Annotated in this window: 195 protein-coding genes, 3 tRNA genes, 1 pseudogene and 1 riboswitch (2 of these 200 cut by a window edge); of the genes and pseudogenes, 103 read left to right on the top strand and 96 right to left on the bottom strand. The window is 58.7% G+C overall.

Annotated features, from left to right (window positions below; genetic code table 11):
- Together NQ559_RS02010 and dpp5 are read right to left on the bottom strand one after the other, a co-directional pair.
- Window positions 1–1,143, bottom strand: partial view of a PCMD domain-containing protein gene (locus NQ559_RS02010; protein WP_018695158.1) — the start only. 1,431 nt of this gene lie to the left of the window's left edge; only the first 1,143 of its 2,574 coding nucleotides appear in the window; it begins with the start codon at window positions 1,141–1,143; its stop codon lies off the left edge, out of view.
- Window positions 1,144–1,539: 396 nt separating this feature from the next.
- Window positions 1,540–3,666, bottom strand: coding sequence for a dipeptidyl-peptidase Dpp5 (dpp5, locus tag NQ559_RS02005; RefSeq protein WP_018695159.1), 2,127 nt, complete (start codon window positions 3,664–3,666; stop codon window positions 1,540–1,542).
- A 76-nt stretch (window positions 3,667–3,742) separates the two neighbouring features.
- On the opposite strand from dpp5, the gene NQ559_RS02000 reads away from it, so the two are divergent.
- Window positions 3,743–4,345, top strand: coding sequence for an NUDIX hydrolase (locus tag NQ559_RS02000; RefSeq protein ID WP_018695160.1), 603 nt, complete (start codon window positions 3,743–3,745; stop codon window positions 4,343–4,345).
- Window positions 4,346–4,519: 174 nt separating this feature from the next.
- Here the strand turns inward: NQ559_RS02000 and NQ559_RS01995 are convergent, their stop codons facing one another.
- Together NQ559_RS01995 and NQ559_RS01990 are read right to left on the bottom strand one after the other, a co-directional pair.
- Window positions 4,520–5,890: an FAD-dependent oxidoreductase gene (locus NQ559_RS01995; protein WP_018695161.1), complete on the bottom strand. Its 1,371-nt coding sequence runs from the start codon at window positions 5,888–5,890 to the stop codon at window positions 4,520–4,522.
- A 149-nt stretch (window positions 5,891–6,039) separates the two neighbouring features.
- The gene (locus NQ559_RS01990; RefSeq protein WP_018695162.1) at window positions 6,040–6,744 is read right to left on the bottom strand and encodes a LytR/AlgR family response regulator transcription factor; all 705 of its coding nucleotides are present in this window, start codon (window positions 6,742–6,744) and stop codon (window positions 6,040–6,042) included.
- Between the two features lie 202 nt (window positions 6,745–6,946).
- On the opposite strand from NQ559_RS01990, the gene NQ559_RS01985 reads away from it, so the two are divergent.
- The gene (locus NQ559_RS01985) at window positions 6,947–7,258 is read left to right on the top strand and encodes a hypothetical protein (protein ID WP_018695163.1); all 312 of its coding nucleotides are present in this window, start codon (window positions 6,947–6,949) and stop codon (window positions 7,256–7,258) included.
- Window positions 7,259–7,309: 51 nt separating this feature from the next.
- Here the strand turns inward: NQ559_RS01985 and NQ559_RS01980 are convergent, their stop codons facing one another.
- The 3 genes from NQ559_RS01980 to NQ559_RS01970 form a co-directional block, all read right to left on the bottom strand.
- Complete coding sequence (locus tag NQ559_RS01980) at window positions 7,310–8,890, bottom strand: MutS-related protein (RefSeq protein WP_018695164.1); 1,581 nt, start codon at window positions 8,888–8,890, stop codon at window positions 7,310–7,312.
- A gap of 223 nt (window positions 8,891–9,113) precedes the next feature.
- Window positions 9,114–9,530, bottom strand: a complete 417-nt coding sequence (locus tag NQ559_RS01975) for an SRPBCC family protein (RefSeq protein ID WP_018695165.1) — start codon at window positions 9,528–9,530, stop codon at window positions 9,114–9,116.
- Window positions 9,531–9,560: 30 nt separating this feature from the next.
- Entirely contained in the window at window positions 9,561–10,460 is a 900-nt protein-coding gene (locus NQ559_RS01970; RefSeq protein WP_018695166.1) for a hypothetical protein, read from the bottom strand.
- Between the two features lie 226 nt (window positions 10,461–10,686).
- Here NQ559_RS01970 and NQ559_RS01965 point away from each other — a divergent pair, with 226 nt between their 5' ends.
- The gene (locus NQ559_RS01965) at window positions 10,687–11,157 is read left to right on the top strand and encodes a hypothetical protein (RefSeq protein ID WP_154653996.1); all 471 of its coding nucleotides are present in this window, start codon (window positions 10,687–10,689) and stop codon (window positions 11,155–11,157) included.
- A gap of 208 nt (window positions 11,158–11,365) precedes the next feature.
- Here NQ559_RS01965 and NQ559_RS01960 read toward each other — a convergent pair whose 3' ends face one another.
- Genes NQ559_RS01960 through porX form a run of 3 tightly spaced genes read right to left on the bottom strand, consistent with a single transcriptional unit; the run spans window position 11,366 to window position 14,241 of the window.
- Window positions 11,366–12,241 carry a beta-1,6-N-acetylglucosaminyltransferase gene (locus tag NQ559_RS01960; protein ID WP_018695168.1) on the bottom strand — a complete coding sequence of 292 codons (876 nt, stop codon included), beginning with the start codon at window positions 12,239–12,241 and terminating at the stop codon, window positions 11,366–11,368.
- 31 nt (window positions 12,242–12,272) lie between these two features.
- Window positions 12,273–12,689, bottom strand: coding sequence for a tRNA (adenosine(37)-N6)-threonylcarbamoyltransferase complex ATPase subunit type 1 TsaE (tsaE, locus tag NQ559_RS01955; RefSeq protein ID WP_018695169.1), 417 nt, complete (start codon window positions 12,687–12,689; stop codon window positions 12,273–12,275).
- Between the two features lies 1 nt (window position 12,690).
- Window positions 12,691–14,241: a T9SS response regulator signal transducer PorX gene (porX, locus tag NQ559_RS01950; protein ID WP_018695170.1), complete on the bottom strand. Its 1,551-nt coding sequence runs from the start codon at window positions 14,239–14,241 to the stop codon at window positions 12,691–12,693.
- A gap of 605 nt (window positions 14,242–14,846) precedes the next feature.
- Between porX and NQ559_RS01945 the strand changes: the two genes are divergently transcribed.
- From NQ559_RS01945 to NQ559_RS01900, 10 genes are all read left to right on the top strand, one after another.
- Entirely contained in the window at window positions 14,847–15,119 is a 273-nt protein-coding gene (locus NQ559_RS01945; RefSeq protein ID WP_009596092.1) for an HU family DNA-binding protein, read from the top strand.
- A 486-nt stretch (window positions 15,120–15,605) separates the two neighbouring features.
- Entirely contained in the window at window positions 15,606–17,156 is a 1,551-nt protein-coding gene (locus NQ559_RS01940) for an Rne/Rng family ribonuclease (RefSeq protein WP_018695171.1), read from the top strand.
- A 4-nt stretch (window positions 17,157–17,160) separates the two neighbouring features.
- Window positions 17,161–20,484, top strand: coding sequence for a transcription-repair coupling factor (mfd, locus tag NQ559_RS01935; protein WP_018695172.1), 3,324 nt, complete (start codon window positions 17,161–17,163; stop codon window positions 20,482–20,484).
- Window positions 20,481–21,221 (top strand): type III pantothenate kinase, encoded by a 741-nt coding sequence (locus NQ559_RS01930; protein WP_018695173.1) that lies wholly within the window; start codon window positions 20,481–20,483, stop codon window positions 21,219–21,221. Before mfd ends, NQ559_RS01930 begins: the two co-directional genes overlap by 4 nt.
- Window positions 21,196–22,569: a beta-barrel assembly machine protein BamG gene (gene bamG / locus NQ559_RS01925; protein ID WP_026318243.1), complete on the top strand. Its 1,374-nt coding sequence runs from the start codon at window positions 21,196–21,198 to the stop codon at window positions 22,567–22,569. The genes NQ559_RS01930 and bamG overlap by 26 nt, the downstream gene beginning before the upstream one ends.
- A 122-nt stretch (window positions 22,570–22,691) precedes the next feature.
- Entirely contained in the window at window positions 22,692–24,029 is a 1,338-nt protein-coding gene (locus tag NQ559_RS01920) for a tetratricopeptide repeat protein (protein ID WP_018695175.1), read from the top strand.
- Between the two features lie 3 nt (window positions 24,030–24,032).
- Window positions 24,033–24,848, top strand: coding sequence for an LPS export ABC transporter periplasmic protein LptC (gene lptC, locus NQ559_RS01915; protein WP_211210440.1), 816 nt, complete (start codon window positions 24,033–24,035; stop codon window positions 24,846–24,848).
- An 18-nt stretch (window positions 24,849–24,866) separates the two neighbouring features.
- Window positions 24,867–26,129, top strand: a complete 1,263-nt coding sequence (locus tag NQ559_RS01910; protein WP_018695177.1) for a hemolysin family protein — start codon at window positions 24,867–24,869, stop codon at window positions 26,127–26,129.
- A gap of 90 nt (window positions 26,130–26,219) precedes the next feature.
- Window positions 26,220–28,253, top strand: coding sequence for a peptidylprolyl isomerase (locus tag NQ559_RS01905; protein ID WP_018695178.1), 2,034 nt, complete (start codon window positions 26,220–26,222; stop codon window positions 28,251–28,253).
- Between the two features lie 110 nt (window positions 28,254–28,363).
- Window positions 28,364–29,506 (top strand): iron-containing alcohol dehydrogenase, encoded by a 1,143-nt coding sequence (locus tag NQ559_RS01900; RefSeq protein ID WP_018695179.1) that lies wholly within the window; start codon window positions 28,364–28,366, stop codon window positions 29,504–29,506.
- Window positions 29,507–29,587: 81 nt separating this feature from the next.
- Here NQ559_RS01900 and scpA read toward each other — a convergent pair whose 3' ends face one another.
- Both scpA and NQ559_RS01890 read right to left on the bottom strand, forming a co-directional pair.
- Window positions 29,588–31,726 (bottom strand): methylmalonyl-CoA mutase, encoded by a 2,139-nt coding sequence (scpA, locus tag NQ559_RS01895; RefSeq protein ID WP_018695180.1) that lies wholly within the window; start codon window positions 31,724–31,726, stop codon window positions 29,588–29,590.
- 2 nt (window positions 31,727–31,728) lie between these two features.
- Window positions 31,729–33,579, bottom strand: coding sequence for a methylmalonyl-CoA mutase family protein (locus NQ559_RS01890; protein WP_018695181.1), 1,851 nt, complete (start codon window positions 33,577–33,579; stop codon window positions 31,729–31,731).
- Between the two features lie 609 nt (window positions 33,580–34,188).
- On the opposite strand from NQ559_RS01890, the gene NQ559_RS01885 reads away from it, so the two are divergent.
- From NQ559_RS01885 to NQ559_RS01835, 11 genes are all read left to right on the top strand, one after another.
- Window positions 34,189–36,345, top strand: a complete 2,157-nt coding sequence (locus tag NQ559_RS01885; protein WP_026318244.1) for a glutamine synthetase III family protein — start codon at window positions 34,189–34,191, stop codon at window positions 36,343–36,345.
- An 81-nt stretch (window positions 36,346–36,426) separates the two neighbouring features.
- Complete coding sequence (locus NQ559_RS01880) at window positions 36,427–37,248, top strand: ATPase (protein ID WP_018695183.1); 822 nt, start codon at window positions 36,427–36,429, stop codon at window positions 37,246–37,248.
- On the top strand, window positions 37,238–38,053 hold the full coding sequence (locus tag NQ559_RS01875; protein ID WP_026318245.1) for an N-acetylmuramic acid 6-phosphate etherase: 816 nt from the start codon (window positions 37,238–37,240) through the stop codon (window positions 38,051–38,053). Before NQ559_RS01880 ends, NQ559_RS01875 begins: the two co-directional genes overlap by 11 nt.
- On the top strand, window positions 38,034–39,944 hold the full coding sequence (locus NQ559_RS01870; RefSeq protein WP_018695185.1) for a menaquinone biosynthesis decarboxylase: 1,911 nt from the start codon (window positions 38,034–38,036) through the stop codon (window positions 39,942–39,944). The genes NQ559_RS01875 and NQ559_RS01870 overlap by 20 nt, the downstream gene beginning before the upstream one ends.
- 97 nt (window positions 39,945–40,041) lie before the next feature.
- A complete protein-coding gene (locus tag NQ559_RS01865; RefSeq protein WP_018695186.1) occupies window positions 40,042–41,151 on the top strand; it encodes a ComEA family DNA-binding protein in 1,110 nt (369 codons plus the stop codon).
- Window positions 41,152–41,191: 40 nt separating this feature from the next.
- Window positions 41,192–41,383 (top strand): 30S ribosomal protein S21, encoded by a 192-nt coding sequence (gene rpsU / locus NQ559_RS01860; protein WP_018695187.1) that lies wholly within the window; start codon window positions 41,192–41,194, stop codon window positions 41,381–41,383.
- Between the two features lie 412 nt (window positions 41,384–41,795).
- Window positions 41,796–43,424 (top strand): tetratricopeptide repeat protein, encoded by a 1,629-nt coding sequence (locus NQ559_RS01855; protein WP_026318246.1) that lies wholly within the window; start codon window positions 41,796–41,798, stop codon window positions 43,422–43,424.
- Between the two features lie 261 nt (window positions 43,425–43,685).
- Window positions 43,686–44,069, top strand: a complete 384-nt coding sequence (locus NQ559_RS01850) for a hypothetical protein (protein ID WP_227042945.1) — start codon at window positions 43,686–43,688, stop codon at window positions 44,067–44,069.
- Between the two features lie 250 nt (window positions 44,070–44,319).
- Entirely contained in the window at window positions 44,320–44,844 is a 525-nt protein-coding gene (locus NQ559_RS01845; protein ID WP_018695189.1) for a tail fiber domain-containing protein, read from the top strand.
- A 16-nt stretch (window positions 44,845–44,860) separates the two neighbouring features.
- Complete coding sequence (locus NQ559_RS16000; RefSeq protein WP_018695190.1) at window positions 44,861–46,663, top strand: S8 family peptidase; 1,803 nt, start codon at window positions 44,861–44,863, stop codon at window positions 46,661–46,663.
- A 58-nt stretch (window positions 46,664–46,721) separates the two neighbouring features.
- Complete coding sequence (locus NQ559_RS01835) at window positions 46,722–47,516, top strand: class I SAM-dependent methyltransferase (protein WP_019150831.1); 795 nt, start codon at window positions 46,722–46,724, stop codon at window positions 47,514–47,516.
- Here the strand turns inward: NQ559_RS01835 and NQ559_RS01830 are convergent.
- The 3 genes from NQ559_RS01830 to NQ559_RS01820 all read right to left on the bottom strand — a co-directional run bounded on the left by NQ559_RS01830 (window position 47,509) and on the right by NQ559_RS01820 (window position 49,987).
- Entirely contained in the window at window positions 47,509–47,982 is a 474-nt protein-coding gene (locus tag NQ559_RS01830; protein WP_018695192.1) for a hypothetical protein, read from the bottom strand. The genes NQ559_RS01835 and NQ559_RS01830 overlap by 8 nt on opposite strands.
- 374 nt (window positions 47,983–48,356) lie before the next feature.
- The gene (mobB, locus tag NQ559_RS01825) at window positions 48,357–49,583 is read right to left on the bottom strand and encodes a conjugal transfer protein MobB (RefSeq protein WP_019150830.1); all 1,227 of its coding nucleotides are present in this window, start codon (window positions 49,581–49,583) and stop codon (window positions 48,357–48,359) included.
- Entirely contained in the window at window positions 49,568–49,987 is a 420-nt protein-coding gene (locus NQ559_RS01820) for a plasmid mobilization protein (protein ID WP_018695194.1), read from the bottom strand. Before NQ559_RS01820 ends, mobB begins: the two co-directional genes overlap by 16 nt.
- Before the next feature lie 457 nt (window positions 49,988–50,444).
- Here NQ559_RS01820 and NQ559_RS01815 point away from each other — a divergent pair, with 457 nt between their 5' ends.
- Window positions 50,445–50,963 (top strand): DUF3408 domain-containing protein, encoded by a 519-nt coding sequence (locus tag NQ559_RS01815; protein ID WP_018695195.1) that lies wholly within the window; start codon window positions 50,445–50,447, stop codon window positions 50,961–50,963.
- Window positions 50,964–51,219: 256 nt separating this feature from the next.
- Here NQ559_RS01815 and NQ559_RS01810 read toward each other — a convergent pair whose 3' ends face one another.
- Window positions 51,220–52,449, bottom strand: a complete 1,230-nt coding sequence (locus NQ559_RS01810; RefSeq protein WP_019150828.1) for a site-specific integrase — start codon at window positions 52,447–52,449, stop codon at window positions 51,220–51,222.
- 587 nt (window positions 52,450–53,036) lie between these two features.
- Here NQ559_RS01810 and NQ559_RS01805 point away from each other — a divergent pair.
- The 3 genes from NQ559_RS01805 to NQ559_RS01795 all read left to right on the top strand — a co-directional run bounded on the left by NQ559_RS01805 (window position 53,037) and on the right by NQ559_RS01795 (window position 57,002).
- On the top strand, window positions 53,037–53,402 hold the full coding sequence (locus NQ559_RS01805) for a BlaI/MecI/CopY family transcriptional regulator (RefSeq protein WP_026318248.1): 366 nt from the start codon (window positions 53,037–53,039) through the stop codon (window positions 53,400–53,402).
- Window positions 53,403–53,404: 2 nt separating this feature from the next.
- The gene (locus tag NQ559_RS01800) at window positions 53,405–55,435 is read left to right on the top strand and encodes a M56 family metallopeptidase (RefSeq protein ID WP_018695198.1); all 2,031 of its coding nucleotides are present in this window, start codon (window positions 53,405–53,407) and stop codon (window positions 55,433–55,435) included.
- 145 nt (window positions 55,436–55,580) lie between these two features.
- Window positions 55,581–57,002: a WG repeat-containing protein gene (locus tag NQ559_RS01795; protein WP_018695199.1), complete on the top strand. Its 1,422-nt coding sequence runs from the start codon at window positions 55,581–55,583 to the stop codon at window positions 57,000–57,002.
- A 96-nt stretch (window positions 57,003–57,098) separates the two neighbouring features.
- Here NQ559_RS01795 and NQ559_RS01790 read toward each other — a convergent pair whose 3' ends face one another.
- The 9 genes from NQ559_RS01790 to NQ559_RS01750 form a co-directional block, all read right to left on the bottom strand.
- Window positions 57,099–58,940, bottom strand: a complete 1,842-nt coding sequence (locus NQ559_RS01790; protein ID WP_018695200.1) for a BamA/TamA family outer membrane protein — start codon at window positions 58,938–58,940, stop codon at window positions 57,099–57,101.
- A 315-nt stretch (window positions 58,941–59,255) separates the two neighbouring features.
- On the bottom strand, window positions 59,256–59,636 hold the full coding sequence (locus NQ559_RS01785) for a TraR/DksA family transcriptional regulator (RefSeq protein ID WP_009598700.1): 381 nt from the start codon (window positions 59,634–59,636) through the stop codon (window positions 59,256–59,258).
- A gap of 163 nt (window positions 59,637–59,799) precedes the next feature.
- Window positions 59,800–63,201, bottom strand: coding sequence for an isoleucine--tRNA ligase (gene ileS, locus NQ559_RS01780; protein WP_018695201.1), 3,402 nt, complete (start codon window positions 63,199–63,201; stop codon window positions 59,800–59,802).
- A 161-nt stretch (window positions 63,202–63,362) separates the two neighbouring features.
- Complete coding sequence (locus tag NQ559_RS01775; protein WP_018695202.1) at window positions 63,363–65,075, bottom strand: PAS domain-containing sensor histidine kinase; 1,713 nt, start codon at window positions 65,073–65,075, stop codon at window positions 63,363–63,365.
- A complete protein-coding gene (locus NQ559_RS01770; RefSeq protein ID WP_018695203.1) occupies window positions 65,066–65,635 on the bottom strand; it encodes a PAS domain-containing protein in 570 nt (189 codons plus the stop codon). The genes NQ559_RS01775 and NQ559_RS01770 overlap by 10 nt, the downstream gene beginning before the upstream one ends.
- Before the next feature lie 25 nt (window positions 65,636–65,660).
- Window positions 65,661–66,209 (bottom strand): sugar O-acetyltransferase, encoded by a 549-nt coding sequence (locus tag NQ559_RS01765; protein WP_018695204.1) that lies wholly within the window; start codon window positions 66,207–66,209, stop codon window positions 65,661–65,663.
- An 18-nt stretch (window positions 66,210–66,227) separates the two neighbouring features.
- A complete protein-coding gene (locus tag NQ559_RS01760) occupies window positions 66,228–68,057 on the bottom strand; it encodes an ABC transporter ATP-binding protein (RefSeq protein ID WP_018695205.1) in 1,830 nt (609 codons plus the stop codon).
- Between the two features lie 148 nt (window positions 68,058–68,205).
- Window positions 68,206–68,661 carry a ribonuclease HI gene (gene rnhA / locus NQ559_RS01755; RefSeq protein ID WP_018695206.1) on the bottom strand — a complete coding sequence of 152 codons (456 nt, stop codon included), beginning with the start codon at window positions 68,659–68,661 and terminating at the stop codon, window positions 68,206–68,208.
- A 120-nt stretch (window positions 68,662–68,781) separates the two neighbouring features.
- The gene (locus NQ559_RS01750; RefSeq protein WP_018695207.1) at window positions 68,782–71,409 is read right to left on the bottom strand and encodes a valine--tRNA ligase; all 2,628 of its coding nucleotides are present in this window, start codon (window positions 71,407–71,409) and stop codon (window positions 68,782–68,784) included.
- A gap of 123 nt (window positions 71,410–71,532) precedes the next feature.
- Here NQ559_RS01750 and lon point away from each other — a divergent pair, with 123 nt between their 5' ends.
- The 4 genes from lon (at window position 71,533) to NQ559_RS01730 (ending at window position 76,527) form a co-directional block, all read left to right on the top strand.
- Window positions 71,533–73,965, top strand: coding sequence for an endopeptidase La (gene lon, locus NQ559_RS01745; RefSeq protein WP_018695208.1), 2,433 nt, complete (start codon window positions 71,533–71,535; stop codon window positions 73,963–73,965).
- 80 nt (window positions 73,966–74,045) lie between these two features.
- Window positions 74,046–74,810, top strand: coding sequence for a 3-deoxy-manno-octulosonate cytidylyltransferase (gene kdsB, locus NQ559_RS01740; protein WP_018695209.1), 765 nt, complete (start codon window positions 74,046–74,048; stop codon window positions 74,808–74,810).
- Between the two features lie 5 nt (window positions 74,811–74,815).
- Entirely contained in the window at window positions 74,816–75,562 is a 747-nt protein-coding gene (kdsA, locus tag NQ559_RS01735; RefSeq protein ID WP_018695210.1) for a 3-deoxy-8-phosphooctulonate synthase, read from the top strand.
- Window positions 75,562–76,527 (top strand): KpsF/GutQ family sugar-phosphate isomerase, encoded by a 966-nt coding sequence (locus NQ559_RS01730; protein WP_018695211.1) that lies wholly within the window; start codon window positions 75,562–75,564, stop codon window positions 76,525–76,527. Before kdsA ends, NQ559_RS01730 begins: the two co-directional genes overlap by 1 nt.
- 133 nt (window positions 76,528–76,660) lie before the next feature.
- On the opposite strand, the gene NQ559_RS01725 is transcribed toward NQ559_RS01730, so the two are convergent.
- The 6 genes from NQ559_RS01725 to trpS all read right to left on the bottom strand — a co-directional run bounded on the left by NQ559_RS01725 (window position 76,661) and on the right by trpS (window position 81,585).
- Window positions 76,661–76,861 carry a helix-turn-helix transcriptional regulator gene (locus tag NQ559_RS01725; RefSeq protein ID WP_022333401.1) on the bottom strand — a complete coding sequence of 67 codons (201 nt, stop codon included), beginning with the start codon at window positions 76,859–76,861 and terminating at the stop codon, window positions 76,661–76,663.
- Window positions 76,851–77,270: a hypothetical protein gene (locus tag NQ559_RS01720; RefSeq protein ID WP_018695213.1), complete on the bottom strand. Its 420-nt coding sequence runs from the start codon at window positions 77,268–77,270 to the stop codon at window positions 76,851–76,853. Before NQ559_RS01720 ends, NQ559_RS01725 begins: the two co-directional genes overlap by 11 nt.
- Before the next feature lie 39 nt (window positions 77,271–77,309).
- Window positions 77,310–77,759, bottom strand: coding sequence for a hypothetical protein (locus tag NQ559_RS01715; RefSeq protein WP_154653997.1), 450 nt, complete (start codon window positions 77,757–77,759; stop codon window positions 77,310–77,312).
- Between the two features lie 474 nt (window positions 77,760–78,233).
- Window positions 78,234–78,578: a PAS domain-containing protein gene (locus NQ559_RS01710; RefSeq protein WP_018695215.1), complete on the bottom strand. Its 345-nt coding sequence runs from the start codon at window positions 78,576–78,578 to the stop codon at window positions 78,234–78,236.
- A gap of 99 nt (window positions 78,579–78,677) precedes the next feature.
- Window positions 78,678–80,459 carry a chloride channel protein gene (locus NQ559_RS01705; protein ID WP_018695216.1) on the bottom strand — a complete coding sequence of 594 codons (1,782 nt, stop codon included), beginning with the start codon at window positions 80,457–80,459 and terminating at the stop codon, window positions 78,678–78,680.
- Between the two features lies 1 nt (window position 80,460).
- Complete coding sequence (trpS, locus tag NQ559_RS01700) at window positions 80,461–81,585, bottom strand: tryptophan--tRNA ligase (RefSeq protein WP_018695217.1); 1,125 nt, start codon at window positions 81,583–81,585, stop codon at window positions 80,461–80,463.
- A gap of 114 nt (window positions 81,586–81,699) precedes the next feature.
- Here trpS and NQ559_RS01695 point away from each other — a divergent pair, with 114 nt between their 5' ends.
- Window positions 81,700–82,599: a hydrogen peroxide-inducible genes activator gene (locus NQ559_RS01695; RefSeq protein ID WP_018695218.1), complete on the top strand. Its 900-nt coding sequence runs from the start codon at window positions 81,700–81,702 to the stop codon at window positions 82,597–82,599.
- A 64-nt stretch (window positions 82,600–82,663) separates the two neighbouring features.
- Here the strand turns inward: NQ559_RS01695 and NQ559_RS01690 are convergent, their stop codons facing one another.
- Window positions 82,664–83,116, bottom strand: a complete 453-nt coding sequence (locus NQ559_RS01690) for a hypothetical protein (RefSeq protein WP_018695219.1) — start codon at window positions 83,114–83,116, stop codon at window positions 82,664–82,666.
- A gap of 288 nt (window positions 83,117–83,404) precedes the next feature.
- Here NQ559_RS01690 and rsfS point away from each other — a divergent pair, with 288 nt between their 5' ends.
- The 7 genes and pseudogenes from rsfS (at window position 83,405) to ahcY (ending at window position 90,341) form a co-directional block, all read left to right on the top strand.
- Complete coding sequence (gene rsfS / locus NQ559_RS01685) at window positions 83,405–83,755, top strand: ribosome silencing factor (protein WP_018695221.1); 351 nt, start codon at window positions 83,405–83,407, stop codon at window positions 83,753–83,755.
- An 8-nt stretch (window positions 83,756–83,763) separates the two neighbouring features.
- Entirely contained in the window at window positions 83,764–85,872 is a 2,109-nt protein-coding gene (ftsH, locus tag NQ559_RS01680) for an ATP-dependent zinc metalloprotease FtsH (protein ID WP_051087671.1), read from the top strand.
- Between the two features lie 24 nt (window positions 85,873–85,896).
- Window positions 85,897–86,745: a phosphatidate cytidylyltransferase gene (locus NQ559_RS01675; protein WP_026318249.1), complete on the top strand. Its 849-nt coding sequence runs from the start codon at window positions 85,897–85,899 to the stop codon at window positions 86,743–86,745.
- A 21-nt stretch (window positions 86,746–86,766) separates the two neighbouring features.
- Window positions 86,767–87,438 carry a phosphatidylserine decarboxylase family protein gene (locus NQ559_RS01670; protein ID WP_018695224.1) on the top strand — a complete coding sequence of 224 codons (672 nt, stop codon included), beginning with the start codon at window positions 86,767–86,769 and terminating at the stop codon, window positions 87,436–87,438.
- A 15-nt stretch (window positions 87,439–87,453) separates the two neighbouring features.
- Window positions 87,454–88,560, top strand: coding sequence for an AI-2E family transporter (locus NQ559_RS01665; RefSeq protein WP_018695225.1), 1,107 nt, complete (start codon window positions 87,454–87,456; stop codon window positions 88,558–88,560).
- A pseudogene (locus NQ559_RS01660) lies at window positions 88,560–88,850 on the top strand (riboflavin kinase); the annotation flags it as partial. The gene NQ559_RS01665 and the pseudogene NQ559_RS01660, both read left to right, overlap by 1 nt.
- A gap of 81 nt (window positions 88,851–88,931) precedes the next feature.
- Window positions 88,932–90,341, top strand: a complete 1,410-nt coding sequence (gene ahcY / locus NQ559_RS01655; protein WP_026318250.1) for an adenosylhomocysteinase — start codon at window positions 88,932–88,934, stop codon at window positions 90,339–90,341.
- 396 nt (window positions 90,342–90,737) lie between these two features.
- Here the strand turns inward: ahcY and NQ559_RS01650 are convergent, their stop codons facing one another.
- The 4 genes from NQ559_RS01650 to panC form a co-directional block, all read right to left on the bottom strand.
- Complete coding sequence (locus NQ559_RS01650) at window positions 90,738–93,638, bottom strand: M16 family metallopeptidase (protein WP_026318251.1); 2,901 nt, start codon at window positions 93,636–93,638, stop codon at window positions 90,738–90,740.
- A gap of 11 nt (window positions 93,639–93,649) precedes the next feature.
- A complete protein-coding gene (locus NQ559_RS01645; RefSeq protein WP_026318252.1) occupies window positions 93,650–94,162 on the bottom strand; it encodes a DUF456 domain-containing protein in 513 nt (170 codons plus the stop codon).
- A 119-nt stretch (window positions 94,163–94,281) separates the two neighbouring features.
- Window positions 94,282–94,641, bottom strand: coding sequence for an aspartate 1-decarboxylase (gene panD, locus NQ559_RS01640; RefSeq protein WP_018695229.1), 360 nt, complete (start codon window positions 94,639–94,641; stop codon window positions 94,282–94,284).
- Window positions 94,641–95,477, bottom strand: a complete 837-nt coding sequence (gene panC, locus NQ559_RS01635; RefSeq protein ID WP_018695230.1) for a pantoate--beta-alanine ligase — start codon at window positions 95,475–95,477, stop codon at window positions 94,641–94,643. The genes panD and panC overlap by 1 nt, the downstream gene beginning before the upstream one ends.
- Window positions 95,478–95,831: 354 nt before the next feature.
- Here panC and NQ559_RS01630 point away from each other — a divergent pair, with 354 nt between their 5' ends.
- Window positions 95,832–96,491 (top strand): porin family protein, encoded by a 660-nt coding sequence (locus NQ559_RS01630; protein WP_026318253.1) that lies wholly within the window; start codon window positions 95,832–95,834, stop codon window positions 96,489–96,491.
- A 98-nt stretch (window positions 96,492–96,589) separates the two neighbouring features.
- Here the strand turns inward: NQ559_RS01630 and NQ559_RS01625 are convergent, their stop codons facing one another.
- The gene (locus NQ559_RS01625; protein WP_018695232.1) at window positions 96,590–98,653 is read right to left on the bottom strand and encodes a glycoside hydrolase family 127 protein; all 2,064 of its coding nucleotides are present in this window, start codon (window positions 98,651–98,653) and stop codon (window positions 96,590–96,592) included.
- Between the two features lie 257 nt (window positions 98,654–98,910).
- Between NQ559_RS01625 and NQ559_RS01620 the strand changes: the two genes are divergently transcribed.
- Window positions 98,911–100,926, top strand: coding sequence for a dipeptidyl-peptidase 3 family protein (locus NQ559_RS01620; protein ID WP_412094105.1), 2,016 nt, complete (start codon window positions 98,911–98,913; stop codon window positions 100,924–100,926).
- A 130-nt stretch (window positions 100,927–101,056) separates the two neighbouring features.
- Here NQ559_RS01620 and NQ559_RS01615 read toward each other — a convergent pair whose 3' ends face one another.
- The 6 genes from NQ559_RS01615 to NQ559_RS01590 form a co-directional block, all read right to left on the bottom strand.
- The gene (locus NQ559_RS01615) at window positions 101,057–102,595 is read right to left on the bottom strand and encodes a family 43 glycosylhydrolase (RefSeq protein ID WP_026318254.1); all 1,539 of its coding nucleotides are present in this window, start codon (window positions 102,593–102,595) and stop codon (window positions 101,057–101,059) included.
- A 187-nt stretch (window positions 102,596–102,782) separates the two neighbouring features.
- Window positions 102,783–102,947 carry a rubredoxin gene (rd, locus tag NQ559_RS01610; RefSeq protein ID WP_018695235.1) on the bottom strand — a complete coding sequence of 55 codons (165 nt, stop codon included), beginning with the start codon at window positions 102,945–102,947 and terminating at the stop codon, window positions 102,783–102,785.
- 139 nt (window positions 102,948–103,086) lie between these two features.
- Complete coding sequence (locus tag NQ559_RS01605; protein WP_018695236.1) at window positions 103,087–103,626, bottom strand: PH domain-containing protein; 540 nt, start codon at window positions 103,624–103,626, stop codon at window positions 103,087–103,089.
- Window positions 103,610–104,320 (bottom strand): 2-C-methyl-D-erythritol 4-phosphate cytidylyltransferase, encoded by a 711-nt coding sequence (locus NQ559_RS01600; RefSeq protein WP_018695237.1) that lies wholly within the window; start codon window positions 104,318–104,320, stop codon window positions 103,610–103,612. The genes NQ559_RS01605 and NQ559_RS01600 overlap by 17 nt, the downstream gene beginning before the upstream one ends.
- On the bottom strand, window positions 104,305–104,961 hold the full coding sequence (locus NQ559_RS01595; protein ID WP_018695238.1) for a pyridoxamine 5'-phosphate oxidase family protein: 657 nt from the start codon (window positions 104,959–104,961) through the stop codon (window positions 104,305–104,307). The genes NQ559_RS01600 and NQ559_RS01595 overlap by 16 nt, the downstream gene beginning before the upstream one ends.
- Before the next feature lie 8 nt (window positions 104,962–104,969).
- A complete protein-coding gene (locus NQ559_RS01590; RefSeq protein ID WP_018695239.1) occupies window positions 104,970–106,265 on the bottom strand; it encodes a M23 family metallopeptidase in 1,296 nt (431 codons plus the stop codon).
- Window positions 106,266–106,411: 146 nt separating this feature from the next.
- Between NQ559_RS01590 and lpxK the strand changes: the two genes are divergently transcribed.
- From lpxK to NQ559_RS01570, 4 genes are all read left to right on the top strand, one after another.
- On the top strand, window positions 106,412–107,455 hold the full coding sequence (lpxK, locus tag NQ559_RS01585; protein ID WP_018695240.1) for a tetraacyldisaccharide 4'-kinase: 1,044 nt from the start codon (window positions 106,412–106,414) through the stop codon (window positions 107,453–107,455).
- The gene (locus NQ559_RS01580; RefSeq protein WP_022332309.1) at window positions 107,439–108,245 is read left to right on the top strand and encodes a purine-nucleoside phosphorylase; all 807 of its coding nucleotides are present in this window, start codon (window positions 107,439–107,441) and stop codon (window positions 108,243–108,245) included. The genes lpxK and NQ559_RS01580 overlap by 17 nt, the downstream gene beginning before the upstream one ends.
- A gap of 3 nt (window positions 108,246–108,248) precedes the next feature.
- Window positions 108,249–108,737, top strand: coding sequence for a single-stranded DNA-binding protein (locus NQ559_RS01575; protein ID WP_018695242.1), 489 nt, complete (start codon window positions 108,249–108,251; stop codon window positions 108,735–108,737).
- A 160-nt stretch (window positions 108,738–108,897) separates the two neighbouring features.
- A complete protein-coding gene (locus NQ559_RS01570) occupies window positions 108,898–109,614 on the top strand; it encodes a CPBP family glutamic-type intramembrane protease (RefSeq protein ID WP_018695243.1) in 717 nt (238 codons plus the stop codon).
- A gap of 67 nt (window positions 109,615–109,681) precedes the next feature.
- Here the strand turns inward: NQ559_RS01570 and NQ559_RS01565 are convergent, their stop codons facing one another.
- The 5 genes from NQ559_RS01565 to secA form a co-directional block, all read right to left on the bottom strand.
- Window positions 109,682–110,416, bottom strand: coding sequence for an SDR family NAD(P)-dependent oxidoreductase (locus NQ559_RS01565; RefSeq protein ID WP_018695244.1), 735 nt, complete (start codon window positions 110,414–110,416; stop codon window positions 109,682–109,684).
- Window positions 110,417–110,527: 111 nt separating this feature from the next.
- Window positions 110,528–111,004 (bottom strand): hypothetical protein, encoded by a 477-nt coding sequence (locus tag NQ559_RS01560; RefSeq protein ID WP_154653998.1) that lies wholly within the window; start codon window positions 111,002–111,004, stop codon window positions 110,528–110,530.
- Between the two features lie 10 nt (window positions 111,005–111,014).
- Window positions 111,015–111,452, bottom strand: coding sequence for a deoxycytidylate deaminase (locus NQ559_RS01555; RefSeq protein ID WP_018695246.1), 438 nt, complete (start codon window positions 111,450–111,452; stop codon window positions 111,015–111,017).
- A 29-nt stretch (window positions 111,453–111,481) separates the two neighbouring features.
- Window positions 111,482–112,684 carry a glycosyltransferase WbsX family protein gene (locus tag NQ559_RS01550; protein ID WP_018695247.1) on the bottom strand — a complete coding sequence of 401 codons (1,203 nt, stop codon included), beginning with the start codon at window positions 112,682–112,684 and terminating at the stop codon, window positions 111,482–111,484.
- A 37-nt stretch (window positions 112,685–112,721) separates the two neighbouring features.
- On the bottom strand, window positions 112,722–116,015 hold the full coding sequence (gene secA, locus NQ559_RS01545) for a preprotein translocase subunit SecA (protein WP_018695248.1): 3,294 nt from the start codon (window positions 116,013–116,015) through the stop codon (window positions 112,722–112,724).
- A 193-nt stretch (window positions 116,016–116,208) separates the two neighbouring features.
- Here secA and NQ559_RS01540 point away from each other — a divergent pair, with 193 nt between their 5' ends.
- Entirely contained in the window at window positions 116,209–117,477 is a 1,269-nt protein-coding gene (locus tag NQ559_RS01540; RefSeq protein WP_083923819.1) for a peroxiredoxin family protein, read from the top strand.
- Between the two features lie 26 nt (window positions 117,478–117,503).
- Here NQ559_RS01540 and NQ559_RS01535 read toward each other — a convergent pair whose 3' ends face one another.
- From NQ559_RS01535 to NQ559_RS01505, 7 genes are read right to left on the bottom strand one after another with little or no spacing between them, the layout of a single operon-like run.
- Window positions 117,504–118,469 (bottom strand): glycosyltransferase family 2 protein, encoded by a 966-nt coding sequence (locus NQ559_RS01535; RefSeq protein ID WP_026318256.1) that lies wholly within the window; start codon window positions 118,467–118,469, stop codon window positions 117,504–117,506.
- Window position 118,470: 1 nt separating this feature from the next.
- The gene (locus NQ559_RS01530) at window positions 118,471–119,436 is read right to left on the bottom strand and encodes a glycosyltransferase family 2 protein (RefSeq protein WP_018695252.1); all 966 of its coding nucleotides are present in this window, start codon (window positions 119,434–119,436) and stop codon (window positions 118,471–118,473) included.
- A 9-nt stretch (window positions 119,437–119,445) separates the two neighbouring features.
- On the bottom strand, window positions 119,446–120,402 hold the full coding sequence (locus NQ559_RS01525) for a DUF2851 family protein (RefSeq protein ID WP_018695253.1): 957 nt from the start codon (window positions 120,400–120,402) through the stop codon (window positions 119,446–119,448).
- 1 nt (window position 120,403) lies between these two features.
- On the bottom strand, window positions 120,404–120,724 hold the full coding sequence (locus NQ559_RS01520; protein WP_018695254.1) for a metal-sulfur cluster assembly factor: 321 nt from the start codon (window positions 120,722–120,724) through the stop codon (window positions 120,404–120,406).
- Window positions 120,725–120,733: 9 nt separating this feature from the next.
- Window positions 120,734–121,153: a SufE family protein gene (locus NQ559_RS01515; protein ID WP_018695255.1), complete on the bottom strand. Its 420-nt coding sequence runs from the start codon at window positions 121,151–121,153 to the stop codon at window positions 120,734–120,736.
- An 18-nt stretch (window positions 121,154–121,171) separates the two neighbouring features.
- A complete protein-coding gene (locus NQ559_RS01510) occupies window positions 121,172–122,737 on the bottom strand; it encodes an alkaline phosphatase family protein (protein ID WP_018695256.1) in 1,566 nt (521 codons plus the stop codon).
- A gap of 25 nt (window positions 122,738–122,762) precedes the next feature.
- Window positions 122,763–123,728: a GSCFA domain-containing protein gene (locus NQ559_RS01505; protein WP_018695257.1), complete on the bottom strand. Its 966-nt coding sequence runs from the start codon at window positions 123,726–123,728 to the stop codon at window positions 122,763–122,765.
- A gap of 33 nt (window positions 123,729–123,761) precedes the next feature.
- Between NQ559_RS01505 and ispE the strand changes: the two genes are divergently transcribed.
- Window positions 123,762–124,574 (top strand): 4-(cytidine 5'-diphospho)-2-C-methyl-D-erythritol kinase, encoded by an 813-nt coding sequence (ispE, locus tag NQ559_RS01500; protein WP_018695258.1) that lies wholly within the window; start codon window positions 123,762–123,764, stop codon window positions 124,572–124,574.
- Window positions 124,575–124,738: 164 nt separating this feature from the next.
- Here ispE and NQ559_RS01495 read toward each other — a convergent pair whose 3' ends face one another.
- Together NQ559_RS01495 and NQ559_RS01490 are read right to left on the bottom strand one after the other, a co-directional pair.
- Window positions 124,739–125,830, bottom strand: a complete 1,092-nt coding sequence (locus NQ559_RS01495; protein ID WP_018695259.1) for a DUF3667 domain-containing protein — start codon at window positions 125,828–125,830, stop codon at window positions 124,739–124,741.
- 211 nt (window positions 125,831–126,041) lie between these two features.
- Window positions 126,042–126,503, bottom strand: a complete 462-nt coding sequence (locus tag NQ559_RS01490) for an RpiB/LacA/LacB family sugar-phosphate isomerase (protein ID WP_018695260.1) — start codon at window positions 126,501–126,503, stop codon at window positions 126,042–126,044.
- Window positions 126,504–126,605: 102 nt separating this feature from the next.
- Between NQ559_RS01490 and NQ559_RS01485 the strand changes: the two genes are divergently transcribed.
- Entirely contained in the window at window positions 126,606–127,004 is a 399-nt protein-coding gene (locus tag NQ559_RS01485; protein ID WP_051087675.1) for a YbaN family protein, read from the top strand.
- 136 nt (window positions 127,005–127,140) lie between these two features.
- Here NQ559_RS01485 and NQ559_RS01480 read toward each other — a convergent pair whose 3' ends face one another.
- The 3 genes from NQ559_RS01480 to typA form a co-directional block, all read right to left on the bottom strand.
- Entirely contained in the window at window positions 127,141–127,749 is a 609-nt protein-coding gene (locus NQ559_RS01480) for a DUF4377 domain-containing protein (protein ID WP_018695262.1), read from the bottom strand.
- Between the two features lie 83 nt (window positions 127,750–127,832).
- Window positions 127,833–128,150 (bottom strand): hypothetical protein, encoded by a 318-nt coding sequence (locus tag NQ559_RS01475; protein ID WP_018695263.1) that lies wholly within the window; start codon window positions 128,148–128,150, stop codon window positions 127,833–127,835.
- 36 nt (window positions 128,151–128,186) lie between these two features.
- Entirely contained in the window at window positions 128,187–129,989 is a 1,803-nt protein-coding gene (gene typA / locus NQ559_RS01470; RefSeq protein WP_026318257.1) for a translational GTPase TypA, read from the bottom strand.
- Window positions 129,990–130,072: 83 nt separating this feature from the next.
- On the opposite strand from typA, the gene aroB reads away from it, so the two are divergent.
- A complete protein-coding gene (gene aroB / locus NQ559_RS01465; RefSeq protein ID WP_018695265.1) occupies window positions 130,073–131,089 on the top strand; it encodes a 3-dehydroquinate synthase in 1,017 nt (338 codons plus the stop codon).
- Between the two features lie 82 nt (window positions 131,090–131,171).
- On the opposite strand, the gene NQ559_RS01460 is transcribed toward aroB, so the two are convergent.
- The 5 genes from NQ559_RS01460 to NQ559_RS01440 form a co-directional block, all read right to left on the bottom strand.
- On the bottom strand, window positions 131,172–132,449 hold the full coding sequence (locus NQ559_RS01460) for a malic enzyme-like NAD(P)-binding protein (protein WP_026318258.1): 1,278 nt from the start codon (window positions 132,447–132,449) through the stop codon (window positions 131,172–131,174).
- Between the two features lie 98 nt (window positions 132,450–132,547).
- Window positions 132,548–133,327 carry a putative outer membrane beta-barrel protein gene (locus tag NQ559_RS01455; protein ID WP_018695267.1) on the bottom strand — a complete coding sequence of 260 codons (780 nt, stop codon included), beginning with the start codon at window positions 133,325–133,327 and terminating at the stop codon, window positions 132,548–132,550.
- Between the two features lie 31 nt (window positions 133,328–133,358).
- Window positions 133,359–134,399 carry a hypothetical protein gene (locus tag NQ559_RS01450; RefSeq protein ID WP_154653999.1) on the bottom strand — a complete coding sequence of 347 codons (1,041 nt, stop codon included), beginning with the start codon at window positions 134,397–134,399 and terminating at the stop codon, window positions 133,359–133,361.
- A gap of 35 nt (window positions 134,400–134,434) precedes the next feature.
- Window positions 134,435–135,442 carry a Holliday junction branch migration DNA helicase RuvB gene (ruvB, locus tag NQ559_RS01445; protein WP_018695269.1) on the bottom strand — a complete coding sequence of 336 codons (1,008 nt, stop codon included), beginning with the start codon at window positions 135,440–135,442 and terminating at the stop codon, window positions 134,435–134,437.
- Window positions 135,443–135,541: 99 nt separating this feature from the next.
- On the bottom strand, window positions 135,542–136,231 hold the full coding sequence (locus NQ559_RS01440) for a NigD1/NigD2 family lipoprotein (protein ID WP_026318259.1): 690 nt from the start codon (window positions 136,229–136,231) through the stop codon (window positions 135,542–135,544).
- A gap of 136 nt (window positions 136,232–136,367) precedes the next feature.
- Between NQ559_RS01440 and NQ559_RS01435 the strand changes: the two genes are divergently transcribed.
- Both NQ559_RS01435 and NQ559_RS01430 read left to right on the top strand, forming a co-directional pair.
- On the top strand, window positions 136,368–136,916 hold the full coding sequence (locus tag NQ559_RS01435) for an RNA polymerase sigma factor (protein WP_018695271.1): 549 nt from the start codon (window positions 136,368–136,370) through the stop codon (window positions 136,914–136,916).
- A gap of 3 nt (window positions 136,917–136,919) precedes the next feature.
- Complete coding sequence (locus NQ559_RS01430; protein ID WP_026318260.1) at window positions 136,920–138,329, top strand: putative outer membrane beta-barrel protein; 1,410 nt, start codon at window positions 136,920–136,922, stop codon at window positions 138,327–138,329.
- A gap of 239 nt (window positions 138,330–138,568) precedes the next feature.
- Here NQ559_RS01430 and NQ559_RS01425 read toward each other — a convergent pair.
- Window positions 138,569–138,640 (bottom strand) — tRNA-Arg (locus tag NQ559_RS01425).
- Between the two features lie 43 nt (window positions 138,641–138,683).
- On the opposite strand from NQ559_RS01425, the gene NQ559_RS01420 reads away from it, so the two are divergent.
- Genes NQ559_RS01420 through NQ559_RS01395 form a run of 6 tightly spaced genes read left to right on the top strand, consistent with a single transcriptional unit; the run spans window position 138,684 to window position 143,324 of the window.
- Entirely contained in the window at window positions 138,684–139,313 is a 630-nt protein-coding gene (locus NQ559_RS01420) for a S24/S26 family peptidase (protein ID WP_018695273.1), read from the top strand.
- A 4-nt stretch (window positions 139,314–139,317) separates the two neighbouring features.
- Window positions 139,318–139,914 (top strand): riboflavin synthase, encoded by a 597-nt coding sequence (locus NQ559_RS01415; protein ID WP_018695274.1) that lies wholly within the window; start codon window positions 139,318–139,320, stop codon window positions 139,912–139,914.
- A gap of 5 nt (window positions 139,915–139,919) precedes the next feature.
- Window positions 139,920–140,972, top strand: coding sequence for a sensor histidine kinase (locus NQ559_RS01410; RefSeq protein WP_018695275.1), 1,053 nt, complete (start codon window positions 139,920–139,922; stop codon window positions 140,970–140,972).
- Window positions 140,969–141,841, top strand: a complete 873-nt coding sequence (gene lgt / locus NQ559_RS01405) for a prolipoprotein diacylglyceryl transferase (RefSeq protein ID WP_018695276.1) — start codon at window positions 140,969–140,971, stop codon at window positions 141,839–141,841. Before NQ559_RS01410 ends, lgt begins: the two co-directional genes overlap by 4 nt.
- Window positions 141,838–142,836 carry a hypothetical protein gene (locus NQ559_RS01400; RefSeq protein WP_018695277.1) on the top strand — a complete coding sequence of 333 codons (999 nt, stop codon included), beginning with the start codon at window positions 141,838–141,840 and terminating at the stop codon, window positions 142,834–142,836. The genes lgt and NQ559_RS01400 overlap by 4 nt, the downstream gene beginning before the upstream one ends.
- The gene (locus tag NQ559_RS01395) at window positions 142,836–143,324 is read left to right on the top strand and encodes a GtrA family protein (RefSeq protein WP_018695278.1); all 489 of its coding nucleotides are present in this window, start codon (window positions 142,836–142,838) and stop codon (window positions 143,322–143,324) included. The genes NQ559_RS01400 and NQ559_RS01395 overlap by 1 nt, the downstream gene beginning before the upstream one ends.
- Window positions 143,325–143,341: 17 nt before the next feature.
- On the opposite strand, the gene uvrB is transcribed toward NQ559_RS01395, so the two are convergent.
- Entirely contained in the window at window positions 143,342–145,384 is a 2,043-nt protein-coding gene (gene uvrB, locus NQ559_RS01390) for an excinuclease ABC subunit UvrB (RefSeq protein WP_018695279.1), read from the bottom strand.
- Window positions 145,385–145,556: 172 nt separating this feature from the next.
- Between uvrB and NQ559_RS01385 the strand changes: the two genes are divergently transcribed.
- The 6 genes from NQ559_RS01385 (at window position 145,557) to NQ559_RS01360 (ending at window position 151,154) form a co-directional block, all read left to right on the top strand.
- Window positions 145,557–146,249 (top strand): hypothetical protein, encoded by a 693-nt coding sequence (locus NQ559_RS01385; protein WP_018695280.1) that lies wholly within the window; start codon window positions 145,557–145,559, stop codon window positions 146,247–146,249.
- Between the two features lie 69 nt (window positions 146,250–146,318).
- Window positions 146,319–148,292 carry a DNA primase gene (gene dnaG / locus NQ559_RS01380; RefSeq protein ID WP_018695281.1) on the top strand — a complete coding sequence of 658 codons (1,974 nt, stop codon included), beginning with the start codon at window positions 146,319–146,321 and terminating at the stop codon, window positions 148,290–148,292.
- A 222-nt stretch (window positions 148,293–148,514) separates the two neighbouring features.
- On the top strand, window positions 148,515–148,979 hold the full coding sequence (gene smpB / locus NQ559_RS01375) for an SsrA-binding protein SmpB (RefSeq protein ID WP_018695282.1): 465 nt from the start codon (window positions 148,515–148,517) through the stop codon (window positions 148,977–148,979).
- Window positions 148,976–149,758, top strand: a complete 783-nt coding sequence (locus NQ559_RS01370; protein WP_018695283.1) for a Cof-type HAD-IIB family hydrolase — start codon at window positions 148,976–148,978, stop codon at window positions 149,756–149,758. The genes smpB and NQ559_RS01370 overlap by 4 nt, the downstream gene beginning before the upstream one ends.
- Before the next feature lie 19 nt (window positions 149,759–149,777).
- Window positions 149,778–150,485, top strand: coding sequence for a tRNA (adenosine(37)-N6)-threonylcarbamoyltransferase complex dimerization subunit type 1 TsaB (tsaB, locus tag NQ559_RS01365; RefSeq protein WP_018695284.1), 708 nt, complete (start codon window positions 149,778–149,780; stop codon window positions 150,483–150,485).
- Between the two features lie 108 nt (window positions 150,486–150,593).
- Window positions 150,594–151,154 carry a hypothetical protein gene (locus NQ559_RS01360; protein WP_018695285.1) on the top strand — a complete coding sequence of 187 codons (561 nt, stop codon included), beginning with the start codon at window positions 150,594–150,596 and terminating at the stop codon, window positions 151,152–151,154.
- 222 nt (window positions 151,155–151,376) lie between these two features.
- Here the strand turns inward: NQ559_RS01360 and NQ559_RS01355 are convergent, their stop codons facing one another.
- A complete protein-coding gene (locus NQ559_RS01355) occupies window positions 151,377–152,837 on the bottom strand; it encodes a DNA recombination protein RmuC (RefSeq protein ID WP_018695286.1) in 1,461 nt (486 codons plus the stop codon).
- 180 nt (window positions 152,838–153,017) lie between these two features.
- On the opposite strand from NQ559_RS01355, the gene NQ559_RS01350 reads away from it, so the two are divergent.
- The 4 genes from NQ559_RS01350 to rpe all read left to right on the top strand — a co-directional run bounded on the left by NQ559_RS01350 (window position 153,018) and on the right by rpe (window position 157,325).
- On the top strand, window positions 153,018–154,586 hold the full coding sequence (locus tag NQ559_RS01350; protein ID WP_026318261.1) for a DUF4836 family protein: 1,569 nt from the start codon (window positions 153,018–153,020) through the stop codon (window positions 154,584–154,586).
- A gap of 70 nt (window positions 154,587–154,656) precedes the next feature.
- Entirely contained in the window at window positions 154,657–155,304 is a 648-nt protein-coding gene (locus NQ559_RS01345; RefSeq protein WP_018695288.1) for an ATP-binding cassette domain-containing protein, read from the top strand.
- Window positions 155,301–156,497 (top strand): transporter, encoded by a 1,197-nt coding sequence (locus NQ559_RS01340; protein WP_018695289.1) that lies wholly within the window; start codon window positions 155,301–155,303, stop codon window positions 156,495–156,497. The genes NQ559_RS01345 and NQ559_RS01340 overlap by 4 nt, the downstream gene beginning before the upstream one ends.
- Before the next feature lie 177 nt (window positions 156,498–156,674).
- Entirely contained in the window at window positions 156,675–157,325 is a 651-nt protein-coding gene (rpe, locus tag NQ559_RS01335; RefSeq protein ID WP_018695290.1) for a ribulose-phosphate 3-epimerase, read from the top strand.
- A 115-nt stretch (window positions 157,326–157,440) separates the two neighbouring features.
- Here rpe and NQ559_RS01330 read toward each other — a convergent pair whose 3' ends face one another.
- Window positions 157,441–158,001 (bottom strand): HD domain-containing protein, encoded by a 561-nt coding sequence (locus NQ559_RS01330; RefSeq protein ID WP_018695291.1) that lies wholly within the window; start codon window positions 157,999–158,001, stop codon window positions 157,441–157,443.
- An 82-nt stretch (window positions 158,002–158,083) separates the two neighbouring features.
- On the opposite strand from NQ559_RS01330, the gene abc-f reads away from it, so the two are divergent.
- The 4 genes from abc-f to NQ559_RS01310 all read left to right on the top strand — a co-directional run bounded on the left by abc-f (window position 158,084) and on the right by NQ559_RS01310 (window position 163,137).
- On the top strand, window positions 158,084–160,030 hold the full coding sequence (abc-f, locus tag NQ559_RS01325) for a ribosomal protection-like ABC-F family protein (protein ID WP_018695292.1): 1,947 nt from the start codon (window positions 158,084–158,086) through the stop codon (window positions 160,028–160,030).
- A 63-nt stretch (window positions 160,031–160,093) separates the two neighbouring features.
- A complete protein-coding gene (rlmB, locus tag NQ559_RS01320) occupies window positions 160,094–160,825 on the top strand; it encodes a 23S rRNA (guanosine(2251)-2'-O)-methyltransferase RlmB (RefSeq protein ID WP_018695293.1) in 732 nt (243 codons plus the stop codon).
- Between the two features lie 9 nt (window positions 160,826–160,834).
- Window positions 160,835–162,556, top strand: a complete 1,722-nt coding sequence (locus NQ559_RS01315; RefSeq protein ID WP_018695294.1) for a DUF4153 domain-containing protein — start codon at window positions 160,835–160,837, stop codon at window positions 162,554–162,556.
- Between the two features lie 2 nt (window positions 162,557–162,558).
- Complete coding sequence (locus tag NQ559_RS01310) at window positions 162,559–163,137, top strand: M48 family metallopeptidase (RefSeq protein ID WP_018695295.1); 579 nt, start codon at window positions 162,559–162,561, stop codon at window positions 163,135–163,137.
- 78 nt (window positions 163,138–163,215) lie between these two features.
- Here the strand turns inward: NQ559_RS01310 and glpT are convergent, their stop codons facing one another.
- Together glpT and NQ559_RS01300 are read right to left on the bottom strand one after the other, a co-directional pair.
- Window positions 163,216–164,556: a glycerol-3-phosphate transporter gene (gene glpT / locus NQ559_RS01305; RefSeq protein ID WP_026318262.1), complete on the bottom strand. Its 1,341-nt coding sequence runs from the start codon at window positions 164,554–164,556 to the stop codon at window positions 163,216–163,218.
- 10 nt (window positions 164,557–164,566) lie between these two features.
- Complete coding sequence (locus tag NQ559_RS01300) at window positions 164,567–166,138, bottom strand: glycerol-3-phosphate dehydrogenase/oxidase (RefSeq protein ID WP_018695297.1); 1,572 nt, start codon at window positions 166,136–166,138, stop codon at window positions 164,567–164,569.
- A gap of 193 nt (window positions 166,139–166,331) precedes the next feature.
- Between NQ559_RS01300 and NQ559_RS01295 the strand changes: the two genes are divergently transcribed.
- The gene (locus NQ559_RS01295) at window positions 166,332–167,126 is read left to right on the top strand and encodes a DeoR/GlpR family DNA-binding transcription regulator (RefSeq protein ID WP_018695299.1); all 795 of its coding nucleotides are present in this window, start codon (window positions 166,332–166,334) and stop codon (window positions 167,124–167,126) included.
- 68 nt (window positions 167,127–167,194) lie between these two features.
- Here the strand turns inward: NQ559_RS01295 and NQ559_RS01290 are convergent, their stop codons facing one another.
- Window positions 167,195–167,959, bottom strand: coding sequence for a glycerophosphodiester phosphodiesterase family protein (locus NQ559_RS01290; RefSeq protein ID WP_018695300.1), 765 nt, complete (start codon window positions 167,957–167,959; stop codon window positions 167,195–167,197).
- Between the two features lie 264 nt (window positions 167,960–168,223).
- Here NQ559_RS01290 and galK point away from each other — a divergent pair, with 264 nt between their 5' ends.
- Window positions 168,224–169,354: a galactokinase gene (gene galK, locus NQ559_RS01285; RefSeq protein WP_018695302.1), complete on the top strand. Its 1,131-nt coding sequence runs from the start codon at window positions 168,224–168,226 to the stop codon at window positions 169,352–169,354.
- 515 nt (window positions 169,355–169,869) lie between these two features.
- Here galK and NQ559_RS01280 read toward each other — a convergent pair.
- The 3 genes from NQ559_RS01280 to fabD form a co-directional block, all read right to left on the bottom strand.
- Window positions 169,870–170,388, bottom strand: coding sequence for a GNAT family N-acetyltransferase (locus NQ559_RS01280; RefSeq protein WP_018695303.1), 519 nt, complete (start codon window positions 170,386–170,388; stop codon window positions 169,870–169,872).
- On the bottom strand, window positions 170,388–171,617 hold the full coding sequence (locus NQ559_RS01275) for an ROK family transcriptional regulator (RefSeq protein WP_018695304.1): 1,230 nt from the start codon (window positions 171,615–171,617) through the stop codon (window positions 170,388–170,390). The genes NQ559_RS01280 and NQ559_RS01275 overlap by 1 nt, the downstream gene beginning before the upstream one ends.
- A gap of 165 nt (window positions 171,618–171,782) precedes the next feature.
- Window positions 171,783–172,664 (bottom strand): ACP S-malonyltransferase, encoded by an 882-nt coding sequence (gene fabD / locus NQ559_RS01270; RefSeq protein WP_018695305.1) that lies wholly within the window; start codon window positions 172,662–172,664, stop codon window positions 171,783–171,785.
- A 48-nt stretch (window positions 172,665–172,712) separates the two neighbouring features.
- A riboswitch (cobalamin riboswitch) is annotated at window positions 172,713–172,913 on the top strand.
- Window positions 172,914–173,102: 189 nt separating this feature from the next.
- Here fabD and NQ559_RS01265 point away from each other — a divergent pair.
- Together NQ559_RS01265 and NQ559_RS01260 are read left to right on the top strand one after the other, a co-directional pair.
- Entirely contained in the window at window positions 173,103–173,816 is a 714-nt protein-coding gene (locus NQ559_RS01265; protein WP_026318263.1) for a DUF4465 domain-containing protein, read from the top strand.
- A 10-nt stretch (window positions 173,817–173,826) separates the two neighbouring features.
- A complete protein-coding gene (locus NQ559_RS01260) occupies window positions 173,827–174,642 on the top strand; it encodes a DUF4465 domain-containing protein (RefSeq protein WP_018695307.1) in 816 nt (271 codons plus the stop codon).
- 350 nt (window positions 174,643–174,992) lie between these two features.
- Here the strand turns inward: NQ559_RS01260 and nagB are convergent, their stop codons facing one another.
- From nagB to NQ559_RS01230, 6 genes are all read right to left on the bottom strand, one after another.
- The gene (gene nagB / locus NQ559_RS01255; protein ID WP_018695308.1) at window positions 174,993–175,784 is read right to left on the bottom strand and encodes a glucosamine-6-phosphate deaminase; all 792 of its coding nucleotides are present in this window, start codon (window positions 175,782–175,784) and stop codon (window positions 174,993–174,995) included.
- A gap of 51 nt (window positions 175,785–175,835) precedes the next feature.
- On the bottom strand, window positions 175,836–177,785 hold the full coding sequence (locus tag NQ559_RS01250; RefSeq protein WP_018695309.1) for a 6-phosphogluconolactonase: 1,950 nt from the start codon (window positions 177,783–177,785) through the stop codon (window positions 175,836–175,838).
- Window positions 177,782–178,453: a carbohydrate-binding family 9-like protein gene (locus tag NQ559_RS01245; protein WP_018695310.1), complete on the bottom strand. Its 672-nt coding sequence runs from the start codon at window positions 178,451–178,453 to the stop codon at window positions 177,782–177,784. The genes NQ559_RS01250 and NQ559_RS01245 overlap by 4 nt, the downstream gene beginning before the upstream one ends.
- Before the next feature lie 13 nt (window positions 178,454–178,466).
- Window positions 178,467–179,570 carry a phosphotransferase enzyme family protein gene (locus NQ559_RS01240; protein ID WP_018695311.1) on the bottom strand — a complete coding sequence of 368 codons (1,104 nt, stop codon included), beginning with the start codon at window positions 179,568–179,570 and terminating at the stop codon, window positions 178,467–178,469.
- A 247-nt stretch (window positions 179,571–179,817) separates the two neighbouring features.
- Window positions 179,818–180,783: a type I phosphomannose isomerase catalytic subunit gene (locus tag NQ559_RS01235; protein WP_018695312.1), complete on the bottom strand. Its 966-nt coding sequence runs from the start codon at window positions 180,781–180,783 to the stop codon at window positions 179,818–179,820.
- Window positions 180,784–180,990: 207 nt separating this feature from the next.
- Window positions 180,991–182,100: an ROK family protein gene (locus tag NQ559_RS01230; RefSeq protein WP_018695313.1), complete on the bottom strand. Its 1,110-nt coding sequence runs from the start codon at window positions 182,098–182,100 to the stop codon at window positions 180,991–180,993.
- A gap of 616 nt (window positions 182,101–182,716) precedes the next feature.
- Here NQ559_RS01230 and NQ559_RS01225 point away from each other — a divergent pair.
- From NQ559_RS01225 to NQ559_RS01215, 3 genes are all read left to right on the top strand, one after another.
- Complete coding sequence (locus NQ559_RS01225; RefSeq protein WP_018695315.1) at window positions 182,717–183,631, top strand: endonuclease/exonuclease/phosphatase family protein; 915 nt, start codon at window positions 182,717–182,719, stop codon at window positions 183,629–183,631.
- Window positions 183,632–183,673: 42 nt separating this feature from the next.
- Complete coding sequence (locus tag NQ559_RS01220; RefSeq protein WP_018695316.1) at window positions 183,674–184,879, top strand: glycoside hydrolase family 76 protein; 1,206 nt, start codon at window positions 183,674–183,676, stop codon at window positions 184,877–184,879.
- A gap of 166 nt (window positions 184,880–185,045) precedes the next feature.
- A complete protein-coding gene (locus NQ559_RS01215; protein ID WP_018695317.1) occupies window positions 185,046–186,017 on the top strand; it encodes a DMT family transporter in 972 nt (323 codons plus the stop codon).
- A gap of 104 nt (window positions 186,018–186,121) precedes the next feature.
- Here the strand turns inward: NQ559_RS01215 and NQ559_RS01210 are convergent.
- Both NQ559_RS01210 and NQ559_RS01205 read right to left on the bottom strand, forming a co-directional pair.
- Window positions 186,122–186,194: transfer RNA gene (locus tag NQ559_RS01210), tRNA-Lys, on the bottom strand.
- A 126-nt stretch (window positions 186,195–186,320) separates the two neighbouring features.
- Window positions 186,321–187,625: a glycoside hydrolase family 2 TIM barrel-domain containing protein gene (locus NQ559_RS01205; protein ID WP_018695318.1), complete on the bottom strand. Its 1,305-nt coding sequence runs from the start codon at window positions 187,623–187,625 to the stop codon at window positions 186,321–186,323.
- 120 nt (window positions 187,626–187,745) lie between these two features.
- Between NQ559_RS01205 and NQ559_RS01200 the strand changes: the two genes are divergently transcribed.
- Entirely contained in the window at window positions 187,746–188,198 is a 453-nt protein-coding gene (locus NQ559_RS01200; RefSeq protein ID WP_018695319.1) for a type I restriction enzyme HsdR N-terminal domain-containing protein, read from the top strand.
- On the opposite strand, the gene NQ559_RS01195 is transcribed toward NQ559_RS01200, so the two are convergent.
- The 4 genes from NQ559_RS01195 to plsY form a co-directional block, all read right to left on the bottom strand.
- Window positions 188,193–188,936: a LytR/AlgR family response regulator transcription factor gene (locus tag NQ559_RS01195; protein ID WP_018695320.1), complete on the bottom strand. Its 744-nt coding sequence runs from the start codon at window positions 188,934–188,936 to the stop codon at window positions 188,193–188,195. The genes NQ559_RS01200 and NQ559_RS01195 overlap by 6 nt on opposite strands.
- Window positions 188,929–189,999, bottom strand: a complete 1,071-nt coding sequence (locus NQ559_RS01190; RefSeq protein ID WP_018695321.1) for a sensor histidine kinase — start codon at window positions 189,997–189,999, stop codon at window positions 188,929–188,931. The genes NQ559_RS01195 and NQ559_RS01190 overlap by 8 nt, the downstream gene beginning before the upstream one ends.
- A 173-nt stretch (window positions 190,000–190,172) precedes the next feature.
- Window positions 190,173–191,873, bottom strand: a complete 1,701-nt coding sequence (locus tag NQ559_RS01185) for an AMP-binding protein (RefSeq protein ID WP_018695322.1) — start codon at window positions 191,871–191,873, stop codon at window positions 190,173–190,175.
- A gap of 126 nt (window positions 191,874–191,999) precedes the next feature.
- Window positions 192,000–192,704 (bottom strand): glycerol-3-phosphate 1-O-acyltransferase PlsY, encoded by a 705-nt coding sequence (gene plsY, locus NQ559_RS01180; RefSeq protein ID WP_018695323.1) that lies wholly within the window; start codon window positions 192,702–192,704, stop codon window positions 192,000–192,002.
- Window positions 192,705–192,845: 141 nt separating this feature from the next.
- On the opposite strand from plsY, the gene NQ559_RS01175 reads away from it, so the two are divergent.
- From NQ559_RS01175 to NQ559_RS01165, 3 genes are read left to right on the top strand one after another with little or no spacing between them, the layout of a single operon-like run.
- Window positions 192,846–193,835: a YitT family protein gene (locus NQ559_RS01175; protein WP_018695324.1), complete on the top strand. Its 990-nt coding sequence runs from the start codon at window positions 192,846–192,848 to the stop codon at window positions 193,833–193,835.
- Window positions 193,832–195,208: a tRNA (N6-isopentenyl adenosine(37)-C2)-methylthiotransferase MiaB gene (gene miaB / locus NQ559_RS01170; protein ID WP_372444978.1), complete on the top strand. Its 1,377-nt coding sequence runs from the start codon at window positions 193,832–193,834 to the stop codon at window positions 195,206–195,208. Before NQ559_RS01175 ends, miaB begins: the two co-directional genes overlap by 4 nt.
- 24 nt (window positions 195,209–195,232) lie before the next feature.
- Window positions 195,233–196,726, top strand: coding sequence for a DEAD/DEAH box helicase (locus NQ559_RS01165; protein WP_018695326.1), 1,494 nt, complete (start codon window positions 195,233–195,235; stop codon window positions 196,724–196,726).
- A gap of 253 nt (window positions 196,727–196,979) precedes the next feature.
- Here NQ559_RS01165 and NQ559_RS01160 read toward each other — a convergent pair whose 3' ends face one another.
- Window positions 196,980–198,479 (bottom strand): catalase, encoded by a 1,500-nt coding sequence (locus NQ559_RS01160; protein WP_018695327.1) that lies wholly within the window; start codon window positions 198,477–198,479, stop codon window positions 196,980–196,982.
- A 238-nt stretch (window positions 198,480–198,717) separates the two neighbouring features.
- On the opposite strand from NQ559_RS01160, the gene NQ559_RS01155 reads away from it, so the two are divergent.
- Window positions 198,718–199,551 (top strand): helix-turn-helix domain-containing protein, encoded by an 834-nt coding sequence (locus NQ559_RS01155; RefSeq protein ID WP_018695328.1) that lies wholly within the window; start codon window positions 198,718–198,720, stop codon window positions 199,549–199,551.
- An 87-nt stretch (window positions 199,552–199,638) separates the two neighbouring features.
- The gene (locus NQ559_RS01150) at window positions 199,639–200,220 is read left to right on the top strand and encodes a DUF417 family protein (RefSeq protein WP_018695329.1); all 582 of its coding nucleotides are present in this window, start codon (window positions 199,639–199,641) and stop codon (window positions 200,218–200,220) included.
- Between the two features lie 488 nt (window positions 200,221–200,708).
- Here the strand turns inward: NQ559_RS01150 and der are convergent, their stop codons facing one another.
- From der to NQ559_RS01135, 3 genes are all read right to left on the bottom strand, one after another.
- A complete protein-coding gene (gene der, locus NQ559_RS01145; protein ID WP_018695330.1) occupies window positions 200,709–202,013 on the bottom strand; it encodes a ribosome biogenesis GTPase Der in 1,305 nt (434 codons plus the stop codon).
- 149 nt (window positions 202,014–202,162) lie between these two features.
- The gene (locus tag NQ559_RS01140; RefSeq protein WP_026318265.1) at window positions 202,163–204,226 is read right to left on the bottom strand and encodes a cation:proton antiporter; all 2,064 of its coding nucleotides are present in this window, start codon (window positions 204,224–204,226) and stop codon (window positions 202,163–202,165) included.
- A gap of 226 nt (window positions 204,227–204,452) precedes the next feature.
- Window positions 204,453–204,848, bottom strand: a complete 396-nt coding sequence (locus NQ559_RS01135) for a hypothetical protein (RefSeq protein WP_154654000.1) — start codon at window positions 204,846–204,848, stop codon at window positions 204,453–204,455.
- Between the two features lie 111 nt (window positions 204,849–204,959).
- On the opposite strand from NQ559_RS01135, the gene NQ559_RS01130 reads away from it, so the two are divergent.
- The 5 genes from NQ559_RS01130 to NQ559_RS01110 are packed head-to-tail and all read left to right on the top strand — an operon-like array spanning window position 204,960 to window position 210,198.
- The gene (locus tag NQ559_RS01130; RefSeq protein ID WP_018695333.1) at window positions 204,960–206,129 is read left to right on the top strand and encodes an MFS transporter; all 1,170 of its coding nucleotides are present in this window, start codon (window positions 204,960–204,962) and stop codon (window positions 206,127–206,129) included.
- Between the two features lie 11 nt (window positions 206,130–206,140).
- Window positions 206,141–206,737, top strand: a complete 597-nt coding sequence (locus tag NQ559_RS01125; protein WP_026318266.1) for a porin family protein — start codon at window positions 206,141–206,143, stop codon at window positions 206,735–206,737.
- A gap of 3 nt (window positions 206,738–206,740) precedes the next feature.
- Window positions 206,741–207,733, top strand: coding sequence for a PhoH family protein (locus NQ559_RS01120; protein WP_018695335.1), 993 nt, complete (start codon window positions 206,741–206,743; stop codon window positions 207,731–207,733).
- 2 nt (window positions 207,734–207,735) lie between these two features.
- Window positions 207,736–209,199 carry an aminoacyl-histidine dipeptidase gene (locus NQ559_RS01115; RefSeq protein ID WP_018695336.1) on the top strand — a complete coding sequence of 488 codons (1,464 nt, stop codon included), beginning with the start codon at window positions 207,736–207,738 and terminating at the stop codon, window positions 209,197–209,199.
- 6 nt (window positions 209,200–209,205) lie between these two features.
- Window positions 209,206–210,198: a diacylglycerol/lipid kinase family protein gene (locus NQ559_RS01110; protein ID WP_018695337.1), complete on the top strand. Its 993-nt coding sequence runs from the start codon at window positions 209,206–209,208 to the stop codon at window positions 210,196–210,198.
- A gap of 92 nt (window positions 210,199–210,290) precedes the next feature.
- Here the strand turns inward: NQ559_RS01110 and NQ559_RS01105 are convergent, their stop codons facing one another.
- Window positions 210,291–210,866, bottom strand: a complete 576-nt coding sequence (locus tag NQ559_RS01105; RefSeq protein WP_022333446.1) for a hypothetical protein — start codon at window positions 210,864–210,866, stop codon at window positions 210,291–210,293.
- A gap of 86 nt (window positions 210,867–210,952) precedes the next feature.
- On the opposite strand from NQ559_RS01105, the gene NQ559_RS01100 reads away from it, so the two are divergent.
- Window positions 210,953–211,336, top strand: a complete 384-nt coding sequence (locus tag NQ559_RS01100; RefSeq protein WP_018695339.1) for an MmcQ/YjbR family DNA-binding protein — start codon at window positions 210,953–210,955, stop codon at window positions 211,334–211,336.
- A 60-nt stretch (window positions 211,337–211,396) separates the two neighbouring features.
- Window positions 211,397–212,029 (top strand): 3-keto-disaccharide hydrolase, encoded by a 633-nt coding sequence (locus NQ559_RS01095; protein ID WP_018695340.1) that lies wholly within the window; start codon window positions 211,397–211,399, stop codon window positions 212,027–212,029.
- Window positions 212,030–212,115: 86 nt separating this feature from the next.
- On the opposite strand, the gene pnuC is transcribed toward NQ559_RS01095, so the two are convergent.
- Both pnuC and NQ559_RS01085 read right to left on the bottom strand, forming a co-directional pair.
- Window positions 212,116–212,685 (bottom strand): nicotinamide riboside transporter PnuC, encoded by a 570-nt coding sequence (gene pnuC, locus NQ559_RS01090; RefSeq protein ID WP_018695341.1) that lies wholly within the window; start codon window positions 212,683–212,685, stop codon window positions 212,116–212,118.
- Window positions 212,686–212,691: 6 nt separating this feature from the next.
- Entirely contained in the window at window positions 212,692–214,920 is a 2,229-nt protein-coding gene (locus tag NQ559_RS01085; protein WP_018695342.1) for a TonB-dependent receptor, read from the bottom strand.
- Between the two features lie 275 nt (window positions 214,921–215,195).
- Here NQ559_RS01085 and sulP point away from each other — a divergent pair, with 275 nt between their 5' ends.
- Together sulP and NQ559_RS01075 are read left to right on the top strand one after the other, a co-directional pair.
- A complete protein-coding gene (gene sulP, locus NQ559_RS01080; RefSeq protein WP_018695343.1) occupies window positions 215,196–216,896 on the top strand; it encodes a SulP family inorganic anion transporter in 1,701 nt (566 codons plus the stop codon).
- A 485-nt stretch (window positions 216,897–217,381) separates the two neighbouring features.
- Entirely contained in the window at window positions 217,382–218,284 is a 903-nt protein-coding gene (locus NQ559_RS01075) for a hypothetical protein (RefSeq protein WP_018695345.1), read from the top strand.
- Window positions 218,285–218,626: 342 nt separating this feature from the next.
- Here NQ559_RS01075 and NQ559_RS01070 read toward each other — a convergent pair.
- Window positions 218,627–218,714 (bottom strand) — tRNA-Ser (locus NQ559_RS01070).
- Window positions 218,715–219,024: 310 nt separating this feature from the next.
- Between NQ559_RS01070 and sufB the strand changes: the two genes are divergently transcribed.
- The 9 genes from sufB to NQ559_RS01025 are packed head-to-tail and all read left to right on the top strand — an operon-like array spanning window position 219,025 to window position 230,492.
- The gene (sufB, locus tag NQ559_RS01065) at window positions 219,025–220,470 is read left to right on the top strand and encodes a Fe-S cluster assembly protein SufB (protein ID WP_026318267.1); all 1,446 of its coding nucleotides are present in this window, start codon (window positions 219,025–219,027) and stop codon (window positions 220,468–220,470) included.
- 22 nt (window positions 220,471–220,492) lie between these two features.
- Complete coding sequence (sufC, locus tag NQ559_RS01060) at window positions 220,493–221,245, top strand: Fe-S cluster assembly ATPase SufC (protein WP_018695347.1); 753 nt, start codon at window positions 220,493–220,495, stop codon at window positions 221,243–221,245.
- The gene (locus tag NQ559_RS01055) at window positions 221,242–222,063 is read left to right on the top strand and encodes a SufD family Fe-S cluster assembly protein (RefSeq protein ID WP_018695348.1); all 822 of its coding nucleotides are present in this window, start codon (window positions 221,242–221,244) and stop codon (window positions 222,061–222,063) included. Before sufC ends, NQ559_RS01055 begins: the two co-directional genes overlap by 4 nt.
- A gap of 2 nt (window positions 222,064–222,065) precedes the next feature.
- Window positions 222,066–223,286 (top strand): aminotransferase class V-fold PLP-dependent enzyme, encoded by a 1,221-nt coding sequence (locus NQ559_RS01050; RefSeq protein ID WP_018695349.1) that lies wholly within the window; start codon window positions 222,066–222,068, stop codon window positions 223,284–223,286.
- A 53-nt stretch (window positions 223,287–223,339) separates the two neighbouring features.
- Entirely contained in the window at window positions 223,340–224,044 is a 705-nt protein-coding gene (locus NQ559_RS01045) for a dTMP kinase (protein ID WP_018695350.1), read from the top strand.
- Window positions 224,022–225,128, top strand: coding sequence for a BT_3928 family protein (locus NQ559_RS01040; RefSeq protein WP_018695351.1), 1,107 nt, complete (start codon window positions 224,022–224,024; stop codon window positions 225,126–225,128). Before NQ559_RS01045 ends, NQ559_RS01040 begins: the two co-directional genes overlap by 23 nt.
- Window positions 225,129–225,188: 60 nt before the next feature.
- Complete coding sequence (locus NQ559_RS01035; RefSeq protein ID WP_026318268.1) at window positions 225,189–226,217, top strand: efflux RND transporter periplasmic adaptor subunit; 1,029 nt, start codon at window positions 225,189–225,191, stop codon at window positions 226,215–226,217.
- A 7-nt stretch (window positions 226,218–226,224) separates the two neighbouring features.
- Window positions 226,225–229,257 carry an efflux RND transporter permease subunit gene (locus tag NQ559_RS01030; RefSeq protein ID WP_018695353.1) on the top strand — a complete coding sequence of 1,011 codons (3,033 nt, stop codon included), beginning with the start codon at window positions 226,225–226,227 and terminating at the stop codon, window positions 229,255–229,257.
- Entirely contained in the window at window positions 229,254–230,492 is a 1,239-nt protein-coding gene (locus NQ559_RS01025; protein WP_018695354.1) for a TolC family protein, read from the top strand. The genes NQ559_RS01030 and NQ559_RS01025 overlap by 4 nt, the downstream gene beginning before the upstream one ends.
- A 180-nt stretch (window positions 230,493–230,672) precedes the next feature.
- On the opposite strand, the gene NQ559_RS01020 is transcribed toward NQ559_RS01025, so the two are convergent.
- Window positions 230,673–230,686: the final stretch of an OsmC family protein gene (locus tag NQ559_RS01020; protein WP_018695355.1), read on the bottom strand. 394 nt of this gene lie beyond the right edge of the window; the window shows 14 of its 408 coding nt (coding positions 395–408); its start codon lies off the right edge, out of view; it ends in the stop codon at window positions 230,673–230,675.

Raw genomic sequence — 230,686 nt, 5'->3', positions numbered from 1 at the left:
CATCGTGGGGGCAAGCCCGGCCAGCTCCAGCAATCCGCTTTCGGTCAGCACCGGGGCGATGATTTCCACCTCCATTTTACGGATGCCGCCCGGGACACTGACCTCGATATCGGCCTCGTTGCCCGTGTCTGCCAGCTCGTAACGCTGCGAGAGGTCGTGTCCGAGCCACTCGATGGTCGGGGGCGTGGCTTTGGCGAAGGTTCCCGTCGCTATTTTGGTGTAGACCCAGTTGGCGACCATCGGCGTGGTACGGTTTACCGTCACGCTCGCGGTGTTGCCCTTGTCGGTGCAGACGGTGAAGACCAGTTCCCCGTAGTTCTCGTCGGGCAGCACGTTGAAGAACGTCTCGCTCAGGTCGGCCGAGGGTGCCGTGCCGTCCTTGTAGGTGACGGTGATGCGCTCCGAGTCGATCGACACGGTGCCGCCGGCGGGCGACGGGCCCTCGGCGACCAGCGTGGGGTTGACCGCGGCGATGTCGTATGCGCTCGTCGGGAGTTCGAAGGTCAGCTGCTCGGAAGCGATCGGTTTTACGGCCGTCAGCATAACCGAAGCCACCTTTTCCGACGCTGCGCCGCCCTGCATGCGCAGTGCGAGGATCGTCGTGAAACGGTTGAGGTTGAATCTGAGGGCTTCGCCCTGGGGTGTCATGCCCGGGGCGGCGTTCGGGTACAGGATCGCATCGGCCGCCAGCAGGTCGTATTCGCTGTTGTACCTGTTACCCTCCTGCGTACGGAGCGCGCTGAACGGAACGGTCACCGTGGTCTTCGATCCGGAGACGCTCGCCGTACCGTTGTGCGGGTAGAATGCGCGGTAGTGCCATTCGCCGGTTTGGGAGGGCAGCGTGCCCTTGAACGTGCGGGATTCCGGGTCGAAGGCGAACTGCCCGAGGGCGGAGAAGTCCTGGCTGCCCGGCGCCTTGTGGATGACCCCGAGGATGTCCACCTCGTTCCACGAGCCTGAAAGCCCGTTTTCGAAGTCTACGTCGATCTCGGCGCGGGTCTGCTGGCGGGGGGCGATGTCGGCGCGGAGCCCGACGACGGCCTCGTTTGCACCCGGCTTGGGGGTCGCTTCGTCGAAATTGCTGCATGCTGCGCCGAGGACAGCTGCAAGGAGAACCGGAATGGAAATGTAAAATCTTTTCATGGCAGCTGCTGTTTATTCGGTGTCGTAATAATCATCGTAGCTGCCCATGGGACTTACTCCCCCGGTTCCGGGGTAATCTGATGCGGCAAACCCCTTCTCGGTTTGCACGTCGATCTGTTCGAGCAGGGGTGCGACATAGCATGGTCTCCCCTCCCGATTGGTGGTACTGTCTTCATAGTTAAATGTTTTTTAGTGTCGAGAACAAAAATAGGACTATGCGAAGGCAGATGAAAATAAATTCAACGAACCGGTGGATTTTTTCAATGAACCAGCCGATTTGAGGGATAGCGATCGGGCTGAAATGATGAGATAAAGAACGTAAAAGGATGCACGGTGGACAAAAAAGGCCATCCGGGAAATCCGGATGGCCTTGCGATGCGGGGACGCCCCCGCCCGTTATTTCACGTATTTGTCGAGCCAGCCGAAGAATTCGCGGTTCCAGACGAGCGAGTTCTGGGGCCTGAAGACCTGGTGCGCCTCGTTTTCGAATTCCACCAGCCGCGCCGGGATGCCGCGCACGCGGGCGGCCGTGAAGGCTTCGAGCGACTGCGTGTAGGGGATCCGGAAATCGTATTCACCCGTGAAGATCAGGATCGGCGTATCCCATTTGTCGACGAATTTGTGCGGCGAATTGGCGTAGGAGCGCTGTGCGACCTGGTTCGACCGATCCCAGTAGGGGCCTCCGTAGTCGTTGTTGATGAAGAACAGTTCTTCGGTCTCACCGTACATCGACTCGAAGTTGAAGATGCCGCAGTGGGCGATGAACGCCTTGAAACGCTTTTCGTGGCAGCCGGCCAGGAAGAATACCGAGTAGCCGCCGTACGATGCCCCGACGCAGCCCATGCGGGTTTCGTCGGCCCACGGCTCCCCGGCCACGTCGTCGATGGCCGAGAGGTAGTCGCGGATGTTCTGCCCCGCGTAGTCGCCCGATATCTGGTCGAGCCACTCCTGCCCGAACGAGGGCAGGCCGCGGCGGTTGGGCGCCACGACGACGTAGCCCTGTGCGGCCATCAGCTGGAAATTCCAGCGGTAGCTCCAGAACTGCGACACGACGCTTTGCGGGCCGCCCTGGCAGTAAAGCAGGGTGGGGTACTTCTTGGCCGGGTCGAAATCGGGCGGCAGGATCACCCACGTCAGCATCTGCTTGCCGTCGGTGGTCTTCACCCAGCGTTTCTGCACCTCGCCCATCCTGATGTTGTCGTAAACCGGTTTGTTGATGGCCGAAAGCTGCGTCAGCGTGCCGTCGGCGGGGTCGACGCCGAAGAACTCGGTGGCCATCGAGATCGTGCACATTTCGGCGACGATCCTATCGCCGGCCATCGAGAAGGCGTTGATGTCGTGGTCGCCGCGGGTTACCACCTCGACCTCGCCTACCGAGGGTGAGATGCGGCAGAGCTGGTGTGTCGCCTCGATCGGTGCGATGAACCAGATCGTGTCGTTGTCCTCCCAGACGACGTTCATGGCGTTGTAGTCGAAATCTTCCGTCAGATCCTGCATGTCGCCCGTCCGACAGTCGTAGAGGAACAGGCGTGCCTTGTCCGACTCGTTGCCTGCGCGGCGCTGTGAAAGGAAGGCGATTTTCGTATCGTCGGGCGACCATACGGGGTATTTGTCGTAACCGGCCATGACGGCCTTGTCGCTTGCGACGGGCTCCCCGGTATTGACATTGACCGGCTTGCAGATGTTCTGCGTCACGCCGCTTTCGAGCACATAGACGAAGATGTCCGAGTCGGTCGAAACGGCGTATTCGGTGCCGGTGAGCGGCTTACAGGTATAGGCCAGCATCGTGCCTGCGTTGTTCCAGGTGATTTCGGCCATGTCGAAATAGGGCGCCAGCGGGGCGTCCCACTGTGCATCGGGCATGATGTCCGTGCCTCCCGTCACGAGGCCCTTGCCCAGTTCGCCGATGAAGATATGGCGGTAGGAGCCTTCGTCCCAGTAGTCCCAGTGGCGGGCCATCAGGTCGTCGTAGATGCGGGCCTTCGACTTGTCCATGTCCTCGTATACGTCCGACGATTTGCGCCGCGCCGTCTGCACGGCCTGTACCCACCAGATGTGTTTTTCATCGGGGCTGACACCGAATCCTTCGACGTCGGGGACACCCTCGCCCCCGCCGCTGCCCGTTATCTGGGTCGCGTCGCCGCCAGCGGCGTTCATCCGCCACACCTGCATCGAGCCGCTGCGATCCGACAGGAAATAGATTTTCCGCCCGTCGGAGCTCCACTCGGGGGCGGCGTTGTTCGAGGCCGTGTCGGTGAGCCGCGTTACGGCGCCCGATGCCATATCCTGCACCCAGAGGGTCGTCACGCCGCGGTTCTGGGCCATGTTGTAGTCGGTCTGCGCATAGAGGAGCGTCTTGCCGTCGGGTGAGAGCGACGAGGAGCCTGCACGGCTCATTTTCCACATCACCTCGGGGGTGAGCCTGCCTGCGGCGATTTCGTCGGCCGTCAGGGCGTTGTCGATCGTAAGTGGTTGCGGGCGCCTGTCGTCGCATGCGCCCAGTCCCACAGCTGCAATAGCCATAAAAAGGAGTAATTTTTTCATTTTGGTCGGGGTTTCTTCTATATTATTCGTATTTTCGCGTTCAAATCGAGCCAGCATGGACTATACCGTATATTTTGCAGATAAAGCCGTGGTTTTCACTGCGAAGACCCCTGGCGAGGACTGGTATGCCGTGACGCCCGCACCGGACGGCGGCATATCACGAGCGAAGGTAACGAAAATTCTCGAATCGTACAACAAGGCGGCTGTCGTCACGCCCGATCCCGGGGCGGCGTTCGGGGCCTTTGCCGCGGAGTTCGCGCTTATAGAGGCGGCGGGCGGCGTGGTGGTCAACGATTGCGGCCAATGGCTGATGATCCGCCGCAACGGCCGCTGGGACTTACCCAAGGGGCACCTCGAATGCGGCGAGCGGATCGAGGAGTGCGCGGCCCGCGAGATCGAGGAGGAGACGGGTGTCCGCGCCGGGGTGGTGCGACCCCTGTGCGATACGCTGCATGCCTATTATTTCCCCAAGACCGAACGCTGGGAGCTGAAACGCACCCACTGGTACGAGCTTCACACGGCGTCCTGTGACCGGCTTGTGCCCCAGCTCGAAGAGGGGATCGAGCGGGCGGCGTGGTGTACGCCCGCGGAGGTCGCCCGCAACCTGCGGGATGCTTTCCCGACGATCCGCTGCGTGGCGGCGGCGATGGGAAAGTAGCGCGGCGGCGATCATAGGGTTGCGGTGACGCCGGGGCGTTCCGGCTGTCTTTTCTGGCCGGCGTAACCGGTGTGTTTCCCCGCCCTCCCCGTGGCTTTCTCTTCGGAGCCTTCCCCGGATCCTTCCCCGGATCCTTTCCCGGCGATGCCCGGCGGAGCCCCATCCCGGTTCCCGTCAGGCGAACAGGTCGTTGAGCGATTCGCTCATGCTCGGATGGGTGAAGATCGAATTGCTCAGGTCGTGTGCCGTGACGCCGTGCTTCATGGATGTGGCGACGGTGTTGATGACTTCGCCCGATTCGGCTCCGAAGAGCGTGCACCCCAGTATCTCGTCGGTCTTGGCGTCGATGACGGCTTTGAGCACACCCTCCGTCGAACCTAGTATCCGAGAACGCGGGAATGCCGCGACGGCGATCCTGTTGACGCGGATGTCGCGCCCTGCCTTGCGTGCCTCCTCCTCGTGCATGCCCACGTGCGAGAGCGTCGGTTCGATGAAGACCGAATAGGGAACGGGGCCCCGGTTGGCCGTGGTACGGGCTCCGTCGCCCAGCAGCACGTCGCGTATGATCCGGAAGTCGTCCAGCGAAACATAGGTGAATTGCAGCCCGCCCGTCACATCGCCTGCGGCGAAGACATGTGAAGCCGTCGTGCGCAGGTGTGCGTCGACCCTGACGGCACCCCGGTCGTCGGTTTCGATTCCGGCGGCCGCGAGGTTCAGCCCTGCGGTGGCGGGGCGGCGTCCCGTGGCGAGCAGCACGGCGTCCCCGTCGATTTCGTATTTTCTGTCCGTCTGCGTGTCGGCGACGGCGACCGTGACGCCCTCGGCGGTGTCGCTCACCGATTCGACCCGTGCGCCCATGCGGAACTCGATGTTCTTTTTTTCCAGCGCCTCCCGCACGGCGGCCGCAATGTCGCGGTCTTCGCGCGGGATCAGCTCCGCGAACCCTTCGAGCACGGTGACTTTCGATCCGAATGAGGCGTACATCGAGGCGAATTCCAGCCCGATGTATCCGCCGCCCACGATTACCAGGTGCTGCGGAAGCTCTTCGAGCTCCATGATCGAGGTGCTGGTATAGACCCGCCTGCTCTGTGCGATGCCTTCGATGGGCGGGATTACCGTCTCGGCGCCGGTGTTGATGACGATGTATTTGCCGCCGATCTGCTGTGTCCCCCGGGCGGTTTTCACGGCGACGGCTTCCGGTGAGGCGAAACTGCCTTCGCCCGTGTAGACGTCGATGCGGGCGTTGTCGGCCAGTTTATGGTAATTCTTGTCCCGCAACAGCTCGACCAGCGCCGTTTTCGAGGCGACGGACTCCCTGTAATAATCCCGCCGCTGCCCGAAGGTCAGCGGATGCCCTGCGGCTGCGAGCCCGGCGCTGTGGATCAGGGCTTTGGTCGGTATGCAGCCGATGTTGATACAGGTTCCCCCGTACATTTTGTCCGAGCGTTCGACCATCGCGACGCTCCAATCGTGTGCGGCCAGTTCGGCGGCGAGGGTCTTGCCCGCTTTGCCGAAGCCGATGATGACGGCATCATATTGTTTCATAACTTTCCCTGTTTTAAGTTTCCCGGTGGCATGTGGCCTTCTCCGGCTCATTGTTCCCGTAATGCAAATATCGGGGTTTTATGCCGTCGGTGAAATGGCCGCACTGCCGGATGTGTTGGCAATAATTCCCGTTTGCGGGTTGCGGGGCGTTATTCGCCCGCAGGGGACTCGAACCGCAGCCGTGCGGTGTCCTTGTATTTGCGGGAAATTTCGATTTCCTGTCCGCCGACGTTGACCCGCGAGGGGTGGTATTCGCCGACGTGTGCCGTGTTGACGATATAGGAGCGGTGGATGCGCAGGAAGCGCCGGTCGAGCTGCGATTCCCATTGCGAGATGCGCGTCTTTGTACGGTAGGCCTCGCCCGATGCGGTGTGCAGCCAGACTTCGCTGTCGTTCGATTCGACGTAGAGTATCTCCGCAGGGTCGAGCGTGATTTTCCGCCGCTCGGATACGAAACTGATCGTTTTGTCGTAGGGGCAGCGGGCCGTGAGGTAGTTTTCGAGCATGATCTCGGGGGCGACGAAAGCGCCCGGTATCAGCAGCAGGAACACAGGGTTGAGCAGCAGCCCCGGCATCTGGCCGACCCCTGCGCCGAGGATGTAACGCCCGGCCAGCATCAACGCGAGGTATTCGATGCAGAGGATGCCCAGAGCGAGGTATACGGCGTCGAAAATCCCCTGTCGGGGATTCCGGAACGAGAGCTGCGGCACGAAATAACGGGCGGCGAGCATCCCCGGCAGGAACATCGCGCCCAGCAGCAGGGCATCCGTGAAGGGATAGCCCAGGCTGACCAGTACCAGTGCGATGACGACCGTGGCCGCGAGCCACCATGCGACGGGGAGGAAATGTTTCATGCGACGATCCGTTTCAACAAATATAGGTAAATAAACCGCATGTCCGTCGTCCCGGAGCCCGGAAAAATGCTCCCGTGGGGCGGACGGCGGGATTCGACCGCGCAACGACGGGTTTCGCCTGTCCGTTTTTTTGCCGGTTCGGGGCCGGATGGACTATCTTTGTTGCAGGGAATAGTCCCGTGTCCGTTTAAAATTTTATCGTATGTACCAGTTGTTTTTCGAAGGCGGTTCTTACCAGATGTCTTTGCTGACCGCCGAATTGATTTGTATGCTGTTCGCTGCATGGAAAGCCCCGGCATGGGTGAAGGAGATCGGGTTGCTGGCTTTGGTGAGCGGGATCTTCCTTCAGATTCTAAGCATGTACCATGCCTTTGACGTCATTCAGCAGGCGGGCGATATTTCGCCGACGCTGCTGCTCGGCGGATTCAAGGTTTCGTTCATTACGATCATGTACGGAATGCTGATCTACGGGGCGTCGCTGGTTATCCGGATGCTCCAGAAACCGAAAATCTGAAGCAGGAGCGCCGACCCTCCGAGGCCGGCGCTCCTGCCCGTGGTTTGGCCGTCATTCCGGTTTTTTCAGCAGCCGTTCCTGCACCGCATAGGCTTCGGCGATCAGTTCGGGCGGATAGTCGTACAGTTCCAGGATGCGGATTGCGTTGCGGGTCGTCAGCGGCCCCGTGTGCAGCTGGTAGTCGAAGACCAGCTGCCCGTCGACCACCTCTTCGCGGAAGTGGTGCAGTTCGTAGCCGTCGCTGTCGAGCAACTCCGCCAGCTCGATGTCGTGCGTCGATACCAGCACGATGTGCGGGCCGCGGTTGAGGTGCGAGAGGACGGCTTTCCCGGCGGCGATGCGTTCGGTCGTGTTCGTCCCCTTGAACAGTTCGTCGAGGGCGAACAGGCAGGGGGCGGAATCCTGTGCCGCTTCGAGGAAGCGTTTGACGGTCAGCACCTCCTGCAGGTAGTAGCTCGTGCCTTCGGCGATGTCGTCCGTAATGCGGATCGAGCTCAGCAACCGCATGTACGGTGCCGTATAAGAGACGGCGAAGCATATGTCGAGGGTCTCGGCCGTCAGGGCGTTGAGCACCAGCGTGCGGATGAAGGTCGTCTTGCCCGACATGTTGGAGCCGGTGAGCAGCAGCCCCGTGCCGTCGAGGACGAGCGTATTGGGCACGCAGCCGTCGATGAGCGGATGTACGACCTGCTCGGCCTTCAGGTATTTTCCGTCGACGAACTGAGGGCGGCAGGTCTGGGTTTCGCTGCGCAGGCGTGCGACGGAGATTGCGGCATCGGTCTCCCCGATGAAGCGGAACATGCCGTGGATCGCATCGCGCCGGGCCGTGATGCTGCCGATAAAGCGCTGGAAGAGGATCACCTCGATATTGAAGGCGACTTTGGCCAGCTCGATGAAAAGCCATGCGATGGCGGCCAGCTCGTTTGCGGAGTCGCCCTGCGTCCCGACCACGCGGCTGCGGCGTTCGACCTCGGCGACCTGCCGGATTTGTCCGGTGGCCTCCTCCGTGCCGGGCACCTCTTCGACAGCCAGTTCCCGGGCTGTGCGCAATGCCAGCGAAAGTTGTTTTACGGCCGAGCTGTAGAGCGAGACATTGAGCTTGTTGCTGTAATGGATATAGAGGTTCACGGCGAAGACCGCCATGAACAGCAGCAGCGACAGCGGGTAGAACGGGGCGGCGAGCAGCGTCGCCACGGCGAGCAGGGTGAGCGGGTATACCCAGGCGAAATAACGGACTTTGGCCGGTGTGTCGAAAATCAGGTTTTGCAGCCCGTAGGCATCCTCGTCGGTGAGCCGGGAGAGGGATTCGGTGCAGCTGGCCGCAAGTTCCCCGTTGCGGGAGAAACAGTCCGTGCTGCGGCCGAAAGCCTCGGCATCCTCCTGTCCCCGGAGCGTGCGTATGCGGGCATAAAGGCATTGCTGCCCGACTTTCGAGGTCGTGCGGTCGATGCGCTCGAATACGGCGTTGAGGTCGAGGTCGGCCGTGGTTTCGGCGTCGATCGTATGGCTGGCGTCCTCCGCCGGGCAGTTGTAGAAATAGCGGCTGATCAGGTCGAAGTCGCACGGCGGGCGCTCTCCGGCGGGAAGCGCCGAAGGCCGGAAAAGGGCTGATAGATAACTTGTCGGTTTCATAATCGCGTGCGTTTATAGGTTTTCGTGTGCGCGTCGCGCCGACGAATGCTTGCGTGATCCTTGCCTGAGCCTGCGGCACGGCGTCATACCGCCTTTGGCTGCGTGTCCCCCGGCGTGTGCGGCAAACATCTCTTCCCCGCCCGGAATCATCGCCCCGGGGCATCGTGCCTGCGGAACCGTGCCCGATTTGCAGGGGCTGTGCCGGACTTCGTCTGCCGTCCGTTCAGACCTGCGGGGCGGCGTTCATCGCCCGGGCGATCCCCTCGGCGATCTGATCCAGCGCCCCTTGCAGCTTGTTGCCGATCATCATCTTCATCATCATGTTCAGGTCGATGCGCAGCACCAGCCGCAGGCGGGTGTCCGCGGCGGAGACTTCCTGCAACTGGATCCAGAATGCGAAATCCATCGGTACGCCCCCGTCGTCGCCGACGACCTTGACGTATTTGCCCGGCTCGCGCTCCTCCATGCGGAGTTTCACGGTGAAGCCTTTGGCCTTGAACGAACAACTGTCCTCGGTAGCCTGCCACTCCTCGACCTTGTCGGCAAGGGCGGGCGTGAGGTTGTCGAAACGGCTGATGACCGCGTAAATCTGTTCCGCGGGACGTAAAACCTGTTGCTGTTTGGAGATATATTCTTGCATTGCGTGTGTAAAACTTGTATGAAATGTGTTTCAGAAATCGGATGCGGTTTCGGGCGCTGCCCAGAAACGTGTTTCGTCGGAGGTTTTGACCGCTGTGCGGCCGAGCCGGAACCCTTCGAAGTCAGGCGGGAGCAGCACCACGCAGCGGTGCCTGCCTCGGTTCGGCTCCTGGTCGAAGCCCGTGCTTTCCCAGCATTCGAACCAATAAAGGTTCTTGGCCCAGTAGGCGGCATAGTAACCGTCGTCCTTTTCATCCAGCAGGCGGTGTACCTCCGTCGGCTCGCCGCCGATGTACCGTGCGCGCATCTCCGCGAGCGAGAGCGGCGTACCTGCCGGATCGGTGATGAATGCCTGCATGTCCGAGTCGACCATCGCCCACTTCTGCAGCTCGGGCAGCCATGCGATGTTGACGACGTGGCAGTCCGTGTCGAGCGAGTCGGCCGGGAGGCACGTGACGAAGCGGTTGGTGATGCCCGATGCCAGCAGCAGTTCGTGCAGCATGATCGAATGCAGACGGCAGTTGAAGGCCGGTTCGACCGTGCGGCTATACTCCCATAGGGCAACGGCGTTGCACTTTTCGGGGTAGACCTGCTGGTTGGCGTGCGGGATGTTGCGGGCGACGAATTTTGCCAGCGCCAAGGTATTCTCCCACGTCGAGGCATCGCGGCGCAGCAGCGTGTCGAGGCGGAAATGGTCGCGGATTTCGCGGGCGCGCACGCTGTCCTGCCGGTAGGCGAAGCGGAATTGTACGGTGTCGGCGGCATAGGGTGCGGCCGCGCGCAGCAATTCGGTGCGCTGTTCCGCCAGCAAGGCGTTGAGTGCACTGGCGACCTGCTCCCTGAATACGAAGCGGGCGAGCAGGAAGGCTGCCAGCAGCAGCGTGACGAGCGAAGCGAGGACGATCCCCGCGATTTTCAAGGTTTTTTTCATGGGAGTAAGGTGTTTCCTGCGGCAAAGATACAACATCGGATCGAGAAACGGAGCGGATTACGGCAGGAATGTTGCCGATTGGCTTTCCGGGCCGTGCCGGCGGGGGGCGGGGCTGCCGGCGGAAACCTTCGGTGCGCCGGATGGGCAGGCCCCGGCCTTGAGCGGCTGCAAGGGCGGAGATTTCCCGGAAATATATTATCTTTGAAAAACGATGAAGTCGGTTGTGATGAAAGGGAAATTATTGTTGGGTATCGTGCTCCTGTTCCTGAACCTCCCGTGCTTGCAGGCGGATGCGGGGGCGGATGGCGGCGCATGCAGCGTGCGCCGGGAGCTCCCGGAGCTCCGGCAGCCGGAGTGCAGGGATGCCGAGGCTGTCCGTTTGATCGAAATGTTCTATGCGGACTATGTTTTTGGCGGGGAGGACTATGCACCCGGAGTGGAGAAGTACTGCACGGAAAAGTTGATAAGGCGGCTGAAGGACGACTATACACACGAGTACGACGGAGCCGGTTATGCCGTTTGGAATTTCCGAACCGGATGCCAGGACGGCCCGGGCGATGTATCGCAGGTCGTTTCGGTAACGGCTCTGGGAAACGGTCTCTATGCCGTGAAATTCATCGACATGGGGATAGAGGGGACGCGAACGGTTCGGGTCGTTTGCGAGGACGGGGGCCTGAAACTCGATTCGGTCGAATGACGGAAACGACCTGCCGGGCGGTTCGCCCCGTTCGCCGTGCCTGCGGGGCGTGTTCCCGCGATGCGGCGGCCATAGGGTAGAAGGTTGTAGCCCGCGAGGTTGAAGCGTCGGCGCTGCATTGAAGGAAGAGGACGGGGCGGATGTGAAGCCTGTACGGTAAGCGGGTGCCGGGATATTGCGGCCGGCATCGGCGGCGAACAGCGCGGGTTTATCGGAGGAACGTCTCCCGGTAGCGGGCGATGTCCAGGTCGCCGGCGATCTTGCGGGCGAAGAGGTACGGAATTTCCGCCGCCATGTCCCGTGCCTGCAGCAGCCGGGGCAGGTCGTCGGTGCCGAATGTTTCCGGATGGGGCGCCCCTTCTCCGACCCATCGGGTGTAGACGAGGGGACGGCGCGTATTCGCACCGGCGAATTCGGAAATGCCCATCAGGGTCTGGAAAAAGATCTCGTCGCCGCAGTGCGAGTGTCTGAATGCGCGGATATAATCGGGGTGGGTGCGCAGATAATCGAACACAAAATCCCGGAAGCGGTCGGTGACGACGATCCAGTTGGAACCCTTTTCGAGCGGCGGCAATGTCCTGAAATAGGGGTTGTCCCCGGGGCGCAGCCGTTTGTAGAGCCTTTTGCGGAAATAGCCCGGCAGGCGCCCGATCCAATCGTTCCTGTCGGGGTAGTGGCACCACTGCATCTTCTGCGTCAGCTCGGTGATGTGCAGTTCGGGCTGCATGTCCGCGAACTGCCGCGGGTAGCACGCTTCGAGGAAATCGTGTATCTGCCCGCAGGGGCGTAACGGCAGGGTGTCGCCCGAGAGAATGGCGATGTAGCGGTAGTCGCCGTTACAGGTGGCCCGGAGCAGTTTGAGCATGCAGTCGATCTGGCCGTACTCGCCCCAGTACACCTTGCTGCGCGGGTGGATGAAACGTGCCAGGGGACGCAGCGGCGCAAAATCCCCGATGTCGGATTTCGCATCGACATGGATGAAAATATCCGCTTCGGGGTGCTGCAACTGCCGGCACAACTCCTGCAGGACAGGGGTGTATTTATGGCATTCGATGCAGAATGCGATGCGGAAACCGTCTGCCATGGTCGTAGTGTCGCGGGGCGTTGGCCGGGCTTCAGTCGATTTCGAACGTGCGTGCCGTGTCGCTGTCGACGGTGATGCGCACCGTCATCACGTTCTCGGGCAGGAGCTGCTCGATCTTTTCGGGCCATTCGACCAGGCAGAGGTCGCCCGAGAAGAAATACTCTTCGTAACCGAAATCATAGGCTTCGCGGATGTCGTTGATCCGGTAGAAATCGAAATGATGGATACGGCGGTTGCCTTTGCCCTTGTACTGGTTCACGATGGCGAACGTGGGGCTGGTTACGGTGTCCGTGGCGCCCAGTTGGGCTGCGATCTCGCGGATCAGCGTGGTTTTGCCCGCGCCCATTTCTCCGCGCAGTGCGACTACCGTGCGGCGGCCGAGCGCTTCGATGACCGCCTCGGCGACGTCCGGCAGTTCGTCTTGCGAGGTGATGTGGATCGTTTTCATATTACTGCTTGGGTTTTAAGACGATATAAGGCACGATCATTTCTTCCATCGAGATGCCGCCGTGCTGGAACGTGTTGCGGTAATAGCGGATGTGGCGGTTCGCATCGTTGTTGTAGACCAGGAAATCCGAATTGTAGGCGAAGATATAGCTCGACGTGAGGTTGCTCGACGGCAGCTGTACGTCCTCGGGTTTCAGTATCTCGTAGACGTCGCGCGAGTTGTAGGCCAGGTTGCGCCCCGTCTTGTAGCGCAGGTTGGCCGAGGTCTCGCGGTCGCCCGTCACCTTGACGGGGTTGTCCACGCGGATGGTGCCGTGGTCGGAGGTGATCACGACCGTGTGCCCCCGCTCCGAGAGGAGCTTGAGGATGGTGTAGAGGTCGGAGTGCTCGAACCACGAGCGCGTCAGCGACCGGAATGCCGCGTCGTCCTCGGTCAGCTCGCGGATGATGTCGGTCTCGGTACGGGCGTGCGAGAGGATGTCGAGGAAGTTGTAGATGATCACCGAGAAATCGGCGTCGTACACTTTTTGTATATTGTCGACCAGCCTGCGGCCCTGTTCGGGGCGCACGAGCTTGTCGAACGAGAATTTCCAGTTTTTCCCGTTCTGGGCCATCAGCCGTTTGAGGAACTCCTCCTCGTACTGGTTCTTGCCGCCTTCCTCGTTGTCGTTGAGCCATTTGTTGGGCATCAGCTTGTCGATGGCCAGCGGCATCAGGCCGGCGAAGATGGCATTGCGGGCGTATTGCGTCGCCGTGGGGAGGATGGCGCAGTAGAAATCGTCCTGCGCCACGTCGTAATAGCCCCGCAGCAGCGAGGAGATCGACCGCCACTGGTCGTAGCGGAAGTTGTCGATCAGCAGCAGCGTGGTCTTCGGGTTCTCGTCCGCCACCGGGAAAATGTTGGTGCGCATGAGCGTGTGCGACATCACGGGGGTTTCGTCCGAGCGCTTGTTGATCCAGTTGTAGTAGTTGCGGCGTACGAACTTGCAGAATTCCTGGTTCGCCTCGGTCTTCTGGTAGGTGAGCACCTCCTTGATGCCCTGGTCGGTGGATTCCGAAAGCTCGACCTCCCAGTTGGTGAGCTTGCGGTAGAGCGAGCACCAGTCCGAAAAGGTCTCGGCCATCTGCAGCGACGAGGAGATACGCCCGAATTCCGACCGGTAGTCGGCCGTGGTCTGCTCGGTGACGAGCTGCTGTTGGTGGACGTTCTTCTTGATCGAGAGCAACACTTGATTGGGGTTCACGGGCTTGATGAGGTAGTCGGCGATCTTCGAACCCACGGCCTTGTCCATGATGTTCTCCTCCTCGCTCTTGGTCACCATGATGACGGGCGTGGTGGGGCGCACCTCCTTGATCTTGGGGAGGGTCTCGAGTCCCGTCATGCCGGGCATCATCTCGTCGAGGATTATCAGGTCGTAGGCGCCTTCGGCCGCCATGTCGATCGCGTCGTAGCCGTTGTTGCAGGTGTCGACTTCGTAGCCTTTCTGTTTGAGGAACAGGACGTGGGGCTTCAAGAGTTCAACCTCGTCGTCCACCCAGAGTATTTTGACCATACGGTTATCGGATTTTAGTTCGCAAAATTAGTTATTTTATTATCAAACGCAAAAACCGGGCGTTTATTGGGTCGGCGGGATATTATCCGCGGTTCCGGGGCGTAAATCGCCTCCGGGACGGCTTGCAGCGGCGTGCCGGAGAGCTCTTCCCCGGGAATCGGTGCTCGAACCCGGGCGGGGCGAGGATGCCGTCCCCTCCGCCGCCCGTGTGGAGGGCTGCATGCCGGATGCCGGCGGGCGCGGGCGGGCAGCCGCACCGGCATCCGGGAGGGGGTTGGCCGTGCCGGGACTCTTCGGGCGCAATGATGCCCGGAAAAGGCTCCTCCCGTTTCGGCGGGTTTGTGGCTAATATGTTGATTATGAGCGATTATTCCGTGCGGCTCGCTCCGGTGTGCCGTCCGGATATAATTGCCTGGCACATAATATTTTAATTTTCCGCCGAGTTTTGCCCGATATTTGTTATCCTCTTGTTCCAGTGGCTGGTAGGGGACTGCCGGAAAAATAATGAAAAAAAGTTGCGGTTTATTGGCTAAAATGTAAATAAAGCGTATATTTGCAGTCCGAATGTCTTCACACGAACTTAATAATTTAATACTATATAAACTATGACAAAGGCAGATATCGTAAGCGAAATCGCTAAGAGCACCGGCGTTGAGAAGGTGCAGGTTCAGGCAATCGTCGAAGCTTTCATGGATAGCATCAAGACCTCTCTGACCAACAAGAACAACGTGTATCTCCGCGGCTTCGGCAGCTTCATCGTGAAGAAACGTGCAAAGAAAGTCGCACGCAACATCTCGAAGAACACGACCATCACCATTCCGGAACATAACATCCCCGCTTTCAAGCCCGCCAAGAGCTTCGCTGCGAAGGTGAAATAATTCAATAAATAAAGAACCTCTAAAATTTAAGGACTATGCCAAACGGAAAGAAGCATAAGCGTCACAAGATGGCTACCCACAAGCGTAAAAAACGTCTGCGCAAGAACCGTCACAAGAAAAAGTAGGGTAGCACCTTTGTGCTAAACGATAGATAAAGCTAAAGGAGCCCCGGGTTCTTTTAGCTTTACCTATTTTCTGCGGTTTTTTGCGGCCGGGGCCCGTATCCCCGGGGGGAATGCAGGTTCCCGGATCGCCGTTTGCGGACGTCGGGCCCTCTTGCAACGCAGGTTATGAGCCCCCCCCCGCAGGGGCATTGCGACGCAGTGCCGCCGAAATAAACCAGGGTATTTCCTTACCCGCCATGTTGCCGGCCGATGGCCCGGACAATATTTTCCTTTGGAGTTCGCCGCCACTTCAGACCAAAATGCGGCCTAACCGGTTTCAGTATTCCGCAACCCCGTTTCCGGGGTGCGACACACGATATAGATGAACAGAGAATTAATCGTTAACGTCAACCCGACAGAAATCTCCATTGCGCTGTGTGAGGACAAGGTGCTTGTCGAACTCAACAAGGAGCAGTGCCAGACGGGTTTTTCCGTAGGAGATATCTACCTTGGGAAAGTACGCAAGATAATGCCCGGGCTCAATGCAGCCTTCGTAAACATCGGGCACGAAAAGGACGCTTTTATCCACTACCTCGACCTGGGAAGCCAGTTTCCCTCGTTGCAGAAGCTGGTCGCTTCGCAGCAGCCCGGCAAGCGGGGAATGCGCGTCGAGGGCATGAAGCTCGAACCGCCCGTCGAAAAGACGGGCAAGATCGGCGACTATCTTCAGGTCGGGCAGAACATCATGGTGCAGATCGCCAAGGAGGCCATTTCGACCAAGGGGCCCCGCCTGACCTCCGACATTTCGCTGGCCGGCCGCAACGTCGTACTGGTGCCCTTTTCGTCCAAGGTGTTCCTTTCGCAGAAGATCCGCTCGGCGGACGAGAAGAAACGCCTGAAGCGCATCGCGGCTGCGGTGCTCCCCAAGAATTTCGGGGTCATCATCCGCACGGCGGCCATGGAGGCCAAGGACGAGGACATCGAGCACGACATCCAGTCGCAGATCGACCGCTGGCGCAAGACCTGCGCCGCGATCAAGAAGAGTACGCCGCCCGCGCAGCTGATGAGCGAGATGAACCGCGCCAATACGATCATCCGCGATTCGCTCAACGGCTCGTTTTCGCAGATCGCCGTCGACGACGAGGCGATGTACAACGACATCCGCAATTACATCCGCCTGATCGAGCCCGAGAAGGAGAAGATCGTCAAGCTTTACCGGGGCAACGTCCCTATCTTCGACAACTTCGACATCTCGAAGCAGATCAAGTCGCTCTTCGCCAAGTACGTCTCGCTGCGCCGCGGCGCCTACCTGATCATCGAACACACCGAGGCGATGAACGTCATCGATGTCAATTCGGGCAACCGCACCAAGGCCGAGGACAACCAGGAGCAGACCGCCATGGACGTCAACCTGGCGGCCGCGAAGGAGATCGCCCGCCAGCTGCGCCTGCGCGATTTGGGGGGCATTGTCATCATCGACTTCATCGACCTGCACAAGGCGCAGAACAAACAGGCGCTCTTCGACGAGATGGTCAAGCTGATGTCCACCGACAAGGCCAAGCATACGGTGCTGCCGCTCACCAAGTTCGGGCTGATGCAGATCACCCGCCAGCGGGTGCGTCCCGTGGCCGTGGAGGAGGTGTCGGACGTCTGCCCGACCTGCAACGGCACGGGCAAGATCGAGCCTACGGTATTGCTGGACAAAAAGATCGAGAACCAGATATCGTTCCTCACGCAAGACCGGGGACACAAGTATATCAAGCTGGTTGTCAGCCCCTATGTGGCTGCTTTCCTGCGGAAGGGCATCTGGTCGCTGCGCCGCCGCTGGGAGTGGAAATACAAACTCCGCCTGCGTGTCGTCGAAGACCAGAGCCTCGGCATCGTCGAGGTGCATTACCACGATGACAAGGATAACGACCTGATTAACAAGTGACGCTATGACTGCCAGCGAGCAGCTGGCGCAGTTCGCCGCCGGGTCGAAGGCCCTGCCGAAATTGTGCCGCGAATATAAGAAGGAGAGCGCAACCGTCCACCTGAAAGAGCTGGTCGGCGGTGCTCTTTCGTTTTATGCGGCGGCGGCAGTGGCGAAAACGGGGGGCGTGCATATCTTCGTGGCCGAAGACCGGGATGCCGCGGCCTACCTGCTGAACGATTTTTACAACCTGCTGGACGAGAAGCAGGTCTATTTCTTCCCCTCGTCCTACAAGCGTTCGGCGGCCTACGGCGCCGAGGATGCCCAGGGCGTGGTGCAGCGCACCGCGGCGATGAACGCCGTGCGGGGCTTCACGAAGGGATACCTGGTGGTCTGCACCTATCCTGAGGCGCTGGCCGAACGGGTCGTCGACGCCGCGACCTTGCAGCGCGACACGATTGCCGTGAAGCTCGGCGACAAGATTTCGATCGCCGTGCTGGAAGACGCCCTTGCGGATGCGAACTTCACGCGCGTCGATTTCGTCTACGAACCGGGGCAGTACTCCGTGCGCGGTGGTATCGTCGATGTTTTTTCCTATTCGGAAAGCAAGCCTTACCGGATCGACTTTTTCGGCGACGAGGTCGACTCGATCCGCCGTTTCAATATTTCGAGCCAGCTCTCGGCCGACAAGCTCGACCGGGTGGAAATCGTCCCCAACCTCAATGCCGGCGAGGCACCCCGGGTGTCGTTCGTGCAGTTCGCAGGTTCTGGGGCAACCTGCTGGTTCTACGATGTCGACTATGTGCTGCGCCGCGTCAACGACCTGCGCCGCAAGGTGCTCGCGGACATGGAGGAGCCCGGGCGGATAGACGGCCTGCTGACCAGCCGCAACGTGCTGCTGCGCGACATGGCCGGCAACAGCGTGGTGGCGCTGCGCGACAACCTGCCGGAACGCCCCGCCACGGTGGCCGTGGTGTTCGACACGGCCCCGCAGCCCAAGTTCAACAAGAATTTCGAGATGCTGGCCGACGACATGATCCGCAATTCGCTGCGGGGCTATGCGACCTACATCCTCTCGGAGAACAAGGTGCAGGTCGAACGCCTCGAAAACATCTTCCACCAGATAGGGCGCGGGCAGGCCGCCGTGCGGTCGCTCTCCGTTACGCTGCACGAGGGGTTCGTGGACAACGACCTGAAACTGTGCCTCTATACCGACCACCAGATTTTCGACCGTTACCAGCGTTACCGCATCAACGGCGAGATCCGGCGCGACGAGCAGATGACCGTCGCCGAGCTGAACCAGCTCCGCCCGGGCGACTATGTGGTGCATATCGACCACGGCGTGGGGCGTTTCGACGGGCTGGTGAAGATCAACGAGAACGGCAAGGTGCACGAGGCTATCAAGCTGGTATACAAGGATGGCGACGTGTTGTTCGTAAACGTCCATTCGCTCCACCGCATTTCGCGTTACAAGTCCGGCGACGGCGAGCCGCCGAAGGTCTATAAACTCGGCAACGGGGCATGGCAGAAACTCAAGAACGCCGCCAAGAAGGCCGTCAAGGATATCTCGCGCGAGCTGATCGCCCTCTATGCCAAGCGCAAGGCCAGCAAAGGGTTCGCATTCACACCCGACAGTTACCTGCAGCACGAGCTGGAGGCGTCGTTCCAGTGGGAGGACACCCCCGACCAGCAGACGACCGTCGCGGCCGTCAAGAAGGACATGGAGTCCGACCAGCCGATGGACAGGCTGGTCTGCGGCGACGTGGGCTTCGGCAAAACCGAGGTGGCGATCCGCGCGGCATTCAAGGCCGCCGTGGACGGCAAGCAGGTGGCGGTGCTGGTGCCGACGACGATCCTCGCCCTGCAACACTACCGCTCCTTTTCGGAGCGCCTGCGCGATTTCCCCGTGCGGGTCGAGTATCTCAACCGCACCAAGACCGCCAAGGAGGCGGGGCAGATACGTGCCGACCTCGAATCGGGGCGTATCGACATCCTGATCGGCACCCATAAAATACTGGGCAAGCAGATCAAATTCCGTGACCTGGGGCTGCTGATCATCGACGAGGAACAGAAGTTCGGCGTCGCGGCCAAGGAGAAACTCACGCAGATGGCCGTCAACGTCGATACGCTGACCCTGACGGCGACGCCGATCCCGCGCACGCTGCAATTTTCGCTCATGGGCTCGCGCGACCTGTCGGTCATCTCGACCCCGCCGCCTAACCGCCAGCCGATCGTCACCGAGTCGCATGTCTTCTCCGTGGAGATCATCCGCGATGCCGTCGAGGCCGAGCTCGCACGCGGCGGCCAGGTTTATTTCGTCCATAACCGCGTCGAAGACCTGATGTCCATCCAAGGGCTTATCACGCGTGTATGCCCCAAGGCCCGCGTGGCCGTCGGACACGGCAAGATGCCGGCCGAGAAGCTCGAGAAGCTGATCATGGATTTTATCTACGGGGAGTTCGACGTGCTCGTTTCGACCACGATCATCGAGAACGGCATCGACATCCCCAATGCCAATACGATCATCGTCGACAATGCCCAGAATTTCGGCCTGAGCGACCTGCATCAGTTGCGCGGGCGCGTGGGGCGCAGCAACCAGAAAGCCTACTGCTACCTGCTCTCGCCGCCCGAGGAGATGCTGTCGTCCGATGCGCGGCGCCGCCTGCGGGCGATCGAGGAGTTCTCCGACCTGGGGTCGGGGTTCAACATTGCGATGCAGGATCTCGACATCCGCGGCGCGGGCAACCTGCTGGGTGCCGAGCAGAGCGGGTTTATCGCCGACATCGGTTTCGAGACCTACCAGAAGATCATGAACGAGGCGATCGCCGAGCTGCGGGCCGAAGGCTTGCAGGTGGCGGGTCTGGGTGCCGCCGAGCAGGATGTCGTGGAGCAGATGCATTATGTGGATGACGCGCACATCGAAATAGAGGTCGAGGCCGGGCTGCCCGATGCCTACGTGGCACAGCAGGCCGAACGCCTGAAGCTCTACCGCGAGCTCGACTCGACCAAGGACGAAGCCGCGTTGCAGGCCTTCGAGAGCCGCCTGGCAGACCGTTTCGGCCCCCTGCCGCGCGAAGCGCAGGAACTGCTCAACGTCGTGCGCCTGCGCTGGGAGGCGATCCGCCTCGGCATCGAGCGGGTGAAGGTCAAGAACGGGCTGATGATCCTCCACTTCGTCGGCGAGCAGAACTCGCCCTATTACAAAAGCGATACCTTTATGGAGTTGCTCCGCAAGGTCACGCAAAATCCCGCCAGATTTGTGCTCAAACAGCACAATAATCGTCTGGCGATGACCGTTAGGAATGTCAAAGACATTGAGGACGGGTATAAAACACTGCAACAGCTTTGAATTTAGTCGTAGATTTCGGGAACACCCTGGTAAAACTCGCGGTTTTCGACAAGGGGGAGCTTGTCGCGCAGCGCTGCATGGAGCGGTTGCACCCGTCGGTGCTCGAAGAACTGCTCTCCGAATGGCCCGTGCGCCGCGCCGTGGTGGCGTCGACGCGCGGCGAGGTCGATGACGTGGCGGCGATGCTCCGCCGCCGGGTGGATTACCTGCTGGAGTTCACCTCCCAGACCCCCGTGCCCATCGGCAACGCGTACCTTACGCCCGAGACGCTGGGGCGCGACAGGCTGGCCGCAGCCGTCGGCGCGACGGTGCTCTATCCGGGTGAGAACGTGCTGATCGTCGATTTCGGTACGGCGGTGACCATAGACCTGGTGACGGCCGACAATACGTTCCGGGGCGGCTGCATCTCCCCGGGCGTGACGATGCGTTTCAGGGCGCTGCATGACTATACGGCCAAGCTGCCGCTGTGTGCCGCGACCGGGGGCGAAGGGCTCTCGGGGCTTACGACCGAAGAGGCCATCGAACTGGGCGTGATGAACGGGATCGCCTTCGAAATAGAAGGTTACGTCACCCGCATGCGGGAAAAAATCGACGGCTTGCGCGTAATTTTTACCGGTGGGGATGCAAAATTCTTTGTTAAACGAATTAAAAATACGATATTTGCAAATTGTAATCTGGTCTTTTGCGGATTGAATAGAATTTTAGAGCACAATGCAAGTGAAGAACACCTTGATTAAGCTGGTTGTCGCGGCAGCCGTGATGCTTCCTTATGCCGTATCGGCCCAGACAAGCAGTATTAACGCATTCTCTCCCTATACGATGTACGGCATCGGCGAGATCAATACGCCCGGTACGACGCAGATGCGCTCGATGGGCGGCGTCGGGGTGGCCATGGGCACTCCGGGCAAAATCAATCTGCTCAACCCTGCAGCGTACAGCACCATCCCGCAAAAGAGTTTCCTCTTCAGTTTCGGCCTCGAGGGACAGAATTACTACAATTCGCAGAAGGTGGACAATATGTCCAAAAACACGGCCTATAATACGTTCAATTTCCACGATATCGCGTTCCAGATGCCGGTCGCCAAGAAACTCGGCCTCGGGTTCAGCCTCACGCCGTACAGTTCGGTGGGCTACCGTACCAAGTATACGCAGGATTTCGACCCGAACGATCCGGTTTGGGGCAATGTGGGACGCGTGCAGTACGTCTATCAGGGCGAAGGCGACGTGACGGAGGTCAAGGTCGGCCTGGGCTGGGAGATTTTCAAGAATTTCTCGTTGGGTGTCGCGGCGCAGTATTACTGGGGCGACATCGACCGCAGCTTCGTGATGACCCCGACGCCGATCACGGGCGACGGAACCTTCTCGTCGACGGTCGGCAGCGACAATTACAGCATTTCGAGCATCAAAGGACAGGTCGGTGTTCTCTGGAAGGCTGTCATGAACCAGAAACGCATGCTGACGTTCGGCGCTACGTACGATTTCGGCGGCAACCTGAATCCCGATGTGACCAAGCGGATCTATATCGGCGACCTGTACAACTCCACCGTGAAGGGCGATACGACCCATTTGGCACTTGCCTTGCCGCGTCAGCTTTCGGTGGGGGCTTATTATATGACCTCGAAATGGACGATCGGGCTTGACTATGTCTATCAGAACTGGACCGGCGGCAATAAGGCGACCGAAATGACCGGGATCAGCGGGCCGGACAAATCTGCATACGAAGTGGCCTATACCAATACGAGCATGGTGAAAGTGGGCGTGGAGTATACGCCGAACTATTACGACGTGCGCAGGTTCATGAAACGCTGGGCCTACCGGGCGGGTTTCCGTTACGGAACCTACAACCAGACCTACGACGGCAATAAAATCGGCGAATACGCCGTTACGTTGGGTGTAGGGGTGCCTGTGAAGTTCCTCGGCAGTTCGACCATCGACGTGGGCGTGGAATACGGACGTCGCGGCTATAACCTTTCCGAGCGCCTGGGACTGGTGCGGCAGCAGTATTTCAAATTCTCGGTCGGATTCTCGCTCTTTGCGGGTGCCGAGAACGGGGAATACTGGTTCCGCAGGCCGAAATACGATTAGTTTTTGGGCCGGAAAATTGCACGTCCGAGGAATTAGTAGTAACTTGCGACCCCGACACGGAGGTAGTTTAACTGACGAAAACAATTATAAGTATAAGAAATACAAAAATTAATCTCTGACCGATGAAAAACGTAAAATTTCTGCTTTCTGCCGCTTTGGTATTTTTGGCTTCGGCGGCTTTGGCTCAGGATTTCAGTGGCCCGCAATATGCGAAATGGGGCGCTACTCCCGAAGAGCGTGAACAGAACATTCTGAACAGTAATTTCCTGAAAGAATCGTGCGACAACCGTGACTACGATGCCGCAGCACACTACCTCAAGGGGCTTATCGACAAGATACCCGATGCTGCGGAGTCGATCTACCAGCGCGGTGCCGTCGTGTATAAGAACAAGATCAACCGTGCCAAGAGCGTGGCGGAGAAGAACATGTTCATCGACTCGCTGATGCTGATGTACGATATGCGTGCCCAGTATTTCGGCGATAACGTCAAGCCCGGCAAGACGGCCTTTATCCTCGACCAGAAGGCGCGCGAGTTCCTGCGCTACAAACCCAACGACCGCAAGGGCATCCGCGAGGCATTCCGCGCGGCAATCGCGCAGGGCGGCGACAGCACCGACCCCGAGACCGTGGTGGCCTATTTCTCGAACCTCTGCGAGGATTATAAGAATACCGACGAGGTGATGCCCGATGAGATCATCGCCGAGTACGACCGCCTGACCCCGTTCTTCGAGAAGAACCCCGAGGCCGGCGATTACAAGTCGCAGTTCGACGCGGCTTTCGGCCTGAGCGGCGCGGCCAGCTGCGAGAACCTCGAAAATCTGTTCCGCGGCAAGCTGGAGGCTGCTCCCGACGATGAGGCGTTGCTGGCGCAGGCCGTAGCCCTGATGTCGCGTGCCAAGTGCGACGGCGATTTCTATTTCTCGATTGCCGAGAAATACTATACGGTGAAACCTTCGTCCGAAACTGCGATGTTCCTTGCGCAGGCCTTCCAGAGCAAGGGCGACTATACGAAGGCCATGAAATACCTCAATGAAGCGCTTGCCGTCGAGACGGATCCCGCTGAGCGTCAGCTGCTGCTGGTGCGCATGGCGCTGGTAGGTTTGGTTTCCAACGACATCCAGGGCGCCGCATCGGCTGCCCGTCAGGCCCGCGATCTGAACCCCGAGGACGGTGTGCCGTATTTCGTACTGGCTCAGTGCTACGGTATTTCGGCAGCTCATTGTGAAGGTTTCGCCGGGCCGGCTACCTTCTGGGCAGCTTACGACACGATGGCCAAGGCCGTCGAGCTGCTGCCGAACGATTCGGAATACCGCGAACCTGCCAAAACCTCGATGAACGCATTCCGCAGCCGTTTCCCGACTTCGGAGGAGTGCTTCTTCAACGAGTTGCAGGAAGGCGCACGCTATACCGTCAACTGCGGTACGGCTGCCGGTGTGTCGACTACTGTGCGTCCCCGCTAATTGATGGACAGATTTATCGCAAGATACGTGATGGTAGCACTCTCCGTTGTGGGGAGTGCTATCTTGCTATTCTCTTGCGAGCGTGAAGAAGAACCCGAATCGGAGTCCCGGATAGAGATGATGATGACCGAATACAGCGAAAACCTGTCGGTTGTCATGTCGCAGAACGGCCGCCGTTCGTATCATTTCAAAACCCCGCTGCTCGAAGGTTATTCGCTGGCGCGCGAGCCTTACCGCGAATTCCCCAAGGGGGTGGAGATGACTACCTATAAGGACGATTCGCTCTCGTCGGTCGATGCCGTGCTGACGGCCAACTATGCGATCCATTACGAGACCCGCGACCTGTGGGAGGCGCGGGGAAATGTCGTGGTCGAGAAATCGGACGGCAAGAAACTCTATACGCAACAGCTGTTCTGGAACGCGCGAACCAAGAAAATCTATTCGAACGTCGATTCGAAAATCGTGCAGAACGACGGCCGCGACGTGTTTATCGGCGAAGGTTTCGAGTCGGACGAGGAGTTCAAGGACTGGCGCTTCCGCCGTATGAAAGGGCGCATGGAGGTCGAGGTCAAACCTAACGAATCCGATTCTACGGCTGTGCCCGAACCTGCCGGCCGGACTTCGGATTCGCCCCGCTCTGCGACAGACCGGCCTGCCGCTCCGGTTGCGGCGCAGCCTGCGGCACCGCTTTCCGAGGAGCCGCCTTTGGCAGCACCAGCTGTCCGCCCCGACGGGGAGGAGGAGCTCCGCCCGGCCGAACCGGTCGGTGAAATCCAGCCCCTCCGGCGTGCCGTACATGCGGACGAAGCGGGGGAGTAACCCAAAATAAACAGGACGATGCTTACTTCGGTCATACTGATTATCTTAATGCTGTTGTTGTCGGCATTTTTTTCGGGCATGGAGATCGCTTTTACGAGCAAGAACCGCCTGAAGCTGGAGATCGACCGCAAACAGAGCCGCATGTTCGACCATATCGCGGAGATTTTTTCCCGCCACCCCGGGCAGTATATCACCACGATACTGGTGGGCAACAACATTGCCCTGGTCATCTATTCGCTTTACATGTCGTTGCTGCTGCGCGGCATCTTCTATGCGCTGGGGTGGGAAAGCATCGCCCGCAACGGTTCGGTCGCCATCGAAACGGCCGTGTCGACCGTCATCATCATCTTTGCTGCGGAGTTCCTTCCCAAGTCGATCTTCCGCAACAACCCCAATTTCTATTACCGTGCCCTGGCGCCGGTGATCTATTTCTTCTACCTGCTGCTCTATCCGATCGCCCGTCTCACGACGCTCATCTCGCATGGCATCCTGCGCCTGGCGGGGCGCCGTGTCGAGGAACGGGCCGTGTCGCACAGCTTCGGCCGCGACGACCTCGCGGCACTGCTCGATACCAATACGTCGGAACCGCGCCCCGAGCCGGACAACGAGTTCAAACTTTTCCAGAATGCGTTGGATTTCGCCGACCTGCGGGTTCGCGACTGCATGGTGCCGCGTGTGGATGTCGAGGCGGTGGATATCGACGACACGTCGATCGGGCAGCTCACGGCGCGGTTCGTCGATTCGAAATATTCGCGTATTTTCGTCTGGCGCAAGAGTATCGACAACATCGTCGGTTATGTCAATTCGAAGAGCCTGTTCACGCGCCCGGCCAATATCGCCGACGTGATGATGCAGGTCAATTTCGTGCCCGAGACCATGCCGCTGCAGCTGATGTTGCAGAATTTCATCAAGCACCGCAGCAACATCGCCGTGGTGATCGACGAGTTCGGCGGGACGGCGGGCGTCATTTCGCTCGAGGACGTGCTCGAACAGATTTTCGGCGAGATAGAGGACGAACACGACATACCCGACCTTACCGAAAAGCAGGTCGGCCAGGACGAGTATGTCCTCTCCTGCCGGCTGGAGGTGAAATACCTCAATGAAAAATACGGGCTGGGGATCGAAGAAAGCAAGGAATACGATACGCTGGCGGGCTTCATCATCTTCAATTACGACGGGATCCCGACCGCCGGGGAAACGGTTTTCATCGGCGGCCTGCAGTTGCGCATACTGCGTACGACGCGTTCGCGTATCGAGCTGGCGAGGGTCAAGAAATTGTAGGAATTTTTATATTATAATAAAGGCCTTTTCCGAATAAATTTTACTACCTTTGACTGCTAATTCGAAACAAACGAATAATTAACGATTTATATGGCAAGTTTAAACACTCTTCGCACCAAGTTCGGCATCGTGCTGTCGATTGTCATCGCAGGCGCCCTCTTGGCTTTCATTCTCTCCCTGAAGACCGAAATGGGCTTCTCGGGTAACGACCCCCGGGTCGGTGTCATCAACGGTAAAAAAATCAACTATTCGGAGTACTACAACCAGTACGAGCAGATCAAGGCGCAGAGCGGCGCCCAGGAGAGCGACGAACAGCAGTCCGCCATGCTCGCCAATGCTGCATGGCAGGCCCTGATCGGCAAGTATGTGCTGGAACCCGGTTTCGACAAGATGGGGCTGCGCGTTACGGAGCCCGAGCGTCTGTCGATGGTCAGCGGCCAGCATCCGTCGCAGGCGTTTTACAACGCCTTCGCCGATCCCCGCACGGGTGAGTACAACGTGGCTGCCGTCGGACAGTTCCTCGCGCAGGCCGAAACGAATGCGCAGGCACAGCAGGCGTGGGCGCAGCTCAACGAGCAGGCCCGCATGGAGCGTGAGATCGCCAAGTACCTCGGCCTGATCAAGGGCGGTGTATATGTCAATGCACTCGAAGTCACGAACGGTGTGAATGCGGCCAACAATACCTATTCCGGGAAATGGGCCGGCAAGAAATATTCGGCTGTCCCCGATTCGCTGATCCAGGTGAAGTCCGGCGACATCAAGGCATACTACAACAGCCATAAGGATATGTTCAAGCAGACTCCCTCGCGTACGCTGTCGTATGTCGTGTTCGAGGTTACCCCCACGGACGACGATATGCTCGCTCTCGAAAAGAGCGTTGCCGAGGTGGGCGCACAGTTCGCCGCTACGGAGGAGCTGAAGTCGTTCGTACGTGCCAACCGCAACGGCAAGATCGCCGATACCTATGTTTCGGCGGCTCAGCTTTCGGAGGACGAGGCCAAGGCACTGCTGGCGGGTGAGACTTACGGCCCCGTGCTGAAGAACAACCAGTGGACGATGGCCCGTGTGCTGGATTCGAAAATGGTGCCCGATACGCTGGGAATCCGCCATATCGTGCTGCCCTATACGCAGGAGGCGCTGGCCGACAGCCTGCTGACGGTAATCAAGGGCGGTGCCGATTTCGCACAACTCGCCTCGCAGTATTCGGTATACGAAGCTACGGCAGCCAACGGCGGCGAAGTGGGTGTGGTGCCCTTCTCGGCTTTCACGGGCGAATTCGTTGCCGCGCTGGCCAATGCCAAGCGGGGGGACGTGGTGAAGGTCGCTTCGGGCGATGCCATCCAGCTGATGCAGGTGTACCGTGCCGACAAACCTTCGAAGCACATGCAGGTGGCGACGATCACCTATCCCGTCGAGGCTTCGGCTGCGACGCGCCGCAATGCCCACAACCTGGCCGGCACTTTCTCGGTGAATGCCAAGGGCTCGGTCGAGGCGTTCAACAACGCCGCTTCGGAAGCGGCCGTTACTCCCCGTGTCGCCTCGCTGGCGCAGGGCGAGCGTACGATACGCGGCCTGGAGGATTCGCGTGAGGTTGCCCGCTGGGCTTACGGTGCCAAGACGGGCGATCTTTCGGAAATCTTCACCGTCGGCAACGACTATGTGGTCGCTACGCTGACCGAGATCGATGACAATGAGTATACCCCGGTCGATAAGGTGGCTGCGCAGGTTCGCGCCCAGGTTCTCCGGGACAAGAAATACGATTATATCACCAAGCAGATCGCCGGTACGACGCTCGACGAGCAGGCTGCCAGCCTCGGTTCCGAGGTCGCCGATTTCGACGGCGTGACTTTCGGTGCCTTCTACGTGAACGGCCCGGGCGTCGAGCCCCGTCTGGTAGGCGCCATCGCTTCGACGACCGAGAAAGGTGTCCTTTCGGCTCCGGTGAAGGGCATGTCGGGGGTTTATGTCTTCCAGGTGGATGACATCCAGACTTCGGACAAGCAGACTGCCGAGGGCGAGAAGGTGCGTGCGCAGGCCATGGCCGAGAGCATGGCACAGCAATTCTCGGTGCAGGCCATCCAGCAGATGGCCAAGATCCAGGATCTGCGCGGCGAATATTTCTAAGTCTCGGATAAAAAATCGAATACAGTTTTCGAACGCCGGAATATTCCGGCGTTCTTTTTGTTATTTTTGCGTATATTTAAAAGTCGTATCAAAACATATCGCATACTATTATGAATAATTTTGTTTATCACAATCCGACGAAACTTGTTTTCGGTAAGGGGCAGATCGCCCAGCTCGCAAAGCTGATTCCTGCCGGCAAGAAGATTATGATTACCTTCGGCGGCGGCAGCGTGCGCCGTAACGGCATTTACGACCAGGTCGTCAAGGCCCTCGAAGGCCGTGACTGGGTCGAATTCTGGGGCATCGAGCCCAATCCGTCGGTCGAGACCGTCCGCGAGGCCATCGCATTGGGGCGTGAGCACGGCTCGGAGTTCCTGCTTGCCGTGGGCGGCGGGTCGGTCATCGACGGTACGAAGCTGATCGCTGCAGGGCTGCTTTATGACGGTGACCCGTGGGAGATCGTCCTGAAAGGGCAGGCGGATAAAACCGTTCCCCTCGGGACGGTGCTCACGATGTCGGCGACGGGATCGGAAATGAACAACGGCTCGGTGATCTCGTGCCATGAAACGAAGGAGAAATTCCCGTTCAACGGCGACTACCCGCTCTTTTCGATCCTCGATCCCGAGGCCTTGTTCTCGCTGCCGCAGAAGCAGATCGCCTACGGCTTGGCCGACACCTACGTGCATGTGCTGGAGCAATATATGACTACGCCCGGGCAGTCGCGCCTGATGGATCGTTGGGCCGAAGGCATTCTGCATACCGTGATCGAGATCGCACCCCGGATCCGTGAGAACCAGCACGATTATGCCGTGATGTCGGAGTATATGCTTGCGGCAACCCTGGCACTGAACGACATGATCCGTATGGGAGTGGCGCAGGACTGGGCGACGCATATGATCGGGCATGAGCTGACCGCACTGCACGGGCTGACGCACGGTGCGACGCTCGCCATTGTCATCAACGGTACGTTGCGCGTGCTGCGCGGACAGAAGCGCGGCAAACTCCTGCAATACGGCGAACGGATATGGGGTATCACCGATGGTTCCGACGAGGAGCGTATCGAGCGGACGATTGCAGCCAACGAGGAGTTCTTCCGTTCCCTGGGGCTTTCGACGCATCTTTCGCAGGAGGGCATCGGCGAGACTACGATCGCCGAAATCGAACGCCGCTTCAATGCTGCGGGCAGCAGGTTCGGCGAGGCGCGCAATGTCGACGGGGCGATGGCGCGCAGGATTCTGGAAGCCTGCCTGTAGCTTGTCCCCGAGACCATCTGTATCCATGAAAAAATCCCCGCCGAGACGTCTCGGCGGGGATTACCGTATCAGGCCGAACCGTTATTCGGCGAGCAGGATTTCCAGAATCTTGATGGCGGCCGTGGCGATCGGGGTGCCGGGGCCGAAGATGGCGGCGGCGCCGTCGCGGTACAGTTCGTCGTAATCCTGGTGGGGGATTACGCCGCCGACAATCACGATGATGTCCTCGCGGCCGAGCTTCTTGAGCTCTGCGATGATCTGCGGCACGAGGGTCAGGTGGCCTGCGGCGAGCGACGAAACGCCCACTACATGCACGTCGTTCTCGACAGCCTGTTTTGCGGCCTCCTCCGGGGTCTGGAACAGCGGCCCCATGTCGACGTCGAAACCGATGTCGGCATAACCCGTGGCTACTACCTTGGCACCGCGGTCGTGGCCGTCCTGGCCGAGCTTCGCGATCATGACACGCGGCTGGCGGCCTTCCTTCTTGGCGAATTCGGCGCACAGCTCCTTGGCACGCTCGAACTGTTTGTCGTTTTTCACTTCTGAACTATATACTCCTGATATTGAACGTATGACGGCTTTGTAACGGCCTACCACCACTTCGCAGGCGTCGGAAATCTCGCCCAGCGAAGCGCGTACCTTGGCGGCTTCGACGGCCAGCTCCAGCAAGTTGCCCTGCTTGGTCTTCACGCACTCGGTGATCGCTGCGAGGGCCTTCTTCACGGCGGCCTCGTCGCGCGAAGCGCGCAGCTCCTGCAGACGCTTGATCTGGCTCTCGCGCACGGCGGTGTTGTCTACGGCCAGGATGTCGATCGGGGCCTCTTTCTCCAGGCGGTATTCGTTGATGCCGATGATCTTCTCCTCGCCGGAGTCGATGCGTGCCTGCTTGCGGGCCGCAGCCTCCTCGATGCGCATCTTCGGAATACCGGTCTCGATAGCCTTGGCCATACCGCCCAGTTTCTCGACTTCCTGGATACGCTCCCATGCCTTGTGGGCGATCTCGTTGGTGAGCGACTCCACGTAGTAGGAGCCTGCCCACGGGTCGACCTCGCGGCAGATATTGGTTTCCTCCTGGATGTAGATCTGCGTATTACGGGCGATACGTGCCGAGAAGTCGGTCGGCAGGGCGATGGCCTCGTCCAAAGCGTTGGTGTGCAGCGACTGGGTGTGTCCCAGGGCGGCGCCCATGGCCTCGATGGCGGTACGTGCCACGTTGTTGAACGGATCCTGCTCCGTGAGCGACCAGCCCGAGGTCTGCGAGTGGGTACGCAGCGCCAGCGACTTGGGGTTCTTGGGCTCGAACTGCTTGACGATCTTGGCCCACAGCATACGTGCCGCGCGCATCTTGGCGATCTCCATGAAGTGGTTCATGCCGATTGCCCAGAAGAACGACAGGCGGGGGGCGAAGGCGTCCACCGACATGCCTGCGTTGATACCTGCGCGCAGGTACTCCAGTCCGTCGGCCAGCGTGTAGGCCAGCTCGATGTCGGCCGTGGCGCCTGCCTCCTGCATGTGGTACCCCGAGATCGAGATCGAGTTGAACTTGGGCATGTTCTTCGAGGTGTACTCGAAGATGTCGGCAATGATGCGCATCGAGAACTCGGGAGGATAAATATAGGTGTTACGCACCATGAACTCCTTAAGGATGTCGTTCTGGATCGTACCGGCCAGCTGGTCGAGTGTGCAGCCCTGCTCCAGACCCGTCACGATGTAGAATGCCAGGATGGGCAGCACGGCGCCGTTCATGGTCATCGACACCGACATCTTGTCGAGCGGAATGCCGTTGAACAGTACCTTCATGTCCTCGACCGAGCAGATCGACACGCCGGCTTTGCCCACGTCGCCCACCACGCGCGGGTGGTCGGCGTCGTAGCCGCGGTGCGTAGCAAGGTCGAATGCCACCGACAGACCCTTCTGCCCGGCGGCCAGGTTGCGGCGGTAGAATGCGTTGGACTCCTCGGCGGTCGAGAAACCCGCATACTGGCGGATCGTCCACGGGCGCATCACGTACATCGTCGAGTAGGGGCCGCGCAGGAACGGGGCGATACCTGCCGCATAGTTCAGGTGCTCCATGCCTTCGAGGTCTTGGGCCGTATAGGCGCCCTTGACGGGAATACCCTCGGCCGTCAGCCACGGCTCGACCTGTCCGCAGCCTTTCGAGGCGCAGCAACTTTTCTGCTGGCCTGCGTCGTATGTCAGTTCTGAAAATTTAGCTCTCATGATTAGATTCCCATCTCTTTAAGGTAGAACTTAAGTGTTTCCAAGACGTTGGACTTCACGTTTATGAAATTCGTGATGCCCTGCGCTTCCAGTTCGGGTGCGCAGGCCGGTGCCCCGGCAACCACCAGGATCGCCTTGCCGCCGAGCAGCTCCTTGACTTTCGGGGCTGCCTCCGCATAGTCGTCGTCGCTTGCGCAGACCACGACGATCTGCGCCTTGGATTCGAGTGCGGCCTTCGCGCCCTCTTCGATCGACTTGAAATAAGTGTTGTCGATCACCTTGATGCCGGCGCATGCGAAGAAATTGCACGAGAACTGCGAGCGGGCGCGGGCCATGCCCAGGTTGCCGCACGTCAGCATGAATGCCTTGGGCTCCTTGCCGCTGCGATCCACCTGCAGGCGCATCTCTTCGAACGCCATGGCACCGCGGTAGGGGACGAGTACATTGCCCTCGGCCTGCTTGCGCGTAACGGACTCGGCGGTGATCTCCTTGCCGGCGACCTCCGTAAAGTTGGGATATTGGTTGGCGCCGAGCAGCGTCTGGCGGCGCGTAGCGATGTTCTTGTCCTTGGCTGCGGCCGACGCTTTGATACGCTCGACGATCAGGCCGGCCTTGTAAGCCTCGGTGTAGCCTCCCTTCTGCTCGATTTCGAGGAAAAGCTTCCAGGCTTCGGCTGCGATCGACTGCGTGAGGTTCTCGACATAGTACGAGCCTCCTGCCGGGTCGACGACCTGGTCGAAATGCGACTCGTTCTTGAGCAGCAGCTCGACGTTGCGGGCGATGCGCTTCGAGAACTCGGTCGGGTTTTCGAACGAGGTGTCGAACGGCATCACCTCCAGCGAATGTACGCCGGCGATCGTGGCCGACATGGCCTCGGTCGTGCCGCGCAGCATGTTCACATAGGGGTCGTAGACGGTCTGGTTCCACCGCGAGGTCTCGGCGTGGATGTGCATCTTGCAGGCGCAGTTCTTCGCCGGGCCGTAGCCCTTGACGATGTTGGCCCACAGCATGCGTGCCGCGCGGAATTTGGCGATCTCCATGAAATAGTTGGAGCTTACCGAGAACGAGAAGCGCAGTTTGCGTGCGGCCGCGTCGACGTCCAGCCCTGCGTCCGTCAGGCGTACGAGGTAGTCGTGGCCTGCCGAAAGGGTGAATGCCAGCTCTTCGACGATGGTCGAACCCGAGTTGCCGAAGGTCTGTCCCGCAACGGTTACGATGCGCACGTGCTTGTACTCCTTGGTCTTGTGGATCAGCTCGACGATGCGGGCGATGCACTTTTCACCGTTGGGCGAGCAGAAATCGCCTTTCGACGAAAGCCCTTTTACCAGCGGGTCGATGCAGAATGCGATGCGGACATCCTCCTTGGCGATGCCCTCCTTTTCGACTTTCGCCAGGACGAGCTCGGCGACATTGGCCATTTTCTCTCCGCAGAAGGTGATCTCGACAGCCGGAATGCAGATGTCCTTGAGCAGCATGTCGAGGTCTGCCGCCGAAAAATCCGCCGACGCGATGCAGAAGCCGAGCGAGTCGACACCTGCGTTGAGGATTTTCAGTGCCTCGGCGTTTGCCTCCTTGGGGCATACGACGCTCACGGTCTGGTGTACGCGCCAGCGGTTGTGCGCATGCGTACCGCGTACGTAAGGGAACTCGCCTGCCTGCGAGCCCAGGAACTTGATGCCCTCGAGGTTCTCGGCGCGGTAGTAAGGCCGGACGTTGAAACCTTCGCCCGTTTTCCATACCAGCTTGCGCTCGTAATCAGCACCTTTCAGGTCGGCCGTAATCACCTCCTCCCACTTCTCGGTCGGAACCGGCGGGAATTCGGTGAACAGCTTTTCACTTTTGGTATTTGCCATAACTATTTAGAGATTAGTATAAGTGTAGTTTCAAAATTGCACGTAAAGGTACAAAATTATTAGTGATTGAAACAAGAAATTGTTAATAAAATAACACTATATAATTTCTTTTTATAATATAGGCGATTTCGTTTGCTTTCGGCAACCGCCGGAAGAAGCTTTTTTAGTTGTGGTGAAATAGTTTAGTATTGTTCTTAATAACCATGAAAATTACGAAAAACGAAAAATGTGGAAATTCGGGGGTGTGGCGAAAATTTAAGGGTGTTTTTGGAAAATTGCGTTAAAATTCGGCGGTTTTTTGGAAAAATGCATGTAATTTTTCGGAAAATGCTGAAAAAATAGGGTGTTTTTCGAAAAAAATGCCGATTTTGTGAAAACAACGTAACTGAAAAAATATTACATTTGCAAGCGAGATCGATACATACGGCGGCAGGGGTGAAGCCGCGGGTTAGTCAGGTTGGGCGGAGTATGCCGCGAGGCAGTTGCCCTCCGGAATTTTAGGTTAGGTTTTAGTTCAGCAATTATTCGGCTTCCGCCCCTGCGCGTATGTTTTTAATGGAATGCTAATCCAATTCAATTACATCTATGTCATCATTGCTCAGATTCAAGATGGTCGATGCGGCCATAAACCACACCGCCGTCGAGGTGAAGGCTCCCGAAGGACGTCCTTCGGACTATTTCGGGAAACGGGTATTCGGGCGCGCAGCCATGCGCAAGTATTTGAACAAGGCTACTTACGACGCCCTTGTCGATACGATGGAGAACGGTACGCCCCTCACGCGGGAGGTTGCCGACGGTATCGCGGCGGGCATGCGCCAGTGGGCGCTGGAGCACGGTGCCGACCACTATACCCACTGGTTCCAGCCCCTGACGGGAGGTACGGCCGAGAAGCACGATGCGTTTGCCGATCCGGACGGCTTGGGCGGGGTTCTGGAGGAGTTCTCCGGCAAACTGCTCGTTCAGCAGGAGCCCGATGCGTCGTCGTTCCCCAACGGAGGCATCCGCAATACGTTCGAGGCGCGCGGTTATTCGGCCTGGGATCCGACTTCGCCGGCCTTCATCGTCGACACGACGCTCTGTATCCCGACCGTCTTCATCGCCTATACGGGCGAGGCGCTCGATTACAAGGTGCCGCTGCTGCGCTCGATCTCGGCGGTGAACAAGGCCGCGACCGAGGTGTGCCACTATTTCGACAAGAACGTGCAGCGGGTCATCTCGTATCTGGGCTGGGAGCAGGAGTATTTCCTCGTGGACGAAAGCCTCTGGGCCGTACGTCCCGACCTGATGCTCACCGGGCGTACGCTGATGGGGCATGAATCGGCCAAGAACCAGCAGTTGGAAGACCACTATTTCGGTGCGATCCCGACCCGTGTGATGGCCTTCATGAAAGACCTCGAATACGAGTGCCTGAAACTGGGCATCCCCGTCAAAACCCGCCACAACGAGGTGGCGCCCAACCAGTTCGAACTGGCGCCGGTCTACGAGGAGGCCAATCTTGCCAACGACCACAACCAACTGCTGATGACCGTGATGGACAAGATCGCCCGCCGTCACAAGTTCCGGGTGCTGCTGCACGAAAAGCCCTTCAAGGGGATCAACGGTTCGGGCAAGCACAACAACTGGTCGCTGGGGACGGATACGGGCGTGAACCTGCTGGGGCCCGGTAAGACCGCGTCAGAGAACCTGCAGTTCATCACCTTCCTGGTGAATGCCATTTCGGCCGTACACAAGCACAACGGCCTGCTCAAGGCGGCGATCATGAGCGCCACGAACGCACACCGTCTGGGAGCCAACGAGGCGCCCCCGGCAATCATCTCGACCTTCCTCGGGACGCAGGTGTCGGCCGTGCTGGACAAACTGGCGGCCAGCAAGGGCGACGATGCGATCCGCTTCGACGCCAAGAACGTGTTCAAGATGAGCGGGATCTCGCATATCCCGACGCTGCTGCTCGACAATACCGACCGTAACCGCACCTCGCCGTTCGCGTTTACGGGCAACCGGTTCGAGTTCCGCGCCGTAGGTTCTTCGGACAACTGTGCCGAGGCGATGATCGTGCTCAATGCGGCGATGGCGCACGAACTGGCCGAGTTCAAGCAGAACGTCGATGCCAAGATCGAGGCCGGCATGAAGAAGGAGAAAGCCATCTACGAGGTGCTCAAACAGATGATCAAGGCCTGCAAGGCCATCCGCTTCGACGGCAACGGCTATTCCGACGAGTGGAAGGCCGAGGCGCGCAAACGCGGCCTGGACTGCGAAACCTCGACGCCGCTGATTTTCGACCGTTACCTCGACAAGCAGACGCTCCGGATGTTCGGCGACACGGGCGTCTTCTCGAAGGTCGAGCTCGAAGCCCGCACCGAGGTGAAGTGGGAGACCTACACCAAGAAAATCCAGATCGAGGGGCGCGTGCTGGGCGATCTGGCGATGAACCATATCGTGCCGATCGCTTCGAAGTATGAGGCATTGCTGCTTGACAAGGTCTACAAGATGTCGCAGATCCCGGGGCTGAACGCTTCGGCCGACATCGAACTCATCAAGAAGATCCAGTACCATACGGCCGAAATACAGCGGCTCACGGCCGGGATGGTCGACGCCCGCAAGGTGGCCAACAGGATCGAGGATCAGCGCGAGAAGGCGATCGCCTACCATGATACCGTAGCCGCATGTTTCGACGAGATCCGCCGCCACATCGACAAGCTGGAGGAGATCGTCGACGACCAGATGTGGCCGCTGCCCAAATACCGCGAGCTGCTTTTCCTGCGCTGATCGCGTTGCATGGCGCCAAAATAGTATTTAAAGGGGTAATCCGGCTTTTCGAAGCCGGATTATTTTTCTATCTTTGTCGACATGAAAATCATTGCAGACAGCGGATCTACAAAATGTGCGTGGCTCCTGACCGACGGCGTGCATACCTCGGAATACCGGACGCGGGGAATCAATGCCGTGCAGCACTCCCCGGAGCAAATACGCGAAGCGCTTGCCGAACTGCCGCCGTGCGGTCCCGTCGAGGCCGTCTATTTCTACGGCGCAGGGTGCGGGGGCACCTTTCCCGAAGCGACGGAGAAGATGGTGCGGGAACTCCGCACGCATTTCGGTGCGGGACATATCGAGGCTCAGACCGACCTGCTGGGGGCTGCGCGGGCGTTGTTCGGCCGTGGCGAAGGCGTGGCCTGCATCCTCGGCACGGGCTCCAATTCGTGCTGGTGCCGGGGCGGTGAAATCGTGGAAAACGTCCCGCCGCTGGGTTATGTCCTCGGCGACGAGGGCAGCGGTGCGGCGATGGGGCGCAACCTGGTGAACGGTATTTTCAAAGGGCATATCCCCCTGCGGGAGGAGTTCCTCGCGGCGCATGGGCTGACCTATGAGGAGATCATCCGCCGGGTCTACCGCGAGCCGTATGCCAACCGTTTCCTGGCGTCGTTCGCGCCGTTCGTACATGCGCACCTGGATTGCCCCGAGGTGCGGGCTATGGTGGCGGAAACCTTCGCCGATTTCGCCCAACGCAACCTGAGCCGCTATCCCGTGCATCTGACGGTCGCCTGCATCGGCGGCGTTGCCGCCGCATTCGAGGGGCTGCTGCGCGAGGTGCTCGCACAAGGGGGGTACCGGGTCGGCCGGATCGCCGCATCACCTGCCGAAGGACTTATCAAATACCATTATGGAAAATAGAATAACCGAACAGGCTTCGGCCTACGATAATTTACAGCGGATGTCGATGCACGACATCCTGACGGGCATCAACCGCGAAGACGCACGCGTCCACGAGGCCGTGGCCAAGACCATCCCCGTGATGGAACGGCTCGTGGAGCGGGTCGTCGAACGCATGGAGCGCGGCGGGAGGATGTTTTACATCGGGGCCGGTACGAGCGGGAGGCTGGGTGTGACGGACGCCTCGGAGCTTTCCCCGACCTATGGCGTGCCCTTCGACAGGGTCATCGGCCTGATCGCCGGCGGCGACGGTGCACTGCGGCGTGCCGTGGAGAATGCCGAGGACGATACCGCAGGGGCTTGGCGCGACATGGCGCCCTACCATCCCACGGCGGACGATGTTCTGGTCGGGATCGCCGCGTCGGGTACCACCCCCTATGTGGTCGGCGGCCTGCGCATGGCGCGGGAGCACGGCCTGTTGACCGCCTCCATTACCTGCAATCCGTCGTCGCCCGTGGCGGCTGAGGCGGAATATGCGCTCGAGGCGGTTGTGGGGCCGGAGTTCGTGACGGGGTCGACCCGCATGAAGGCGGGCACGGCACAGAAGCTGATGCTCAACATGCTGTCGACGGCCGTGATGATCCGCCTGGGGCGTGTCGAGGGCAACCGCATGGTCAACATGCAGTTGACGAACGACAAACTCGTGGGGCGCGGCACGCGCATGGTGGCCGAGGCTTCGGGGCTTTCCGAGGCGCAGGCACGGGCGTTGCTGCTGCAATACGGGTCGGTGAAAAAGGCGTTGGAGCATGCACCGAAGCCTGAGTGAGTATATCGCCCTGCTGGAGCGCGAGGGCGAACTCGTCCGCATAACGGCTCCGGTGTCGCCGGTGGAGGAGATCGCCGAGATAACCGACCGGGTCTCGAAAATGCCCGGCGGCGGCAAGGCGTTGCTGTTCGAAAATACCGGCACGGAGTTTCCCGTGCTGACCAACATGTTCGGTTCCGCACGCCGCATGGCGCTGGCGCTGGGCGTCGGGTCGCTCGGCGAACTCTCGGAACGGGTCGACGGATTGCTGCGGCAGGCCATGGCGCCGCGCCCGTCGTTCGCGGACAAGCTGCGGGCGTTGCCGCTGCTGGCTGGGATGTCCCGCTGGTTCCCGCGTACGGTGTCGGGGCGGGGCGAATGCCAGCAGGTCGTACGGACGGGTGCCGAGGCGTCGCTCGCGGCGCTTCCGATCCTGAAGTGCTGGCCGGCCGACGGCGGGCGTTTCGTAACCCTGCCGATGGTGAACACGGTCGATCCCCAGACGGGCGTGCGCAACGTCGGCATGTACCGTATGCAGCTCTTCGACGACCGTACGACAGGCATGCACTGGCATATCCACAAGACGGGCGCCCGGCATTACGAGGCCTGGAAACGCGCCGGGCGGCGGATGCCCGTGTCGGTGGCGCTGGGCGGCGATCCGGCCTATACCTATGCCGCGACGGCGCCGATGCCCGACAATATGGACGAATACCTGCTGGCCGGGTTCCTGCGTCGCCGTCCCGTGAAACTCGTGAAGTGCGTCACCAACGATATTTATGTCCCGGCCGACTGCGATTTCGTGATCGAGGGTTATGTCGACCCTGCGGAGGAGAAAGCCGTCGAAGGCCCCTTCGGCGACCATACGGGGTTCTATTCGCTCGAAGACCGTTATCCGCTTTTCCACGTCACGGCCCTTACGCGGCGGCGCGATGCGGTATACCCGGCCACGGTCGTGGGGATTCCCCCGCAGGAGGACGCCTGTATCGCGCAGGCTACGGAGCGGATATTTCTGGCGCCGATACGCATGGCCCTGCAGCCCGAAATCCGCGACATGACGATGCCTGAGGCCGGAACGGCGCATAACATCGCCGTCGTTTCGATCGACAGCCGCTATGCCGGACAGGCCGTGAAGGTCGCCCAGTCGCTGTGGGGCGCCGGGCAGATGATGTTCAACAAATACACGCTCGTCGTCCCGGCTGCGACCGACGTGCGCGATACGGATGCATTGGCGCGGCTCGTGCGCAACCTCGACCCGCTGCGCGACATAGTCCGCAGCGAGGGGATTCTCGATGTCCTCGACCACGCGACGGCAACGCCGGGATTCGGCGGAAAAATTGCATTGGATGCTACGGCCTGCGGTACCGGGGGCGGGTGCGCGAATCCGCAGGAGCCTGCAACGCGTGTGCCTGCCGATCCCCCACGGGGTGTCGAGGGCGTGCGTCCCGCAGTGGATGGCGCAATATCCGGGGCTTGTGACGGGCAGGGTGACGGCGGGCAGCCCCTCCTTCCGGCCGGCTACCGCTCCGACCTGCTCGAAAAATGGGGCGTAGCGGTTGCCTTCGCCGCGCCGGACGCCGAAGTGCCGGTTCCGCCGGGGGTGAAATACCTCGCTGTGTTCGACCCGGCGGCATCGGAACTCACGGCTGCCGAACTTTTGTGGCTCGCTGCGGCCAATACCGATCCGCGGCGTGATGTGCGGACGGAAGGTGCGGCGTTGGTGATCGATGCCCGGAGCAAACGCCCCGGGGCGGGGGAGAACCCCGGCCGTTTCCCGAACGTCGTGACTGCGTCGGAAGCGACTGTCGCTTTGGTCGACCGCCGCTGGCCGGAATATGGCTTGGGGGCGTTTGTCGGTTCGCCGTCGCGGCGTTACCGCCGCCTGCTGCTCTCCGACGGGGCGCAGTGGCGTTGAGGGGGGGGCTGACGGGGGCCGTAGCCCATTTCGTGGTGCCGGGGTTGTTTTCAGGGCATCCTGCCGGGGGATGACCGGTGATAAATAGTTTCTGCATATGGCAAAATTTTTTTCAGACCGTGAAATCCGCGCCGTGGCGGTATTCCTGCCGCTGGCGGGATTGCTTATAGGCGGCATCGTGCTCCTGCGTCCGAAGGCCGATCCCCAAGCAGCTTTTGTGGCCGGGATGGAGATGGAAGGGCGGGCCGATTCGGTTGACCTGCGGCCGTTCGACCCCAATACCGTGGACTACGACGGACTTCGGCGGCTGGGCTTGTCGAAGCACGAAGCCGTGAGCCTGCTGAAGTACCGCGCTGCGGGGAAGATCTTCCGTATCCCGGAGGATGTGACGCTTTGCTACGGCATCAGCGATTCGATCTACCGCCGCCTGGCTCCCTATATCCGTATCGGGCGCAAATATGCCATCGCGCCCCGGCAGTATCGTACGGGACGCGTCGTGCCCGAACCCATGCCGCCCTCGCGCTTTCGCATCGACACCGTGGGGGCGCGTTACCTGCGGGCCATCGGGGCGTTGTCCAAGCGGCAGGCCGAGGCCTTCATCCGCTGGCGCGACCTGAGCGGGATCTACGACATGGAGGAGTTGCGCGCCTGCTATGTCGTGAGCGATTCGGTGGCTGCGGCGCTCGAACCCTATATTATCTTTCCCGAGCGCGGAGCTGCGCCGGTCGACGAACCCGTGGAGATCAATACGGCCGATTCCGCGACGCTGCGCGGTGTGGTGGGGATCGGAGCGCGGACGGTGGTGTCGATCATGAACTACCGCGCGAGGCTCGGCGGATTTGTCCGTTTGGAGCAACTCGCAGAGGTTCCGGGAGTCACGGAACGCAATTATGAGAAAATTTTGAAACAAATTTGCTGCGATAGTTGTGAAATTCGGAAAATTGATATTAACTTTGCAACCCCGAAAGTCCTTAGGCGGCATCCGTATATTCCGCCGCAGAAACTTCGGAAATTACTTAAAACAAGACAGTTGAAAGGAGGTTGGAGTACCGCTGAGGAATTGGTTGAAGACAACATATTGACCCGCGAGGAGGCAGCACGGCTGGCTCCTTACCTGCGGTTCGGTACCCGAAGCGGGGCTGACGATACGGACAACGACACGACATGGGGCGAGGTATCAGGTGATGCGAACCCCGGAGGAATTTAAGTAAACGACGAAATTAAAAAAACAAAAAAAGAATACTACTATGATTATCATGCCGGTAAAAGAGGGCGAAAACATCGAGCGCGCCCTGAAGAAGTTCAAACGTAAATACGAGCGCACGGGCGTCCTGAAGGAACTCCGCCGCCGCCAGTATTTCACCAAGCCTTCGATCGCCAAGCGTGAGGCGATGCAGCACGCTGTTTACGTAGAGCACATGTACCGCGACGAGGATTAATCCCCGTTGGTACCCGTATCCATATGCCCCGGCTGAAATAGTGTGGGATTAAAGTGATGTAACGACTTGATTTATCGGGTCGTTACATTTTTGTATAGGGATAATAGGTAACGAAAAGGCAACGGTTTATTTTCAGCTTCTTGCGCTCAAATACCGCATTTCAAATAACCTACTGCAAGATACGAAAAATTTTTGGAATTGGCAAATCAAACAATGCATCGAAAACATTCTAAGATTCACCTCTTTATGATTTAAGTTCAAAAGCAAGAAGAAAGGGCCTCACGTAAAGTATAGGTTCTTGCGAATTTATGCCTCTTCCAGAACCTTCAATATATATGCCACGTTAATTTTGTCAAATACCAGTTAAGTCGGTATTTTTTCGTATATTGGATAATAATTATTTGGGCTGTTTATGAAACGATTTATTTATGTTTGCGCCTTTTTTCTATGCTTGTGTTCATGTTCCGAGAGCAAATACATAGCCGAAGAACTAGAACGCACGCAGGAAATAATTAACGATTACCCAGACAGTGCGTTACACTCCTTGCAAGCTATCGTCCCCGGCAGTATTCGCAAAAAATCGACTAAAGCACATTATGGGCTGCTTTATTCGCTGGCGTTGGATAAAACAGGACAAACCATAGATACCGATTCGATGCTCCGTCCTGCAGTAAACTATTTCATGCGCAAAGGCACGAACCGACAAAAGTTCCTTTCTTGGTATTGTCTGGGGCGCATGGAATACAGCACAAATAATTATCAGAAAGCAACCGAATCATATCTTAAAGCGTTGGAGTATCGGGATATAATAGATGATCCTTACCTAATCGGAGTATGTAACTTCGTGTTAGGAGAATTGAATTTGAAGCAGAATAATTATCAAAGGGCTTTGTTTTATTATCAAGAAGCCTACGAAAACTATCAGGCTGCAAATAAAACCAAACACCAAGTCAGCGCTAAAATTGCCATTGCCGCTGTTTACTACATGGAGAACGAAGACGACAACGCGCTCCGGGATTATCGAGAAGCATTGAATCTATCCGAACAATTCGGGTATAAGGATTTTCAGGTGTACTGCCTGCGTTGTTTAATCGGGATTCTTTCGAACAAAGGCGTAACCAACGAAACCAACGATTATGTAGGCCGTTTTCTCCAGTTGTCGGATGATTTATCGCCGAATGATTACTGTGTTTTGGGAGAATATTATTTGCGTATCAATAAACCGGACAGCGCCGAATATTATTTGAACGCAGCGATTTCAGCCAATATTGGTGGGCCGCGCGAAAACGATGCGGCAGCTAAAATTCTCCTTGCCGAAACCTATACGATGAATGCAGATTACCGAGCGGCCTACTCGATGCAAAAGGAGTGTCTTGCTTTATGTGATTCGATACATTTAAGCTATATGAATAATTCTGCGGCAGAAACCGAACTGCGATATAAAAACGAGCGTTTGGAATTTGAACGCTACCGCTCCAGCGTAAGACAAAATGTAATTTATATTATCGCTTTGGTATCAGTCATAGCGATCTGCGGCATTATTTATATCTTCCGCCGCAGAAATAAGATGCAGAAACAAAGAATTGAGGAATATCTGACGCTGATTGAAGAACTGAATAAGACCAAATTGCAAATACCCGATGCCGCAAAAATTAGTGAACTGCTTAATACGCGCTTTCAAGTCCTGAAAGAACTTGCAAAGACCTATTATGAGTTTGAAAATTCCCCGGCTCTTACCAAGAAAGTCAAAGGCATTTTATCCGAAAAGATTTTGGATAAAACGATAATGTCGGATTTAGAGAATACCCTGAATCAACAATACGATAATGTGATTTCTAATTTCAAGTCCGAATATCCGAAAATCAAGCCATGTTTCGTGGAATTGCTTTGCCTGCTCTATGCCGGATTTTCACCGCAACAAATAAGCGTCATTACCAATGAAACGCTAAAAACAATATACATGCGGAAGTTCCATTTGAAAAAGAAAATAATGGCTTCGAGTATCACAACAAAAAATGCGATTCTCAATATTATTTCGTAAATACCAGAGAACTAATACTTTAGCAATCAGACTTGTTTAAATCAAAGATTTACCGCTAATGTGCTGATTTAAAATGCGTTAAAGCAAAGCCCGAAAACTGAAAAATTTTCGGGCTTTTTTGTGTGCGTAACTGTTTGTTTTTCAGTCGAAATCACTTTGCGGTTGAAAAATTTTAGAGGCTCTGATTTCTTGGTTTTCGGAAACAATCGCTCTACTTTTGAAATGTACGAATATCTCATACTCACTTTCAAATTTAAGCCTATGAAAAAGTTCTCTCCCGCAATGTCTGTAATTGTCGGTTTGTTTATGCTATTCGCAGGTATTTATTCGGTCTATGGCGGCGGCAAGACGGCAGTTATTGTCAAACAGGTAAAAGTCGGCGGCGGCCCCGTCTGCCTATCGGAAAATATCCCGCTCGTATTCTATGATAGTTCTATGAGTATAGTAGAGGTCATTGCATCGGGCGCAGAGAGCAAGACGGGGCAGTTGATAATTTCCGGCAACTTTGGCACGGTTGCATGTGAACGTTTCGACCTTTTCAATGGAAAAAGTATCATTCCAATCCCCGAACTGGAACCGGGATTTTACACGATTGAACTGTCAATAGACAAAAATGTTTTCGCAGGCGATTTTTTTATCGAATGACATAGAATGTAGGACAAAGAAAGGGGAAACGAATAGATGACAGAAGCAGCAACTAACTTTTTGTCTGACAGCTAATCCACTAAACCAAAACTCTCTGTGAGTAACGTCTTTGTTTGCTCACACAAAAATCACTACCAACTTAAATTTCAAGGCCATAAAAAAAGTATTAGCATTAATCGTATTGTGTTTCATCGCATTTAATAGCCATGCGCAATTAAAGTATCAGAACGGCTATTTGGTTTATAACGCTATGGAGCGTTACAACGGATATATGACCAACTGGGAGGGCTGGGCGCATTGCTGGAAATTCGGGAATCGAATGATTAAATTCGACCTCGGCCCCGCAGATTCGCGCGTTTCCAGCAACTCCGACAAACTCGTACTCTACGATACGGAGAACGGCGGTTTCATCGACCTGTACGCCCGCAACGTCTATACGAACTCCGACGCTGCGTCGAAAACAAATATCCAGTCGTTAGGCAGCGCAACGGCAACCCTCACGCAACTGCGTCCCGTGTCGTTCGAATGGGCCGATAAGGCGCATTATTTCAAGACCAGCCGACGTTCGACGGGCGTTTCCAATCCCAAAGAAATGGGATTCATTGCCCAGGAGATCGAGCAGGTACTTCCCGACATCGTGGCCGTGGATTGCGAGGGCCACCGTGTCGTAAATTACAGCGCATTGATTCCTCTGCTTACCAAGTCGATTCAGGAGCTTAACAGCCAGATCGAAACTCTGAAAGCAGAAATCGAAGCGCTCAAATCCGGAAAATAATTAAACGCCAATTATTATGAAAAGAATACTGAATATAATCGGTATTTTCTTTCTGTCGATAATAGTATTCACCAGTTGCCAGAAGTCGCCGGAAGAACTGAACGAGGGTTCTCCGCAAACGAGGGCCGCGGGTGTAACTGGAACCTATTATTGGTATAACGGAGAGAAAATTTACCTGACCCCGAAAAATGATAAACAGTTCATCCTTTTTAAAACATCGGATGCCAATAGTTTATCATCGCTCTTTACAGCGTCCGCACCGGGCACAAGCAAGGCGGAAACTTCTATGCAGAAAGTTGTTCTTTCATCTCATTTGGAGCCAATCGACGAAAACAACTCTTTGCCTGCGGAGGATTATAGTTGGGCTACGATTTCCACAAATGATTTAAACGCAGCGAAATCATCAGCTATAATTTATTCTGCCCCCTATTTCACGTTACCCGACGGAAAAGAAGCGGGATTGAGCCATCTATTTTATGTAAAAGTGAAATCTATAAAAGATTTGCGTACTCTCCAACAGTTCGCCGAAGAAAACAAAGTGACGATACTCGGCAGAAACGGATATATGCGTGACTGGTACACGCTTTCCTGCACCAATGAATCCGCAGGCAATGCGTTGGACATGGCTAACATATTTTATGAAACCGGGCTTTTCGAGGCTTGTCAGCCGGATTTGATGTGTGACGATGACTTATATGCCGTGGTAAACGATCCGCTTTACAGTTCGCAGTGGCATTTGAAAAACACGGCGACCGCTGGAGTAGACATTAACTTCGAAAACGCGCGGGCAGAAAGTTTAGGATCTGAAAACATTATTGTCGCTGTTGTCGATCATGGAATACAGTTAGATCACCCCGATTTGAATGTCCACACAATCAGCTACGACAGTGAAACCGGAACTCGTCCGAGCAAGGTTTATGGCACTCATGGGACTAATTGTTCTGGATTTATCAGTGCTAAAACCAATAATGGAATCGGCATCGCTTCAATAGCTCCTAACTGCAAACTGATGTCTATAAGTAATACGCTTATGGGAAATCCCGACAGTCGGCAGAAAAGGGCCGATGCAATCAATTTTGCCTGCAATAATGGCGCTGCCGTTATTTCGAATTCATGGGGTTCTTCGGTCAAATACCAAGTCATTGACGATGCTATTTCCAATGCGTTGAGAAACGGACGTTCGGGAAAGGGGTGCGTCGTTGTGTTTGCATCAGGCAATGATTATCAATCGACCGTTGGTTATCCGGCAAATTGTAATCCCGAAGTTATAGCGGTGGGTGCAATCAGCAGCAGCGGTATGCGGGCATCGTTCAGCAATTATGGTTCTGCTCTGGATGTTGTTGCACCGGGTGAGGATGTTATTACAACCACCACTAATAGCGGTTATTCATCCGCCATTAGCGGGACTTCGTTTGCTTGTCCGCTTGTCGCAGGGGTTGCCGCATTGGTTCTTTCCGTAAATCCGGATTTGACGCAAAAGCAGGTTGCGGATATTATCGAAAGTACGGCTAAAAAGTGTGGCAACTATTCCTATACGACCCAATCGGGCCACACCAACGGAACTTGGAACAACCAAATGGGCTATGGTTTGGTAGATGCTTACGCCGCTGTTATAAAGGCAAAAAACACAGGTTCTACCGTCTATTTCAACGACAAGACGGTAACAACCGATACTGTTATTTCGGGTGATGAGATTTCCGCGACGAACGTAACCGTTAAGAATAATGCCAAGCTGACGTTTACCAACGCCAAGAGCATTATTATCACACAACCTTTTACCGTCGAACTCACTTCGTCATTAGAACTTTCCTTACAGTAATTTTTACCGATAAGGCGGAGAATCGGATTCTCCGCCTTTGTTTTTTCAAATTTCCACCATGCAAACACGCCATCAGGATCGTTCCGCCTACTTTGAAGAAACAGCAACTTCCTGCCGGAACTATTATCTCCCTTACATTGAACAGCACACATCCTTGAAATTCGGCCGTAACTGCCGGGTAATGGAGGTCGGTTGCGGCTTTGGCGGCATTCTTTCCATTTTTGCGGCAAAGGGGGCCACGGTAACAGGAATAGATATTCATAAACCGTCAATCGAAACCGCAAAGACACTTTTCGCCGAAAGGGGGTTGAAAGGGACGTTTATCTGTTCGGACATTTTCGATTACAGCGACACACAACCTTACGACCTGATTATCCTGCACGATGCGTTGGAGCATATTCCCGAAAAAGAGCGGTTGATGTTGCATTTAAAATCCTTTTTGAAAGCTGACGGCCTTTTGTATCTGGGATTCCCCGCATGGCAAATGCCGTTCGGGGGACATCAGCAAATGGCGAAGAACCGGATTATCGCCAATTGTCCTTACATCCACCTGTTGCCCCGATCTCTTTTCCGTTTCGTGTTCAGGGCATGCGGCGAAAAGGAAAGTACTGTGAAATGTTTTTTTGAAATTCGGGATACGCGCATCACTATCGAGGGTTTCCATAAATTAGTAACGGCAACGGGATTACGTATAGTGAATCAGCGGCTATATTTCATAAACCCGAATTATCAAGTGAAATTCGGATTGAAACCGCGCATACTATCTCCAGTTATCGGGAAAATACCTTATGTGAGAAATTTTTTCACGACGACCTGCTACTATCTGCTGGCAAAGCAGGAGGAGGCTAATTAATCTCCAGATCGAGCGATATTTTCGCTTCGCTCGGAACAAACGGAACCAACTGCGCTACACGCCATTTCGGGGCTTCGGTGGTGTCGTTCAGCAGAAAAGTTACGGAATATATATATTGAGCATCCGCCTTTACAAAGTTTTTTTTGACGCTTTCGATTCCGTTTGTGGCCTGTCCTGCAACCAAAAGGAGCGTGTTCTTTTCGAAGTCTATATCTTCGGGCAATTTGTCGTTGGGAAATATAAAATCCGCCAGTTCCGCTTGGCTGCGAATCACGATCAGTTGATTGGCGGGCGTTTCAGCCCAGTTCCAAAGAGGATTCAGCGTATAATCGGCGCAGGACAAAGTAGTAGCGTTTCCCTGCGTATTATCATCTGGGGTATCAGTCTTTGTTTGATTCATCTCCACGGACGTACAACCCGTCACGGTAAACAGAGCCATTGCGATAAGACAAATGATCTTTTTCATAGCTTTGGTTTTTCAGTTTGACGATCAAATAGCGTTCCCGATTTTTATTTCGGCACAGCATCCTTGCGCATATCGTCTGAAATATAAGGTATTCATTTACAAAGATAAGAATTTTGGATAAGAAACAAACTATTTAAATAAAAAGCCGGACTTTATGGCTCCTGTTTGACATTATTATAGCGACTTCCACATAACGAAAACAACTGCGTCAATCAATCCTCTTCCTTTCGAAGGATTCGACATTGACATTGAAAATACGCCCTTCATATCTGATGCTCGACATCATATATCCCGTAATGTGAGGCATGCCGTGATTAAAATGAATGATGCAACCCTGTGAACATATCATATAATTTTTAATACATCTATATCCCTTACTTATGTGATCTCCGTTTTTTTCGCCGTTGTATCAGCCGTTGCTGTTCTTCATAAGCCCGCGTGTCGGCCAAATCCAATACCGTATCGACAATGCCAGAAATAGGATTGGCGGCATGGTTTTGCTCTTCGTGTTTCTGTTCCGCTTGTCGTTCTGCAACCTGCCGCACCTCTTTCGGAGCCGGATACAATTCGTTGAAGACATTCGCCGAAAACTCTTTGCCCAATACCGACCCGTTGGCAACGATACCTTTGTTATGGTCAATGAAAGTCACGCCATAGATTCTGCCGACCGGGTTGATGCGAAAGATCGCGTCGATGTTCTCCGCTTTGAGCAACTGCCGAAACTCGTCCCGTGTATTGTTCGGACTCATAGCATCTTTGACCGTTTGCCGCAGCTGGTCGAGTGTGCCTTCTTTTTTCAGTTTTATTTTCGAGTTTTCATAATACCTTTGAAGGGCTTTATAACCTACATCTTTCCCTATTTTGCTCGATTTGAACGGCGTGCCGATTCCATATCCGTCGTCGGTCAGGGCACCGTAGATAATCCCCGCATAATTTCTGCCGTCGATAGTTCCCGTACGTTCTTCGACCGAAATATTGAAGCGTTCCAGCAGCGTGCGAAACTCTCCGTAGGACGAGCATTTGTAATTTCGCAGGCACGACCGGACGACGGACGAGATCCGTTGCTTGACATTCCCCTCGGGATAATTCACTTTCCGCAGGCCCTCCCTGTCCGTCAGTTCCTGCCCCTTGACACTCGGCTGCAGGCCGTATTTACACTCCAGATCACGCAATATCTCCATCGAACGTCGGGCCTCGAAATCATGCGGGAGTTTGCGGCCCTGCTCATCGACGCGCAGCGACACGATATGGAGATGCTCTCTGGAAATGTCCTTGTGCTTGAAAACGATATAAGGCTGTTCGCCGTAACCCATGCGTTCCATGTACTCACAGGCGATTTTCCGGAGCTGTTCGTCTGTCAGCCTGTCCTCCGGTGAAGGGTTCAGCGAGGCATGGAAAACCGTGTTCGTAGTCCTGCGGTTGGCTTCGAGGTACGGCATGAAGCTCTCCATGCAGACGTCAATATCAAGGCGTCCGCATTTATCGTATGGTTCGAGCATCTTCTGCCAAAGCAGCACCTCGGCTTCATCCTTATCCACTTTCTCCTTATTGTAGTATAACGCTCCACCGGGCGAGGAGCCCGATCTTATATTCGCAACCATTCCTTAGCCTGTTTTGTGAGGTTCAGAATCTCGATGCTCAGGGCCTTCAACTCGCGGGTTCGCTGCTCCAGCATAGCGATCTGATGCGGGATAGCAACGTTAGAAAAGTGCGCGTTGATGGCTTTTACAATCTGGTTATAGTTGTTCCCGAGCTTTTGAAATTGGAAATAAAAGTCATTCAGACGGGCAATAAACTGCACTTTCGAAGGGTCGCGTTTAACGACAACGAACTCCTCGCCGAAGATGCGTTTTACGATAAATCGGCTGCGGTTATGCTCCAATCCCGCCTTACAAAGCATCTGCTTAAAGCGGATATTCTCTTCCGTGGTGAGTTTGAAATTATACCTGTGGATTCTGGGATCTGTCGTTGTCGGGCGTCCGATCCTCTTTTTTGTGGTTGTCATCAGTCTGGTAGTTTAAGTGGCGTGACTCGGGAACGCCACCCGGCCTCGCAGAGCGAGCACCTTTCGTATGCCGAAAAACTTTTCGGCATACAAAGGTACAGCTCGCTGTTTCTTTGCAGAAACAAAAATCCGCGCCGGAGAATTTCTATCGAAAGTTTGAAAACTCCTCCGTTACGGCTTCCGGGGACGGGTCGGTTCCCGGTGCAATATTACAACCGTCCGGGCGCAAAAAAAAGCCATCGGTGCGGACTGGAGCGGTCGTGAGCGGACATCGGAACCGAGGTATTTCAGTCGGTTGTATCTTGCAGCATGAAAGGTCGGTTTTCTTATTCCGGTCATTATCCCGATATAAACCGCATGAAACGGAAAACGGTATTTTGAATGGTTTAAAACATAAAACCGGACATACACGCTTTACGACAGTATAGCTAACAATCAATCTCAAAAACGTTGCACCATGGATTCATTGAAAGAAACAGACAAACCTGCACCCAATCCTTCTAAACATCCCCGTATCGAAGTCGACGAGGAGCTGATGCGTCAGATGATCGCCGGACAGGCCCCTTTGGATTCGAAAGTCGTCCGCAGGATTCCCGAACCGGAAGAGGAAGATACGGACACTCCTGAGGGAAACACATCGGAAACGGTATCCGGAGTATCGGCACCGACTGCTGAAAAAACAGACGTCGGCACCCAAACGACTCCCGTAAAGGAGTCTTCCGGATTCCGGCGTAAAAAGATCGCGCTGCCGGATTTCGAACGCACGTTCTTCGCGTCGGTGGATTGCCGTAACCGCTCGGCGATCTATGTCAGTACCCGAACCAAGCACAAAGTGTCGGAAATACTCCACCTGTTGGGTGATGACACGACAAGGCTTACGGCTTTGGCCGACAATATGCTGCGCTTCGTAATCGCAATTTACAGCGACGAGCTGAATTATCTCCACGAAAAAAAGAACAACAGACGACCGTTTTGAACAGGCAATGCAATGACCGGTTACTTCGGGCTTCTGATATGCGTGCTGCGGAGCAGCCGCCCGTTGGGTAGCGTCCGGGGCGCAGAAAGTCGCCTATTCCGACGGTAGCGGCCAGCAAAATGCCGGAGATGGAAATCCGCAAGGCTCGCCTTTCGGGCGATTCGCATGGCCTTGCGGATTTTCAGCTCCGGTGTTTAATTCCCTGCCGGCGGAAATAGGGAATATTAGATATACGATATTCCGGGATAACGCCGGGTTATTGCGCAATCTTGAAGACGCTGTCGAGTTTTTCGCTCAACGCCGCCATATCCTGCCCGATTTTGTCATTGGTAATTTGGGCGTAGATTTGGGTCGTGGTGATATGTTTATGTCCCAGCATCTTGCTGACCGTTTCCAGAGGTACGCCCTGCGTAAGCGTGACCGTTGTGGCAAAGGTATGCCGCGCCATGTGGATCGTCGGGTTGAACGACAGACCAGCATGTCTGGCAACATGACGTAACGACATGTTCAGTGTTTTATAAGTGCCTTTAAGCGGAAAAACCTTCTTGCTTGTGCGATATGTATCCTTATAACGCTTGTAGAGCATTTCAGCGACGGGAAGGAGCTTGACACGGAACTGCGTACCTGTCTTTTGCCGTTTGTCGATGATCCAATGATCCCCGTTGTCGTCCGTGTGAATATCGGCGTGAGTCAGCTTTGCAACGTCCGAATGGCTCAGGCCCGTAAAGGCGCAGAAAACGAAGACATCCCGGTTGATGCCTGTTCGGTAGTTGGGAAGTTCGACGTCCATGACGGCCTGCAATTCCGAAGCGGACAAATAGCGTCGTTCGGCGTATTGGGGTCTGACATGGAACCCCGCGAAAGGATCGACAGAAATCCAGCCGTTCTTATACGCCGTGTAGGTCATCAGACGCAGTTTCTTGACTCCGGCACAGATCGTCCCGGAAGCAAGCCCCTTTACCGTAGAGAGGTAGACGACGAACTTTTCGATAAAATCCCGCTTCAGCTCTTTGAAAGGAATGTCCTTGACGTGGTATTCGTATTCGAGGAAAGCGGCGAGACGCCTGCGACGCAGACAGTAATCCTCGTAGGTGGAATAGGCGCGGTCTTTGCCCACACGTTTGAGAAAGCCTGCGAGGTATTCGTCAAAAGTCTGCAACAGCAGGCGGCAGTCGTCACCCATACCGAGGAAGGCGTTGCGAACCTTTTCGGCCGTGACATACGAATCACGGTCGCAGAGGCGTTGGTATTGCTTGCCGATATTGGTCTTGATATTTTCCAGCTTCTCGTTGATGCGCTGCGATTCGAGGCTCTTACCTGCCGCCTTGTTGGCTTTGGCATCCCAGAGAGAAGAACGAACGGTGAGTTTGCAGCTGAACTGCGACATCGTGCCGTTGATGGTGATACGGCCCATAATGGGAACCTGACCCGATTTCTCGGCTTGCCTTTTCACATAGAAAAGGACTTTGAAAGTGCTGCGTTGCATAATAACTTGAACTTTTGGATGGGTTAAACGTAAATGTCAAGTTATTTGTTATGCGGAAATTCGATGCAACGAACTGAAAACAAATGCCTTAAATGCAAATCAAAGCATTTCGGGCAGGTAACGGATAAGTAACATAACTTACCGTCAAACCTGCCCGATTCTGCAATTTTATTGCTCGGAACACATGCAGAACAAAGAATTAAATACCTGTAAACAAGATATTTACTATTTTCTGCATATTCGATTACCTACAACACCCCGGCTTCCGAAGAGCCGGGGCTTTTTTGTCTCCCTCTTCAGCCCCCCCCTGGGCTTGCCGGCCCTTCCATGCCTGCCGGCCTGTAAAATCTTCTTTCCCAACTTTCCCAACCTCTCCAACCTTTCCTATCCCTGCTCTACCTGCTCTACCTGCCCTTTCCCGGCTCCTTTTCCTTCCGGTATTTCCGCTATTTTTTTGCAAAACTAAAAAATATAGTTAGAAAACTATTTAAAATAGTTGCAAATAAATTTTTTTTAGTTACCTTTGTTCCTGTAAGCCCGGCCGGCCGATCGGAGCAGGGCGGATAACAGAAACCAAGACCGGTATGATGGAAAAACTGACACGCAGGGAAGAGGAACTGATGCGCTGCTTCTGGGAGCACGGCCCGCTTTTCGTACGCGAGCTCGTGGCGCTCGCCACCGAACCCAAGCCCCATTTCAATACGCTTTCGACCATGGTGCGCGCACTCGAAGCCAAGGGATATGTCGCCCACAATACCTTCGGAAGCACCTACCAGTATTACCCGGTGGTGACCGAGGAGGAATTTTCGCGCCGCACGCTGGGCGGGGTCATCAGCAAATATTTCGAGAACTCCTACCTCGGGGCCGTTTCCGCCCTGGTCGAGGAGGAAAAAATCTCGGTCGACGAACTGCGCGAGCTGATCGACCGTATCGAAACCCAAAACCGTCGTTAGCCATGTACACACTGATGATATACAGCCTGAAGGTCGGCGCCTGCCTGGCGGTGTTCTACCTTTTCTTCAAATTGCTGCTGAGCCGTGAGACCTTCCACCGCCTGAACCGGATCGTGGTGCTGGCGGCCATGGTGTTGTCGTTCGTGTTGCCGCTGTGTGTCATTACGGTCTACCGCGAACTCCCGGCCATGCCGGAACTCCCTGTGACGGAGGATGCGGGCTACGCCCCGTCCGCGGAGCCGGAATCCCAACCTTTCCCGTGGGATAAGGCGGCGACGGCCGCTTTCCTTGCGGGAGCCGCTGCTGCGTTGTTATGGACGCTCGGGTCGGTATGCGGTGTATTGCACATGATCCGCCGGGGGCACAGGGAGCGGCTGGGCGACGGCTCCGTGCTCGTACGCACCGACCAGCCGGTCATTCCGTTCAGCTGGTACCGCTATATCGTGATGTCGGAAAAGGATCTGGCCGAGAACGGCGAGGCGATCGTGCTGCATGAGAAGGCTCATCTGAGGCTGCGCCACTCGTTCGACCTGTTGGTGACCGACCTTGCGGGGTGCCTGCAATGGTTCAACCCTGCGATGTGGCTCCTGCGCCGTGAGTTGCGCGCCATCCATGAATACGAGGCCGACGAGGCGGTGCTGGACAGCGGCGTCGATGCCAGACAATACCAGTTATTATTAATAAGGAAAGCTGCCGGCGGGAGGTGGTACTCAGTCGCCAACAGCTTTAATCACAGTAAACTTAAAAACCGTATTACCATGATGTTACGTAAAAGATCGTCGCGGTGGGCAGGGGCCAGGGTGCTTTTCCTGCTGCCGTTGACGGGGCTTGCCCTCGGGGCGTTCGCCCGCACCGCCTATGTTTTTCCTGATGACAAAGGTAAAAAAGAAAATGTTTCGATCCGCATCGAAGGGACGAATTTTTACTCTTCGGACGGAAAATCCGGCAAGCCGCTTTTCGTGGTCGACGGCCTCGAAGCGGAGTCGATAGAGTCGCTGTCGCCCGACCGGATCGCTTCCATAACGGTGCTCAAGGACGCTTCGGCAGAGGCCCTGTACGGCGAGAAAGGCAAGAACGGCGTAGTGGTCGTTTCGACGAAGGATGCCGCCGGCGGTGCGCAGGATTATTCGGTCGACGTCGAGGACGGCTCTGCCAAGGTCGTGGTGCGTGGTTCCGGGAAAATGTCGGATGTCAGAGTGATCGGCAGCTCGACGGTGCCCCGGGATAAGGCCGGGATGGACGCCGGTGCGAAAACCCATGGCAGTGTCGTGTCCGTTACCGGCAGCGACGGGAAGAAGACTGTCGTCAGCCAGAGCCGGGTGACCGTCACCGACGACGGCGGCGTGACCGTCATAAAGGCGCAACCGGACGCGGTGCAGGTTGACGGATTGTCGCCGAGGCACGCGACCCAGGCTGCGGAAGCCGGGCTCAAAGCCGCAGAGGAAGGGATGAAGGCCGCCCGTGCCGGACTGGAGGCTGCCCGCGAATATATGTCGGGCGAGGAGTGGAAAAAGGCACAGGCCGAACTCGACAGGGCACAGAAGGAGCTCTCTTCGGCACGCAAGCTGTCTGCCGCGCAACTCGCAGCCGTCCGCGAGCAGGAGGAGGCCGTGCGCAAGTATATGGCCAGCGATGAGTGGAAAGAGGCGCAGAAGCAGATTCAGCAGGCGCAGGAGCATTTGGCCGACCCCCGGGTACAGGCGGCCCTGGCGAAAGCTGCCGAGGCCGGGTCGACGGCAGCCGGCGTCGAGGCCCGTCGCAAGGTCGCCGAACATATGGGACAGACGGAGGATGCCGGTACGCTGAAGAGCAGTACGATCGTGATCCGCGGATCGGGCAAGGCGCCGTTTGAAAAGGGAAAGGAACCTCTTCTCGTGATCGACGGCAAGGTGTATAAGGATACCAAGAAACTGGAGGGGCTGGATCCCGGCCGGATCGAGAGCATGTCCATACTCAAAGATGCCTCGGCGGTCGAGAAATACGGCAGGAAAGCCCGCAACGGAGTCATCGAGATTAAGACCAAGAAAAAATAATCAGGCCATAAGTATATATAAAAAGTTCGTGCCCGGGACGGTTCTGCCGCCCGGGTTTTTTCGTCGGCCATGCGATACGGGCGTGAAACTTGCAGAATTAGGAGGGAAAAAGTTATCTTTGCATGTAAAATACAAAACAGAAGCTATGAAACGCCTGCTATTTTTTCTTACGGTCGCAATGTTCGTTTCATGCGGCCGGACATTCGAGCAGCGCACGGCCAAATATGCCGAGGTCGGATCCGTGAACGATAACCGTGCTGCGGTGCTCGATATCAACGAAGGGGTCGGCCGTTGGGGGTATGTCGACGGGACGGGACGGCTGGTCATCGAATGCCGTTATGCAGATGCCCGGAGTTTCGACGACGGACTGGCCGCCGTGCAGGAGCCCGAAGGGCTGTGGGGCTATATAGATACCGCAGGCCGGGCGGTCGTGGCTCCGCAATTTACGGTGGCCGGGGCGTTCGACGACGGCATGGCCTGGGTGCAGGCCGGCGAGCTCTGGGGACGTATCGACAAAACGGGGAAAACCATCATCCCCTGCCTTTATTCCGAGATCGGCGAACCCGACGAACGGGGCTGGATGCGTGTCCTGCGCGACGGTAAATGGGGCATCCTGCGCCAAGACGGCGAGGTGATAGTCCCCTGTGCCTATAACCTGATCGGCGAGCCGAACGCCTACGGGCTGATCCCCGTGACGAGCGACGGCAAACATGGCTTCCTCGGTGCTGACGGGCGTGAGGTGCTGCCTTGTTTCTTCTCTTATATTTCCGATTTCAAGGATGGCTATGCCCGGACGAACTACGGCGGCAGCATGGTGCTGCGCGACGAGCCCTACGGCGGCCAGTGGGGACTTATCGACACGCTGGGGCACGAGACGATCCCGTGCCGCTATTACTACCTCGACACCCCGGGCGAGGGGCTCGCAGCGTTCAGGCTGGAGCAGTTCGGCAATTACGGGTATGTCGATGTCAAGGGGAATGTGGCTATTTCGCCCCGTTTCTCCGTGGCGCGGCCCTTCTCGGGCGGGGTGGCCGTGGTGAGCTACAACAATGTCAATTTCGGGCTCGTCGACCGCAACGGCGGTGAGGTCAGCTCGTTCCGCTATAAACGCATCGGCAGGTTCAACGACGGGCTGGCGCCTTTCAATACCGACCTCTACGGCATGAATTTCCAAGGTATGGAGCCTCGTTGCGGCTATATCGACACCGAGGGGCGTGAAGTGATCCCTGCCAAGTGGGACGATGCCGCCGAGTTCAGCGAGATGCGTGCCGCCGTGATGCGTTTCGGCACCAATTCCGAAGATTTCTACGATGCCCGCTGGGGTTATATCGCCACGAACGGCCAGTTGGTCGTGCCGCTCAAGTATCACGAGGCCTATCCGTTCAGCTGCGGGTTGGCGCGCGTCTTCGTCAAGGGGCTCGGGTACGGGTATATCGACCGGCAGGGGAACGAAGTCGTCCCCTGCAAGTACCAGGAGGCCGAAGATTTCCACGATTTCAGGGCAAAGGTCAAACAATATGACCGGGTGCTGACGATCGACGAGACGGGACAGATCGTCGAGCAGTGACGCTCCCCGGGCGGGGAATGGCGAAAACGGGGGCCGTGGCCTCCGTTTTTTCATGCCTGCGGCTTTCGCTTGCGGGTCTGTTGCGGCGCGTTGCGCTTACTTGAACCCTACGATCTCAGGGCGGGTGGGGCGGTAGCGGTACTGTTCGACGCGTGTGGCGTTGGACAGGCGGAAATATTCGCTCTCGACCAGCCCGCGTTTGCCGAATGCGATTCCCAGGCGGATCTGCACCGTGTTGAATACGAGCCGCTCGTTCCTGAGCCGTACACCCAGCCCGAACGAGGTGAAAAAATCGTTCTTGAAGATATTGGGCGAATAGCCTATCAGCCCGAAGTCCGCGAATCCGAAAACCGCGATGCGGAACCCGAGGGGCTGGTAGGGGGTGAAGACCACCGTTTCCGTGTTGAGGATCATGCGGTTGGTTCCGGTGACGTACTCTTTGAGCGCCTGCAACCCGTTGTCGTGGGTGAAGCGGATCATTTCGTCGCTGCCTTCGCCCCGGTTCCAGCCTTGCGTGTAGTTGAACGCCAGGAACTGGCGGATGCGGCTGCGCCGGAACAGAAACAGGTTCGAGAACCACTTCAGGTCTACGTCGACGGCACTGTGGCGCCACATGCCGCTTTTGAGGTCGATGTAGCTTCCCAGCGTAAAGCCGCCCATGATGTAGCCCATCCCCCGGAAACCGCCGGTCTGGTAAGACATGCCGAGGTACATCTCGTCGTTGAACTCGCCCCACGAATAGCCGCTCACCAGCTCGGCTTTGTAACCCGTCGCCAGATACTCGCGGGTACCGAACCCGTAAACCATGTTCGCCGTGTAGAATTTTTCCCGGTAGAGGCCGCCGCCGAAGAGCATGGCGTCGTAATCGTGCAGTGCCGGGTTATAGTCGGCCGTGACGGGCGGGCGGCGGCTGAACCGGGCATAGCTGTAACGGCCCGTCAGGAAGACGCTCGAGTTTATGGAGCGGATGTAGCGCGATTTGCCGCCCCATACGTCGAGGTTGCGGACTTTCACGAGCAGCGAGGTGTCGAGGTCGACCATGTAGCGCTTCGATTTTATGTCGCTGTACGTGAGGCCTATCTCGTAGTCTGTCGGCCGGATGAACTCCTTGCGCAGCCCGAGGTTCAGCTCCGAGTTGTAGAAGTCCCGGCCTGCCGAGAAGTCGGCCGTGTAGAATGTCCCCAGCACGTTGGGTATTTTGTATTCCACGATGTTGCCGCCGTAGGAGAAATCCCTGCGGCTGAAATTGGTCTTGAATTTCAGGGTGTTGCCCGTGCCGAAAATGTTGGCGTCCGAAAGCCCGACCATGGTGCGCCCTTCGCCGTGTATGCCTGCGTCGATGCTGATCGTCCAGCTGTCGCGCGTGCGGATGACCATATTCACACGGGTCGAATCGAGCGAGTCGGGTACGACGATCACCTCGGTATCGGAGATGTAGGGGCGCGAGCGCAGCAGTTGCTTGTTGCGGACGACCAGCTGGGGATCGAACTTGTCGCCCGGCTTGAACAGCAGGTCGCGCCGGATAACCCGTTCGCGGGTCAGCATGTGGGTCTTGTTGCCTGCGCGCTCGAACCAGTTGCCGCACGAGTCGAACGGCATCATGCGCTCGATGGTGATGTCGCCTACGGTTTTTCCGGCATAAGGTTCCAGCAACCTGCTTTCGTCCAATACGCGCCCGTTCATCGTCGTATCGAGTACGGGTTTGACGAAGAGCATCCTGTAAAGCATGCGCGGGACTGCGCGGCGGTTGGTTTTGGATTGTATGCTGTCGTAGAGGCGCTGGTTGCGCTCCGAGGTCGCCGTGTTCAGGCTGTCGGGGGAGAACCCGCCGGGGGAGACCCTGTCCGGCGACCGCACGCCGGGGCCGACCGTGCGGGCGAAACAGACGCTTTGCGCAGCGAGGAGGGTCAGCACGAGTATGCAAATCCGGCGATACATATCTTCAAAGATAACGTATTTTTTGATGAAAAAGTGCGCTGGAACCCGCTAAAATGCAGTCTCACGCTGGCAGGAGTTACTCCCGGCGAAAAACCGAACGGTGTCGGGTACCGGTATGCCCTGCCGTTGAGACTGACAATGCACCTGTTAAGGCAGCTGTCATTGCGGCTGTTGTGAAGACCGTCGATCCTGCAGCCGTTGCGGCTGACATAGCGGCTGCCTGTCGGCGGGCATGTGCCGGGACAGACGACCGGGCCCGAATAAAAAAGACGACTGAGAAAGTCGTCTTTTTTCTGCCATGCCCGGTTTGCAGGATTACCTGCGCCCCTCTTTGGCTTCGATGCACTCGGTGGCGTGCGGCACTTTCATCAGCCGCTCCTTAGGGATGAGCTTGCCAGTGGTCTTGCAGATGCCGTAGGTCTTATTTTCGATGCGCACGAGAGCCATCTCCAGGTTCCGTATGAATTTCATCTGGTGGGCCGCCAGACGTCCGCTCTCCTCTTTCGAGAGGGTCGCTGCGCCCTCTTCGAGGACTTTGAACGTCGGGGACGTATCCTCCGTGTCGTTATCAGCCGTGTGGGTGATCGTGGCGCGCAGCAGCTCATAGTCCGCGCGCGCATTCTCAAGCTTTTTCAGGATGAGCTGCTTGAACTCTTCGAGTTCGGCGTCGCTGTATCTGGTTCTTTCGTCTGCCATAGTCGTCTTTTCCTTGTTGGTTTTATGTAAAATTAAACAATTTTTCCGTAAACACCAAATTTTATATCGTTATCTACGATATCGTCCGGACGCACCCTTTATATCGTTCTCAGCAAGACGCATTTGCCGTTTCCCGAAGCGGATTTGCCGCCTTAGCCGCCCGTCAGATACGTGTCACGGCTATCCGGATCGGCTCGTCGTCGACATCCGAATCCACGACCACGCCTCCCTCGGGCCGTGCGGCCGCTTTCACCTCGACGGCGAGCGTCTGCGATGCGATATATCCGGCATATTTGGCGATCGCGCCGGCCACGAACTCCTTCTGTTCGATCTCGACGCGGATCTTGTCCGTCACCTCGAATCCCGAGTCCTTACGGATATTTTGGATGCGGTTTATCAACTCGCGTGCCACGCCTTCCGCCCGGAGCTCTTCCGTCAGCGTAATGTCCAGCGCTACGGTAAGTTTGCCTTCCGATGCTACCAGCCATCCCGGCATGTCCTCCGAGGTGATCTCGAAATCGGCCGGGGTCACGGTGATTTTTTCATCCCCCAGGTCGAGTACGGTCTGGGCCGCGGCTTCGATCTGGGCGATACGCTCCTGCGAGAACTCCGCCGTCATGGCGGCGATCTGCTTCATGTATTTGCCGTAGCGCGGGCCCAGCGTCTTGAAGTTGGGCTTGATGCGCTTGGTGATGATGCCCGTGGTGTCCTCGATCAGTTCGACCTGCTTGACGTTCACCTCGTTCATGATGAGGTTCTTCACGGCCGAAATATGCTGTGCCATGGCTGGGTCGAGCACCGGGATGAGAATTCTGGTGAGCGGCTGGCGCACCTTGATCGACACCTTGCGGCGCAGGGCGAGCACCATCGACGATACGCGCTGTGCCAGGGACATCATCTCCTCCAGGTCGGCGTCGATCAGCTTTTCGTCGGCCTTCGGGAAGGTCGAGAGGTGTACCGACTCGTCCGCGTGGCGGCCGCTGACGGCATTCAGGTCGCGGAAGATGCGGTCGGAGATGAAGGGTGCGAACGGTGCCGCGAGCATCGAAACGGTCTCCAGGCAGGTGTAGAGCGTCTGGTAGGCCGCCAGTTTGTCCTCGTTCATACCGCCGCCCCAGAAGCGCTTGCGGTTCAGGCGCACGTACCAGTTCGAGAGGTTTTCGCCCACGAACTCCTGGATGGCGCGTGCCGCCGGGGTCGGGTCGTAATCCTCGAGCGAGCGGGTTACCTCCTTGACGAGCGTATTGAGCAGCGAAATGATCCACCGGTCGATCTCCGGTCGCTTCTCCACGGGGACTTCCGGCTCCTTGCCCGTAAATCCGTCCACATTGGCGTAGAGCGCGAAGAACGAGTAGGTGTTATAGAGCGTCCCGAAGAACTTGCGGCGTACTTCGTCCACGCCGTCCTTGTCGAACTTGAGGTTGTCCCACGGCTGCGAGTTGGAGATCATGTACCAGCGCGTGGCGTCGGCCCCGTAGGTTGCGAGTACCTCGAACGGGTCGACGCCGTTGCCCAGGCGCTTCGACATCTTGTTGCCGTTCTTGTCCAACACCAGCCCGTTCGAAATGATGTTCCTGAAGGCTACCGAGTCGAAGAGCATCGAGGCGATGGCATGCAGCGTGAAGAACCAGCCGCGCGTCTGGTCGACGCCTTCGGCGATGAAATCGGCCGGGTAGACCGACTTGAAATAGTCGCCGCCGTTCTCGAACGGATAGTGCAGCTGCGCGTACGGCATGGCACCCGAGTCGAACCACACGTCGATCAGATCGCTTTCGCGCTTCATCGGCTCGCCTTTCGACGACACGAGTACGATATTGTCCACATAGGGACGGTGCAGGTCGATATTGCGGGTCGAGTAGTTCTCCTTCGACATGTCGCCGACCTTGAAGTTCTTGAAGGGGTTCTCCTTCATGAAGCCTGCGGCAATCGACTTTTCGATCTCGCCCATCAGCTCCCCGATCGAACCGATGCACTTCAGCTCCGAGTAATCCTCCGTAGCCCATACCGGCAGCGGAGTGCCCCAGAAGCGCGAGCGCGAAAGGTTCCAGTCCACCAGCCCTTCGAGCCATTTGCCGAAACGGCCCGTCCCGGTCGATTCGGGTTTCCAGCGGATCGTCTTGTTCAGCTCGATCATCCGCTCGCGCAGCGCCGTGGTGCGGATGAACCACGAATCGAGCGGGTAGTAGAGCACCGGCTTGTCCGTACGCCAGCAGTGGGGGTAGGAGTGGGTATGCTTTTCGATCTTGAATGCCTTGTTCTGGGCTTTCAGCATCACGGCCAGGTCGATGTCGAGCGTCGTCTCGGCATCGCAGGCGATCTCCGGGTCGTAGGCGTTCTTGACGTAGCGGCCCGCATACTCCTTGTATTTTTCGACGTCGACGTTCTGCTCGACGAATGCCGGGTCGAGGTCTTCGAGCCTGAAGAACCTGCCCTGTTTGTCGACCATCGGCTGGTTTTTGCCGGCCTTGTCTACCATGAACAGGGGGGCGATGCCCGCGATGCGTGCCACGCGGTCGTCGTCGGCGCCGAACGTCGGTGCGATGTGCACGATGCCCGTACCGTCCGACGTAGTCACATAGTCGCCTATGATCACGCGGAACGCGTCGCCCATCGGCTTTACCCAGGGGATCAGCTGCTCGTAACGGATGCCCTCCAGTTCGGGCCCCATCCAGCTTTCTCCCGTGATCTGGTAGGTTCCCTCCATCTTCTTGGTGAAGTACGATGCGACGAGGTCTTTGGCGAGGATGACCGTCTGCGGCTCTTCGGTGTAGGGGTTGCGGCACTTGACCTTGACGTATTCGATCGCGGGGCCTACGGCCAGCGCGGTGTTCGAAGGCAAGGTCCACGGCGTGGTCGTCCACGCCAGGAAATAGAGCGTCCCCTCGACATCGCCGAAGAGCTTTTCGCTTTTCGCGTCGCGGATGATCCTGAACTGCGACGTGCATGTCGTATCCTTCACGTCGCGGTAGCAGCCCGGCTGGTTCAGCTCGTGCGTCGAAAGCCCCGTGCCCGCCGCCGGCGAGTAGGGCTGGATCGTATAGCCCTTATAGAGCAGACCCTTGTCGAAAAGCTGTTTGAGCAGCCACCACAGGGTTTCGATATATTTGTTGTCGTAGGTGATGTACGGATCGTCCATGTTGACCCAGTACCCCATCTTGCGGGTCAGGTCTTCCCACGCCCCCGTGAATTCCATGACGGCCTCGCGGCAGGTGCGGTTGTACTCCTCGATCGAAATCTTCCTGCCGATGTCTTCCTTGGTGATGCCGAGCTTCTTTTCGACGCCCAGCTCCACGGGAAGCCCGTGCGTATCCCAGCCCGCCTTGCGGTGCACGAGATACCCCTGCTGCGTCTTGTAGCGGCAAAAGACGTCCTTGATCGTGCGGGCCATGACATGGTGGATGCCGGGCATCCCGTTGGCCGACGGGGGGCCTTCGTAGAATACGAACGCGGGGTGCCCCTCGCGCGTGGTGATGCTCTTGTGGAATGTGTCGCGGGCGTCCCATTCGCCGAGCACGTCGGCGGCTATCTGGGCCAGGTCGAGGCCTTTATACTCATTGAATTTCATGGTATATGTGTTTTTTATTTCGTTCGGGGTCGTACGCCGGCATGGCCGGAAGTGCCGGAAAGACTACTCTTTTTCCGACAACTTGCAAAGATATAAAAAAGATTTGAAAAGCACGCAAAATTGCGCCCATTCCGTCCGTGGCGGCATCTGCCCGGCGCGGGCTATTCCCCGGCCGGGATTTCGACCCAGAAGCACGACCCCGCGCCGACGGCGGAATCGACGCCGATACGGCCGCCGAGCTGTTCGGCGATGTTCTTGCAGATCGGCAGCCCGAGCCCGGTGCCCTGCGTGAAGGTGTCGACCTTGTAGAACCGGTCGAAAATCTTGGCGCGCTCCTCCTCGGGGATGCCGATGCCCGTATCGCGGACGTAGAACCGCACCCATCCCGGGCGTTGCGAGAACCCGATCGTTATCGAACCTTTTGTCGTGAATTTCACGGCATTGCGCATGAAGTTGCCGAGTATCTGGTGCAGCCCCTGCCTGTAACCCTCGAGCGGGAGCCGGGGCAGGCCGTCTTCCAGCCGCAGGACGACCCCTTCGGCCACTTGCAGGCGGAATGTCTCGGCCACCTCGCGGCAAAAGTCGCGGGCGTCGAATTCCGTGCGGACGATCTCTATGCGTCCCGATTCGATCCGGGCCAGGTCGAGTACGTCGGAGATGATTTGCAGCAACAGGGTGTTGTTCGTCAGGATCAGGTCGGCGAACTCTTTGCGCTGGTCGGGGTCGGCCTCCGTAGCCATCAGTTCCGAAAAGCCTACGATCGCGTTGAGCGGCGTGCGGATTTCGTGGCTCATGTTGGCCAGGAAGGCCGATTTGAGCTTGTTGGACTCCTCGGCGCGCTCCTTGGCGGCGATCAGTTCCTGTTCGGTCTGCTTGAGTGCCGTGATGTCGTAATTGATCCCCAGCATGTCGATGATCTGTTCCCCGGGGCGGTAGTCCCGGCAGATGAGGTGGGTCTTGATCCAGGTTTTCCGGCCGTCGTCGTGCAGCACGCGGCAGATGGCTGTTGCCGACTGCACTTCACCCGCAGAGAAGCGCGCCAGCAGATCGAGCAGGATTTTGCGGTCTTCGGGGTGGATGTGGCGGTATTTGCCGATCACGTCGCTGATCTGCGCCGAGTCGGCTTCCCCGTAGTTGCGCAGCCATACGTTTTGCGCATAGCCCTCTTTGTTGTAGAGGTTGTAGTTGGCATATCCTACCTGGGCATATTCGGAGATGATGCGGAACAGGGCTTCGAATTCCGAGACCCGGTTCTGTATCTGCCGCAATTCGGTGTTGTCGATATTGATGAGCAGGTAGTGGGTGAGTTCGCCCCGGTCGTCGTACAGGCAGCGTATGCGCCCCGTCCAGTCGAAATGCCCCGGGCGCGTGCTTTCGTAGTAGCCGTCGAGTTTCCCGAACTCGTAACGGGCGGTGAAATCCGCACTTTCGCCGTGCTGGATGCGGATTTTCGTCTCCTCCGGGAAATTGGGGTTGTCGAACAGGTTGAGCCCGCGTATTTTGCCGGGATCTTTCACCCCGAACATTTCCAGGTCGCAGGTGTTGATGTCGATGAGCCGTCCCCGGTGGTTGTAGATCTCGATGCCGACGGGGGCGTTCTGGATGATGTTGCGCAACAGTTTTTCCTGCTCGTCCAGTGCCTTGTGCGCCGTTACGGCGTCGGTGATGTCGAGCGTGAGGATCACGAGCTCGGTTTCGTCGTTGGGCGTATTGTACAGGAAACTGCGGCAATGCCGCCTGGTCTTTTCCGCGAACCATTCGCAAACCTTGTAGTCGCCGATGCGGATGTGCGCGAGCTTGTCGATATGGGCATCGACGGGCAGGCCGGCTTCGCGCGCCGTCTTGTCGGTATATGCATCCGGCGCTATCCCCACGATTTGCTGCGCCGCGCGGTTGACCGAGAGGAAAAGGTAGTCGATGGCGCGTCCGTCGCTGTCGTAAAGCAGCCGGACCGGATGCGGAAATACCCGATCGGCAGGTGGTCGAGCAGCACGTCCATGTGCTTGTTCTCCTTCACGACCGTGTGGTAGTTGTTTTCGAGCGTCAGGATTTCGGCTTCGCGCCGGTCGTGCACGGGGACGCGCTGCATGTAGCCGAAAAGGTGCGTGCCCGTATCGGGGTCGGTCTGCCGTCCGACGAGCTGGGCATGGAGCCAGACTTCGCCCTCGGGAAGTTCGACCGGGAATGTCCTGTCGAATTTGCTGCTGACCTTGAGCGCCATGAACTCGTTGTGGATCGGCATCCGGTAGTCTTCACGGATCAGGTGCGTCAGTTGGCCGATCCGGATTTTGTCGCCGTCGAGCCCCAGCAGCCTGGCGATATATTCGGAGACATACAGTTCTCCGGTTTGGAAATTCGCCTTCCACCAACCCATGTGGGCGGCGTCCAGCATGAGCATCAGGGATTGGAAATTCGGTGTGTAGGGTGTGAACATGGCGCAAAAGGATGTCAGGGGATATTTAGAGCGTCCGGATGATGCGTGCAGGGTTGCCTGCCGCGACCGAATCCGCCGGGATATCTCGGGTGACGACCGACCCCGCCCCGATGACCGCCCTGTCGCCGATCGTGACGCCCGGGCATACGATCACCCCGCCGCCCAGCCAGCAGTGGTCGCCGATGACGATGGGCTTGCCTGCTTCGAGGGCCGTTCCGCGTGTTGCGGCGTCGAACGGGTGGTGCGCCGTGAGCAGCTGCACTTTGGGGCCTATGAGCGTCCCGCAGCCGATGCGTATCGGTGCCAGGTCGAGGAAGACGCAGTCGAAATTGACGAAGGAACCTTCGCCCATGTGGATGTTGTAGCCGTAGTCGCAGTGGAAAGGTTCGCGGATGAACCCCCGCACGTTGGGGCATAATTCCCCGAGCGTGGCGCGGTAGTCGTCGTCATGGCCGCAGCATTCGACGTTGAGGCGATGCATCAGGCGCGTGGCACGGTCGCGGTCGGCCGTCAGCTCCGCATCATGCGGGTCGAACCATTCGCCCGCCAGCATTTTTTCCTTTTCGCCTCTCATCGGTACATGCCGGCATTTTTAGTCGAACGACTGCAATTCGATCAGTTTGGCATAGATGCCGCCCTTTGCGAGCAGTTCGGTGTGGGTGCCCTGCTCGGCCACGCGGCCGTGGTCGACGACGATGATCTTGTCGGCGTTGTGGATCGTCGACAGGCGGTGGGCGATAACCACCGACGTGCGGCCGACGAGCAGCTTGTTGAGGGCATCCTGCACGAGTTTTTCGCTCTCCGTATCGAGTGCCGAGGTGGCCTCGTCGAGGATCAGTATCTCAGGGTTCTTCAGTACGGCGCGTGCGATCGAAAGCCGCTGGCGCTGGCCTCCCGAGAGTTTGACGCCCCGGTCGCCGATGTTGGTCTGGTAGCCTTCGGGGGCTTCCTGTATGAAGCAGTCGGCATTGGCGATCCGGGCAGCCTCGACGATCTCTTCGTGCGTGGCCCCGGCCTTGCCCATGGCGATGTTGCCTTCGATGGTGTCGTTGAAAAGCACGGTGTCCTGCGCCACGACGCTCATGTGGGCGCGCAGGCTGTCCTGCGTGTAGTCGCGCACCGAAACCCCGTCGATCAGGATGTCTCCCGCCTTTACGTCGTAGAAACGCGGTATGAGTTCGCTGAGGGTCGACTTGCCTCCGCCCGAAGGGCCTACCAGGGCCACGGTCTCGCCGCGCTTGATCTCGAACGAGATGCCTTCGATCACCTCGCGGCTGCCGTCGTACGAGAAGTGGATGTCCCGGAATTCGATCTTGTCTTTCAGCCCGTCGAGTTCGATCGCCCCGGGCTTGTCCTGGATTTCGCTCTGGGCGTCGATGATCGAGAAGATGCGTTCGCCGGCGGCGATACCCTGGTTGATGTTGGAGAACTGGTCGATGAACGTGCGCACCGGGCGCGTTATCTGCGAGAACATGGCGATGAAGGCGATGAAGCCTTCGGGGCTGAGCGCGTCCTTGAATACGAGCGAACCTCCGAATACCAGGATGACGCCTACGGCCGAGATGCCCAGGAATTCGCTCATCGGCGAAGCCAGCTGCTGGCGGCGGGCCATCGAAAGGGTCAGCCGCGCCAGGTCTTCGCTCAGGTCGTAGAATTTCTGCTTGACGTATCCCGTGGCATTGTAGCTCTTGATGACCTTGATGCCCGACAGCGATTCGTCGAGCGTCGAGACCAGTTCGCCCATGCGCTGCTGGCTTGTCCGCGCGGGATGGCGCAGGCGCTTGACGATGCTGCCGATGATCAGTGCTACGACGGGCAGGAAAAGCACCGAGAAGAGTGCCAGCTCCCACGAGATGGCGACCATCATGACCGTATAACCGATGATGAGGAACGGCTCGCGGAAAGCTACCTGCAATGTGTTGGTGATGCAGAACTGCACCACGCCGACGTCCGAAGTGATCTTCGAGATGATGTCGCCCTTGCGCTGGTCGCTGAAATAGCCCACGTTCATGTCCACGACTTTGGAGAACATCTCGTTGCGCATGCGCTGCAGGGTGCGGGTGCGCATGTTCTCGACCGTCCAGGCCCCCATGTAGCGGAACAGGTTGCTCAGCAGGCTCACGAAAATGGTGACGATGGCCAGCAGCAGCAGGACGTTTTCGGGGTTGTATTCGGTGAACAGGTGCGAATAGGTGAAGTTGAACAGTGCCGTCAGGTATTCCTGGTTGAACGCCAGCGGGGGGAGCTTCTCCACGTATACGAACGTGTAATCCGCATCGAACATCGTCTTGAGGATCGGCATGATCAGCAGGAACGTGAGCGAATTGAACAGCGCGTAGAAAAGTGAGTAGAAGAAATAGGGGATGGCGTATTTGCGGATGGGTCGGGCGAAACCCAGGAGCCTCATGTATATTTTAAACATTACGGGCGGATTATTTGCAGGTTATGTGATAATCGGGACAAAGATAGAAATAATAATGTGAAATTCTGAACTCCCGGCTTAAAAGTGCGAAGTTCCGGGGAATTTAGAACCTAAAAAACGAAGGGGCGGACATGCCGTCCGCCCCTTTTCAGGGTTCGTAACCCGTATCTTCCAGTAAATGCGCCTTGTCGTTGGCGGCAGCGACCGCCAGTTGGTCGCAGCGGTTGTTCTCCACCGTGTCGGCGTGCCCCTTGACCCAGACGAAGCGGACATTGTGATGCCGGTACACGCGCAGGAAGCGCATCCACAGGTCGGGGTTTTTCTTACCGGCGAACTGTTTTTTCACCCAGCCGAAGACCCAGCCTTTCGTCACGGCATCCACGACGTATTTCGAATCGGAATACACGGTGACGTCCGACCCGTCGAACTTGAGCGCCTCGAGCGCCACGCAGACGGCCATGAGCTCCATGCGGTTGTTGGTCGTCAGGCGGAATCCCTGCGACAGCTCCTTGCGGTGCCGCCCCGAAAGGAGTACCGCGCCGTAGCCTCCCGGCCCGGGGTTCCCGAGCGCTGAACCGTCCGTGTATATGGTGATTGTCGGCAAATCGTGTCGTCGTTAAACCCGGCCCTGCGGCGCGGGTGTGGTTCGTCTGCGGCGTGGCCGCTGAGGGGAATGCCTGTCCCAACCCCTCGGGAATTCGGGACAGGGCATGTCCGTCCTTGTTTACGAGAGGGCTTCCAGTTGCGCCTTGATGGCCGCGATCTTGGCCTCGGCGTCGGCCTGCTTGGCCCGTTCGTTGGCCACCACCTTCCCGGGGGCCGACTGCACGAAACGCTCGTTCGAGAGCTTCTTCATCACGCTCGCGAGGAACCCTTCCTGGTAGGCCAGTTCGTCCGTCAGTTTGCGTCGTTCCGCTTCGGCGTCGATCTTGCCCGCCATCGGCACGAAATACTGCGTCGTCTTGACAATGAACGCTGCGGCCGCCGGGTCTTTCTCCGTCACCGTCTCGATGGCCGTCAGGTTGGCCATTTTCCGCATCACGGGGGCGTACTCGGCCGGGTAGTTCTCGTCGGCGATCACCTTGAGCGTCAGCGCCTCCTTCTGCGGCAGGTTCTTCTGGTTGCGGACGTTGCGCACCGAGGAGATCACCTCCCGGGCTAGTTCGAACCGCGCCAGCAATTGCCCGTCGGCTTCGGCCGGCTGGGGCATCGGGGCGACGGTGATCGACTCGCCCTCTTTGCGCGGGGCGAGGTCTTGCCAGATCTCTTCCGTCACGAAGGGCATGAAGGGGTGCAGCACGCGCATCAGGGAGTCGAAGAACGTGCGTGTGGCTTCGAACGTCGGCGCGTCGATCGGCTGCCCGTAGGCGGGTTTCACCATCTCGAGGTACAGGCCGCTGAAATCGTCCCAGAAGAGCTTGTAGGCCGTCTTGAACGCCTCCGAAATGCGGTAGCAACCGAAATCGTCGGCGATCTGGCGCAAAGCGACGCCGAGCGTCTGGCGGAACCATTCGACAGTCAGGCGGTTGTTCTCGTCCTGTGCGGCCTTGCCGTCCGCCGACCAGCCGTTCACCAGGCGGTAGGCGTTCCATATCTTGTTGCCGAAGTTGCGTCCCTGTTCGCAGAGCGCCTCGTCGAACATCACGTCGTTGCCTGCCGACGAGGAGATGAGCATCGCCATGCGCATACCGTCGGCGCCGTATTTGGCGATCAGGTCGAGCGGGTCGGGCGAGTTGCCCAGCTGCTTGGACATCTTGCGGCCGATCTTGTCGCGGACGATGCCCGTGAAATAGACGTTGCCGAAGGGTTTTTCGCTGCGGTATTCGTAACCCGCCATGATCATGCGCGCCACCCAGAAGAAGATGATGTCGGGGCCCGTCACCAGGTCGTTGGTGGGGTAGTAGTAGCTGATCTCCCTGTTGCCGGGGTTGCGGATGCCGTCGAAGACCGAAATCGGCCACAGCCACGACGAGAACCACGTGTCCAGCACGTCGTCGTCCTGTCTGAGGTCGGATGGCTGCAACGAGGCGTCGCCGGTTTTCGCGCGCGCCTTTTCGAGCGCCTCCCCGGCCGTCGGGGCCACTACGAAGCCGCCTTGGGGCAGGTACCAGGCCGGGATGCGCTGGCCCCACCATAACTGGCGCGAGATGCACCAGTCCTTGATGTTCTCCATCCAGTGGCGGTAGGTGTTCTTGTACTTCTCGGGCACGAAGCGGATCGCGTCTTCCATGACGGCCTTCGTCGCCGGTTCGGCCAGCTGTCCCATCGAGAGGAACCACTGCATCGAGAGTTTCGGCTCGATGGCCACGCCCGTGCGCTCCGAATAGCCCACGTTGTTGGTATAATCCTCGGTTTTCTCCAGCAGGCCGGCTGCCGCCAGGTCGCCTTCGATCTTCCTGCGGACGTCGAAACGATCCATGCCGACGTACAGCCCCACTTTGTCGTTGATCGTGCCGTCGTCGTTAAAGATGTCGATCACCTCGAGGTTGTATTTCTCGCCCAGCATGTAGTCGTTCACGTCGTGCGCCGGGGTCACTTTCAGCGCGCCCGTACCGAACTCGATATCGACGTATTCGTCGCGGATTACGGGGATTGCGCGGTTCACCAGCGGTACGATGACGCGCGCCCCGGCCGGCAGCCAGCCGTAGCGCGGGTCGTTGGGGTTGACGCACAGCGCCGTGTCGCCCAGGATCGTTTCGGGGCGCGTCGTGGCGACGATGACCGCCTTGTCCGAGCCTTCGACCAGGTAGCGCAGGTAGTAGAGCTTGCCGTGCGACTCCTTGAATACCACCTCTTCGTCCGACAGCGCCGTCTGCGCCGCGGGATCCCAGTTGACCATGCGTACGCCGCGGTAGATCTTGCCTTTCTCGTAAAGGTCGCAGAATACCTTGATGACGCTCTCGGTGCGGGGTTCGTCCATCGTGAAGCAGGTGCGCTCCCAGTCGCACGAGGCGCCCAGCTTGCGCAGCTGCTTGAGGATCATGCCGCCGTATTTTTCCTTCCACTCCCAGGCGTATTCGAGGAATTCCTCGCGCGAAAGCGACGACTTCTCGATGCCCTTTTCATGCAGCATCGCCACGACTTTCGCCTCCGTGGCGATCGACGCGTGATCCATGCCCGGCACCCAGCAGGCGTTTTTGCCCGACATGCGGGCACGGCGGATCAGCACGTCCTGCAACGTGTTGTTGAGCATGTGCCCCATGTGGAGCATGCCGGTCACGTTGGGCGGCGGGATGACGATCGTGTAGGGTTCGCGTCCGTCGGGTTCCGAATGGAACAGCCGGTTGTCGATCCAGTAGTCGTACCATTTCTGTTCGATCTCCTGCGGCGAATATTTATCGGCGATTTGCATAGCGGTGTGAATGTTTTGCTTCGTTATTTGGCCTGCAAAGTTATTAACATTCTGTCAAAGATAAAATAAATATCTATAAAAAATCGTTACCTTTGCACCATTATATATTTGTATCTGTAAACTATGAGTAAAAAAGATAAGATAATCGAAACCATCGAAGTCGAAGATGCGAGCCTGCTTCCCGAGCTGCTCGACGGCAAACACCACGTGATTCCGATCGTGACCGGCGGCGACGAGGTCGCCGAGGAGGTCGAAGTGCCGGAAATCATCCCGATCCTTACGCTGCGCAGTTCGGTGCTCTTCCCCGGTGCGATCACCCCGATCACCGTGGGACGCGACAAGAGCATCAGCCTCGTACGTGCCGTGAATGCCGAAGGCGGCATTCTGGGCGCCGTGTTGCAGCGCGAGAGCGACGTCGAAGACCCCGCGCCGGACGACATGTACAAGGTCGGCACCGCGGCGCGCATCATCAAAATCCTCGAAATGCCCAACGGGAACCTCACGGTGATCCTGAACGGCCTGGAGAAGATCGAAATACGCGAATACATTACGACCGAGCCCTATTTCCGGGCCCGGGTGACCGCCCTGCGCGATACGACGCCCGACCTGAAGAGCATCGAGTTCGAGGCCCTCGTGGATTCGATCCGCGACGTGGCGCTCAACATCATCAACGTTTCGCCGTCGATGCCCAAGGAGGCGGCCTTCGCCATCAAGAACATCGACTCCAAGCGCGGCATCATCAATTTCATCTGCTCGAACATGGAGCTTACGGACGAAGACCGCCAGTCGTTGCTGGAGGCCCCCGGCCTGCTGGCCCGTGCCCGCAAGCTGCTCGAAATACTGATCCGCGAACAGCAGCTGGCCGAGCTGAAGAACCAGATACAGGAGCGCGTGAAGCAGGAGATCGACAAGCAGCAGCGCGACTATTACCTGCAGCAGCAGATGCGCACGATCCAGGACGAACTGGGCGACGGCGCCGATGCCGACATCGAGAAGATGCGCGAGGAGGCCAAGAAGAAGAACTGGCCCACGGAGGTCGGCGAAACCTTCGAGAAAGAGTTGCAGAAGGTCGAGCGGCTGAATCCCGCCGTGGCCGAATATTCGGTGCAGATGACCTACCTGCAACTGCTGCTGGAACTCCCGTGGAACGAGGTGACCAAGGACAACCTCGATCTGAATTGCGCGCGCGAGCAGCTCGACCGCGACCATTTCGGGCTGGAGGAGGTCAAGGAGCGTATCCTCGAACACCTGGCCGTCATCAAGCTCAAGGGCGACCTCAAATCCCCGATACTCTGCCTCTATGGCCCTCCGGGTGTGGGTAAGACCTCGCTGGGCAAGTCGGTGGCGGCGGCGCTGGGCCGCAAGTTCGGGCGTATCTCGCTCGGCGGCCTGCACGACGAGTCGGAAATCCGCGGGCATCGCCGCACCTACATCGGCGCCATGCCGGGACGGATCATCCAGACTATCAAGCGGTGCGGTTCGTCGAACCCGGTCATCATCCTCGACGAGGTGGACAAGGTGACCGTTTCGAACCACGGCGACCCGTCGAGCGCGCTGCTCGAGGTGCTTGACCCGGAGCAGAACACCACCTTCCACGATAACTACATCGACATGGAGTACGACCTGTCGAAAGTGCTGTTCATCGCCACGGCCAACAATATCGCCAACATCGCACCGGCGCTGCGCGACCGCATGGAGATGATCAATATCGCCGGCTACCTGATCGAGGAGAAGGTGCGCATTGCGCTCGACCACCTGCTGCCCAAGCAGCGCGAGGCGCACGGCATCAAGGAGCAGGAACTCACGATGGCCCCCGAGGTAGTCGAAGGCATCATCGCCGGCTATACCCGCGAGTCGGGTGTCCGCTCGCTCGACAAACTGCTGGCCAAGATCGCCCGCGCCCGTGCCAAGCAGATCGCCTTCGACGAGGTTTTCGCCCCGGAGGTTTCTGCCAGGGAGGTCGAAAAGATCCTCGGCATGCCCAAGTTCCTCAAGGAAGAGTACGAGGTGGGCGGCATGACGGGCGTCGTGACGGGCCTGGCCTGGACGGAGGTCGGCGGCGACATCCTCTACATCGAGTCGGTGCTGACGCCCGGCAAGGGCAAGGTCAGCCTGACGGGTAACCTGGGCGATGTGATGAAGGAGTCCGCTACGATCGCCCACGAGTGGGTGATGGCACACAGCAAGGAGCTGGGTATCGACCCCGCGCTGTTCGAGAAGAACGACATCAACATCCATGTCCCCGAGGGTGCGATCCCGAAGGACGGCCCTTCGGCCGGCATTACGATGGTGACCTCGATCGTTTCGACCTACACGGGGCGGAAAGTCCGGGATCGTATCGCCATGACGGGCGAGACGACGCTCCGCGGCCGTGTGATGCCGGTGGGCGGCGTCAAGGAGAAGATTCTGGCGGCCAAACGCGCCGGGATCAACGAGCTGATCCTCTCGGAGGAGAACCGCAAGGACATCGCCGAGATCAAGCCCGAATACATCGACGGACTGACCTTCCATTACGTGAAGACCAACGACGAAGTGCTGAAACAGGCGCTCATATAGCGACCCGAAAGAAGTAAAAGGTGGAAAGTTTTGTTTTTCACCTTTTACTTTTTTAATTTTATGGATCAATTCCTCTGCCGATGAAATTTATCGCAATCATACCGGCGCGTTATGCGTCGACCCGCTTCCCGGCCAAACCGTTGGCCGTGCTGGGCGGGAAACCCGTTATCCGGCGGGTCTACGAGCAGGTGGCGGGCGTACTGGACGATGCCGTGGTCGCCACGGACGACGAGCGGATTTACGATGCCGTGGTGGCATTCGGCGGCAAGGCCGAGATGACCTCGGCAGACCATAAGAGCGGCACGGATCGCTGCTGGGAAGCCTACCTCAGGCAGGGAAAGCTCTACGACGTGGTCGTCAACGTGCAGGGCGACGAGCCTTTCATCCGGGCGTCGCAGCTCGAAGCCGTGAAGCGCTGCTTCGACGATCCCGCGACGGACATCGCCACGCTCGTGAAACCCTTTGCCGAAGCGGACGGCCTGGCCGCGCTGGAAAACCCCAATTCGCCGAAGGTGGTGCTCGATGCGCAGTCGCGGGCCATCTATTTTTCGCGTTCGGTCATCCCTTACTTGCGCGGCGTCGAACGCTCGCAGTGGCTTGCGCACCATACGTTCTACAAGCACATCGGCCTCTATGCCTTCCGCACGGAGGTGCTGCGTGCCGTCACGGCGTTGCCGCAGTCCACGCTCGAAAAGGCCGAGTCGCTCGAGCAGCTCCGTTGGCTCGAAAACGGCTACAGGATCGGCGTGGGCATCACCGACGTCGAGACCATCGGCATCGACACGCCCCAAGACCTCGCACGTGCCGAGGAGTTTTTGTCACACCATCCGGAATTTATAAAATGACAGCTATGAAATTCATCGCCGGCCCCTGCGTCATCGAATCCGCCGAGTTGCTCGACACCGTGGCCGAACGCCTCGTGGCGATCAACAAGGCCCTCGGGACGGATATTATCTTCAAGGCCTCGTTCGACAAGGCCAACCGCACCTCGATCTCCTCGTTCCGCGGCCCCGGACTCGAAAAGGGGTTGCGTATGCTCGCCGACGTGCGGGCGAAGTGGGGGCTGCGCCTGCTGACCGACATCCACGAGGCGTGGCAGGCCGCGCCTGTGGGCGAGGTCGTCGACGTGATCCAGATCCCGGCCTTCCTCTGCCGGCAGACCGACCTGCTCACCGCCGCGGCCAGGACGGGCAAGACCGTGAATATCAAAAAGGCGCAGTTCCTTTCGGGGTTGGACATGCAGTACCCCTATGAGAAGGCGCGCGATGCGGGGGCTTCGGAAATATGGCTCACCGAACGCGGCAATATCTACGGTTACAACAATCTGGTGGTCGATTTCCGCAATATCCCCGACATGCTGCGCATCGCGCAGACCGTGGTGATGGATTGTACCCATTCGGTGCAGCGTCCCGGCGGTGCGGGCGGTACGACGGGAGGCAACCGCGAGTTCGTGCCGGCCATGGCCCGGGCGGCACGGGAGTTCGGTGCCAACGGCTTCTTCTTCGAAGTGCACCCCTGCCCCGACTGCGCCAGGAGCGACGGCCCCAACATGTTGCAACTCGACGATCTGGAGAATCTCATTAAAACCTTGCTATAATGACCGATACCACCAAAGCGCAGATCCTCGACCTGGCCCGCAAGGCCATCAATACCGAGATGCTGGCGCTCAAGCACATGAAGGAGACCTTGGGTGACAATTTCGCCGATGCCGTGGAGCTGATCCTCGCATGCAGCGGCAAATGCATCGTCACCGGCATGGGCAAATCGGGGCTCGTCGGGCGCAAGATCGCCGCGACGCTGGCCTCGACCGGAACCCCGAGTTTCTTCCTGCATCCCGGCGAGGCCTTCCACGGCGATCTGGGGATGATCTCGAAGGACGACGTCGTGCTGGCGCTCTCCTATTCGGGCGAGACCGACGAAATCCTGAAGATCGTGCCTTTCATCCACTCCAACGGCAACAAGCTGGTGTCGATGACGGGCAATCCCGAATCGGCGCTGGCGAAGAATTCCGATATCCATCTCGACGTGAGCGTCGAAGAGGAAGCCTGCATCCTGCACCTCGCGCCGACGACCTCGACCACGGCGCAGATCGCCATGGGCGATGCGCTGGCCGTGTCACTCATGCAGATGCGGGGCTTCACGAGCGTCGATTTCGCACGCCTGCATCCGGGCGGCAGCCTCGGGCGTCGCCTGCTGATGACCGTGGGCAACGTGATGCGTTCGCACGACCTTCCGGTCGTGGCGCCCGACTGCTCGGCGACGGATATGATCCACGCCATCAGCAAGGGCGGGCTGGGGCTTATCATCATCTGCGAGGGTGACCGGATCGAGGGCATCGTGACCGACGGCGACGTGCGCCGTGCGATGGAGCGCCGCCGCGCCGAGTTCTTCAATATCAAGGCCGCCGATATCGCCACGCCCAGCCCGAAAACCATCTCCGCGGATAAGAAACTGATCGAGGCCGAGAAGATGATGACCCGTAACAAGGTCACGTCGCTGCTCGTCACGGACGATGCCGGGAAATTGCAGGGCGTGATTCAGATTTACGACATCAAATTATAGGGCTTTCGCTGCTGCGTCACGCCGCCTGTACGGGCGGCGTATGCGGGACGGCGTGCCCGCCGTGAAAACACAAGGGGGGCGGTATCATGGTACCCCCCCCCTTTCTTGTCTGCCGCGGTATGCCTCCGCGGGGTCAGTCCCCCTCTTCGAGCTGGAAAACCTGTTCGACGGGTTTGCCGAAGATCCGGGCGATCTTCAGTGCCAGTACCGTCGAGGGGACGAAGCGCCCGGCCTCGATGGCGTTTACGGTCTGGCGGCTTACGCCGATGGCATCGGCCAACTGCTGTTGGGTCATGCGTACTTCGGCGCGTTCGACTCGAATCCTATTCTTCATCGCGGAGCGTTTTGTTAAGCCGGTACATGGCCATGCGGAAAAGCAGGTAGTAGATGGCCGGGATGGTGTACAGCAGTACGAACATGCAGGTCAGGAACTCGAAGTCGTAGAAACACAGTGCCAGCAGGATCAGTAATATGTAGTTGGCGTATACGGAGATGAACAGGCTGTTCAGCCGCAACGAAGTAATCATTTCGTCTTCGTTGCGTTCGCGGGCGAAGCCTATGAAGATCAGGCCGATGGCCGTGCCGATAAGGGCCGTGTTATTGAGCAGGTGCTCGTTCAGGCTGTCGAGCCAGTTCAGTTTGTCCTGCAGGAAAAGCATGTAACAGCCGAGCAGGACGGAGGGAAGCAGCAATATCCATCCGATTTTCTTGAAACCGACGGGCAGTAAATAGTCTTTTTTCATAATGCAGTTTTTTATTTGTTTTTGCAGATACAGGGTTCGTTAGGCATTTTCATCCGCTTCCGGTGTGCGGCATCGGAGCCGCCACAAGCGCAGATTGAAAATGATTACGTATACGGCGCAGATAAATACCGGATTGGAAAGCCAGTCCGTCCATGTCTTGATTCGGACGATCTCACCCAAAGTTAATATCCGGGTTCCGACGTAGAAGAAAGGAATCCGGAGCAGGTTGACAATGAAGAACAGGTAGATGACGGCGACCAGGGTTTGTCCGCGCAGCGAAGAGATGTACTCGTCTTCGATCCGTTCACGGGAGAGGGCGATTATCGGCAGAGCGATCATGGCGATCGTTGCGGCCGACAGGAGCCATGTGTCGGTTCGCTCCTCTTCGACCGGCCGGAGGACCATTATGAGAATGAAAGCCAGGGCGACGATCAGCAGGATTGATGCGAGGTGTTTGCATCGGTGCGGCAATAAAAGGTTTTTAGGCATACGGTAATCGTTTTAGTGGTTTGACTAATACAAATGTAAAGTTTATTTTGCATTTTGGCAAGCAAACACGACAAAATTTTTGAACACTAAAAAATTAGAGGGCCTTAAGGCCCTCTAAAAATTTTGTCCGCAATTCCCGGGAATTCATCGGCTCAATCCGGATTCGGCCCGGTGTCACCGGTTCGCGTTTTCCTGTCCTTGCATTCTGTTTACCGGCTTCTGTTCGCTGCTTATTGTTCACAGCCGGGTATTCGCGGTTTGGTCTTCACTGCCTGTTGTTGACCGTTCGCAGGTTGTGTTCCGGAACCGGATTTCCGCAAACTGCTTTTCCGCCTTCCTCCGGATGCCGGATCCAGATACCGGGTGCTGGTATCGGAACATACACACCGGGCCCGGGCGCCTGTCATCGGCCGCTCGATGCTTGGCGCCGGTGACCGGCCATCGCTGCTGTGCCGGATCGGGTTTGCCGTCGGGTCAGCCCCGGATGTAATGCGGCATATCGGCGGGAATCTCCATCGAGATCTCTGCCAGCCCGCCCACGATGCCGTCCACGCGCCAGGCTGTCTGGTAGATCATTTTGCGGACGCCGTTTTTCTCGATCGTGTAGGCATTCGTGCCCCCGTCGGCGAGCAGGCGCCGGATAATTCCGCGCGACCGTTCGCTGTGGCAGTCGAAGAGGTTTTTGCCGATCATGTCGCCGTGCCGGGCGAAGGTCGTGCGCGCCTTGTCGTTCATGTAGAGGATCGTGTCCCCGGTGTCGCATACCGTAACCGCGCAGTTCATGCCGTCGGCCCAGGGATAGGGATTTTCTGTCGTCATATTGCCGTAGGTTTATCGTCGGGGAAAAGCCTCCCTTTTCAACGGGAGGTGCGGAGTGATTATGGGCATTGCAGCGAAGATGCGGAGGTTAACCCCGGTTTACTGCTGTATCTTCACCAGCTGTTCGCGGTAGGCGTTCAAGATGCGCGATTTGGAAATGAAGCCCAGGTAGCGGTTCTGTTTGTCGACCACGGGCAGCATCCAGGTGTGCTTGTCCTCGAATTTCTCCATGACGCCCTGTATCAATTCGTGTTCGAGTATCTTGTCCGGGGGCTGGATCATGTAGTCGGAGATCGGCTGCCCGTATTTTTCGTGTTTGAACATGTCTTCGCGCAGGTCGTCCAGCTGCACGATACCCAGCAGGTGTCCGAAGTTGTCGATCACGGGGAAGATGTTGCGGCGTGCCGTCGAGATGATGTGCACGATGTCGCCTAGCGTGAAATTCTCCTTGATGCGCAGGAAATCGGTCTCCATCAGATCGTCGAGCTTCAGGAAGACGAATACCGACTGGTCTTTGTCGTGCGTGAGCAGTTCGCCCCGCTGGCGCAGTTGTTTGGTGTAGATCGAGTCGGGGTCGAGGTAATAGTCTACGGCGAACGATATGCAGGCCGTGATCATCAGCGGGATGAACAGTCCGTAGCCGTTCGAAAGTTCCGCGATGAGGAAGATCGAGGTCAGCGGCGCCTTCATCACGCCCGACATCACGCCGGCCATGCCCACCAGCGTGAACGAGACGACCGAGACGTCCCAGTCGAAGAATGCATTGCACAGCAGGGCGATCGAGGCTCCCGTGAACGCCCCCACGAACAACGACGGCGCGAAGGTTCCGCCCACGCCGCCCGCGGCGTTGGTCGAGGCCATGGCGATGACCTTGAAGAACATCGTGGCGATGACGAAGAGGATGACCACCCAGTCGATTTCCCGGAAGCGGTAGAAGAGCGAATTGTCGAACAGCTCCTGTGCGCGGCCGTGCATCAGCGACATGAACCCTTCGTAGCCTTCGCCGTAGAGCGGCGGGAAGATGAAGATCAGGATGCCCAGCACGGCGCCGCCGACGAGCCATTTCTTATATTGGCTGTCGATCTTACGGAAGAAGTTGCCCACGCGCAGGTTGGTCGAGGTGAAATACCAGGACATCAGCCCGCAGCATACGCCGAGCAGGATGAAAAGCGGTATCTGCCACAGCTCGAAGGCGTCCTGCGGCTGGAGCGTCACGGCCAGTATGGGGTCGAAGCCGCGCAGCATGAAAGCCATCGTCGTGGCCGTGATCGAGGCGATCAGCAGCGGGATCACGGAGCCGGCCGTGATGTCGAGCATCAGTATCTCCAGCACGAAGACCACGCCTGTGATCGGGGCCTTGAAGATGGCTGCCAGCGCCGCACCGGCACCGCAGCAGAGCAGCAGCGTGGTATGCTTGTAATTGAGGCGCACCAGCCGCCCGACGTTCGAGCCTATCGCCGCGCCCGTCAGTACGATCGGCGCCTCGGGCCCCACCGAACCGCCGAACCCGATGGTCGTGGCGCCGCCTACGATCGACGTCCAGCAGTTGTGCCCCGGGATGCGCGAGTTGCGGCTCGACATGGCGTAGAGCACGCGCGTTACGCCCTCCGAAATATTGTCGCGCACGATGTATTTTACGAACAGCGTGGCGAGTATGATGCCGATGGCGGGGTAGATCAGGAACAGGACATGCGCACTGTCCACCGGGAACCAGCGTATCAGCCCGCTCTTGATGCCGTGCAGCAGTATTTCGAACAGGTAGGTGCCCAGTCCGGCGAGTATACCGACCACGACAGCCAGCAGCATCATGATCTGGCTGTTGCTCAACCGCCGGGTCAGGCGGAGGAACTCGCGGTAGATATGCTCGGTGCGTAACTGCATCCTATTGTTTGCGAGCGAAATGCTCGGCTTGTTCGGCGATAAGCCGTTTGTCGTCGAAATAGTTGATCTTCATGGCCCGCTTCACGTCGTCGAGTGTCTGCGAGGCCATTTGCCGGGCAGCCTCCGAACCGGTGCGGAGAATCTCATAGACCTCTTCGATGCGGCCTTCGTAGTATTTGCGGCGTTCGCGGAACGGTTCCAGCGTCTCGTTGAGCACGGCGATCAGGAATTTCTTGACCTTCACGTCGCCCAGGCCGCCGCGGCGGTAATGCGCCTTCAGCTCGTCCAGCGACGGGTAGTCGGGCAGATATTTCGGGAAATGCTCGGGGCGGCTGAAGGCATCGAGGTAGGTGAACACCGTGTTGCCCTCCACCTTGCCCGGGTCTTCGACGCGCAGGTGGTCGGGATCGGTATACATCCCCATGACTTTCTTCTTCACCTCGTCGGCGCTGTCCGAGAGGTAGATGCAGTTGCAGAGCGATTTCGACATCTTGGCCTTGCCGTCGGTGCCCGGCAGACGCATGCAGACCGCATTCTCCGGCAGCAGGATCTCGGGCTCGACGAGTGCCGGGCCGTATACCGTGTTGAACTTGTGGACGATCTCGCGGGTCTGTTCGATCATCGGCTCCTGGTCTTCGCCCGCAGGGACGGTCGTGGCCTTGAATGCCGTGATATCGGCCGCCTGGCTGATGGGGTAGGTGAAGAAGCCTACGGGGATGCCCTGCTTCTGCTGCGTGTCGCCTTCGGCGGCGTTCTCGGCGAAGCCCCGCAACTGGATCTCGGCCTTCACGGTCGGGTTGCGTTGCAGGCGCTGTACGGTGACCAGGTTCATATAGTAGAACGAGAGCTCGCAGAGCTCCGGGATTTGCGACTGGATGAAAAGGGTAGACCTTTGCGGGTCGAGGCCGACCGAAAGGTAGTCGAGTGCCACTTCAATGATGTTCTGGCGCACCTTCTCGGGGTTGTCGGCGTTGTCCGTCAGGGCCTGCGCGTCGGCTATCATGATGAATATGCGTTCGAATTCGCCCGATTCCTGCAGTTCGACGCGGCGGCGCAGGGAACCGACGTAGTGTCCCAAGTGGAGCCGGCCCGTAGGACGGTCGCCGGTAAGAATGATCTTTCCCATAAAACTTTATATATATTTTGTGGACAAACTTACGAAAAACCGCGCGGGTGACCTAATAAAGTTGTCTGTTATAGATTTATTTTATATTTTTGTGTATTGAAATAATCGGCTACTATGACTATAATTCAACTTGAATACCTCCTGGCGGTGGCGAACTGCGGTAGTTTTTCGCTGGCCGCAGAGCATTGTTTCGTGACCCAGCCGTCGCTGAGCATGCAGGTGAAGGCGCTCGAAGAGGAGCTGGGCGTCGTGCTGCTCGACCGTTCGAAGAAACCCGTGATCCCGACCGAGGCCGGCGAAGTGGTGCTGGATCGCGCCCGGGAAACGCTGCGGGCCTACAACAATATCCGCGAGTCGGTCGCCGAACTGAAGGGCGAAACTTCGGGTAAACTGCGTCTGGGCGTCATCCCGACCATTGCGCCCTACCTGTTGCACAAGTTCATCCCGGATTTCGTGCGCGATTATCCGAAGGTGGAGCTGGAAATCTCGGAGATGGTCACTTCGGACATCGTCGAGGCGCTCAAGCGCGACCGGATCGACGCGGCGCTGGTCGCCAGCGGCACGTGTGGCGACGGCATTCTCGAACAGGAGCTTTTCAACGACCGGTTTTTCGCCTATGTTTCGCCCGAAAACCCGTTGTACGAACGGCAGAACATCCGCATCGAGGACATCGACCTGAAAGACCTGGTGATCCTGAGCGCCGGAAACTGTATGCGCGACCAGATCATCGAGCTGTGCCAGGCCAAGCGCGACATGCCGTCGCATTATTCCTTCGAATCGGGGTCGCTCGATACGCTGATGCGCATCGTCGACTGCACGTCGTGCCTGACGATCATTCCCGAAATGGCCATCGAGTACATCCCCGCGGATCACCACGACCGGCTGAAGATGCTCGCCAAAGGCGCTACGTCGCGTAAGATCGCCGTGGCGGTACGCCGCACGTACGTCAAGAGTTCAATCATCAAGGCCCTGACCGACACGATCATGGCCAATGTCCCGGCGGCGAAGGCGTAGCCCTCGCTACCCTAACAGCGCGCCCGGCAGGAAAAACTGCCGGGCGCGCTGTTTTAGGTCGTTTTTATTCGGGGATATCTATTTTCGTCGCCGTTCCCTTCCAGTCGGCGGATACCGAACTGCCGTCGGAGAGCGTGACGGATAATTCGACGGTGAAATTGTCGCCGCTGCGGGTCAGGAGCAGGGTTCCGCCTGTGACCGAAGGGCCTTGGGAACTGCCTCCGTCGGTCGTGTCGATCGTGCCGTCGTCGTATTCGATGCTGACATCGAGGTTTTTATTCATCCCGGCGATGAGAAGATAGGAACTTCGGGCGACGGGTTTGGTCAGGTCGATGGTTTTGCCGTAAAGTGACTCCGTAATCACGATCATGATGCCGAAATCGGGTTCCTCCTCGGGCATTCCCGTCAGGACATCCTTGAACAGGTAGAGCCCGACTCCGTTTTCGCCGAACTCACCGGCCGGTGCTTCGGCATAAATTGCGCTTTTGATTTCCTCGGTCTGACCGTTGACGGTCATTTTACCGGAATTACCCCCCCCCTGTCGTCCTTATCGTCGCAGGAGGCCGCGGCCGTTGCGAGTACGCCGGCCAGGCAGAACATGAAGATTTTTTTCATAATTCTATCAATTTATGGATTAGTGACATTTTAAATATAGCGAAAAAAACGAAATCGGCAATAGAAATTGCGAAATAATGAATCGTTGTCCGGGCAATATGCCGGGCGGCGTGCGATTTTCAACTGGTAATTTTCAAATATCATTCTCTTTTCGTACCTTTGCAAGGTTATAGACACCTATTGACTATTTATGGATAAACTGATCGAAACTATCGTTGGTGCGATTGAAGATAAAAAGGGTAAGAATATTGTATCGCTCGACCTCTCGGGGTTCGACGGGGCGATATGCTCCCGTTTCATTGTGTGCAACGCCGATTCCACGACGCAGGTGGGAGCCATCGCCGCGGGTATCGAAGAGAAGGTGCTCGAAGTGCTGGGCGAAAAGGTCTGGCGTATCGAGGGGCAGCAGAATGCCGTGTGGATCGCCATGGACTATGTGGACGTGGTGGTGCACATTTTCCAGACCGAACTGCGCGGGTTTTACCGGCTCGAAGAGTTGTGGGCCGATGCGCCGATGACCAAATATGAATACGAAGAGTAATTTTTAATATGGCAAATCAACGTAAGAACAATAATAAGATGAATATGAACATGTCGCGACCGTCGATGCTCTGGCTCTACGGTCTGATCGGCGCGTTCATTATCGGCTACTACGTCTTCGGGGATGTCAACGACACGCCCGTGTCCAGCGACTGGACTACCGTCGAGCAGATGGTCGAAAAGGGCGAGGTGGAGAAGATCCTGATCGTCAACCGCGACCAGGCCCAGGTGTTCCTGAAAAAGGAGGCAATCGCGCAGTACCGCAGGGATACGGTGGACGAACGCTTCCGCCGGTTGCCCGAGACGGGCGTGCAGCTCCTCTTCACGATCGGGTCGGTCGACTCGTTCCGTGAAGACCTGAAAGTCGCCGAGCAGCAGTCCGGGCAGGTCGTCCCCGTGGCCTATAAAAACGAGACCAACGACTGGACGAACGTGCTGATCAACCTGCTGCCGTGGGTGGTGATTATCGGTGCGTGGTTCTTCATCATGCGGTCGATGTCGCGCGGTGCCGGAGGCGGTGCGGGCGGCGGCATCATGAACGTGGGCAAGGCCAAGGCGCAGGTGTTCGACAAGGATAACTCCAAGCGCGTCACGTTCAAGGATGTGGCCGGGCTGGAGGAGGCCAAGGTCGAGATCATGGAGATCGTGGATTTCCTCAAGAAGTCCGACAAATATAAGGAACTGGGTGCCAAAATCCCCAAGGGGGCGCTGCTCGTAGGCCCTCCGGGGACGGGTAAGACCTTGCTGGCGAAGGCCGTCGCAGGCGAGGCCAACGTGCCGTTCCTCTCGATTTCGGGTTCCGACTTCGTCGAGATGTTCGTCGGCGTGGGCGCCTCGCGTGTCCGCGACCTTTTCGAGCAGGCCAAGCAGAAGGCGCCGTGCATCGTCTTCATCGACGAGATCGACGCCATCGGCCGCGCCCGTGGCAAGAATGCCGGGTTCTCGGGCAACGATGAGCGGGAGAATACGCTCAACCAGCTCCTCACGGAGATGGACGGCTTCCAGACCAATACGGGCGTGATCGTCCTTGCGGCCACGAACCGTGCCGACATCCTCGACAAGGCGCTGATGCGCGCCGGCCGTTTCGACCGCCAGATCGAGGTGGGATTGCCCGACGTCAAGGAACGTGAGGAGATTTTCAACGTCCACCTGCGTCCGCTGAAGCTCGATCCTCAGCTCGACCGGTCGTTCCTGGCCCGCCAGACCCCCGGATTCTCGGGTGCCGACATTGCAAATGTCTGCAACGAAGCAGCGCTGATCGCTGCGCGCCACAACAAGAAATTCATTTCGAAGGAGGACTTCCTGGCAGCCATCGACCGCATCGTGGGCGGCCTCGAACGCAAGAATAAGATCATCACCGACGAGGAAAAGCGTGTGATCGCCTATCACGAGGCGGGCCACGCCACGGTGAGCTGGATACTCGAGAATGCCAGCCCGCTGATCAAGGTGACGATCATCCCGCGCGGCAAGGCGCTCGGCGCAGCCTGGTACCTGCCCGAAGAGCGGCAGATCACCACGCGCGAGCAGATGATGGACGAGCTGGCCGCCACACTCGGCGGACGTGTTTCGGAGCAGCTGACCTTCGGCGAAATATCGACCGGGGCGCTCAATGACCTGGAACGTGTCACCAAGCAGGCCTATGCCATGGTAGCCTATTATGGCATGAGCGAAAACGTCGGGACGCTGAGCTATTACGATTCCACGGGGCAGAGCGACATGGCGTTCACGAAGCCCTATTCGGAACTGACCGCGCAGCAGATCGACGCCGAGGCCAAACTCGTCATCGGGAAGGCTTACGAGATGGCCGAGAAAGTGCTCCGTGAGCATGCCGACGGCCTGAAAGAGCTGGCCGAACTGTTGTTGGAGCGCGAAGTGGTCTTCACCGAGGACGTGGAGCGTATCTTCGGCCGCCGCAAGAAGGACATCCTGCGTGAGCAGAAGGAGGCCGAGGCCAAAGCCAAGGCTGACGGGGCCGCCGTGAAGGGGGAGCCCGAGGCTTCTGCAGCCCCGGCGGCGAAGCCCGCCCCGGAAGAGGCCGCTCCCGCGGTTGCGCAGACGGAGACGCCCGAAGCCCCTGCCGACGGCAATACGGCCGCCGCGATTTCCAAGACCGAATAAGACGAACCTAACCCGCATTAACTGATGAATGAAACTATGAAGAACCTCGTGGTACGCACGCTGAGCGGCCTTGTCCTGGCAGCGGTGGTACTGGGGGCGATCGTCTGGTCGCAGTGGAGCTTCGGCGCGCTGCTCGCGGTGCTGCTCGTGGGCGGCATGTACGAGTTCTATGCGCTGGCCGGGAAACAAGGCAATGCGCCGCAGAAAGTCGTAGGGCTTGTTGCGGGTGTTGTGCTTTTCGTGCTCAATTTCGCGTTCGTCTCGGACGACATCGAGATTCTCGGCGACGCCCGGCAGGCCTTCGGCTGCGGGCTGGCGTTCCTGTTGCTGCTCCTGCCCGCCATGTTCATCTGCGAACTCTACCGCAGGGGTGAAAACCCGGCCTCCGGGATCGGCACGACGATCATGGGAATCTGCTACGTGGCATTGCCCCTGTCGCTGATGTGCTATATCCCGATCGTCGGCAGCGATACCTGGAACCCGTGGATCATGGTCGCCTATATCTTCATCATCTGGGCCAACGACGTCTTCGCCTACCTGGTGGGGATGTCCGTCGGACGCCACCGCCTTTGCGAACGCCTTTCGCCCAAGAAATCCTGGGAGGGGTTCTTCGGCGGGATCGCCGGTGCCGTCGTCATGGGCATCGTGGCTGCACGGATGCTGGACGGGAATATGTGGGTCTGGGCCGGTCTGGCACTGGTTGCCGCCGTTTCGGGCGTGCTGGGCGACCTGGTGGAGTCGATGTTCAAGCGGGCTGCCGGCGTTAAGGATTCGGGGCGGCTGATCCCCGGCCACGGCGGGGTGCTCGACCGTTTCGATGCCATGCTGCTCTCGGCGCCGTTCGTATTCGTCTATATGCTTTTTGTGATGTAACTGCAAACCTAAAAAAGAGTTATGAGGATAAATAAGGAAGGCTACAAGATTATCTGTATCTCGGGTGCCGTCTGTGTATTTATATTTTGGCTGATCTATCACCTGCTGGTCAGCGATTCGAATATTTCGCTGTTGTGGGTGAGCGCCGTGCTTTTGCTGTTGTTCTGGTTCTTTATCGTCGCGTTTTTCCGGGAACCCCGCCGTGTGCGGATACACGATGCCGATCTGGTTTTCTCCCCCTGCGACGGCCGCGTGGTCGTGACGGAGGTCGTGAAGGAAACCGAATACCTGAACGAGGAGATGTTGCAGATCTCGATCTTCATGTCCGTGACCAATGTCCATATGAACTGGGTGCCGGTCGGGGGCACGGTCGAGTATTTCAAATACCATCCGGGGCGTTTTCTGGTGGCATGGCATCCCAAGTCGTCGACCGAGAACGAACGCACGACGACCGTCGTGAGGATGGCCTCCGGCCGGAAGGTGCTTTTCCGCCAGATTGCGGGCCTGATTGCACGCCGCATCATCTCCTACATGAAAGTCGGTGAGCCCGTGGAGCAGAACAGCGTCTGCGGCTTCATCAAATTCGGCTCGCGCGTCGACGTCCTGGTACCCAAGGACAGCGAACTGCTGGTCGAGATCGGCGATCCGGTCGTGGGTTCGCAGACCCCCATCGCACGCCTGCATAAGATTTAACCCCTCTTTCGAAGGATGAAAACGACTCCCCAGACCTTCCTGAAGTTCATCGCGGGCGCGGCCGTAGCTGCGGCCGTCCTCTTTCTGGTCTGGTATTTCAGTTCGATCGTCGTATACATACTCATATCCGCCGTGCTGGCCGTCATGGGCAATCCGCTCGTGAAACGCCTCGCGGCGCTGCATATCAAGGGCTGGAAGGTACCCCGCTGGCTGGCTGCGCTGGTGACGCTGATCGTCATCTGGGTGGTGCTGGCCACGCTGTGCTCGCTGTTCGTGCCGCTTGTGTTCAATAAGATTTACCAGCTGTCGAACCTCGATTTCGCCGCCGTCGTGCAAAGCATCGAGGAGCCGATAGCCCAGGCACAGGGATACCTGCATGAGTTCTTCGCCGTGCCCGAAAGCACGTTCTCCCTCTCGGAGGCGCTCGCATCGGCGCTCAAGCAGATTATCGACATCGAATCGCTCAATTCGGTGTTCTCCTCGATCGTCAACGTGGTGCTCTCGTCGGTCATCGCCATTTTCTCCATTACGTTCATCACCTTCTTTTTCCTCCGGGACGAAGGGTTGTTCTATGCCATGGTGACGGCCATGTTCCCCGAGCGTTACCACGAGAATATCACCCGCGCACTCGATTCCGTCACGCTGCTGCTGGCCCGCTACTTCACGGGTATCCTCTCGGAAAGCCTGATGCTGATGGTCGCCGTGTCGCTCACGATGATGGCCTTCGGCATGAAGGCGGCCGACGCTGCGTTCATCGGCCTTGTGATGGGCGTGATGAACGTGGTGCCCTATGCCGGGCCGCTGATCGGCGGTATCGTTTCCGTCTTCGTGGGTATCGTAACCCCGATCGGGGGGATGACCGTGGGGCATACTGCTTTTATAATCGCAGGTTCGCTGCTGATCCTCAAGGGAATCGACGATTTCGTGTTGCAGCCGACGCTCTATTCCGAGCGTGTCAAGGCCCATCCGCTCGAAATCTTCCTCGTAATCCTCATCGCCGGGTCGATGGCCGGAATCCTCGGCATGCTGTTGGCAATCCCTTCCTATACCGTACTGCGTGTCTTTGCCAAGGAGTTCTTCTCGCAGTTCCGGCTGGTGCGTAAACTGACCGAGAAAATCTGATGGCCGGGGTGACGATAGAGGGCGTAGTGGAACACGGACGCCGGCTCGGGCGCGAGTTGGGATTCCCGACGGCAAACATGGCTGTGCCGGATTCCGTGACGGCCGCGGACGGAGTCTATTACTCCCGCGTGGAGGTGGACGGGACGCGTTACGATGCGATGTCCAACCTGGGCAGCAACCCTTCGGTCGGCGGAGCCGTCCGCCATCTGGAAACCCATATCTTCGGGTTCGGAGGTTCGCTCTACGGCCGTACGCTGCGCGTGGAACTGGTGCGTAAGATCCGTGACGAACGTCGTTTCGCGACGATCGGGGAGCTGCGGGCGCAGATCGCCAGGGACAAGGAATATATATTGGAATTAAAAGATAATACTATGTATTTGGATTTGACAATGCCCTACAAGGTGGCCGACATGTCGCTGGCCGAGTGGGGCCGTAAAGAGATCGAGATCGCCGAGCACGAGATGCCGGGACTGATGGCCGTGCGCCGCAAATACGGCCCGCAGAAGCCGCTGGAAGGCGTGCGCGTGATGGGGTCGCTGCACATGACCATCCAGACTGCCGTGCTCATCGAGACGCTCGTCGAGCTGGGCGCCGACGTGCGCTGGTGCTCGTGCAACATCTTCTCGACGCAGGATCATGCCGCCGCGGCCATCGCCGCGGCCGGGGTTCCGGTCTTCGCCTGGAAAGGCGAAACCCTGCCCGAATACTGGTGGTGCACCGCCATGGCGCTTTCCTTCCCCGGCGGCAAGGGCCCGCAGCTGATCGTGGACGACGGCGGCGACGCCACGCTGCTGATCCACAAAGGGTACAAGGCCGAGAACGATGCTTCGACACTCGACTACGAGCCTTCGTCCTACGAGGAGGAGGTGATCCTCGGCACGCTCAGGACGATCCTTGCCGAAGACAAGGACAAATGGCACCGCACGGTGGCCGAGTGGAAGGGTGTGAGCGAGGAGACCACTACGGGCGTACACCGCCTCTACCAGATGCAGGAGGCCGGCGAGCTGCTCGTCCCGGCCATCAATGTCAACGACTCCTGCACCAAGTCGAAGTTCGACAACCTCTACGGCTGCCGCGAGTCGCTGGCCGACGGCATCAAGCGCGCCACGGACGTGATGATCGCCGGCAAGGTGGTCGTGGTCTGCGGCTACGGCGACGTGGGCAAGGGCTGTGCCCGTTCGATGCGTTCGTACGGCGCACGTGTCATCGTGACCGAGATCGACCCGATCTGCGCCCTGCAGGCCGCCATGGAAGGCTTCGAGGTCAAGACCGTCGAGAGCGCACTCCCCGAAGGTAATATTTACGTCACCTGCACGGGCAACTGCGACATCATCACGCTGGAGCACATGGAGAAGATGCGCGACCAGGCGATCGTTTGCAACATCGGCCACTTCGACAATGAAATCCAGATGGCGCGCCTCGAAAAATCGGGGGCCGTCAAGACCAATATCAAACCGCAGGTCGATAAGTTCACCTTCCCCGACGGACACTCGATCTTCGTGCTGGCCGAAGGCCGTCTCGTGAACCTGGGCTGTGCGACGGGGCACCCCTCGTTCGTGATGTCGAACTCCTTTACGAACCAGTGCCTTGCGCAGATGGAGCTGTGGCAGGAGAACCTCGAAGTGGGCGTGTACCGCCTGCCCAAGCACCTCGACGAGGAGGTGGCACGCCTGCATCTGGACAACCTCGGCGTGGAACTCACGCACCTCACCAGGAAACAGGCCGACTATATCGGCGTAGACCCCGACGGCCCTTACAAAGCCGAGCATTACCGCTATTAACGGCTGGAGGCTGCCGTGGGCTTCGGGGCTGTCCCCGGCGAAACGGGAAGTTTCCTGCGGCCGTCCGGTTTCTGGCCGGGCGGGAAGTCAAGACCTGTTGTTTTACGATTCCACCCCTGTCGGAAAAACCTTCGGCAGGGGTGTTTTCCTTTCCCAGTGGCTTGCGTTCCCGGCGTTTTCCGTTCCCGGCGTTTTCCGTTCCCGGCGTTTTCCATTCCCGGCGGCTTGCATTCCCGGCGGCTTGTGTTCCCGGCGGTTTCGTTCGCGGCGTTTCCGCTCAGGATGTTTTATTTCCCGCCGGCTTGCCGGACTGCCCGTTTTGTACTTTGGCCGGGAGCGGGCACGAAAAAGCCGCCGGGGAACCGGCGGCTTTCGTTATCCTGGAGCAGGGGCGGTTTAGTACCCGAAAATCTCCTCCTGTGTCACGGTCTGGATCGGGCCGAGGGTCTTGAGGTAGTTCAGGTCGAGATCCTGGATGTCGCCCAGAATGCCGTAGACGTATTTGCGTCCTTTCACCCACTTTTCCTGTGCGGCCTTGACATCGGCGAGCGTCATCTGCTGCGCCTTCTCGAAGATTTGCTTTCCGCGCGGCTCCGTCAGGCCGAGGTCGCGCATGCGGATGTAGCTCCACAGTACGCCGTCCTTCACCGTGCGCTCGGTGCGCAGGCGCGAGATAAGGGCCTCCTTGGCGATGCTGAACGCCTTTTCCGATTCGGGCATGTTGTTGATGATCTCGTCGAATGCCTCGATGGCCTTCTGCATCTTGTCGTTCTGCGTGGCGATGAAGGCCATGTAGTAATAGTCGCCCTTGGCGTTGGTCGGGATGGCGAGGTTGGCCCATGCCGAGTAAGCCAGGCCGCGGGCTTCGCGCATCTCCTGGAAGACGATGGTGTTCATGCCTCCGCCGAAATACTCGTTGTAGAGGGTGATCTGCGGGTCGGCTGCGAGGTCGAATTTCTCGCCGCGGTTCGAATACTGCATGTAGTAGAGCTGCTTGGCGTCGTACTGGGCAAGCATGACCTTGTTTTCATCGGTGGGTTGCAGCGTGCTGAACTTTTTTTCCAGCGGCTGGAGGTCGGCTGCCACCTTGTGGTGCGCGGCCAGGGCGGCTTTCACTTCGGCCTCGTCCTGCGGGCCGTAGTAGAGCACCTCGTGCTGCTTGCCCATCAGGTCGCCGATCTTTGCGAGCAGCTGTTCCGAGGTCAACCCCTGCAATGCCGGGTCGGTGAGCGTGGTGCGGCGGATGAAATCGCTGCCGTAGATCATGTAGCGCTGGAGCGCCCCGAAGCAACGGCTCTGGTTGAGCTTGGCGTCGGCGCGGCTCTTTATCATGTCGCCCTTGAGGTTTTGCAGGATCTCCTCGTTGGGCTGCGCCCCGGCGATCAGCCCTTCGACGATTTCCATCGCCTTACCCATGTTCTCGCTCAGGCCCGATATCTCGATCCAGCTCTGGTTGGTTCCGGCGCTCAGGCCGAACGAGCAGGCGATGGCGTACATCTCCGATGCGATCTGCTCGGCGCTCATCTTGTCCGTTCCGAGGTAGCTCAGGTAGTCGAAGGCGAGGTTGAGTGCCGGGTCGTTCTCCGTACCCGTGTTGAATACGTAGATCAGCGTGAAGATGTCGTTGGTTTCGTTTTTCTTATACAGCACGTTAACGCCCTTCTGCGCCTCGAACTGCGACATGTCCTTCTTGTAGTCCACGAATACCGGCTCGATAGGCTCGACCTTCGAGTTCTGTATCTCGGTGAGGAACTCGCTCTGCGAGTCGCGGTTGGTCACGATCGGCGTGATCTTCGGGGCTGCGATCTTCTGCTCGTTGGGGTCTTTGCCTTCACGCTTGTAGACGATGGCATAACTTTCGGGGCCGAGGTATTTGTTGGCCCAGTCCACGACGTCCAGCTTGGTGATCTTCGACATGCGGTCGAGCTGCTGCACTTCGTCGGCCCAGTCTGCGCCGTTGATGAACGAGTAGACGTAGAGCATCGCGCGGCTTTCGTTTTCTTCGAACGAACGCATCATCTGCATCTTGTAATTGTTGATGGTCGCCTCGATCAGGCTTTCGTCGAAATCCCCGTTGCGCAGCTTGGCCACTTCGGACAGCAGCATGTCGCGTACTTCGTCGAGCGACTGCCCGGCCTTCGGGCGGCCTGCTACCAGGAACGTCCCGTAATCGGGCTGCGACGATGCGTAGCCGTATGCCGAAAGCACCTTCTGCTGCTGGTTGAGGTCGAGGTCGATCAGTCCGGCCTGGCCGTTATAAAGTACCGAGCCCACGATGTTCGCCACGTCGGTCGACGGGTCGGTCGCACCCGGCAGGCGCCATCCCAGCATCACATTGGCGGCTTCCAGCCCGTATACCTCCTTCACTACGGGAGTCGTGATCGGCTGTTCGGGCTCGAAGTGCAGTTTCGGCAGGTTGGGGTTCGGCTGCATGTCGCCGAAGTATTTTTCGATCGTGGCGACCACTTCGTCGGGATCGAAGTCTCCCGATACGCAGACGGCCATGTTGTTGGGCACGTAGTAGGTCTTGTGGTAATTCTTGACATTGGTGATCGAGGGGTTCTTCAGGTGTTCCTGTGTACCCAGTACGGTCTGCGTGCCGTAGGGATGGTGGGGGAACAGGGCGGCGTCCATGGCCTCCCAGACTTTGCGGCTGTCGCGCGTCAGCGACATGTTCTTCTCCTCGTAGATGGTCTCCAGCTCGGTGTGGAAGCCGCGGATCACGGGGTTTTTGAAACGGTCGGCCTGGATCTTGGCCCAGTTGTCGATCTCGTTCGAAGGGATGTCCTCGACGTATACGGTCATGTCCTGCGACGTGAAGGCATTGGTGCCGTTGGCGCCTATGGCTGACATCAGTTTGTCGTACTCGTTGGGGATGGCGATCTTCGAAGCCTCGTAGCTGACCGAGTCGATGCGGTGGTAGATCGCCGCGCGCTCGGCTTCGTCGGTCGTCTTGCGGTAAACCTCGAAGAGGTTTTCGATTTGGTCGAGCATCGGTTTCTCGGCTGCGAAATCCGATGTGCCGAACTGCTGCGTGCCCTTGAACATCAGATGTTCGAAATAGTGCGCCAGCCCGGTGGTCTCGGCCGGGTCGTTCTTGCCGCCCACATTCACGGCGATGTAGGTCTGGATACGCGGCGTCTCCTTGTTGACGCTCATGTAGACCTTCAGCCCGTTGTCCAGGGTGTAGATTTTGGTGTTCAACGGGTCGCCCTTCACTGTTTCGTACTTGTACTTGGAACAAGCCGCGGCCAGCATCGCTGCGATGACTACCGCAAAGAGTAAGAGTTTTTTCATTATCGAAAGGGTTAAAATAGAGTTGCGAACCAGTCCCGCACGGCGGGGTATGTGTCGGCCGTGACATGTATGAGCATCCCGACGGCGGCTACGACCTTGAGCCCCGTGCCGACGATGAATGAGAGGAAGGAACCGAAACCCACGAGGATCGCCTTCGGGAAGTCCCCGCGGTCGTTGAGCAATTCCCCCGCCACGGCGCCGACGAACGGCCCCAGGATGATGCCTATGGGCGGGAAGATGAAAAATCCGGCGAATACGCCGACCGTGGCCCCGATGGCGCCCGCCCGCGAGCCGCCGAATCTGCGGGTCATCCACGCAGGCAGGAAATAATCGGCCACACTGACGGCCACGGTGATGGCCAGCCATATCCATAGGGCCGATGCCGACATATGCGAATAGGAGGTGAAATAGGCGCACAGAAGCCCTGCGTAACTGAGCACCACGCCCGGCAGGGCGGGGACGATACAGCCGATGATGCCGACGATCGTGAACAGGAATGCAAGTACGGAAAGCGCGATGTCCATATATCCGGGATAAAAAAGACCGTTAACATCGACAAATATAAACATTTATAGCAAAAAAATCTCCCTTTAGGGGAGATTTTTTACTTTTCCGGCCTTTCCGGCCGGCGGTTCCGGATGCGTTATCCGATCAGATGGTTGGTAGCCGTGTCGGGGAAGATGACCCAGGGTTTGAACTGCTTGGCATCCTCGAAATCCATCAGCGCATAGGATGCGATGATGATGACGTCGCCCACCTGTACTTTGCGTGCGGCGGCGCCGTTGAGGCAGATACAGCCGCTTGCGCGTTCGCCCTTGATGACATAGGTTTCGAAACGCTCTCCGTTGTTGATGTCCATGATCTGGACTTTCTCGCCCTCGATGATGTTGGCGGCTTCCAACAGCGCCTCGTCGATGGTGATGCTCCCCACGTAATTCAGGTCGGCCTGTGTGACCGTCACGCGGTGGATTTTGGATTTGATGACTTCAATCTGGAATTTCATTATCGGATACGGATGTTGTCGATTAAACGAATATCTCCTGCCTGTACTGCGATGCAGCCCTGGATGCGGGGGGAGTCGTCCCAGGCGGCGACCTCCTGCATCGTCCGTGCGTCGACCGACTGGTAATAGATGACCTTCAGCAACGGGTTGCGTTCCACCTCGGCCGTGACCCACTCCTTGAGTCGTGCGGGAGCCATCTCTTGCGATTGGGCCACTGAGGCGCGCAGCGTGGCGTAGATGTGCGGCGCTGCGGCCCGGTGCGCTGCATCGAGCAGCGTGTTGCGCGACGAGAGGGCCAGCCCGTCTTCGCCGCGGACGATCGCGCATTCGACGATCTCGATGGGAAGCGCCAGCTGGGCCACCATCGACTTGATGACGGCGATCTGCTGGAAATCCTTTTCCCCGAAATAGGCGCGTGCGGGGCGCACGATGTCGAACAGGCGGCTGACGACCTGCGCTACGCCGTTGAAATGGCCGGGGCGCGTGGCGCCCTCCATCACCTTGTCGATCAGTCCGAAATCGAACTGCCGGGTGTCGGGCTGGGGATATATCTCCTCGACCGTGGGCATCAGCACGAAATCCGCCCCGGCCTCTTCCAGCAGGCGGGCATCGGCCTCCGGCGTGCGGGGGTAATGCTTCAGGTCGTTTTTGTCGTTGAACTGCGTGGGGTTTACGAAGACGCTCACCACGACGGTGCCGTTTTCCCGCCGGGCACGCTCCACGAGCGAGCGGTGTCCTGCATGCAGGGCACCCATCGTCGGTACGAAGCCGATTCCCGACTGCTCCGCCTTGTCCAGCTCTGCACGGAGCTCCTTGACACTTTCAAATACTTTCATCCTTTCTTGATGCGAGTTGTGCGGGCAAAGGTAGAAATTCCATCAGACATAACGAAGAAAAAAGTCGGAAAAATAAGCCGTATCTTTTTCTTATGCGCACCATGCCGTTCCGAAATCCCGGTTTTCCGGCCTCGGAGGCGGATGCGGTTCTGTAAAATGCGGCTTTCGTGTGAAAAAGGGTGGCATTCATTGATTTTATTTCCGGATATCGCATAATGCGCCTATATTTACAACCGATGAAACAATGGCGGGGTACCCGCTTCCCGTTCCGGAATGGAAACGGGCGCGGCGGTTCCCTATTCCGGCAATCCAAACTTAAACGCCTCACGGGAGCCGGGGCATAATTTTAAAGTTATGAAGAAATTTATTCTTTGTTTGCTGGCCGTTGCCGCCGGCATGTCAGCATTCGGCCAGGGCCGCGTGATGGGAGTGCGCGCCGGACTGAATGTGACCAGCATCGACCTGAGCGCGGGCAGTAACAGCTTCTCGTTCGACTCGCGTGCGTCGTACAATGTGGGCTTTGCCTACCAGCAGCCGTTGCTGCGGACGCTGCCGCTCTACCTGGAAACGGGCCTTTACCTGACGGGACGCGGCGGATCGGTCAATGCCTCCAATTTCGATCTGGGATTCGACGAGGAGTTGTCCGGCAAGGTGAAGTTCAATATGCTCTATTTGCAGGTGCCCGTCGTGGTCAGCTGGCATTTCAATGTCAGGAGCGTTTCGATACAGCCCCTGGCGGGTGTCTTCTATGGGTTCGGTATCCATGGCAAGGCGAAGTTCAAGGGCGAGAAGGCCGACCTGTTCAAGTCCACCGACCTGGGGGATGGCGCCGAGGAGGAAGCGATGTTCAAACGCTCCGACCTGGGCCTGCGCTTCGGTGCCAACGTGACGTTCAAAAAGCATTACAATGTCAGCCTCGGGTATGACCTGGGCCTGCTGAACATCCTGAAGGATGCCGACGAGGTCAAGGCCAAGAACGGCAGCTTCTTCGTTTCGCTGGGTTACAACTTCTGATCCCGGGAACGGGCGGCCGGATGGCGGCCGGAAATAAAAAAGCACCGGAAGGCGTCGAACCTTTCCGGTGCTTTTTTGTGCCCGCGCTGTTCGGGTTGTCAGCGGGTCGGCAGCCAGACGCGGTAGCCGCCGTTTCCCCGGTTGCCGAAGGCGTAGTAGGGGATGGCCGTGAAGGTGCTCTTCGCGCCCTTGCCGTCGATGGCCGTTCCCGTGATGACCGGCGTGCCGTCCATCAGGTCGCTGCGGTATCCGAGTTCCATGCTGCCGGCCGTGTCGAGCCTCAGCCGGGCGTAATCCGCGTTGTCCGCCTGCTCGATGCAGTATACCAGCGGCCCGGCCGCGATGGCGGCCATGCCGTCCAGCTCCCGGGCGGCTTTATGTGCCCGGACGAGGCGCGGCGCGACGGGAAGTTCCAGCACGATGCGGTCTGCGGGGTTCCAGACCCGGTCGAGGAGGGCATACCCTTTGTCGAGGCGGATTTCGACCGGGGTGCCGTTCACCGAGAGCACCGGCGCGGCCGGGCTTTCGGATACGTACAACCCGAACGGGTTTTCCTCGCCGCGGGCCCAGCCCGGGATACGTACCTTCACGGTGAAGCGTGCCGCCTTTTCGGGCGTAAGCGTGAGGACGACCTTTCCGTCCACGGGGTATCGGGTCTGCTGCCGGACATGCACCTGCATGTCGCCGAGCGCGATGTCGGCATCGCTGCCGATGAACAGGTTGACATAGACCGTCCTGTCGTCCCGGGCGTAGATGAATTCGGGGGTCGCCGAGACTATCTTGAGGAACATCGGCGGGCAGCAGGGGCAGGGGTGCCATTCCCAGCGTTCGCTGCGGTCGGTGTTGAGAGGGTTCTGGTAGGTATACTGCCTGCCCGAGGCGGCGACGCCAGCCAGCACGTTGTTGTATAGCGCGCGTTCGAATTCATCCATGTATTTCGCGTCGCCCGTGAGCTGGTTCATCGCCTGGCTGAAGAACCCCACACCTACGGCGGCGCAGGTTTCCAGATAGGCGTCGGTGGGCAGGTAGTAGTCGTGGCCGAACTTTTCGTCGAAATGCACTGCCCCGACACCGCCCGTGACGAAGAGTTTTTTTCCGGCCATGTCGTCCCACCAGCGTTTCGCCGTGGCGATGTAGTCCGCATTGCCGTTCTCATAGGCCGCCGCGGCGATGCCCGTCGCCAGCAGGGTGGCCCTCACGGCGTGCCCGACGATGGCGGGCTGGTCGAATACGCGGATCGAGTCCTGCGCGTAATCGCCCCATGCGGGCCGTGCTTCGGGGCCGAATTCCGCGGTGTAGAGCTCCTCGTGGATCCACCGCTCCGCGCTGTCGTTGCCCCACGTGCCCCACAGCGGATAGCCGCAGTGCACGCCGCGGTTGCCGATCCAGAACTCGGCCAGCCGGAGGTAGTCGCCGGCTGCGGACTGCGCCCCGGTTTGCGCGCGCAGGCCGGGGCGGTCACGGTAGAGCTTGTAGAGTTTTACCAGGGCCTCCTCGGGGCCCGAGTGCGCCGGGACGATATTCTTTTTCGGGGCGGGCCCCATCGTTCGCACCATGTAGTCCGCCATGCGCGTGGCGACTTTCAGCAGCCTGTCGTCCCCCGTGGCTTCGTAATAGTGTACCCCGGCTTCGATGAGCATGCCGGCGTTGTAGACGTCGTGCTGCATGCGCAGAAACCCGCCGTTCGCGCCCCAGCGGTGGTTGTCCTCCGTTAGCTGGGTGTTGGTGCCGACGAACCCGTCCGGATCGCTCTTTTGTGCCGCTTCGATGCGGGCGATGTAACCGTCTACACGGGCTTTGAGCGCCGGGTCGGGACGTTGTGCCAGCAGGTCGGATATCCCCCGGATCGTCTCGTACACCAGCCCGTCGTACCAAGGCGGCCCCGCGTGGCGGCCGATATCGCGGGCGCCCGATGCTACGAGGTCGAAATTTTCGAAAGCGTCGACGCCGCACGCGAAATGCGCCGGGTCGTTCCCTTCGAACTTGTCGAGCATGTCGCCGACGGTGACATGTTCCCATTTTTCATAGCGGGGGCTCCAGAAGGCGTCTTCGACCCGGACGCTTCCGGCCTCCAGCGGCCGGATTTTTGCAGTCCCGGAGTCCCGGTTGCACCCTGCGGCCAGGAGCGGCAGGGCCAGAAGTGCGGTTTTGATAGGTTTCATCAATGTGGGTTTATGTTGTTTCCGAATTTTTCCGGCATGGTGCGTGCTTTGTGGACAAATATAAATAAAATTTCGTCATACTGGTACGAACTGGTATGTTTTTTTGAGAATAATGCCCGAATGGCAAGCGCTGCCGGGTGCGGCGGGGAGGTGCGTTTGCCGGCACATATTGTATATGTGTCCATGCGTATATTCGTCCGTATGCGGCTTTTTCGCAAAAAAACCGTATATTTCGGGGAAATTCAAACCCGAACGACATGAAAAATTTATTTACACTGACATCTATGACTGTTACCGCTGTTGCACTGACTTCGTGCTGCGGGGCATCGAAGAGCGAAGCCCCGTGGATCGTCGACCGTTTCGACGACATCAAGGTCATCCGTTACGAAGTCCCTGGTTTCGAGCAGCTTCCGCTTGCGGAGAAGGAACTGGTCTATTACCTCGCCGAGGCTGCCAAGTGCGGCCGGGACATCCTTTTCGACCAGAATTTCAAATACAACCTCGCCGTGCGCCGTACGCTCGAAACGGTTTACGAGAACTACCGGGGCGACCGCTCGGCGGCCGAATGGAAGGCCTTGGAGAAATACCTGAAAAAGGTGTGGTTCGCCAACGGCATTCATCACCACTATTCGAACGACAAGTTCGTCCCCGAGTTCACCGAAGGTTACCTGCTCGACGTGATAGAGACGATCCCCGAGGAAAAGTTCGGCGACCTGAACCCGCTGCGCGGCGAGGTCTGCAAGGCTATCTTCGATCCGGCGCTCTATAAAACGCGCCTGAACCAGACGGCGGGCGAAGACCTGATCGCCACCTCGTCGAACAACTACTACGAGGGCGTGACGCAGGCCGAGGTCGAGAAATTCTACGCCGACATGGTCGACCACAACGACCCGGAACCGATCTCCTACGGCCTGAACTCCAAGCTGGTGAAGGAGAACGGCGTCCTGAAGGAGCGCGTATGGAAGGTCGGCGGCATGTATTCGCCCGCCATCGAGAAGATCGTCTACTGGCTCGAAAAAGCGCAGGCCGTGGCCGCCGAACCGCAGAAAAGCAATATCGCAGCGCTGATCGAATATTACAAGACCGGCGACCTGCGCGAGTTCGACCGCTATAATATCGGCTGGGTGAAGGACACCGTGTCGAACGTCGACTTCGTGAACGGCTTTATCGAGGATTACGGCGATCCGCTCGGCCGCAAGGCTTCGTGGGAGGGCATCGTGAATTTCATGGACAAGGAGGCCTGCCACCGTACGGAGGTGATTTCGGATAACGCGCAGTGGTTCGAAGACCATTCGCCCGTTGCTCCCGCCTACCGCAAGGAGAAGGTGAAGGGCGTTTCGGCCAAGGTCATCACGGTGGCGATGCTGGGCGGCGACTGCTATCCCGCCACGCCCATCGGCATCAACCTTCCCAATGCCGACTGGATCCGCAAGGAATACGGTTCGAAGTCGGTCACGATCGACAACATCACCTATGCCTACGACATGGCCGCCCACGGCAACGGCTTCAACGAGGAGTTCGTGCTGCGTGCCGGGGACCGCGAGGTGATGGACAAGTACGGCAAACTGGCCGACGACCTGCATACCGACCTGCACGAGTGTCTGGGGCACGGTTCGGGACAGTTGGCGCCGGGCGTGAAGGGCAACGAGTTGAAGAGTTACAGCTCGACGCTCGAGGAGACCCGCGCCGACCTCTTCGGCCTCTACTACCTGGGTGACCCGAAGATGGTGGAACTGGGGCTGGTACCCTCGTTCGACGTGGCGAAGGCCGGCTATGCGAAATATATCCTGAACGGCATGATGACCCAGCTGGCGCGTATCGAGCCGGGCAAGAACGTCGAGGAGTCGCACATGCGTAACCGCAAGCTGATCTGCGAGTGGTGCTATGAGCGCGGCAAGGCCGACAACGTGATTGAGATGGTTCGGGAAAACGGCAAAACGTATGTCGTGGTCAACGATTACGAAAAACTGCGCCGACTGTTCGGCGACATGCTCCGCGAGGTGCAGCGCATCAAGTCCGAAGGCGACTACGAGGCCGGCAAGGCGCTTGTCGAGCGGTATGCCGTCCAGGTCGATCCCCAGCTGCACCGGGAGGTGCGCGACCGTTACTATGCACTCGGCATCGAACCTTACGGCGGCTTCGTGAACCCCGAGTTCGAACTTGTCGAAAAGGACGGCAGGGTGGTCGATGTGAAAATTTCCTATCCGGCGAACTACGTCGAGCAGATGCTCGGCTATTCGAAGAACTATTCTTTCCTGCCCAATATCAATTGACGGGCGCAGTCCCGGAAGAGAAAGCCGCCCCGAACAATTCGGGGCGGCTCTTTTTATCGGAAAGTTCCGGCCGGGATTCTGCCGTGCTTCCGCAGAGGGCTTGCCTTGCGGAAGGGGGCTGCAATTTCTCTCAGCGGTTGGTCATCCGCATGTATTCGAATTCGGCCGCCTGGCCTTCCGGCCCCTGGTAATACAATCCCGGGCGTGCTACGCGATCCCATTGCAGCAGGTCTTCGGCACCTACGGGCAGGTTCTCCACTTGTTTCCAGGTGTGTCCGTCGGTACTGTACCCGAATGCTGCGGGGGCATTCCCCCGTACCTCGATGCGCAGGTAGACCGGCAGGTGCGCCCCGATCTGCCCGGAGCTGCCCAGCAGCGTTTCCCTGCCGTCCTTGTAGAGCTTCAACAATACCTCGTCGCCCTGCAATCCCCATACGAGGAGGTTCGCTGCATCCCCGTATACCGTGAGCCCGCTCCATCCTGCGTTGCGGTCGGAGAGTGCCGTTTCGAGCGTATAGTCGGGGCTTACGGCCCTCAGGCAGAGCGCCGTGCCGGTTTTTACGCCCTCTTTGGGCCGCCCGCCCAGGCAGAGGCGCCCGTCGGCAAGCTCGATCTCGGGCGTCGCGTAAGGATAGTTCCACGTCCATTCGGGTCGGAGCCGGTCGGCCGTGAAGTCATCCGCGAAATCGAATACGGGCTGCTGTGCCATGCCGGCAAAAGGTATCGGCTGCGTCAGGGATGCTGTTTCCCCGCCCCGGAAATGAAGCCACAGGTCATCGCCCAGGACGATCTGCTGCAACATCGGCTGGCGTCCCAGAAAGAAATTCTCACCGGCCAGATAGGCGTGGCAGAGGTAGAACATCCTCCCGTCGGGCGTCGTCGTGATGGTGCCGTGCCCGATGGACTGGACATCGCCGCCGCCGTGCAGGATCGGGTTCCCGGCGTAACGCTCGTAGGGGCCCCGCAGGTTTTTCGAGCGGGCGACCGCCACGGCGTAGTCGCTCCCAGGGCCGCAGCAGCCGTTTATGGAGTAGACGATGTAATAGTAATCGCCGATTTTCAGCCAGTGCTGCCCTTCCATGCCCTGCCGTTTGTCGTCGCGCAGCAGCGTGAAGGGTTCCCCCGCCATGCGCAGCCCGTCGTCCGAGATTTTGCAGGCCAGGAGTTCGATCGGCCTTGGGTCGAGTCCGTAGGCTTTCCACGAGATATACAGCTCGCCGGCGTCTTCCAGCACGAATGCGTCGATCGCCTCGGTGCCGTACTCGACGATCGGGCCGTGGTCGGTATAGGGGCCTTCGGGTTTGTCGGCCGTGGCGACGCCGATATACGACGTCCCGTCGGTTTTCCGGCGTGCCGTATAATAAGCGTATGTTTTGCCGTTGCGGTGGAAAAGTTCCGGGGCCCAGAACGAGGATCTCGTCCATGCGGGCTGCTGCTCGAACAGGTGCCCGATCTGCCGCCAGTTGACCAGGTCTTTGGAGCGGAACAGCGGGTAGTAGGGGGCCCATTCCGACGAGGTGCCCGTCGCATAATAGGTGTTGTCTACCCGGATGACCGTCGGGTCGGCCATGTCGCCCGCAATGACCGGGTTGCGGAAGGTCGCCTGCTGGGCGCCGGCGCCCATGCAGGTCAGGAGCGAGGCTAAAAGCAATAGATGTTTCATCTGCATGAAATTTTAGGTGTGAGGGGCAGTTCTGCCGACAAATATACACAAAATTTCGGGTGGGAAATACATCGGAATTACATATGTTTGCCCTTATTCGGATGAGACGGCCTGCGTCCGGGCTCCTGCGGTTACAAACGGCAAGGCGCACCCTGCAGGGTGCGCCTTGCCGTTTCTTCGGGGAGGGACGGGATTATTCCGCAACCTCTTCGAACATGTCTTTGCCGACGCCGCAGACGGGGCAAACCCAGTCTTCGGGAATCTCTTCGAACTGCGTTCCGGGGGCGATGCCTCCGTCGGGATCGCCCACTGCGGGGTCGTATACCCACTCACAAACGGTGCAACGGTACTTTTTCATTTCTTCTGGTTTTTAATGCGTTGTTTGTTATTTTTCGTTTTTACGGGCCGTTCCGGCCTCGGTTGCAAATATAAGATCATTTTCCGGAAATACGCAATCCCCGGGCGTCTTCTGTCGACTTTTTGGCCGGATCCCGATACTATTGCGCCTGCTCTTCCTCTTCGTCGTCTTCCGCCGGGCGGTTGCCTCCGGGGGGCATAAGCTCCTCCACGAGGCGGTCGGCATCCGAACACGAGACGTACAGGCGGTCTTCGTAGATATCGGTGATCTCCACGAAGTTTTTCCACTCCGAGGCGTAGAGTTTCACGCGTTCGAACCGCCTGAGGTCGAGGAAATGTCCGTAATAACCGAAGAACCCGCAGCCCCCGAATACCGGGAAGAACCATTTCATCCGCCGAGGGTCGACCCGGCGTACCGAGGCGATTTCGTCGCGGCGGATTTCGGTGATGTCCAGCAGGCAGCGCACCTCGATCTTCTCGTCGGTGACCACAATCCTGCGGGGGATCGATAGCGACATCAGGGCGATGAGCGCCACGATGAACGAGGTGAACCAGGCCGAGAGGTAGCCCCCTTCGTAGAGGTGGTACAACAACCAGCCCAGCAGTACGAAGACCACCAAATAGACCAGCGTCCAGTAGATCGCCCGGCGGCTGAAACGGTATTTATAGGTTTTCTCCATCCGTATCCTCCTCTGTCTTTTCGCGCCCGGCCAGCAGTGCCTCGGCGATGACCATATCTTCGGGGGTCGTGATCTTCAGGTTCGTACGCTCGCCTTCGCACAGAAATACGGCCTCGCCGGCCTGTTCCACGACCGATGCGTCGTCCGTAAATTCGGGGCGGTACTCCGCCTCGTAGGCGCGGCGCAGTATGTCGGCGCGGAATACCTGCGGGGTCTGTACGATGCGCAGGCGGCGGCGGTCGACGATGCGTGAAGCCGTGCCGTCCGTTTCGCGGTACGAATCCACGGCTTCGACGACCGGGATCGCAGTGCCGTGTTCGGCGGCTGCGGCCACCGCACGGCGGATCATGCCGTGCGAGGCCAGCGGTCGTACGCCGTCCTGTACGGCGATCAATTCCGGATCGCGCTTCAGGGCTTTCAGCCCGTTTTTCACCGAATGGAACCGTTCGTCGCCTCCCGTCGTAACCGTGTGTGCCGCGATGTCGAAGCGTGCTGCGAAGTCCTTCCAGAAATCGGCGTGCTCCGCGGGCAGCACCACGACGATCTCTGCCCCGGGCAGCGCCCCGGCGAAATTGTTGATCGTATGGGCCAGGACGGGCAGGCCGCCCAGCATCATGAATTGCTTGGGACGCGAACCTCCCATGCGGGTTCCGCCCCCGCCTGCTACGATGATGACTCCTATCTGTTGTTCCATATCAGTTTTTTTCCGAATCCGAGCGTGTTGTCGGTGAATTTCATAAAGTCGGGCGCGATCGCCCACAGGGTCAGTTCTGCCAGTACGGCATAGGGAAACCGTTTGAGGTATGCCCGCCTCGCCGCCTCGTCGGCCCTTTCGGCTTTACCGCACAATTGCAGCCCCTGGACGCGTCCCACGACCTTCGTTTCGAGTACTACCGAGGCTGCGACACACGGGTTGCGAGCCATCTGCTGCGCATGGTACGTCGCCATGTCCGACGTGAAGATCAGCAAATTGCGTTCCGCATCGTAGCAGTAAAATGCGTTGCTGCAATAGGGCGCTCCCTCGCCGCTCGTCGCCAGCGTCAGCACATGGTGTTTTTTCAGAAACCGTACGATTCGCGCATCGACGCCGGCTTTATGTTTGGCTTCCTGCGCCCCGGTGCTTTCCGCTGTATCCTCCGGATTTCCGGTTTTTTCCGGTATACCGGACTTTTTCCGGGGCGTTCCTGTCTGTTCCCCGGCATTCCCGGGTGCTTTGCCCGTTTCCCGGATGGCTTCCATCCTCGTCCTGCCCCCGGGCCTTTTATCGAACGGTTCCTGATCCCAGCTTTCCGGCATGTCGGCCGGCAGATGTTCCTTGCCTGTCGTTGCGGCCATTTTCCCCGTTATTTCGCTGCCTCCGGTGCTGCCGGCTGCGGGATGACGAGCGAATCGAGCTGCGTGATGCGCTCCCCGTCCTTCACCTCGCCGTTCAGTTCGGCCACGATACGGTCGCGCACGAATTCGAACGTCGCGCGGTTCTCGTTCGAGATCGGTTCGGCCGGTTCCTGGGGGATTTTCAGCGGATTGATCGGCGTGCCGTTTTTCCAGATGCGGTAGTCGAGGTGGGGGCCGGTCGAGGCGCCCGTCGAACCGACGTAGCCGATCAGCTGCCCCTGCGAAACGCGCGAGCCCTTCGAGATGCCCTTGGCATAGCCGCTCAGGTGCAGGTAACCCGTCATCAGGTTGCCGGCATGTTTGATTTTGAGCGTGTTGCCACCGCCGCCGCCCCAGCCCTTGAAGGTCACCACACCGTCGGCTACGGCATGTACGGGCGTGCCTTTCGGCGCTGCGTAATCGACGCCCGTATGCGGCCGGTATACCTTGTAGATCGGATGCTTGCGCGCATAGGTGAACTTCGAACTGATGCGTGTGTATTTCAGCGGCGCCTTGAGCATCTGCTTGCGCAGGCTTCCGCCGTCGTATTCCCAATACTGGATTTTGCCGCCCTGCCGGAAGGGGATGGCGTAGTACTCCTTGCCGCCCTGGCAGAATTTAGCGCCCCAAATGCGGCCGATGCCGGCCGAGATGCTGTCGTCGATGAAGCGCTCGTCATAGATCACCGTGAAATTGTCGCCCTTCTGGATGCCGAAGAAATCGACCGTCCACTGGTAAATGTCCTCCATTTCCGCGGCCAGCGCATAGGGCAGGTGCTCCTCCATGATCGCACCCCACAGCGACGAATTGATCGTGGCGCTCTTCTTGGTGCGGCGTACCGTGAATTCCTTTTCTCCCGTCTGGACGCTGACCGAATCCTCATGGAACCCGAACACCACGTATTGAGACATGTTGCGTTCGTAGACCAGGTAGTCCAGGTGGGGGGCATAGAGCGAATCCTCGTGGATGAAGACGGTGTATTTATGCCCGGCGCGGATGTTGCGCAGCGGGAAAATCTCTTTCGAGGCTTTGTCGAGCCTGTCGACCGTAAGGGCCGAAACGCCGTACCCGTTCAGGATTTTCCCCAGCGTTTCGCCGCTGCCCACCTCGCCCGTTTCGGTGCGGTAGTTGTCGGCGTTGATGCCGTAAACGATATTCTGCGGCGCGGCTTCTTCCTTTTCGGCCGCGGCCTGTTGCGTAGTTCTGTCGCACGCCCCTGCGGCTACGAGCAGCAGGGCGCATATCGGTAATTTAAAACTTCTCATAGACGCAAGCAAAGATATGAAAAAAACGCAGGAATCTCCAATTTTATTATTCCTTTGTCGGTCAGGCCCGAGATTTGCTTTTTTTGTTTTGTGTTCCGGAGATTTATTGCTACCTTTGAAAAATTGTATGGATAAACCGACCCGAAATGTTGAAATGCTTGCTTGCTCCTGCGGCTCTCCTCTATAAGGCGGGGGTGACTTTCCGTCACCGTCTCTTCGACTGGGGTATCCTCAAAAGCGAGAAGTTCGACATCCCGGTCATCTGTATCGGCAACATCACCGTCGGCGGTACGGGCAAAACCCCGATGGCCGAGATGGTGATCGCCTATATGTCGCAGATGCATCGCGTCGCCCTGCTGTCGCGCGGGTACGGCCGTCGTACCAAGGGGTATCTGGAGGTGAAGGCCGACTCCCATTACCGGGATGTGGGCGACGAGCCGCTGCAGATCAAACTCAAATTCCCCGATACGGTGGTGGCCGTGTGCGAGAAGCGTGCCGAAGGGATCCGCCGCATCCGCGCCGAGCACCCCGACGTCGACCTCGTCGTCATGGACGACGGGTTCCAGCACCGCTATGTAGAGCCGAAGGTGAACATCGTGATGATCGACGCCACGCGCCCCGTGCAGCACGACAGGATGCTGCCGCTCGGAACCCTGCGCGACCTGCCCGAAGAACTGCACCGCGCCCACTATTTCGTCGTTACGAAGTGCCCGGAGAAGATGGCGCCCATCGACCGGCGCATCCTGCGCAAGGTGCTGATACAGGTTGCCTACCAGCGGGTCTATTTCACCCGTTTCGAGAGTTTCATGCCGCAGCCGCTCTTCCCGGATGCCGCGCCCGGCGAACCGCTCCTGCAGGGGCAGCAGGTGATCGCGCTTTCGGGCATCGGGAGTCCCAAGCCGTTCCTCGCGGCGTTGCGCGGGAGCTACGGGGTGGTGGCCGAGATGACGCTCGACGACCATCATGTCTACAAGGTACGCGACCTGAACCGCCTGCGCGAATTGCTGGACAAGTTCCCCGGGGCGGTCATCGTGACCACGGAAAAGGATGCCGTAAAACTGACCAACCGCGCGAAGATCCCCGAAGAGATACAGCGCAGGATATACTATTTACCGATAAATATTTCATTCATAGAGGATTCGGCGACGGATTTTCTGCAAAAACTGGAAGAAGATGTTAGAGGAAATTAAAAAAACAGCGGCTTTTATCGACGCCGCCACGAGTTCTTTCGCCCCGGAGGTGGGCATCATCCTCGGCACCGGCCTGGGCGGTTTCGCCGATAAGATCGACACTGCATTCGCCATCGAATACAAAGATATCCCGGGTTTCCCCGTTTCGACCGTCGAGGGGCACAAGGGGCGTATGATCTTCGGCACGGTCGAGGGTCGCAAGGTCGTAGCCATGCAGGGGCGCTTCCACTACTACGAGGGCTACACGATGCAGCAGGTGACTTTCCCGGTGCGCGTCATGCAGCAGCTGGGCATCAAATACCTCTTCGTGTCGAACGCTTCGGGCGGGATCAATACCTCGTTCCGCGTGGGCGACCTGATGGTCATCACCGACCATATCAACCTGATGCCCAACCCGCTGATCGGCCGTAACATCGCCGAGTTGGGGCCCCGCTTCCCGGACATGCACAACTGTTACGACAAGGCGCTGATCGCCAAGGCCACGGCCATCGCCGAGGAGGAGAACATCAAACTCCAGTACGGCGTTTATGTCGGCGGCACGGGCCCGACGTTCGAAACGCAGGCCGAGTACCGTTATTTCAAGAATATCGGCGGCGATGCGGCCGGTATGTCGACCGTGCCCGAGGTGATCGTGGCGCGCCACATGTCGATCCCGGTCTTCGGCGTCTCGGTCATCACCAACTGCGGCCTTTCGGACGAGGTGGGTGACCACGAGGACGTGCAGCGGCAGGGTAAGAAGGCCGGCATCAAGATGGAAGTGCTCTTCAAACGTATGATAAAACAGCTGTAAGATATGGTAAACAAAGTGATTCTGGTGGGCAACGTGGGCATCGACCCCGAAGTCCGCACCACCGAGAGCGGCGTGAAGGTCGCCCGCATCCGCCTGGCCACGACCGAACGCTTGTTCGACCGTCAGGCCAACGAGGCCAAGGAGCACACCGAGTGGCACACGGTCACGCTGTGGCGCGGCCTTGCCGACGTCGTGGACAAATATGTCCGCAAGGGAACCCAGATCTATGTCGAGGGGCGCCTGCGCACCCGCGAGTGGATGGACAAGGATAATAACAAGCGTTATACGACCGAGATACTGGCCGATGTGATGAACCTGCTGGGACGCCGCAGCGACAACCCGGCCTCGGACGGAGCCCCTTCCGGGTATGGTTCGCAACAGCAAGCCCCGGCTTACGGACAACCTGCCCAGGGGGGATCCCAGCAGCCGGCGGCGCAGCAACCCGCCGCGCCGGCCGTTCCGGCAGACGATCCCGACGACCTGCCGTTCTGATGCCGTGAGGTGCGGACGGCGGCATGGCGGGGAGGTGCGGAAAAAGGCACGGGCGTCCCGGCGGTGCCGGTTGTCCTTTTCGAATGTTTTACGCCGCAGCGGGCACGTGTGAGGTGCTTCCGCTGCGGCGATTTTTTACCCGCAACCCGACCGGGGAAATATGGAACCGAGAATAAAGCCTTTTATCCTGAACCGTACCGATGAGCGGAACACCAAAAGCGTGAGCGGAATATTGCTCTATGCCGCGCTGTTCTTCATCGTGACGCGGATTGCCGCCATGCTGCTGCAAAAGTCCGGCGCGGCTCTGTACGAATGGGGCTGGGGGCTCGATGCCGCGGGGATGCTCGGTGCGCGTACGCCGGAATCGATGGTTTCCGAAATGGGATGGCGCGCCGTGCCGCACGTGCTATTGCTTGCACCGTTCGTCGAAGAGTGTGCTTTCCGGCTGGGGCTTTCGTTCCGGAGGTGGCATATAGCTGCGGGATTAGGGGCGTTGGCCTATTTTTTTGCCGATTGGATGCTGTTTTTTGCCGACGTGGCGAATGCCCGTTACTGGGCGCTTCCGGTCTGGATTGCCGTTGCGGCGGGGGTTTACGGGTTTACGACGGACGGGTTTTGGTTGTCGAAACGGGATCGGTGGCTGCGCCCGGCGATGTGGGCTTCGACGGTGGTTTTTGCCTCTGTACACCTGCTTTCCGCTTCGGCGCTTACCTGGGGCCTGCTGCCCTATGTGCTATTGTATGTGCTGGGGCTCTTTTTCTCCGGGTGCGTCTTTGTCTATCTGCGCGTGAACCTCGGCTTTGGATGGGCATTGGGCGCGCACATGCTTTGCAACCTGCCTCCCGCGTTATTCCTGCTGGGCGCACTCTGCGACTGACGGACGAATATATTAAATTAAGCCGCGCTCCTTTTTCGGGGGCGCGGCTTTTGCGGTGTGAACAGGGTTATCCTTTTGTCCTGACAGCCATGCGCTCCCACAACCACTCGGGGATCAGCTTCCAGAAAAATACCAGAACGGCATAGCGGCGGTCGATGACCACCCTGCGGCGCCGGCGTTTCAATACCCGCATGATGCGTGCGGCAACCTTTCCGGTTTCCATCAGCATCGGGTAGTGCCCGTCGCCCGCCAGCAACGGGGTGGCGACGAAACCCGGGCGGATGTCCGTGAAGCGGATGCCGAGTTTCTCCATATGCGCGAGCTGCGCCAGCGCGTCGATATAGGTGTTCTGCATGCGCTTGGTAGCCGAGTAGGCCGGGGCGCTTCCGAGCCCCTTCGTGCCTGCGATCGAACTGATGACGGCCAGGTGCCCGCCTCCGTTGGCCCGGAAATAGCCGAAAGCCGCCGTAACCATGCGCACGAACCCTTCGCCGTTGGTGCGCAGGGTGTCGAGTTCGATCTCCGGCAGCAGGCCGGTGTTCCGCTTGCCGATGCCCGAGCAATGCAGGTAGATGTCCATGCCGCCCAGCTTGTCGATCAGGCGGGCGAGCTGTCCGGGTGCGTCGTCGTGCGTGATGTCCAGCGGTTCGGTCTCAACCTGTTCGGGAGCTGTGGCGCGGAGCGCTTCGAGCGCCTCTTCACGCCTTCCTGCTGCGCCTACGCGCCATCCTTCGCGGATGCACAGCGTCGCCACTTCGAGCCCTATGCCCGATGTGGCGCCTATGATGACGATACGTTTCATACCGGTCGGTTTTTGATGATTCACCTCTTAAAGATAAGGGCTTTATTCGGGAAATGCAAATAACTTACCGATACGCATCCGGGAAAGGAGGAAGTAAAAAAAAGAGCCGGTTCACGGCTCTTTTTCCTGTCGTTTTCCCTTTTTTCTCTTTTCGGGCGCCTCCTTATGCGTGCGGGGTTCAGCAAGCAACAGCCGTTTTTCCGTGTCGGACAGGCATGAGGAGGCACGTCGCAGCAGGAAATGCGTGGTTTGGTGCTCATTCCCCGAGACGTAAGCCTGTACGAATTCCCAACCCCGGCTGACCATGTAGTTGAGTGCCTCGACGACCGACCCGAAGACCAGTTTGTGTCCCTCGGCGTCCGTCAGCCAGTTGTATGCCCATGCTTCGGTCTTTTGCCCGAAGTCGAAAAGTACGCCATCGCCCCGGTAGGAGGGCAGGTGGCTGCCGATGATTTCGCAGTAGAGATAGGCCGGTATCGCGGCCTCGATGCTTGCAGGGTGCAGTGCCGAAGGCTCCTGTCCCCGCGAGGAGACGAGCCCGCCGGATATGCAGAGCAGGGCGGTGAGCAACAGGGGTATCCGTTTCACAGGCCGGATGTCAGCGTTCGTCGATTTCGCGCTGTACACATTCGATGCCGACCTTGCGCAGCAGGTCGAGCCCCTCTTCAGAGCGGTATTCCTCGCAGTAAACCACCCGCTTGATACCGGCCTGGATGATGAGTTTCGAACATTCGATGCAGGGCGCCGCGGTGATGTAGAGCGTCGAGCCGTCGCAGTTATTGGCGCTTTTGGCGACCTTCGTGATGGCGTTCGCTTCGGCATGGAGTACATAGGGCTTGGTCTTGCCGGTCTCGTCCTCGCAGACATTCTCGAAGCCCGAGGGCGTGCCGTTGTAACCGTCGGAAATGATCATCTTGTCCTTGACGATCAGCGCCCCGACCTTGCGTCGTACGCAGTACGAATTTTCAGCCCAGATGCGGGCCATGCGCAGGTAACGCATGTCCAGCTGGCGTTGTTTTTCCTCGTTGTAACCCATAATCCGTTCTCCTCCTCCGTGCGGGAGGCTTATTGCATGTCGATGAATACCTTTTTGACGGCTTCGAGATACCCGTACCCGAATACGTTGCAGGGCATCAGGTAGCTGGTCTCCGTCCATTCGTTCCAGCTGTTGACCGTAATCAGCGGTGCCCGGTCGGGATGCGCGTCGATGTACTCACGCGCCATGCGGAGCCCCTTGGCGAAATTTTCCGGCGTGTTGTTCTTCACGACGGCGCTGTGCCCCGTGCGGGGGCTGTTGTCCCAGCCGACGCTGATATGCGGGTAGTAGATGAAATCGTACGTGGCGTCGATCCTCGCCCATTCGTCGCGCACCTGCTCCAGGATGGCCAGGTAGTCCTGGTCGACGTTGGCGAAATGCGCGAACTGGTAGTGCGTGGTGCCGGTGAATCCCAGCGTGCCGATGAAATCGTTTGCCGGGTTTTCCGTTTTGCTGCCATCGAACCCGCTGTAGTTGAGATTGATCGACCACATGGCAAACTGGAGTTCCAGCCCCGGGAACCCGGCTTTCTTCACCTCCTTCTTGAACCATTTCAGGGCATCGGCCGTCTGCTCCACGCCGCCCAGTCCCGCGATCAGTTGCGGCAGGTCGTAGACCATGAAGACCGGCTTGCCGTCGATCTTGTAGTATTGCGGGTGCTTGAAATACTTTTCGATGTTCCGCCGGCATATCTTTTCGAACTCCTCGCGGTCGACCTTTCCCGTCCAGATCACATTCTGCTCGTGTACCCGCGCCAGGCGCGTATCCCAGTGGTTGAGTACGTCGTGGTTGGCCCACATGAGGTAAAACCGCATTTTGTCCACGTTGCCGGCCTTCAGGAACCCGTTGTCGAGCGTGGTCTCCATGAAAGGCCGTCCGTCGTACCAGTACCAGTCGAAAATAAAGACGTTCACGCCGTGACGGGTCGCCTGCTCGATCTCCATCGACATCACTGCCGGATCGGCTTCGTTGACATAGCCCCACAGCGGTTTGCGATCCCAGTAGTGCCCCGGATTGCGTTGCTGCATGGTCATGACGGTTTCCCATTCCCCGATCCCCATCGGCCAGAAAGGCCGCAGGCGCGGGTCGTCCGACACATAGGCGGGGTAGACATAGGCCGCCACGTCGTATTGCTTCGGGGCTTTGCCTTGTTGCTGCGCAGCTGCGCGGCCCGCCCCGCAGGCAAGGCAGAATGCCGCGGCCGTTATGCTGTATTTTACCAGGGTTTTCACCGTACGGAAGAACTTGTTTGCAGGTGGTTAAATTTGGTTAAATTCCTTTTCCGTGGCACTGCTTGTATTTCTTGCCGCTTCCGCAGGGGCACGGGTCGTTGCGGCCGACCTTCTTCTCGACATGCACGGGCATCGGTTTCTGTTTGTCCTGCTGCCCGGCCTGAGCCGCAGCCTGCATGCGCGAGGCCTGCAACTTGTTGACGTCGACTTTGGCACGCTCCTGACGCTCCCGCTGTACGGCCTCGGCGTTCTGGTCGCGCACCGGGATGTAGGCTTTGTTGAGGATGGCCAGCACGTCGCGGTTGACCTTGACGATCATCTTCGAGAACAGCCCGAACGATTCGAACTTGTAGATCAGCAGCGGGTCTTTCTGCTCGTAGGTGGCATTCTGCACGCTTTGGCGCAGGTCGTCCATCTCGCGCAGGTGCTCGCGCCAAGCGTCGTCGATCGAGGTGAACATCACCACCTTCGAGAATACCCTGAAGATCTCCGCCCCATCCGAATTCTTGCATTTCAGCAGGTTTACCGGGACGTTGTAACCCAGGTGGCCGTCGGTGATCGGGAAATAGATGTTCGAATCCAGCTGGTCTTTTCGATCCTCGTAGATGCGCTCCATCACGGGGCGTACCGTGTCGGCCACGGATTTCGCGCGGCGTGCATAGGCATCCTTGAGGTCTTTTACGATCAGTTCGGCCTGTTCGGCAGGTTTTGCGGAGCCGTAGGTCGCCTCGTCGAACGAGGGCTCGATGGCGACTTCGCGGATCAGCTCGAACCGGAAATCCTCGAATTCGATGCCGCGGTTGACCTCCACGAAGTTGTCTGCGTAGTCGTACATGATGTTATTCAGGTCGATTTCGATCCGCTCGCCGTAGAGCGCGTGGCGGCGGCGCGTGTAGATCACCTCGCGCTGCGAGTTCATCACGTCGTCGTATTCCAGCAGGCGTTTGCGGATGCCGAAGTTGTTCTCCTCGACCTTCTTCTGGGCGCGCTCGATGGCTCGCGTCATCATGCCGGCCTGAATCACCTCGCCCTCTTTCAGCCCCATGCGATCCATCATCGAGGCGATGCGGCCCGACCCGAACAGGCGCATCAGGTCGTCTTCGAGCGATACGAAGAACTGCGACGATCCGGGGTCGCCCTGACGTCCGGCACGTCCGCGCAGCTGGCGGTCGACGCGGCGGCTTTCGTGGCGTTCGGTGCCGATGATCGCAAGACCTCCGGCTGCCTTGACCTCGGGCGTCAGCTTGATGTCGGTACCGCGGCCGGCCATGTTGGTGGCGATGGTCACCTGTCCCGAGCGGCCCGCCTCGGCCACGACCTGCGCCTCCAGCTGGTGTTGCTTGGCATTGAGGACGTTATGCTTGATGCCGCGGAGCTTGAGCATACGGCTCAGCAACTCCGAAATCTCGACCGAGGTAGTACCCACCAGTACGGGGCGTCCCGCCTCGACCAGCTTCACGATCTCCTCGATCACGGCGTTGTATTTCTCACGCTTGGTCTTGTAAATCAAATCCTGGCGGTCGTCGCGGATCACCGGGCGGTTCGTCGGGATCACCACGACGTCGAGTTTATAGATGCTCCAGAACTCCGAAGCCTCGGTTTCGGCCGTACCGGTCATACCGGCCAGCTTGTGGTACATGCGGAAATAGTTCTGCAGCGTGATCGTTGCGAAGGTCTGCGTCGCAGCCTCGACCTTCACGTGCTCCTTGGCCTCGATGGCCTGGTGCAGGCCGTCCGAATAGCGGCGCCCGTCGAGGATACGCCCCGTCTGTTCGTCGACGATCTTCACCTTGTTGTCCATCACCACGTATTCGACGTCTTTCTCGAACATGGCGTAGGCTTTCAGCAGCTGGTGGATCGTGTGCACGCGCTCCGACTTGATCGAATAGTCGTTGACCACCTGGTCGCGCTTCTGCGCACGCTCCTCGTCCGAGAGGTTGCTCTTTTCCAGCTCGGCCACCTCGGCGCCGATGTCGGGCAGCACGAAGAACCCGTCCTCGTTGAAATATTTCGACAGCACCTCGTGTCCCTTGTCGGTCAGTTCCACCGAGTTGAGTTTTTCGTCGATGACGAAGAACAGGTCGTCGGTGATCTCCGGCATACGGCGGTTGTTGTCCTGCATGTAGGTGTTCTCGGTCTTCTGCATCAGCGCCTTGACGCCCGTTTCCGAGAGGTATTTGATCAGCGGCTTGTACTTGGGCAGGCCCTTGTGGGCACGGTAGAGCTTCACGCCGCCCTCGTCGTTCTTGCCCTCCGAGATAAGCCGGCGTGCCTCGGCCAGCAGGCCCGTCACGAGGTTTTTCTGCAGGTTGTAGAGATGGTCGATGGCCGGGCAGTACTGCTCGAAGAGCTGGTCGTCGCCTTTGGGTACCGGGCCGGAGATGATGAGCGGCGTACGGGCGTCGTCGATCAGCACCGAGTCGACCTCGTCGACGATGGCGAAGTGGTGCTTGCGCTGCACCAGGTCGGCCGGCGACGAGGCCATGTTGTCACGCAGGTAGTCGAAGCCGTATTCGTTGTTCGTACCGAAGGTGATGTCGGCCATGTATGCCTTGCGGCGGGCGTCGGAGTTGGGCTGCGTGTCGTCGATGCAGGCTACCGAAAGCCCGTGGAACTGGTACATCGGGCCCATCCACTCCGAGTCTCGCTTGGCCAGGTAGTTGTTCACCGTGACCAGGTGCACTCCCTTCTTGGCCAGCGCGTTGAGGAATACGGGGAGCGTCGCTACGAGTGTCTTTCCTTCACCCGTCGCCATCTCGGCGATCTTGCCCTTGTGGAGCACCACGCCGCCGAACAGCTGTACGTCGTAATGGATCATGTCCCATTTCAGGTCGTTGCCGCCCGCCATCCAGTGGTTGGCATAGACGGCCTTGTCGTCCTCGATACGGACGAAATCCTTCTCGGCGGCCAGATCCCGGTCGAAATCGTTTGCCGTGACGACCACCTCGTCGTTCTGTGCGAAGCGGCGTGCCGTATCCTTCATGATGGCGAAGGCTTCGGGCAGTATCTCGTCGAGCTTCTCCTCGATCTTCTCGTCGATGCGTTTGGTCGTCTCGTCGATCTCCTTCGAGATACGCTCCTTCTCCTCCAGCGAGGTTTCGGGCAGTTCAAGCTTGGCCTTCAGTTCCACGATGTCGGCCTCGTCCCGGGCGATGAAATCGGCGATCTGCTTCTTCAGCGCCTCGCTCCGGGCGCGCAGCTCGTCGTTCGAAAGGGCTTCTATCGAAGGGTATACCGCCTTGATCTTCTCGAGGTAAGGCTCGATCTGCTTACGGTCTTTGTCGGCTTTCGAGCCGAAGAAAAGTTTGATTAAACTTGCAACTATTTCCATATGTGATTTCAGTTATTTCGGGGTTGTGTCCGTAAATCTTACAAAAGTAATGATTTCTTTCAAAACCACAAAATATTGCGGGGAGGAGTCCCCGTTTGCCGCAAAAAAATATATTTGCCCGTAAATTCCTGATTTCCCTGCAAAACCCTTATGTTTGTTAACAATTTGCGTTAACCCCACTAATCTGTCGTTCATGGAGCCTAAACTTCTTCCGGCCCGGTATTCCCTGGCAATCCTCTTCCTCGCCTGTGCGTTTTGTTGTCATGCCCAGTCCCGGGTCATCGAGGTACATCTCGAAAAACAGAAACCGGCCGTAAAGTCAACCATATGGGCATTCCCGCTTGAGGACGATACCGTACCTTTGGCCGAACTCCGTCCCCGGGCAACCGGATTGCCTGACGAGTGGAAGGCTTATTCCGTGACGGACGACTTCCCGCAGGCTCTCTATCAGGGTTTTTGTGCCGGGAAGGTCGATGAGCAGACCTGCATGCGGAAATTCGAGGCATGGCAGCGGGATACGACGGATTATTCTCCGTACCCCGTGCGGATATTTCTGATGGTTGCATTCGGCCGCGACGGTTCGGGGGTGGAACATGTGATGTTCGATACCGACGGCGACTACGATTTTTCGGACGAAACCGATTACCGGCTTGGGGAGCAGCCCCCGCTGGTAAGGATGGCCTACGAACGCGTCGTAAACAAGAAAATCGTGCCGGATATAACCTGGGTGGAACTTTCGGATCGGTTCGGGGAGCGTAACCTGTTGATGTGGGAGACGACGCAAGGCCGGTTCTCGCTCGACGGTGTGGAGTACGCATGTACGATCGTGCCTGAGGGTTCGTACGACCGGCATTTATGCACAATTAAGATCGCGACCCGGAACGGAAGTGCGGAGTATGACTTGAAAGAATATGCCCGTTTGGGTGATGCGTGGTACCTGCTCGACAGCCTGGCGCCCGACGGACGTTACCTGCGTCTGGAGTGCGTTCCCGATGCCGAAGGCCGGGAAGCCATGCAGGTAGGCTTCCGGCCCTATGCTTTCACGGCCGTCGATATGGCGGGCCGGACGGTGCATTTCCCCGGTGATTTCGCCGGAAAGTATGTACTGCTGGATTTTTGGGCGTTGTCGTGCGGCCCCTGTGTGTATGAAATCCGTAATTATTACCCGGATATTTATGCCCGTTTCAGGAATTGCGGATTCGAGATCGTCGGCGTCGCGGACAATACCGCAGCCGAATTGCGCGGCTTTATGGATAAGTATGCGATGCCGTGGACGGTGATCGCCGACCGTGATAACGGGAAGGTGCGGCGAAACCCTTACGGGATTACTTTTTTCCCGACGCTGTTGCTTCTCGGCCCCGACGGGCGCATTCTCGAAAAAGGCTGGAATTTGCGGGGCGCGGAGCTGGAAAACGTCCTGCGCCGCTATATGCCCGACGCACCCCGGGCGGCGAACGAATGATTCCGGATGATAATTGGCGCGACCGCCTATTTCCGCTTTTTGTGTAACTTATAGTAGAGAACGTACAGGCCCGGCAGGCGGTTTATCAGGAAATGCCGGAAATCCCGGCGGCGGAATTCGAGCGGCATGATGCCTTGCCGGCGGGCTTCCCGGAGCATTTCGCGGGCGTTGCCGAGTTGCCTCACCACGGTCTGTTTGCATGCCAGGCTCATGGTCTTGCCCACATGCAGGCGCATCAGACGGGCGCCTGAGGGGTCTTCCGCCCCGATGCGGGAGGCGAAACAGGTCAGGCTTTTCATTGCGCGTACGAGGTCTAAGCGACTTTGTGGCTTGTAATTGCCCATGAACGAGTCGCTGCGTTGCAGGTAGTTGTAAACCCGGACGGGGAGGTATTGGATCCGCCGTGCGTAATACAATGCGCGGGGTGTGAACTCTTCGTCCTCGTGCCAGATCGGGGTCATCCGCAGCGAGTTGGCGTCGAGCATCTCCCGCGAGTAGAGGTAGGCGTATACCATCGGCAGGAACCGGTCGCGTTGCAGGAAATCGACTCCGCGCTGCACGTCGGAGCCGTTGCCTGCGGAAATCCCGTCGCTCCAGAGTGGAACGTCGTTGCCGTTTTCGTCGATTCCCGCTATTTCGAAGCACAGCATGTCGAGCCCTCCGCACTCCATGGTTTCCACCAGGTGCCCGAGGACATTCGGTTCGAGGTAATCGTCTGCGTCGAGATACATGACGTACCTGCCCGCGGCGCGGTCGGTGCCGTAGTTGCGCGTGCGGCTCAGCCCCTCGTTGGGTTTGGTATATACATGTACGTTGGGGTGCCCCTGCGCCGCCTTTTCGGCGGCTGCGAGCGACCCGTCCGTCGACCCGTCGTCGATGACCAGAATTTCGTACTCCTCGGGAGATAAATCCTGCGCAAGGGCCGAGGCAATACATTTCCCGATCAGTTTTTCGAGGTTGTACAACGGGATTATGATGCTGACTTTTTTCATATCACCGGAGTTCGAGCCACAGCAGGCGTTTCCTGATTTTTACGATCCACGAGGGATAGAAACATTTGCAGGCGAGCTTGTAACGGTAAACCAGCCGTTTGCGCAGCAGTTTCGGATCGTAGGCCCTGCGTTCGGAGTTTGCGCGGTAGAGTCGTTTGAGCAGGCCGCGGTAGGTCGTAAGTTCGTCGCGCCGCAGTGTCCCGACCCGGAGGTTCATCTGCGTGTATATCCGCGATTCCTCGTCGGTGAGCGTCATGCCGAGGGTTGTGCGCAGCAGATCCCGCTGGATAGCTTGCGCGCTGAGGGTTTGCCGGTCTAACTGGCTGGTCGAAAGTTGGTTTTCCCACCTGCGGTAGAAAAACAGATGTTCCGGAATATTCGCCATGTGCATGTGCCCGGAAAGGTCTACCCAGAATTGGTAATCTTCTGCCATGCTATCCCGGAACTGCACTCCCGAACATCGGAACGCCTCGCTGCGCATCATGACCGCCGACATTGCGAACGGGCAGCCGAAAAGCATCTGGATCCGGATTCCTTCGTGCGTGATGGGATCCTGGATCTTCTGTTCCCGGGCATCGTCCGGCCCGAACATCGTATAGTAACTGCCGCACAGGTCGATCTGCGGGTGCTGTCCGAAGAATGCTGTCTGGCGGGCGAAACGTTCCGGCGAACAGCGGTCATCGGCATCCATGAACGTAATGAAACTCCCGCGCGCTGTTTCCAGTCCCCGGTTGCGGGTATAGGCGGCGCCGTGGTTCGCCTCGTTGCGCATCAGGACGATCCGTGCGTCTTGCGCGGCATAACGGCTTGCGATGTCGTACGAGGAGTCCGTCGAGGCGTCGTCGATAACGATCAGCTCGAAATCCCCGACGGTTTGTCCGAGGATGTTGCCGATGCTTTCGCCGACGAAGCGCTCTGCGTTGTAGAGTGGCATGATGACGCTTATGAGGGGGGATTGCTTTTCCATCGTTGCCTGTTATTCGGTTGAACTTATGCTTTGCAGGATGCGCCGTCCGACGGGGCATTCCGTACAGCGTTTTGCAGGACAGTATTCCGTGGCGAGTTGCAGCAGCGCCTGCGATTCGAACGCGTTGCGGATCATAACGCCCGTGTTGCGCCAGTTGCGCATGTAACGGTTGTCCTCGGCTGGCAGGCGTTCGAGCAGCGTGAGGGCGCTGTCGCGCAGCGTTTCGCGCCCGGTGACGCTGCCGTAGGCGAATTGCAGGACGGAAACGAGGTTGATGCCGATGATATTGGCCTTGAACGCGCCCAGCCGCTTGGGGTGTTCGTCGCTTGCGATCCCCGGGATGTGGTGCGTGCGCCAGTAGTCCGACGCTTCGATGCAGAACAGCCGCCGGATATCCTCTTCCGTGCGGCATGACATGGCGCGTTCCATTACGAATTCGTCCTGTATGAAGAACTCGGCCGCCTGTGCCAGACGCAGTACGGGATGGTTGGCGGGGCGTATCTCGTCCAGTTCCCAGACCCCGGCATCCAGCGGTTCGATGTCGTATTTGGCCGCCAGGTATTCGAAGTCGCGCGCCAGGTCGAGCGTGTACGCGTCGTGCGGATAGAGCGTCAGCAGCCCCGAAGCCCCGAAGAACATGGCTTCGACGGCCCGCGGCGCCAGCCGTTCGCGCAGGACGACCTTGTAGGGGACGCGGCGTGCCAGCGAGAGGTACGCCTCCTGGTTCCGGCGGTCGCCCAGCGTGCGGAAATAGAGCAGGTAGAAGGTCTGGTTCCAGTTCTCGGAAGCCTCTTCCCGCAGGGCGTCGACCATGCGCATCTTGCGTTCCAGCCGGCTGAAGAGCAGTGCCGTGCATATTTCGCTGCGCTGCAGGGAGCCCAGCCCGGCGAGGTACCCGCCGCAGGCGTACGTCCCGGCCCCGGCCTGCAGCCGGTTCAGCATCCGATGCTCCTGCTCCGCGCCCATGTCAGAACATGTTGAGTTCGAGCAGCGCCTCCTCCGACATCATGCTCTTGTCCCATACGGGGTCGAACGTGAGGATGACATTCACCGCCTTTACGCCGTCGACCTTGGCAACCTGCTGGTTGACATCCTCCACGAGCATGTCGGCCATGGGGCAGTTGGGCGCCGTGAGGGTCATGCGGATGTTCGCCACGCCGTCGGGCGTGTAGTCTATTTCGTAGATCAATCCCAGGTCGTAGATGTTGACCGGGATTTCGGGATCGTATATGTTCTTGAGCGTAAGGACTATGTCCTTCTCTACCTTCAGTATGTCTTCGGGTGTCATGGCTGTCTGTTATTTTTCGCTTTTGCTTGCGAACGCGAGCGCATAGAGCCGCATCTGTTTGACCATCGACAGCAGGCCGTTCGAGCGCGTGGGCGAGAGGTTGGCGCTCAGGCCGATGGCGTCGATGAAATAGAGGTCGGTGTCGAGGATCTCCTGCGGCGTGCGCCCGTTCAGCACGCGTATCAATAACGCGATGATGCCCTTGGTTATTATGGCGTCGCTGTCGGCGGCATAGTAGACCTTGCCGTCCTCCAGACGTGCGTCTACCCACACGCGCGACTGGCAGCCGTCGATCAGGTATTGTTCCGTGCGGTGCTCGGCTGCGATGGCCGGGAGCGAGTCGCTCAGGCCGATGAGGTAGTCGTATTTGTCGAGCCAGTCGTCGAATACCGAGAACTCCCCGATGATCTCCTCCTGTATCTTGTCCATATCTTTTGCTTTAAATCCTTACAAATCTATTATTTCCGGCAGTACTTCGCCTTCCGATGCCGCAGGCTCGGTGATCTCCAGCATACGTGCCACGGTCGGGGCCACGGCTGTCATGTCCACGCGGCGCTTTATGCGCTGCGGCCCGACGCCGACGCCGTAGAATACCAGCGGCACCTGCGTGTCGTAGCCGTACATCGATCCCGACGACGACCAGCAGCGCTCCTGCTCCTCGATCCAGCCGGGCATCAGGTTCAGGATGACGTCGCCCGAACGGCGGGGGTAGAAGCTGTTCTGCATCTTGCGGGCATAGCCGCTCCCGAAGTAGCTCGTACGCATGGCCGTCGCCGAGAGGGCGTGCGATACGCCCCGGAACTGCATGGCGAAGATCGCCACCTCGTTCTGTACCTCGGCCAGGTCGAGCCCCCGCTCGTAGATCAGGTTGTGGTTCAGGTAGACGCATTTGTCCTCGTACTCCAGTACCCAGTCGCCCATGCCGTAGCGGACGTTGAGGAAGCCGTTGACGATCACCTCGAACTGGCGGGTGTTGAACCGGTCGCTCTCTTCGTGCCCCGTGTCGAAAGAAGGGCTGGTGCCGTGGTCGGAGGTGAAGACGACGAGCACCTCACCGTTTCTGACCTGGGCGAAGACGAAGGTCAGAAAATCGGCCAGGTCGCGATCCAGGCGGTAGTACATGTCCTCGACCTCGACCGACTCGGGGCCGTAGGCCTCGCTGATGCGGCGCGGCGTGTCGAGGCAGATGTTCAGCAGGTCGGGCGTCGCGTCGTCGCCGAGTTTGAACTGGGCGATGGCCTGCTTGGCAAAGCCCAGCACGGCGGTGTTGCCCGCCGGGGTGTAGAGCATTTTGTCGTAGTCCGACGTGAGTTTCAGGCGCCCTTCGCCCGGCTCGTCTTTGTCTTTCCTGCTTTTGCCCGTGAGAACGATGTCCCAGTTGCGGGTGTTGAGGTAGCGTCCCTTTTCGTAGAGCGTGCGCCACTCGGGGGCGATGTACGAGAGGTTGTAGCGTTCGCGGTTGCTGCGGGCGACCCATTCGGGTACTTCGGGGGCGTAATAGGGCGACGTTTCCCAGCCGCAGCGCGCCGAATCGAGCCAGAAGGCCTCGCCGCCGTGCCCGGCCATGATGACCGCCGACATCGCCTCGGTGGCAACCGAGACGGCTTTGGCTCCGGGCTCGTGTTGCAGGAGCGCCTCGGCGAGCGTCTGGGCTATCAGGTTGTAGGGCCCCGGGCCCTTGCGCCCGGCGATCAGTTCCACGGCGTCGTTTTCGACGTAGTCGCGCCAGCGGGCGCCGATTACGCCGTGCGTCGAAGGCATGGCGCCCGTGGTGAGCGTGGCGAGCGATACGGGCGTCGTGGTCTGCTGGTAGTCGTAGCGGCTGTCGGCGAAGACCGTGCCCCCGTCCAGCAGGCGCCTGAGCCCGCCTTCGCCGTAGTTGTCGGCATACCGGCCGAGGTCTTCGGCGCGCATCGAGCCTACGACGATGTTGACGACCAGGCGGGGGCGTGCCGCCGCGGCTTCGAATGCCGCCAGGGCGGCTATGGCAAGTAAAATGATCCTGTGCTTCATTGCGTGTGTGTGATTGGCCGCAAATTTACGAATTTATTTCGATACATCTGCGGAAATATTCCTCCTCGGCCTGAAAATCGACCTGCGGCAGTGCCGCGATCTCGCCTATCCTGCGGCGGCAGAACTCCCGGTAGGCCTCGCTGCGGGGGTTGCGGGGACGGTGCGCCGCCGCGACGACGATGTGCCGCACGTCGTGGAGCAGGCGTCGTGCCTCGTCCGAGAGCACTGCGGGGATGAATTTTTCCCAGACGTATTGTATGGCCTGCGCCGAGGGGTGCACCAGGTCGTCGGCGTAGAAACGGTAGTCGCGCAGGTCGTCGTTGAGCACTTCGTAGGCCGGGAAGTAGTGGACGGCGGCGTGCGCCGCGGCCAGCTCTTCGGCCGCCAGGCGGAGCGTGGCCTTGCTTACGGCGTTGCCCTCCAGCCCGTCGCCGAGGTGCCGTACGGGGCTGACCGTGAGGATGACCTCTTTCCCGGCGAGCGGCCCGGCGAGCAGGGCTGAAAATGCCCCGGTGATCTCCGCGACGCCCAGCCTGCGCCGTACGAATTCGGTCGCGGGCTGCCGGTGGCAGTTGGCCACCACCTGCCCGTTGTGTTCGTAGACCCATGCCGTGCCCAGGGTCAGCAATACCCGGTCGGCACGGCGCAGGGCTTCGGCGCCTGCCTTGCGGGCGGCGTTCATCGCAGCCAGCGCCTCGTCGGGCGACGCGGCCGAGAGAGAGCCGTGGAACCCGTAGTGGAACCACAGTTCGCCGTCGAAGTCCAGCTCGGAATGCTGTACGGGCGCCTCGTCCGCATAGCTGCGCAGCGCGGCGGCGATGGAGAGGGGGTTGAACAGGATGCCCGTGGGGTTTGTGACGATGCGGAACCGGGCTTCGGCGAGCCGTCCCGCGATGTGTTCGGCGAAGCAGGAACCGAGGGCCAGGATGCGGTTCCCGTATCCGATTTTCACCCCGAGGGGCGCAATGTCGATTTCGGTGCGGAATTTCATAGGGCAAAAGTACAAATTTTATATCTTTGCCGTATGATCTTGCATGCAAACTGCAAAATAAATCTGGGGCTGGATGTCCTGCGCCGCCGTGAGGACGGCTACCACGAGTTGTCGACCGTGATGTTCCCCGTGCGGGGACTGTACGACGTGGTCGGGGTGACGCGCACGGCCGTGCCCGGCGTGCGGTTCCTCTCCGAAGGGCTGGCGGTGGATTGCACCCCCGGGGAGAATATCTGCGTCAAGGCTTTCCAGCTGATGCGGGAACGCTACGGCGTGGACGGCGTGGAGATACGCCTCGACAAGCGGGTGCCTTTCGGTGCCGGACTCGGGGGCGGTTCGTCCGACGGCACCGCCGTACTGCTGGCGCTCGACGGGCTTTTCGGCCTGCGGCTCTCGGAGGCGGAGCTGATCGACCTTGCCGCCGGATTGGGTAGCGACACGGCTTTTTTCGTGCGCAATACCCCGCAGCTTTGCACCGGGAGGGGCGAGATCATGGAGCCTTACCCGCTCTGCCTGGCGGGAATGACGCTCGTTGTCGTAAAACCCGACGTGGGCGTTTCGACGCGCGAGGCTTACGCAGGGGTACGTCCGCATGTGCCCGAAGTGCCCCTCGCGGAGCGCTTGCGGCGGCCTGTGGTGGAGTGGCAGGGTTTGGTGACCAACGATTTCGAACCGCATATCTTCGCGGCGCATCCTGCCATCCGCGAAGCCCGTGACAGCCTGCTTGCGGCCGGAGCGGTCTATGCCTCGATGTCGGGCAGCGGCTCGGCCGTGTTCGGACTTTTCGACGATGCGCAAAAAGCAGGGAACCTGCGGCTGCAGACCCCCTTTGTCTATACGTTGTAGTGTGGGTCAATTGCTCCGCGATCCCTGTTCTTCCGCCCTTGCCGCATCTCGGTTTTCCCTTATCCCGGGTTGTATGCCCGTCTGAACTTGCGCGCGTTTAGCAATTCGCCGCTTTCCCGGGCTACCGCTTTGCCGCATCGCCGCTCCGGGGTGCTCCCCGCAATTTACTTTCCAGGCAAGGTCTTCCCGCCGCCCTGACGACCTGCGGTGTTTCCCGCAGGGGGATTGTCCCCTGCTGCTGCGGTTTTTTCCGTTTCCGGTCTGTTTTCCGGGACATCTTTTTGTGGTTCATCTCTTGTGCCTGCGGTGTCCTCCCCGTCCTTTCCGGAGCTTTTATCCGCTTCGTCCTCATGGAGGAGTCCGTCCAAGAATCCGTTCAGGATGTCGTTCAGCGCGCCTTCTCCCTGCTGCGACCCTTCGACCTGTTCTGTCCTGGCGTCCCTGTTGCGGATATTGAGCTCCTCCTTGAATTTTTCGGGGGCGACCAGATAATAGATGCCCAGCGACAGCGTCAACAAGCCCAGGGCTGCGAAAAATGCATAGACATATTGCAGTCCGTTCGCCAGCAGCGTGCGCAGGACGGCGCCTTTCTTCTTCAGCCCGAACAGTTTCCGGAATACGAATCCCGTATAAATGAAAACGGGCAGCATCTGCATGTAGAAGGAACTGTACCACGGGATGAACAGTTCGGCGGGCAGCGCGAGGATCATCAGCGTGATTTCGAACACCGACAGGAAGATGCCGATGTAGAGGTATTCCACATATTTGAGGTCGGAGCGCCTGCGGAACACGGTTTTCATCGCCAGTGCATAGAACGGCAGCATCAGCAGCATGTTGGCCGCGGGGTGCAGCGTGGCGTAGTCGTAGTAGGAGCAGATAAGCCACCGGAACAGGGGGGAGTCGGCCCGGGCCGTAGGGGTGAACTCCTTGCCCACGAGGGCGAACACGACGGCGTAGAAGGTCGAGAGCATGAGCAGGATCGCCACCGGGTTGAAATATTTGCGGCGGTGCCCCAGGATGAACTCCGAGACCGAAACGTAGGGGTGTATCAGGATCGCCAGCCATGTCATCACGGCGCCCTTGCGCATGTTGATGCCCCGCAGGCCGTACGCTTCGTCGCCGATGAAGGTCGAAGAGACGCTGTCCACCAGCGACGCCCAGGTCAGCCGGTCGGTCGTCGTGCGTTGTCCGCATGCCGGACAGTAGTTGTGGTCGATTTCGTGGCCGCAGTTGCGGCAGAGTTGGTGTTTGGGCATATTCGTTTTGTTATGCAGCTTCCCGGGACACAGTTCCCGGGAAGCGTGCCTTGCCGTAGCGCAGTCCGCACTACGGGCAAAAAGCCGCACTGGCCGTGCACTCGCATTCGGGACGAACCATTTTCTTCATCTGTCGGGGACGTGGGGTCGGTCATTGCCCGACCTGGCATGCGACGGGCGCGGAATAATCCGCGCCCGCAGGTTTTGTCCCTTATTTTGCCGCATCCCCGGCTGCGCCGCAGGGGATCGCCATCTTTTCGATGCGGTGTTCGTGGCGTCCGCCTTCGAACTGGGCTGCGAAATAGGCGTCGAGCATCGCCACGGCTTCGTCGTTGGTGATAAAACGCGCCGGGAAGACGATGATGTTGGCATTGTTGTGGCGGCGGATGAGCGACGCGATTTCGGGCTCCCAGGCCAGGCCGGCGCGGATGCCCTGGTGCTTGTTGAGGGTCATCGTCATCCCTTCGCCCGAGCCGCAGAGGGCGATGCCGCGTTCGAGTTCGCCGTTTTCGATCGCCTCGGCCAGCGGATGCGCGAAGTCTGCATAGTCGACGCTGTCGGGCGAATGCGTACCGAAATCGAGCACCTCGTAACCCATGGCGTCGAGGTAACCTACCAGAAATTCTTTCATTTCATAGCCTGCGTGGTCGCTGGCAATACCTATTTTAATCATCGTATTTTGGTTTTGTATCATATTCCGTTTCTATTCTACAAATATAAGGAAAAATAACCGTCGCCGTGCTTCCGGCTCCCGAATTTGTGCTATTTTTGCCCCATGAAAATTCTTCTCGTCGTATTGGGATGCATCTCGTGCGTGCTGGGCATCGTCGGCATATTCGTCCCCCTGCTGCCTACCACGCCGTTCCTGTTGCTATCGGCGGCCTTTTGGGTGCGTTCTTCGCCCCGGCTTTACGGCTGGCTGCTCGAACACCCCTGTTTCGGCGAGTATGTACGGAACTTCCGCGAAAATCGCGCCATACCGCTCCGTGCCAAGATCATTTCCCTGACGCTCATGTGGGGGACGATGCTTTACTGCATTTTCGCGCTGCTTACCGCCTGGTGGTGGGCGCAGGCGGCCCTGCTTGCCGTCGCCATTGGCGTGACGTGGCATATCCTTTCGTTCGCCACCCTGAAAAAGGGGGTGCTGGTGCAGGAAGACCCCGAAGGGGAATAACCTCCGCCGCAAGGGGTGGCAACGCGGCTGAAGGGGGCTCACGAGAGAGGAACGATTGCCCGCATGAAAAAACGACCCGGAAGGGTCGTTTGTGTGTTCAGAATCGTCGGCATTTTTCGTCCGGTTTCCCTTGCGTTTAGTCCTCTGCGGGCTGCCTGTCCATGTCGAGCATCGAGTAGCGAACGGAGTAATAGCCCGCGGGGCTGTCCGGTGCCGGGACGACCGAAGTCCCGATGCGGAGCCGGTAGACGTATCCCGGTTCGTATTCGAACCCTTCGATGCGGAACGGCCACGGCTGCCATTCGTTCAGCCCGGACTCGGGGAACCGTACGCTCAGAAACCGCTGTCCCCGGTAATTCATCGGCTGCGGAGCGACCTCCATCGTGAAAGCCGGGAAGAACCGCTCGGGGATGACCGAGGTCGCCGGGGCTTTTGAAATTTGCTCTAGCAGGGTGTAGCGGATCGAAGAGCCGTCCTGGGGCGTGTCGGGCAGTTGTTCGGCCTTTATGCGGAGCCGGTATTCGTAGCCCGGCTGGTATTCGAACCCTTCGATGCCGCCGTAAAGTGCGCGCCACGACGTGTCGTCGTTGGCCTTGACCAGCAGCACGGGTTGCAGCGTATGCGGCCCGTGGGCGATTCCCAGTTGCGAGGCGACCGTCCATTCGCGAATTTCATATTCGTCGTCTTTATCGCATGCCGTGCATGCGAAGGCCGCCAGCAGGAGTGTCAGTATATATCTTTTCATGTCTGTTCTTTTCCGTTTGCGTTCTTTCCTATAAACGGAGAAATCTCCTGATACTGCATGTGATAGGTGAAAAAACGGATGCCTCAGGCCAGGTATTTTTCCGCGGCGCTGATCAGGAACCCGAACAGCAGGGCGTTGAACAGCACCACCGGGATGGCTTTGCGCTCCTTGCCCGAGAAGGTGAAGAGTACGGGGAGCATCAGCATCAGCGTGACGGCCATGCCGTCCGCCCACCAAGGCAGGTAGGGCAGGTTGCTGTAAAAGACGATGACCGCCGCAAAGAAGTAGATGAAGAATGCCGACAGGCACGAACGCAGCGGCAGCCGCTGGAAAATCATCGGGATGATGTCCAGCGTCCCTGCGACGGCGCCGACGGCCAGTGATAAGGTGAAATGATCCATTTTCCGGGTTCGGTTTATACGTTATGCGGCGGCCGTTTACTTCGAAGCGCGTTTGCGGTCTACCTCGTGCAGCAATATCTTGCGCAGGCGCATGGCGTGGGGCGTAACCTCGACGTATTCGTCCGCCTGGATGTATTCCAATGCCTCTTCGAGCGTAAAGACCTTCGGCGGGGCGATCGAGGTCTTGTCATCCGACCCCGAAGCGCGCATGTTGGTGAGCTGCTTGGCCTTGGTGACGTTGACCGTGATGTCGTTCTGGCGCGTGTGCTCGCCGATCACCTGCCCCTCGTAGACCTGATCCATCGGGTTGATGAAGAAGCGTCCGCGATCCTGCAGCTTGTCGATCGAGTAGGCGAAGGCCGTGCCGGTCTCGCCCGAGATGATCGAGCCGTTGGTGCGCATCTCGATTTCGCCGACCCACGGTTCGAAATCCTTCAGGCGATGCGTCATGATCGCCTCGCCGGCCGTTGCCGTCAGCATGTTCGACCTCAGGCCGATAATGCCGCGCGAGGGGATGTCGAACTCCAGCCGCACGCGGTCGCCGTTCGACGTCATGTTCCTGAGCGTGCCTTTGCGCTTGGTGGCCAGTTCGATCACCGTGCCCGAGCAGGTTTCGGGGCAGTCGACGGTCAGTTCCTCGACCGGTTCGCATTTCTTGCCGTCGATCTCCTTGACGATCACGCGGGGCTGTCCGACCTGCAATTCGTATCCTTCGCGGCGCATGGTCTCGATCAGCACCGAAAGGTGCAGCACGCCGCGGCCGAATACGTTGAAACTGTCGGCCGAAGGGCCGGGCGTCACGCGCAGCGCGAGGTTTTTCTCCAGTTCGCGGTCTAGGCGCTCCTTGATGTGGCGCGAGGTGACGTATTTGCCGTCCTTGCCGAAAAACGGCGAGTTGTTGATCGTGAAGAGCATCGACATCGTCGGTTCGTCGATGGCGATGGGGGGCAGCGGTTCGGGGTTCTCGTAGTCGCATATCGTGTCGCCGATCTCGAACCCTTCGATGCCCAGGATGGCGCAAATCTCGCCGCACGGCACTTCGTCGACCTTCTTTTTGCCGAGACCTTCGAAGACCATCAGGTCTTTGATCCTGGTCTTCTGCATCGTTGCACCGTCGCGCTTGGCCAGCGTGACGTTCTGTCCCGCCCTGAGCGAGCCGCGCGTCACCTTGCCCACGGCGATACGGCCCGTGTAGGAGGAGTATTCGAGCGAGGTGATGAGCATCTGGGGCGTGCCTTCTACCACGGCCGGTTCGGGTATCTCGTCGATGATGGCGTCCAGCAGCGGGACGAGCGAGTCGGTCGGCTCGTTCCATTTGTGCGACATCCAGCCCTGTTTGGCCGAGCCGTAGATGGTCTTGTAGTCGAGCTGCTCCTCGGTGGCGTCGAGCGTGAACATCAGGTCGAAAACCTGCTCGTTGACCACTTCGGGACGGCAGTTGGGCTTGTCGACCTTGTTGATCACCACGATGGGCTTCTTGCCCAGCGCCAGCGCCTTCTGCAGCACGAACCGGGTCTGGGGCATGGTGCCTTCGAAGGCGTCGACCAGCAGCAGTACGCCGTCGCACATGTTCAGCACGCGCTCGACCTCGCCGCCGAAGTCGGCGTGGCCCGGGGTGTCGATGATGTTGATTTTATAATCCTTGTAAATTACCGAGACGTTCTTCGAGAGGATCGTGATACCGCGTTCGCGTTCGAGGTCGTTGTTGTCGAGGATCAGCTCGCCGGTTTGCTTGGCGTTGTCGCGCAGGATGTTGCCGGCCAGGATCATCTTGTCTACGAGCGTGGTTTTGCCGTGATCCACGTGTGCAATAATTGCAATATTGCGTAGTTTTTGCATGTGAAAAGAATTTGTGGTGCAAAGGTAACAATTTCTCGGGAAAATATACTAAATTTGTTGTCTTATTAAAAATGTTTAATATTATGGAACCCACCTTCAACGTCCGGCAGCAGAGCGGGATTTATATCGGGCCCACGTCCGACATCCTGCCGGGAGTACTGCCCGAGGGACGCGTGGTCGTCGTATCCGACGCCACGATAGACCGGCTCTACCACCCGATGCTGGCTCCTTACGATACGGTGCTGATCGGCCTCGGGGAGAGTATAAAGACCCTGCAAACCGTCGAATCGATCTACCGCCGCTTCATCGAACTGGGCGTCGACCGGTCGACTTTCGTGCTGGGGATCGGGGGCGGTATCGTGACCGACGTGACGGGTTTCGCCGCCGCGACCTACATGCGCGGCCTCGATTTCGGCTTCGTCTCGACGACCCTGCTGGGGCAGGTCGACGCCAGCGTGGGCGGCAAGAACGGCGTGAATGTCGACGGATACAAGAATATGGCGGGGACGTTTTCGCAGCCCCGGTTCGTGGTCTGCGACCCCGGGATGCTGCGCACGCTCTCCGACAGGGAGTTCCGCGCCGGGCTGGCCGAAGTCGTCAAGGCGGCCGTCATCGCCGATGCCGGCCTTTTCGCGCGGATCGAAGCCACGACTTTCGACGCCCTGCGTTCCGACACCGACCTGCTTACGGATGCCGTTTCGGCGTCGATCCGCGTGAAGGCCGACATTGTCGAACGCGACGAGCGCGAGTCGGGCGACCGCCGCAAGCTCAACCTCGGGCATACGCTGGCGCACGCCATCGAGAAATGTACCAACCGTCTGAACCACGGCGAGGCCGTGGCGGTGGGCACGGCGCTGATCGCCGATGCCTCGGTGAAGCTCGGCGTACTGGCGGCGGAAGACCGCGACCGGATCGCCGGGGTGCTGAAAAAACTGGGGTTCGACCTCACGCCGCCCGTCGATGTGAAACGGCTGCTCAAGGAGGTGGACAAGGACAAGAAGAACGAAGACGGTATGCTGCGTGTCGTGGTGCCGGTAGGCATCGGCGACTGCGACGTGCGCCGGATGTCGCACGACGAGTTTGCGGCGCTGTTTGCGTGACCCGGTCGGTACAGGCATTATCGTGCAATAAAAACACCCGGCCGAAAGCCGGGTGTTTTTATTGCACGATACCCTTCCGGGACTATACCTCGGTCAGCGTCCGGAGTTTTTCGATATAGGCGTCCCAATCGGCGATGGGCTGTCGTGCGACGCCCGATTCGATCGCGGCGCGTGCCACGGCGGGCGCTACGGTACATAGCAGCCTCGGGTCGAACGGCTTGGGAATCAGGTAGTCGCGTCCGAATTCGAGTTTTTCGAGCGCATAGGCCCGCAGCACCATTGTCGGCACCGGTTCCTGGGCCAGCTCGGCGAGCGCATGTGCCGCGGCGAGTTTCATCGCTTCGTTGATCTTCGTGGCCCGGACATCGAGCGCCCCGCGGAAGATGTAGGGGAACCCCAGCACGTTGTTGACCTGGTTGGGGTAGTCCGAGCGCCCCGTGGCGAAGATGATGTCCGGACGCGATACGACGGCTTTGTCGTAGGCGATCTCGGGGTCGGGGTTGGCGAGCGCCATGACGATCGGGTCGGTCGACATCGTGCGTAGCATTTCGGGCGTCAGCACGTCGGCTGTCGAGACCCCGAGAAAGAGGTCGGCGTCGTGCAGCGCCTCGGCCAGCGTGGTGATGCGGCGCGTGGTCGCGAATTCGCGTTTTATCTCGTTGATGTCCGTACGGTAAGTCGTGACCACGCCGCGGCTGTCGCAGAAGACCATGTTCTCGCGGCGGACGCCTACGGCGATGAACAGCCGTGCGCAGGCGATGGCAGCCGCCCCGGCGCCGTTGACCACCACGCGGAGTTTGTCGAGTGTCTTGCCGGCGATCTTTACGGCATTGAGCATTGCGGCGGTCGAGATGACGGCCGTGCCGTGCTGGTCGTCGTGCATCACCGGGATGTCCAGTTCCTCGCTCAGCCGGCGGTCGATCTCGAAGCATTCGGGCGCCTTGATGTCCTCGAGGTTGATGCCCCCGAACGTCGGGGCTATCGCCTTCACCGTGCGGATGAATGCCTCGGGATCGGTTTCGTCGACTTCGATGTCGAAAGCGTCGATGTCGGCGAAAGTCTTGAAGAGCATGCTTTTACCTTCCATGACGGGCTTGCCTGCCAGAGCTCCGATATTGCCCAGTCCCAAAACGGCCGTGCCGTTCGAAATGACTGCTACCAGATTGCCTTTGTTCGTGTAACGGTAAACCTCTTCGGGGTTAGCTTCGATTTCGCGGCACGGTGCTGCGACGCCGGGCGAATAGGCCAGCGACAGGTCGTGCTGCGTGTGATAGGGCTTCGTCGGTACGACCGCGATTTTCCCTGGGCGGCCTTCGCTGTGATAGCGCAGAGCCTCCTGATCCATTTTACCTTTTCTCATTATCCTAACTGTTTTGCTTGTGTCTAAGAGACACAACGTGAAAAATCCTGCAATTATTGCGCCCTTCCGTCCCGGAGCGGGCATCGTACGGGGCGGAGTTAAAAATAAACCCTCAGCCCTCCCCCGAACTGGAAGCGGAAGATGCCGCCGAGCAGGTTCAGCTCCGCCCCATCGTCGACATCCGGCGAGTCGACGATCAGCCATTGCCCGCTGATCCCCGCGCCCAGGCCGATGTGGCGTTCCAGCATGAACTCCACGGAGGCCGATTCATGGATGCCGACGCCGCCCCTGCTGCCCGACGTATCGCCGTAGCTGCGGATGTAGCGGCCGTAGCCGATGCCCGCGCTTTCCCGGAAGAGCCATCTGCGCCCGGCCCGCTGCCGGGCGACGAACTCCGGTGCGATGTAGTGGATGCGGCTCGTACGCCGGATCCCGTTGCGTTCGGCCGAGATGAATCCGCCCGAGTAGACGATTCCGGCGCCGAAGCCCCGGCGCGACGTCCAGTTGTACCCGGCACTGATGTCGTAGCCTTCGTTCAGCGAGCCGGAGGAGCTTTCGGCCAGGTAAAGCGTCGAGATGACGGCCGTATACGCCGCGTTGGCAAAGAACGTGTGCTGCGGACGGTCGCGCGGGGCGAGGTGCTGTGCCCGCTTCGGCAACGTGCGGATGACGGTCGCATTCCCGTCGGGAACCGCTTGCAGGCTTTGCCCTTCGGGAACCGGTGTGGCCGCCGTCCGGGATTCCTGTGCGGCGGACACTCCCGCCGGGGAGGTGCCGTCGCCGGGTGCGGCGGCATGGAGCCGCAGGACACTACCGAAGGCCAGCATCAAGAAGAGTGTGTGACGGTAAGATTTGGCGGATAAACGGTTGCTGCTCATGTTGTCTGTAATTGTTTTTTCGTGGACAGGATCAGAAAAAATAGAAACTCAAACCGCCGTTGAAACTTATGTGCGTCATGGTGGTGTTGTCCTTGCTCATGCGTTGGCGCAGCGTGCGGCTCTTTTCCGGGTCGAAACGTGCGTGCTGTACCAGTACGTGCGCCCCGATGCCGAGCCAGGGCTTGATCCGGTAGTTGAACCCCGCCGTGCCGTGGACGCCGAAGCCGCCGATGCTCTCCGTGTTGTGCATCATACCTTCGAAATAGCGCATGTAGCCGATGCCGACCGACTCGTGGAACGTCCATCTGCGGCCGACATTCTGGTAAAGTGCTATTTCCGGTGCGATGTAATGCAAGGATATGTTGAGTTTTTCGTAGTCGGAGTCCATGGAGACGTAACGTTGTTTCCCGGAAGTGAAATGTCCCGTATAACGTATCCCGACGCCCAGGCCGATACGGGATATCCATTGGTAACCGGCGTCGACCGAGACCCAGTGTTTGGGGTCGCCGTCGCAATTGCGCGGGAACTTGAATTCGCTGGTTAGCATGGAATACCCCGCGCTTGCGTGCAGGATGTTGTACCTCGGGTTGACCTTCTTTCGTTCCGGATCCGTTTTGTCGGCAGGCACTATCTCTGGTGTCCCGCTGTACTGTGCGATCCGGACTTGCTGCGCCTCCGCATTTCGCGCGTACGATGCCGTGTACACCGAATCCGGGAGCAGGAGCATGTCCGCTGAGATCTGGTGGCAGGATTTACCCAGCGCCGCAGGCTTTTTATGCCAAACGACGTGGAGGCCGTTGCCGCCGATCTTGTTCGTTTCGTTTTTTGCCAGCCGGATGATGTTTTCATAACTGCATCCGGTCGAGAAGCCGCTGTCCTTGATCCATACCGACCCGAGCGTTTGGGCCGGGGCGGGAACCGTGTCGGCGAGGTCGTAAACCAGCACGGGACTCTCTTCCGTGCGTGCCGGGTAGCTTTTCTGGATGTTGGTGTAGATCGCCGGGGTGCATCCCGTTGCGGTGAGCATCGCGGTGGCGGTGATGAGTTGCAGTGAGGTTGTGAAGTTGCGCATGGCGTATAAGGGATTGGGTGAGGCGGAGTGGAACGTCAGAATAGCGCGGCTTCGGTGCCGCCCGGCGGCGTGAAACCCAGGTGTTTGTATGCGAGCTCGGTGGCTTCGCGGCCGCGGGGCGTGCGTTTGAGGAACCCTTCCTTGATGAGGAACGGTTCGTAGACTTCCTCGATCGTGCCGGCGTCTTCGCCGACGGCCGTGGCGATGGTATTCAGCCCGACGGGGCCCCCGCTGAACTTCTCGATGATGGTGCCGAGTATCTTGTTGTCCATCTGGTCGAGGCCGCGCGAGTCGATGTTGAGCGCCGAAAGCCCGATTCTGGTGATCTCCAGGTCGATGTGCCCTTCGCCCTTGACCATTGCGAAGTCGCGCACGCGGCGCAGCAGGGCGTTGGCGATGCGGGGCGTGCCGCGCGAGCGCAGGGCCACCTCGTGCGCCGCATCGTCGTCGATCGAGACGTCGAGGATGCGTGCCGAACGCCTGACGATGCCGGCCAGTACCGGGGCGTCGTAATATTCCAGATGGCACTGGATGCCGAAGCGCGCGCGCAGGGGCGATGTGAGCAGCCCGCTGCGGGTCGTGGCGCCGATCAGCGTGAAAGGCGCCAGCTCGATCTGGATCGAACGTGCCGAAGGGCCTTTGTCGAGTACGATGTCGATCTTGTAGTCCTCCATCGCCGAGTAGAGATACTCCTCGACGATCGGGCTCAGGCGGTGTATCTCGTCGATGAAAAGCACGTCGCCGGGGTTGAGGTTGGTCAGCAGCCCGGCCAGGTCGCCCGGCTTGTCCAGCACGGGGCCCGATGTGACGCGCAACTGCGCGTGCATTTCGTTGGCGATGATGTTGGCAAGGGTCGTCTTGCCCAGTCCCGGGGGGCCGTGCAGCAGTACGTGGTCGAGCGAATCGCCGCGCATGAGCGCCGCCTTGATGAAAATATGGAGGTTGTCGACGATCTTGTCCTGCCCGGAGAAGGTTTCCAACTCCTGCGGACGTATCTTGTTTTCGAATTCGAGATCGCTCTCTGTGTTGCGTACGATTGACATGTTGCAAAGATAACGATTTTGTGCTACTTTGCCGCGGCGGGGCGAAAAAAAATCCGGCCCGCAGGATATGCGGGCCGGGGTCGCTGCCGGAAGCTCCGGCTATTGCTCACGCGGCAGCTCGATCTTTATGTATTTCACTCCGTTCATGCGGGTGTTCACACGCAGGATGATACCTTTCTTGCCTTCGAGATCCTCCTTGAAGGAATCCAGCTTGAACGAGACATAGCGGTCGTAGTTGTATCCGCCTTCGTCGCCGTGGGCGTCGCGTCGCAGTTCGAGGTTTTGGTACCCCTCTTCCGTGTATTCCGGGGCGATCTCCGTCACGTCGTTGCGTACCAGCAGGAAGGTGTGTTTCGTGAGGTCACAGGCATTGAACCCGATCCAGACATTGAGGTAGTTGTTGTTGAGGCGTGCATCCTTGAAGCTGGTTTTGTCGTCTTCCAACGCGTCGAGTTCCTCCTGGGTGGTCACGACTTTCGTGCCGCCCGAGTAGATGTCCTGTATGTAATAGAGCGCCATGTTGTAGTCATAGCCTTCCACCTTATTGTTCAGCAGATTAAATGCGATGATCGCACGCGTGTCCTCTTCCGCTTTGTATGCGCCCAGGCGGCTCTTATCCCCGGGGTAGATCGTCTTCCCGTCGTCGAGCATGAAATAAAAGTCATTGTTTTCGAGTGTTTTTACCGTGGCGAAAGCCGAAAGCCTGGGGTAGTCCCCGTCCGAATCGTTGCAGGAGGTGAAAATGGCCGCAGCCATGGTCACGAGAAGAAATAATCCGAATCTTTTCATATTTATAATTATTTTTGCGTTATCTTCACTAATTAAATGCAGAGCGGGGCGGAATACTGCACGGGCATAAAAATTTTCGGGTGCCGTGCAGTCTTTTGATGGCTACACCGTTTATAAGATGAACGCAAATATGGGAATGGAGGAGCAGATACTGGCCGAGGGGTGCAGAAAAGGGGATAATGCGGCCCGTCGTGAGCTGTATGACCGCTATGCAGGCCGTCTGCTGGCCGTCTGCCTCCGTTATTCGGGCGACCGTTCTACCGCCGAAGACCTGATGCACGATGCGTTCCTGAAGATTTACGGTGCTTTCGACCGTTTTTCCTACCGCGGCCCCGGTTCCCTGCGTGCCTGGATGGAACGGATCACGGTGAACGTGGCGCTCGAATGGCTCCGCAGCCGGAACAAACTGAGCATGACGGTGCTCGACGACGGAAGGCAGTTGCCCGACATCCCGGAGCCCGACCCGTCGGAAGTGGCGCGTATTCCGCGCGACGTGCTGATGGGGTTCGTCAGCGAATTGCCTGACGGTTACCGTACGGTGTTCAACCTCTACTGCATCGAAGGCTATTCGCACCGCGACATCGCGCAGATGCTGGGGATCAACGAAAAAAGTTCCTCGTCGCAGTTATTCCGCGCGCGGGCACTGCTGGCTCGCAGAATAGGGGCCTATATGGAGACACATTAAATTATGAAACAAAATAAAGACTGGACAGACGTAATGCGGAGTGCGCTCCGGGACGCCGAGGTGACACCCCCGGCCGACGGCTGGGCGCGTCTGGAGCGCGAGCTCGGGCCTGCTCCGCGTATCTCCGTGTTGCGTAGCCAGTGGCCGCGGATTGCTGCCGCTGCCGCCGCTGTGCTGATTTTCCTGGGTGGCGGGGGATACCTGCTGCATGAAAACCGGGATTTAGGGGATAAAGGGTTTGTTATTGCAACAGCGACGGACAGCGGCAGCTCTGCTGCGGACATGACACAGGTCGAAGAGACACCGGCGGGAGCCGGTGACGGGAATCTCGCGGGGACGCTCCGCGCAGCCGTTCCGACCGAAGAGGCCGTGCGGGCTGCGGCGCTGCCGGGCGAGGAGTCCGGTGCGGGGACGGCTCCCGGGATTGCACCGGGACGGGATGCCCTTGCCGCCGCCGATATGCGGGGCTTCGAGGACGGCCGCGCCGCGGCTTTGACGTCCGGAGCTGCGCCCGCCGGGAATGCGGCTGTTGAAAATGCGGCTGCCGGTAGTGTGGCCGCGGAAAATGCAGTGGCAGGGAACGAGGCCGCCGGAAACGGTTCCGCAGCGGCTGCCGGTGCCGGGGATGCCGCTTCGGCCGGCACACGGTCGGCCGTGCGTGCTGCTGTCGCAGGGCAGGCGTCCGCCACGGACGGAACCCGGGGTAAGGACGGTGCGGGGCAGACCGTACAGTCCCGCAAATACCCGGGCACGTACGATTACCTGGCCGATGACATGCAGGAACACAGGCGGCCCCGGCGCAGGACTTCGGTTTCGCTCTTCGCCGCAGGCGGCGTGACCGGCTCATCGGGGGCGTCGGGCGGCGTCGGTTCCCACCTGGTGATGTCCGACGTATTGGTCGGCGGCACCAACGGTACGATGGCGCAGCTGAAATACAATTACGAGGATTATTCGTTCCGCCACCACCAGCCGCTCAGCTTCGGCCTTTCGGTGCGCAAGGAGTTCGCGTACGGGTTGTCGCTCGAAAGCGGTGTGAACTATACGTTGTTATGGTCGGACGTGAGCATGCAGTCCGGCGGCGAGGATATCAGCCAGAAGCTCCACTTCATCGGGGTTCCCCTGCGCCTGAACTGGCAGTTCCTCGAAACCGGGCGTTTCTCGATGTACGTGGGCGCGGGCGGTATGCTCGAGAAATGCGTGTCCGCCAAGTTCGGCACCAAATCCGTCGACGAACCCAAAGTCCAGTGGTCGGTGGCCGGGGCCGTCGGGGCACAGTACCGCCTCGGCAATTATGTCGGGCTTTACTTTGAGCCCGAGGTTTCGCACTACTTTACGGAAACCACCCTGCGCACTTCGCGCACCGATTCTTCCTTGTCGCTGACCCTCCGCCTCGGAGTACGCCTTTCATTCTGACGCTCAGCTGATATCCCATACCTGCACGTCCCCGGGGGCGTGAAATACGTCTTGGTAAAGTCCGTATCGCTTCGGGTACGGACTTTCCGGTATTATGTCCGAATGTATTATTTTGTGGCTTAATTGTGCTATTTTTTATTGACTAATGAAAATTTGTTCTTATTTTTGTTGAATAAATGATTGTGAATTGACGCTAACAAAAAAGCACAAGCGCAGCAATCTGTGCGCTTGTGCCTTTGTAGTCCCGACGGGAATCGAACCCATATCGTAAGAACCGGAATCTTATATTCTATCCATTGAACTACGGGACCGGGAGTGCAAAGATGCAAATTTTTTTTAATTTTTACTAATAAAATGCGAGAAAAGCAGAATAATTGGCAGAGGATCGAAGCCGTAATCAAATGGGCGAACATGTCGACCAACTACTTCGCCCGTCATATCGGGCTTGCACGCGGCGAAAACCTCTACCAGATTAAACGCGGTAATAACGGCATTTCGCTCGATGTGGCCGACCGCATCGTCTCCAAATTCCCGCAGGTGGATAAATTGTGGCTGCTGACGGGAGAAGGGCAGATGTTTGCGGACGAGAAACTGCGCGGCGCCCAGATACCTTTTTATAATGTGGATGCCGAACAGGCCATCGCGCACGTCGCCCACCTCGAGGCCGAGAGCAGCCTGGTCATCCCTCAGGCGGGCGAGTGCGACCTTGCCATGTGTTACATGGGACGTGCCATGGGGGACGCCCTGCCGCCGGGGGCGGTGGTCTTGCTGAAGGCTGTCGACCGGGATGCAATTATTCCCGGGGGAGAATATGTGATTGTCAGCCGAAAAATTGTAACTTTGCGAATAGTTCGGCTCGCCGACGGGGAGGACAAACTCCGCCTGGTGGCCGGCGACCGGGAAAATTACGATGACATAATTCTGAATGTCAGTGATATAAGCTCGGTATATAAAGTTAAAGGCAAATTGATAATAAACAGTTGAGAATATGTTTTCAGGGATCGTGGAACGCATGGCGGAGGTCGTGGACATCCGTACCGACCGTCAGAATAAGGATTTTACGCTGCGCGCGGACTTTTGCCGCGAGTTGAAAATCGACCAGAGCATAGCACATAACGGCGTATGTTTGACAGTTGTGGACATCCGCGATGATACGTATACGGTCACGGCGATGAAGGAGACGCTCGACAGGAGCAACCTCGGCCTGCTGGCTGTGGGCGATCTGGTGAACCTCGAACGCTCGATGAAACCCGATGCGCTGCTCGACGGGCATATCGTCCAGGGGCATGTCGACCAGACGGCCGTATGCACGGCCCGCGAGGACGCCGACGGCAGCTGGTACTATACGTTCGCCTACGAACCGCAGGGCGGTGGGCTCTGTACCGTGGAGAAAGGGTCGGTGACGGTCAACGGCGTGAGCCTGACGGTCTGCGACTCGAAGGAGTCGTCGTTCCGCGTGGCGATCATTCCCTATACGTTCGAGCATACGAATTTCTGCCGCATCGGCGTGGGTTCGGTCGTGAACCTCGAATTCGACATCGTGGGCAAGTACATCGCCCGTCTCATGCAAAATTATACGAAGTAAGCCTTATGGTATACATCAAAACAAAAGAGGGCGCATCACTGTGGATCGCGCTCCTCGCAACGGCCATTGTGGCCGGGACGATGACGCTGCTCGATGCGGTGTGGTGGGTGACGCTGTGCGTCTGCGGCGCCGTCTTTGTCGTCGTGGCGCTCGTGGCGCTGTTCATCATCCGCAAGTATGTGGCTTACAAGCTCAAACCGATCTATTCCATCGTGCTTTCGCGCGACGTGCATACGCACGAGATTTTCTCCGAGCTGAAGGACAAGCACGTCGAGAATATCGGCGAGGAACTCACGGCGTGGGCGGATACGAACGACAAGGAGATCGCCCGCCTCAAGGAGACCGAGCAGTTCCGCAAACAGTACCTGGGCAACGTGGCGCACGAGCTCAAAACCCCGATCTTCAATATCCAGGGGTATATCTCGACACTGCTCGACGGAGGCCTGGAGGACGAGCTCATCAACCGCAAATACCTCGAGCGGGCCGAGAAGAGCATCGACCGCCTGATCAATATCGTCAACGACCTGGATACCATCTCCAAGCTGGAGAGCAACATGAACCGCCTCGAAATGGAGAAGTTCGACATCGTGGCGCTGACGAAGGAGATCGCCGAGCAGGCCGAGATGGAGGCCGACAAAAAAGGCATCCGGATTTCGATCAAGGGCGCCGACAACCTTCCCTCGCCGTTTTGGGTGCTGGCCGACAAACATTACATCGGTCAGGTCATCGTGAACCTCGTCATCAACTCGATCCGCTACGGGAAGGAGGGCGGTCTGACGCGCGTCCATTTCCGCGACATGCTCGACAAAATACTTGTCGAGGTGGAGGATAACGGATTGGGAATCAGTAAGGAGGATTTGCCCCGCGTCTTCGAGCGATTCTACCGTACCGACAAGGGGCGTTCGCGCGAGCAGGGCGGTACCGGCCTCGGACTGGCGATCGTGAAGCATATCATCGAAGCGCACGGCGAACGCATCAGCGTGCGCAGCGAACCCGGCGTGGGGAGCACCTTCTCGTTCACGCTCAAAAAAGTCAACCTGCAAGAACTGAATAAATGATACGACCGTTAAGCATCGTTTGGAATTTCGACCCGGTGTTCTTCTCCATCGGGTCGCTCGACATCCGCTATTACGGATTGATGTGGGCGCTGGCAATCCTGATCGGCGCCAAGTTTTTCGATAACTTCTGCAAGCGTGAGGGGCTTCCGCCGAAGGTCTCCGAGTCGATTTTTATATATGGTACGCTGGCGACGATCATCGGGGCGCGGCTGGGGCACTGCCTCTTCTACGACCCGATGGAATACCTCAGCAAGCCGTGGACGATCATCACGGGTTTCCGGGACGGCGGCATGGCCAGCCACGGCGCTGCCATCGGCCTCTTGATCGGCCTCTGGCTGTTCTCGCGCAAGAACAAGCTGCCCTATATCTGGTCGCTCGACCGCATCATGATCGCGGTGGGCATCGGCGGTGCCGTCGTCCGGCTGGGCAACCTGTTCAATTCGGAGATCTTCGGCATGGCCACGACCCTGCCGTGGGGCTTCGAATTCGTCCGCTCGGCCAAGTGGGTGAACGAGTTCGCCCCCGCGGCGGTACACCCGACCCAGATTTACGAGGCGCTTTGCTACCTGATCACCTTCGGCATCCTTTGCTGGCTCTATTATGCGAAGGACATCGCGCGGCGCCGTCCGGGCATCCTGTTCGGCATCGGGCTGCTCGGGATTTTCCTGACGCGCTTCTTCATCGAGTTCATCAAGACCGAGCAGGAGGCGTTCGAACAGGGATGGGTGCTCGATATGGGGCAATGGCTGAGCATTCCGTTTATCGTGCTGGGTATTTACATGATTTACCGGGGGCTGTCCGAGCCCGAAGTTACCCCCGCCCCGGTGCCGAAAGCCCCGGCAGCAACTCCAAAAAAGAAGAAACGATGAGCAATTACCCGATGGTCGATGAAGTGAACCGCCTTGTCGGCAACCTGCTTGCCGCCGGCAGCGGGGTGTTCCTGCCCGGCGTAGGGTCGCTCTTTGTCGAGCGGCGCGGTGCCAGGCGGCTTTCCAAACGCTCTGTCCAGCCTCCTTGCCGCGTGGTATCCTTCTCTTCGCAGCAGCAGGGGGTATCGCTTGCCGATGAACTGGCACGTACGCTGCACTGCGACGCTGCCGGAGCTCAGGATGTTTACGACCGCTGGCTTTCCCGCACGCGCGAGGGCGACGTGCTGACCATAGAGGGCGTCGGCGTGCTCAAATTCAAGAATTTTACGCTTGCACCCGCGTTCGACAGGCTGCTAAACCCGCAGGGGCACGAGCCCGTGCGGATCAAGCCTGCCCGCCGGTTGGACTGGGCGCTGTGGGTCGGCATCGCGGCGATCGTGATTGCGGCGGGTTTCGGCGGCGCCGAATTCCTGCGCATCAATTCTTCCGATATTCCGGAACCCGGTGCGGCCGCCGAAGTTGCGCGCACCTTGCCCGCCGCGGATGCGGGGATTCCTGCCGATTCGTCCGCGACGGCCGGTGTGACGGACGACGGGACTGCGACGGCAGTTGCGGGAACGAAGGCTGCGGAACCCGACGTTGCCGGGAGCAGTGCTGCGGGTGCGGCCGGGACGGCGGACAGCGCCGGTGACCGTGCGGATGCCAAACCTGCCGGACTGCGTCCCGGGTCGGCGCCACGGGTCTCCACGGAGCCTGCATCGCTCGTTTCGGGACACCGGTATGTCGTGTTGGGGGTTTTCAGTACGCCGGAAAATGCGGCCCGTGCCGCCGCGGATGCCGAAGCCAGGGATGCATCGGTACGCTGCGGGGTCTACCGTTTCGGCAATAAATTCATGGTTTCACCTTTCGAGGCGCCCGATGCGGAGGCATGTACGTTGTTCATCCGTAATTATAGCGACCGTTTCCCCGGGCTGTGGACTTACACTGCCCGTTGATGCGTCTTTCCGAGCTGATAATCCGTTTCATCGACTGGTTCTACCGCCGGCCTGTTTCTGCGTTATTGCCGCGCCAGACGTTCCGTTATGCCGTATGCGGCGGCGCGAACGTGGTTTTCGGCTGGGGATGCTATTTCCTGCTCTATAATTTCGTGCTCGACAAGGAGCTGCTCGACCTCGGTTTCATCGCGGTTTCCCCGCATGTCGCGGCGATGCTGATCGTTTTTCCGCTGACCTTCTTCACGGGGTTCTGGCTGAACCGCCATGTGGCGTTCCGCCGTTCGCCGCTTGCCACGGGGACGCAGCTTTTCCGCTACCTCCTCTCCGTCGCCGGCTCGGTGGTGGTCAATTATCTCTTCCTGAAATTCTTCGTCGAGTTGTGCGGGTTTTGGGCGACGCCTTCGCAAATGATGGCCTCGCTGGGGACGATGGTGTACAGCTACCTGGCCGCCAAGTATTTCACCTTCCGCAACGCCGTCCGCGAATAACCGCGGGGCCGGGCGTGTCAGCCTTTCCGGTTCTCCTCCTTGAGTTTCTGCAGTTCGTACATCCTGTCGCGGAATTTCGCGGCGGCGAGGAAGTCGAGCGATTTGGCCGCACGTTCCATGTCCTCGCGCGCCTTGTCGATCAGCGTGTCGATGTTCTCGCTTGCGACATAGGTCTTTTGTACGTCCGCGGCGGCCATGTAGTGGTCTTCGGCGAGCGGGTAGGCCGCCGCTATCTCCGGGACGTCGGTGCGCGCGGACAGCAGGGTGCTTTGCCCCGTGCCGCTTTTCTGCGCCCGGCGCGGCAGCATGCCGTGCTCCATGTTGTAGCGCACCTGTTTCTCGCGCCGGCGGTTGCTTTGCTCGATGGCGAAGCGCATGGAGTCGGTGCAGGTGTCGGCATAGAGGATCACGTTGCCCTGCGAATGGCGAGCGGCACGTCCCGCGATCTGCGTCAGCGACCGCACGTTGCGCAGGAAGCCCTCCTTGTCGGCGTCGAGGATCGCCACCAGCGCCACTTCGGGCAGGTCGAGGCCTTCGCGCAGCAGGTTCACGCCCACCAGCACGTCGAACATTCCGGCCCGCAGGTCTTCCAGAATCTGGATGCGTTCCAGCGTATCCACGTCCGAGTGGATGTAACGGTTGCGCACGCCCACCCGGTCGAAATATTTCGAAAGTTCCTCGGCCATGCGTTTGGTGATGGTCGTCACGAGCACCTTGTCATCGTCTTTCACGCGCTTGTCGATCTCCTCCAGCAGGTCGTCGATCTGGTTGGCCGTGACGCGCACCTCGAGCGGCGGGTCGACCAGCCCCGTGGGGCGGATCAGCTGTTCGACGATCACGCCTTCGCTCTTCATCAGTTCGTAGTCGGCGGGCGTGGCGCTCACGTAGATCGACGTGCCCTGCAACTGCTCGAACTCGGCGAAGGTCACCGGACGGTTGTCCTTGGCCGCCGGGAGTCGGAATCCGTACTCCACGAGGTTTTCCTTGCGGGCGCGGTCGCCGCCGTACATGGCATGTACCTGCGGCAGCGTGACGTGGCTTTCGTCTACGACGAGCATGTAATCCTTCGGGAAATAGTCAATCAGGCAGAAAGGGCGCGTGCCCTCGGCGCGGCCGTCGAAATAACGCGAGTAGTTCTCGATGCCGGGGCAGTACCCCAGCTCCTTGATCATCTCGACGTCGTATTCCACGCGCTGTTTGATACGCTGCGCCTCCGTCGTGCGTCCGGCACGCTCGAAGAATTCGATCTGCCTACCCAGATCCAGGTATATCTGTTGTACGGCGCAGTTGATGCGCTCCTTGGTGGTTACGAAGAGGCTCGTGGGGTAGAGCGTCAGGTTGTCGAGCGTGTGGATACGCTGCCCCGTCGCGGGGTCGATGGTCTGGATGGCCTCGACCTCGTTGTCGTAGAACATTACGCGGAAGCACTGGCTGCCGAACTCGCCGAAGGCCGCCATGATGTCCACCGTGTCGCCGTTGACGCGAAACGTCGCCGGTTCCAGGTCGCGTTCGGTGCGGGTGTAGAGCGCTTCGACCAGCTTGTAGAGGAAATGCTTGTAGCTGACGACCTGCCCGACCCGGATGTTGATGGCCGTGGCATGGAAATCCGCCGGGTTGCCTGCGCCGTAGAGGCACGATACGCTCGATACGACGATCACGTCGCGGCGCCCCGACAGCAGCGTGGCTACGGTGCGCAGGCGCAGTTTCTCGATCTCGGCGTTGATCGAAAGGTCTTTTTCGATGAAGGTGTCCGTCGAGGGAAGGTAGGCCTCCGGCTGGTAATAGTCGTAGTAGGAGACGAAATACTCCACGGCGTTCTCCGGGAAGAAATTGCGGAACTCGCCGTAAAGCTGCGCCGCGAGCGTCTTGTTGTGGCTCAGGACGAGCGTCGGGCGGTTCAGCTGCGCGATGACGTTGGCCACGGTGAAGGTCTTTCCCGAGCCTGTCACCCCCAGCAGGGTGTTATGTTTGGAGCCGTGCCGGATCGAGCCGACGAGCTGTGCGATCGCTTCCGGCTGGTCGCCCATCGGGGCGTAATCCGATACCAACTTGAAATCCATGGTGCAAAAGTAGGTAAAAAAAACGGTATGGTGAAATGCCGCCCCGGTTTGGCCGGGGATGGTGCGTCTGTTTCGGAAACGTACCGGGGACAGTTAAAATTGTCCCGCCACGCCATATCTTCGGTAATTCGGTAATATTGTATATCTTTGTGCCGGTAAATCGTCTTAACGTATGAAGCTATTTAAAAGCGAAGGCTGGAAGTCGTTCTGGCCCAATTTTCTGGCCGTGATCCTGGGTATCGTCATCACGTTCGGGGGCGAGCGGCTTATTACGAACTACCAGAAACGGCAGGATGCCCGGGAGATCGTCGGACTGTTCAAGATCGACGTGGAGCGGCATCTCAAAATTTCGGAGGGGCTGCTCGATGATTATACGGCGGGGATGAGTGCCCTGCGGAAATGTGCCGTCGCATACGCCAGGAAGGAATTGGCGGAAATCCCCGAAGATACGCTTCGTTATGCCCTGGGCATGTTCTTCTCCGTGCGCGGGGATGTTTATTCGCCCGTCGGGATGAAGATACTCGAAGTTTCGGGGGCGCTGAGCGCGGTGCATGAACCCGAAGTCGTCGAATCGGTCACTAAAATCGGCAATGTCATCACGACCTTCTGGCGGCAGCAGGACAAGATGGTAGCCAATGTCATAGGGGCGAAACAGCACCTGTACGAGAGCGGCAGGCTCGACTGGAGTTACCGGGGAACTTCGCCGCACGAAAGGCTGGAATACCGCTTCCGCCGCCTGATGGAGGACACGCTTTGCGCGGGGCTCATAACCCGCGGCTCGATTCCCGCCTACCTGATGATGTTCCGCGATATGAACGATAACATACGTGCCGAACTGGACATCATCCGCAATGCCGGGTACTGACCCTCTCCGCCGGGCAAAATCTTTTTGCACCCCGCCAAGGGTTGGGGAATTATTGCTATCTTTGCAGACATGATCGACAGGGAAACAGTAGACCGCATTTATGCAGCCGCCAATATCGTGGATATTATCGGCGAGTACGTCACGCTCAAGCGCAAGGGCGTGAACTACCAGGCCTGCTGCCCGTTCCACAACGAGAAAACCCCGTCGTTCGTCGTGTCGCCCTCGAAGGGGGTATATAAATGCTTCGGCTGCGGCAAAGGCGGCAATGCCGTCACGTTCCTGATGGAGCACGAGAACATCACCTATCCCGAAGCCCTGAAGATGGTGGCCAAACGCTATGGCATCGAAGTCAAGGAGAAGGAGATGTCCGAGGAAGAGGTACGCCGCAACGACGACCGCGAGTCGATGTTCGCACTCAACGGCTGGGCGGCCGATTATTTTGCCAACTACCTCCATCACGAGACCGAGGGGATGAGCGTGGGCATGGCTTACTTCCGCCAGAAACGCGGCATGACCGACGCCACGATCAAGAAGTTCGGCCTCGGGTTCTGCCCCGCGCGCGGCGACCGGATGTCGAAGGATGCGCTGGCGGCGGGATATAAAAAGGAGTTCCTCGTCTCTACCGGCCTTTCGCTCGAACGCGAGAGCGACGGTTCGCTCTACGACCGGTTCCGCGACCGGGTGATTTTCCCCGTACATAACATTTCGGGGCGCGTCGTCGCTTTCGGCGGCCGTACGCTGCGCACCGACAAGGCCGTTGCCAAATACCAGAATTCGCCCGAGAGCGAGATATACAGCAAGAAACGTGAGCTGTACGGCCTCTATTTCGCCAAGAAGGCGATCCAGCAGCTCGATTTCGCCATCATGGTCGAAGGCTATACCGATGTCATTTCGATGCACCAGGCGGGTGTCGAGAACGTCGTGTCGTCGTCCGGGACATCGCTCACGACCGAGCAGATACGCCTGCTGAACCGTTTTACGAAAAACATCACGGTCATTTACGACGGAGACTCGGCGGGTATCCATGCTTCGCTGCGCGGGATCGACATGATCCTCCGGGAGGGGATGAACGTGCGCGTGGTGCTGCTGCCCGAACCCGAGGATCCCGACTCCTTCGCCCGGGCGCACACTGCGGCCGAGGTGCAGGAATATATCCGGGCCAACGAACAGGATTTCCTGGCCTTCAAAGCAAAATTGCTGTTGGAGGCCGCCCAGGGCGACCCGATCCGGAAGGCGGCGCTGATCGCCGACATGGTGCAGTCGATCGCACAGATTCCCGATCCGATCCAGCGGTCGGTCTACATCAAGGAGTGCGCGCGGATCATGGACATCGACGAGAACATTCTGATCTCGGAGGTGGCGCGCAAGCGCATGGCGACGACCGGCGACCGCGAGGCCGACGAGTTCGTACGCCGCCAGACGGCATTGCGGCATGCGGAGGCTTCGCAGCCCGAGGTGGAATTCGTGAAGCAGGTTGAGGCCGGGAGCAGCAGCGAGGCGCTCGAACGCGAATTGGTGAAATACCTGCTCAAATACGGCCATTGTTCGTTCGAATTCAAGGAGGGGCGCACGATGGTGCCCTGCAACGTCGCGGAGGTGATCTTCCTGGAGCTGGACAGCGACGGGCTCGCGTTCCGCAATCCGTTATACAACAGTATTTTGGCTACTTACCGTGAGCAGTGGAAGATTCTCGGTACAGGGGTGGAAGTTCCGGCGCACTTTTTCCTGAACCATCCCGACCCGGAGGTGTGCAACGCCTCGGTGGACATCCTTACGTCGGACGACAATTACGTGGCCAGCCAGCTGTGGCGGCGCAAGGACATCCATGTCGAGAGCGATGCCGAGATGCTGGCCGTAGGGGTGCCGAAGGCCGTGACGCTCTACAAGTCGAAGGTGATCGAAAGCTATATCAAGGAGTGGCAGGCCAAACTCGCGGACGAGAGCCTGACGGACGAGCAGGTCGGCGAGGTGATCCAGCGGCTGGCCGGGTTCAACAAGGTGAAAGTGACGATTGCAAAGAAATTGCAGCGGTTGATATTATGACCCGCGCCCGGCGGAGTGCCGGGCGGGGATATGCCGGGGTTTGAATATTAAAAGAAAAAAGGGGCGGGTCTCGGGTCGTACACGTATCACTACGCATACCGTGTGCAAACAGAAAATAAACAGAAAGATGTGTAAAACATATCAAAGATAAAAGAATTAGTTACCTTGACCGATTCCCACCCCTGCGAATAAATAGGCAATTATTGTGCCGATTCCGAATATATGAGTGAACAGAAAAAGATAAATATCCGTAACAAGCGCGCGACGTTCGACTATGAGATTCTGGAAGAGTACGTTGCGGGCATCGTGCTCGTCGGTACCGAGATCAAGTCCATCCGTGCGGGCAAGGCTTCGCTGACCGATTCGTTCTGTTATTTCGACAAGGGCGAGCTGTGGATACGGGGTGTCAACATCGCCGAATACGGGTGGGGCACCTGCAACAACCATGCGCCGCGCCGCGACCGGAAACTGCTGCTCAACCGCCGCGAGCTGGACAAGCTCCAGCGAGCGGGGCAGGACAAGGGCCTCACGATCGTGGGGCTGCGCCTGTTCCTGAACGAGCGGGGGCTGGCGAAAGTCGTGGTCGGGCTTGCCCGGGGCCGGAAGACCTATGACAAGCGCGAATACCTGAAGGAAAACGATGCCAAGCGAGAGATCGACAAGGCGATGAAAAATTACAAACGATGATACGAGCTATTTTCCTCGATGTAGACGGTACGCTGATCAGTTTCAGAACCCATGAAATACCCGCCTCGGCACGCGATGCGCTGGTGCGGGCGCATGCGCAGGGCATCAGGCTCTTTATCGCTACGGGGCGTGCGGCGAACGACCTCGCTCCGCTCGAGGGGATTCCCTACGACGGCGTGGTGTCGCTCAACGGCGCCCGGTGTGTGGCTGCCGACGGACGTGTCGTAAGCCAGCACTTGATTCCGCGGGCCGATTTCGAACGCGCCATGGAACTCTCCTCGCAGATGGGATTCCCGCTGGCGCTGGAACTGGAGCGCGGCGTATTCGTCAACCGTGTGACGCCCGAGGTGGAACGGCTGGCGCATATGGTCGCGCATCCCGTGCCCGAGCAGACCGACCTCCGTGCGCTTTTCGACCGGAGCGAGTGCTGCCAGATGTGTTTCTATCTGGATACGGAGGCCGAACGGCGCGTCATGGCGCAGTTGCCCGGGCTTGCGGCGAGCCGGTGGTGCCCGATTTTCGCCGACATCAATGTCGCAGGCATCGACAAGGCCACGGGCATGAGGGAATTTATGTCCGCCTACGGGTACCGGGCTTCGGAAGTAGCGGCCTTCGGCGACGGCGGCAACGACGTGGCGATGCTGTCGGCCGCGGGGGTGGGGGTTGCCATGGGCAATGCCTGCGAGGAGGCGCTGAACGCTGCCGATTACGTGACCGCCCCGGTCGACGAGGACGGCATTGCCCGGGCGCTGGGGCATCTGGGTATTCTGGACGATTGAGTTTGAATTTATCGAAGATATGAGCTTGATTCTATGTGTCGAGACCGGTACGGACGTTTGTTCGGTCGGTATTGCAAAGGACGGGGAGCTGCTTTCGCTGCGCGAGAGCGACGAAGGGCGCGACCACGCCCGCAAGGTCGGCGTGTTCGTCGACGAGCTTTTGCGCGAAACGGGCATTGCGCCCGACGAACTGGATGCCGTGGCCGTGGGCAAGGGCCCCGGCTCCTATACGGGGCTGCGGATCGGCGTTTCGTTCGCCAAGGGGCTGTGCTACGGGGTGCGTAAGCCGCTGGTGGCCGTCGGGTCGCTCGATGCGCTGGCCGAAGTGGCGCTCGAAGATTACGAAGCCGGGATTCTTTCCGTCCCCGACTGGGAACATGCCTGCCTCTGCCCGATGGTCGATGCCCGCCGCATGGAGGTCTATGCGCAGGTATTCGATACGGCCGGAAAGCCCCTTAACGAGGTTTCGGCCGAGGTCGTCGACGGGGAGAGTTTTGCGCACTTCCGTTCGCAGGGGAGGCCGTTCGTGATCTTCGGCAGCGGGGCCCGCAAATGCGCCGGGATACTGCCCGACGCCGTGCTTGTCGAGGTAGCCCCTTCCGCACGCGGGCTTGCGCGGCTGGCCCAGCGTGCGCTCGATGCGGGATGCACGGAAGATATCGCCTATTTCGAACCTTTCTACCTGAAGGATTTTGTCGTTACGACGTCGAAGAAAAAGTTGTTTTGACGGTGTTTTTCATGCTGTGGCGTCCGGCATGGCCGTAAGACCCGGGGCTTTTCGGGGTTGCTGTACGGCGAACCCACAGAATCGGGGTTTCGGCGGGAGTGTATCGGTATGACGGAGGCGGAGTTGATAAAATGCCTGTCGGAGCGGTTTTATTCCGATTTTGCCGACACGGTGGCCCGGCGCGTGCGCGATGCGGATGCCGTGGGGTTGCTGTATGAGGTGGTGACCTCCCGCTACGAGGGGTTGCCGCGTGCCGTGAGGCACAAGGTGGCTTTCCGGGGTGCGTATGTGCTCGAAAAGATCTATTTCGACGCCCCGGATTCGTTCATGCCCTATGCCGGCCTGTTTTGCCGGACGGATTTCCCTGCCTGCGCCGATCCCAGCGCCCGGCGCCATTTCGCAAAGGTCATGGCCGACCTGCTGGGGCGTTTCACGCCCCAGGTGCGGGATCTGGAGCGGATTGCCGAGGCTGCCGCCCGGTGGGCGGTCGATCCGGGGGCGAAGGTCGCCGTGAAGATTTGGGCGGTCGAGGTGCTGAAGCATTGCCGGCAGCGTGTCGGCTGGGTTCAGGAGGTGTGGGACGACCTTGTGGAGACGATGGCGCACGACGCAACGCCGGGAATCGAAGTGCGGATGCGCAAAAGCTGGAAGGAATCCCGCAGGCCGTGAATCGGGTTTTGCGCACGACATGGGAAATCTCCTGCCGGGAAATGTAAAAGCCCGCCGATGTTCGGCGGGCTTTTACATATTATAGGGGGCTTTGCCCTCCCCGTGTTCCATGTTCCTCTGTGTTTCGGTTCCTACCGTTCCCGCGTTCCCGGATTCCTTTGTTCCGGCGTTCCTCTGTTTCTCGCTTCTCGTGTTCCCGGGCTGGTGCGCCGGGCAGTTCGGTTATTCTTCGCCTCCGGCTCCGGGAACCGGATTCCCGCCCCCGGCTTCGGTGGCGGGGATGCCTGGGAGGTCGTCCTCCCCGGCGGCTTCGAGCGTGCGCGCGGAGTGCTGTTTCTTGGTTTGCAGGCGTGCCGTCCTGCGCAGCCGTTCCCCGACGCGGATGATGTTATCGTTGCCCGTGCAGAGCCGTTTGTAGGCGTCGTCATAGGCGTCGCGTGCCTTGTCCAGCGCCGTGCCGACCCCTTCGAGCGAACCGGTGAAGGCCACCAGCTGTTCGTAGAGTTTCAGCCCGCATGCGGCGATGTCCCTGGTGTTCTTGTCCTGGTCGTTGTATTTCCACAGGTCGGCGACCAATTTGAGCAGGGCGAAAAGGTTCGTCGGCGACGAGATGATGACCTTCTTGTCGTAGGCGTCCGACCAGATGGCCGCGTCGTTCTGCAATGCGGCGAGGAAGGCCGGCTCGTTGGGGATGAACATGATGACGAAGTCGGGCGAGTTGAGCAGGCGCTGGTACTCCTTGCGTCCCAGTTCATTGACGTGCTGGCGGACGGAGGCCGTGTGGGCAGCGAGGTAGCGGCGGCGCTCCTCTTCGGTTTCGGCCGAGGTGTAGCCTACGAAAGCCGTGAGCGAAACTTTCGAGTCGATGACGATGTCTTTCTTCTCGGGCAGGTGCAGCACGACGTCGGGTCGCAGGTTGTGTCCCTCGGCGTCCTTGATGTTGTATTGCGTTTCGTAGTGGATGCCCTTGATGAGCGCCGAACTGTCCAGGATCGTTTCCAGCAGCATTTCGCCCCAGTCGCCCTGCACTTTCGAATTGCCTTTCAGTGCGTTCGTCAGGTTCGTGGTCTCGGTCGTGATGCGCCGGTTGAGTTCCATCAGGTTTTTCAGCTCGGCCTTCAGTTCGCCGCGCTGTGCCGTCTGGGTGGTGTAGATGTCCTCGACGCGCTTTCGGAATTCGGCGATGTTGTCGCGGAAGGGTTTGAGCAGCACGTCGAGCGATTCTTTGTTGGTCTCCTTGAAATGTTTGGACTGCTCGCCCAGTATCTCGGTCGCAAGGTTGCGGAACTGGGCCCGGAAGGTCTCCTCCAGTTTTTCGCGCTCGGCTTTTTCGGCCGCGCGATCCTCGGCGTTCTTCGCGCGCAGCGATGCGATCTCGGTCTGTGACGAGGCGCGGAGTGCCGCCAGTTCCGCTTCGGTGCGTGTCCGCTGCTCGGTCAGCGCCTGCACCTGTCCTTCGTAGCGCTGCCGCAGCTCTTTTTCCGCGGACAAGGCCTGTTCCGCGGCGGCCAGCCGGGCTTCGGCCACCGCCAGCCGCGAAGAGGCATCGCGCTCGCGGGCTTCGGAGGCTTGGTTATCAGCGGCAAGCCGTCGGGCGTCCCGGCGCCACAGTACGAGGAACAGTGCGACGGGCACTGCCAGGCTGCATGTAGTGGCCAATATGAAAAGGGTGGTAGGAGTCATCGTGTGTTTTTGTGTCTGTTTCCATGCAAAAATAGCAATTTATTCCCGGAAAAACATCCCGTCCCGGGACATGCGCGATAATTTAGCCCCGCAACGCAATTTTTACCCCCTATGTCGCAGGTTGTTCCGCAATTTTTTATAGCTTTGCTTGTTCCAAATACGGACTCAAATAATTCGAATATGAAAAAAACGCTACGATCCTTGAAGCTGGCCTGCCTTGCAGCGGTGTCCATGCTGGTTGTTTCCTGCGGCGGAGGTGCCGATTACCGCAACCTCCTGCCTGCCGATTCCTTTATGACGATGTCGGTCAATCCCGCTTCGCTTCTGCAGAAGAGCGATGCCGGCGACATCGGGCAGCATCCGCTCTTCATCCGGCTCAAGGCCGAGCTCGACAAAGCCGAGGGCATCACCGCCGAGGAGAAGGAATACCTGCTCGCCCTGCTGAAGAACCCCTGCGAATCGGGTGTCGACCTGAAAAAAGACCTGTTCTTCTTCATGTCGATGGATGGCGCGATGCAGTCCCCGAATGTCCGGGGCGGTATGCTGCTGCCCGTCGGCGACAAGGCGAAACTGGACGCCCTGCTTGCACGCATCGGCGAGAAAAGCGGCATTGCACCCCGGCACGAGGGCGGCATCTCGGTCATCGCATTGGGCGAGGACAGCTCCGTGAGCGGTTTGTGCGCCTACAACGATGTGGCTGTCATGCTCTATTTCGCGCAGGGGTCGCCGGAAAGCGCAATCGATGCCGTTAAGAAACTCTTTGCCCAGAAGTGCGGCGAGAGCCTGATGGGTGACAAGGTCGTTGCCGACCAGCTCTCCGAGAAGAACGACATCAACATGGTGATGGTCTATTCGGCGCTGGCGTCGATGCTGGACAGCAACCCGATGGTGGGTTCGATGCCGATGATGGATGCCCTCAAGGGTGCCACGCTGGCAAGTTCCGTCAATTTCGAGAAGGGCCGGATCGTTTGCGATGCCGCCATGTCGTACAAGGACAAGGAGAGCGAGCAGAAAATGATGGATTTTTACGCCTATGTGAAACCCCAGACGGGAGCCCTGTTGCGCTACGTGCCCCGGAATACGATCGGTGCGATGGCCTACGGCCTCGACGGCGAGAAGATGTATTCGGTGTTCTCCGCAATGCCCGGTTACGGTATGCTGATGGCCAACCCGATGGTCAAGCAGGTGATGGATGCCTTCAGCGGCGACTGCGTGATTTCGTTCTCGGGAATTACTCCCGACCGGTATCCCGTGGCATCGCTGCTGGCCCAGGTGAAGGATCCCGCCGTGTTGCAGACGATTGTCTCCAACCTCTCCGGCATGCCCATCCAGAAGGCGGGCGAAGGCGAGTATACGATCAGCATGGGCGGCGTCACGGTGATGTTCGGCGTGAAGGGCGACGTGCTCTACTGTACGACCGATGCGGTTGTGAAATCGGCGCTCGACGGTGCGGATATCGAATCGCTGGCTTCGATGAGCAAGATATTCAAGGGCCAGTCGGGAAGCTTCTACGTCGATTTCGAGGGTGTGAACGCGCTGACCGCACAGCTTGTCGACGGGAATGTCGCCCCGCAGGTCGAGGCCGCGCTCTCCGTGCTGGCCATGTTCGAAGACCTGGAAGCCTATGGTACGATGAAGGGCGGAACTGCCGTAGTCAATATGACGGACAAGGAGCAGAACTCCTTTAAGACCATCTGCGACAAAATCGGCGAGCTGATCCGCCTGTACGTGCCGGAGGCAAATCTGTAATAACCTCCGGGGTTTATGGGAAACGGCCGTCCGGGATTCGAACGGCCGTTTCCCTTGAAATAAAGAACGTATGGAATCGATAACTTTGCAACGGGTGCTGCCCTGCGTGTTCGCGGGGGAGGCAGCCCCGCGGGATTCGGGGGTCTGGTCGCAGGAGGTAACCTTCCGCAAGGGGGAGTACTGCCTGCTCGAGGCGGCTTCGGGGACGGGAAAAACTTCGCTGTGCCACTTCCTCTACGGCATCCGGGAGGATTACACGGGGAAGATACTCTTCGACGGGGTGGATTGCCGCGGCTTTTCCGCCGCGGCGTGGAGCGGCCTGCGCCGCAGGTCGCTGAGTATGCTTTTCCAGGATCTGCGTCTTTTCGGCGAATTGACCGTCGCGGAGAATATCGGCCTGAAAAACGAGCTCACGCATTTCAAGACGCAGGAGCAGATCGGGCGAATGCTCGAGGCTGCGGGTATCGCCGATAAACGGGATGCCCCGGTCGAAAAGCTCTCCTTCGGACAGCAGCAGCGCGTGGCCTTCATTCGCTGCATGTGCCAGCCGTTCGATTTCATCCTGCTCGACGAGCCCGTCAGCCACCTCGATGCCGCTAACGGGGAATTGCTCTCCGGGATGTTGCTGGAAGAGGCGCAGGCGCAGGGGGCGGGCATCGTCGTCACCTCGGTGGGCAGCCGGCTCGGGCTTCCCTACCATAAAACCCTTACGCTATGACGCTGCTTTGGAAATTGCTGCGCAGCCATCTGAGCGTCGCGCAGACCGTAGGTTTCGCCCTCGCCGGGGTCGTGGGCATGACCATCGTGCTCACCTCGGTGCAGGCTTACCGCGATGTCATGCCGGTCTTCGATGCCCCCGATTCGTTCATGCGGGGCGATTACCTGGTGCTTTCGAAACGGGTCGGCGCGCTCCAGACGATTGGGTTGGGGAGCAGCGACTTTACCCCCGGGGAGCTGGAGGAGTTGGGCGGACAGCCTTTCGTCCGGGATGTCGGGGCTTTCACGCCGGCGGACTACCGGGTGAAGGGTACGGTGGGCATGGGCGGCGTGCAGCTCTCGACCTACCTGTTTTTCGAGGCGGTGCCCGACCGCTTCCTCGATGTCGCCTCCAGGAAGTGGAAATACGAACCCGGCGACGGGGACATCCCCATCATCATCCCGCGCAATTACCTGAACCTCTACAATTACGGGTTTGCCAAGTCGCAGGGGCTGCCGCAGATTTCGGAGGGGATATTCCAGCGGGTTTCGCTCGGCATCGAGGTCGCCGGCAACGGGCGGACTGAACAGTTCCGGGGCCGTATCGTCGGGTTGTCGAACCGCCTCAATACGATCCTCGTTCCGGAGTCTTTCATCCGTTGGTCGAACGGGCGGTTCGGCCAGGGCGGGGAGAAACAGGCATCGCGGGTCATCGTCGAGACCGACCGTCCTGTGGATGCCGCGATTTCGGCTTACCTCGACGGCAAGGGCTATGAGGCCGAAGGCGACCGCCGTGACGACGGGAAGGCTGCCTATTTCTTGCAGCTTGCGGCCGGAGGACTCGGAGGGGTGGGGCTGGTGTTCAGCGTGATGTCTTTCTACATTCTGATGCTGAGCATTTTCCTGCTCTTGCAGAAGAACAGCGCGAAACTGGAGACCCTGCTTCTGCTGGGTTATGCACCGGGGCGTGTGGCACGGCCGTATTGGTTGCTGACCCTGTGGCTCAACCTGGGTGTCCTCGTCGTGGCCGTGGTGCTGTCGTGGCTGGTGCGTATGTGGTACCTGCCCGAACTGGCGGCATTGCAGGAGGGGTATGCCCCCTCCGGGGTCGGCGTTACATGGGTATGCGGCATAGGGCTTGCATTGCTGCTTTCGCTGTCCAACGGCATTGCGATACGCCGGAGGATCGACACCCTGAACCGGAAAAGATCCTGACCGGCAGCTCTTTCGGGACGGAATCCCCGGGAAGACCGTGCGACAGGGAACCGGCATTCGGAATCCCGAACTGCAACCCCGAACCCCAAAACCCGGGTTTGCGGGGACGGAATCCCGCTCCGAAGCGTGGGAAACTGCCTGGAAATGACTATATTTGTCGTAAGTAATATTCAAACCATGAACAGAATCGTAGCACCTTCGATGCTTTCGGCCGATTTCGGCCACCTGGAACGCGACACGCAGATGGTCGACCGCAGTGCGGCCGAGTGGGTACATATCGACGTGATGGACGGCGTGTTCGTCCCCAATATCTCCTTCGGGTTTCCGGTGCTGAAGGCCATCCGCAAGGTGACCGCAAAGTGCCTCGACGTGCACCTGATGATCGTCGAGCCGGAGCGTTACGTAGCGCGTTTCGCCGAGGCGGGCGCCGACATCGTGACCTTCCATTACGAAGCCACGTACGATCCCAGGGGGTGCATAGAAATGATCCGCAAGGCCGGTGCGAAGGCCGGGGTGTCGATCAAGCCGGCGACTTCGGTCGAGGTGCTGCGCGATATCCTCCCGCTGGTCGACCTGGTGCTGGTGATGAGCGTCGAACCCGGTTTCGGCGGGCAGTCGTTCATCCCGGCTTCGACCGGGAAGATCCGGGCTCTGCGGGCCATGGCCCGGGAGTTGGGGTTGCAGACCATCATCGAGGTCGACGGCGGCATCTCGTCGCACAACTCCCGCGAGGTCTACGAGGCAGGGGCCGACGTGCTGGTTGCCGGGAATGCCGTTTTCGGCGCCGAAGACCCGCAGGCCGAGATCGTGCGGATGCTCAACGCCTGACCATTCGGCGCGCCGGATATTTCGGGGCGAAGCGGCCAGGGTTTTCAGGGATTCCGGACGTCTCGTGTTCCGGGTTTTGCCTGGGTGTCGCGCCCGTATTGCATTCCGCAGCGGCTTAGGGGACGATGTGCCGTCGGGTCTCGTCGTCCAGCAGGCGGCGCAGGTCGCGCAGCAGGTCGTCGTCGCGGAAATAGCCGGAGCCGTAGGTCAGGTTGAACGCGTAATCGAAATCGGCGGGATTGGCACCTTGGTTATGCTGGATGATGGTCTCGGCTTTGTCGAGGGCTTTCACCCACCGCGCCTCGGGCGTCTGGCATGCTTCGTATTCCTCCCATATCTTCCGGATTGCCGTTCCGGCCGCGGGCGGGAGCATGCGCGTCAGTTTGTCGATTGCGACCAGCTCCGAAGCCTCCTTGGTGCCGTCGGCCATCTGTGCCACGGCCGGGATATCCCCGTCGTACGCTTCGCCGAGGTCGTGGACGAGGCACATCAACAATACCCGTTGCATGTCCAGCCGGGGGCGTTCGCCGGTGAGGACGGCGGCCAGCAGGGCCAGCCGCCAAGAGTGCTCGGCCGTGCTTTCGTGCCTCCCGGTCGAGGTGTGTGCCGTGCGCAGGACGTCTTTCAGCCGTTCGGCCTCGCGGATGAACCGCAGGTAGCGTTCCAACTTCTCCATACTATAACAATGTTCGTTTCGGAGTCCAAAGATACGATATGTCGGATTAAATCACTAACTTTGCCGTGATTTTAGACAGACCATGATATCTCTTGACAATCTTACTGTAAGTTACGGGGGCTGGACGCTCTTCGACAACATATCGTTCCTGATAAACCCCAAAGACCGCATCGGCCTCGTCGGCCGGAACGGGGCGGGCAAAACCACGCTGCTGCGCATCATTACGGGCGAGCAGCAACCGACCTCGGGCAGCGTGACCCTGAACGGCGACTGTACGATCGGCTACCTGCCGCAGACCATGCGTGTGGCCGATACGACGACGCTCGTCGAGGAGACCGCCAAGGCGTTCGAGGAGGTGCTGCGCCTCGAGGCCGAGATCGAGCACCTGACGCGCGAGATCGCGGAGCGTACCGACTACGAAAGCGACGGTTATGCGCAGCTGTTGCACCGCCTGAACGATGCGCAGGATCACTACCATATCCTCGGCGGCGAGACCCGCGATGCGGATATCGAAAAGACGCTGCTGGGGCTCGGGTTCAAACGCGAGGATTTCGGACGTCCGACGAGCGAATTCTCGGGCGGCTGGCGCATGCGTATCGAGCTGGCGAAACTGCTGTTGCGCCGTCCCTCGATCTTCCTGCTCGATGAGCCGACGAACCACCTCGACATCGAGTCGATCCAGTGGCTCGAGGATTACCTGAAGAATTACAGCGGCGCCGTGCTGCTGATTTCGCACGACCGCGCTTTCCTCGACAACGTCACCAACCGCACGGTCGAGCTTTCGCTGGGCAAAGCGACCGATTACAAGGTTTCCTATTCGAAATATGTCGTGCTGCGCGCCGAACGCCGGGCACAGCAGATGGCTGCCTATGAAAACCAGCAGCGCATGATCGAAAAGACCGAGGAATTCATCGAGAAGTTCCGCTACAAACCCACCAAGTCGAACCAGGTGCAGTCGCGCATCAAGCAACTCGAACGCCTCGAACGGCTCGAGGTCGAGGAGGAAGACTTGGCGACGCTCAATATCAAGTTCCCGCCCGCACCCCGCTCGGGACAGATCGTGGCCGAGATCAACGAAGCCGGGATGTCGTTCGGGGCGAAGCATGTCTTCAGCGGCGCGAATTTCATCATCGGAAAGGGCGACAAGATCGCCCTCGTCGGCCGTAACGGCGAAGGCAAGACCACGCTGGCGCGTATGCTCGTCGGGCAGCTGACGCCGACCGAAGGTTCGGTGCGGCTCGGTGCCAACGTCAATATCGGCTACTATGCCCAGAACCAGGACGACCTGATGGACGGCGAATTCACCGTCTACGATACGCTCGACCGCGTGGCCGTGGGGGACATCCGTACCCGCCTGCGCGATATCCTCGGGGCGTTCCTGTTCCGCGGCGAGGATATCGACAAAAAGGTCAAGGTGCTTTCGGGCGGCGAGCGGGCACGTCTGGCCATGGCCCGCATGATGCTCGAACCGCGCAACCTGCTGGTACTGGACGAGCCGACCAACCACATGGACATGCGTTCGAAGGACATCCTCAAGAATGCCATCATGAAGTACGACGGCACGGTCGTCGTCGTGTCGCACGACCGCGAATTCCTCGACGGCATGGTGCAGAAGGTCTACGAGTTCCGCGACGGCGGGGTGAAGGAGTATCTCGGAGGGATCTACTATTTCCTCGAAAAGCGGAAGCTGGAGTCGCTCCGGGAGATCGAACGCAGGGAGGCCCCGCAGAAACCCGCCGTGCAGGCAGCCCCGAACCCCGGGGCCGCCGTTTCTGGCAAACTCACCTACGAGCAGCGCAAGGAGCAGGAGAAACAGCTGCGCAAGCTGCGCCGGGCGGTCGAGGGAATCGAGGCGGAACTTGCCGCGATCGAAAAACAGATCGCCGCCTACGATGCGAAATTCGCTGTGGCGACCACCTACGACGAAGCCGACTACAAGGCCTACAACGACCTGAAAGCCCGTTACGACCACCAGATGCACGAGTGGGAGAAGGCATCGTACGAACTCGAATTAACCGAGGAACAGTGATTTCCGGGAAACCCGGCTGAACCTTGTGCCGCCCGCCCCGGGGCAAATGAAAAATAAGCTGCTATGGACAACATTATTTTCGGGATACGTCCCGTGGCCGAAGCCATCGAGGCTGGACGCCAGATCGAGAAACTTTACATCCGCAAAGGTGCCGAAGGACAGCTGATGACGGAGCTGAAAGACCTCTGCATCCGTCACCGCGTGCGGATGCAGGAGGTGCCGGTCGAAAAGCTCAACCGCCTCACGCGCGGCAACCACCAGGGCGTCGTGGCGCAGATTTCGGCCATCGAATATGTCGAGTTGGCCGACATCCTGGAACGGGTGCCCGAGGACGAGACGCCGCTGGTGGTGATCTTCGACGGGGTGACCGACGTCCGCAATTTCGGCGCCATCGCCCGCTCGGCCGAGTGCGCCGGGGCGCACGGCCTGGTGACGCCGCTGAAGAACTCGGCCCCCGTGAATGCCGAGGCGATCCGCTCGTCGGCCGGGGCGCTGACGACGATCCCGGTCTGCCGCGTGGGGTCGATCCGCAATACGATCAAGCAGCTCCAGACCGAAGGGTTTCAGATCGTCGCCGCGACCGAGAAGAGCCGCAAACTGCTCTACGATGCCGATTTCCGCAAGCCTACGGCCCTGGTGATGGGCGCCGAGGATACGGGCATCTCGAAGGAGGTCCTCAAACTCTGCGACGAACAGCTGGCAATCCCCCTGATCGGGCATATCGAATCGCTGAACGTCTCGGCCGCAGCGGCCGTGATGCTTTTCGAGGTCGTGCGCCAGCGTATCGGACAATAAACGAAAACCATGAAAGCGAAACTCGGACATTACGTGCAGTGGCTTCGGGAGGGGTTCCTGCAAATGCTGCGCCTGCACCCTGTGGAGGCGGGATTGATTGCCCTCGGATGTATCGGCTGCCTCGTCGCCTACGAGACGGACAGCGACGACACCCTGGTCAGGCTGGCGCTCGTGCCGCTGGCCTTCGCTGTTGCGCTGGCCTTCAATAACCTTGCGGGGCTGGGGCCGTGGCGGAAAGTCTACTGGGTATGCTGGGCGCCTTTCGTGCCGTTCGCGCTCTGGGGAGGTCTGGAAGAGTGGCTCGCCAGCGAGCCGTCGTTCATCACCTTCGGCATCCTGGCGCCCTTGGCGCTGCTGCTCTGTCGCCGTGCCGTGTGCAACAAGCGGTTCGTCGACGACATCATGGTGTGGCTGCGTTCGGGCATCCTCGCTGCGCTCTTCGCCAATGTAGCGCTGGGGTTGTTCTCCGCTATCCTCTTCTCCACGACCTATATCTTCGGGCTCGAAGGGAGTTGGATCGAGCATGTCTGGATCTATGCGCTGATCCTTTTCGAGACCTTCGCCGGCCCGGTGCTTTTCCTGATGATGTACGACCGTTGGGCCGGTGCCGAATGCCGCGGCACTCGCATCCTCGACGTATTGCTGAACTATATCGTGACGCCCGCACTGCTGATCTACACCGCCATACTCTGCCTTTACATGGTCAAGATCCTCGTTACGTGGTCTTTGCCCGAGGGCGGGGTGGCCTATCTGGTATTCGGGTTCACACTGCTGGCTATTGCGGTCAAGGCATTGCAGCCGTTGTTGCAGAAACGCATGTACGACTGGTTCTTCGACCGTTTCAGCCTGGTGTCGTTGCCTACGCAGCTGCTGTTCTGGATCGGCGTCCTGCGTCGTACGAACGAATACGGGCTTACCGAACCGCGCGTATACCTGCTTGTCTGCGGCGGGCTGATGACGCTCTGCGTGCTGTTGTTCCTCTCGCGCCGTACCGGGCGCTACCTGTACGTCGGCCTGGCGGGGTTCGTCTGCTTTGCGGCTCTGGCCTACCTGCCTGTGCTCGAACCGCAACGCATAGCGACCGGCTCGCAGGTGCGCCGTGCCGTCCGTGTGGCAAAACAGCTTAACATGCTCGACGGCGAGGGCCGGCTGCAACTGGACGCCTTTGTCCCCGACACCCTGCTGCGCCGGGATTACCGCCGCCTTTACGAGGCGCTCGACTACGTTGCCGACCATGATACGCTGGCCTTCGCCCGGTTCGGGGTGGAGCTCGGCAAAGTCCGCGAGGCAGTGCCGGATGTGTTCCGCGATTATGTGGTCTACGGCTACGATTACCGTACCGATGACAACTGGGTGTCGGTGTACCCGGACGGTGTGCGACGCATCGACCTTGCCCCAGGGTATCGGGTGCTGTATGCCAACCTTTCGTACAATCGTTATGACCAGGGCCGTATCCCGTATTACCGATTCGAGGATGATACGCTGCGGATCGACTTCGGCACGGATCGCCCCGAATTCGTAATTTCCGCACCCGCCCTGTTGCAGCGGCAACTGCGGCGTGCGGGCAAGGGGGATTATCCCCTGCCCTCTGAGCTGGAGAACGCTGCCAATGGACTCCTGACCTATTCGGATGAAGAGTTGTTGATCCTTTTTTTCAGTATGAGCATCGAACGGCGGGATTCTGCGCTTCGCCTCGACGATGTGGATATCTCGGCCATTATGGCCCGTTAGGCATGATTACGACCGTCGAACATCCCCGGCTGGGTGAGGTCGTCCTCTCCCAGTCGCGCCGCGCACGCCGTATTTCGATCAGCGTGCGCGGGACGGGGTGTGTCCGCCTGTCGTTTCCTTGCGGGGTTTCCGCACGGCGAGCGATGGAGTTTCTCGAGTGCAAAGCCGGATGGGTCGAGGCGGCCCGGGCACGGCTTGCGCAGCGGCGTGCGGCACTCCCGCCGCAGTTGCCGCCTGCCGCGGAAAAAGCCCGCGTCGAAGAGCTGCGGCGCGCCGCCAAAGCCGACCTGCCCGACCGTATCGGTCGGCTCTCCCGCATCACGGGGCTGAAGTACAACAAGCTGACGATCCGTGCCTCGCGTACGAAGTGGGGGAGCTGTACCGGGACGAACAACATTTCGCTGAGCCTTTTCCTGATGACGCTTCCGGAGCATTTGCGCGATTTCGTCATTGTCCACGAGTTGTGCCATACCGTTCACCACGACCATTCCCCGAAGTTCCATGCGTTGGTCGACCGGCTGGTCGGGGGCAATGAAAAAGCCCTTAACCGGGAGTTAAAGGCTTTTTCGATTCGGGGCTGACGCCCCACCCAAACATAACAATCCTATAAAAGGAACCCCTCGCTCCGCAGCGGCCGTCCGAGCCGCCGTGAAGCCTTGCTATTTCCGTTGTTTAACCAGATATTGTTCTTCCCGGTAGGTGAAACTGATGAAGAGGAAGGCCAGTGCGCACGCCGCGAGCAGCATGATGAATCCCCAGTCCCAGCCCAGGTGCTGTACGATCGAACCCATGGCGATGTTGGCGAGGATGGCCGTGCCGAAGAAGTATCCGAAGAATCCGGTCAGTCCGGCGGCTGTCCCGGCGGCCTTCTTGGGTGCGAGGTCGAGGGCCTGTACGCCGATCAGCATCACGGGGCCGTAGATCAGGAATCCGATGGCGATCAGCGATATGTTATCCAGCAGTACGTTGTCCATGTTTTTCCAGTAGATCACGATGAAGACCGCGACGAGTGCCATGTAGATCATGGTCGTGATGGCCCGGCGTCCTTTGAAGACCTTGTCCGACAACCATCCGCAGATGATCGTGCCGGGGATGGCTGCCCATTCGTATGCCGAGTAGGCCCAGCCCACATCCTTGATGTCATAACCCTTGATGTCCTTCAGGTAGGTCGGCGCCCAGTCCAGTACGCCGTAACGCACCAGGTACACGAACGCATTGGCGAAGGCGATATACCAGAGTATCTTGTTGTTGAGTACGTATTTGAAGAAGATTTCCTTCGTCGTAAGCTCCTGCTCCGACTTCTCGCTGTAATTTTTCGGGTAGTCGTTGCGGTATTTCTCGATGGGCGGGAGCCCGGTCGACTGGGGCGTGTCGCGGATCAGCAGGAATGCAAGCATCGCGACCACGATGGCCACCACGGCGGGGAACCAGAACGTACCGATCTGCCACGACCCGAACCACAACAGTCCGTAGGCCGCCATCGGGCCGATCATGCCGCCGCCGACGTTGTGGGCCACGTTCCAGATCGACATCTTCGTGCCGCGTTCGTTCTGCGAGAACCAGTGGGTCATGACGCGTCCGCACGGGGGCCAGCCCATACCCTGGAACCAGCCGATGAGGAACTGCGTGATGAACATCATGATGATCGACGAGATACCGGCCGATGTCCCGAGGAACATCGTCACCAGCGCCGACAACACCAGTCCCAGCGGCAGGAAGACACGGGCGTTGCTGCGGTCGGAAACGCCGCCCATCAGGAACTTCGAAAGCCCGTAGGCAATGGCGTTCGCCGAAAGCGCGATGCCCAGGTCACCCTTGTCGAAACCCATTTCGACAAGGTGGGGCATGGCCAGCGTGAAATTCTTGCGGACAAGGTAGTAACCGGCATATCCGATGAAGATGCCGATGAATACCTGCAACCGCAGCCGCTTGTACTCTTTGTCTATTTTTTCCGCAGCGACGGGCGGCTTGTGTTTAGGGGGTCGTAGTATTTTCCACATGGTTCAGCGATCAGTTTTGTTCAAAGATATACGTTTTCGCCAAATCCGTGAAATCCTTTACCTGTGTATCGACCCAGGCCTGGTCGTGTCCCAGTTCTCTGGCCATCATCGCGGCTACCTTCGGCGCCGCCGCGATGGCTTCGCGGGCATCGACGAAGAGCAGGCGCACACGGCGCGAAAGCACGTCCTCGACCGTCATGGCCATCTCCTCGCGTACGGCCCACAGCACTTCAGCATAGGTATAGCCGTATTTGGGTGAGAGTTTCTCGCCCAGCTCGGGCTGCTGCTTGATAAGGTCGAGTATCTTGGGCTCGTCGCTGCCGTAGACGTACATGTGATCCGCCAGGTTGGGGTTCTTGCGGTAGCCGTGGATACGCAGTTTCTTGGTCACGCACTTGCGGACGGGCAACTTGGCGACCTCGATCGCCTTGTCCACCGTATCTTCGGCCATCAGACGGTAGGACGTCCATTTGCCGCCCGTGATCGTCACCAGCCCGTTGTCCGAAACGATGATCTTGTGGCTGCGCGAAATTTCCTTGGTGTTTTTGCCCTCCTTTTTGGGCGCCGCCAGCGGACGCTGCCCTGCGAAGACCGAAAGGATGTCCTTGTAGGTCGGTGCGGGATTCATGTAGAGCCCTGCCGTGCCGAGGATGAAGTCGATCTCCTCCTTGAGCGGGCGCGGGTCTTCCTCGGCCTTGGGACGTACGATGTCCGTGGTGCCGACCACGACCTTGTCGTGCCAGGGCACGGCGAACAGCACGCGGCCGTCCGAGGTCTTGGGTACCATGATGGCGTAGTCGCTCTGCAGGAATTTCATGTCGAGCACCAGGTGCACGCCCTGGCTCGGGGTGACCATCTTGCGGTGCGTAGGGCTGTCCATGTGCATGATGTCGTCCACGAAGCACCCTGCGGCGTTCACCACGCTGCGGGCCTTGATTGTGTGCTCTTCGCCCGTGAGGTTGTCCACGAATTTCACGCCGGCCGCACGTCCCGCATCGTCGTGTACGATCCCCGTAACGCTCGCCTGGTTCACGACCGTGCCGCCGTTCTCGATGCATGTCTGTGCGAGGTTGATCGCCATGCGCGAGTCGTCGAACTGCCCGTCGTGGTATACGACGCCGCCCTTGAGCCCCTTTTCGACCGAAGTGGGGATGTATTTCATCACTTTCTTTGCCGAAATGAATTTCGATCGGCCGTAACCGAAGCCGAACGAGAGCATGTCGTAGAAGGTCAGACCGCAAAAATAGAGGAAATTATCCCAGTAACTGTAATTCGAGATCACGAATGCCTGGTCTTTGACCAGGTGCGGGGCGTTGGCTTTCATGCGGCCGCGTTCGCGCAGGGCTTCGAGTACCAGCATGACATCGCCTTTCTGCAGGTAGCGGACGCCGCCGTGCACGAGCTTCGTACTGCGGCTCGAGGTGCATTTGGCGAAGTCGGTCTTTTCGAGCAGCGCTACGCTCAGCCCGCGGGTCGCTGCGTCGACCGCCACGCCGAGGCCCGTGGCGCCTCCGCCTACCACTACGATATCCCAAACCTTGTCTTTCTCGGATAGTTTTTTGATCTGTGCAAGTCTTTCCATAAATACATGAATTTCGTTTCGCAACAAAATTACATATGATTTTTTGTATTTCAAAATAAAATATGTTTTATTTCATAATATTTCGTTTCGGAGCACAATATATTGCCGAAAAAAATATTTCTCCGGAAGGTTTCGATCTAATTTCGGATTATTTTCGTATCTTGCATTATAAAACCAAATTTTTAATCGACCTATGAATAAATCCGGCGAAGAGACTATTTTGAGCCTTCCGGAGCGTCATAACCGGATCCTGGCACTGTTGCAGCAGAACGGCTCCATATCCGTCGTGCAGCTGGCCGAGTTGTTCAAGGTTTCGGAGGTCACGATCCGCAAAGACCTCTCTTTCCTCGAACAACAGAAGAAACTCTACCGCACGCACGGCAGTGCGATCCTTATCAGCCCCTATATCAGCGACCGCCACGTCAACGAGAAGGAGAAGAAAAACGTGGCGGAGAAACGGGCTATCGGGGCCAAGGCCGCAAGCCTTGTCGCGCAGGACGATTCGATCATCATCGCATCGGGCACGACCATGGCCTTCCTCGCGCGCGAAATCAAGCCCGTCGGGCACCTGACGGTCATCACGGCGGCTGTTCCCGTGACATCGATCCTTTCGCAGGACACCAATGTCGACGTGATCCAGTTGGGGGGTATTACCCGCAGCAGTTCGGTGTCGGTCGTGGGGCCCTTTGCCGAACAGATGCTCGGCAACTTCAACTGCAGCAAACTGTTCGTCGGGGTCGATGGCATCGACCTCGAATTCGGGCTTACGACGACCAACATGCTCGAAGCGGCGCTGAACCGTGTGATGATGAACGCCGCGCAGAAGGTCATTGTACTGGCCGACAGTTCGAAATTCGGACGCCGCGGCTTCAGCAAGATCTGCGACCTGGAGGCTGTCGACCGCATCATCACCGACAATGGCATCCAGCCCCTTTACCTCGACCGGCTGCGCGAGCGCGGCATCGAGGTGATCGTCGTCGACGCATGACGTGCTGCCTGATGAAAACGGGCGGGCTGTGATCCACAGCCCGCCCGTCATATTTTGTCCCGGTATGTTTATTTCAGCAAAGCCTGCAACCGCTCGGGGTAATCCGTCGTGATGTAATCCACGCCCAGGTCGATGAAATAGCGCATGTCCTCTTCCTTGTCGACCGTCCATACGTTCACCTCCAGTCCCAGCTTTTTTGCCTGTTCCACCCATTCGGGGTGCTTGCGCAGCACGCGCATCGAGTAGTCGATGCCGGTCAGGCCGAGCCCCTTGATGCTGCGCGGGGAGAGGTCTCCGTTCAGGTAGAAGATACGCCCGTCGGGCAGCAGTTTCTTGAACGCCAGGCAGGCATTGATCGAGAAGGCGATGATGTCGGTGCGGTCGAGCAGGTTGTACTTGCGCAATGCCTTGACGATCTTCTCGGCCGCGAGGTCTTCGCGCCGAAGGTCGGAAAGCGATTTCATTTCCAGCACCAGCCGGGTGTCGGGTTTGGCAGCCACCAGGCGCAGATAGGCGTCCAGCGTCGGGATGTTCTCTCCGTTGGGAAGCACGATCGAGGTGATCTCCTTCAGCGTACCTTTCTCCATGTCGATTTCGGTACCCTTGTATATACGGTCGTGGTTTACGATCAGCTTGTCGTCGGCAGTCAGCCATACGTCCATTTCCGAGCCGAAGGCCCCGACCGAATCGGCTTTGGAGAACGAAGCAAGTGAGTTCTGCGCCGAATTGGGTGCCGTCCAGTAGCCGCGGTGCGCAATCACCTTGGGCTGAGCGAAGGCCGCGGCGGTTCCTGCGAAGAGCAGGGCGGCGGCGAAGATGAGCTTTTTTGTCATATCGTTTGAAATGTTGGTTGAGTGCTTATAAATCGAAACTTCAACAAAGTTAGTAAACATTTCCGGAATAACAAGCCCGGCGGGGCGCAAAAGGTGTTTTTTCAGGACGATGTCATCATACGGGAAGGGTTTGTGATTTTGAAACGAAACACGGAGCGGAACGATATGTACGATTTCCCGGCGAAATATATCGGAGTTTCGGGATTTTTTCCTATCTTCGTATGATGTGGAAATGGAATCCTTAACTTAAAACCAGAATAGACCATGAAAGAAAAAGTCAGCAAAAAGTTCCAGGAGATTTACGGCTCCGGGGCTATCCTGTTCGCTTCGCCGGGGCGTATCAATCTGATCGGGGAGCATACTGATTACAACGGGGGCTTCGTTTTCCCGGGGGCGGTTGACAAAGGAATCGTGGCGGCCATCAAACTCAACGGTACGGACAAGGTGCGGGCTTATGCACTCGACCTTGAGGAAAGTTCGGAGTTCGGGCTTAACGAGGAAGATAAACCCGCCGAGAGCTGGGCGCGCTATATCTTCGGCGTATGCCGCGAGGTGCAGAAGCGGGGCGGTAAGATCGGCGGTTTCGATACGGTATTCGCGGGCGACGTGCCCCTGGGCGCCGGCATGTCGTCGTCGGCAGCGCTGGAGTCGACCTACGCCTTTGCGCTGAACGACCTCTATTCGCTGGGCATCGACAAATTCGAACTGGCGAAGATCGGCCAGTCCACCGAGCATAACTATTGCGGCGTGAACTGCGGCATCATGGATCAGTTCGCTTCGGTTTTCGGCAAGAAGGGCAACCTGATCCGCCTGGACTGCCGTTCGCTGGAGTATGCCTATTTCCCGTTCGACCCCAAGGGTTACAAACTCGTCCTGCTCGATTCGCGCGTGAAGCACGAGCTGGTGGGTTCGCCCTACAACGACCGCCGGGCTTCGTGCGAGCGGGTGGCGAAGATGCTCGGGCAGGAGTTCCTGCGCGGCGCCACGATGGAGCAGCTCGATGCCATCAAGGATAAGATTTCGGAGGAGGATTACAAGCGTGCCCGCTACGTGATCGGCGAAGAGAAACGCGTGCTCGATGTCTGTGATGCGCTCGAAAAGGGCGACTACGAGACGGTCGGCAAGCGGATGTATGAAACCCATTGGGGCATGTCGAAGGATTACGAAGTGTCGTGCGAGGAACTGGATTTCCTGGCCGAGGTTGCCGAGGAGTGCGGTGTGACGGGTTCGCGCATCATGGGCGGCGGCTTCGGCGGCTGTACGATCAACCTGGTGAAGGACGAACTTTACGACAACTTCATCGCCACGGCGAAAAAGAGGTTCAACGAGAAGTACGGCCATGAACCCAAGGTGTACGAGGTCGTGATTTCTGACGGTTCGCGCCGTCTGGAATAATCGTTATGGAAAAGTTTCGCAGGTAGCCGCATTCCCCGCGGGCGGAAAACCCGTGCGGTTGTTCTTATTGCGGCGTATGCCCTGCGGGGAGTTTTAAGGGGCATCCCGCGATACCCCGTTGTATGATCGGCCGGATCTTTGCGATCCGGCCGATTTTGAATTATCCACCGCAATGCCGAACCGAAGCGTTGGCATTCCCTGGTGGAAACCTATCGGCTGTACGGGATGTTGTATCCTGAAATCCGCGATGCGAACAGGCGTGTCGGATACGATGCGCATTCCCATCATGCTATCGGGGATGCGATCCGGGTGAAGTGTGAGTCCTCGGGCTGGGCGCTATCCGTGTCTTGGGTTAGAAAAGTGCGCATTGGGCATATCGGCTGCCGGGGAATGGCTTCGAAGCGCCATCCCGAAGCCCTCTCTCGAAGCTTTCTCCCGGAGGCCCCTTCCTCCCGGAGCTGTTTGGGCTTATCGGCGGCGGATTAGTTTTGTGGCGTTGTGCTAACCGGTGCAGGTCATAATATTTTTTGCAGGAAAACCTCGTCGTGGAATCCGTCGGCAAGCCGCAGCCACTCTTTCCTGATCCCCGTTTCGGAGAATCCGGCATGGCGGAAAAGTGCGAGGCTCGCCGCATTTCCGGCTTCGACGCTGCACCATAACTGATGCAGGTGCAGCATGTCGCGGGCATAGCTGCATACGGTCTCCACCGCATCGGCGGCATAGCCTTTGCCCCGTTGTGCCGTATCGTGGATCAGGATGCCGACGCCCGCACGGAGATTCACCGGATCCAGGTCGAACAGGTCGAGCGCCCCGACGGGGAGGCCTTCCGGGGTTTCGATGATAAGCCGCTGCTGGCGGGTTTGGAAAATGTCGAACTGCTGCCCTTCGATGAACCGTTCCAACGTATGGCGGGAAAAAGGCGCCAGCGTACCGCTGACGCCCCATATCTCCGTGTCGTTTTCCCAGGCGTACATCAGTTCGATATCTCCCGGTTCGAGGGCGCGAAGCCGTGTTGTCCGGCCTTCGAGGTTCATCAGATGCCGATGATCTTGTTGCGGATGAGCATTGCCACACCCCATGCGTTCGCGTTCTCGGTCATCTTCGATACGCGGAATTTGGTGTCCTTGTATACGAGGTTGAGCGAGTATTTGTTGGTCGCCGACTTGAGGGGCAGCATGATGTAGTCGCCTGCGGCGGCCATGTTGCCGCCGACGATGACCGTCTCGGGATTGAACGTGTTGATAAGGAAGGCCACGGCCTTGCCGACTTTTTCGCCGGCCTCCTCGATCAGCTCGATCGAGAGGTTGTCGTCGTTCTTCGCCGCGGCGATGATGTCGTCGATATGGATGCTCTTCTGCTGGTCGTACTTCTCCTTGAGGATCGTATTGACGCCCTTCTCGATCAGGTGGCACATCTTGTCCTCGATGGCGATACCCGAAACCTCGGTTTCGAGGCAGCCTTTCTTGCCGCACGAGCAGATGATCTCGTTGTCGAAAAACGGGATGTGTCCGAACTCACCGGCGAACCCGCTTTTCCCGTAGTAGAGCTGCCCGTCCACGACGATTCCGATTGCCACGCCGCGCCCCATGTGCAGGTAGAGCACGTTGCTCTCGTCCTTCGACTTGCCGCACGTGTATTCCGCATAGCAGCGGGCGCGGGTGTCGTTTTCGAGCAGCACGCGCAGCCCGACGCGCTCTTCGAGCACTTCGCGCAGCGACTGTTCGCTGGAGGTGAAATACTTGTAGCTGCGGCCCGTGTCGGGATTCACGCGTCCCGTCATGCAGACTCCCAGCCCGAGGATTTTGCCCCGGTCGATGCCGCATGTGGCGATGAAGTTCTCTATGTTGGAACAGATGCGTTCGAAACACTGCGGGCGATCCTGCAACTCGAAGGTGTAGTCGTACTCTTCCTTGATGATGTTGTTCTGCAGGTCGGTGATCAGGAATGTCATGTTGTCGCGCCCGACGTTGACACCTGCGAAATAGATCGCCGAATTGGCCAGGCCGAATATGTTCGGCCTGCGTCCGCCCGGGGTTTCCACCTTGCCCAGATCCGTTACGATGTTCTCATCGACCAGTTCCTGTACCAGCTTGGTAATGGTAGGGACACTGATATGCAGCTCTTTGGTCAGTTCCGAGAGCGTACATTCGCCGTTCACCGCCATGTAGGCGATGATGTTGCGCTTGATGATACTGTTCTTGTGCGAAATACCCTTCAGGGCATCGTCTTCGTGTTTGTTGAAAAATTCGGTGAGTGATGTCATCCGTCCTGTCTCATTTTTAACTAAACCTTTGCAAATATAATAAGTATATTTAAAAAATGCAACATGTTATTAATAAAATTTAATAAATTTTGTTTCAAAACACATTATAATAAAAGGAACGGACTGAAAATCAGTCCGTTCCTTTTTGTTTTGAGACTTTTTAGACTATAACGCCGATTTCGATTCTACGACGGCTTCGGGGTTTACCTTCCTGATAAGGCCCTGCAATACGGTGCCGGGGCCGAGCTCGGTGAATTCCGTCACACCGTCGGCAAGCATGTTCTTTACGATGTATGTCCAGCGTACCGGGGCGGTCAGCTGTGCGATCAGGTTGGCCTTGATCTGTGCGGGATCCGTGTAGGGCTTCGCGTCGACATTCTGGTAGATCGGGCATACGGGCGTCTGGAACGGAGCCTCGCTGATCGCCTTTTCCAGTTCCTGCTTGGCAGGCTCCATCAGCGGCGAGTGGAATGCGCCGCCTACGGGCAGGCGCAGGGCGCGGCGCGCACCGGCGGCCTTGGCTTTTTCGCAGGCTGCGTCGACGGCTTCCACGGCACCCGAGATCACGAGCTGGCCGGGGCAGTTGTAATTGGCCGCTACGACGATGCCGTCGACCGATGCGCAGATTTCTTCGACTACGTGGTCTTCCAGGCCGAGGATGGCGGCCATCGTACCGGGCTGTGCCTCGCAGGCGGCCTGCATCGCCATGGCACGCTTCGAGACGAGCTTCAGGCCGTCTTCGAACGAGAGGGCACCGGCCACGACCAGGGCCGAGAACTCACCCAGCGAGTGTCCTGCGGCAGCGTCGGGTTTCACGCCGCGCGCCTTGGCCATGATTACCGAGTGAAGGAATACGGCGGGCTGCGTCACTTTGGTTTGCTTGAGCTCGTCGTCCGTACCGGCGAACATGATGTCCGTGATACGGAAACCGAGGATATCATTGGCTTTTTCGAAAAGCTCCTTTGCTTCGGGGACGTTGTCGTAAAGGTCTTTGCCCATACCGACCGCCTGTGCACCCTGTCCGGGAAATACGTATGCGTGCTTCATATTTTTGCTGAATTTTTGTTAGCGTCGGCAAAGATAAGAATTTATTTTTTAACTTTGCACCGCAATGGTTCACAAAGGGCCGGGCAAGGCCCCGTGTGATTAAATGGGAATGCCGTGTAATTCGGCAGCAGTTCCCGCTGCTGTATGTTCCGTCGATTGCCGCAACACTCTTTTAGCCACTGGTCTTTGGACTGGGAAGGCGTTGCGGCTGGAACGAGCCAGAAGACCTGCCTTGCATCTCCCGGTGGGAGGATCCTTATTTTCGGGCAAGCTCTGCGGAGAACGGAGCGCTTCGGACGGAGACACGGCAGTGTCGGCGTTTGTTGCAGGAGGGCGGCTTTATTTATAGGTGCGCGTCCGGTTGCATGAAATGGGGGATTCGATTCCGGGAGTTCGGAACCGGATTTTTTTATTTTATGCACATAAAACAAACGAAAGATGAAAAAACTTTTACTGTTGGCCTTTGCCGCTTTTGCTTTTGCCGCCTGCTCGGACGACGATAAGATGCCGACCCCCCCCCAGCTCGAAACAATATCTTTCAGTGAGGTGGAACTTGGTTCCGACGGATACCTGTGGGGTAAAACTCTGGCAACGGATGTAGACGGCTCGTTGGAGTTCGAAGGCGTGATTTACAAAGAAGGAAGTGCTTCGTTCCTCTCGTATTTCTCGGATTTCGGCGGTGTCTGGGACACGTGGTGCAAATTCGCGATGTCTGCCTGTCATGACAAAACGACTTTCGGGACGGATAACCAGTTCAGCGTTTATACGACGGCTGATGACGGCCAGAACAAGTTCGCCGTTGCATACGATATGAAAGGTATGGGCCCGGGCTATACGTTTAACCCGGCCATCGAGTTTTCGACGGTTGTTACTCCCGTGTCGCTTCGTATTGCCAATAATACGTGGACATATCTTTACCTCACCGCTACTAAATACAGCGACTTCAGTGTTGCGATTATCGGTTTCAACGGTGAAACCGAAACGGGGACGATTGAGGTGCCGTTGGCATCGGACAACAAGGTCGTAGCTGATTGGAAGACCGTAGGGCTGGATAAATTGGGAGCCGTGACCAAAATTGTTTTCTCTGTTGAGTGCGATGATGTGATGGCGCCGACTTATTTCTGTATTGATGATTTCGCTTATACCGAATAACTATTTTGAGATGAAAAATATTTTTTGGATTATTGCGGCTGCATTTGCCTTTGTAGCTTGCTCGGACGACGACGGCCCGCGTGAGAAACCGTTTGACGGCGAAGTCGTATCGTTCGAGGCCTCCGAACATCTGCTCGACGCCATGACCGGCAACGACGTGAAGCTCGGCCCCGTTACGATGTCCCTGATGGGAATGGGGGATTATACCTATGCGAACGCTTTTTGTGCGAAGCAATACGCTGTGGAGGCGGATTTCGACGGCATGCTCTTTTCCACTGCCGACCAGAATCTCATTTTCAACGCCTATTATTCATCGCTATACGACGGGTGGGGCGGTATCGGGCTTTCGCAAATGCCCGACCGGAATGCGGCCGCTCCCTCCAGCAAGCAGCAGTTCTCCGTGTGGGCGGAAGGCGGAGCCAACGCAACGGAAACCTATGCCGTATTTTACGATTCCAACTCGCCGACGGAAATGTATCCCGAATACCTGAGTGAGTCGGGCTATCCGACCATCGACCTGGTGGAACCGCGCATCGTCGCCCACCTATACATCGCCAATTCGACCTGGGTATACAATTATTTCACGGGGGCGGATACCGACAGTTTTCAGGTGAAAATCACGGGGTCGCTCGGCGGTGTGGAAAAGGGGAGCATCACGGAAACGCTCGTCGCCGGGAAATCGAAGCTGAGCGGATGGCGCAAAGTCGACCTGTCGTCGTTCGGTGCGGTGGACAAGCTGGTATTCAAGGCGGTTTGCGACTATCAGGCTGATCCGACCTACTTCTGTATCGACGAGATCGGGTTGCTGAAACCCGATGCCATGTAATTCGGGCCCGGCTATTTGGAGATTAGTATGGCTCTGGCAATTCCCCGCACGGCCTGCCTGCCGTGCGGGGAATTTTTTGCAGCTTCGCCGCTGTCTGATTTCGGCCGGGGCAGTTGCCGGACGGGTGTGTGCTGACCGGGTGTTTGTCGGCCGGGCAGTTGCCGGCCGGAACTGTTGCTCGGTGGGCTGTTACCGGATCGGTGCTTGCTGTCCGGGTGCTTGTCGGCCGGGCGGTTGCCGGGGGACGTCCGGCGCAATAGCAGCAGCAGGCCGGGGCCGCCGTCGGGAACCGAAAAAAATCCCCGCAGGCCGATGCCCGCGGGGATTCGTTATTCAGAGTCAGTCCGGATTCAGATCAGGTTATCTTTTTCGATGTCCTTGAAATAACGATAGGTGCCGACCTTCAGTTCCGCGGTCGCGGGTTCGTCGCATACGACGATCCCGTGGGGGTGTACCTGCATGGCCGAGATCGTGCAGACGTGCGAGTAAGGGCCTTCCACACACTGCTGCAGGGCACGGGCTTTCTTATGCCCGAGGGCGAGGATCAATACCTGTTTCGCATCGAGCACGGTGGCTACGCCTACCGACATGGCCTGCTTGGGCACCTTGTTCACGTCGTTGTCGAAGAAGCGCGAGTTCACGACCAGCGTGTCGTAGGTCAGCGTCTTGACGCGGGTGCGCGAGTTGAGCGACGAGAACGGCTCGTTGAAGGCCAGATGGCCGTCTTCGCCGACACCGCCCAGGAAGAGGTCGATGCCCCCTGCGCGGCGGATCTTCTCCTCGTATTCGTCGCACTCCTTCTGCAGGTCGGGGGCGTTGCCGTTGAGGATGTTGACATTGGCCGGGGTGATGTCCACGTGGTTGAAAAAGGTGTTCCACATGAACGAATGGTAGCTTTCGGGATGCTCTTCCGGGAGCCCGACGTATTCGTCCATGTTGAACGTGACGACATCCTTGAACGATACCTTCCCGGCTTTGTTCAGGGCGATCAGCTCCTTGTACGTCGTCAGCGGGGTCGAACCCGTCGGCAGGCCCAGCACGAATGTGCCTCCGGCAGCCTGCTTCTTATTGATCTGCCCGACGATGTAATGCGCCGCCCAACGGCCGGCATTTTCTTGTGTGTCTTCGATAATGAGTCGCATAAATTTTTCGGTTTATCGGTTTGTCTGTTCATTCTTCATTCGGACGGGGCGTCAGAACATCTTGACGAACACCTCGATCGCCTGGTATTCGGCCATGCCGAGCTTGTCGTAAAGCTGCGCCGTGTTCTGCGTACGCTCTTCGGCGCGCTGCCAGAACTCGCGCGGGTCGCTGCCCGGGAAGGGCATGATGTCCTTCTGCGAGAGGTGGCGGTAGATGGCGTGGCGCTTCATGATCAGCTCGTCGGGCGACAGCGGCACCGCCATGTCGACCATGCCCAGATCCCATTCCATCCATGCACCGCGGTAGAGCCACAGGTGGCACTCCTTGAGCCATTCGTCGTCCCTGACTACGTCCAGGGCGCCGAGTACGGCCTCCATGGCCGTGCGGTGTGTCCCGTGCGGATCGGCCAGGTCGCCTGCGGCATAAATCTGGTGGGGTTTCACCTCGCGCAGCAGCTTGACGATGATGTCGATGTCCTTCTCCGTAAGCTGTCCCTTCTTGATACCGCCCGTTTCGTAGAACGGCAGGTTGAGGAAGTGGGCGTTCGTGTCGGGGTTCAGGCCGAACGAGCGGACGGCGGCGCGTGCCTCGGCGCGGCGGATGGCACCCTTGAGGTCGAGCAGCGGACGCGGTTCGGGTTCGCCCTTCTTCTTGCCGGCGATGATCTTCTCGACCTCGGCGTAGTGGTCTCCGAAGCCCAGTTCGCGGGCCGTGTCGATGTTCTGCAGCACGACGTCGTCGTGTACGGCCACGTTGCCCGAAGTTTCGTAGGCTACGTGTACGTCGTGTCCCTGCTGCACGAGGCGGATAAAGGTACCGCCCATCGAGATGACGTCGTCGTCGGGGTGGGGCGAGAATACCACCACGCGCTTGGGGAACGGTTCCGACGGTACGGGGCGTGTCGAATCGTCGGCGTTGGGCTTGCCGCCCGGCCAGCCCGTGATGGTGTGCTGCAGGTCGTTGAACACGTCGATGTTGATCTGGTCGTAGGCGCGTCCCTGTTCGAGCAGCTCGCCCAGCGAGTTTTCGATATAATCCTTGTAGGTGAGTTTGAGGATCGGCTTCTGTACCACGCCGCACAGCCATACCACGGCCTTGCGGGTGAACTTGGGCGTCCATTTGCAGGGGCCTACCAGCCACGGTGTCTGCTCGCGCGTAAGCATCTGCGCGGCATTTTCGTCGATCACCACCTCGATATTGGGGTGCATCTGCAGGTTCGAGGCAGGCACCTGGCTGGTGACTTCGCCTTCGACGACCTTCTGGACGATCTTGGCTTTCTCCTCGCCCCACGCCATCAGGATGATCTTCTCGGCGCGCATGATCGTGTCGATACCCATCGTGATGGCCATCTTCGGCGTGTTTTCCAGGCCGAAGAACGCCCCGGACTGGATTTTGCGCGTGTTGTGGGTCAGCTGAACCAGCCGTGTGCGCGATTTGGCATACGATCCCGGTTCGTTGAAGCCGATCTGCCCGTCCTCGCCGACGCCGATGATCATCAGGTCGATCTTGCGCACCGAGTGGTCGTACGATGCGCAGTATTCGGAAATCCTGGCTTCGGGTACCGTGCCGTCGGGGATGTGAATGTTTTCGGGCAGGATGTCGATATGGTTGAGGAAATCCTCGTGGATGCGGAAATTGCGGCTCTGCTGTTCGGTCGAGCGGATCGGGTAGAACTCGTCGAGGCTGAATACCGCCACGTTGCGGAAGCTGACGATCCCCTCCTCGTGGCGTTTGACCAGTTCGCGGTACAGCCCGAGCGGGGTGCGCCCGGTCGTGAGCCCCAGCACGAACGGCTGCGACTCCTCGTAAACCTCGTTCGAACAGTGGATTTCGTTATATGTACGGATTGCCTTCACGATGGTGTCGGCGACGTACTGCACGCCCAGGTATTCGTTTTCATAAACCGTCGTGTGGATCTTTTCGTAACGGTGGATGATGTCGCGCGGAGCCGATACTTCGATCAGGCCCCCGTCTTTGGGAAGTGAATATTTGTTGTTCATATCTTTGAAAATTTAATTTGTTCGAAAAATTCCGGCAGGTGGAAGTCGGGCTTCGGGGCCGAGATCGGCTTCCATGACAGGAAATGGGGCTGCGAGAGTTTGTCCCCGCATTTGTAGAGGTTCACCTTCGCTTTCAGTCCGCTCCAGTCCGTCAGCGAGTGCATGAACAACGCCTGCGGCGGGATGGCCAGCACCACCGACCAGCGGTTGTCGCCTTCGTGTTCGGGGAAGGGACGCGACCCGAGGCTCGGGTTGCGCAGGATGCTTTCCATGACCCGGGGCGTGGCATGTGTGGCGTGTTCGCGCTCTCTGCGGAACCCCACGAGCAGACGCCCGATGCAGGTGCATTCGAAATTGTAGTAGTAGCCGCTGTCGTCGGGGGCGATGAAGAACTCCACGCACGAATCAGTCCAAACTTCCCCGTTGTCCTCCGTGACGCGGGCCATCGTCCATTGTTCCCTGACGTCGAAGCGCAGCATCAGATAGGCGCCCGTGTGGAACATGCGGAACGAAACCTCGGGTGTGTAGGGATATTGCTCCGGCCAGTTGCAGCAAGCCACCGGCTGCGGTTCGATGCTGCCGAAAGCGGTCTCGACGGCCCGTTTGTCGGCCGGGACGATGCCTGTTATTTTCCGTATCTCCATGATCCTTTCCCCCTCTTGCTGCATCGTCTTTGCAGGTTTATGCGTTGCGGTAGTGCTCCGCGATCCCGGCCACGATGCGGCACATTTGGCCGTAGTGTTCCTCCATGCTTTGCAGCAGGCGGTACTGGGCGTGGGTGCGTACGAGGTTGTGGTCGGGGTATTTTATCTTGTAATAGGTGTCGCCGTCGATGTAGTCCATCAGGAAGCGCAAAACCTGTTCGAACGTGATGTACCGCGCCGAAAAGGCCAGGTGGTCGATTTCCGTGTCGGTGAGCTGCGCCGCACGCTGCGAGAGGTATCCGTCGGTGTAGGCGCTGAACATTTCGAGCGAAATGCCGACGCGCGACAGGTCGCGGTCGTCCTCGTCGCCCGTATTGGCATAAGAGCGGATCGCATCGCCGAAATCGTTGAGCGACGTGGAGGCCATCACCGTGTCGAGGTCGATGGCGCAGAGCACCTCGCCCTGTTTGTCGAACAGGATGTTGTTGATCTTCGTGTCGTTGTGCGTCACGCGGGTAGGGATCGTACCGTCCTCGACCTTCGACCAGAAAGAGAGCATCTCGGCGCGCCGCGACTCGATCCAGCCGATCTCCCCCGCGAGGTGCATTTTGCGCCCTGCGGCATCGCGGGCCAGGGCGGCGTCCCATTGTCCGAAACGGTGGCGGATGTTATGGAACCCTTTGATCGTCTCCGCCAGCGGTTCGGTGAAATCGTCCAGCTGGGACTGGAATTTCCCGATGCCTTCGCCGCCTTTGCGGGCCAGTTCCGGGGAGTCGGCCTTGTTGTAGGCAACCGTGTCGTCGATGAAGACCGTCGCGGCCCAGTATTCGCCTTCCGCGTCGACGTGGTACAGGTGCCCGTCCTTTGCCGGGACGACGGTCATCACCTCGCGCCGCGGGTCGCCTCCGGCCGCAATGACGCCGCGGCGGATGTGTTCCGTGACCCGGCGGATGTTGTCCATCATGGCCGGCACGTCGGGGAAAACGGCCTTGTTCTTGCGTTGGAGGATGTAGTCGGGGGCATCTGCTTCGGTGCGGACGATGAATGTGTCGTTGATGAATCCTTCGCCCAGTGAGTCGATGGCCGCGATGGGGCCTTCCAAGGCGAAATTCGATGCGATCTCTCTTAAATTCTCCTTCATGGCGTACGGTTTTCTGCGTTTTCCGCGCTATAACGGTTGCACACCCCAAAGGTACTAAAAAGAACGCAGTCCTGCAACGGAATCGCGTAAAAATAAAACTTTTTTCTTTTGACGATGGTTTTGGTAAGTATTTTTACGATCAGATGTTTTGTTCGTTATTGAATTTACCGACATGTCGCTTGGTCGAAAATAAAATCCCCGGCAATAATTAGTTGCCGGGGATTTTTCGACGACGGGAGTTGCCCGTTTATTTGATATAGCTGGTCAGCATTTTCAGGCTCCCGCCCGGAACCGCGCGGAGCGATTTCACCGTGGCGGGGAGCAGCACGGTCTCCCCCTGGTGGATCGGCATTTCGTTGCCCGAGTCGTCGCAGATCGTTCCCTTGCCTTCGACACAGATCACGACGACGAACGAATCCAAAGCCGAATAGTCGATGGTCAGCGCTTCGGTCAGGTCGTAGAGCGAGGTGGTGAAATAAGGGCACGACACCAGTTCCACTTCACGATCCTGCGCCTTCTGGTAATGCGTCCGGTAATCGGGCCGTACGGTGTAGTCGATGGCGTCCTTCGCCAGTTCGGTGTGCAGCTCGCGGGTGTTGCCGTTGGCATCCTTGCGGTTGAAATCGTAGATGCGGTAGGTGATGTCCGAGGTCTGCTGTATCTCGGCGATAAACGCCCCGGCCCCGATGCTGTGGACGCGTCCGGCCGGCAGGAAAAAGAGGTCGCCGGGGTGGATTTCATATTCGGCGAGCAGGTCGGTGATGGTGTTGTCCTCGACGCTGGCTTCGTACTGGGCGGGCGTCACCTGCTTGGCGAATCCCGAGCGCAGGCGTGCGCCTTCGTCGGCGTCCACGACGTACCACATCTCGGTCTTGCCTTTCGATTTGTGGCGCTCCCATGCCAGTGCGTCGTTCGGGTGCACCTGGATCGAGAGATCCTGACGTGCGTCGATGAATTTGATCAGCAGCGGGAACTCCTGTCCGAAGCGTTCTGCATTGGCCTTGCCGAGCAATGCCGCGCCGTGGCGTGCGATCAGCCCGGGCAGGGTGGTGCCCGCCTCGGGGCCTCCCGCTACGACCGATTCGCTGCCCTTGACGCCCGAAAGCTCCCAGCTTTCGCCGACCTGCTTCTGGTCGGAGGCGATGTGTTTGTAGGGGACGATCTTCTCGCCGCCCCAGATTGTCGATTTGAGGATGGGTTGGAATTTATACATATTTTTTTCTCGTTTATTTAACTGTCTGCCGATAATTGATTATTCCCAGGGCAGAGGATACCACTACCAGCCAGAACGTGATCTGAATGAGCGTATCGGTTTTGCCGTCGTTTGCGAAATAGATGTATGACAGCGCCCCCGCCGCTGTGAGTAACAGGGCGTGTGGACATATAATACGATCTTTTTCATAACTGCGGCACTGAATTATTACTGTTGTTTCTGTGCGTCGAGCTGGCCCAGGGCAAATGCATAGGCGCCCACCGAGATGGCATTGCTCGCCCCGAGTTTCGAGATCATGACTCCGATGCGTTTCTGGGGGTCGTATGCCACGTAACGATCCGTGCCGTAAACCTTCAGCGCACGCTGGTCGCCCTTGGCGAACTCCTTGAACTCGTCCTCGTTGTCCAGGTCGTAGACCTTCATCTGCACGCGGTTCAGTTCCTCGCCCGTGATGGTGTGCATCTTGCCGCGCAGCTCTTTCAGCAGGCTGGGCATGATCCATTTGCGGGCACCCGTGATTCCGCCGCCGATGACGATCAGCCCGTCGATGAGCGTGATGGTCGTTGCCATCGCATCGCCGGCGATCTCGCCCATTTCGGCGAAGGCCTTGCGGGCGGCCTCGGCATCGCCTTCGCGTTTGCCGTCCGCAATGTCGCAGAGCTCCTTCGGCTCGAGCCCGTGGTTAGGATTGCCCGTCAGTTCTCCGTAGACACGTTTCACGGCGCGGATGGCAGCGCCGTCCTCGACGATGATATCCGGCATCTTCTTGTGCTTCAGGCAGAAGGTTTCGACGCACGAGTTGTCTCCGCGGTTGAGTTGGTTGTTCACTACGATGCCGACGCCGAGGCCTGTACCGAAGGTGTAGCCCACCAGGTTCTTGTAGCGTTTCGGGCAGCCCAGGGCTTCGAGCTTGGCGTTTACTTCGGGAAGGGCGCCGCCCAATGCCTCGCCGTAGGCGAACAGGTCGCCGTCGTTGTTGATGAACACCGGGATGCCGAATTTGTATTCGAGGAAAGGCCCCAGCGCCACGCCTTCGCGGAACGAGGGGAAATTGGGCAGGTAACCGCCGATGATGCCGTTGGGATAATCGGCCGGGCCCGGGAATGCGAAGCTGATGGCGACGGGTTTCTCTTCCAGCTGGTCGATGACTGCCTGGAATCCTTCGACCATCGTAGCGAGGCATTTGTCGAGGTTGTCCGCGTTCGACGGCTTGGTGATAGGTTCGACGATGAATTTGTTGGCCTGCATGGCTCCGAACACGAGGTTCGTACCTCCGGCATCGAGAGTGATGACCACCCGGTTGTCGTATCTGTACATGGTTGCTATTTATTTGTTGGTTTCAGCATTTTGTCTGCGCAGGGATCGGCCGTGCGGTGCGCGTTGTTGCTGCGGCGCGAGCCCCTTCCCGATCCTGCGTTGCGCCCGGCTGAGGAACCCCGGCTCCCGGAATCCGGTTGCGGACAGGCCCGTGCTGACGGGCTGCCCCTGGGGGGCGGAGGTTCGGTTCACTGGTTGCATTCGGTACCGGTATTTAGCTCAGCAAAGATAGTAAAAATAACCGAACGATGCGGCCTGCGGCCTGAAAGTATGCATGTCAGGTGCGATTTTTTATGTTGCGGGCGCGAATATCCGGGCCTTTGTGCCTGCCGGCTGTTTTTCCGGCTGTTAACCTTGCTGTTTTCCAGGTGTTTTTATTACCTTTACGGCACGGTAGTGCCCGGCCTCGGGAAATTCGGTGTGAGTTTGCCGCGCGGCAGCCGGGCGCCGTATTCCGGAATCGCCCTCCCCCGGCTCGGGGAGGGTGGCTGCCGGGTCGATGGTATCCTGTCCCTGCCGGATTGCCATACCCCCGATCCGGACTGAGGAATTTCAGTTCCGTTTTTATATCTTTGTATCCCGAAATAACCAGTTCCGTTAACCCGAAAACATTACTATGAAAAGATTGCTGACCCTTGCCCTGTTCGCCGTGCTGATGCTCCCTGCCGTTGCGCAGGAGCTGACCGTGGCCACCTACAATATCCGTAACGCCAATAAGGGCGACGCCGAACGCGGCAACGGCTGGGAACGCCGCTGCCCCTGGGTATGCGGGCTGATCGAATTCCAGGGGTTCGATATTTTCGGCAGCCAGGAGGTGCTCGACGGGCAGTTGCACGATATGCTGGCGCAGCTTCCCGGCTATGCCTATATCGGCGTGGGGCGCGATGACGGCAAGGCCAAAGGCGAATATTCCCCCATATTCTATAAAAAGGAGCGTTTCCGGTTGCTGGACGAAGGCCATTTCTGGCTCTCGGAAGTCACCGACCGTCCCAACAAGGGATGGGACGCCGCGCTGCCCCGCATCTGCACATGGGGGCATTTCCTGGACAGGCAGACCAGGCGCCGTTTCTGGTTCTTCAACCTGCATATGGATCATGTCGGTGTCCGGGCACGGGAGGAGAGCGCCAAACTGGTCGTTGCGAAGATCCGCGAAATGTGCGGCCCCAGGGAGTTCGTGATCCTCACGGGCGATTTCAACGTCGACCAGAACAACCCCATCTATACGACCTTCACCACCTCGGGGATACTGGCCGATTCGTATCAAACCGCGGCCAGGCGCTATGCCCCGAACGGGACGTTCAACAATTTCAACCCCACGCTGAAAACCGACAGCCGTATCGACCATATTTTCGTGTCGCCTTCGGTGCGTGTGCACGATTACGGGGTGCTGACGGACACCTACCGTTCGCAGACCACCCGCAGCGACGAGGAGATCAAGTCCGGAGCATTCCCCAAGGAGGTGTCGTTGCACAGCTATGAGGCGCGGACGCCGTCGGATCATTTCCCGGTCGTCGTGCGGCTCGAATTCTGAGGAGGTTGTTCCGGCAGGGACTGATTCAAATGTAACGATAAGATGAAAAATGTATTTTTTGCCGCATTCTTCGGTGCTGCGTGTTGCCTGTCGGGATGCCGTCAGGAGGCAGCGACCCCCGCAACGGGGGAGCATTATGCGTTTGCCGAAGAGATGTTCCGCAAGGTGTGGGACATGTACCGGGTGCCGGAATACGGCCTGTTTTCGGAATATTACCCCAATAGCTACCGTCCCGATGTAAACTATTTCGACGACGGGGCGAAAAGCACGCAGGAGGTTTCCTTCCTGTGGCCCATGGACGGGGTGTTCACCTCGGCGGTCGCGCTGGCCGAAGTCGATCCGGTGAAATACGGCTGCTATGTCGATTCGATGGTGATTGCTGTCGAGCAGTATTACGACGACGGGCGCATGCCCGCCGGGTATCAGGCCTATCCTGTCAGGATGGGCAAGGTCGACCGTTATTACGACGACAACGGGCTGGTCGGACTGGCCTACGTCGCGGCCTACGGCGTGACCCGCAATCCCGCGCACCTGGAAAAAGCCAAGCAGGTGATGACCTTCATCCTGAGCGGCTGGCGCCCCGACCACGACGGCGCCGTGTCGTGGCTCGAAGGGGTAGAGAACCAGAAGCCGGGGTGCGCCAACGGTAAGGCGATGCTGCTGGCGCTCAACCTGTACGGGGCGACGGGAGACCCCTATTACCTGACAGCCGGGCGCCATTTCTACGACTGGATGGAGGCCTACCTGCACGATCCGGAACTGGATATCGTCTGGAATTCCTGGCTCACGCAGCCCGAAGCGCGTCTGGACAAGGCGGTCTATTCCTATAATACGGGGTTGCTGTTGCAGGGTGCCGTCGCGTTGTATGGATATACCGGCGATCGGGTTTATCTGGATAATGCCCGCCGGCTGGCCGAAGGAGCCCGGAAATTCTATTTGCCGGAGACGGAGGACGGCGCGGCCGCGAACCGTGATTTGCCATGGTTCTATCTGGTGTTGTTGCGGGGTTACCAGGCTCTCTACGACCTCGACGGCGATCCGAAATACGTGGATATATTCATCCGCTGGATGGATTGGGCGCGCCGGAACGCACGGGATGCCGCCGGGCTGTTTTACAACGACTGGTCGGGGAAGAAAGACGAATCGGCCACACCCAAATGGCTGCTCGACGAGGCTTGCATCCCCGAGTATTTCGTCCGTGCGGCTTTGATCCGCAGGGAAGTCGTGCCGGCTGCCTTGCCCCGGTAGGATCGTTTCCGCATCGGGCGGGCGGCAATGTTCGGCGGGCTTCCCCGGCAGGAATGGGCGTGCCGGTGCGGGATGTGTGCGCTCCCGGGCGACAATCGCATGATAATTTTGCCCGGCCAGCATCTATAGACGAAATAAATGCTATTTTTGCCGCAAAATCCGACCTATGAATACGAAAGCCAAAGGTTACCTTCTGGGTGCTGTCGCCGCAGCTACTTACGGCATGAACCCGCTCTTTGCCCTCCCGCTCTACAAGGCGGGGATGGATCCCGATTCGGTATTGTTTTTCCGCTACCTTTTCGCCATCCCGCTGTTGGGCATCATGCTCAAGGCCCGCGGCCGGGATTTCAGGCTGCACCGCCGTGAGATCGTGCCGCTGGTTCTCCTGGGATTGCTGGTCGCCCTTTCGTCCCTGTCCTTGTTCCTGAGCTACAATTACATGGATGCCGGCATCGCCTCGACGCTGCTGTTCGTATATCCTATTTTCGTAGCGTTGATCATGGCCTTCGGCTTCCGGGAGAAGCTCTCCCCGCAGACTGCATTGTGCATCTTGCTGGCATTGGCCGGTATCGGGCTGTTGTTCAAAGGCAGTGACGGTTCGACACTCAATATCACGGGGACGGTTCTGGTGATGGTTTCGGCTTTGTCCTATGCAATTTATATCGTCGGCGTGAACCGTCCGGTGCTGAAATCCGTTGCGACGCTCAAGGTGACGTTCTACGTCCTGCTTTTCGGGTTGCTGCTTTACGTTGTCCGGCTGGATTTCGGCATGGCAGTCCATGTGCCCGATAAATGGTACCTGTGGGGGAACCTGCTTGCACTGGCCGTTTTCCCGACGGCGATCTCGTTTTTGTGTACAACCAGCGCCATCCAGTACATCGGTTCGACACCGACGGCAATCCTCGGTGCCTTGGAACCTGTCACGGCCGTCTTCTTCGGGGTGATGATCTTCGGGGAGACCCTCACGCTGAGGATATGTTGCGGCATCCTGTTGATTATTATTGCCGTGAGCCTGATCGTCGCGGGAAATCGGGTAGCGGTTTACCTCGTGCGGTTCAGAAAACTTTTCCCGCGGCTTCCCCTGAAAAAGGCAGGCCGCAAAGGTTCCGACAGCTCTGACTCCCGGGGCGAGCAGTAGCCGGAATCGCCCATCGGGGGCCATGCGTATCCGAGATGCCGCACCGGCATCTGGCCCTGCAAAGCAAAAGACCGATAATCATTGATTATCAGTCTTTTGCTTTGTACCCCCTCAGGGGCTCGAACCCTGGACCCCAACATTAAGAGTGTCGTGCTCTACCAACTGAGCTAAAGAGGCATCAATCCTTTGGGATTGCGAGTGCAAAATTAGTGATATTTTTTATTATTGCAAAAAAAATCCTGAAAAAAATCGGGATTTTTTTGCAATAAAAGCTTTTCACGTTATCGTAGAGCCACTTTGGGTTTATTGCATGTCCAGTTTGTCGCTGTTCCATTCCCCCGCAGCATCGGGATAGATGAACGGCCGCGAGTCGCCGGACTTCTTCATGTCCAGGTAACTTTCGTAGAGGTTGATGCCGTTGGACGATTGCGTGGCCAGCGAAAAGGCGATTACCGACGGATGCCGTTTCGAGGCATGGTAGCTGTCCGCCGTACGTTCGGCATATGCCCCCTGCCATTCCGGGGCGTTCGACGGATTGCCACCGATCCGCCGCGATTCACCGCTGCTGCGGGTGTCGATCGGCGCCTGTACGATCACGTACATTCCCAGTGTGTCGCAGGTGCCATACAGCGTCGGGGACACCGGGCCCGGGAGGAGTTTAAGCGTGTTGTACCCTTGCCCGCGTAAAGCTGCGATTTCGTCTGCCGAGGCATGGGCGGGAACCTCGCGCGTGCGGAGCGTGACGGGTGTGCCGTTCACCGCCAGCTGTCCGTTTTGCACCTCTACGGTGCGGAACCCCAGCGGGACTTCGATATATTCCATGTAGCGGCCTTCGTGCTGGGTCTTGACCCGCAAGGTGAAGCGTGTGGTCTTTTCCGGGCTCCAGAGCAGGCTGTCCGGAATACGTGCCAGGAACCGCAGGGTGTCCTCGCCGCGCATGTTGAGTTTGATGTCCTTGTATCCTGTTGCCGAGGTTTTACCGGCGGGGGATAGCAATTCGTAGTGGACGCGCGACGTGCGCGGGTTGAGGGCTTCGCTCTTGACGACCAGTCCGACTTCGGCCATGACGTTGTCCCCCTCTTCGGTGCTGCGCCATGTCTTGGTGAGTATGTCGCGTACGCGCAATGTCGGCTGGCTCATGACCCATGCCTCTCCGATGGCCGGTGCGGCATCATTTTTCCAGCTTTCGAGCCTTGCGACCTTCGACGGGGAACTGAGAATGACCTCCAGTGTGTTACGCCCCTCTTTGGCATGGCGCGTGAGGTTGAATTCGGCCGGGGCATTGCAGTCGCTGTTGTAGGCTACCGTCCCGCCGTTTATGCGGATCTCGTAGTCGGCCGACGCCCATCCGATCCGGAGCAGCACCTGCCGGTTGGCCCAGGCGAACGGTACGGTGAAATCCGTCGTGAAACTGTTGCCCTTTTGCGTCCATTCGGTCAGGCGCGTGAAATATTTGTTGTCGCTGCCGTCGGCCTCCGCAGCTTCCCGGGCGGTGGGGTAGACGAGCAATTCGCCGCGCATCGGTTCGCGGCCGCAGGTCGGAATATACTCCTGTGCCGCCAGCGTGCAGCACGAAAAAAGTGCTATGATCGAAAGAATACTCCTCATAGGGTTGTTTTTTGTGAACATTCCCTCACGCCCGGCCAAACGAGTTGCCCTTGCGGCCCGGCATATCGAAAATGTTCGTATATTTGTGCACGTAAAGATAGTAAATTTTCCGGAACTTAGATGCCTGCGCTTCCCAAACTCAATTTTCCTGCCATCCGGCTGCGTGCCCGCCGCCGCGAGGAACAGGTCGAGGTGTGGGATGACCTGCGGGGTATTTACCTCGTACTGACTCCCGAGGAGTGGGTGCGGCGCCACCTGATCGCTTACCTCGTTTCGCACTGCGGGGTGCTGCCCAAGCGCGTCGTACAGGAGTATGCCGTGCCGGTCAACGGGCAGCCGCAGCGGGCCGACGTCGTGGTGGTCGGCGACCGTGCCGAGCCGCTGGTGCTGGCCGAATGCAAGGCACCGGAAATCCGGATCGACGAGCGTACCCTGGCGCAGGCCGTGCGTTACAATTCGGTGCTGGGGGCGCGGTTCGTGATCCTGACCAACGGCCTGCGGCACTACTGCTGCGAGTACCGCGACGGCAAATACGTCCAGTTGTCGGGATTCCCCGATTTCTCGGCCCTATAAATTCTTGAAATTCGATTCGATGTAGTGCTGGAAACTCTCCTTGTAGTTTTCACCGATGGGGACGTATTCCGTATCGCTCAGGAACACGCGGCCGCGGACATAGCCTTTGATGCAACGCAGGTTGACGATGTAGGAACGGTGCACGCGCATGAACATATCCGACGGGAGTGCCGCCTCCATGTTCTTGAGCCGGAAAAGCGTGGTGATCGTCGTGCCGTCGGCAAGGTGCATCCGCACGTACTCCCCTTCGCTTTCCAGGTACACGATGTCACTGATCTTGACCAGCGAAACCTTGTAATCCGCTTTCACGGAGATGTATTCCTTGTCTTTGGGCAGGGCTTCGGGGGTAGCCTCGGGTACTCCCGCACGCTGGTTGTGGCGCAGTTCGTAGAGCGAATTGGCTTTCCCCGCCGAGCGGCTGAAGTCGGCAAAACTGAAGGGTTTGAGCAGGTAATCCACGGCGTCGAGCTTGAACCCTTCGACGGCATATTCCGAGTAGGCCGTCGTGAAAATCACCATCGGCCTGTCGACCAGCGAGCGGACGAATTCCACGCCGCTCAGGTCGGGCATGTTGATGTCGACGAATATCAGGTCTACATGCTGCGCGGCCAGAAACTGCTGGGCTTCGAGCGCGTTGTTGCACGTAGCGGCGAGTTCCAGGTACGGGATTTTCTCGATGTAGCCTTTCAGCTGGCGCAGGGCCAGCGGCTCATCGTCTATGGCGATACATTTAAGCATGGAGGGTAGGTATTACGAGTTTTACGGTATAGGTCTCATTGGTTTCCCCGATGTCGAGCGAATAGTTTTTCGGGCCGTAGATCAGCGAGAGGCGTTTTCGGACGTTCTCCAGCCCGATCCCGGCATTGTGCTTCTCCGCCTGCGGGGTGTGGAGGCTGTTGCTGATGGTGCTGACGACCTTGCCGTCGGCGTAGTCGATCCGCATGTGGATGAACGACGGTTTGCTGTAACTCACGCCGTGCTTGAAGGCGTTTTCCACGAATACGATCAGCAACAGCGGCGGGATGGAAACCTGGGGCGACAGGTCGTGCGGGTATTCCACGCGAATGTCCACGGCGTCGGTGTAGCGGATGCGCATCAGCCCGATGTAATTCTGTACGAACTGGATGTCCCTGTTCAGGGAGATGATCTCGCGCCCCGATTCATAGAGCACATAGCGCATCATCTTCGACAGCTCGATCACGGCATTTTTGGCATATTCGGTGTCGATGTCTATCAGGGCGTGGATGTTGTTGAGCGTGTTCATGAAGAAATGGGGATTTATCTGGTATTTCAGATAGTCCATTTCGGCTTCCAGGTTCTGGCGTTTGAGTTCTTCCATCTGCTGCTCGTCGCGCATCGACTGGTAAATGAGCTTGATACCCGTGTTGGCCCCCGTCATAAAGAATCCCAGCACGACGTTCCAATACATCTCCAGGTTCGAGAACGAGGCTTTCCGGTAGGCGTCGAACGCCTCGGGGTCGCCGTGGGGGAGGAAATGGTCGGTGAGGTGCTCTTCGTAAACGTCTACCAGCCAGAATACGGCTATGATGAGCGCCAGGTCGCAGAGCAGGTAGGTCTTGTACTTGCGGCGCAGCATGAGCCGCGGGGCGAGGACGGAGTTATGGATGATGAAGATGATGAAGTAGGGGGCTATCTGCCGCCATGCGATGAGCACGTTCTCGAAACTGATGTGCAGTTCCGACATCATCTGCGAATTGAGCACCGGCACCAGGATGATGGCTGCCCACACCATCACGTAGAGCAGGTTTTCTCCGACGGTTTGCTTGCGGGTTATTTTCATGCCGTAAAGATAATAAAAAAAAGTTACCCGGTGCTCCCGGGTAACTTTCGTAAAAAAAGCAGGTAACCGAACTATTAGTGACGCCTCATTGTTGGAATGGATTCAGTGACTATGAAGAATTTGGGATAGAGAATCCAAGTGGTTACCTGCTGAGCCTTTATGTGTATGTTTTTTTATTTGTTCAGTAGCGACGGACTGTATAAATAACGTTTGATACTCCGTTTTGGTGTCTTTTCGAACTCCGTCGGATAAATTATTATTTCCGACACCCGTTCGTATGCCGCCAGGAGCGAGTTCAGTTCCGTGAGGTTGTTCTGCATGATCTGCGGCAGGTCGTTCTTGTCCACGCCTTCCGCCTCGGCCTGTTCGTAGTCGGGGACGACCATCGCCTTGAGCTTGCCGTTGCCCGAGTCGAGTATCAGGGATTCGAGTACGAGGTACATGTTGTTGAGCTTGTCCTCGATCTCCTCGGGATAGATGTTCTGCCCGCTTCCGGAGAGGATCATCGTCTTCGAGCGTCCGCGGATGTAGAGCGTTCCGTCCGGATCCATCGTGCCCATGTCGCCCGTGTGGAGCCAGCCGTCGGGTTCGAGTACCTTCTCCGTATCTTTTTCGTTCTTGTAGTAGCCTTTCATCACATGCTCGCCGCGCACGACGATTTCGCCGGCCACGTGTTCCGGGTCGGGGGAGTCGATCCGGACGTCGAGCAGACCTTTCAGGTAGCGGCCGCAGGAGCCCGCCTTGAATTCGTTGTCGGGCGTGAAACTGATGAGCGGCGCGCATTCGGTCATGCCGTAACCGATGGTGATCGGGAACTTGATCTTCATCAGGAACGATTCGGTCTCCTGATTCATCGGGGCGCCGCCGACGATGAATATGTCGACGTTGCCGCCGAAGGCATCCAGCAGTTTTTTCCGGATCACCGAGTAGATGGCCGTGTTGAGCAGCGGAATCTTGACGGCGATCGACATGGGGCCTTTTTCGAGCATCGGCATCACCTGCTTGCGGTAGACCTTTTCGAGGATCATCGGTACGCAGCAGATGATCGTCGGCTTGACCACGGACATGGCTTCCAGCAGGATCTTGGGCGACGGGATTTTACCCAGCAGGGTGATGTGCCCGCCGACGGCCAGCGGCGAAAGGAAATCGAACGCGCAGCCGTAGGCGTGGGCCAGCGGCAGGAACGACAGCGTGCGTCCGCCCTTGCGGAAATAGTGGGTGCCGGTCTGCGTGTTGACCATGCCGCGGGCGAAACTTACGTTGCCCGTGAGGTTGTTCACCGTGAGCATCACTCCCTTCGAATAGCCCGTGGTGCCCGACGTGTAGTTGAGCAGGATGACCTCGTCGTTGGGGATCTCGGGGTACTTGATGTCGTTTACGCTGAACCCGCGCGGATATTTCGAACGGTAGTTTTTCAGGATATCGCGCTGGAACTTGGTGAGCGCCTTGCCGTTGCGTTCGTAGATGGCGTGGAAATCGGTGAGCGAAAACACGGCCTCGATCTGGCGTATCTGGTCTTCTTCGATGATGTCCCAGAAGTTGTCGCCCAGAAAGAGCAGCTTGCTTTCCGAGTGGTTGATGATGTGGATGATGTCGGCCGGGGCGAAATCCTGCAATATCGGGACGATTACGGCGCCGTAGGAGATCGTGGCGATGTAGGTGATGCACCACCGGGGATTGTTGCGCCCGATCAGCGCTATCTTGTCGCCCTTCTTTACGCCGGCCTTTTTGAACAGGAGGTGCAGCTTGGCGATCTCCTTGGCCATCTCGTAATACGAGAATGTTTCGCCCTTGAAATAGTCGGTCAGTGCCGGCATTTCACGGTTCTCGCGGAAACTCGTCTCGTATATTTTTATCAGGTTTTCCTCTAACATGATTGCGTCCTAATGTCCGGTGCAAAGATAGACAAAAAAACGATTTTCCAGCAGGGTGCCCGCATTTTTTATCCTATTGTGCTTACTTTTTGCTCCAAAAAGTCCTGTGGGGAAGCTTCCGGAGCCTTATTTGTTTGCTCCCTTGTCTTTGGCTTCTTCCGGGTCGACTTTTACATGCCGGGGTTTCCAGATGTATATCTTCGATTCGGTGCCGGCCTTCAGCCGCTCGATGTTCTTGCGGTGGGTGTAAATCAGCAGGATGGCGATGATGAACGAAAAAACCACGAACGGCACCAGGTGGTTGACCTTCGGCGATATGAGCGTAAAGATCGGGAAGGAACAGCCTGCGACCATCGAGGCCAGCGACACGTAGTGGGTGACCATCAGCACCAGGAACCATACGCCGAAGCAGAGCAGTACGAGCGGGGCGTTGACGCCCATGATGGCTCCGACGAGCGTCGCTACGCCCTTGCCGCCCCGGAAATTGGCGAAGATCGGGAAGATGTGTCCCACCACGGCGGCGAACACGGCTATGAAACGCAGGATGTAGAACCAGTTTTCATTGGCCCCGTCGGCGAATACGCTGTCGTATTTCATCAGGTCGATGATCGTCACCGCCACGAACCCCTTCAGGAAATCGAGCCCGAATACGGGCAGTGCGGCCCGCCTGCCCAGCACGCGCAGCATGTTGGTCGTACCGGCGTTCTTGCTGCCGTATTCGCGGATGTCGATGCCGTAATATTTCTTGCCGATCCACACGGCGCTCGGAATCGAGCCCAGCAGATAGGCGATGATAATCATGGTGGTAGCGGTGTAATATGTGAGGATCATAACGGTTTTCCAAGGGTTTGTATAATGCAAATATAATTAAAAAATCCGGAAACGGAAGCCCGGCGTGAAAAATCCGCGCCGTTCTGCTGGCGGATTCGGGGGAATATCGTATCTTTGCATACTTTAAATGTATAACAGGGTATGAATACGAAAGCATTACTGGAACCTATGGGCTCGTGGGCGTGGTGGCGCTCGTGGTTCCTGATCTTTTTCGGGTGTTCGGTCATGGGTGCCGGCTTCGTGCTGTTTGTGAACCCTTACAATTTCGTGCCGGGAGGCGTGTACGGTATGGGTATCGTGCTGCACAACATTTTTCCGTCGATCCAGGTGGGTACGTTCGGCTATATGTTCGACGTGCCGCTGATGCTCGTTGCGATGCTGGTTTTCGGCGGGCAGTTCGGAACGCGTACGGTGCTGGCTGCGCTTTATACGCCCGGCTTCATGAACGTGCTCACGCGGCTGGTCTATCCCGACGCCGCGGCGGTCGAGAGCCTCGATCCGTCGCTGCTGCTGAACGGGCGGCTCGACCTGTCGAACGACTTGCTGCTGACGTGCGTCATCGGCGCCGTCGTCATCGGCGTGGGGCAGGGCATCGTCGTGCGCCAGCAGGCGACCACGGGCGGCACCGACATCGTGGCGATGCTGTTGCAGAAATTCGCGGGCATCAAGTTCTCGTCGGGCATCTTCCTGGCCGACGGTTTCGTCGTGCTGTCCGGCCTGGCCGTCATCGGCTTCGGGCTGGGGACGGGCGAAGCCGCTTCGAACGGCTGGATGCTGACGCTCTATTCGCTCATCACGATTTATATCACCTCGCGTGTGATCGCCTACCTGCTCAACGGTGCGTCGTACGACAAGCTGCTCTTCATCATCAGCGACCACCATCAGGCGCTCAAACGCTTCATCATCGAAGACCTCGACCGCAGTGCGACCTACATCAAGTCGAAGGGGATGTATACGGACGCTTCGCGGGACATGATCTTCCTGGTCGTGAGCCGCAAGGAGGTGCACCTCGTGCAACATAAGATCAAAGAGATCGACCCGGCGGCGTTCGTAGTCGTGACCGATGCCTACGAGACGTTCGGCGAAGGGTTCAAACAGTTCCCCGACAAGAACGAGATACATGCGGAATAACGGAAATTTGGAACGTGGAATTTAAACTCAATACGAATACATTGCGCCCCCTGTCGGGCGCCGGACGCAAACTTTTCGTCGAAACCTACGGCTGCCAGATGAATGTCGGCGACACGGAAGTCGTGGTTGCCCTGATGCAGCGGGAGGGATACGTCTACACCGAGGATATCGGCCTGGCCGATGTCATCCTGATCAACACCTGCTCGATCCGCGACAATGCCGAGCAGCGTATCTGGGGGCGCCTGGCCGAGATGAAACGCTACCGCCGGGCCAAACCGGGGCTCGTCGTGGGCATCATCGGCTGCATGGCCGAACGCCTCAAGGAGAAATTGGTCGAGGGCCCTTACGGCGTCGACGTCGTGGCCGGGCCGGATGCCTACCGCGACCTGCCGCGTCTGGTGCGCGAGGCCGAAGCGGGCGGCAAGGGCGTGAACGTCCTGCTCTCCACGGAGGAGACCTATGCCGAGATCGCCCCCGTGCGGCTCGACCGCAACGGCGTGAGCGCCTATGTGGCCATCATGCGCGGATGCAATAATTTCTGTTCCTACTGTGTGGTGCCCTACACCCGCGGCCGCGAACGGAGCCGCGACCCGCAAACGATCGTCGCGGAGGCCCGCTCGCTCTTCGAGAACGGATACCGCGAAGTGACGTTGCTGGGGCAGAACGTCAATTCGTACAAGGCCGGCGAGGTGGACTTCCCCGAACTGATGCGCCTCGTGGCGTCGGTTTCGCCGTCGCTGCGCGTGCGCTTCGCCACGTCGCACCCCAAGGACATGAGCGACCGCCTGCTGGAGGTCATGGCCTCGATGCCCAACATCTGCCGCTCGATCCACCTGCCCGCACAATCGGGCGCCTCGTCGATGCTCGGGCGTATGAACCGCAAGTACACCCGCGAATGGTATCTCGGCCGTATCGCCGCCATCCGCCGTTACCTGCCCGATTGCGCCATCACGACCGACCTGATCGCCGGCTTCTCGGGCGAGACCGAGCAGGAGCACGAAGCGACGCTTTCGCTCATGCGCGAGGTGGGGTACGAGTTCGCCTACATGTTCAAATACTCGGAGCGTCCTGGGACTTTCGCGCACGAGCACCTGCCGGACGACGTGCCCGACGAGGTGAAGTCGCGGCGGCTTTCGGAGATCATCGCCCTGCAAAACGAACTGGGGCATGCGAGCAACCTGCGCGACGTGGGGCGCGAGTTCGAAGTGCTGGTCGAGGGGCGTTCGAAGCGCGACGAAAAGCAGCTTTCGGGCCGCACGTCGCAGAACAAGGTCGTGGTCTTCGACCGCGGCCGGCACGACGTCGGCGACTATGTGCGTGTGCGTATTACGGGGTGCACCCCGGCGACGCTGTTCGGAGAAGAAATCATTTAAGGATATAATAAACTGAAACGTAAGATGCGATTTGACGAACTTGACCTGGAGGATGAGATCCTCGACGGACTTGACGATATGAATTTTCAGGAGATGACTCCTGTCCAGGAACACACCATCCCGGTGATCCTGGAGGGCCGCGACATCATCGGTTGCGCCCAGACCGGAACCGGCAAGACGGCGGCCTATACGCTGCCGCTGCTCAACAGGCTGTTGATCGAAGGGAACGAAGACAATGTGATAAAATCGGTGATCATCGTGCCGACGCGTGAACTGGCGCAGCAGATCGACCAGCAGTTCCAGGGATTTTCGTACTACCTGCCCGTGTCGACCACGGTCGTATACGGCGGTGGTGACGGCAAGGGCTGGGATGTGCAGAAGCGCGGTATGCTGATGGGTTCGGACGTGGTGATCGCCACCCCCGGGCGCATGATCTCGCACATCCAGAACAGCGGCATCGACCTTTCGCACGTCGAGTGCCTGATCCTCGACGAGGCCGACCGTATGCTCGACATGGGTTTCAGCGAGGACATCATGAAGATCGTCTCCTATATGCCCAAGGATCGGCAGACGATCATGTTCTCGGCGACGCTGCCCCCGAAGATACGCGAGATGGCCAGGACGATCCTGCGCAATCCCGCCGAGGTGAACATCGCCATTTCGAAACCCAACGAGGCGATCGACCAGTCGGCCTATGTCTGCTACGAGAACCAGAAGCTGGGCATCATCCGCGAGATGTTCGCCGAGCCGACCGATTCGAAGACGATCATCTTCTCGTCGTCGAAGCTCAAGGTCAAGGAGCTGGCGCACACGCTCAAGCGCATGAAACTCAATGTGGCCGCCATGCATTCCGACCTGGAACAGGCGCAGCGCGAGGAGGTGATGCTCGACTTCAAGAACAACAAGGTGTCGATCCTGGTGGCTACGGATATCGTGGCGCGCGGCATCGACATCGAGGATATCGGGCTGGTCATCAATTACGACGTGCCGCACGACCCCGAGGATTATATTCACCGTATCGGCCGTACGGCGCGCGCCGCGGCTACGGGCAGCGCCGTGACGTTCGTCAGCGAGGACGAGCAGGGCAAGTTCCATGCGATCGAGAAGTTCATCGAGAGGGATATCCGCAAGGCCGAATTGCCGGCCAGCGTGGGCGCGGGCCCCGTATACAATCCTGCCGTCAATAACGGCCGTGGGCGCGGTGGCCGTGGCGGAGGCCGTGGCCGCGGCGGTTCGAACGGCGGAAGCCGTGGGCGCGGACGCGCAGACAAGGGCGAACGCGCAGGGCGCGAACGCCGCAACGACCGGGAACGGGGTGCGGCGGCTGCCGAAAATCCCGGGATCGCAGTCCCTCAGGCGGCACCTGCCGATAACGACCACGCCTCCGGGCGCGGCGAAGGCAATCGTGGGACGCGTGACCGCAAACACCGCCATCGCGGGGGCAGGAACCGTCGCCGCGGCGATAAGCCCCAAGGCGGCGAAACCCCGCAGCCGGGCGGTAGTGTGCCCCGGGAGTAGTCCGTGCGGGATACACAGGGAGAGACGGCACGCTGGTTGCCGGGCTGAAGGTTTCCCTAACCGGCAGCAGCCGTAAATACCCCTGCATGGGTAAAATGCAAGGCCGGGCTTTCTGAAAGCCCGGCCTTGCCGTTATTGTCCGGCGGTTTTTCCGCCTGCCGTTTTCAGGCATCGGCCTGCCGTGGCCGGCGGTGGGGTGCGAACCGGTTTGCCGGAGCGGGCTGCGCGGATTGCCTGCGCGGAATTCCGCCGGTCATTTACGCGGATCCCACGAAGGATGCGCCGGGTCTTCGGCCCTGAGGGCCTCTTCGAGCGAGATGCCCAGCGCCTCGGCCACTCCCTTGCCGTATGCCGGGTCGGCATAGTAGCAGTGGCGCGTGTGGCGCTGCTTGATGAACAGTTCGGCATCGCCCATGGCGCGCGCCGTATTCTCGCAGGTGGCTTTCTGGTCTTCTGCCGACATCACGCGCCACAGCAGGCCGGGCTGCGTGAAATAGTCGCTGTCCAGTTCGCGCTCGTCGTAGTTGTAAACGTCGCCGTTCACGGCCAGGGACGGCTCTTTGAGGGCGGGGGTGTCCTGCCATTCGCCGTAGCTGTTGGGTTCGTAACCCTTTGCCGATCCGTAGTTGCCGTCGGTGCGCATCTGCCCGTCGCGGTGGAAGGCGTGGATCGGGCAGCGGGGCCTGTTCACGGGGATTTCCGTGTGGTTCACGCCCAGGCGGTAGCGCTGTGCGTCGCCGTAGGAGAACAGGCGCCCCTGCAACATCTTGTCGGGCGAGAAGCCGATGCCTTCGACGATGTTCATCGGGTTGAACGCCGCTTGCTCGACATCGGCATAGTAATTCTCGGGGTTGCGGTTCAATTCCAGCACGCCCACCTCGTGCAGCGGGAAATCCTTGTGGTACCACACCTTCGTCAGGTCGAACGGGTTGAGCTTGTAGTTGCGCGCCTCTTCCTCGGTCATCAGCTGCACGTACATCGTCCAGCGCGGGAAATCGCCGCGTTCGATGGACTCGTAGAGATCCCTCTGGTGCGACTCGCGGTCTTTGCCCACAAGGGCTTCGGCCTCGGCGTCCGTCAGGTTCCTGATCCCCTGCTGGGTCGTGAGGTGGAACTTCACCCACGTGCGCTTGTTGTCCTTGTCATAGAAACTGTATGTGTGGCTGCCGAATCCGTGCATGTGGCGGTACGATGCCGGAATGCCCCGCGGTGACATGGTGATCGTCACCTGGTGCAGCGCTTCGGGCAGCAGCGTCCAGAAATCCCAGTTGTTGTTGGCCGAACGCAGGTTGGTGCGCGGGTCGCGCTTCACGGCATGGTTCAGGTCGGGGAATTTCAGCGGGTCGCGCAGGAAGAACACGGGAGTGTTGTTGCCCACGAGATCCCAGTTGCCCGCGTCGGTGTAGAACTTCATGGCGAAACCGCGGATGTCGCGCTCGGCATCGGCTGCGCCGCGCTCGCCGGCGACGGTCGAGAAACGCACGAAGCATTCGGTTTTCTTGCCGACCCGGGCGAAGATCGACGCACGCGTGTATTCGGTGATGTCCTGCGTCACCGTAAAGGTGCCGAATGCGCCCGAGCCTTTGGCATGCATACGCCGTTCGGGGATTACTTCGCGGTCGAAATGCGCGAGTTTCTCGAGGAACCACGGGTCTTGCAGCGTCACGGGGCCGCGGACGCCTGCGGTCTGGATGTTCTGGTTGTCGGCGATCGGCCGGCCGTTCTCAGCGGTAAGCTGTTTCTTTTTGTCCATGGGGTTTTCTTATTATGCGGGTTAGAATTTTTTATAAATGTAAGTTATGTTTCACGGATTTGCAAATCGGTAATTCTGATGATGGTATAACCTGAAGTTATACAGGCCGAAAACCGTACCTTGACTGCCTCCGAAGGCGGATGCGATTTTTCGGCCCGAAATGCGGGTGTTTTTATTTTTGTGCATTATCTTTGAAACACCGCTTGCGATTGTTTCCCCGAACCTAAATCTCCGAACCATGGATCTGACATTCAGCACGCCCCTGAAAGGCAACCTCGTCCTGTGCAGCGACTACCGCGATGCCGCGCTGCATCGCAGCCCCGGGCTCTATAAATTCGTCTGGGTAAGGCGTGGATGCCTTTGGCTCGAAGTCGACCATATTCCCATGGAGCTCCGGGCTGGGATGCTGCTGCCCCTGACGCCGCTCCATACCCTCGACGTGACGCGCGCCGAGGGCGAATACCTGATCCTTGCTTTCGACAGCAATTTCTACTGCATTTTCGGTCATGACGGCGAGGTGTCGTGCAGCGGGCTGCTTTTCAACGGCAGTTCCGAAGTGCTGCGGCTCGAACTCTCCGAAATGCGCACGGCCGCCCTGCAACGGGTGGTCGACGACCTGCGGGCCGAATACGGGGTAGTTGACGGTCTGCGCGAAGAGATGCTCCGCATGCAGCTCAAACGGTTTATTATCATATGTACGCGCATCGCGCGCGAGCATTTCTCCGTCGGTGCCGACCGTGAAAAACTCTTCGACACGGTGCGCCGCTACTATGTGCTGGTCGACGAGCATTTTCGGACGAAGAAACGGGTGCAGGACTATGCCGGACTGCTCCACCGGTCGCCCAAGACGCTCGCCAACCTCTTCGCCTCGTGCGGGCAGCCCTCGCCGCTGAACATCATCCACGACCGGGTCAATGCCGAGGCGCGCCGCCTGCTGCTCTATACCCCGAAAAGCGCCAAGGAGATCGCTTACCTGCTGGGCTATGAGGATACCGCGGCTTTCAGCCGTTTCTTCGCCAAAATGAACGGCGAGAGCATCACCGGGTTCCGGCAGCGCGAAAAAAGGGAATAATTCCCAACATTTCCGGCATTCCTGCCATCGCGTGTGCGATCCTGAATACAGACCTTTGCATCATCGGACAATTAACGAAAAACGAATATGATGCAAAGACTTTCCTGCCTGTTTTACGGCTTTCTGAAAATTGCGGCCAACGCGCAACGGCTCGGCCTGGGGATGATCCGGGTGGCTATCCTTATCATTTTTGTCTGGATCGGCGGACTTAAATTCCGGAATTACGAAGCCGAAGGCATCGTGCCCTTCGTGGCGAACAGTCCCTTCATGAGTTTCCTCTACAACGAAAAAGCACCCGAGTACAGGGATTATAAACTCAAGGAGGGCGAATACGACGCTGCAAAGCATGCGTGGCATGAAAAGAACAACACCTATGGCTTTTCCCACGGGCTGGGGGTGCTGATCATGGGAATCGGCATCCTGACCTTCCTCGGGTTCTTCTCGGCCCGCATCGGCCTGGCCGGGGAGCTGCTGGCCGTGATTATGACGCTCGGCACGCTGTCGTTCCTGGTGACTACGCCCGAAGTCTGGGTGCCGGATCTGGGCAGCGGGGAATACGGGTTCCCGTTGCTCTCGGGCGCCGGGCGGCTGGTGATAAAGGATATTGCGATCCTTGCCGGTGCCGTGGTGCTGCTCTCCGATACGGCGCGTAAGCTATTGGTGCGGTAGCGGGAGGCGTGACGGGGGCAAAAAGGGACGACATATGCAGTGTCGCCCCTTTTTTTGTTTTGTGCGAATGGCAGGGCAGGTATTCTCCTCCTTATTTCTGCCGGAAGTAGATTTGCATCGGCACTCCGGTTTGTAAAAGTCCCCCTTTGTCAAAGGGGGATTTAGGGGGAATGTTAAAGCGGGATTTCTCCGGCGACAAGACTGGGCGATGCCGCAGCTGTCCTTATTTCTGCCGGAAGTAGATTTGCATCGGCACCCCGGTATAAGAAAAGTCCCCCTTTGCAAAGGGGGACTTAGGGGGAATGTTAGAGCGGGATTTCTCCGGTAACAAGACCTGACGATGCCGCAGCCGTCCTTATTTCTGCCGAAAGTAGATTTGCATCGGTACCCCGGTTTGTAAAAGTCCCCCTTTGTCAAAGGGGGATTTAGGGGGAATATTAAAGCGGGATTTCTCCGGCGACAAAACCTGACGATGCCGCAGCCCGTCCTTATTTCTGCCGGAAGTAAATTTGCATCGGTACCCCGGAGAAATCCCAGTGGTCGCGGATGTTGTTTTCGAGGAAGCGGCGGTAAGGTTCCTTGATGTACTGCGGCAGGTTGACGAAGAACGCGAACTGCGGCGTCGGCGTCGGCAACTGGGTTACATATTTGATCTTGATGTATTTGCCCTTGGTCGCGGGCGGCGGGTAATTTTCGATCAGCGGCAGCAGGAAATCGTTGAGCGCCGAGGTCGAGATGCGGCGTTTGCGCGACTCGTAGACCCGGATGGCCGTCTGGAGTACGTCGAAAATGCGTTGTTTGCTCAGAACCGAGGTGAAGATGATCGGAATGTCGTTGAACGGTGCGAGTTTCTTCTTCAGGAACTCCGTCCACTCTTTCATCGTATTGTTGTCCTTCTCGACCAGATCCCATTTGTTGACCACGATCACGCAACCCTTGCGGTTGCGGACGATCAGGTTGTGGATGTTGAGGTCTTGCGATTCGAGCCCCTGCTGTGCGTCGAGCATCAGGATGCAGACGTCGGAATTTTCGATGGCGCGGATCGAACGCATCACCGAGTAAAATTCGAGGTCTTCCATCGCCTTGCCCTTCTTGCGCATGCCTGCCGTGTCCACAAGGTAGAAGTCCATCCCGAATTTGTTGTAGCGGGTGTGGATCGAGTCGCGTGTGGTGCCGGCGATCGAGGTCACGATATTGCGTTCTTCGCCCAGCAGGGCGTTGGTCATCGACGATTTGCCGACGTTGGGACGGCCCACGATGGTGATGTGCGGCAGGTTCTCCTCCTCTTCGACCAGGGCCTCGGCGGGCAGCGCCGCGAGGATGGCATCCATCAGGTCGCCCGTGCCGCTGCCGCTCATCGAACTGATGCAGTAGGGGTCGCCCAGCCCCAGGGCATAGAACTCGTGCGAAGAGTATATCTGGTCGTTGTTATCGACCTTGTTGCAGACGAGGATCACCTTTTTCGATGTGCGGCGCAGGAGGTCGGCCATCAGCATGTCGAGGTCGGTGATGCCGGTCTTGACTTCGACCAGGAAGAGGATTACGTCGGCTTCGTCGATCGCCAGCAATACCTGGCGGCGGATTTCGTCCTCGAAGATATCTTCCGAGTTGACGGTGTAGCCGCCCGTGTCTATCACGGAAAATTCCCGGCCGTTCCAGTCGGTCTTACCGTAATGGCGGTCGCGGGTGGTTCCGGCCGTGGCATCGACGATGGCCTTTCGCTGGCCGACCAGACGGTTGAAGAGGGTGCTTTTGCCGACATTCGGACGGCCCACGATTGCTACGAGACTCATACTCTATTTCTTTTTTCTGATGCAAAGATAATACAAGGCGGCCGCAAAACCAAACCTGTCCGGGTTTTTCCGGGGCGCATCCGTCACCCGTAAAGGTAGTATAAAATCCGGAAACGGGAAACTCCCCGCACCGGTTGCCCGGGCGTACGTTACAGATAGCGGTTGTCCGTATCGCCCGCCTGTACGGGATAGACCAGCACGAAACTGTGCCCGGCGAAGAACTGCTCCATATACCCCGGCACCTTGCTCATGGCGGGGTGGTAGGAGAGCCGGTCGCGGCGGCTCATCACCACCCACAGGCAATCGTCGCGTTTGGTTTCATAGGTCAGCGCCGTCAGGTCGTTCCAGCAGTCGGAAACCACGTATTCGGCTTTCGACGAGCGTTTCCCGCGCGAAGGCCGCAGGTATTGCATCGTGCTGGCCGGGGCGTAGAAGACGATCCTGGCACTCGAATTCTCGGCCAGGTTGCGTAATTTCTGCATCCAGAGCTGGAACCCGGCCTCTTTCTCGGCTTTTTCGGGCACGATGACCAGGTGCCGCTTGACGGTGGTGAGCGGTTGTTCGGGGTGGTAGAAGAACGTGGTGACGTTGCTGTAGCCCAGCAGGTCGGCGGCCATCCTGCCGATGCCCGACCCACCCGGCGTACGGTCGTGGTGCATACCCATCACGATGTCGGAGATATTGCGCTCCTTGACCACGCTGACGATGGCGTTGGCGATGTTCACGTCGTAGCGGAGCAGTTGCTGCATGTAATTGTCGGCCGATGCCGCCGCCTGCGCCGCCATGTCGAGCAGTTTGCGCCCCTGTTTTTCGAGGTTGGGGTCTTCGACCTTGTTGTCGATGGCGTTCAGCGCATAGAGCCCGTTCCGCTCCTTGGCCTTTTTGAGCGTCATGCTCAGGCAGACCAGTTCGTAGGCGGTCTGCTCGTTGGCGAGCGGGATCAGGATATGGTCTTCCTCCTGCGGCTCCTTGTCGTCGTCCTGCGCATTGCGCATTGCGATGTTGTGTGCGCCCCGTTGCGTGGCGAAGGTCGAGACGGTGCAGGTGGCGAGGATCATCAGGATCGTGCCGTTCAGGACGCTTTCGCTCAGCAGGCGGATTGGTTCGCCGTCCGCCGTATGCCCGAGTATGACGTTGTAGCCGACCATGACGGCCGCGAGCGTCGCCGCCACATGGGCGCTGCTCAGCCCGAAGATCACCGTACGCTGGTCGTTCGAGAGCCGGAAGGTCTTTTGTGTGAAATAGGCCGCGAGGAATTTCGCGAGCGTAATCAGGGCGATCATCACCATCGCCACTTCGATGCTTTCCCAGTCGCGGAAGAACGCCCGGTAGTCGATGAGCATGCCCACGCCGATCAGGAAGAAGGGGATGAAGATGGCGTTTCCCACGAATTCGATCCGGTTCATCAGGGGCGAGGTGCGGGGGATCTGGCGGTTGAGGGCCAACCCCGAGAGGAATGCACCGATGATCGGCTCCAGCCCGGCCATGTGCGCGAGATAGGCTCCCAGGAATACCATCGCCAGCACGAAGATATACTGCGATACGCTGTCGCTGCAATGTTTGAAAAACCAGTGCGCCAGCAGCGGGAACAGGAACAGGATGATGCCGATCGAGAGCAGTACCGAGGCGCTGAGCCTCCACCAGAATGTTTCGTCGACATTGCCCGTGGCCATCCCGACGATGACCGTGAGCAGCAGCAGGGCGAGCGTGTCGGTGATGACCGTGCCGCCGACTGCGATCGTGACGGCCTTGTCGCGCGAGATGCCGAGTTTGCTGACGATGGGGTAGGCGATGAGGGTTTGCGAGGCGAAGAGCCCGGCCAGCAGGATCGAGGAGTAAATCGGGAAGCCCAGGATGTAATACCCGGCCAGGATGCCGAGCCCGAGCGGCACGCAGAAGGTGTAGAGCCCGAAGATGAGGCTGCGCCAGCTGTTTTTCTTGAAATCGGACATGTCCATGTCCAGCCCCGACAGGAACATGATGTACAGGAGGCCGGCCGTTCCCGAGAGGATGATGCTGCTGTCGCGCAGAACCAGGTTTAGGCCGTGGGGGCCGATCACCGCACCTGCGATGATGAGCCCCAGCAAATAGGGGATTTTGAGTTTGTTCAGTAACAACGGTGCTGCCAGAATGATGACCAGGATCAGCAGGAATTTCAGGATCGGGTCTTCGAGCGGCAACGTTATGGAGTCTATATGTGCGAATAGGAACATATGGTCGGATTGATGTATTTATACAAATATATGAAAATCCGCGGTAAAATCCAAACGACGGTGCGTTTTGCCCTGCCGCCGATTAGTCTGCCTATGTTGCGTTCGGTATTTTCCGTTTCTTCCTAAAGCTTGTGATATACCCGACGTCGTTTCTGCTTCAGAAGTACGGGAGGAAAATGCGACTACATATATTTAATAGACAAACCGGTGTAAAACCGCATCTGTTTCATTTTGTTTCATTTTTTAAGATTGAGTAAATGACCAACAACACAAATGGGACAATATAAAATATCTTGAAGTAAATTTTATTTTCTTCGGTGTCGAATTCAGGCACAGATGTCAAAACGAAATATAAGATAAACAGGGCGATGGAGAGGCCTAATACCGCTCTTCGCGCATATTTTTGTGTCTGCTTCATGCGACGATTACTTTTTTTAATTTTCTTCTTTGTAAATACAATATAATAATATTTGCCTTTGCGCCAAAAATTTTTGCATGTTCGTTGCGGCATCGTCGTGTCTGATTGACTTTCGACAGTTTGCCGCAGGTATACCCCGGCGAGGCTCGGGAATATTTGCGCCGGCAATCGCTGCCCCCCCCCGCGATGCCGCGTGTCTTGCACATTTTTTGTCCGGCGGAATGTGGCTGTCTGATCGCAATGATGCCGAATTGTGAAATAATGGGGGCCAAGAGCAGGGAATTTGTCAAAAAAAACGTAACTTTGAAAAATCGTATGGATAAAAAATCGTCGCCGATGCGTGTCGACAAAGTAGATAAACGTGTTCTCTGGCCCGTGCTTATGGGCTTCTTTATCATGGGGTTCTGCGATATCGTGGCTCCGATCTCGGGGCGTATCGCCACCGAATTTCCCGCATCGCAGCAGGCGGCCGTGAGTTTCCTGCCTACGATGGTGTTCCTCTGGTTCCTCGTGCTGTCGACCCCCTTGGCGGCACTGATGAACCGCATCGGCCGCAAGGCCATGTCGATGATCGGCTATGCATTCACGATCGCCGGGCTGTTGGTGCCCTTCCTCGCGGGCGAGGGCTGCGCACTGGGCTGGTACTTCGCCGGCTTCGGGCTGCTCGGTATCGGCAATACGGCGCTCCAGGTGGCGATCAACCCCCTGCTGGCGACCATCGTGCCGGGCGAGCGGATGACGAGCTACCTGACCGTGGGGCAGATTTTCCGCAACACCTCGCTGTTGCTGCTGGCTCCGATCGTCACGGCGCTCGTGGCGCTCACGGGTTCGTGGCGTCTGCTGCTGCCGATCTATGCCGGGCTCACCGTGCTGGGCGGCATCTGGCTGCAATTTACCACCGTGGCCGAACCCGAACGCAGCGGGCATGCGGCGGGGATGTCCGATTGTTTCCGGCTGCTGAGGAACAGGGCAGTCCTGTTATGTACGCTGGGCGTGGCGTGTTTCATCGCCGGGGACGTCGGGATCGGATTCCTCTCGGTACGGCTGATCGACAACCCCGATTCGATCCTCACCACTACGGGGTTCTATGCCTGCCGCATCGTCGGTACGCTGGTCGGAGCCTGGGTGCTGGTGCGCCTTTCGGACGTGAAATACCTGAGCTGGAATATGGTCGGGGCGCTGGTGCTCTGCGTGGTGCTGCTTTTCGTACGCAACGAAGCTGCGATTTATGCGGCCGTCGGGCTGATGGGCTTCGCCATGGCCTGCGTTTTCGCCACCTTCTATGCCGTGGCGACCAAAGCCGTGCCCGAACAGGCCAACGGGGTTGCGGGGCTGATGATTATGGCCATTGCCGCCGGGGCCGTCTCGGGGCCCGTATGTGGGGCGATTATCCGCTGGACGGGGAACCCCCACCTGGGGATGCTGTTCGTCGCCCTCTGCGTGGGCTATATGCTCTGGGCAAGTATCAAATTGAAAATCAAATAAACAGTTGCTCAATGATTCGTAAAATTGCAATGACCCTGTTGCTGGCGGCCTGCATATGGCCGGCCCTTGCGCAGCGCCCCCGCACGCGGGTCGAGTGGGGTGTGATCGGCGGTATCAACATCCCCGACTATACGACCAACATGTCGAAGACCGATGTCAAGAATAAACTGGGCTGGCAGGCCGGTATCGTCACGGCAGTCAACCTGGGCGCCTTCGCCATCGAGCCGCAGATCCTTTACGTGCGCCAGGGGCTCCGCATCAAACCCGAAGGGGCGAAGGAGATCAACCTCAAGTCGAACTCGATCGACGTCCCGGTGCTCGTGTCGCTGCGCCTGCTCAGGCCGTTCCGTTTCTATGCGGGCCCGGTGTTCACCGTGATGAACGACTGTAAACAGAAGTCGGGCGGCGACCTGCTGGATTTCGGCCGCGTACGTCCCACGATGTCCTATACGGTGGGTGCAGGCGTCAAATTGCTGGGTCACATGCTCATCGACCTGCGCTACAACGGCCAGTTCAAAGGCAAGGAGGACGTGGTGCTGCCCGACGGCAGCCGCCTCGACAAGCTCCGTTCGTATAACGTCGCCCTCAGCGTCGGTTACCTGTTTTAGCCTATGACCGAAGCTGTCGGAAAAGAGATCGCCATCGAGGGTGTCGACCCCCGGGAGCTCTACGGCCCCCGGAATACCTACCTCGACCAGATCAAAGCGCTCCACCCCCAACTCAGGATCGTAGCGCGCGGTTCGTCGCTCAAAGTGCTGGGCTCGGAGGCCGAAACCCAACGGTTCGGCCGGCATATGGAGGGGCTGGTGGCCTATTACCTCAAATACGGGCACATCTCGTCCGAAGTCATCGCGCAGGCTTTTGCAGGCGGTATCGCCGGACAGGAAGCCCCGGCTGACAAGGACGTCATCGTCTACGGCAACAACGGCAATATCATCCGTGCCCGCACGGTCAACCAGCAGAAGCTGGTGTCGCTCTACGGGCGCAACGACCTGCTGTTCGCCGTCGGGCCCGCCGGGTCGGGCAAGACCTATACGGCCATCGCGCTGGCCGTGCGCGCGTTGAAGGAGAAGGAGGTGCGGCGTATCATCCTCACGCGTCCGGCGGTCGAGGCGGGCGAGAAACTCGGGTTCCTGCCGGGTGACATGAAGGAGAAGCTCGACCCCTACCTGCAACCCCTCTACGATGCGCTGAACGACATGATCCCGCCGGCCAAGCTGGCGAAATACCTCGAAGAGGGGACGGTACAGATCGCGCCGCTGGCCTACATGCGCGGCCGTACGCTCGACAATGCGTTCGTCATCCTCGACGAGGCGCAGAATACGACCCTGTCGCAGATCAAGATGTTCCTCACGCGCATGGGGCGCAACGCCAGGTTCATCGTCACGGGCGACGTGACGCAGATCGACCTGCCGAAGAAAAGCGACAGCGGGCTGACCCGCTCGATGGAGATCCTGCGCGGTGTCGAGGGAATCGGCATCGTGGAGTTCGACAAACGCGACATCGTGCGCCACCAACTGGTCAAATACATCGTCGACGCATTCGACAAATATGCCGGGGATACCCGGAAAGAACCTGAACAATCAAACTCAAAAACCGAATAATTATGGACAAGAACCTGTCTGCGCTCAAGCCGGCGCTCGTCTGGAAACATTTTGCTCAGATCGTCCGCATCCCGCGCCCCTCGTCGCACGAGGAGAAGATCCGCAAGTACGTCATGGATTTCGCCAAGTCCCGGGGACTGGAATGCAAGGAGGACGCTGCGCACAACGTCTATGTCCGCAAGCCTGCCTCGAAAGGGATGGAAGACCGCAAGGGCGTCATCCTGCAGGCGCACCTCGACATGGTGCCCCAGAAGAACAACGATAAGAAGTTCGACTTCACCAAAGACCCCATCGACGCCTACATCGACGGCGAATGGGTCACGGCCGACGGTACGACGCTCGGGGCCGACAACGGCATCGGCGCCGCGGCGATCCTTGCCGTGCTGGAGGACGACACGCTGGTGCACGGCCCCCTCGAAGCCTTGTTTACCGCAACCGAGGAGACCGGTATGGACGGTGCCTTCGGGTTGAAAAAAGGCCTGCTCCGCGGCGATATCCTGCTGAACCTCGATTCGGAGACCGAAGGCGAGCTGTATGTGGGCTGCGCCGGCGGGCTCGATGCCAACGTCACCTTCAAATATGCGGCGGAGAAGACGCCCGTGCGGAATTATACCGCTGCGAAGATCACGGTCAAGGGGCTCAAGGGCGGGCACTCGGGCATCCAGATCGGATGCCAGCGTGCCAATGCCAACAAGGTGCTGTTCCGCTTCCTGAACGCCGCTTCGGCGCCGCACGACGTGTTGCTGTGTTCGGTGGACGGCGGCGGCCTGCGTAATGCCATCCCCCGCGAGGCCGAGGCTGTGGTGATGGTCAAAACGAAAGAGTACGAGGCATTCGCCAAGGAGCTGAAGGCGTATGAGAAGGTCGTCAAGGCCGAATACGCGGGCATCGAGGATGCCGTGTCGGTCAAGATAAGGGAGTGCGAAGCCCCTGCGGAGATGGTTGCCCGCGAGGTGGCTGAGAAACTTACGAAGGCTGTGGTCGGCTGCCCCGACGGCGTGCAGAAGATGTCGATGGCCATGCCGGGGCTGGTGCAGACTTCGAGCAACCTCGCACGCGTGGTGTCCGACGGAAAGACGGTCAAATTGCAATGCCTGCTGCGCAGTTCGGTCAACACCGAAAAGGCCGCGCTGGGCGAGGCCATTGCCGCCGTGTTCTCACTGGCCGGCGCCAAGGTGCAGCTTTCGGGCAGCTACGACGGATGGAACCCCGACATGGATTCGCCGATCCTGAAGGCCATGACCGCTTCGTACAAAGCCCTTTATGGCAAGCAACCCGCCGTGACGGCGATTCACGCCGGGCTGGAGTGCGGCATCATCGGCAGCAAATACCCCAAGATGGACATGATCTCGTTCGGCCCCACGATCTGTTACCCGCACTCGCCCGACGAGAAGGTGGAGATCGCATCGGTCGGCAAGTTCTACGAGTTCATGGTCGACACGCTGCGCAACATCCCCAAAAAGTAGCGTGTTTTGGAAGCCGGAAAGGTCAAATGGTTCGTCATCGTCAATCCCGTGGCCGGAGGCGGCCGCGGGCTTGACCATTTCCCGCAGATATCGCGCTACCTGCGCGATGCGCAGATACTCTGCGAACCGGTCTTCACGGAACATAAGTTCCACGCCACGGAACTTACCGTGACGGCCGTCAACGAGGGGTATCGGCATATCATCGTCGTCGGGGGCGACGGCACCCTGCACGAGGTGGTCAACGGGCTGTTCATCCAGCAGAAGGTCTGCCCCGACGAGGTACTGCTTGCGGTGGTCGCCGTCGGTACGGGCAACGACTGGGTGCGCACGTTCGGTATTTCGAACCGCTACCAGGATGCCGTGAAGGCGATCAGCGAAGGGTATTCGTTCCTGCAGGACGTGGGCGTGGTCTCTTACGAGGAGTCGCACTACCGCCAGAGCCGTTACATGGCCAACGTCGCGGGTGCGGGTTTCGACGCCCATGTGGTGCGCAAGTTCTCGCACCTCAAGAAGAAGGGGCGCAAGAACCGCTGGATCTACACATGGTGTCTGGTCAGGCAATTCTTTCGTTATAAATCTACCGGAATGAAGGTGTGGGTCGATGACCGGCTGGTCTACAACAACCTGCTGCTAAGCATCGCCATCGGTATCTGCAAGTATAACGGCGGCGGTATGCAGCAGCTTCCCGAGGCTGTGGCCGACGACGGCATGCTCGACGTGTCGCTCATCCGGCCGGTGCATTTCTGGCACCTGCTGTTCCGGTTCCACTACCTGTTCAACGGCGGCATATACCGTATCCGGCATATCCTCCAGGAGCGCGGCAGCCGTATCCGCATCGAGTCGTCGCCCGAAATATCGGTCGAGGTGGACGGGGAGCTGCTGGGCGAAACGCCGCTCGAATTCTCAATCCTCCACAAGGCGATCCGGATCGTGGTGTCCAAGGAATTTTACGACAAACGCCCCGAGACGTCGTGTTCGTGTACGGTGCCGGAGGTGTAGCGCTTGTTACGCCGCCGGAGTGGCGGGGTAAAGATAACCGGGCGGGATTTTTTCAAAAAATCCCGCCCGGCTGCGTTTGGTCGTGCGATGCGTCAGTTGACGCTCTCGATGACATCGACTTCGGTAATCACCCATTCGAAAAGGTCGTTGGCGCACTGTCCCTGCAACTGGCGCAGCTGCGACATGTCGGTCGTATCGGCCAGGATGGCGTTGAAGAATTGCGACATCGTGTCGTAGGTGTCGTTCACCTTCCCGGCGAAGCAGTTGTAAAAAGCCTTCTGCTGGTCGTGGTCGAGGCCTGCGGGAAGCACGCCCTGCGCTACGAGGTAGTTGTAGGGGAAGATATGCCGCATGTTGCGTGCGTCGGCGTTCAGTTCGTCCACGATGGTCGTGACGACCACCATGTCGACCGTGTCGGTTACGCCCGGCATCTCCACGAAGGTCGCGTAGACGGGATAGGTGCCTTCCAGCTCCCCGGCCACCTGGTCGGTGAAGAGTACGAACTCGGCGTCGGTCAGGTCGTCGAGGTAAACCATCTGGCGGTAGCTGCGCAGCGCTTCGCGCATGGCCTTGCGTTGTTCGTGGTTCCACTCCCGCTTTTGCGAGCAGCCTACGAAGCCTGCTGCGAACATCGAGAGCAGGGATACACAGAGGAGAATTTTTTTCATCGTTTCCTTGATTTTGGTTTTACTTATGGCAGGGACGCAATCCGTGTGCCAAAAATTTCATATCTTTACCCGAAAATCAGTTTGCTATGGATGTCCTGGCTTTTCGCGACTACTGCCTGTCGCTGCCCCTGACCGAGGAATGTACGCCCTTCGACGAAACTACGCTGGTCTATAAGGTCGGCGGGAAGATGTATGCCTATGCCGATATGGAGAATTTCGGGCGGGTCGCCGTGAAGTGCGACCCCGACGAGGCGGTTTCCCTGCGCGAGGAGTATCCCGACGTCACGCCTGCGTGGCATTCGAGCAAAAAGCACTGGAACGACATCCGCACGACGGGCGACCTGCCCGATGCCTTTATCCGGGCGCAGATCCGCAATTCCTACCTGCTCGTGCTGCGGCAGAACGTTACGCCCAAGTCCCTGTGCGAGGAGATACTGGCCTATGTCGGGGAACACGGCCTGCCCGAATAGCCGCTGTGCGGGAATCCTGCCCCGGCCCTGAGATTGTCCGATCAAATAACTCGATAAACTATGAATATCCGATTTCTTTTCGCAGCGCTGGTTTGTGCGCTGGCTTTGGGTTCATGCGGCGGAAATGCCCGAACCGAACTTTTCAATGGCAAAGACCTTGCGGGTTGGGTATGCGTCGTCGACAGCCTGGGCGACGTGCCTGCCGGGGAGGTATTCACCGTCCGGGACGGCAATATCCGTATCGCGGGGCAGCCGTTCGGCTACATGCGTACCGCGCGGCAGTACGGCGATTACAGGCTCCACGCCGAGTGGCGCTGGATCGGCGAAGCTACGAACAGCGGCATTTTCCAGCGCGTGCAGGAGGGCGACAAGGTCTGGCCCCAAGGGATCGAATGCCAGCTCATGGCAGGGCGTGCGGGCGACCTGGTGTTGCTCGGGGGTGCAAGGGCCGCCGGGATCGAACCGGTGGGGAAATTCCCGGTAAAGGCTCGGATCGGCGCTGCCGGCTGCGAAAAGCCGGCAGGCGAGTGGAACGAGGCCGAGATCGTCTGCCAGGGCGACCGGATGACCGTCTATATCAACGGCATGTTGCAGAACGAATGTTCGGGTACGGATCGCACGGGCTACATTGCGCTCCAGAGCGAAGGCGGTACCCTGGAGTTCCGCAATGTCTACCTCACCGATGTGAAATAGGCATCCGGCACAGCGGCCCGGATACTCGAAAACGAAGGCCGTCCCCGCAGCAGGGGACGGCCTTCCGTCGTTTTGAGGCCGGATTGCTATGCGCGCATTTTTGCTTTCCAGCGAAGATAACCCGCGACTGCCAGCGCCGAGTAGAGGGCGTACAGGCCTGCCGTCAGCGGGATGCCCTTGTAGAGGTACAGCCCCACCGTTACCAGGTCTACGGCCAGCCATACGAGCCATTGCTCGACGTACTTGCGCGAGAGCATCCACATCGCCACGATGCTTCCGGCCGTGGTCATCGCGTCCCAGAACGGCACGGTGCTGTTGGTGAATCCCACGAGCAGGAAGTAGATGCCCGTATGCGCTGCGGCGTAGACGGCAATCAGCCCCGCAGCCTGGCGCAGGGGCGTATGCCCGATCCGGTCGGCCGCTGCTTTCCTTCGCGGTGCGTTATGCCATACGATCCACCCGTAAAGGCCGGCCAGTACGTAGTAGGCCTGCATCGAGCAGTCGGCATACAGCCCCGCCTTGTAGTAGAGTGCACCGTGCACCAGCGGCATGATGAGCCCGACGACCCACAGGCGGATGTCGGCCCGGTATTCCAGCCACAGGTAGAGCAGCCCCAGCACGACCCCGGCGATTTGCAGTACGAGTTTCCAGTCCATCTGTTCTCAGAATTTCACCGTCACGTTGGCCAGCACGTTCAGCGGGGCCTGCGGGAAGTAGAGTGCGACGTCCGTACGCTTGCCGTCGTCCATGTAGGAATAGCCGTACCCGTTGCCGCAGTACTCCGAATCGAAGAGGTTGTAGACCATGAGCCCGAAGCGGACGCTGCGGGCGGCTTTCGTGCGGAGCGTATAGCCCAGGTTGAGGTTGGTCGTGCAATAGCTGTCGAGCGACAGGGCGTCGATTTCGTTGTTCGTGAAATACTGCTTGCCGACATACTGCGTGTGGAATACAGCCTCGAAGCCCTTGCAGTGGAAGTCGAAGAGCACCCCGGCGATTACGTCGGGCGAGTAGGAGATGGTCATGTCGCCCAGGTTCTGTCCGAAGGTGGGGCTGTCCTTGAGGGCGTCGACGTAATCCTCGATCCTGTTCCGGCTGAACGTGGCGTGCCCGCTGAGCGTGAACCAGCCCGTGGCTTTCCATTGCGCCGAAAGTTCGATGCCCCGGCGGTAGCTGTCCTCCACGTTCGTGTTCAGGGCATCGTCGCCGTCGTTGACCATGCCCGTGGCGACCAGCTGATCCTTGTATTTCATGTAGTAGAGGTTTACGCCTGCGCTGAATTTCGGCGTGTCGTACCGGTAGCCAAGTTCATAGTCGTAGAGTTTCTCGGACGAGGGATACGAGTTGTCGCCGGAGAACATATAACGGTCGGTGAAGTCGCTGCGCGTAGGCTCCTTCTGTGCGACGGCGAACGATGCGTAGAAGTTGTGGCGGTCGGCGAGCGTGTAATGAATGCCCGCGCGCGGGTTGAAGAAATGGTATTTCTTATCTACGTCGATAGGCTGCATCGCGGAGGTGTCCCAGTTGTAGTTGTCGTTGACGCCCCACGCCTGGTAATGCACATAGCGGTATTGCATGTCGGCGAACAGGCGCAACCCCCGGGCGACTGTCCAGTTGGCGCGCACGAAGACGTTGGCGTCTTGTTTGTCGACGTCGTTGTCGTACCAGCGCCCCCGGATGTCGCTTTTCTTCAGGCCGTCCACCCAGTCCAGCGTGCCCCAGTGGGGACAGGAGTAATAGCTCCACGAACCGCCGAACGTGAGGTCGAGGTTGCGTACCGAGTAGGCGGCCGAGGCGTTGATGCCTCCCAGGTGGTTGCGCATGATCTTTTCGCGGATCAGGTCGGCCTGTTCGATGTCGCTCTGCAGGTTGGTGTAGCCCGCCAGCCATGCGTCGTCCTTGTACTGCCTGTAATAGCCGTATCCGTACGTGTAGAACGCCGTGGCGTTCATCACCCAGCGGTCGTTGATACGGTGGTTGAGGATCAGCTGGTTGTTGATCTGCAGGTAGTTGTCCGTCTGGTCGTCGTAGTAGTCGACGTGCGTGCCGTCGGCCAGCACGAAGGGGCCGTCCGAGGTGACGTACTGCCCGCTGTCGTGGTACCGGCGTCCGTAGCGCTTCATGTCCTCCTTCGTGACGCCGTTATAGGTGAGGTAGGTCTTGGCCTTGCCGCCGAACGAAACCAGTTTCAGCATCGTATTGCCGTTGTAATAGGCACCCTGGAACATGTAGGATTTGAGATCCGTGGCCCCGCGGTCGATGTAGCCGTCCGAGCCGATATGGGTCAGGCGTGCATCCACGGCCCAGTGGCCGCCCATGAGGCCCGATGAAACCTGCACGGCCTGCTTGTTGGTGTTGTACGATCCGTAGGAGAGCGATGCCGAGCCGTTGAAATCGGTCGGGAGTGCCTCGGTGGTCATGTTCACCGCGCCGCCGAAGGCACCCGTGCCATTGGTCGAGATGCCTGCTCCGCGCTGCACCTGCACCGTCCCTACCGACGAGATCAGGTCGGGCGTGTCGTACCAGTACATCGAGTGCGAGTCGGGGTTGTTCATCGAAACGCCGTTGATCGTCACATTCAAGCGCGTGGCGTCCGTGCCGCGCAGCCGTACCGAGGTGGCGCCGATGCCGATGCCGGTTTCGTTGGTGGCGACCATCGAGGGGGTCAGCGCCAGTACCGACGGGATGTCGAATCCAAAGCTGTTGCGGGCGATCTCGTCGCGCGCGATGTCCGTGTAGGCCACGGGCGTGGCCGCGTCGGCGCGTGTGGCGGTGACTTCGATCTCCTGCAACCGGTACATGCGCAGCGAGTCTTCCTGCCCGGCCTCCACGGCCTGGGCATGTGCGGCGGTGCCTATGACGGCGGCCGCAATGGGTAGTAAAAACCTTTTCATGTTTAAACTTTTTAAAGTTAGAGAACTGAAAAGGGGTATGTAATGTTGATTATGCGTCCCGGTCTCGGCATTACCCGTGTCCGGTTCAATGGGTATAATCTCAGCCCGCGCACTGCGAGCACCCCTTAGAAATTCGACGGCAAAGGTAATGATTGTCCGGGGCAATACCAAATTTATTTGTCCCGGCCCGCCCCGGCCGGAATAATTAAATGCCGAAAAGGGGGATATAAGCCGAAAATTGCCTACTTTTGCACTTTCAAATTTTTTAACGGTCTATGAAACATATCGCATCGTTCCGTCCCCGGTTCTTCGAAGTGCTCCGGGGGTATTCGCGCCAGACGTTTTCGGCCGACCTGATGGCCGGCCTGGTTGTGGGCATCGTGGCCCTGCCGTTGGCTATCGCCTTCGGTATCGCTTCGGGCGTGTCGCCCGAAAAGGGAATCATCACGGCTGTGGTCGCGGGGTTCGTCGTCTCGCTGCTGGGCGGAAGCCGGGTACAGATCGGCGGCCCTACGGGCGCCTTCATCGTCATTGTCTACGGCGTCGTCCAGCAATACGGCGAAACGGGGCTGCTGGTTGCGACGTTCATGGCCGGCGTGCTGCTGGTTGCGATGGGGTTGTTCAAACTCGGTGCCGTCATCCGGTTCATTCCCTATCCCGTCGTGGTGGGGTTCACAGCCGGCATCGCCCTGACGATTTTCACGACGCAGATCGCAGACCTGTTCGGGATGGATTTCGGCGGGGAACCCGTGCCGGGGGATTTCATCGGCAAGTGGATGCTCTATTTCCGCCATTTCGGTTCGGTCGACTGGGCGAACCTGGCCGTGGGGCTGTGCAGCATTTTGCTGATTGTCCTCACACCCAGGTTTTCGCGCCGTATCCCGGGGTCGCTGGTGGCCATCGTCGTGCTGACGGCCGGGGTTTGGGCGCTTCGGACGTATGCGGGCATGGAGGGCGTCGATACCATCGGCGACCGCTTTACGATCCGTGCCGAATTACCTGCCGCAGCCATGCCCGCGATGGATTGGGAGGTGATGCGCAGCCTGTTCCCCGTGGCTTTGACCATTGCGCTGCTGGGGGCTATCGAATCCCTGCTTTCGGCGACGGTCGCCGACGGTGTGACCGGCGACCGCCACGATTCGAATACCGAGCTGATGGCGCAGGGTGCCGCCAACCTGCTCACTCCGCTGTTCGGCGGCATTCCGGCCACGGGTGCCATCGCCCGGACGATGACCAATATCAACAACGGCGGCCGGACACCCGTGGCGGGCATTATCCATGCCGGGGTGCTGCTGCTGATCCTGTTGCTGATGATGCCGCTGGCGCAGTATATCCCGATGGCCTGTCTTGCGGGCGTGCTTGTGGTCGTTTCCTATAACATGAGCGGCTGGCGGACTTTCCGGGCTTTGCTGCGCACGCCCCTTTCCGACAGGGCCGTTCTGCTGGTTACCTTTTTCCTGACGGTGGTCTTCGACCTGACGGTGGCCATCGAGGTGGGGCTGCTCATCGCCTGCGTGCTGTTCCTGCGGCGTGTGATGGAGACGACCGAAATATCGGTAATACGCAATGAAATCGACCCCTCGGCGGGTTCCGATGCCCGGCTGCACGAAGAGCCGCTGGCCATACCCTCCGGGATCGAGGTGTATGAGATCGACGGCCCCTATTTCTTCGGCATCGCTACTCGCTTCGAGGAGTTGATGATGCAGATGGGCGACCGTCCCCGGGTGCGGATCATCCGTATGCGCCGCGTGCCGTTCATCGACTCCACGGGGCTCCATAATCTGGAAACCCTGTGCCGGATGTCGCAGCGGGCGGGGAGTACCCTCGTGCTGTCGGGCGTGAACCCGGGCGTGCGCGCTACGCTGGAGAATGCCGGGATCTGCAACCTGCTCGGCGAGGAGAACATTTGCCCCGACATCCATGCGGCGCTCGAGCGCGCCCGGGTGTTGGCCGCCCAGTCCGGGACGGGGAAGTAGGGCGGAAAAAGAATTATGCCATCAGGTTCAGACGAGCTGAACCTGAACCGACATATCCGTACGAATTAGTGTGCGGCTGAGTTCCCGCTTATTGTTCCCGGGGTATGAGAATATGAGATTTTTTCTGATCGTGTTCGGTTTTTTCTTCGTATCTTTGGGATAAGAGAAAAGTTGTTGCCATGCCCCTCCCAAGCGAGCCATACAACCCTTTGAAGAACGCAAGGTGCGTACCGCCTGGGGAGAGGAATCCGGGAAATGATATGTTCCCGTCGTCTGTGCCGCCGGAGTGCTGAAGGGCGGTTCGAATCCCCGGAAAGCCAATCGTAACGAGGCTGCGTATGGAGGCCGGATTGCAGGCACTCCCCGGTGCGAAATCGAAATCCAGACGGAGAAAAAGATCGTTTCACCGCTCACGGCTAAAAAGGTTTTGGCGGCGCGAGAAGCGGAGAAGGTCGGGGAAGAGGGGAATTAAAAAGAGAATCATTATGGCAGGCCGGGAATCACGACATGACGGGATCGATCCTTTCCTTCGGCGGGAGACTGCCCTTGTCCGGAGTATGGAGGCTTTGTCCGCGCTTGAAAAAAAGCGTAGGATCAAAGCGATGCGTAAATATCTGCGCATTGAAGACAACGGCATTTACTGCAAACGCTGCGGCAATAAAATCCTGTCGGACGCTGACGCGGAGCTATGCAATACGTACACGAAGAACCTGTACGGAAAAGCCGTCGATGTATTCTGCGCCCAATGCCACACCCGCCTGTTCTTCGATAACAGCGAGAATGTCAAATCGGAAGCGAAGCCGGAACAAGACGCACCGCCGAAGCCCCCTCGCAACAGTGAAATTCCACCTGCCGCACACGATACCGGAGCGAGCGGGAAAATAGCTAGTTCCGAAGACCGAGAAAAATATTCCCGCCCTTCAAAGACCCCGGTGATGCTGAAAATTCTTTCAGGAGCTATCGTATTATCCGTTGCCGGGATATCCATCTTGGCGCCGGAAACTACGTCCGTATCACCGCCGGACAATCCCGTTTCCGCACCTGAATCCGGTATTTCGGGAGTAGGGCCGGAACCATCGGCGGAACTACGCACCGAACATATTGGCAATACCGGTGTTGACTACCATCCCGCCGTCACGACAGAAATCATCGAGACGAATTTCCAGAAGTGCGCGGCAGAATATGCCATCAACCGCCTGTCCGACACTACGGCCGTAATTACGACTTTCTTTGCAAATCAGCTCATAGACCATAAAATAAGCCCGTCCGCTATGACACAGGCCATGGTTATAGATATGATAAGGGAGGAGTTCGGCATTGACCTGCGGGATGCTCAGACTTACAAAGACGTGCTAAAATGTTTTCTCGCAAATCTGAAAGGTTTATAACCGGACGAAGATATAGTCCGCAGCCCGAATGTGAAAAAACGGGTAAATGCCCCCCCCCCGACGCTGCGAGTGCGAAACGGTTTGAAGTCGTTGGCCTGTATCATGAGTCTTGGAAGGTGTGATTTTGCCTGGTTTAAACAACAGTTTCTCGGGTAAGTTTTATTGTGAGTGCCTGCATGGCTATCGCTCATAAAACGATGGGCGTGCACGTGCTTTTTACAAAAACATTTCATTTTACCGTTTTGTAAATGAGATTCCAGTCGGTGAAATGGATTTTCAAAGACTGTTAGGAAATTTCAGGAAAATAAAAAAACCGCCGGGGAATCGGCGGTTTCGATTTTGCGGAGAGTGGGGGATTCGAACCCCCGGTACAGTAATCCCGTACGTCAGTTTAGCAAACTGGTGGTTTCAGCCACTCACCCAACTCTCCGGGCAGCTAAAACAAAATATTGCTATCGTTAAGCGGGACAAAAGTAAATCAAAAAAGGGGAATTACCAAATAAAAACCGGAGAAAAGTTTTCGCCCTGCATTCTGCCGGGGGAGGCCCCGCGGCACGGAGCCCGTATTGCCGGAAGCCTGCGTCCCGCCGATAGGCCGTATCTGCGGCGGCATCCGTTGCGCGGGCGGCGAAAATTCACATCTCTTTTTTGCCGTTTTGCCTGCTCTGGTGCCGGATTTGCTTTGCCGTATTATGAAATTGCATTTAGATTTTGTACCTTTGTGTGATATTTCGCTCATAATGGCTGAGAAAGATAAAGACATATTGGAGAATATAGGAGAGCAGGAATACAAGTACGGCTTCACCACGGACATCGAGACCGAAACCATCGGTAAGGGTCTGAACGAGGAGGTGGTACGTCTGATCTCCGCCAAGAAAGGCGAGCCCGCATGGATGACCGAGCGGCGCGTGGCGGCTTACCGCCACTGGCTGACGTTGGAACCCCCTGTGTGGGCGCACCTGACGATTCCCGAAATAGATTTTCAGGACATCATCTATTACGCCGCCCCCAAGCCGCAGAAAAAACTCAATTCGATGGATGAGGTCGACCCCGAGCTCAAACGCACGTTCGACAAACTGGGCATCCCCCTCGAAGAGCAGATGGCGCTGGCGGGCGTGGCGGTCGACGCCGTGATGGACTCGGTGTCGGTCAAGACGACTTTCAAGGAGGTGCTGGCCGAAAAGGGCATCATCTTCTGTTCGATCTCCGAGGCGCTGCGCGACTTCCCCGACCTGGTGAAGAAATACCTGGGCAGCGTCGTCCCCTATACCGACAATTTCTATGCGGCGCTCAATGCCGCGGTCTTCTCCGACGGTTCGTTCTGCTACATCCCCAAGGGTGTCCGCTGCCCGATGGAACTGTCGACCTATTTCCGTATCAATGCGGCTGGGACGGGACAGTTCGAACGTACGCTGATCGTGGCCGACGAAGGGGCTTACGTGAGCTACCTCGAAGGCTGTACGGCCCCGCGCCGCGACGAGAACCAGCTGCATGCCGCTGTGGTCGAGATCATTGTCGAGAAGGACGCCGAGGTCAAATACTCCACGGTGCAGAACTGGTATCCCGGCGACAAGCAGGGGCGGGGCGGCATCTATAATTTCGTGACCAAGCGCGGCATCTGCCGCGAAAACGCCCGCCTGTCGTGGACGCAGGTGGAGACCGGCTCGGCCATCACCTGGAAATACCCGAGCTGCATCCTCGCGGGCGACAATTCGGTCGGCGAGTTTTACTCGGTGGCCATGACCAACAACTTCCAGCAGGCCGATACGGGTACGAAGATGATCCACATCGGCCGCAACACTCGCAGCCGCATTGTCTCGAAAGGTATCTCGGCGGGGCGGAGCGAGAACTCCTACCGCGGGCTGGTGCGCATGGCCAAGGGGGCGGAGAACGCCCGCAACTATTCGCAGTGCGACTCGCTGCTGATCGGCGACAAGTGCGGCGCGCACACCTTCCCGGTGATCGACAGCCGCAACCGCACGGCCGTGGTCGAACACGAAGCCACCACGTCGAAAATTTCCGACGACCAGCTTTTCTACTGCAATCAGCGCGGGCTTTCGACCGAGGATGCCGTGGGGCTGATCGTCAACGGCTACGCCCGCGAGGTGCTGGCCAAACTGCCGATGGAATTTGCCGTCGAGGCGCAGAAACTGCTTTCGATAAGCCTCGAGGGTTCGGTCGGATAACCGGATATAAAAAAGGAAAGATATGTTAAGCGTAAAAAATCTGCATGCGTCCGTCGACGGCAAGGAGATCCTGCGGGGCATCGACCTCGAGGTCGGAGCCGGCGAGGTGCATGCCATCATGGGCCCCAACGGTTCGGGCAAGTCGACGCTCGCGGCGGTGCTCGCGGGCAATGAAAAGTTCACCGTCACCGAAGGTTCGGCGACGTTCCTGGGGCAGGATCTGCTGGACATGCCGATCGAAGACCGGGCGCGCCTGGGCCTGTTCCTCGGCTTCCAGTACCCGGTCGAGATCCCGGGCGTCACGATGGCCAATTTCATGAAGCTGGCCGTGAACGAACAGCGCAAGTTCCGCGGCGAGGAGCCGCTGACGGCCGCCGAGTTCCTGCGCCTGATGCGCGAGAAGAGCGCTGTCGTGGAGCTCGATGCGAAGCTCACGTCGCGTGCCGTGAACGAAGGCTTCTCGGGCGGTGAGAAGAAGAAGAACGAGATTTTCCAGATGGCGATGCTCGACCCGAAACTGGCGATCCTCGACGAGACCGACTCGGGACTCGACATCGACGCCCTTCGCATCGTCGCCACGGGTGTTACGAAACTCCATACGCCCCAGAATGCCACGGTGGTCATCACGCACTACCAACGCCTGCTGGATTACATCGTGCCCGATGTGGTGCATGTGCTCTACAAGGGGCGCATTATCCATACGGGCGACAAGACGCTGGCCCTCAAACTCGAAAAGGAGGGTTACGACTGGTTGATTAACGATTACAGGGAATGACGGCGCTTTACGATATAATCCGCGGGTTCCGTATGGCCGAGGGCGAAGTGTTCCGGGTTGCCGGGACGGAAAGCGAGCCTTTCGCTGCGGTCGATCCCCGGCGTATGCGTGTCGAGGTCGCGGCGGGGGCTTCGCTGCGACTGGCCGTGCTCCATACTTCGCCCGAGGTATCGGCCCTGGAGATCGTGCTGGAGGAGGACGCACGCCTCGTATTGACCGAGTTGTTCGTTTCCGAAGCCTTTGCGGAGGTGACAGTGAAGCAGGCGGCCCGCAGCCTTTGCCATATCACGGCGGTGCAGCTTTCGAGCGCCAACGCCTCCTATACGGTCGATCTCGACGGGCTGGGGGCCGAAAGCCTGTTGGGCGGGGCGTTCCTCGCCGCCGGGCAGGAGCATTGCGTCGTCAGGCTGCGGACGAACCACAACGTGCCCGACTGCCGCAGCAACTCTTATATAAAAGGTGTTGCGGGCGGTACGGCCGTAGGGGAGTTTTGCGGGCTGGTCTATGTGGCGCCCGACGCCCAGCGCACCGATGCGCAGCAGCAGAACCGTAACATCCTGCTCAGCGAGACGGCGCGTATCACGACCCAGCCCCAGCTGGAGATCTATGCCGATGACGTGAAATGCTCGCACGGCGCGACGGTGGGGCAGATGGATTCCGAGGCGATCCTCTATATGCGGCAGCGCGGCCTGAGCGAAGCCCAGGCGCGGGGGTTGCAGATCGAGGGCTTCGTGGGCGATGTCGTACGCCGCTGCGGCATCGAACCGCTGTGCGAGGCGGCGATGGAGGCGGTGGTTGCCAAACTGGAAAAATCATAACGATGTTCGACGTTGAAAAAATACGCGGGGAGTTCCCTATTCTGGGGCGCGAGGTCTACGGCAAGCCGCTGGTTTACCTCGACAGCGGCGCCACGGCGCAGAAACCGCTGGCCGTGATCGAGATGGTCGATTACCTGCAGCGCGGACTCAACGCCAATATACATCGCGGGGTGCACTACCTTTCGGAGGAGGCCACGACGCTTTACGAGGCGGCACGCGAGCGTATTGGCGCCTTTATCGGCGCGGCCGAAAAGGAAGAGGTCGTCTTTACGGCCGGCGCTACGGCTTCGCTCAATACGGTGGCCTATGCCTGGGGTGAAAAGTTCGTCCGTGCGGGCGACAATATCCTTGTCAGCGAGATGGAGCACCACTCCAATATCGTGCCCTGGCAGATGCTCGCCGAACGCAAGGGGGCGGAAATCCGCGTCCTGCCCTTCGACGACGAGGGGCGCCTGTGCACCGAACTGCTGCCGTCGCTGCTGGATGACAAGACCCGCATCGTCGCCGTTACGCAGGCTTCGAATACGCTCGGAACGCGTCCCGACCTGCGGCCCGTCATCGATGCGGCACATGCCGTGGGGGCGATCGCCGTGGTGGACGGATGCCAGGGTGTCGTGCACGGCGGTGTCGACGTGCAGGCTTTGGATTGCGACTTCTATGCCTTCTCGGGGCATAAGCTCTTCGGCCCGACGGGCATCGGCGTGCTGTATGGCAAACGTGCGCTGCTCGAAGCCATGCCGCCGTTCCTCGGCGGGGGCGATATGGTCGATACCGTGACCTTCGCCAAGACCACCTATGCGCCCGTGCCGCTCAAGTTCGAAGCCGGTACGGCCAATTTCACCGGGGCCATCGCCCTGGGCGAAGCCGTGAAATTCGTCGGGCGTTTCGACCCGGCCGAGGTCGAAGCGCACGAGGCGGCACTGCTGCACCGTGCGACCGAACGGCTTACGGCCGTCGACGGGCTGCGGATTTACGGTACGACGCCCGGCAAGTGTGCCATCGTGTCGTTCAACGTCGAGGGTGTGCATCCCTACGACATGGGCATGATCCTCGACAAGCTGGGCATCGCCGTCCGTACCGGGCAGCACTGTGCCGAACCCACCATGACGCATTTCTCCACGACGGGGATGTGCCGCGCTTCGTTCGCGCTCTACAATACGCTGGCCGAGGCCGATGCGCTGGCCGACGGCGTGGAACGCGCGGTGCGGATGCTGCGCGGATAGCGGGCCGGCCGACTTATTGAAGGATAAAAACTTAAATAATCAGGAATTAACCTATGTTCATAGTACTCGAAGGATTGGACGGGGCCGGTAAATCGACCCAAATCCGCATGTTGCGCCGTTTTTTTGCCGACAGGGGCGTCGAGAGCGAGTATGTGCACTTCCCGCGTTTCGATTCGCCCGTCTACGGCGAGCTGATAGCCCGTTTCCTGCGCGGCGAATTCGGCGGCGTGGGTGAGGTCGACCCCTACCTCGTGGCGCTGCTCTTCGCGGGAGACCGTGCCGATGCCGCCCCTCGGATCAGGGAGTGGCTCGCGCAGGGCAAGGCGGTCATCCTCGACCGCTATGTTTATTCGAACGTGGGTTTCCAGTGCGCCAAGCTGCCCGCCGGAGAAGAACGCAACCGGTTGGCCGAATGGATCATATACCTCGAATTCTGTCATAACGGCCTGCCGCGTCCCGACCTGTCTTTGTTCCTCGACGTGCCGTTCACCTTTACCGAGTGCAAACTCTCCGAGCTGCGCGAGGGCGACGACCGCGAGTACCTGCAGGGCGGACAGGACATCCACGAGGCGTCGCTCGCCCTGCAGCGGGCTGTGCGCAGCGTCTACCTCGAAGCCGCGGCCAAAGACCCCGCGCTGCGGGTCGTCGATTGCTGCGACCCCTCGGGGGCGATGGATTCCCCGGAGGGTATTTTTGCTAAAATATGTGCCCAGCTGGCACCAATACTCGAAGCCGATGCGGAAGTCCAGGGCCTTTAAACTGCTGGCCAACGTCTGCCGGCTGATCCTTGCCTGCACGTTCATCGTGTCGGGTTTCTCGAAGGTCATCGACCCGTGGGGCACCGCCATGAAGGTCAACGAGTACCTCTCCATCTACGGCATGGAATCCCTCCAGGGGGCGAGCATGGCCTTTTCGATCTGGTTGTGCGGTGCCGAGATGATGATGGGCTGTATGCTCCTGTTCAAGGTACGTATCCGCCTGATCTCAATCTTCGCCGTGCTGTCCATGCTCTTTTTTACCGCCCTCACCCTGCTCAGCGCTACGGTAATCCCCGTCGAGGACTGCGGTTGTTTCGGCGAGGCGCTGAAGCTGACGCCGTGGCAGACTTTCTACAAGAACCTGGCGCTGCTGCCGATGGCCCTGGTGGTCTGGTGGCGTTACCGCCCCGACAAGATCTTCGCCTTCAACCCCCTGGAAATCGTGCTTACCGTCACTTTTTTCTTCCTTTCGATGTATCTGGGATACTATTGCTACCGCCACCTGCCGCTGATCGACTTCCTGCCCTATAAGGTCGGGGTCAATATCTGGGAGGGGATGCACGCCCCGGTCGTCAAGCCCGGCGAAACGGAGACCGTACTTGTCTACCGCAACATCAAGACGGGCAAGCTGCGCGAGTTTTCGCTCGACGACACGGCCTGGCAGGATGCCGAAAAATGGGAGTGGGTCGATACCCGGACTACGGACGAGATGCCCGCCATTCGCCCGCTCATGAGCGAATTCTCCCTGCGCGATGCCGAAGGGGATGCGACCGAGGAGATCGTGACCGCTCCCGGGCGCGTGTATATGCTCTGCGTTACGTCGTTCGACCGCCTGCCGCGCGGTTGCGCCAAGCGGTTCGCCAAGGTCGTGCGGCGGGCCGCGGAGGAGGGTGCCCGCGTCGTCTGCCTTACCCCGCAGCCGTTGTACGGGGTCACTTACCACGATTTCGGTTCGGGGGATGTACGGTGCTATAACATAGACGCTTCGACCATGAAGACCATGCTGCGCGCCAACAACGGCATGGTGGTGCTGGAGGACGGCGTGATCCGTGCTAAAAAGAATTGTCGCGATATTCGTCCGTAGGGACATTTTGCGGCATGTGGTATGAAAGTTGACCCCGGGAACGGAGTCAACTTTCTTATTATGCGAACTTTCCATGTTTTAATCGTAGTCTTTCTCCTGGGCGCTTGCGCCCGGCGCCAGCCTGTGCCCGAGACCGTGCGTCCCGTCAAAGTTACCACGGCAGCCGGTGCGGCGGTCATCGACAAGGACTTCGCAGGGCTGGCGACGCCCGATGACGCCGTGAACCTCGCCTTCAAGCTTCCGGGGCAGGTGCTCGATGTCCCCGTCGCGCAGGGCGAAAGCGTCAAAAAGGGGGCGCTGCTGGCCGAACTCGATCCCCGGGATATCGAATTACAGGTTTCGGCCGACCGGTCGGCTTTCGAGGAGGCCCGTTCGCAGATGCAGCGTATGCAGCGGTTGTTGGAGCACGAAGCCGTATCCCGCCAGGAGTTCGAAAGCGCCCAGACCCGTTACGCACAAGTCAAGTCCGCCTATGAGAACTCCCTCGGCCTGCTCAAGGAGACCAAGCTCCGTGCGCCTTTCGCCAGCGTCGTGGAACGCAAGTTCGTCGACAACTACGAACGCGTGCAGGCCGGGCAGTCCATCGTCCGCGTCGTGAACCCGGTGACGACCAAGGTGCAGTTCACCATGCCCGAAAGCGGCCTGTCGCTCCTGTCGTCGCCTTCGACCCGCTTCGAAGTCGAGTTCGACAACTACCGGGGCGTCAGGTTCCCCGCCGTGCTGAAGGACTATGCCAAGACATCGTCCGATGCTTCGGGGTTCCCCGTGTCGCTGCGCCTTACGGATGTCGATACCGGGCGCTATTCGATTTCGCCCGGTATGTCGTGCATGGTCACGATGCAGAGTGCCGATCCCGTTACGGATGCGGTATCCCTGCCTGTCTCGGCCGTTTATGCCCCGGCCGAAGGCGGCACTTACGTCTGGGTGGTGACCGGCGGCGACCGTGTCGAGCGCCGGGCCGTGACCCTGGGCGAGTTGTACGGCCGTGACCGGGTCGTGGTCGACAGCGGGGTGGAACCCGGTGAGCGGGTTGTCACGGCCGGGGTTTACCAGCTTCGGCAGGGCGAACGGGTGAGAATCTTAAACTGACACGACGATGAGCCTGCCCGAATATTCATTGAAGAACAGGAAAGTCGTTTGGTTTTTCCTTTTCGTCCTGCTGGCGGGCGGAGCCCTGGGCTTCGTTACGCTGGGCAAGAAGGAGGACTCGGTATTCGTCATCAAGAGTGCGTCGCTGGTCTGCTCCTACCCGGGCGCCACGCCGCTCGAAGTCGAACAGCTCGTGACCGAACCCATCGAGCGCGAGGTGCAGTCGATGCGCCTCGTGCATAAAATCACGTCCGAATCCTATTACGGGCTGTCGAAGGTGCTGGTCGAACTCGACCCTGCGACCCGTGCTTCCGAGATACCCCAGTTGTGGGATGAACTGCGGCGCAAGGTGCTCAACATCCAGCCCCGGCTGCCTGCCGGGGCTTCGCCCGTGACCGTGGCCGACGATTTCGGCGACGTCTACGGTATCTATTACGGCCTGTCGGTCGACGGGGGTTTCACCTGGGCGGAGCTGCGCGACTGGGCACAGCGGATCAAGACGGCGCTCGTGACGGTCGACGGCGTGCAGAAGGTGAGCCTTTTCGGCGAGCAGACGCCCGTCGTGAACGTCTATGTCAACCTTGCCGCGCTCGCCAACTTCGCTATCCGCCCCGAAACGATCGTGGCGACCATCGGCCAGCAGAACACCATCGTCAACAGCGGCGAGAAACAGGCCGGGGCGCTCCAGATACAGATTCTCGAGGCCGGAACCTACAAGGGCCTCGACGATATCTCAAACCAGATGCTGACCGCTGCCTCGGGCAAACAATACCGCCTGGGCGACATCGCCCGCGTCGAACGGGGCTATGCCGACCCGCCGCAGACGCTCATGCGCGTCGACGGCCGCCGTGCCGTGGGCATCGGCATTTCGACCGAGGCGCAGGTCGACGTGGTGAAAACCGGGGAGAAGATCATCCGCGTGCTCGACGGCCTTACGCGCCAGATGCCCGTCGGCATGGATCTTACGGTGCTTTATCCCGAGAACCGCATCGCGCAGCAGGCCAATGCGACCTTCGTGCTGAACCTCGCCGAGTCGGTGGCCATCGTCATCCTGATCATCATGCTCGTCATGGGTTTCCGCGCCGGGGTGCTGATCGGCAGCTCGCTGCTGTTCTCCATCGGGGGTACGCTGCTGCTGATGCAGTTCCTGGGCGAGGGGCTCAACCGTACGTCGCTCGCCGGGTTCATCATCGCCATGGGTATGCTCGTGGACAATGCCATCGTGGTGACCGATAACGCGCAGCAGGCCATGCTGCGGGGTGTCGCGCGGCGCCGTGCGGTCGTCGACGGGGCGAATGCCCCGCGCTGGAGCCTGCTCGGCGCGACGCTGATCGCCATTTTCTCGTTCCTGCCGCTCTACCTGGCGCCGTCGTCCGTGGCCGAGATCGTCAAGCCGCTGTTCGTCGTGCTGGCCTTGTCGCTGTTGCTGAGCTGGGTGCTGGCCCTGACGCAGACGCCGCTTTTCGGCGACTTCATGCTCCGCGTGAACCCTGCCGCGCACGATCCCTACGATACGAAATTTTACCGCGCTTTCGACCGCCTGCTGGCTGCCCTGCTGCGATGGCGGTGGGGCGTCGTGGCAGGCGTCGTGGCGCTCTTTGCGGCGGCATTGGCGGTAATGGGTCTTATGCCCCAGAATTTCTTCCCGTCGCTCGACAAGCCCTATTTCCGTGCCGACGTGCTGCTGCCCGAGGGGTACAATATCCGGGACACGGAACGCAACCTGCGCACGATGGAGGAGTGGCTTCATGCGCAGCCCGAGGTGAAGACCGTCTCGGTGACGATGGGTTCCACGCCGCCGCGCTACTACCTGGCCAGCAGCAGCGTTTCGCTGCGCCCCAATTTCGGGAACATCCTCGTCGAACTGCACGACAAAGGGCAGACCGAAGCTGTCGAGGCGCGTTTCAACGCCTATGTCCGGGCGATGTGCCCCGACGTGTGGCTGCGCTCGTCGCTTTTCAAACTCTCGCCCGTGCCCGATGCGGCGATCGAATTCGGGTTTATCGGCGACGATATCGACACGCTCCGCCGCCTGACGCAGGCCGCCGAAGAGATCATGTGGCGGACGGCAGGCACGGTCAACATCCGCAACAGCTGGGGCAACCGCGTCCCGACATGGCTGCCGCTCTACTCGCAGATGAAGGGGCAGCGTATCGGCGTCACCCGCAGCCAGATGGCGCAGGGCATCACCATCGCCACGCAGGGTTACCGCCTCGGCGAATACCGCGAGGGCGACCAGTTCATGCCGATCCTTCTGAAGGACGAGAATATCGACACCTACAACCTCACCAACCTGCAGGCACTGCCGATTTTCACCCCCGCCGGCAAGGTCTACTCCATCGAGCAGGCGACCGACGGCTTCCGCTTCGAATACCGCGTCGGAGTGGTGAAACGCTACAACCGTCAGCGGGTCATGAAGGCGCAGTGCGACCCCGGCCGCGGGGTCAACACCATGCGGCTCTACGCTGCGCTGCGGGATTCGGTTCTGCGCGGCGTGGTGCTCCCCGAAGGGTATTCGATGAAGGTTTTCGGCGAGCAGGAGAGCCAGCAGGAATCCAACTCGGCCCTGGCCAGGTATATGCCCCTGACGATGGTGCTCATCTTCATCGTGCTGCTCCTGCTTTTCCGCAACTACCGCGAGCCGACCGTTATCCTGCTGATGATCCCGCTGATCTTCATCGGCGTGGTGCTCGGACTGGCCGTCACGGGCAAGGTTTTCAACTTCTTCTCCCTGCTGGGACTGCTGGGGTTGGTGGGCATGAACATCAAGAACGCCGTGGTGCTGGTCGAGCAGATCGGCGTGCTGCGCTCCGAAGGCAAGGGTGCCTACGAAGCCCTCACGGCGGCTACGCGCAGCCGAATCGTCCCCGTGGCGATGGCTTCGGGTACCACGATCCTCGGTATGCTGCCCCTGTTGTTCGACTCGATGTTCGGCGCCATGGCCGCCACGATCATGGGCGGCCTGCTCGTCGCCACGCTGCTGACGGTCTGCGTGCTGCCGGTCGTCTATGCCATTTTCTACAATATCCGCAAGTCATGAAGAATTATCTGATCCTATCCGCACTGTTGGCCTTCGTGCCCGTCGCCGCCCAGACCTCGCTCGGCGACTACCGGCAGGCCGTGACCGAATACAGCTGGGAACTGAAGGTCGCCGCATCGAAGAGCGATGCGGCTTCCGAGACCATGGGACAGGCTCGTACGGGATACCTGCCACGGCTGTCGCTCGACGGCAGTTTCACCGCCACGGTACACCACTACGACGGGTTGGAGCGGTGGAATTTCAGCGTCCTTCCGCAACTCGTGCAGACCGTCTACGGCGGCGGGGCCGTACGTGCGGCCTACAAACAGGCCGAGCTGGGCAACGACATCGCCCTCTGCGACGAGGAATTCACGCAGCTCGATGTGCGTTATGCGGCCGAGTATACCTACTGGAACCTCTCCGCCATGGAGTTGTATGCCGCATCCATGCGCCAGTATGTCAACATAATCCGCTCGCTCAAGGAGGTCGTCGACCGCCGTTTCGCCGAGGGCTACATTGCCAAGGGCGACGTGCTGATGATCGATGCCCGTCTGAGCGAAGCGCAGTACGGGCTGGTGAGTGCCGAGCGGAACTATACCGTCGCGCTGCACAATTTCAACATCCTGCGCGGCACGGATCCCGACCTTGCGGTGGAACTTGCCCAGGGCATCCGCGATTCGCTGCCGCAGCCTGCGCGCCTGCTGCCCGACGAGGTGCTGGGGCGCCGTCCGGACTATATGGCGGCCCGGTTGCGCAGCGAACAGGCCGACGCGGGTATCCGGGCGGCGCGCGCGCCGTTCAATCCGCAGGTGAGCGTGGGCATCGGCGGCTCGTGGCAGCCGTATTATCCCAACCGGACGGGCGCCACGACGGTCGACGGCTCTGTGTTCGTGAAACTCACGCTCCCGATTTTCCACTGGGGCGAACGCCGCCGCGCCACGGGTGCGGCACGTGCCGTCCAGCGGCAGAGCGAGTGGAACACCGCGCTGCTGCACGACAATATCGTGCGCGACGAGATGAACGGCTGGACGGCGCTGGTCAACAGCCGGGCACAGGTCGATGCCACGGAGCAGAGCCTGCGCATCGCCGGCGAAAACCTCGACATCAGCACCTATTCCTACGGCGAGGGGCTCTCTACGATCCTCGATGTGTTGCAGGCGCAGCTGAGCTGGATACAGCTTTACACCAATGCGATAAAGGCTCATTACAACTATGCCGTGGCGGTGTCGGACTACCTGCGCATCACGGCGCAGTGAGCGGCGGCAGGCAGGCCCTGCCCGGCAGGCCGTCGCGGCGGGGATGCCTGTTCCGGCTGCGGAAACCGCATGGCCGAGACCGCCTCTTCGGGACGCCGCCGCCGGTTTCCTGCCGGCGGGGCACAAAAAACGGGGATTTTTCCTGAAAATCCCCGTTTTTCGTATCCCTTGCCTGTCGTTTCAGGCTTTCGCAG

Origin of the sequence: Alistipes onderdonkii (genome assembly GCF_025145285.1) — a bacterium.
GTDB classification, from domain to species: Bacteria; Bacteroidota; Bacteroidia; order Bacteroidales; family Rikenellaceae; genus Alistipes; species Alistipes onderdonkii.
Note: the sequence above shows the minus strand (reverse complement) of the source record. Positions and strands in the feature narration are given on the sequence as shown.

Excerpts from the sequence above, each read along its gene's own strand:
- NQ559_RS01625 (WP_018695232.1), bottom strand. The coding sequence starts at position 98,653 with ATGAAACCTATCAAAACCGCACTTCTGGCCCTGCCGCTCCTGGCCGCA.
- NQ559_RS01800 (WP_018695198.1), top strand. The coding sequence starts at position 53,405 with ATGTACACACTGATGATATACAGCCTGAAGGTCGGCGCCTGCCTGGCG.
- NQ559_RS01125 (WP_026318266.1), top strand. The coding sequence starts at position 206,141 with ATGATTCGTAAAATTGCAATGACCCTGTTGCTGGCGGCCTGCATATGG.
- NQ559_RS01490 (WP_018695260.1), bottom strand. The coding sequence starts at position 126,503 with ATGATTAAAATAGGTATTGCCAGCGACCACGCAGGCTATGAAATGAAA.
- NQ559_RS01710 (WP_018695215.1), bottom strand. The coding sequence starts at position 78,578 with ATGACGACAGAAAATCCCTATCCCTGGGCCGACGGCATGAACTGCGCG.
- NQ559_RS01510 (WP_018695256.1), bottom strand. The coding sequence starts at position 122,737 with ATGAAGCACAGGATCATTTTACTTGCCATAGCCGCCCTGGCGGCATTC.
- NQ559_RS01730 (WP_018695211.1), top strand. The coding sequence starts at position 75,562 with ATGACCGATACCACCAAAGCGCAGATCCTCGACCTGGCCCGCAAGGCC.
- NQ559_RS01720 (WP_018695213.1), bottom strand. The coding sequence starts at position 77,270 with ATGAAAAAAGACTATTTACTGCCCGTCGGTTTCAAGAAAATCGGATGG.
- sulP (WP_018695343.1), top strand. The coding sequence starts at position 215,196 with ATGAAACATATCGCATCGTTCCGTCCCCGGTTCTTCGAAGTGCTCCGG.
- NQ559_RS01830 (WP_018695192.1), bottom strand. The coding sequence starts at position 47,982 with ATGAAAAAGATCATTTGTCTTATCGCAATGGCTCTGTTTACCGTGACG.
- NQ559_RS01765 (WP_018695204.1), bottom strand. The coding sequence starts at position 66,209 with ATGAGAGGCGAAAAGGAAAAAATGCTGGCGGGCGAATGGTTCGACCCG.
- NQ559_RS01870 (WP_018695185.1), top strand. The coding sequence starts at position 38,034 with ATGCACCGAAGCCTGAGTGAGTATATCGCCCTGCTGGAGCGCGAGGGC.
- NQ559_RS01875 (WP_026318245.1), top strand. The coding sequence starts at position 37,238 with ATGGAAAATAGAATAACCGAACAGGCTTCGGCCTACGATAATTTACAG.
- NQ559_RS01460 (WP_026318258.1), bottom strand. The coding sequence starts at position 132,449 with ATGAGAAAAGGTAAAATGGATCAGGAGGCTCTGCGCTATCACAGCGAA.
- secA (WP_018695248.1), bottom strand. The coding sequence starts at position 116,015 with ATGGAAATAGTTGCAAGTTTAATCAAACTTTTCTTCGGCTCGAAAGCC.
- NQ559_RS01265 (WP_026318263.1), top strand. The coding sequence starts at position 173,103 with ATGAAAAAACTTTTACTGTTGGCCTTTGCCGCTTTTGCTTTTGCCGCC.
- NQ559_RS01275 (WP_018695304.1), bottom strand. The coding sequence starts at position 171,617 with ATGACATCACTCACCGAATTTTTCAACAAACACGAAGACGATGCCCTG.
- NQ559_RS01290 (WP_018695300.1), bottom strand. The coding sequence starts at position 167,959 with ATGACAAAAAAGCTCATCTTCGCCGCCGCCCTGCTCTTCGCAGGAACC.
- aroB (WP_018695265.1), top strand. The coding sequence starts at position 130,073 with ATGGAACCCACCTTCAACGTCCGGCAGCAGAGCGGGATTTATATCGGG.
- NQ559_RS01130 (WP_018695333.1), top strand. The coding sequence starts at position 204,960 with ATGGATAAAAAATCGTCGCCGATGCGTGTCGACAAAGTAGATAAACGT.
- NQ559_RS01385 (WP_018695280.1), top strand. The coding sequence starts at position 145,557 with ATGAAGCTATTTAAAAGCGAAGGCTGGAAGTCGTTCTGGCCCAATTTT.
- porX (WP_018695170.1), bottom strand. The coding sequence starts at position 14,241 with ATGGTCAAAATACTCTGGGTGGACGACGAGGTTGAACTCTTGAAGCCC.
- NQ559_RS01340 (WP_018695289.1), top strand. The coding sequence starts at position 155,301 with ATGACGCTGCTTTGGAAATTGCTGCGCAGCCATCTGAGCGTCGCGCAG.
- NQ559_RS01985 (WP_018695163.1), top strand. The coding sequence starts at position 6,947 with ATGTACCAGTTGTTTTTCGAAGGCGGTTCTTACCAGATGTCTTTGCTG.
- NQ559_RS01515 (WP_018695255.1), bottom strand. The coding sequence starts at position 121,153 with ATGGACAAGATACAGGAGGAGATCATCGGGGAGTTCTCGGTATTCGAC.
- NQ559_RS01805 (WP_026318248.1), top strand. The coding sequence starts at position 53,037 with ATGGAAAAACTGACACGCAGGGAAGAGGAACTGATGCGCTGCTTCTGG.
- NQ559_RS01905 (WP_018695178.1), top strand. The coding sequence starts at position 26,220 with ATGGCAAGTTTAAACACTCTTCGCACCAAGTTCGGCATCGTGCTGTCG.
- NQ559_RS01025 (WP_018695354.1), top strand. The coding sequence starts at position 229,254 with ATGAAGAATTATCTGATCCTATCCGCACTGTTGGCCTTCGTGCCCGTC.
- NQ559_RS01590 (WP_018695239.1), bottom strand. The coding sequence starts at position 106,265 with ATGAGAAGTTTTAAATTACCGATATGCGCCCTGCTGCTCGTAGCCGCA.
- NQ559_RS01165 (WP_018695326.1), top strand. The coding sequence starts at position 195,233 with ATGCGATTTGACGAACTTGACCTGGAGGATGAGATCCTCGACGGACTT.
- NQ559_RS01430 (WP_026318260.1), top strand. The coding sequence starts at position 136,920 with ATGAAACAAAATAAAGACTGGACAGACGTAATGCGGAGTGCGCTCCGG.
- rpe (WP_018695290.1), top strand. The coding sequence starts at position 156,675 with ATGAACAGAATCGTAGCACCTTCGATGCTTTCGGCCGATTTCGGCCAC.
- NQ559_RS01920 (WP_018695175.1), top strand. The coding sequence starts at position 22,692 with ATGAAAAACGTAAAATTTCTGCTTTCTGCCGCTTTGGTATTTTTGGCT.
- bamG (WP_026318243.1), top strand. The coding sequence starts at position 21,196 with ATGCAAGTGAAGAACACCTTGATTAAGCTGGTTGTCGCGGCAGCCGTG.
- NQ559_RS01055 (WP_018695348.1), top strand. The coding sequence starts at position 221,242 with ATGACGGCGCTTTACGATATAATCCGCGGGTTCCGTATGGCCGAGGGC.
- NQ559_RS01050 (WP_018695349.1), top strand. The coding sequence starts at position 222,066 with ATGTTCGACGTTGAAAAAATACGCGGGGAGTTCCCTATTCTGGGGCGC.
- NQ559_RS01395 (WP_018695278.1), top strand. The coding sequence starts at position 142,836 with ATGCGTCTTTCCGAGCTGATAATCCGTTTCATCGACTGGTTCTACCGC.
- NQ559_RS01535 (WP_026318256.1), bottom strand. The coding sequence starts at position 118,469 with ATGAAAAAAGTCAGCATCATAATCCCGTTGTACAACCTCGAAAAACTG.
- NQ559_RS01965 (WP_154653996.1), top strand. The coding sequence starts at position 10,687 with ATGAAAGGGAAATTATTGTTGGGTATCGTGCTCCTGTTCCTGAACCTC.
- NQ559_RS01440 (WP_026318259.1), bottom strand. The coding sequence starts at position 136,231 with ATGAAAAGATTCGGATTATTTCTTCTCGTGACCATGGCTGCGGCCATT.
- NQ559_RS01115 (WP_018695336.1), top strand. The coding sequence starts at position 207,736 with ATGGACAAGAACCTGTCTGCGCTCAAGCCGGCGCTCGTCTGGAAACAT.
- NQ559_RS01100 (WP_018695339.1), top strand. The coding sequence starts at position 210,953 with ATGGATGTCCTGGCTTTTCGCGACTACTGCCTGTCGCTGCCCCTGACC.
- NQ559_RS01795 (WP_018695199.1), top strand. The coding sequence starts at position 55,581 with ATGAAACGCCTGCTATTTTTTCTTACGGTCGCAATGTTCGTTTCATGC.
- rsfS (WP_018695221.1), top strand. The coding sequence starts at position 83,405 with ATGGATAAACTGATCGAAACTATCGTTGGTGCGATTGAAGATAAAAAG.
- dpp5 (WP_018695159.1), bottom strand. The coding sequence starts at position 3,666 with ATGGCTATTGCAGCTGTGGGACTGGGCGCATGCGACGACAGGCGCCCG.
- NQ559_RS01045 (WP_018695350.1), top strand. The coding sequence starts at position 223,340 with ATGTTCATAGTACTCGAAGGATTGGACGGGGCCGGTAAATCGACCCAA.
- NQ559_RS01075 (WP_018695345.1), top strand. The coding sequence starts at position 217,382 with ATGGCAGGCCGGGAATCACGACATGACGGGATCGATCCTTTCCTTCGG.
- NQ559_RS01885 (WP_026318244.1), top strand. The coding sequence starts at position 34,189 with ATGGTCGATGCGGCCATAAACCACACCGCCGTCGAGGTGAAGGCTCCC.
- NQ559_RS01575 (WP_018695242.1), top strand. The coding sequence starts at position 108,249 with ATGGTAAACAAAGTGATTCTGGTGGGCAACGTGGGCATCGACCCCGAA.
- scpA (WP_018695180.1), bottom strand. The coding sequence starts at position 31,726 with ATGAGAGCTAAATTTTCAGAACTGACATACGACGCAGGCCAGCAGAAA.
- glpT (WP_026318262.1), bottom strand. The coding sequence starts at position 164,556 with ATGTGGAAAATACTACGACCCCCTAAACACAAGCCGCCCGTCGCTGCG.
- NQ559_RS01120 (WP_018695335.1), top strand. The coding sequence starts at position 206,741 with ATGACCGAAGCTGTCGGAAAAGAGATCGCCATCGAGGGTGTCGACCCC.
- rpsU (WP_018695187.1), top strand. The coding sequence starts at position 41,192 with ATGATTATCATGCCGGTAAAAGAGGGCGAAAACATCGAGCGCGCCCTG.
- NQ559_RS01220 (WP_018695316.1), top strand. The coding sequence starts at position 183,674 with ATGAAAAATGTATTTTTTGCCGCATTCTTCGGTGCTGCGTGTTGCCTG.
- NQ559_RS01250 (WP_018695309.1), bottom strand. The coding sequence starts at position 177,785 with ATGAACAACAAATATTCACTTCCCAAAGACGGGGGCCTGATCGAAGTA.
- NQ559_RS01785 (WP_009598700.1), bottom strand. The coding sequence starts at position 59,636 with ATGGCAGACGAAAGAACCAGATACAGCGACGCCGAACTCGAAGAGTTC.
- fabD (WP_018695305.1), bottom strand. The coding sequence starts at position 172,664 with ATGAAGCACGCATACGTATTTCCCGGACAGGGTGCACAGGCGGTCGGT.
- NQ559_RS01085 (WP_018695342.1), bottom strand. The coding sequence starts at position 214,920 with ATGAAAAGGTTTTTACTACCCATTGCGGCCGCCGTCATAGGCACCGCC.
- lpxK (WP_018695240.1), top strand. The coding sequence starts at position 106,412 with ATGTTGAAATGCTTGCTTGCTCCTGCGGCTCTCCTCTATAAGGCGGGG.
- plsY (WP_018695323.1), bottom strand. The coding sequence starts at position 192,704 with ATGATCCTCACATATTACACCGCTACCACCATGATTATCATCGCCTAT.
- NQ559_RS01605 (WP_018695236.1), bottom strand. The coding sequence starts at position 103,626 with ATGGAGAAAACCTATAAATACCGTTTCAGCCGCCGGGCGATCTACTGG.
- NQ559_RS01150 (WP_018695329.1), top strand. The coding sequence starts at position 199,639 with ATGATGCAAAGACTTTCCTGCCTGTTTTACGGCTTTCTGAAAATTGCG.
- NQ559_RS01845 (WP_018695189.1), top strand. The coding sequence starts at position 44,320 with ATGGAGCGTTACAACGGATATATGACCAACTGGGAGGGCTGGGCGCAT.
- NQ559_RS01230 (WP_018695313.1), bottom strand. The coding sequence starts at position 182,100 with ATGTACAGATACGACAACCGGGTGGTCATCACTCTCGATGCCGGAGGT.
- mfd (WP_018695172.1), top strand. The coding sequence starts at position 17,161 with ATGACTGCCAGCGAGCAGCTGGCGCAGTTCGCCGCCGGGTCGAAGGCC.
- typA (WP_026318257.1), bottom strand. The coding sequence starts at position 129,989 with ATGCAAAAACTACGCAATATTGCAATTATTGCACACGTGGATCACGGC.
- NQ559_RS01040 (WP_018695351.1), top strand. The coding sequence starts at position 224,022 with ATGCGGAAGTCCAGGGCCTTTAAACTGCTGGCCAACGTCTGCCGGCTG.
- NQ559_RS01715 (WP_154653997.1), bottom strand. The coding sequence starts at position 77,759 with ATGCCTAAAAACCTTTTATTGCCGCACCGATGCAAACACCTCGCATCA.
- lptC (WP_211210440.1), top strand. The coding sequence starts at position 24,033 with ATGGACAGATTTATCGCAAGATACGTGATGGTAGCACTCTCCGTTGTG.
- tsaB (WP_018695284.1), top strand. The coding sequence starts at position 149,778 with ATGAGCTTGATTCTATGTGTCGAGACCGGTACGGACGTTTGTTCGGTC.
- dnaG (WP_018695281.1), top strand. The coding sequence starts at position 146,319 with ATGATCGACAGGGAAACAGTAGACCGCATTTATGCAGCCGCCAATATC.
- ruvB (WP_018695269.1), bottom strand. The coding sequence starts at position 135,442 with ATGTCAATCGTACGCAACACAGAGAGCGATCTCGAATTCGAAAACAAG.
- NQ559_RS01300 (WP_018695297.1), bottom strand. The coding sequence starts at position 166,138 with ATGGAAAGACTTGCACAGATCAAAAAACTATCCGAGAAAGACAAGGTT.
- ispE (WP_018695258.1), top strand. The coding sequence starts at position 123,762 with ATGATCTTGCATGCAAACTGCAAAATAAATCTGGGGCTGGATGTCCTG.
- NQ559_RS01865 (WP_018695186.1), top strand. The coding sequence starts at position 40,042 with ATGGCAAAATTTTTTTCAGACCGTGAAATCCGCGCCGTGGCGGTATTC.
- NQ559_RS01835 (WP_019150831.1), top strand. The coding sequence starts at position 46,722 with ATGCAAACACGCCATCAGGATCGTTCCGCCTACTTTGAAGAAACAGCA.
- NQ559_RS01225 (WP_018695315.1), top strand. The coding sequence starts at position 182,717 with ATGAAAAGATTGCTGACCCTTGCCCTGTTCGCCGTGCTGATGCTCCCT.
- panD (WP_018695229.1), bottom strand. The coding sequence starts at position 94,641 with ATGAAATTCCAGATTGAAGTCATCAAATCCAAAATCCACCGCGTGACG.
- der (WP_018695330.1), bottom strand. The coding sequence starts at position 202,013 with ATGAGTCTCGTAGCAATCGTGGGCCGTCCGAATGTCGGCAAAAGCACC.
- NQ559_RS01450 (WP_154653999.1), bottom strand. The coding sequence starts at position 134,399 with ATGCGCAACTTCACAACCTCACTGCAACTCATCACCGCCACCGCGATG.
- NQ559_RS01945 (WP_009596092.1), top strand. The coding sequence starts at position 14,847 with ATGACAAAGGCAGATATCGTAAGCGAAATCGCTAAGAGCACCGGCGTT.
- NQ559_RS01810 (WP_019150828.1), bottom strand. The coding sequence starts at position 52,449 with ATGCAACGCAGCACTTTCAAAGTCCTTTTCTATGTGAAAAGGCAAGCC.
- NQ559_RS01235 (WP_018695312.1), bottom strand. The coding sequence starts at position 180,783 with ATGTATAAATTCCAACCCATCCTCAAATCGACAATCTGGGGCGGCGAG.
- NQ559_RS16000 (WP_018695190.1), top strand. The coding sequence starts at position 44,861 with ATGAAAAGAATACTGAATATAATCGGTATTTTCTTTCTGTCGATAATA.
- lgt (WP_018695276.1), top strand. The coding sequence starts at position 140,969 with ATGATACGACCGTTAAGCATCGTTTGGAATTTCGACCCGGTGTTCTTC.
- NQ559_RS01355 (WP_018695286.1), bottom strand. The coding sequence starts at position 152,837 with ATGACTCCTACCACCCTTTTCATATTGGCCACTACATGCAGCCTGGCA.
- NQ559_RS01175 (WP_018695324.1), top strand. The coding sequence starts at position 192,846 with ATGAATACGAAAGCATTACTGGAACCTATGGGCTCGTGGGCGTGGTGG.
- NQ559_RS01900 (WP_018695179.1), top strand. The coding sequence starts at position 28,364 with ATGAATAATTTTGTTTATCACAATCCGACGAAACTTGTTTTCGGTAAG.
- NQ559_RS01940 (WP_018695171.1), top strand. The coding sequence starts at position 15,606 with ATGAACAGAGAATTAATCGTTAACGTCAACCCGACAGAAATCTCCATT.
- NQ559_RS01315 (WP_018695294.1), top strand. The coding sequence starts at position 160,835 with ATGAAAGCGAAACTCGGACATTACGTGCAGTGGCTTCGGGAGGGGTTC.
- NQ559_RS02000 (WP_018695160.1), top strand. The coding sequence starts at position 3,743 with ATGGACTATACCGTATATTTTGCAGATAAAGCCGTGGTTTTCACTGCG.
- NQ559_RS01750 (WP_018695207.1), bottom strand. The coding sequence starts at position 71,409 with ATGCAAATCGCCGATAAATATTCGCCGCAGGAGATCGAACAGAAATGG.
- ahcY (WP_026318250.1), top strand. The coding sequence starts at position 88,932 with ATGTATTTGGATTTGACAATGCCCTACAAGGTGGCCGACATGTCGCTG.
- panC (WP_018695230.1), bottom strand. The coding sequence starts at position 95,477 with ATGAAAGTATTTGAAAGTGTCAAGGAGCTCCGTGCAGAGCTGGACAAG.
- NQ559_RS01030 (WP_018695353.1), top strand. The coding sequence starts at position 226,225 with ATGAGCCTGCCCGAATATTCATTGAAGAACAGGAAAGTCGTTTGGTTT.
- NQ559_RS01420 (WP_018695273.1), top strand. The coding sequence starts at position 138,684 with ATGCGAGAAAAGCAGAATAATTGGCAGAGGATCGAAGCCGTAATCAAA.
- NQ559_RS01910 (WP_018695177.1), top strand. The coding sequence starts at position 24,867 with ATGCTTACTTCGGTCATACTGATTATCTTAATGCTGTTGTTGTCGGCA.
- NQ559_RS01820 (WP_018695194.1), bottom strand. The coding sequence starts at position 49,987 with ATGACAACCACAAAAAAGAGGATCGGACGCCCGACAACGACAGATCCC.
- NQ559_RS01975 (WP_018695165.1), bottom strand. The coding sequence starts at position 9,530 with ATGCAAGAATATATCTCCAAACAGCAACAGGTTTTACGTCCCGCGGAA.
- NQ559_RS01990 (WP_018695162.1), bottom strand. The coding sequence starts at position 6,744 with ATGAAACATTTCCTCCCCGTCGCATGGTGGCTCGCGGCCACGGTCGTC.
- NQ559_RS01690 (WP_018695219.1), bottom strand. The coding sequence starts at position 83,116 with ATGACCGTCAACGGTCAGACCGAGGAAATCAAAAGCGCAATTTATGCC.
- NQ559_RS01475 (WP_018695263.1), bottom strand. The coding sequence starts at position 128,150 with ATGGATCATTTCACCTTATCACTGGCCGTCGGCGCCGTCGCAGGGACG.
- NQ559_RS01245 (WP_018695310.1), bottom strand. The coding sequence starts at position 178,453 with ATGCAGCAAGAGGGGGAAAGGATCATGGAGATACGGAAAATAACAGGC.
- NQ559_RS01525 (WP_018695253.1), bottom strand. The coding sequence starts at position 120,402 with ATGGGCGCGGAGCAGGAGCATCGGATGCTGAACCGGCTGCAGGCCGGG.
- NQ559_RS01330 (WP_018695291.1), bottom strand. The coding sequence starts at position 158,001 with ATGGAGAAGTTGGAACGCTACCTGCGGTTCATCCGCGAGGCCGAACGG.
- ftsH (WP_051087671.1), top strand. The coding sequence starts at position 83,764 with ATGGCAAATCAACGTAAGAACAATAATAAGATGAATATGAACATGTCG.
- NQ559_RS01670 (WP_018695224.1), top strand. The coding sequence starts at position 86,767 with ATGAGGATAAATAAGGAAGGCTACAAGATTATCTGTATCTCGGGTGCC.
- NQ559_RS01890 (WP_018695181.1), bottom strand. The coding sequence starts at position 33,579 with ATGGCAAATACCAAAAGTGAAAAGCTGTTCACCGAATTCCCGCCGGTT.
- NQ559_RS01415 (WP_018695274.1), top strand. The coding sequence starts at position 139,318 with ATGTTTTCAGGGATCGTGGAACGCATGGCGGAGGTCGTGGACATCCGT.
- NQ559_RS01410 (WP_018695275.1), top strand. The coding sequence starts at position 139,920 with ATGGTATACATCAAAACAAAAGAGGGCGCATCACTGTGGATCGCGCTC.
- NQ559_RS01970 (WP_018695166.1), bottom strand. The coding sequence starts at position 10,460 with ATGAAAAAAACCTTGAAAATCGCGGGGATCGTCCTCGCTTCGCTCGTC.
- NQ559_RS01360 (WP_018695285.1), top strand. The coding sequence starts at position 150,594 with ATGACGGAGGCGGAGTTGATAAAATGCCTGTCGGAGCGGTTTTATTCC.
- smpB (WP_018695282.1), top strand. The coding sequence starts at position 148,515 with ATGAGTGAACAGAAAAAGATAAATATCCGTAACAAGCGCGCGACGTTC.
- NQ559_RS01675 (WP_026318249.1), top strand. The coding sequence starts at position 85,897 with ATGAATGAAACTATGAAGAACCTCGTGGTACGCACGCTGAGCGGCCTT.
- NQ559_RS01185 (WP_018695322.1), bottom strand. The coding sequence starts at position 191,873 with ATGTTAGAGGAAAACCTGATAAAAATATACGAGACGAGTTTCCGCGAG.
- NQ559_RS01435 (WP_018695271.1), top strand. The coding sequence starts at position 136,368 with ATGGAGGAGCAGATACTGGCCGAGGGGTGCAGAAAAGGGGATAATGCG.
- NQ559_RS01485 (WP_051087675.1), top strand. The coding sequence starts at position 126,606 with ATGAAAATTCTTCTCGTCGTATTGGGATGCATCTCGTGCGTGCTGGGC.
- NQ559_RS01570 (WP_018695243.1), top strand. The coding sequence starts at position 108,898 with ATGGAACCGAGAATAAAGCCTTTTATCCTGAACCGTACCGATGAGCGG.
- mobB (WP_019150830.1), bottom strand. The coding sequence starts at position 49,583 with ATGGTTGCGAATATAAGATCGGGCTCCTCGCCCGGTGGAGCGTTATAC.
- NQ559_RS01370 (WP_018695283.1), top strand. The coding sequence starts at position 148,976 with ATGATACGAGCTATTTTCCTCGATGTAGACGGTACGCTGATCAGTTTC.
- NQ559_RS01495 (WP_018695259.1), bottom strand. The coding sequence starts at position 125,830 with ATGCCCAAACACCAACTCTGCCGCAACTGCGGCCACGAAATCGACCAC.
- NQ559_RS01880 (WP_018695183.1), top strand. The coding sequence starts at position 36,427 with ATGAAAATCATTGCAGACAGCGGATCTACAAAATGTGCGTGGCTCCTG.
- NQ559_RS01350 (WP_026318261.1), top strand. The coding sequence starts at position 153,018 with ATGAAAAAAACGCTACGATCCTTGAAGCTGGCCTGCCTTGCAGCGGTG.
- NQ559_RS01600 (WP_018695237.1), bottom strand. The coding sequence starts at position 104,320 with ATGGAACAACAGATAGGAGTCATCATCGTAGCAGGCGGGGGCGGAACC.
- NQ559_RS01790 (WP_018695200.1), bottom strand. The coding sequence starts at position 58,940 with ATGTATCGCCGGATTTGCATACTCGTGCTGACCCTCCTCGCTGCGCAA.
- kdsB (WP_018695209.1), top strand. The coding sequence starts at position 74,046 with ATGAAATTTATCGCAATCATACCGGCGCGTTATGCGTCGACCCGCTTC.
- pnuC (WP_018695341.1), bottom strand. The coding sequence starts at position 212,685 with ATGGACTGGAAACTCGTACTGCAAATCGCCGGGGTCGTGCTGGGGCTG.
- rd (WP_018695235.1), bottom strand. The coding sequence starts at position 102,947 with ATGAAAAAGTACCGTTGCACCGTTTGTGAGTGGGTATACGACCCCGCA.
- NQ559_RS01995 (WP_018695161.1), bottom strand. The coding sequence starts at position 5,890 with ATGAAACAATATGATGCCGTCATCATCGGCTTCGGCAAAGCGGGCAAG.
- uvrB (WP_018695279.1), bottom strand. The coding sequence starts at position 145,384 with ATGGATTTCAAGTTGGTATCGGATTACGCCCCGATGGGCGACCAGCCG.
- NQ559_RS01540 (WP_083923819.1), top strand. The coding sequence starts at position 116,209 with ATGGAGCCTAAACTTCTTCCGGCCCGGTATTCCCTGGCAATCCTCTTC.
- NQ559_RS01630 (WP_026318253.1), top strand. The coding sequence starts at position 95,832 with ATGAAGAAATTTATTCTTTGTTTGCTGGCCGTTGCCGCCGGCATGTCA.
- NQ559_RS01705 (WP_018695216.1), bottom strand. The coding sequence starts at position 80,459 with ATGCAGTTACGCACCGAGCATATCTACCGCGAGTTCCTCCGCCTGACC.
- NQ559_RS01520 (WP_018695254.1), bottom strand. The coding sequence starts at position 120,724 with ATGACACCCGAAGACATACTGAAGGTAGAGAAGGACATAGTCCTTACG.
- NQ559_RS01190 (WP_018695321.1), bottom strand. The coding sequence starts at position 189,999 with ATGAAAATAACCCGCAAGCAAACCGTCGGAGAAAACCTGCTCTACGTG.
- NQ559_RS01240 (WP_018695311.1), bottom strand. The coding sequence starts at position 179,570 with ATGAAGGAGAATTTAAGAGAGATCGCATCGAATTTCGCCTTGGAAGGC.
- sufB (WP_026318267.1), top strand. The coding sequence starts at position 219,025 with ATGGCTGAGAAAGATAAAGACATATTGGAGAATATAGGAGAGCAGGAA.
- nagB (WP_018695308.1), bottom strand. The coding sequence starts at position 175,784 with ATGCGACTCATTATCGAAGACACACAAGAAAATGCCGGCCGTTGGGCG.
- NQ559_RS01760 (WP_018695205.1), bottom strand. The coding sequence starts at position 68,057 with ATGTTTAAAATATACATGAGGCTCCTGGGTTTCGCCCGACCCATCCGC.
- NQ559_RS01555 (WP_018695246.1), bottom strand. The coding sequence starts at position 111,452 with ATGGGTTACAACGAGGAAAAACAACGCCAGCTGGACATGCGTTACCTG.
- NQ559_RS01855 (WP_026318246.1), top strand. The coding sequence starts at position 41,796 with ATGAAACGATTTATTTATGTTTGCGCCTTTTTTCTATGCTTGTGTTCA.
- NQ559_RS01140 (WP_026318265.1), bottom strand. The coding sequence starts at position 204,226 with ATGTTCCTATTCGCACATATAGACTCCATAACGTTGCCGCTCGAAGAC.
- NQ559_RS01260 (WP_018695307.1), top strand. The coding sequence starts at position 173,827 with ATGAAAAATATTTTTTGGATTATTGCGGCTGCATTTGCCTTTGTAGCT.
- NQ559_RS01595 (WP_018695238.1), bottom strand. The coding sequence starts at position 104,961 with ATGGCCGCAACGACAGGCAAGGAACATCTGCCGGCCGACATGCCGGAA.
- NQ559_RS01650 (WP_026318251.1), bottom strand. The coding sequence starts at position 93,638 with ATGAAAAAACTCTTACTCTTTGCGGTAGTCATCGCAGCGATGCTGGCC.
- NQ559_RS01665 (WP_018695225.1), top strand. The coding sequence starts at position 87,454 with ATGAAAACGACTCCCCAGACCTTCCTGAAGTTCATCGCGGGCGCGGCC.
- NQ559_RS01035 (WP_026318268.1), top strand. The coding sequence starts at position 225,189 with ATGCGAACTTTCCATGTTTTAATCGTAGTCTTTCTCCTGGGCGCTTGC.
- NQ559_RS01105 (WP_022333446.1), bottom strand. The coding sequence starts at position 210,866 with ATGAAAAAAATTCTCCTCTGTGTATCCCTGCTCTCGATGTTCGCAGCA.
- ileS (WP_018695201.1), bottom strand. The coding sequence starts at position 63,201 with ATGAAATTCAATGAGTATAAAGGCCTCGACCTGGCCCAGATAGCCGCC.
- NQ559_RS01850 (WP_227042945.1), top strand. The coding sequence starts at position 43,686 with ATGAAAAAGTTCTCTCCCGCAATGTCTGTAATTGTCGGTTTGTTTATG.
- trpS (WP_018695217.1), bottom strand. The coding sequence starts at position 81,585 with ATGGGAAAGATCATTCTTACCGGCGACCGTCCTACGGGCCGGCTCCAC.
- NQ559_RS01620 (WP_412094105.1), top strand. The coding sequence starts at position 98,911 with ATGAAAAATTTATTTACACTGACATCTATGACTGTTACCGCTGTTGCA.
- NQ559_RS01345 (WP_018695288.1), top strand. The coding sequence starts at position 154,657 with ATGGAATCGATAACTTTGCAACGGGTGCTGCCCTGCGTGTTCGCGGGG.
- NQ559_RS01725 (WP_022333401.1), bottom strand. The coding sequence starts at position 76,861 with ATGAAGAATAGGATTCGAGTCGAACGCGCCGAAGTACGCATGACCCAA.
- NQ559_RS01295 (WP_018695299.1), top strand. The coding sequence starts at position 166,332 with ATGAATAAATCCGGCGAAGAGACTATTTTGAGCCTTCCGGAGCGTCAT.
- NQ559_RS01095 (WP_018695340.1), top strand. The coding sequence starts at position 211,397 with ATGAATATCCGATTTCTTTTCGCAGCGCTGGTTTGTGCGCTGGCTTTG.
- NQ559_RS01695 (WP_018695218.1), top strand. The coding sequence starts at position 81,700 with ATGACTATAATTCAACTTGAATACCTCCTGGCGGTGGCGAACTGCGGT.
- NQ559_RS01565 (WP_018695244.1), bottom strand. The coding sequence starts at position 110,416 with ATGAAACGTATCGTCATCATAGGCGCCACATCGGGCATAGGGCTCGAA.
- NQ559_RS01205 (WP_018695318.1), bottom strand. The coding sequence starts at position 187,625 with ATGAGGAGTATTCTTTCGATCATAGCACTTTTTTCGTGCTGCACGCTG.
- NQ559_RS01310 (WP_018695295.1), top strand. The coding sequence starts at position 162,559 with ATGATTACGACCGTCGAACATCCCCGGCTGGGTGAGGTCGTCCTCTCC.
- NQ559_RS01215 (WP_018695317.1), top strand. The coding sequence starts at position 185,046 with ATGAATACGAAAGCCAAAGGTTACCTTCTGGGTGCTGTCGCCGCAGCT.
- NQ559_RS01155 (WP_018695328.1), top strand. The coding sequence starts at position 198,718 with ATGGATCTGACATTCAGCACGCCCCTGAAAGGCAACCTCGTCCTGTGC.
- NQ559_RS01615 (WP_026318254.1), bottom strand. The coding sequence starts at position 102,595 with ATGCAGATGAAACATCTATTGCTTTTAGCCTCGCTCCTGACCTGCATG.
- NQ559_RS01200 (WP_018695319.1), top strand. The coding sequence starts at position 187,746 with ATGCCTGCGCTTCCCAAACTCAATTTTCCTGCCATCCGGCTGCGTGCC.
- NQ559_RS01400 (WP_018695277.1), top strand. The coding sequence starts at position 141,838 with ATGAGCAATTACCCGATGGTCGATGAAGTGAACCGCCTTGTCGGCAAC.
- NQ559_RS01505 (WP_018695257.1), bottom strand. The coding sequence starts at position 123,728 with ATGAAATTCCGCACCGAAATCGACATTGCGCCCCTCGGGGTGAAAATC.
- NQ559_RS01645 (WP_026318252.1), bottom strand. The coding sequence starts at position 94,162 with ATGGACATCGCGCTTTCCGTACTTGCATTCCTGTTCACGATCGTCGGC.
- NQ559_RS01160 (WP_018695327.1), bottom strand. The coding sequence starts at position 198,479 with ATGGACAAAAAGAAACAGCTTACCGCTGAGAACGGCCGGCCGATCGCC.
- tsaE (WP_018695169.1), bottom strand. The coding sequence starts at position 12,689 with ATGAAAACGATCCACATCACCTCGCAAGACGAACTGCCGGACGTCGCC.
- NQ559_RS01280 (WP_018695303.1), bottom strand. The coding sequence starts at position 170,388 with ATGAACCTCGAAGGCCGGACAACACGGCTTCGCGCCCTCGAACCGGGA.
- NQ559_RS01530 (WP_018695252.1), bottom strand. The coding sequence starts at position 119,436 with ATGGAAAAGCAATCCCCCCTCATAAGCGTCATCATGCCACTCTACAAC.
- rlmB (WP_018695293.1), top strand. The coding sequence starts at position 160,094 with ATGGACAACATTATTTTCGGGATACGTCCCGTGGCCGAAGCCATCGAG.
- NQ559_RS01980 (WP_018695164.1), bottom strand. The coding sequence starts at position 8,890 with ATGAAACCGACAAGTTATCTATCAGCCCTTTTCCGGCCTTCGGCGCTT.
- NQ559_RS01455 (WP_018695267.1), bottom strand. The coding sequence starts at position 133,327 with ATGAGCAGCAACCGTTTATCCGCCAAATCTTACCGTCACACACTCTTC.
- NQ559_RS01195 (WP_018695320.1), bottom strand. The coding sequence starts at position 188,936 with ATGCTTAAATGTATCGCCATAGACGATGAGCCGCTGGCCCTGCGCCAG.
- NQ559_RS01580 (WP_022332309.1), top strand. The coding sequence starts at position 107,439 with ATGTTAGAGGAAATTAAAAAAACAGCGGCTTTTATCGACGCCGCCACG.
- sufC (WP_018695347.1), top strand. The coding sequence starts at position 220,493 with ATGTTAAGCGTAAAAAATCTGCATGCGTCCGTCGACGGCAAGGAGATC.
- NQ559_RS01960 (WP_018695168.1), bottom strand. The coding sequence starts at position 12,241 with ATGGCAGACGGTTTCCGCATCGCATTCTGCATCGAATGCCATAAATAC.
- NQ559_RS01770 (WP_018695203.1), bottom strand. The coding sequence starts at position 65,635 with ATGTTCACACCCTACACACCGAATTTCCAATCCCTGATGCTCATGCTG.
- abc-f (WP_018695292.1), top strand. The coding sequence starts at position 158,084 with ATGATATCTCTTGACAATCTTACTGTAAGTTACGGGGGCTGGACGCTC.
- NQ559_RS01480 (WP_018695262.1), bottom strand. The coding sequence starts at position 127,749 with ATGAAAAGATATATACTGACACTCCTGCTGGCGGCCTTCGCATGCACG.
- lon (WP_018695208.1), top strand. The coding sequence starts at position 71,533 with ATGAGTAAAAAAGATAAGATAATCGAAACCATCGAAGTCGAAGATGCG.
- NQ559_RS01815 (WP_018695195.1), top strand. The coding sequence starts at position 50,445 with ATGGATTCATTGAAAGAAACAGACAAACCTGCACCCAATCCTTCTAAA.
- kdsA (WP_018695210.1), top strand. The coding sequence starts at position 74,816 with ATGAAATTCATCGCCGGCCCCTGCGTCATCGAATCCGCCGAGTTGCTC.
- galK (WP_018695302.1), top strand. The coding sequence starts at position 168,224 with ATGAAAGAAAAAGTCAGCAAAAAGTTCCAGGAGATTTACGGCTCCGGG.